This window comes from Salinispora goodfellowii, assembly GCF_059570675.1.
In genome coordinates, this window is sequence record NZ_JCANTD010000004.1 from 7,079 (window position 1) to 237,764 (window position 230,686).

At 70.9% G+C, this 230,686-nt stretch carries 197 protein-coding genes, 1 tRNA gene and 5 pseudogenes (1 of these 203 only partly in view); 74 read left to right on the top strand and 129 right to left on the bottom strand.

Going from position 1 to position 230,686, the window contains the following annotated elements; genetic code table 11:
- Window positions 1-153 precede the first annotated feature (153 nt).
- On the bottom strand, window positions 154-1,809 hold the full coding sequence (locus tag T398_RS06515) for a CocE/NonD family hydrolase (protein ID WP_496445463.1): 1,656 nt from the start codon (window positions 1,807-1,809) through the stop codon (window positions 154-156).
- 5 nt (window positions 1,810-1,814) lie between these two features.
- Window positions 1,815-2,342, bottom strand: a complete 528-nt coding sequence (locus tag T398_RS06520; RefSeq protein WP_496445464.1) for a MarR family winged helix-turn-helix transcriptional regulator — start codon at window positions 2,340-2,342, stop codon at window positions 1,815-1,817.
- 144 nt (window positions 2,343-2,486) lie between these two features.
- Between T398_RS06520 and T398_RS06525 the strand changes: the two genes are divergently transcribed.
- Window positions 2,487-4,613 carry an MMPL family transporter gene (locus T398_RS06525; protein WP_496445465.1) on the top strand — a complete coding sequence of 709 codons (2,127 nt, stop codon included), beginning with the start codon at window positions 2,487-2,489 and terminating at the stop codon, window positions 4,611-4,613.
- Between the two features lie 45 nt (window positions 4,614-4,658).
- Here T398_RS06525 and T398_RS06530 read toward each other — a convergent pair whose 3' ends face one another.
- Together T398_RS06530 and T398_RS06535 are read right to left on the bottom strand one after the other, a co-directional pair.
- The gene (locus T398_RS06530) at window positions 4,659-5,498 is read right to left on the bottom strand and encodes a lytic transglycosylase domain-containing protein (RefSeq protein ID WP_496445466.1); all 840 of its coding nucleotides are present in this window, start codon (window positions 5,496-5,498) and stop codon (window positions 4,659-4,661) included.
- Window positions 5,499-5,550: 52 nt separating this feature from the next.
- Entirely contained in the window at window positions 5,551-6,966 is a 1,416-nt protein-coding gene (locus T398_RS06535; protein WP_496445467.1) for a DedA family protein, read from the bottom strand.
- Between the two features lie 143 nt (window positions 6,967-7,109).
- Between T398_RS06535 and typA the strand changes: the two genes are divergently transcribed.
- On the top strand, window positions 7,110-8,978 hold the full coding sequence (typA, locus tag T398_RS06540) for a translational GTPase TypA (protein WP_496445468.1): 1,869 nt from the start codon (window positions 7,110-7,112) through the stop codon (window positions 8,976-8,978).
- Window positions 8,979-9,046: 68 nt separating this feature from the next.
- Window positions 9,047-9,895 (top strand): serine hydrolase, encoded by an 849-nt coding sequence (locus tag T398_RS06545; RefSeq protein ID WP_496445469.1) that lies wholly within the window; start codon window positions 9,047-9,049, stop codon window positions 9,893-9,895.
- A gap of 51 nt (window positions 9,896-9,946) precedes the next feature.
- Here the strand turns inward: T398_RS06545 and T398_RS06550 are convergent, their stop codons facing one another.
- Both T398_RS06550 and T398_RS06555 read right to left on the bottom strand, forming a co-directional pair.
- Window positions 9,947-10,744: a tyrosine-protein phosphatase gene (locus T398_RS06550; RefSeq protein ID WP_496445645.1), complete on the bottom strand. Its 798-nt coding sequence runs from the start codon at window positions 10,742-10,744 to the stop codon at window positions 9,947-9,949.
- Window positions 10,745-10,946: 202 nt separating this feature from the next.
- The gene (locus tag T398_RS06555) at window positions 10,947-11,945 is read right to left on the bottom strand and encodes a TerC family protein (RefSeq protein ID WP_496445470.1); all 999 of its coding nucleotides are present in this window, start codon (window positions 11,943-11,945) and stop codon (window positions 10,947-10,949) included.
- A 484-nt stretch (window positions 11,946-12,429) separates the two neighbouring features.
- Here T398_RS06555 and T398_RS06560 point away from each other — a divergent pair, with 484 nt between their 5' ends.
- Complete coding sequence (locus T398_RS06560; protein WP_496445471.1) at window positions 12,430-12,729, top strand: antibiotic biosynthesis monooxygenase family protein; 300 nt, start codon at window positions 12,430-12,432, stop codon at window positions 12,727-12,729.
- A 289-nt stretch (window positions 12,730-13,018) separates the two neighbouring features.
- Here the strand turns inward: T398_RS06560 and uvrB are convergent, their stop codons facing one another.
- A complete protein-coding gene (uvrB, locus tag T398_RS06565) occupies window positions 13,019-15,121 on the bottom strand; it encodes an excinuclease ABC subunit UvrB (RefSeq protein ID WP_496445472.1) in 2,103 nt (700 codons plus the stop codon).
- 295 nt (window positions 15,122-15,416) lie between these two features.
- Between uvrB and T398_RS06570 the strand changes: the two genes are divergently transcribed.
- Entirely contained in the window at window positions 15,417-16,862 is a 1,446-nt protein-coding gene (locus T398_RS06570) for a hypothetical protein (protein ID WP_496445646.1), read from the top strand.
- Between the two features lie 54 nt (window positions 16,863-16,916).
- On the opposite strand, the gene coaE is transcribed toward T398_RS06570, so the two are convergent.
- From coaE to T398_RS06585, 3 genes are all read right to left on the bottom strand, one after another.
- Window positions 16,917-17,927 carry a dephospho-CoA kinase gene (gene coaE / locus T398_RS06575; RefSeq protein ID WP_496445473.1) on the bottom strand — a complete coding sequence of 337 codons (1,011 nt, stop codon included), beginning with the start codon at window positions 17,925-17,927 and terminating at the stop codon, window positions 16,917-16,919.
- Between the two features lie 166 nt (window positions 17,928-18,093).
- On the bottom strand, window positions 18,094-19,674 hold the full coding sequence (gene rpsA / locus T398_RS06580) for a 30S ribosomal protein S1 (protein ID WP_496445474.1): 1,581 nt from the start codon (window positions 19,672-19,674) through the stop codon (window positions 18,094-18,096).
- A gap of 308 nt (window positions 19,675-19,982) precedes the next feature.
- Window positions 19,983-20,792, bottom strand: a complete 810-nt coding sequence (locus T398_RS06585) for a class I SAM-dependent methyltransferase (protein ID WP_496445475.1) — start codon at window positions 20,790-20,792, stop codon at window positions 19,983-19,985.
- Window positions 20,793-20,916: 124 nt separating this feature from the next.
- Between T398_RS06585 and T398_RS06590 the strand changes: the two are divergent.
- Window positions 20,917-21,321, top strand: a pseudogene (locus T398_RS06590) (dihydrofolate reductase family protein); the annotation flags it as partial.
- 250 nt (window positions 21,322-21,571) lie between these two features.
- On the top strand, window positions 21,572-22,003 hold the full coding sequence (locus T398_RS06595) for a DUF3140 domain-containing protein (RefSeq protein WP_496445476.1): 432 nt from the start codon (window positions 21,572-21,574) through the stop codon (window positions 22,001-22,003).
- 8 nt (window positions 22,004-22,011) lie between these two features.
- On the opposite strand, the gene polA is transcribed toward T398_RS06595, so the two are convergent.
- The 7 genes from polA to T398_RS06630 form a co-directional block, all read right to left on the bottom strand.
- Window positions 22,012-24,711 (bottom strand): DNA polymerase I, encoded by a 2,700-nt coding sequence (gene polA, locus T398_RS06600; RefSeq protein ID WP_496445477.1) that lies wholly within the window; start codon window positions 24,709-24,711, stop codon window positions 22,012-22,014.
- A 175-nt stretch (window positions 24,712-24,886) separates the two neighbouring features.
- Window positions 24,887-25,597, bottom strand: a complete 711-nt coding sequence (locus T398_RS06605) for an ABC transporter ATP-binding protein (RefSeq protein ID WP_496445478.1) — start codon at window positions 25,595-25,597, stop codon at window positions 24,887-24,889.
- Entirely contained in the window at window positions 25,587-26,510 is a 924-nt protein-coding gene (locus tag T398_RS06610) for an ABC transporter ATP-binding protein (RefSeq protein WP_496445479.1), read from the bottom strand. The genes T398_RS06605 and T398_RS06610 overlap by 11 nt, the downstream gene beginning before the upstream one ends.
- Window positions 26,500-27,669 carry a branched-chain amino acid ABC transporter permease gene (locus T398_RS06615; RefSeq protein WP_496445480.1) on the bottom strand — a complete coding sequence of 390 codons (1,170 nt, stop codon included), beginning with the start codon at window positions 27,667-27,669 and terminating at the stop codon, window positions 26,500-26,502. Before T398_RS06615 ends, T398_RS06610 begins: the two co-directional genes overlap by 11 nt.
- Window positions 27,666-28,640, bottom strand: coding sequence for a branched-chain amino acid ABC transporter permease (locus tag T398_RS06620; protein WP_018251615.1), 975 nt, complete (start codon window positions 28,638-28,640; stop codon window positions 27,666-27,668). Before T398_RS06620 ends, T398_RS06615 begins: the two co-directional genes overlap by 4 nt.
- A 67-nt stretch (window positions 28,641-28,707) precedes the next feature.
- Window positions 28,708-29,856: a branched-chain amino acid ABC transporter substrate-binding protein gene (locus T398_RS06625; RefSeq protein ID WP_496445481.1), complete on the bottom strand. Its 1,149-nt coding sequence runs from the start codon at window positions 29,854-29,856 to the stop codon at window positions 28,708-28,710.
- A gap of 433 nt (window positions 29,857-30,289) precedes the next feature.
- Window positions 30,290-30,910 (bottom strand): ANTAR domain-containing response regulator, encoded by a 621-nt coding sequence (locus T398_RS06630; protein ID WP_018727275.1) that lies wholly within the window; start codon window positions 30,908-30,910, stop codon window positions 30,290-30,292.
- 99 nt (window positions 30,911-31,009) lie between these two features.
- Here T398_RS06630 and T398_RS06635 point away from each other — a divergent pair.
- Both T398_RS06635 and T398_RS06640 read left to right on the top strand, forming a co-directional pair.
- Window positions 31,010-31,086 (top strand) — tRNA-Leu (locus T398_RS06635).
- Window positions 31,087-31,567: 481 nt separating this feature from the next.
- The gene (locus T398_RS06640) at window positions 31,568-32,047 is read left to right on the top strand and encodes an Lrp/AsnC family transcriptional regulator (RefSeq protein ID WP_496445482.1); all 480 of its coding nucleotides are present in this window, start codon (window positions 31,568-31,570) and stop codon (window positions 32,045-32,047) included.
- A 212-nt stretch (window positions 32,048-32,259) separates the two neighbouring features.
- Here T398_RS06640 and T398_RS06645 read toward each other — a convergent pair whose 3' ends face one another.
- Window positions 32,260-33,252 carry a sulfite exporter TauE/SafE family protein gene (locus T398_RS06645; protein ID WP_496445483.1) on the bottom strand — a complete coding sequence of 331 codons (993 nt, stop codon included), beginning with the start codon at window positions 33,250-33,252 and terminating at the stop codon, window positions 32,260-32,262.
- A gap of 160 nt (window positions 33,253-33,412) precedes the next feature.
- Entirely contained in the window at window positions 33,413-33,883 is a 471-nt protein-coding gene (locus T398_RS06650) for an RrF2 family transcriptional regulator (protein WP_496445484.1), read from the bottom strand.
- Between T398_RS06650 and T398_RS06655 the strand changes: the two genes are divergently transcribed.
- Complete coding sequence (locus T398_RS06655) at window positions 33,882-34,010, top strand: hypothetical protein (protein ID WP_496445485.1); 129 nt, start codon at window positions 33,882-33,884, stop codon at window positions 34,008-34,010. The genes T398_RS06650 and T398_RS06655 overlap by 2 nt on opposite strands.
- 41 nt (window positions 34,011-34,051) lie before the next feature.
- Here T398_RS06655 and T398_RS06660 read toward each other — a convergent pair whose 3' ends face one another.
- From T398_RS06660 to T398_RS06670, 3 genes are all read right to left on the bottom strand, one after another.
- Window positions 34,052-34,936, bottom strand: a complete 885-nt coding sequence (locus T398_RS06660; RefSeq protein ID WP_496445486.1) for an acyl-CoA thioesterase — start codon at window positions 34,934-34,936, stop codon at window positions 34,052-34,054.
- Between the two features lie 52 nt (window positions 34,937-34,988).
- Window positions 34,989-36,437, bottom strand: a complete 1,449-nt coding sequence (gene pyk, locus T398_RS06665; protein ID WP_496445487.1) for a pyruvate kinase — start codon at window positions 36,435-36,437, stop codon at window positions 34,989-34,991.
- 385 nt (window positions 36,438-36,822) lie between these two features.
- Window positions 36,823-37,683 carry an esterase/lipase family protein gene (locus tag T398_RS06670; RefSeq protein ID WP_496445488.1) on the bottom strand — a complete coding sequence of 287 codons (861 nt, stop codon included), beginning with the start codon at window positions 37,681-37,683 and terminating at the stop codon, window positions 36,823-36,825.
- 264 nt (window positions 37,684-37,947) lie between these two features.
- On the opposite strand from T398_RS06670, the gene T398_RS06675 reads away from it, so the two are divergent.
- The 3 genes from T398_RS06675 to T398_RS06685 are packed head-to-tail and all read left to right on the top strand — an operon-like array spanning window position 37,948 to window position 40,035.
- Entirely contained in the window at window positions 37,948-38,925 is a 978-nt protein-coding gene (locus T398_RS06675; protein ID WP_496445489.1) for an ABC transporter ATP-binding protein, read from the top strand.
- Entirely contained in the window at window positions 38,922-39,773 is an 852-nt protein-coding gene (locus T398_RS06680) for an ABC transporter permease (protein ID WP_496445490.1), read from the top strand. The genes T398_RS06675 and T398_RS06680 overlap by 4 nt, the downstream gene beginning before the upstream one ends.
- Before the next feature lie 10 nt (window positions 39,774-39,783).
- A complete protein-coding gene (locus T398_RS06685) occupies window positions 39,784-40,035 on the top strand; it encodes a helix-turn-helix transcriptional regulator (RefSeq protein ID WP_180198578.1) in 252 nt (83 codons plus the stop codon).
- 112 nt (window positions 40,036-40,147) lie between these two features.
- Here T398_RS06685 and T398_RS06690 read toward each other — a convergent pair whose 3' ends face one another.
- The 8 genes from T398_RS06690 to trpC all read right to left on the bottom strand — a co-directional run bounded on the left by T398_RS06690 (window position 40,148) and on the right by trpC (window position 52,716).
- Window positions 40,148-40,945 (bottom strand): SGNH/GDSL hydrolase family protein, encoded by a 798-nt coding sequence (locus T398_RS06690; protein ID WP_496445491.1) that lies wholly within the window; start codon window positions 40,943-40,945, stop codon window positions 40,148-40,150.
- Window positions 40,946-40,993: 48 nt separating this feature from the next.
- A complete protein-coding gene (locus tag T398_RS06695) occupies window positions 40,994-42,499 on the bottom strand; it encodes a glutamate synthase subunit beta (protein ID WP_496445492.1) in 1,506 nt (501 codons plus the stop codon).
- Window positions 42,492-47,213: a glutamate synthase large subunit gene (gene gltB / locus T398_RS06700; protein ID WP_496445493.1), complete on the bottom strand. Its 4,722-nt coding sequence runs from the start codon at window positions 47,211-47,213 to the stop codon at window positions 42,492-42,494. Before gltB ends, T398_RS06695 begins: the two co-directional genes overlap by 8 nt.
- A gap of 187 nt (window positions 47,214-47,400) precedes the next feature.
- Complete coding sequence (locus tag T398_RS06705) at window positions 47,401-48,588, bottom strand: FAD-dependent oxidoreductase (protein ID WP_496445494.1); 1,188 nt, start codon at window positions 48,586-48,588, stop codon at window positions 47,401-47,403.
- A 14-nt stretch (window positions 48,589-48,602) separates the two neighbouring features.
- Complete coding sequence (lgt, locus tag T398_RS06710; RefSeq protein WP_496445495.1) at window positions 48,603-49,700, bottom strand: prolipoprotein diacylglyceryl transferase; 1,098 nt, start codon at window positions 49,698-49,700, stop codon at window positions 48,603-48,605.
- A gap of 140 nt (window positions 49,701-49,840) precedes the next feature.
- Window positions 49,841-50,644 (bottom strand): tryptophan synthase subunit alpha, encoded by an 804-nt coding sequence (trpA, locus tag T398_RS06715; RefSeq protein WP_496445496.1) that lies wholly within the window; start codon window positions 50,642-50,644, stop codon window positions 49,841-49,843.
- A 4-nt stretch (window positions 50,645-50,648) separates the two neighbouring features.
- Window positions 50,649-51,881: a tryptophan synthase subunit beta gene (trpB, locus tag T398_RS06720; protein WP_496445497.1), complete on the bottom strand. Its 1,233-nt coding sequence runs from the start codon at window positions 51,879-51,881 to the stop codon at window positions 50,649-50,651.
- Window positions 51,882-51,912: 31 nt separating this feature from the next.
- Entirely contained in the window at window positions 51,913-52,716 is an 804-nt protein-coding gene (gene trpC, locus T398_RS06725; RefSeq protein WP_496445647.1) for an indole-3-glycerol phosphate synthase TrpC, read from the bottom strand.
- 469 nt (window positions 52,717-53,185) lie between these two features.
- On the opposite strand from trpC, the gene T398_RS06730 reads away from it, so the two are divergent.
- Window positions 53,186-53,419 (top strand): hypothetical protein, encoded by a 234-nt coding sequence (locus T398_RS06730; RefSeq protein WP_018821151.1) that lies wholly within the window; start codon window positions 53,186-53,188, stop codon window positions 53,417-53,419.
- 35 nt (window positions 53,420-53,454) lie between these two features.
- Here the strand turns inward: T398_RS06730 and T398_RS06735 are convergent, their stop codons facing one another.
- The 3 genes from T398_RS06735 to hisI all read right to left on the bottom strand — a co-directional run bounded on the left by T398_RS06735 (window position 53,455) and on the right by hisI (window position 56,089).
- Window positions 53,455-54,021: a Trp biosynthesis-associated membrane protein gene (locus T398_RS06735; protein WP_496445648.1), complete on the bottom strand. Its 567-nt coding sequence runs from the start codon at window positions 54,019-54,021 to the stop codon at window positions 53,455-53,457.
- A gap of 77 nt (window positions 54,022-54,098) precedes the next feature.
- Window positions 54,099-55,652, bottom strand: coding sequence for an anthranilate synthase component I (locus T398_RS06740; protein ID WP_496445498.1), 1,554 nt, complete (start codon window positions 55,650-55,652; stop codon window positions 54,099-54,101).
- Window positions 55,649-56,089 carry a phosphoribosyl-AMP cyclohydrolase gene (gene hisI / locus T398_RS06745; protein ID WP_496445499.1) on the bottom strand — a complete coding sequence of 147 codons (441 nt, stop codon included), beginning with the start codon at window positions 56,087-56,089 and terminating at the stop codon, window positions 55,649-55,651. Before hisI ends, T398_RS06740 begins: the two co-directional genes overlap by 4 nt.
- Window positions 56,090-56,166: 77 nt before the next feature.
- Here hisI and T398_RS06750 point away from each other — a divergent pair.
- Both T398_RS06750 and T398_RS06755 read left to right on the top strand, forming a co-directional pair.
- Window positions 56,167-56,316, top strand: a pseudogene (locus T398_RS06750) (ABC transporter ATP-binding protein); the annotation flags it as partial.
- Window positions 56,313-56,411, top strand: a pseudogene (locus T398_RS06755) (ABC transporter permease); the annotation flags it as partial. The pseudogenes T398_RS06750 and T398_RS06755, both read left to right, overlap by 4 nt.
- A 105-nt stretch (window positions 56,412-56,516) precedes the next feature.
- Here T398_RS06755 and T398_RS06760 read toward each other — a convergent pair.
- Window positions 56,517-58,273 (bottom strand): annotated as a pseudogene (locus tag T398_RS06760) (ABC transporter ATP-binding protein).
- A 121-nt stretch (window positions 58,274-58,394) separates the two neighbouring features.
- A complete protein-coding gene (locus tag T398_RS06765; RefSeq protein ID WP_496445649.1) occupies window positions 58,395-60,248 on the bottom strand; it encodes an ABC transporter ATP-binding protein in 1,854 nt (617 codons plus the stop codon).
- A 154-nt stretch (window positions 60,249-60,402) separates the two neighbouring features.
- Between T398_RS06765 and T398_RS06770 the strand changes: the two genes are divergently transcribed.
- Complete coding sequence (locus T398_RS06770; protein WP_496445500.1) at window positions 60,403-61,032, top strand: TIGR03085 family metal-binding protein; 630 nt, start codon at window positions 60,403-60,405, stop codon at window positions 61,030-61,032.
- Between the two features lie 85 nt (window positions 61,033-61,117).
- On the opposite strand, the gene yczR is transcribed toward T398_RS06770, so the two are convergent.
- Window positions 61,118-62,575, bottom strand: coding sequence for a MocR-like transcription factor YczR (gene yczR, locus T398_RS06775; protein ID WP_496445501.1), 1,458 nt, complete (start codon window positions 62,573-62,575; stop codon window positions 61,118-61,120).
- A 61-nt stretch (window positions 62,576-62,636) separates the two neighbouring features.
- Between yczR and yczE the strand changes: the two genes are divergently transcribed.
- Window positions 62,637-63,278, top strand: a complete 642-nt coding sequence (gene yczE, locus T398_RS06780) for a membrane protein YczE (protein WP_496445502.1) — start codon at window positions 62,637-62,639, stop codon at window positions 63,276-63,278.
- A 141-nt stretch (window positions 63,279-63,419) separates the two neighbouring features.
- Entirely contained in the window at window positions 63,420-63,881 is a 462-nt protein-coding gene (locus T398_RS06785; RefSeq protein ID WP_496445503.1) for a hypothetical protein, read from the top strand.
- A 107-nt stretch (window positions 63,882-63,988) separates the two neighbouring features.
- Here the strand turns inward: T398_RS06785 and hisF are convergent, their stop codons facing one another.
- The 10 genes from hisF to hisD all read right to left on the bottom strand — a co-directional run bounded on the left by hisF (window position 63,989) and on the right by hisD (window position 71,548).
- Window positions 63,989-64,756, bottom strand: coding sequence for an imidazole glycerol phosphate synthase subunit HisF (gene hisF, locus T398_RS06790; RefSeq protein ID WP_496445504.1), 768 nt, complete (start codon window positions 64,754-64,756; stop codon window positions 63,989-63,991).
- A gap of 100 nt (window positions 64,757-64,856) precedes the next feature.
- Window positions 64,857-65,861: an NADP-dependent oxidoreductase gene (locus tag T398_RS06795; protein ID WP_496445505.1), complete on the bottom strand. Its 1,005-nt coding sequence runs from the start codon at window positions 65,859-65,861 to the stop codon at window positions 64,857-64,859.
- Between the two features lie 5 nt (window positions 65,862-65,866).
- Window positions 65,867-66,316 carry a MarR family winged helix-turn-helix transcriptional regulator gene (locus T398_RS06800; RefSeq protein ID WP_496445506.1) on the bottom strand — a complete coding sequence of 150 codons (450 nt, stop codon included), beginning with the start codon at window positions 66,314-66,316 and terminating at the stop codon, window positions 65,867-65,869.
- A gap of 299 nt (window positions 66,317-66,615) precedes the next feature.
- Entirely contained in the window at window positions 66,616-67,341 is a 726-nt protein-coding gene (priA, locus tag T398_RS06805; RefSeq protein ID WP_496445507.1) for a bifunctional 1-(5-phosphoribosyl)-5-((5-phosphoribosylamino)methylideneamino)imidazole-4-carboxamide isomerase/phosphoribosylanthranilate isomerase PriA, read from the bottom strand.
- A 16-nt stretch (window positions 67,342-67,357) separates the two neighbouring features.
- A complete protein-coding gene (locus T398_RS06810; RefSeq protein ID WP_496445508.1) occupies window positions 67,358-67,681 on the bottom strand; it encodes a hypothetical protein in 324 nt (107 codons plus the stop codon).
- Window positions 67,678-68,343 carry an imidazole glycerol phosphate synthase subunit HisH gene (gene hisH, locus T398_RS06815; RefSeq protein ID WP_496445509.1) on the bottom strand — a complete coding sequence of 222 codons (666 nt, stop codon included), beginning with the start codon at window positions 68,341-68,343 and terminating at the stop codon, window positions 67,678-67,680. Before hisH ends, T398_RS06810 begins: the two co-directional genes overlap by 4 nt.
- Window positions 68,340-68,513, bottom strand: a complete 174-nt coding sequence (locus T398_RS06820) for a CG2302 family histidine operon protein (RefSeq protein ID WP_180198603.1) — start codon at window positions 68,511-68,513, stop codon at window positions 68,340-68,342. Before T398_RS06820 ends, hisH begins: the two co-directional genes overlap by 4 nt.
- A gap of 31 nt (window positions 68,514-68,544) precedes the next feature.
- Window positions 68,545-69,156: an imidazoleglycerol-phosphate dehydratase HisB gene (gene hisB / locus T398_RS06825; RefSeq protein ID WP_496445510.1), complete on the bottom strand. Its 612-nt coding sequence runs from the start codon at window positions 69,154-69,156 to the stop codon at window positions 68,545-68,547.
- Entirely contained in the window at window positions 69,153-70,229 is a 1,077-nt protein-coding gene (locus T398_RS06830; RefSeq protein ID WP_496445511.1) for a histidinol-phosphate transaminase, read from the bottom strand. Before T398_RS06830 ends, hisB begins: the two co-directional genes overlap by 4 nt.
- On the bottom strand, window positions 70,226-71,548 hold the full coding sequence (gene hisD / locus T398_RS06835) for a histidinol dehydrogenase (RefSeq protein ID WP_496445512.1): 1,323 nt from the start codon (window positions 71,546-71,548) through the stop codon (window positions 70,226-70,228). The genes T398_RS06830 and hisD overlap by 4 nt, the downstream gene beginning before the upstream one ends.
- 107 nt (window positions 71,549-71,655) lie before the next feature.
- Here hisD and T398_RS06840 point away from each other — a divergent pair, with 107 nt between their 5' ends.
- Window positions 71,656-72,354, top strand: a complete 699-nt coding sequence (locus T398_RS06840; RefSeq protein ID WP_496445513.1) for an LON peptidase substrate-binding domain-containing protein — start codon at window positions 71,656-71,658, stop codon at window positions 72,352-72,354.
- Here the strand turns inward: T398_RS06840 and T398_RS06845 are convergent.
- From T398_RS06845 to mraZ, 24 genes are all read right to left on the bottom strand, one after another.
- Window positions 72,269-73,096: a DUF2567 domain-containing protein gene (locus T398_RS06845; RefSeq protein WP_496445514.1), complete on the bottom strand. Its 828-nt coding sequence runs from the start codon at window positions 73,094-73,096 to the stop codon at window positions 72,269-72,271. The genes T398_RS06840 and T398_RS06845 overlap by 86 nt on opposite strands.
- 56 nt (window positions 73,097-73,152) lie before the next feature.
- Entirely contained in the window at window positions 73,153-74,760 is a 1,608-nt protein-coding gene (locus T398_RS06850; protein WP_496445515.1) for a MinD/ParA family ATP-binding protein, read from the bottom strand.
- Window positions 74,761-74,804: 44 nt separating this feature from the next.
- A complete protein-coding gene (locus tag T398_RS06855; protein WP_496445516.1) occupies window positions 74,805-76,016 on the bottom strand; it encodes a hypothetical protein in 1,212 nt (403 codons plus the stop codon).
- Between the two features lie 48 nt (window positions 76,017-76,064).
- Window positions 76,065-77,009 carry an RluA family pseudouridine synthase gene (locus T398_RS06860; RefSeq protein WP_496445517.1) on the bottom strand — a complete coding sequence of 315 codons (945 nt, stop codon included), beginning with the start codon at window positions 77,007-77,009 and terminating at the stop codon, window positions 76,065-76,067.
- Window positions 77,006-77,707, bottom strand: a complete 702-nt coding sequence (gene lspA / locus T398_RS06865; RefSeq protein ID WP_496445518.1) for a signal peptidase II — start codon at window positions 77,705-77,707, stop codon at window positions 77,006-77,008. The genes T398_RS06860 and lspA overlap by 4 nt, the downstream gene beginning before the upstream one ends.
- A 63-nt stretch (window positions 77,708-77,770) precedes the next feature.
- Window positions 77,771-78,190 carry a TraR/DksA family transcriptional regulator gene (locus tag T398_RS06870; protein ID WP_496445519.1) on the bottom strand — a complete coding sequence of 140 codons (420 nt, stop codon included), beginning with the start codon at window positions 78,188-78,190 and terminating at the stop codon, window positions 77,771-77,773.
- Window positions 78,191-78,728: 538 nt separating this feature from the next.
- The gene (locus T398_RS06875) at window positions 78,729-79,061 is read right to left on the bottom strand and encodes a DUF167 domain-containing protein (RefSeq protein ID WP_496445520.1); all 333 of its coding nucleotides are present in this window, start codon (window positions 79,059-79,061) and stop codon (window positions 78,729-78,731) included.
- Window positions 79,036-79,590 (bottom strand): hypothetical protein, encoded by a 555-nt coding sequence (locus T398_RS06880; RefSeq protein WP_496445650.1) that lies wholly within the window; start codon window positions 79,588-79,590, stop codon window positions 79,036-79,038. Before T398_RS06880 ends, T398_RS06875 begins: the two co-directional genes overlap by 26 nt.
- A 112-nt stretch (window positions 79,591-79,702) precedes the next feature.
- Window positions 79,703-80,515, bottom strand: a complete 813-nt coding sequence (locus T398_RS06885; protein ID WP_496445521.1) for a DivIVA domain-containing protein — start codon at window positions 80,513-80,515, stop codon at window positions 79,703-79,705.
- A 41-nt stretch (window positions 80,516-80,556) separates the two neighbouring features.
- On the bottom strand, window positions 80,557-80,865 hold the full coding sequence (locus T398_RS06890; protein WP_496445522.1) for a YggT family protein: 309 nt from the start codon (window positions 80,863-80,865) through the stop codon (window positions 80,557-80,559).
- Window positions 80,866-80,895: 30 nt separating this feature from the next.
- Window positions 80,896-81,576 carry a cell division protein SepF gene (locus T398_RS06895; protein ID WP_496445523.1) on the bottom strand — a complete coding sequence of 227 codons (681 nt, stop codon included), beginning with the start codon at window positions 81,574-81,576 and terminating at the stop codon, window positions 80,896-80,898.
- Window positions 81,577-81,762: 186 nt separating this feature from the next.
- Window positions 81,763-82,509, bottom strand: coding sequence for a YggS family pyridoxal phosphate-dependent enzyme (locus T398_RS06900; protein ID WP_496445524.1), 747 nt, complete (start codon window positions 82,507-82,509; stop codon window positions 81,763-81,765).
- Window positions 82,510-82,518: 9 nt separating this feature from the next.
- Entirely contained in the window at window positions 82,519-83,634 is a 1,116-nt protein-coding gene (ftsZ, locus tag T398_RS06905; protein WP_018216362.1) for a cell division protein FtsZ, read from the bottom strand.
- A 227-nt stretch (window positions 83,635-83,861) separates the two neighbouring features.
- A complete protein-coding gene (locus tag T398_RS06910) occupies window positions 83,862-84,644 on the bottom strand; it encodes a cell division protein FtsQ/DivIB (protein ID WP_496445651.1) in 783 nt (260 codons plus the stop codon).
- Between the two features lie 32 nt (window positions 84,645-84,676).
- The gene (gene murC / locus T398_RS06915) at window positions 84,677-86,221 is read right to left on the bottom strand and encodes a UDP-N-acetylmuramate--L-alanine ligase (RefSeq protein WP_496445525.1); all 1,545 of its coding nucleotides are present in this window, start codon (window positions 86,219-86,221) and stop codon (window positions 84,677-84,679) included.
- Window positions 86,218-87,324, bottom strand: coding sequence for an undecaprenyldiphospho-muramoylpentapeptide beta-N-acetylglucosaminyltransferase (gene murG, locus T398_RS06920; RefSeq protein ID WP_496445526.1), 1,107 nt, complete (start codon window positions 87,322-87,324; stop codon window positions 86,218-86,220). Before murG ends, murC begins: the two co-directional genes overlap by 4 nt.
- Entirely contained in the window at window positions 87,324-88,730 is a 1,407-nt protein-coding gene (locus T398_RS06925) for an FtsW/RodA/SpoVE family cell cycle protein (RefSeq protein WP_496445652.1), read from the bottom strand. The genes murG and T398_RS06925 overlap by 1 nt, the downstream gene beginning before the upstream one ends.
- A gap of 227 nt (window positions 88,731-88,957) precedes the next feature.
- Entirely contained in the window at window positions 88,958-90,082 is a 1,125-nt protein-coding gene (gene mraY, locus T398_RS06930) for a phospho-N-acetylmuramoyl-pentapeptide-transferase (protein ID WP_496445527.1), read from the bottom strand.
- A complete protein-coding gene (locus tag T398_RS06935; protein WP_496445528.1) occupies window positions 90,079-91,494 on the bottom strand; it encodes a UDP-N-acetylmuramoyl-tripeptide--D-alanyl-D-alanine ligase in 1,416 nt (471 codons plus the stop codon). Before T398_RS06935 ends, mraY begins: the two co-directional genes overlap by 4 nt.
- The gene (locus T398_RS06940; RefSeq protein WP_496445529.1) at window positions 91,491-93,074 is read right to left on the bottom strand and encodes a UDP-N-acetylmuramoyl-L-alanyl-D-glutamate--2,6-diaminopimelate ligase; all 1,584 of its coding nucleotides are present in this window, start codon (window positions 93,072-93,074) and stop codon (window positions 91,491-91,493) included. The genes T398_RS06935 and T398_RS06940 overlap by 4 nt, the downstream gene beginning before the upstream one ends.
- Before the next feature lie 52 nt (window positions 93,075-93,126).
- Window positions 93,127-95,292: a peptidoglycan D,D-transpeptidase FtsI family protein gene (locus tag T398_RS06945; RefSeq protein ID WP_496445530.1), complete on the bottom strand. Its 2,166-nt coding sequence runs from the start codon at window positions 95,290-95,292 to the stop codon at window positions 93,127-93,129.
- Between the two features lie 2 nt (window positions 95,293-95,294).
- Window positions 95,295-95,873, bottom strand: a complete 579-nt coding sequence (ftsL, locus tag T398_RS06950) for a cell division protein FtsL (RefSeq protein WP_496445531.1) — start codon at window positions 95,871-95,873, stop codon at window positions 95,295-95,297.
- Complete coding sequence (gene rsmH, locus T398_RS06955; RefSeq protein ID WP_496445532.1) at window positions 95,863-96,969, bottom strand: 16S rRNA (cytosine(1402)-N(4))-methyltransferase RsmH; 1,107 nt, start codon at window positions 96,967-96,969, stop codon at window positions 95,863-95,865. Before rsmH ends, ftsL begins: the two co-directional genes overlap by 11 nt.
- A 204-nt stretch (window positions 96,970-97,173) precedes the next feature.
- Window positions 97,174-97,602: a division/cell wall cluster transcriptional repressor MraZ gene (gene mraZ, locus T398_RS06960; RefSeq protein ID WP_012014432.1), complete on the bottom strand. Its 429-nt coding sequence runs from the start codon at window positions 97,600-97,602 to the stop codon at window positions 97,174-97,176.
- Between the two features lie 352 nt (window positions 97,603-97,954).
- On the opposite strand from mraZ, the gene T398_RS06965 reads away from it, so the two are divergent.
- From T398_RS06965 to T398_RS06975, 3 genes are read left to right on the top strand one after another with little or no spacing between them, the layout of a single operon-like run.
- Entirely contained in the window at window positions 97,955-99,202 is a 1,248-nt protein-coding gene (locus T398_RS06965) for a MurT ligase domain-containing protein (RefSeq protein WP_496445653.1), read from the top strand.
- Window positions 99,192-99,914: a type 1 glutamine amidotransferase gene (locus T398_RS06970; RefSeq protein WP_496445533.1), complete on the top strand. Its 723-nt coding sequence runs from the start codon at window positions 99,192-99,194 to the stop codon at window positions 99,912-99,914. The genes T398_RS06965 and T398_RS06970 overlap by 11 nt, the downstream gene beginning before the upstream one ends.
- Window positions 99,911-100,687 carry a TVP38/TMEM64 family protein gene (locus T398_RS06975; protein ID WP_496445534.1) on the top strand — a complete coding sequence of 259 codons (777 nt, stop codon included), beginning with the start codon at window positions 99,911-99,913 and terminating at the stop codon, window positions 100,685-100,687. Before T398_RS06970 ends, T398_RS06975 begins: the two co-directional genes overlap by 4 nt.
- A 118-nt stretch (window positions 100,688-100,805) precedes the next feature.
- Here the strand turns inward: T398_RS06975 and leuS are convergent, their stop codons facing one another.
- The 7 genes and pseudogenes from leuS to mbhE all read right to left on the bottom strand — a co-directional run bounded on the left by leuS (window position 100,806) and on the right by mbhE (window position 109,686).
- Window positions 100,806-103,670, bottom strand: coding sequence for a leucine--tRNA ligase (leuS, locus tag T398_RS06980; RefSeq protein WP_496445535.1), 2,865 nt, complete (start codon window positions 103,668-103,670; stop codon window positions 100,806-100,808).
- A 334-nt stretch (window positions 103,671-104,004) separates the two neighbouring features.
- Window positions 104,005-104,360: pseudogene (mnhG, locus tag T398_RS06985) on the bottom strand (monovalent cation/H(+) antiporter subunit G).
- Window positions 104,357-104,614 carry an MrpF/PhaF family protein gene (locus T398_RS06990; RefSeq protein WP_496445536.1) on the bottom strand — a complete coding sequence of 86 codons (258 nt, stop codon included), beginning with the start codon at window positions 104,612-104,614 and terminating at the stop codon, window positions 104,357-104,359. Before T398_RS06990 ends, mnhG begins: the two are co-directional and overlap by 4 nt.
- A 3-nt stretch (window positions 104,615-104,617) precedes the next feature.
- Window positions 104,618-105,028 (bottom strand): Na+/H+ antiporter subunit E, encoded by a 411-nt coding sequence (locus T398_RS06995; RefSeq protein WP_496445537.1) that lies wholly within the window; start codon window positions 105,026-105,028, stop codon window positions 104,618-104,620.
- A 103-nt stretch (window positions 105,029-105,131) separates the two neighbouring features.
- Window positions 105,132-106,616: a monovalent cation/H+ antiporter subunit D family protein gene (locus T398_RS07000; protein WP_496445538.1), complete on the bottom strand. Its 1,485-nt coding sequence runs from the start codon at window positions 106,614-106,616 to the stop codon at window positions 105,132-105,134.
- Window positions 106,595-106,918 (bottom strand): sodium:proton antiporter, encoded by a 324-nt coding sequence (locus T398_RS07005; RefSeq protein WP_496445539.1) that lies wholly within the window; start codon window positions 106,916-106,918, stop codon window positions 106,595-106,597. Before T398_RS07005 ends, T398_RS07000 begins: the two co-directional genes overlap by 22 nt.
- Window positions 106,915-109,686, bottom strand: a complete 2,772-nt coding sequence (mbhE, locus tag T398_RS07010; RefSeq protein WP_496445540.1) for a hydrogen gas-evolving membrane-bound hydrogenase subunit E — start codon at window positions 109,684-109,686, stop codon at window positions 106,915-106,917. Before mbhE ends, T398_RS07005 begins: the two co-directional genes overlap by 4 nt.
- Before the next feature lie 327 nt (window positions 109,687-110,013).
- Between mbhE and T398_RS07015 the strand changes: the two genes are divergently transcribed.
- From T398_RS07015 to T398_RS07025, 3 genes are read left to right on the top strand one after another with little or no spacing between them, the layout of a single operon-like run.
- Entirely contained in the window at window positions 110,014-111,066 is a 1,053-nt protein-coding gene (locus T398_RS07015; protein WP_496445541.1) for an AAA family ATPase, read from the top strand.
- A 2-nt stretch (window positions 111,067-111,068) separates the two neighbouring features.
- Window positions 111,069-112,364 carry a DUF58 domain-containing protein gene (locus T398_RS07020; protein WP_496445542.1) on the top strand — a complete coding sequence of 432 codons (1,296 nt, stop codon included), beginning with the start codon at window positions 111,069-111,071 and terminating at the stop codon, window positions 112,362-112,364.
- Window positions 112,365-112,380: 16 nt separating this feature from the next.
- Window positions 112,381-114,828, top strand: a complete 2,448-nt coding sequence (locus T398_RS07025) for a transglutaminase TgpA family protein (protein WP_496445543.1) — start codon at window positions 112,381-112,383, stop codon at window positions 114,826-114,828.
- A gap of 49 nt (window positions 114,829-114,877) precedes the next feature.
- Here the strand turns inward: T398_RS07025 and T398_RS07030 are convergent, their stop codons facing one another.
- From T398_RS07030 to T398_RS07070, 9 genes are all read right to left on the bottom strand, one after another.
- Window positions 114,878-115,276, bottom strand: a complete 399-nt coding sequence (locus T398_RS07030; RefSeq protein WP_496445544.1) for an SCO2097 family morphological protein — start codon at window positions 115,274-115,276, stop codon at window positions 114,878-114,880.
- Window positions 115,277-115,390: 114 nt separating this feature from the next.
- A complete protein-coding gene (locus T398_RS07035; RefSeq protein WP_496445545.1) occupies window positions 115,391-116,650 on the bottom strand; it encodes a DNA polymerase IV in 1,260 nt (419 codons plus the stop codon).
- Between the two features lie 61 nt (window positions 116,651-116,711).
- Complete coding sequence (locus T398_RS07040) at window positions 116,712-117,950, bottom strand: alkaline phosphatase family protein (protein ID WP_496445546.1); 1,239 nt, start codon at window positions 117,948-117,950, stop codon at window positions 116,712-116,714.
- Complete coding sequence (locus T398_RS07045; RefSeq protein WP_496445547.1) at window positions 117,947-118,717, bottom strand: class I SAM-dependent methyltransferase; 771 nt, start codon at window positions 118,715-118,717, stop codon at window positions 117,947-117,949. Before T398_RS07045 ends, T398_RS07040 begins: the two co-directional genes overlap by 4 nt.
- Before the next feature lie 46 nt (window positions 118,718-118,763).
- Complete coding sequence (locus T398_RS07050) at window positions 118,764-118,943, bottom strand: hypothetical protein (RefSeq protein WP_496445548.1); 180 nt, start codon at window positions 118,941-118,943, stop codon at window positions 118,764-118,766.
- A gap of 99 nt (window positions 118,944-119,042) precedes the next feature.
- Window positions 119,043-122,417 (bottom strand): error-prone DNA polymerase, encoded by a 3,375-nt coding sequence (locus tag T398_RS07055; protein WP_496445549.1) that lies wholly within the window; start codon window positions 122,415-122,417, stop codon window positions 119,043-119,045.
- A 54-nt stretch (window positions 122,418-122,471) separates the two neighbouring features.
- Window positions 122,472-124,058, bottom strand: coding sequence for a DNA polymerase Y family protein (locus T398_RS07060; RefSeq protein WP_496445550.1), 1,587 nt, complete (start codon window positions 124,056-124,058; stop codon window positions 122,472-122,474).
- Window positions 124,055-124,837, bottom strand: coding sequence for a DnaE2-dependent mutagenesis accessory factor ImuA' (gene imuA' / locus T398_RS07065; protein ID WP_496445551.1), 783 nt, complete (start codon window positions 124,835-124,837; stop codon window positions 124,055-124,057). The genes T398_RS07060 and imuA' overlap by 4 nt, the downstream gene beginning before the upstream one ends.
- A gap of 127 nt (window positions 124,838-124,964) precedes the next feature.
- Window positions 124,965-125,414: an SAV_6107 family HEPN domain-containing protein gene (locus T398_RS07070; protein ID WP_496445552.1), complete on the bottom strand. Its 450-nt coding sequence runs from the start codon at window positions 125,412-125,414 to the stop codon at window positions 124,965-124,967.
- Between the two features lie 554 nt (window positions 125,415-125,968).
- Between T398_RS07070 and T398_RS07075 the strand changes: the two genes are divergently transcribed.
- Genes T398_RS07075 through T398_RS07100 form a run of 6 tightly spaced genes read left to right on the top strand, consistent with a single transcriptional unit; the run spans window position 125,969 to window position 131,341 of the window.
- A complete protein-coding gene (locus T398_RS07075; RefSeq protein ID WP_496445553.1) occupies window positions 125,969-126,457 on the top strand; it encodes a YbaK/EbsC family protein in 489 nt (162 codons plus the stop codon).
- A 6-nt stretch (window positions 126,458-126,463) separates the two neighbouring features.
- Window positions 126,464-127,222 carry a monooxygenase gene (locus T398_RS07080; RefSeq protein WP_496445554.1) on the top strand — a complete coding sequence of 253 codons (759 nt, stop codon included), beginning with the start codon at window positions 126,464-126,466 and terminating at the stop codon, window positions 127,220-127,222.
- On the top strand, window positions 127,219-127,788 hold the full coding sequence (locus T398_RS07085; protein WP_496445555.1) for a GNAT family N-acetyltransferase: 570 nt from the start codon (window positions 127,219-127,221) through the stop codon (window positions 127,786-127,788). The genes T398_RS07080 and T398_RS07085 overlap by 4 nt, the downstream gene beginning before the upstream one ends.
- Entirely contained in the window at window positions 127,785-128,663 is an 879-nt protein-coding gene (locus tag T398_RS07090) for a carotenoid biosynthesis protein (RefSeq protein WP_496445556.1), read from the top strand. The genes T398_RS07085 and T398_RS07090 overlap by 4 nt, the downstream gene beginning before the upstream one ends.
- A 52-nt stretch (window positions 128,664-128,715) precedes the next feature.
- Window positions 128,716-129,843: a glycosyltransferase family 2 protein gene (locus tag T398_RS07095; RefSeq protein WP_496445557.1), complete on the top strand. Its 1,128-nt coding sequence runs from the start codon at window positions 128,716-128,718 to the stop codon at window positions 129,841-129,843.
- A gap of 10 nt (window positions 129,844-129,853) precedes the next feature.
- Window positions 129,854-131,341 carry a phytoene desaturase family protein gene (locus T398_RS07100; protein WP_496445558.1) on the top strand — a complete coding sequence of 496 codons (1,488 nt, stop codon included), beginning with the start codon at window positions 129,854-129,856 and terminating at the stop codon, window positions 131,339-131,341.
- Between the two features lie 125 nt (window positions 131,342-131,466).
- Here T398_RS07100 and T398_RS07105 read toward each other — a convergent pair whose 3' ends face one another.
- Together T398_RS07105 and metF are read right to left on the bottom strand one after the other, a co-directional pair.
- A complete protein-coding gene (locus T398_RS07105) occupies window positions 131,467-132,156 on the bottom strand; it encodes a CDP-alcohol phosphatidyltransferase family protein (RefSeq protein ID WP_496445559.1) in 690 nt (229 codons plus the stop codon).
- 44 nt (window positions 132,157-132,200) lie between these two features.
- The gene (gene metF, locus T398_RS07110; RefSeq protein WP_496445560.1) at window positions 132,201-133,118 is read right to left on the bottom strand and encodes a methylenetetrahydrofolate reductase [NAD(P)H]; all 918 of its coding nucleotides are present in this window, start codon (window positions 133,116-133,118) and stop codon (window positions 132,201-132,203) included.
- 181 nt (window positions 133,119-133,299) lie between these two features.
- On the opposite strand from metF, the gene T398_RS07115 reads away from it, so the two are divergent.
- Window positions 133,300-134,382, top strand: a complete 1,083-nt coding sequence (locus T398_RS07115; protein ID WP_496445561.1) for a polyprenyl synthetase family protein — start codon at window positions 133,300-133,302, stop codon at window positions 134,380-134,382.
- Window positions 134,383-134,435: 53 nt separating this feature from the next.
- Here the strand turns inward: T398_RS07115 and T398_RS07120 are convergent, their stop codons facing one another.
- The gene (locus tag T398_RS07120; RefSeq protein ID WP_018726793.1) at window positions 134,436-134,816 is read right to left on the bottom strand and encodes an Rv2175c family DNA-binding protein; all 381 of its coding nucleotides are present in this window, start codon (window positions 134,814-134,816) and stop codon (window positions 134,436-134,438) included.
- A gap of 184 nt (window positions 134,817-135,000) precedes the next feature.
- On the opposite strand from T398_RS07120, the gene pknB reads away from it, so the two are divergent.
- Together pknB and T398_RS07130 are read left to right on the top strand one after the other, a co-directional pair.
- A complete protein-coding gene (gene pknB / locus T398_RS07125) occupies window positions 135,001-136,983 on the top strand; it encodes a Stk1 family PASTA domain-containing Ser/Thr kinase (RefSeq protein WP_496445562.1) in 1,983 nt (660 codons plus the stop codon).
- A complete protein-coding gene (locus T398_RS07130) occupies window positions 136,980-137,843 on the top strand; it encodes a deoxyribonuclease IV (protein ID WP_496445563.1) in 864 nt (287 codons plus the stop codon). Before pknB ends, T398_RS07130 begins: the two co-directional genes overlap by 4 nt.
- Before the next feature lie 17 nt (window positions 137,844-137,860).
- On the opposite strand, the gene T398_RS07135 is transcribed toward T398_RS07130, so the two are convergent.
- The 4 genes from T398_RS07135 to T398_RS07150 all read right to left on the bottom strand — a co-directional run bounded on the left by T398_RS07135 (window position 137,861) and on the right by T398_RS07150 (window position 142,856).
- Window positions 137,861-138,880 carry a threonine aldolase family protein gene (locus T398_RS07135; protein ID WP_496445564.1) on the bottom strand — a complete coding sequence of 340 codons (1,020 nt, stop codon included), beginning with the start codon at window positions 138,878-138,880 and terminating at the stop codon, window positions 137,861-137,863.
- Between the two features lie 198 nt (window positions 138,881-139,078).
- Window positions 139,079-140,485 (bottom strand): class II 3-deoxy-7-phosphoheptulonate synthase, encoded by a 1,407-nt coding sequence (locus T398_RS07140; RefSeq protein ID WP_496445565.1) that lies wholly within the window; start codon window positions 140,483-140,485, stop codon window positions 139,079-139,081.
- Window positions 140,486-140,604: 119 nt separating this feature from the next.
- Entirely contained in the window at window positions 140,605-141,093 is a 489-nt protein-coding gene (locus T398_RS07145; protein WP_496445566.1) for a nuclear transport factor 2 family protein, read from the bottom strand.
- 140 nt (window positions 141,094-141,233) lie between these two features.
- Window positions 141,234-142,856: a glycosyl hydrolase family 18 protein gene (locus T398_RS07150; RefSeq protein ID WP_496445567.1), complete on the bottom strand. Its 1,623-nt coding sequence runs from the start codon at window positions 142,854-142,856 to the stop codon at window positions 141,234-141,236.
- Window positions 142,857-143,257: 401 nt separating this feature from the next.
- Between T398_RS07150 and T398_RS07155 the strand changes: the two genes are divergently transcribed.
- On the top strand, window positions 143,258-144,274 hold the full coding sequence (locus tag T398_RS07155) for a LacI family DNA-binding transcriptional regulator (protein ID WP_496445568.1): 1,017 nt from the start codon (window positions 143,258-143,260) through the stop codon (window positions 144,272-144,274).
- A gap of 64 nt (window positions 144,275-144,338) precedes the next feature.
- Here T398_RS07155 and T398_RS07160 read toward each other — a convergent pair whose 3' ends face one another.
- The 5 genes from T398_RS07160 to T398_RS07180 form a co-directional block, all read right to left on the bottom strand.
- Window positions 144,339-145,301: a carbohydrate kinase family protein gene (locus T398_RS07160; protein WP_496445569.1), complete on the bottom strand. Its 963-nt coding sequence runs from the start codon at window positions 145,299-145,301 to the stop codon at window positions 144,339-144,341.
- Window positions 145,298-146,575, bottom strand: coding sequence for an AGE family epimerase/isomerase (locus T398_RS07165; protein WP_496445570.1), 1,278 nt, complete (start codon window positions 146,573-146,575; stop codon window positions 145,298-145,300). The genes T398_RS07160 and T398_RS07165 overlap by 4 nt, the downstream gene beginning before the upstream one ends.
- 1 nt (window position 146,576) lies before the next feature.
- Window positions 146,577-147,470 (bottom strand): carbohydrate ABC transporter permease, encoded by an 894-nt coding sequence (locus tag T398_RS07170; RefSeq protein ID WP_496445571.1) that lies wholly within the window; start codon window positions 147,468-147,470, stop codon window positions 146,577-146,579.
- Window positions 147,467-148,363, bottom strand: coding sequence for a carbohydrate ABC transporter permease (locus T398_RS07175; protein WP_496445572.1), 897 nt, complete (start codon window positions 148,361-148,363; stop codon window positions 147,467-147,469). Before T398_RS07175 ends, T398_RS07170 begins: the two co-directional genes overlap by 4 nt.
- A 105-nt stretch (window positions 148,364-148,468) precedes the next feature.
- Complete coding sequence (locus tag T398_RS07180) at window positions 148,469-149,710, bottom strand: ABC transporter substrate-binding protein (RefSeq protein WP_496445573.1); 1,242 nt, start codon at window positions 149,708-149,710, stop codon at window positions 148,469-148,471.
- A gap of 308 nt (window positions 149,711-150,018) precedes the next feature.
- Here T398_RS07180 and T398_RS07185 point away from each other — a divergent pair, with 308 nt between their 5' ends.
- A complete protein-coding gene (locus tag T398_RS07185) occupies window positions 150,019-154,302 on the top strand; it encodes a GH92 family glycosyl hydrolase (RefSeq protein ID WP_496445574.1) in 4,284 nt (1,427 codons plus the stop codon).
- A 138-nt stretch (window positions 154,303-154,440) separates the two neighbouring features.
- On the opposite strand, the gene proC is transcribed toward T398_RS07185, so the two are convergent.
- From proC to T398_RS07200, 3 genes are all read right to left on the bottom strand, one after another.
- Window positions 154,441-155,259 (bottom strand): pyrroline-5-carboxylate reductase, encoded by an 819-nt coding sequence (gene proC / locus T398_RS07190; RefSeq protein WP_496445575.1) that lies wholly within the window; start codon window positions 155,257-155,259, stop codon window positions 154,441-154,443.
- A 68-nt stretch (window positions 155,260-155,327) separates the two neighbouring features.
- Window positions 155,328-156,356: a 6-phosphofructokinase gene (locus T398_RS07195; RefSeq protein ID WP_012014478.1), complete on the bottom strand. Its 1,029-nt coding sequence runs from the start codon at window positions 156,354-156,356 to the stop codon at window positions 155,328-155,330.
- 189 nt (window positions 156,357-156,545) lie between these two features.
- Window positions 156,546-157,067 (bottom strand): polyadenylate-specific 3'-exoribonuclease AS, encoded by a 522-nt coding sequence (locus T398_RS07200; protein WP_496445576.1) that lies wholly within the window; start codon window positions 157,065-157,067, stop codon window positions 156,546-156,548.
- A 259-nt stretch (window positions 157,068-157,326) separates the two neighbouring features.
- Here T398_RS07200 and T398_RS07205 point away from each other — a divergent pair, with 259 nt between their 5' ends.
- The 3 genes from T398_RS07205 to T398_RS07215 all read left to right on the top strand — a co-directional run bounded on the left by T398_RS07205 (window position 157,327) and on the right by T398_RS07215 (window position 160,681).
- Complete coding sequence (locus T398_RS07205; RefSeq protein WP_018216422.1) at window positions 157,327-158,019, top strand: Crp/Fnr family transcriptional regulator; 693 nt, start codon at window positions 157,327-157,329, stop codon at window positions 158,017-158,019.
- A 193-nt stretch (window positions 158,020-158,212) separates the two neighbouring features.
- Window positions 158,213-159,016 (top strand): DUF308 domain-containing protein, encoded by an 804-nt coding sequence (locus T398_RS07210; protein WP_496445577.1) that lies wholly within the window; start codon window positions 158,213-158,215, stop codon window positions 159,014-159,016.
- A 246-nt stretch (window positions 159,017-159,262) separates the two neighbouring features.
- Complete coding sequence (locus tag T398_RS07215; RefSeq protein ID WP_496445578.1) at window positions 159,263-160,681, top strand: alpha,alpha-trehalose-phosphate synthase (UDP-forming); 1,419 nt, start codon at window positions 159,263-159,265, stop codon at window positions 160,679-160,681.
- Window positions 160,682-160,692: 11 nt separating this feature from the next.
- Here the strand turns inward: T398_RS07215 and T398_RS07220 are convergent, their stop codons facing one another.
- The 5 genes from T398_RS07220 to T398_RS07240 all read right to left on the bottom strand — a co-directional run bounded on the left by T398_RS07220 (window position 160,693) and on the right by T398_RS07240 (window position 165,466).
- Window positions 160,693-161,508, bottom strand: coding sequence for an alpha/beta hydrolase (locus tag T398_RS07220; protein WP_496445579.1), 816 nt, complete (start codon window positions 161,506-161,508; stop codon window positions 160,693-160,695).
- Between the two features lie 220 nt (window positions 161,509-161,728).
- Window positions 161,729-163,135 carry a flavin-containing monooxygenase gene (locus T398_RS07225; protein WP_496445580.1) on the bottom strand — a complete coding sequence of 469 codons (1,407 nt, stop codon included), beginning with the start codon at window positions 163,133-163,135 and terminating at the stop codon, window positions 161,729-161,731.
- A 205-nt stretch (window positions 163,136-163,340) separates the two neighbouring features.
- A complete protein-coding gene (locus tag T398_RS07230) occupies window positions 163,341-164,297 on the bottom strand; it encodes an ROK family glucokinase (protein ID WP_496445581.1) in 957 nt (318 codons plus the stop codon).
- 59 nt (window positions 164,298-164,356) lie between these two features.
- Window positions 164,357-164,980 carry a hypothetical protein gene (locus T398_RS07235; protein ID WP_496445582.1) on the bottom strand — a complete coding sequence of 208 codons (624 nt, stop codon included), beginning with the start codon at window positions 164,978-164,980 and terminating at the stop codon, window positions 164,357-164,359.
- Window positions 164,981-165,022: 42 nt separating this feature from the next.
- Window positions 165,023-165,466 (bottom strand): SRPBCC family protein, encoded by a 444-nt coding sequence (locus T398_RS07240; protein ID WP_496445583.1) that lies wholly within the window; start codon window positions 165,464-165,466, stop codon window positions 165,023-165,025.
- Window positions 165,467-165,592: 126 nt separating this feature from the next.
- Between T398_RS07240 and T398_RS07245 the strand changes: the two genes are divergently transcribed.
- From T398_RS07245 to T398_RS07265, 5 genes are all read left to right on the top strand, one after another.
- Entirely contained in the window at window positions 165,593-167,392 is a 1,800-nt protein-coding gene (locus tag T398_RS07245) for an AMP-dependent synthetase/ligase (protein ID WP_496445584.1), read from the top strand.
- A 14-nt stretch (window positions 167,393-167,406) separates the two neighbouring features.
- Window positions 167,407-169,098, top strand: coding sequence for a sensor histidine kinase (locus T398_RS07250; RefSeq protein ID WP_496445585.1), 1,692 nt, complete (start codon window positions 167,407-167,409; stop codon window positions 169,096-169,098).
- Between the two features lie 7 nt (window positions 169,099-169,105).
- Window positions 169,106-169,771 (top strand): response regulator transcription factor, encoded by a 666-nt coding sequence (locus tag T398_RS07255; protein WP_018251742.1) that lies wholly within the window; start codon window positions 169,106-169,108, stop codon window positions 169,769-169,771.
- 131 nt (window positions 169,772-169,902) lie between these two features.
- The gene (locus T398_RS07260) at window positions 169,903-170,712 is read left to right on the top strand and encodes an SAM-dependent methyltransferase (protein ID WP_496445586.1); all 810 of its coding nucleotides are present in this window, start codon (window positions 169,903-169,905) and stop codon (window positions 170,710-170,712) included.
- 40 nt (window positions 170,713-170,752) lie between these two features.
- Entirely contained in the window at window positions 170,753-172,462 is a 1,710-nt protein-coding gene (locus T398_RS07265) for a putative bifunctional diguanylate cyclase/phosphodiesterase (RefSeq protein ID WP_496445654.1), read from the top strand.
- A gap of 100 nt (window positions 172,463-172,562) precedes the next feature.
- Here T398_RS07265 and T398_RS07270 read toward each other — a convergent pair whose 3' ends face one another.
- From T398_RS07270 to T398_RS07285, 4 genes are all read right to left on the bottom strand, one after another.
- A complete protein-coding gene (locus T398_RS07270; RefSeq protein WP_496445587.1) occupies window positions 172,563-173,693 on the bottom strand; it encodes a glycosyltransferase family 4 protein in 1,131 nt (376 codons plus the stop codon).
- A complete protein-coding gene (locus tag T398_RS07275) occupies window positions 173,690-174,949 on the bottom strand; it encodes a M48 family metallopeptidase (protein WP_496445588.1) in 1,260 nt (419 codons plus the stop codon). Before T398_RS07275 ends, T398_RS07270 begins: the two co-directional genes overlap by 4 nt.
- A gap of 256 nt (window positions 174,950-175,205) precedes the next feature.
- Window positions 175,206-175,415, bottom strand: coding sequence for a hypothetical protein (locus tag T398_RS07280; protein WP_018726825.1), 210 nt, complete (start codon window positions 175,413-175,415; stop codon window positions 175,206-175,208).
- Between the two features lie 215 nt (window positions 175,416-175,630).
- The gene (locus T398_RS07285) at window positions 175,631-177,196 is read right to left on the bottom strand and encodes an NYN domain-containing protein (RefSeq protein WP_496445589.1); all 1,566 of its coding nucleotides are present in this window, start codon (window positions 177,194-177,196) and stop codon (window positions 175,631-175,633) included.
- Between the two features lie 170 nt (window positions 177,197-177,366).
- On the opposite strand from T398_RS07285, the gene T398_RS07290 reads away from it, so the two are divergent.
- From T398_RS07290 to T398_RS07310, 5 genes are all read left to right on the top strand, one after another.
- Entirely contained in the window at window positions 177,367-179,124 is a 1,758-nt protein-coding gene (locus T398_RS07290) for a DEDD exonuclease domain-containing protein (protein ID WP_496445590.1), read from the top strand.
- Between the two features lie 124 nt (window positions 179,125-179,248).
- The gene (locus T398_RS07295; protein ID WP_496445655.1) at window positions 179,249-181,036 is read left to right on the top strand and encodes a RelA/SpoT family protein; all 1,788 of its coding nucleotides are present in this window, start codon (window positions 179,249-179,251) and stop codon (window positions 181,034-181,036) included.
- A gap of 53 nt (window positions 181,037-181,089) precedes the next feature.
- Window positions 181,090-181,632 carry an NUDIX hydrolase gene (locus tag T398_RS07300; protein ID WP_496445591.1) on the top strand — a complete coding sequence of 181 codons (543 nt, stop codon included), beginning with the start codon at window positions 181,090-181,092 and terminating at the stop codon, window positions 181,630-181,632.
- On the top strand, window positions 181,629-182,501 hold the full coding sequence (locus T398_RS07305) for a nucleotidyltransferase family protein (protein WP_496445592.1): 873 nt from the start codon (window positions 181,629-181,631) through the stop codon (window positions 182,499-182,501). The genes T398_RS07300 and T398_RS07305 overlap by 4 nt, the downstream gene beginning before the upstream one ends.
- A 31-nt stretch (window positions 182,502-182,532) precedes the next feature.
- The gene (locus T398_RS07310) at window positions 182,533-182,820 is read left to right on the top strand and encodes an Lrp/AsnC family transcriptional regulator (protein ID WP_496445593.1); all 288 of its coding nucleotides are present in this window, start codon (window positions 182,533-182,535) and stop codon (window positions 182,818-182,820) included.
- Window positions 182,821-182,989: 169 nt separating this feature from the next.
- Here the strand turns inward: T398_RS07310 and T398_RS07315 are convergent, their stop codons facing one another.
- The 5 genes from T398_RS07315 to ctaE form a co-directional block, all read right to left on the bottom strand.
- Window positions 182,990-183,643 (bottom strand): DUF4142 domain-containing protein, encoded by a 654-nt coding sequence (locus tag T398_RS07315; RefSeq protein ID WP_496445594.1) that lies wholly within the window; start codon window positions 183,641-183,643, stop codon window positions 182,990-182,992.
- 142 nt (window positions 183,644-183,785) lie between these two features.
- Window positions 183,786-185,393, bottom strand: coding sequence for a cytochrome bc1 complex cytochrome b subunit (gene qcrB, locus T398_RS07320; protein WP_496445595.1), 1,608 nt, complete (start codon window positions 185,391-185,393; stop codon window positions 183,786-183,788).
- Entirely contained in the window at window positions 185,390-186,472 is a 1,083-nt protein-coding gene (gene qcrA / locus T398_RS07325) for a cytochrome bc1 complex Rieske iron-sulfur subunit (RefSeq protein ID WP_496445596.1), read from the bottom strand. The genes qcrB and qcrA overlap by 4 nt, the downstream gene beginning before the upstream one ends.
- 67 nt (window positions 186,473-186,539) lie before the next feature.
- Window positions 186,540-187,373 carry a cytochrome bc1 complex diheme cytochrome c subunit gene (gene qcrC, locus T398_RS07330; RefSeq protein WP_496445597.1) on the bottom strand — a complete coding sequence of 278 codons (834 nt, stop codon included), beginning with the start codon at window positions 187,371-187,373 and terminating at the stop codon, window positions 186,540-186,542.
- A gap of 69 nt (window positions 187,374-187,442) precedes the next feature.
- Complete coding sequence (gene ctaE, locus T398_RS07335; RefSeq protein WP_496445598.1) at window positions 187,443-188,042, bottom strand: aa3-type cytochrome oxidase subunit III; 600 nt, start codon at window positions 188,040-188,042, stop codon at window positions 187,443-187,445.
- Window positions 188,043-188,149: 107 nt separating this feature from the next.
- Between ctaE and T398_RS07340 the strand changes: the two genes are divergently transcribed.
- From T398_RS07340 to trpD, 3 genes are all read left to right on the top strand, one after another.
- Window positions 188,150-189,118 carry a cytochrome c oxidase assembly protein gene (locus T398_RS07340; protein ID WP_496445599.1) on the top strand — a complete coding sequence of 323 codons (969 nt, stop codon included), beginning with the start codon at window positions 188,150-188,152 and terminating at the stop codon, window positions 189,116-189,118.
- 91 nt (window positions 189,119-189,209) lie between these two features.
- Complete coding sequence (locus tag T398_RS07345; protein ID WP_018223185.1) at window positions 189,210-189,605, top strand: response regulator; 396 nt, start codon at window positions 189,210-189,212, stop codon at window positions 189,603-189,605.
- A 78-nt stretch (window positions 189,606-189,683) separates the two neighbouring features.
- A complete protein-coding gene (gene trpD, locus T398_RS07350; protein WP_496445600.1) occupies window positions 189,684-190,745 on the top strand; it encodes an anthranilate phosphoribosyltransferase in 1,062 nt (353 codons plus the stop codon).
- Between the two features lie 210 nt (window positions 190,746-190,955).
- Here trpD and T398_RS07355 read toward each other — a convergent pair whose 3' ends face one another.
- Both T398_RS07355 and ctaC read right to left on the bottom strand, forming a co-directional pair.
- Window positions 190,956-191,381: a cytochrome c oxidase subunit 4 gene (locus T398_RS07355; protein ID WP_496445601.1), complete on the bottom strand. Its 426-nt coding sequence runs from the start codon at window positions 191,379-191,381 to the stop codon at window positions 190,956-190,958.
- 10 nt (window positions 191,382-191,391) lie between these two features.
- Window positions 191,392-192,363 carry an aa3-type cytochrome oxidase subunit II gene (gene ctaC, locus T398_RS07360; RefSeq protein ID WP_496445602.1) on the bottom strand — a complete coding sequence of 324 codons (972 nt, stop codon included), beginning with the start codon at window positions 192,361-192,363 and terminating at the stop codon, window positions 191,392-191,394.
- Between the two features lie 195 nt (window positions 192,364-192,558).
- On the opposite strand from ctaC, the gene T398_RS07365 reads away from it, so the two are divergent.
- Together T398_RS07365 and T398_RS07370 are read left to right on the top strand one after the other, a co-directional pair.
- A complete protein-coding gene (locus T398_RS07365) occupies window positions 192,559-193,710 on the top strand; it encodes a cysteine desulfurase family protein (protein WP_496445603.1) in 1,152 nt (383 codons plus the stop codon).
- Window positions 193,707-193,937 (top strand): sulfurtransferase TusA family protein, encoded by a 231-nt coding sequence (locus tag T398_RS07370; RefSeq protein WP_496445604.1) that lies wholly within the window; start codon window positions 193,707-193,709, stop codon window positions 193,935-193,937. The genes T398_RS07365 and T398_RS07370 overlap by 4 nt, the downstream gene beginning before the upstream one ends.
- Before the next feature lie 33 nt (window positions 193,938-193,970).
- On the opposite strand, the gene T398_RS07375 is transcribed toward T398_RS07370, so the two are convergent.
- From T398_RS07375 to T398_RS07385, 3 genes are all read right to left on the bottom strand, one after another.
- Window positions 193,971-194,948 (bottom strand): carbohydrate kinase family protein, encoded by a 978-nt coding sequence (locus T398_RS07375; protein ID WP_496445605.1) that lies wholly within the window; start codon window positions 194,946-194,948, stop codon window positions 193,971-193,973.
- Between the two features lie 156 nt (window positions 194,949-195,104).
- Window positions 195,105-195,467 (bottom strand): iron-sulfur cluster insertion protein ErpA, encoded by a 363-nt coding sequence (gene erpA / locus T398_RS07380; RefSeq protein WP_029019756.1) that lies wholly within the window; start codon window positions 195,465-195,467, stop codon window positions 195,105-195,107.
- A 137-nt stretch (window positions 195,468-195,604) separates the two neighbouring features.
- A complete protein-coding gene (locus T398_RS07385; protein WP_496445606.1) occupies window positions 195,605-196,741 on the bottom strand; it encodes a glycerate kinase family protein in 1,137 nt (378 codons plus the stop codon).
- A 68-nt stretch (window positions 196,742-196,809) separates the two neighbouring features.
- Here T398_RS07385 and nadA point away from each other — a divergent pair, with 68 nt between their 5' ends.
- The 5 genes from nadA to T398_RS07410 all read left to right on the top strand — a co-directional run bounded on the left by nadA (window position 196,810) and on the right by T398_RS07410 (window position 205,362).
- Window positions 196,810-198,009, top strand: a complete 1,200-nt coding sequence (gene nadA / locus T398_RS07390) for a quinolinate synthase NadA (protein ID WP_496445607.1) — start codon at window positions 196,810-196,812, stop codon at window positions 198,007-198,009.
- A gap of 118 nt (window positions 198,010-198,127) precedes the next feature.
- A complete protein-coding gene (gene murA, locus T398_RS07395) occupies window positions 198,128-199,576 on the top strand; it encodes a UDP-N-acetylglucosamine 1-carboxyvinyltransferase (protein WP_496445608.1) in 1,449 nt (482 codons plus the stop codon).
- 95 nt (window positions 199,577-199,671) lie between these two features.
- The gene (locus T398_RS07400) at window positions 199,672-200,256 is read left to right on the top strand and encodes a DUF3043 domain-containing protein (protein WP_496445609.1); all 585 of its coding nucleotides are present in this window, start codon (window positions 199,672-199,674) and stop codon (window positions 200,254-200,256) included.
- Window positions 200,257-200,703: 447 nt separating this feature from the next.
- Window positions 200,704-204,210 (top strand): WG repeat-containing protein, encoded by a 3,507-nt coding sequence (locus T398_RS07405; RefSeq protein WP_496445610.1) that lies wholly within the window; start codon window positions 200,704-200,706, stop codon window positions 204,208-204,210.
- Between the two features lie 153 nt (window positions 204,211-204,363).
- Entirely contained in the window at window positions 204,364-205,362 is a 999-nt protein-coding gene (locus tag T398_RS07410; RefSeq protein WP_496445611.1) for an aldo/keto reductase family protein, read from the top strand.
- A 142-nt stretch (window positions 205,363-205,504) separates the two neighbouring features.
- Here T398_RS07410 and T398_RS07415 read toward each other — a convergent pair whose 3' ends face one another.
- Both T398_RS07415 and T398_RS07420 read right to left on the bottom strand, forming a co-directional pair.
- The gene (locus T398_RS07415) at window positions 205,505-206,302 is read right to left on the bottom strand and encodes a site-2 protease family protein (protein WP_496445612.1); all 798 of its coding nucleotides are present in this window, start codon (window positions 206,300-206,302) and stop codon (window positions 205,505-205,507) included.
- Window positions 206,302-206,502, bottom strand: a complete 201-nt coding sequence (locus tag T398_RS07420; protein ID WP_018216464.1) for a hypothetical protein — start codon at window positions 206,500-206,502, stop codon at window positions 206,302-206,304. Before T398_RS07420 ends, T398_RS07415 begins: the two co-directional genes overlap by 1 nt.
- Before the next feature lie 162 nt (window positions 206,503-206,664).
- Here T398_RS07420 and T398_RS07425 point away from each other — a divergent pair, with 162 nt between their 5' ends.
- From T398_RS07425 to T398_RS07435, 3 genes are all read left to right on the top strand, one after another.
- Window positions 206,665-208,674 (top strand): bifunctional adenosylcobinamide kinase/adenosylcobinamide-phosphate guanylyltransferase, encoded by a 2,010-nt coding sequence (locus T398_RS07425; protein ID WP_496445613.1) that lies wholly within the window; start codon window positions 206,665-206,667, stop codon window positions 208,672-208,674.
- Window positions 208,664-209,437, top strand: coding sequence for an adenosylcobinamide-GDP ribazoletransferase (locus T398_RS07430; RefSeq protein WP_496445614.1), 774 nt, complete (start codon window positions 208,664-208,666; stop codon window positions 209,435-209,437). Before T398_RS07425 ends, T398_RS07430 begins: the two co-directional genes overlap by 11 nt.
- Before the next feature lie 64 nt (window positions 209,438-209,501).
- Complete coding sequence (locus T398_RS07435; protein WP_496445615.1) at window positions 209,502-210,797, top strand: DUF2314 domain-containing protein; 1,296 nt, start codon at window positions 209,502-209,504, stop codon at window positions 210,795-210,797.
- Window positions 210,798-210,853: 56 nt separating this feature from the next.
- On the opposite strand, the gene gcvT is transcribed toward T398_RS07435, so the two are convergent.
- The gene (gene gcvT, locus T398_RS07440) at window positions 210,854-211,978 is read right to left on the bottom strand and encodes a glycine cleavage system aminomethyltransferase GcvT (protein ID WP_496445616.1); all 1,125 of its coding nucleotides are present in this window, start codon (window positions 211,976-211,978) and stop codon (window positions 210,854-210,856) included.
- Between the two features lie 161 nt (window positions 211,979-212,139).
- Between gcvT and T398_RS07445 the strand changes: the two genes are divergently transcribed.
- Window positions 212,140-213,705 carry a leucyl aminopeptidase gene (locus tag T398_RS07445; protein WP_496445617.1) on the top strand — a complete coding sequence of 522 codons (1,566 nt, stop codon included), beginning with the start codon at window positions 212,140-212,142 and terminating at the stop codon, window positions 213,703-213,705.
- A gap of 78 nt (window positions 213,706-213,783) precedes the next feature.
- Here T398_RS07445 and T398_RS07450 read toward each other — a convergent pair whose 3' ends face one another.
- A complete protein-coding gene (locus T398_RS07450; protein ID WP_018726859.1) occupies window positions 213,784-214,110 on the bottom strand; it encodes a hypothetical protein in 327 nt (108 codons plus the stop codon).
- 140 nt (window positions 214,111-214,250) lie between these two features.
- On the opposite strand from T398_RS07450, the gene lpdA reads away from it, so the two are divergent.
- Window positions 214,251-215,678, top strand: a complete 1,428-nt coding sequence (gene lpdA, locus T398_RS07455; RefSeq protein WP_496445618.1) for a dihydrolipoyl dehydrogenase — start codon at window positions 214,251-214,253, stop codon at window positions 215,676-215,678.
- 66 nt (window positions 215,679-215,744) lie between these two features.
- Window positions 215,745-217,538 (top strand): 2-oxoglutarate dehydrogenase, E2 component, dihydrolipoamide succinyltransferase, encoded by a 1,794-nt coding sequence (gene sucB, locus T398_RS07460; protein WP_496445619.1) that lies wholly within the window; start codon window positions 215,745-215,747, stop codon window positions 217,536-217,538.
- A gap of 121 nt (window positions 217,539-217,659) precedes the next feature.
- On the opposite strand, the gene T398_RS07465 is transcribed toward sucB, so the two are convergent.
- The gene (locus T398_RS07465; protein ID WP_018223161.1) at window positions 217,660-217,926 is read right to left on the bottom strand and encodes a winged helix-turn-helix domain-containing protein; all 267 of its coding nucleotides are present in this window, start codon (window positions 217,924-217,926) and stop codon (window positions 217,660-217,662) included.
- 632 nt (window positions 217,927-218,558) lie between these two features.
- On the opposite strand from T398_RS07465, the gene T398_RS07470 reads away from it, so the two are divergent.
- The 5 genes from T398_RS07470 (at window position 218,559) to lipB (ending at window position 224,784) form a co-directional block, all read left to right on the top strand.
- Window positions 218,559-218,891: a hypothetical protein gene (locus T398_RS07470; protein ID WP_496445620.1), complete on the top strand. Its 333-nt coding sequence runs from the start codon at window positions 218,559-218,561 to the stop codon at window positions 218,889-218,891.
- 21 nt (window positions 218,892-218,912) lie between these two features.
- On the top strand, window positions 218,913-221,090 hold the full coding sequence (locus T398_RS07475; RefSeq protein ID WP_496445621.1) for an FUSC family protein: 2,178 nt from the start codon (window positions 218,913-218,915) through the stop codon (window positions 221,088-221,090).
- A gap of 149 nt (window positions 221,091-221,239) precedes the next feature.
- Complete coding sequence (locus tag T398_RS07480; RefSeq protein WP_496445622.1) at window positions 221,240-222,151, top strand: TIGR01777 family oxidoreductase; 912 nt, start codon at window positions 221,240-221,242, stop codon at window positions 222,149-222,151.
- Window positions 222,152-222,247: 96 nt separating this feature from the next.
- Window positions 222,248-224,068, top strand: coding sequence for a DUF6311 domain-containing protein (locus tag T398_RS07485; RefSeq protein WP_496445623.1), 1,821 nt, complete (start codon window positions 222,248-222,250; stop codon window positions 224,066-224,068).
- Between the two features lie 74 nt (window positions 224,069-224,142).
- Window positions 224,143-224,784, top strand: a complete 642-nt coding sequence (gene lipB, locus T398_RS07490; RefSeq protein ID WP_496445624.1) for a lipoyl(octanoyl) transferase LipB — start codon at window positions 224,143-224,145, stop codon at window positions 224,782-224,784.
- Window positions 224,785-224,803: 19 nt separating this feature from the next.
- Here lipB and T398_RS07495 read toward each other — a convergent pair whose 3' ends face one another.
- From T398_RS07495 to T398_RS07505, 3 genes are read right to left on the bottom strand one after another with little or no spacing between them, the layout of a single operon-like run.
- A complete protein-coding gene (locus T398_RS07495) occupies window positions 224,804-225,811 on the bottom strand; it encodes an ABC-2 membrane transporter-related protein (RefSeq protein WP_496445625.1) in 1,008 nt (335 codons plus the stop codon).
- Window positions 225,808-226,692 carry an ABC transporter ATP-binding protein gene (locus T398_RS07500; protein ID WP_496445626.1) on the bottom strand — a complete coding sequence of 295 codons (885 nt, stop codon included), beginning with the start codon at window positions 226,690-226,692 and terminating at the stop codon, window positions 225,808-225,810. The genes T398_RS07495 and T398_RS07500 overlap by 4 nt, the downstream gene beginning before the upstream one ends.
- On the bottom strand, window positions 226,689-227,078 hold the full coding sequence (locus tag T398_RS07505) for a GntR family transcriptional regulator (protein ID WP_496445627.1): 390 nt from the start codon (window positions 227,076-227,078) through the stop codon (window positions 226,689-226,691). Before T398_RS07505 ends, T398_RS07500 begins: the two co-directional genes overlap by 4 nt.
- A gap of 224 nt (window positions 227,079-227,302) precedes the next feature.
- On the opposite strand from T398_RS07505, the gene lipA reads away from it, so the two are divergent.
- Entirely contained in the window at window positions 227,303-228,352 is a 1,050-nt protein-coding gene (gene lipA, locus T398_RS07510; RefSeq protein WP_496445656.1) for a lipoyl synthase, read from the top strand.
- Window positions 228,353-228,507: 155 nt separating this feature from the next.
- Window positions 228,508-229,197, top strand: coding sequence for a DUF4191 domain-containing protein (locus tag T398_RS07515; RefSeq protein WP_496445628.1), 690 nt, complete (start codon window positions 228,508-228,510; stop codon window positions 229,195-229,197).
- Window positions 229,198-229,269: 72 nt separating this feature from the next.
- On the opposite strand, the gene T398_RS07520 is transcribed toward T398_RS07515, so the two are convergent.
- Entirely contained in the window at window positions 229,270-229,665 is a 396-nt protein-coding gene (locus T398_RS07520) for an RDD family protein (RefSeq protein WP_496445629.1), read from the bottom strand.
- Window positions 229,666-229,927: 262 nt separating this feature from the next.
- On the opposite strand from T398_RS07520, the gene glnA reads away from it, so the two are divergent.
- A protein-coding gene (gene glnA / locus T398_RS07525) for a type I glutamate--ammonia ligase (protein ID WP_496445630.1) crosses the window boundary here: on the top strand, window positions 229,928-230,686 show its 5' portion. It continues 666 nt past the right edge of the window; the window shows 759 of its 1,425 coding nt (coding positions 1-759); its start codon is at window positions 229,928-229,930; its stop codon lies beyond the right edge, outside the window.

The following is a 230,686-nucleotide window of genomic DNA, read 5'->3' on the forward strand; positions in this document are numbered from 1 at the left end:
CGTCGGCAGCGGCTCGACCACCACAGCATTCCCACGGCTCTTCTAACTTGACCTTTAACCTGCCGGGCGGCGGCTTTCGCCGCATTGGTTAGAGATCACGTTTAGGGCAGCGGTGGGCGCCAGGCCAGAAACTGGTCGGCCGCCCACCGCGGCCTACCACTCGCTCGGCACGTCCCGCGCAATGGGCAGGACCACCGCCGACGGGTGCTGCGGGTCGTGCAGGATCTCCCGCCATCCGGCCTGCAGCGTAACCGCGGTACCGAGCGGCTCCCCGGTGCCGGGGTTGCGGGCGTACCGGGGATGGGCCCCGCCACAGATCTGCACCCGCAGTCGGTGACCGGCGGCGAACCGGTGGGCCACCGGCCACAACGGCACCGCGACGCGGAACGCGCCCGTCTGGTCGGCCGCGAAGGCGGTGGGGCTGACCCGGACCAGCCCATCGCAGATGTTCCAGGAGCGACCCCGACGGTCCACGTCGCAGAGTCGCACGAAGACGTCGAGGTGAGGAAGCTCACTTCGGACGAAGACCTCCGCCTCGACCGGTCCGATGATCTCCATCGCCCCCGGCAGTGCCGCGCTGGTCCAGGTCAGCACATCGGGGCGAGCCTCGACGCGCCGGTTGTCGACCGGGCCGGCCTGCTGGGCCACCAGCAGCGGGCCCCCCACCGAGGGGGTGGGGTCGGCCGGGTCGTACCAGAAACCGTCCGGGGCTGACGCCGGCGACGGCGCGGCGCGCAACGCGCCCTCCGGGTGCAGGTACCAGGGAGTCGGCGTGGCTGGGGGCGGCCAGTCCGGCAACTCCCGCCAACCGCCGCCGGACCCGCCGACGTGTAGGCGAACCGGGGCACGAGCGCGCCCCGGGTAGCCACCCAGGTGTTCGTCGAGCCAGTCCAATCCGTCGCGGAGCGCGGCGACGAAGAGCCCCGGACTGCCGTGCGTCCACGGCCCGACGATGAGCCGGGGCGCGGCACCGGCGTCTCGCAGGGCCGCGAAGTCGCGCAGCTGGGCGGGGAGAAAGATGTCGTGCCAGCCACCGATCATGGATACCGGGGCGCGCACCTCGGCGAGCCGGTCGCCGAAGAACCGGGCCCGCCAGTAGGCCGCGTCGGGGGTGTGGTGGCGCAGCCACTCCTGGAAGAAGGGCACCGTCGCCCCGGTGGCCACCCGGTCCGCCTCGGCCAACGGCAGGTGGGACAGGCCGGCGGCGAGCCGGGGCTGGCCGCGCCGGAGTTCCCACTGCCGGGCGAGCCACCCGACGGTCTGTGCCTCGAGCAGCTCGACCCAGGTGAGCACGGTGTCCAGGGCGAAGGACTCCCCCGGGTACGTCGAGTCGCGGGTACCGGACGCGGCCACCACCGCGACCATCGCCCGGAGCTCCGTCCCGGCGTCGGCGGCGACAGCCCACTGGACGAAGCCCTGGTAGCTGACTCCGAACATGCCGAACTCGCCGTTCCACCAGGGTTGCCGCCGTAGCCAGTCAAGGGTGTCGAGGCCGTCCTCGCGCTCGTGCACCAGCGGGTCGAATCGGCTGTCGGAGCCACCGGTGCCCCGGCAGGATTGGATCACCACGTGGTAGCCCCGCCCGCCGATGAGCCGGCCGAGCAGCCGGATCGGCCCACCCCGCCCGTACGGGGTGCGGATCAGCACCGTGGGCGCGGCCGGGCGGTCCGGGGCGTAGTGGTCGGTGCGCAGCGACACGCCGTCGCGAACCCGGACCGGGATATCCCGGGTCAGCCTGACCCGGCGGGTCCGCGACGGCGGCAGGCGCAACACGGCCGTGGCGGCCCGGGTTGCCAGCGCCGTGAACACGGGCCTCAGCCGTTCGCCCGGCGGGGCTCCGGGCGGGCGGCCCGGACCGCGTCGCGGTGTTCGCGGAGCGTGACCCGGACGGCCGTCACGAAACGGTGGACGGTCTCCAACTCGTCGTCGGTGAAGCCGAGCATCACCGCATCGGTCCGACGGCCGAGCGGTCGGAAGAACTCCCTCGCCACCTCGGCACCGCGGTCGGCGTAGTGCACCAGGACCTTGCGCCGGTCGGTGGAGGTGCGGTCGCGGCGGACGTGGCCGGCGCGTTCCAACCGGTCGAGGAGGGCGGTGACCGACCCGGAGGAGAGGTCGAGTTGTTCGCCGAGGCGACCCGGGGTGATCGGGTCACCGTGTAGTTCGGCATCCATGACGGCGATCAGAGCCTGCAGGTCGGTGGCGCCCAGGCCGTGCAGGTGGGCGAAGGCGTGGCCGACGTGTTGGGCGTCCACCGCGTACCGCCGGAGCTCGTTGGTGATCTCCGCGGTGAGTTGCTCGCGTCGGGTGTCGCGTCGCCGGTAGCTGCTCTGACCTGCCACGTCCCGATTTTCTCCTCGCCCAGGTGGTGTGGTTGCAGCATAACGGAGAGACCGATAATCTCGTCTGTCAAGATACTTGGCAATCGCGTATTCCCCCGATGTGAGTACCCGCGCCGTCATTCCCGTCGAGTCCACGAGGAAACAATGTCCGTCTTCACCCACGTCGCGCGGGGCAGGTGGGCCGCGTGGCTCACCGTGCTCGCCGCGATCGTCCTCGGCGCCGCCGTCTTCGGGCTGCCGACGCCCGACAACCCCGCCCCCGTCTCCGCCACCGGCCTCTCCCACCAGTGGCAGTCCACCCAGGTCGAACGGCTCCAGGAACAGCTGCCCGCCAGCGAGGTCCAGCCGGCTCTCATCGTCGTCAGCCGCACCGACGGCGGCGCACTCACCGCCGCCGACCAGGAGACCCTCACCGGGCAGAGCAACGAACTTCGCCGGTTCGCGGTCAATGGGCAGGTGCCACCGCCGCGGGTAGCCCCGGACGGCTCGGTCGCCCTGATCGCCGTGCCGCTGTCCACCACCGAGGGGCAGGAGCGAACCGTCGAGACCATCGACGAGTTGCGGGCCGTGCTGGCCGACACCCCGGGCGACCTCACCATCGACGTCACCGGGACGCCGGCCTTCACCACCGACCTGACCCGGGTCTTCGACGGCGCGGACACCACCCTGCTGGCGGTGACCGCCGCCGTGGTGGCGCTGCTGCTGCTGGTCACCTACCGCAGCCCGGTCCTCTGGATGGTGCCGCTGGCGGTCGTCGCCGCCACCGAGCAGCTCACCCTGCGCGCAATCGAGACGATCGTGCCGGCGGTCGGGATCAACCTGCAGTCGGGGGCCGTCACCGGCATCGCCAGCGTTCTCGTCTTCGGCGCCGCCACAAACTACGCGCTGCTGCTGATCGCCCGCTACCGGGAGGAGCTGCGCCGCGAGGCGGACCGCTTCACGGCGATGCGAACGGCCCTGCGTCGCACCGCGGAACCCATCCTGGCCAGCGGCTCCACCGTCGTCCTCGGCGTTCTCACCCTGCTGCTGTCCGAGCAGGAGAACAACCGGGCGCTCGCCGTGGCCTGCGCCCTCGGCGTCGTGTTCGCCATGTTCTCCGCGCTCTTCGTACTCCCGGCCGCCCTGGTGCTCTTCGGCCGTGGCCTGTTCTGGCCGTTCGTCCCGCGCCTCGGCAGCGCGGTCACCGAGGGACGACTGTGGGGCCGACTCGGCGGCGTGGTCCTGCGCCGCCCGGCCTCCGTCGCGGTCCTGGCGACGCTGCTGCTGGCCGGTCTCGCCCTCGGCGGCCTGGGCATCCGCACCGGGCTGTCGGAGACCGAGCAGTTCCGGGTCGAACCGGAGGCGGTCGCCGGAGCGCAGACCCTGGCCACCGCGTTCCCCGCCGGGACCACCCAGCCGGTCGCGGTGCTCACCAACCCGACCGCCGTCGCTGCGGTCACCGCGGCCGCCGCCAGAGTGCCCGGCGTCGCCTCAGCCCAACCGGGTAGCACCGGCGCCACCGTCGCCCAGGTTGACGTGGTGCTGATCGCCGAGCCCGGCACCGCCGCCTCCGACCAGACGGTACGGGAGCTGCGCACGGCGGTCGCCGCGGTACCCGACTCCGCCCCACCCGCGGTCGCCGACACCGGCCCCTTCGACGGAGCCCTGGTCGGCGGCGCCGTCGCCGCCGGCTACGACACCGCCGAGGCCAACACGCTGGACCTGCGGCTGATCCTGCCGATCATCCTGCTGCTGGTCGCCGCCGTCCTGGTGCTGCTGCTGCGCGGCCTGCTGGCCCCGGTGCTACTGGTACTCACCGTGATCGCGTCGTTCTTCGCCAGCCTCGGGGCGGCGTGGCTGCTCTTCGACCACGTCCTGGGCTTCCCCGCACTCGACAGCGGCGTGCCCCTGCTCGCGTTCGTGTTCCTCGTCGCCCTCGGGGTGGACTACAACATCTTCCTGGTCACCCGGGCCCGGGAAGACGCCCGCCACGCCGGCACCCGGGACGGGATGCTCTCGGCGCTCCGGGTCACCGGCGGCGTCATCACCAGCGCCGGGGTGCTGCTCGCCGCGGTCTTCGCCGTCCTCGGCGTGCTCCCGCTGATCCTGCTCACCCAGATCGGAGTCATCGTCTGCATCGGTGTCCTGCTCGACACCCTGCTCGTCCGGACGGTGTTGGTCCCCGCCCTGGTATTCCTGCTCGGCGACCGGTTCTGGTGGCCCGGCCGCCCACCGGCCGTGGCCCACGGGCAAACCCCGGCCACCCCGGCGCCGGTCCCCGCCCACGACTGACGGCCCTCGTTCGGGCGCCCCGGCGTGGGCGTGGTGCCCGAACCATCAGTAGGCGAGGCAGACGCACTCGGTCATCAGCGCGCGGACGTTGCCCACATACCGCGGATTCGGGATGGTGATCGGACCCTCCCCGCTCGCCACCGCGGCGTGGCCGTAGTTGTAACTGGCGATCACCGCGTTCAGCAGGCACGAGTTCAGCTCGGCCGAGCAGAGCGCGGCGTCCAGCCGGTAGTCGCCGTCGAAGTACAGGTCGCCGATGTACTTGGTCAGCCAGGCCAGATAGTTCACGCCGAGATAGGCGTTGTCGCGATGGTCCCAGACGTCGTAGCTCTGCCCGAACCGTTGGTTCATCCAGTCGGCGGTCGCGGGCATCACCTGCATCAACCCGATGCCGCCGTCACAGGCGACGATCGTGGACTGCCAGCCGCTCTCCTGCCACGCGGTCGCCTTCACCAGGGCCGCCGGAATCCGAATGTCCGGTGCGGAGGTCGGCCAGTACGTCTTCGCCGCGGCGTTGGTAAGCGCCGACCTCACCTGCGTGCGGGAAGCCGGCGTGCCCTCGTGGCTGGGTGGGCACCCGGTCGGCTCCAACTCCGGCGGCGGAGGTGGGGCCGGCGGCTCCGGAGCGGATTTCGCCGCCGCCCGAGACGACGCGGTGGCGGTGGGCTTCGCTGCGGGCCCACCGCTGGCGGAACTGCTGGGTGTGGCGCTGTGGCTCGGCGCGGCACCCAACTCCGTCCGCGCGAACGGGGTGGCGCTCGGCGAGGGCTCCGCGGTGCTGGCCGCCACGCTCCGGTCGGCCGTTGCCTCGCCCCGCTCCCCCGCGCACCCCACCGTGAACAGTACAACAGCGAGCGCACCCACGCCGATCCGAAACATCTTCATGCCCCCTCCGACCGACGCAAGGTAGCAGTTGTCGATGCCTACCGCCGTCCCGTCACCCGCCGGAGACCCCCTGCGGTGGACGCGACTCGGCCGCCACCGGGCCCGGCGAGTCGCCGACGTCCGAGGCCACCCCGACCGCCCGGTCCCGGGTCATCCACGCCACCATGAACACGGCCGTCCACGCCACCCCCAGCAGCACCCCGGAAAGCGCGCTGCTGGCGGTGCTCAGGCCCAGGTAGAGCCGGGCACCACCGACCCCCACCACCCCAACGGCAGCGCCGGTCCAGGCGGCGACCGCGACCGGCCAACGGGCGCCCCGGGACAGCAGCCACGCGAGGGTGCACAGGCTCGCGGCGACCACGGCGGTCTGGGTCGGAAACAACACCGGTGGGCCGGACCGGTCGGGTTGGACCACGTCGGCGGCGACCGCCAGCACCACCAACGGCACGCACGCGCCGACGGTGCCCACCACGCTGAGCAGGTCCGCCCGCCAGGGTCGCTGCCGCCAGGCGACCCCCGCCGCCACCACCGACACGAACAGGATCACCACCGGGCCACGCAGCGCCGAAACCGCGGCCAGCGCCACCTCCACCGCCTCCGGCGTACGACGGGCGGCGAACCAGTCGGCGACGGCGCCGTCCACCACCGACAGCCCGCTCCGCCGGACCACCGCGCCGAGCACCCAGGCGACGGCGAGCCCGGCCAGGAACAGCAGCAGTAGGCCGGCAACCAGGTTCAGCAGCAACGTCCACCCCGGACCGAGGGAGCGGGCGAGCAGGCCGAAGAGCGCCCCGTAGCGACGGGTCAGCCCGCGCACCGGGGGCAGGCCACCGGCGCGGGACAGCAGCGCCCGTACCGGGTCCGGGTTTCGACCCAGCCAGCGCCCGGCCAGCAGCACCGCCAGCACCGCCCCGAGCAGCACCAGGACCGCGCCCGTGGCGCGGCCCAGCAGGTGCGAGACCGTCTCGTACGACTCGCCGGCCAGGTTTCCGGCGAGCACCGAGCCCCCCACCCAGGTCACCACCCCACCCAGATTCCAGGGCGCGAACCGTCGGTACGGCATCTGCCCCGCCCCGGCCAGCCGGGGCACCAGGGTCCGGGCGAAGGCCACCCAGCGGCCGGTGAAGACCCCCCGGCCCCCCAGTCTTCCGAGCATCGCGTCCGCGCGGCGCCACCGATCTGGCCCGATGCGGGCTCCGAACCGGCTGGCACGGAGCCGGGGCCCGTACCGGCGACCGGCGCGGAACGCCACCGCGTCTCCCAGCACACCCGCGGCAATCATCACCAGCAGCGCCGGCCCCAGCGGCAGGGTTCCGGTGTAGGTGAGGAACCCGACCAGCAGCAGAGTCGCCTCCCCGGGCATCAACAACCCGAAGATGAGCCCCGTCTCAGCGGCTACGATCAACGCCGCGACCAGCAGGATCAGCCCAGGTGGCAGCTCCTGCAGCCGGCTCAGCAACTCATTCACCCCGGACCCCCGGTCACGAGGGTCAGCTTGCCAGCGGTCGAACGCGAGTTACAGGCGTTTCGGTAGAGATCCGGGATACCCCGGGGAAGACCCCGGATGACCCCGACGCCGTGCCGGATCTGCGCAGGCGGAAGGATGGAGGCATGCAGCTTCGCACCGACCTCCGCAACGTCGCCATCATCGCCCACGTCGACCACGGCAAGACCACCCTGGTTGACGCCATGTTGCGGCAGGCTGGCGCCTACGGCGCCCGGGGTGAGGTGACCGAACGGGTGATGGACTCGATGGATCTCGAACGCGAGAAGGGCATCACCATTCTCGCGAAGAACACCGGCGTGCGTTACCTGCCGGCCGACGGCTCCGACCCGGTGACCATCAACATCATCGACACCCCGGGGCACGCCGACTTCGGCGGCGAGGTGGAGCGCGGTCTCACCATGGTCGACGGCGTCGTGCTGCTGGTGGACGCCAGTGAGGGCCCGCTACCGCAGACCCGGTTCGTGCTCCGCAAGGCCCTCCGGGCGCGGATGCCGATCATCCTGGTCATCAACAAGGTGGACCGGCCCGACGCTCGGATCAAGGAGGTCGTGGACGACACCTACGAGCTCTTCCTCGATCTGGACGCCGACGACGCACAGATCGACTTCCCGATCGTCTACGCCTGCGCCCGGGACGGAATCGCCTCCCTCACCCAGCCCGCCGACGGCGCGGTCCCGCAGGACAGCCACAACCTCGAACCGTTGTTCCGCACCCTGCTCGACACCATCCCGCCGCCGACGTACGACGAGCAGGCCCCGCTCCAGGCGCACGTCACCAACCTGGACGCCTCGCCGTTCCTCGGCCGGCTCGCCCTCTGCCGGGTCCGACAGGGCACGATCACCAAAGGCCAGACCGTCACCTGGTGCCGCACCGACGGCAGCAGCCAGCGGGTGCGCATCTCCGAAATGCTGATGACCGAGGGCCTGGAAAGCAAGCCGGCGGACTCCGCCGGGCCGGGTGACATCATCGCCGTCGCCGGCATCCCGGAAATCATGATCGGGGAGACGCTCGCCGACGCGGAGGACCCGCGGCCACTGCCGCTGATCACCGTTGACGAGCCGGCCATCTCCATGACCATCGGCACCAACACCTCCCCGCTGGTGGGTCGGGCCAAGGGCGCTAAGGTCACCGCGCGGATGGTCAAGGACCGGCTGGACCGGGAGCTGATCGGCAACGTCTCGCTGCGGGTCCTGCCGACCGAACGGCCCGACGCCTGGGAGGTGCAGGGCCGCGGCGAGTTGGCCCTGGCCATCCTGGTCGAGCAGATGCGCCGCGAGTCCTACGAGTTGACCGTCGGCAAACCGCAGGTCGTCACCAAGGAGATCGACGGGAAGACCTGTGAGCCGGTGGAGCGGCTGACCATCGACGCGCCCGAGGAGTACCTGGGCGCGATCACCCAGCTGCTGGCCACCCGCAAGGGTCGGATGGAGCAGTTGGTCAACCACGGCACCGGCTGGATCCGGATGGAGTGGCTGGTCCCGGCGCGGGGTCTGATCGGATTCCGCACCCAGTTCCTCACCGAGACCCGAGGCACCGGCATCCTGCACCACGTCTTCGAGTCGTACGAGCCCTGGTTCGGTGAGCTCCGGACCCGCAACAACGGCTCGCTGGTCGCCGACCGGACCGGCACCGCCACCTCGTTCGCGATGATGAACCTGCAGGAACGCGGCACCCTCTTCGTCGAGCCGAGCACCGAGGTGTACGAGGGCATGATCGTCGGGGAGAACTCCCGCTCCGACGACATGGATGTCAACATCACCAAGGAGAAGAAGCTCACCAACATGCGCTCGTCGACCGCCGACGAGACGGAGAAGCTGATCCCGCCCCGCAAGCTCTCCCTGGAGCAGGCCCTGGAGTTCTGCCGCGAGGACGAGTGCGTTGAGGTGACCCCGGCCGCGGTGCGGATCCGCAAGGTGCTGCTCGACCAGACGCAGCGGGCCCGGGCGACGGCGCGCCGCAAGCACGCCAGCTGAGGCTACGCCGGGGCGCCGACACCGCGCGACGCGCGGAGGGCGCCCCGGCTACCAGCTACCCTCGATAGGTGATCTTCACCGGCCTCGACGCGCACCTCGACCGGATGCCCGGCACCGTCTCGGCCTACCTGGCTCGCCTCGACGCCGCCCCCACCTGGACCCGGCACCCGGACACCACCCACTACGCGGCCAGCACGATGAAGGTGGCCGTGCTGGTGGCGCTCTACCGCGCCCTGGCGGCCGGACGCCTCGCCCCGGACACCGCCGTGCCGGTCCGCAACGAGTTCGACTCGGCCCAGCCCGGCGCCGCTCGGTTCGCCTGCACCCGCCCCGCCCGAAACGACGACGACGTCTGGGACCGGCTCGGCGGTACCGCATCGCTAGGTTGGCTGGCCGAACGCATGATTGTCCGATCCAGCAACCTCGCCACCAACCTGCTCCTGGACCAGGTCGGCCTGCCGGCCGTCGCCGATGTCTGGGCCCGGGCCGGAGCCCGGCACAGCGTCACCGGCCGCGGCATCGAGGACTTCGCCGCCCGTGCCGTCGGCCTCACCAACCTGGTCACCGCCGCCGACCTCGCCGCACTCCTGCGCGGCCTGGCGCTCGGCGCCACCCGGCCTGGCCCACTGGCGACACCCGAGAGCTGCACCGCCATGCTCGACCTTCTCGTCGCGCAGGAGCACCGGAAGGACCTCGCCGCCGGCCTGCCCGCCGGCACCCGGATCGCCCACAAGAACGGCTGGGTACGCGGGGTGCGGCACAGCGTTGGGGTCGTCTACCCCGACGACGCGCCCCCGTACGTCCTCGCCGTCTGCAGCACCAGCGACCGCACCGACCGCAGCCCGGACGAGGATGCCTGCCAGCTCCTCGCCGACATCTCCGCCCGCGCCTTCGCCCACCGCCACCAGCTCGGCTGAGCCGGGCCGCCACCTCATCGGCGGGCCAAGCTCACCCCGCCACGGTGGAGGTCACTCCAGCAACCGCGCCCGCAACGTCGCCACCAGTTCGTCGTCCACCCCAAGCCCGTCGCGCAGGTACGACCCGAACGACCCGTACACCCGCCGCGCCTCGTCGTACCCGGCGTCCAGGTACTCGTCGCGTACCTCCAGCACCGGCCGCACCACGGTGACGTCCAACTCCGGGCTCCGCCGACGCATCCCGGCGAGGAGCACCTCCCGCAGGCTCTCGGTGAGCGCGTTGTTGGCGAGGTAGTCCGCCCGGATCGTCGCCTCGTCCACCCCGAGGGCGTGCAGCAGTACCGCCGTCAACCAGCCGGTCCGGTCCTTACCCGCCGAGCAGTGGTAGAGCAGGGGCAGGTTCGCCGCCTCCGCCGCCAACCGCACCGCCGCACCGTAGCCGGCCCGCGCCGACTCCCCCGTCACGAACCAGCGGTAGATGGACCGCATCGCCCCCGGAGTGCCCTCCTGGGCCAGCTCCGCATACGCGCTGAGGTCGTGACCGAGCAGCACAGCCGACACATAGGTGAAGACCGGATGCGCCGCGTCGTACACCGGCAGGTGTATCAGTCGGGGTTCTCCCGGCAGCCGGTCCGGCGGGGCCACCGCCACTTCCGTGACATCCCGCAGGTCCACCACACAGGCCGGCATCAACTTCGCCAACACCGGTAGGTCCTCGTCGGTCAGCCGACCCAGCGCCGGGGTACGCAGCAGCGCCCCGGCCCGCACCCGACGGCCCCCCGCACCGACCAGCCCACCGAGGTCACGTGCGTTCGGCGCGCCCACCAGCGCCAGGGCCCGGCCGGTCATGCCGGTGTTCCACCCCGCCGGCGGGCTCGTCCGCATCGCACCCGCCGCATCAGTCCACTCGTCCACGCAGCCCCCAATCGCCGGCCGGTCCCCTCCAGGGTGCCCGACGACGATCACAGCGGTATACCCCGTCACGGCGGGCCCGCACCCGCTACCGCGGGCCGTTCAGTCACGGACCTGGACCGGGTTCTGACATCGGTCCTCAGTCGCGAACCTGGACCAGGATCCGACGTCGGTCCCGGGATGACTTCACCAGGCTTGCGACCGTCGCCAGGGTCAAGGTGCCCAGGATGACCGTCAACGAGAGCCAGATCGGGATGTGCGGGGCCCACCCGACGTGCTCGCCTCCGTTGACGAACGGCAGGCTGTTGTCGGCCAGAGCCTCCAGCACCAACTTGACTCCGATGAAGCCGAGCACCGCCGCGAGGCCGTAGCTCAGGTAGATCAGCCGGTCCAGCAGGCCACCGAGTAGGAAGTAGAGCTGTCGCAGACCCATCAGAGCGAAGACGTTCGCGGTGAACACCAGGTACGCCTCCTGGGTAATTCCGAAGATCGCCGGGATCGAGTCGAGCGCGAAGATCAAGTCTGTCGTACCGATCGCGATCATCACGACCAGCATCGGAGTGAACAGTCTTCGCCCGTGCTCGGACGTGGTGAGCTTCGCGCCGTCGTAGTCCCGCGAGATCGGCAGCGCCCGACGGCTCCACCGGATCAGGACGTTCTCACTGAAGTCATCCTCATCCGAATCGCCCTGCCGAACGAGATTGATCGCCGTGTAGATAAGGAACGCGCCGAAGATGTAGAAGACCCACGAGAACTGGGAGATCAACGCGGCGCCGGCGGCGATAAAGCCACCGCGCATCAACAACGCGAGCACGATCCCGACAAGCAGGACCTTCTGCTGGTAGGCCCGGGGCACGCCGAAGCGCGCCATGATGATCACGAAGACGAAGAGGTTGTCCACCGAGAGGCTGTACTCGGTGAGCCAACCGGTGTAGAACTGCCCCGCCGCGCTCGGCCCGGAGACGAGCCAGAGTCCCGCACCGAAGATCAGTGCGAGGGCGACGTAGAAGCCGACCCAGAGACTCGACTCACGCACGCTGGGCTCGTGTGGGCGACGACCAATGATCAACAGGTCGATGATGAGAATCGCGGTCAGTGCGACGAGCGTCCCCGCCCACACCAGTCCGGACACGTCCAAGGTCTCAACCTCCGGCAGACACGCAACAATCGGCACACCGCACGCCCCGGAAGGGCAGGTGTGCCGATGACGCCGACTATGGTGACTGTCGGAGGTCTCTTCCGCCACCGCCCCTTCCGGGGCGACGACCGATGGAGCCGGGTCAAGTCACCGGGGCCGGCGATCAACCGTGCTGACGACTCCATCGCGGGGGAATACTCCCCTCCGCCATTCATTGTCGCCCACCTGACGTAGCCACCGCACGGTGGGCTACCGGTGTCCCCCCTCACGCCCGCCAACTGCCTGGTCGCGGGGGTGCGGCGGGGCGAGCGGCATCCGGCATCCGGCACCCGGCATCCGGCATCCATACCGCTTCGGAGGCTGTCGAGCTGCCCCGCCAAGAAGACCGAGGAGCCCGGATTGGTGGTGGGCGGCCCGATTGCTCGGGTGCCGATCTTGGCTACCCGGACGGTGGGCCGCTCAGCCACCGTGCGAAGCTGCGCGCATGGTGCTTGAAGTCGCATTGATCGATGTACTGCCCGGACACGAAGACGCCTTTGCGGCCGCGTACGCCGCGGGACACCCGGTGCTCGCCGAAACGCCCGGCTGCCGCTCGGTCCGAATGACCCGCGGAGTCGAGTCCCCGTCCCGGTTCGTACTACTGGTCGAGTGGGACTCGGTCGAGGCACACGACCAGAACTTTCGCGCCTCCGACCGGTTTGTCCGATGGCGGGAGCTGATCGGCCCGCACTTCGCCAAGCCGCCGCGGGTCGAACACTTCACCGACGTGCCGGGGGGCCGATAGCTGCCCCAATGATCGGCCCATCAACGGCTGGGCCGATCGGCGGTGCCCGGCTGCGACGAAGAGTGTCGCACCCGGCGCTTACGGTGTCCCCGCACGTGCCGGCCGCTGGCCCCGATGCGCTCGGGGGCACCGGGTCCGGTTGGTCGCGCCGTGCCCGCCCAAGTGCATGCCGCCGGCCTTCACGACCGGCAGCAGGCACTCGCCACAGACCGATTGGGTCGCGCCGCACCCACCCGAGTGCCCGCCTCCGACCGCTATGACCACGGCAGGCACTCGCCTCAGACGTGGGTCACGACACCCCCGCGGCGTCCATCCCGCGCAGCTCCTTCTTCAATTCCGAGATCTCGTCGCGAATTCGGGCAGCCAACTCGAACTGCAACTCCCGTGCAGCGGCGAGCATCTGGCCATTCAGCTCCTGAATCAGCTCCGCCAGCTCCGCACGGGCCATTCCCTCCCGGGCCGGTCCGGCGGCGGCTCGGCTGCGACTACGGGTCTCCTTCACCGGCGCCTTGCCGCGGGAGAGCTGCCGGGCCGCTCCACCGACCCGGTTGTCGGTCTCCTCTGCCTCCCGGTAGATGTCGTCGAGAATGTCGTGAATCTTCTTGCGCAGCGGCTCCGGACTGATGCCGTGCGCCTCGTTGTGCGCGATCTGCTTGGCCCGGCGCCGGTTGGTCTCCCCAACCGCCTCCGCCATCGATGGCGTGATCTTGTCGGCGTACATGTGCACCTGGCCGGAGACGTTACGCGCCGCCCGCCCGATCGTCTGGATCAATGATCGACCGCTGCGCAGGAAGCCCTCCTTGTCCGCGTCGAGGATGGCGACCAGCGACACCTCCGGCAGATCGAGCCCTTCCCGCAGCAGGTTGATACCGACCAGCACGTCGTAGTCGCCCTTACGGAGTTCCCGCAGCAACTCGACGCGGCGCAGCGTGTCCACCTCGGAGTGCAGATAACGCACCCGAATACCATTCTCCAGGAGGTAGTCGGACAGGTCCTCGGCCATCTTCTTCGTCAACGTGGTGACCAGCACCCGCTCGTCGCGCTCGGTACGCAACTTGATCTCGTGCATGAGGTCGTCGATCTGGCCCTTGGTCGGCTTGACCACCACCTCCGGGTCAACCAAGCCGGTAGGTCGGATGACCTGCTCCACATACTCGCCCTGCGCGTGCTCCAACTCCCAGGAGCCGGGGGTGGCCGAGAGGAAGACCAGCTGGCCGACCCGCTCCAGGAACTCGTCAAACCGCAGCGGCCGGTTGTCGGCGGCGCTGGGCAGTCGGAAGCCGTGGTCGATCAGCATCCGCTTGCGGGACGCGTCGCCCTCGTACATCCCGCCGATCTGCGGGATGGTCACGTGCGACTCGTCAACCACGGTGAGGAAATCGTCCGGGAAGTAGTCGAGCAGGCAGTGCGGCGGGCTGCCGGGCAGTCGACCGTCGATGTGCATCGAGTAGTTCTCGATGCCGGAGCAGAAGCCGACCTGCCGCATCATCTCGATGTCGTACGTCGTCCGCATCCGCAGCCGCTGCGCCTCCAGCAGGCTGCCCCGCTGCTCCAGCTCGGCCAGCCGCTCGCCCAGCTCGGCCTCGATGTCGCGGATCGCCCGCTCCATTCGCGCCGGACCGGCCGCATAGTGCGTGGCGGGGAAGATCAGTAGGTGGTCGACCTCTCGGACCACATCACCGGTGAGCGGATTGAGGTAGTAGAGCCGCTCCACCTCGTCCCCGAACAGCTCGATCCGGATCGCCAGCTCCTCGTAGGCGGGAATGATCTCCAGGGTGTCGCCCCGCACCCGGAAGGTGCCCCGTTGGAAGGCCATGTCGTTGCGGGTGTAGTGAATGTCGACCAGCCGGCGCAGGAGTTGGTCGCGGTCCAGCTCCTGACCGGTCACCACCCGGACCGCCCGGTCCAGGTACTCCTCCGGGGTGCCTAGGCCGTAGATCGCCGAGACGGTGGCGACCACCACCACATCCCGGCGGGTGAGCAGCGACATCGTGGCCGAGTGGCGGAGCCGCTCCACCTCCTCGTTGATCGAGGAATCCTTCTCGATGTACGTATCAGTCTGCGGAATATACGCCTCGGGCTGGTAGTAGTCGTAGTAGGAGACGAAATACTCCACCGCGTTGTTGGGCAGCAGCTCGCTGAACTCCTTGGCCAGCTGGGCGCAGAGGGTCTTGTTCGGCGCCAACACGAGCGTCGGGCGCTGCAACCGCTCAATCAACCACGCTGTGGTGGCGCTCTTGCCGGTGCCGGTCGCGCCGAGCAGCACCGTGTGCCGGTCGCCACGCCGGACCCGCTGCTCCAGGTCGTCGATCGCGGCCGGCTGATCACCGGCCGGCTGGAAATCACTGACGACCTGGAAGCGGCCGTCCAGCCGGGGAATGTCGAGCGCCATGGCCCCACCGTACGCTCGGTGGCTGACGCTCCGGGACGACTACCACCCCCCGGCGATCACCTTCGATGTTCCCGTTGTCGGCCCCCACCTGGCGAGCTACGCTTCTCGGGTAGGCCGCTCGCGGCGGCCGACCGGGCCGGCAACGGGCCTAGGACGGCCCCCAACCCCCGGCACGGGGTCGCAGCACCCGCTTTCCGGCGTGCGCACCCGACGTGGTCGCGCTGACCGCGCTGACCGGCCGCCGCGAGCGCACATCCGCGTCACCAGTGACCGGTCGACGCCGTTCAACATCCCGATGGAGTCCTCCGCCCGCACCCGCCGTACCCCCCGTCCCCGCCGTACCCCCCGGCATCGGCCCACGCCCGATACCCAGCCCACCTCGACCGCCTCCGACGACACCCAGACCGGCCAGCTTCCCCGGATCACCGGCCGCCGTCGGACCATCCTCCGTACGCTCGCCGCGGTGGCCCTGCTCGCCGCCACCGCACTGGTTCTCGGTCTGAGCTGGATACCCGACCCAGCCGAGCCATCCCGCCGGCCAACCGCCGACGAGCGAACCCGACTCGCCGCGGTACGGGTCACCAACTTCCGCGATCTGCGGGCCGGTGTACACCTGACCGCCGGGACCGGAGCCGCCCGGATCGACCTGGTCGGCTGGGTCGACTGGTCCCGACCGCTGCTCTACCTCGATCTCGGTGGTCCCGGCCTCGGCGCCCAACGGGGTCTGCTCCAGGCGACGCCCGCAGTGCTGCTACTCCACCCGGAGTCCACCACCCCGACGTCCCCGTCACCGGCGCCCCCGCCCCTGGTACCCCCGGCAGATGGGTGGCGGCTAGCCGCCCCGCCGACCGCCGACCGCCTCCGGCCGCTGCTCGACCTGCTCTTCGCCCTCGCGACCGACCGGGCCGACCCACCAGTCGGGGAGACGGCACGGTGGATCGCCAGCGCCGACGGCACCGACGTCCTCACCGCCCGGCTGCCGCCGGCCCAACCCGGCGGACCAACACCCCCGCCCGCCACCGAGGTCCACTGGTGGGTGGATCGGGAGGCACGGCTACACCGGCTGGAGGCCCAGCTCCCCGACCTCGGTCCGGTCACCGTACAACTGAACCGCGCCGACCGACCGTCGCTACGTCCGGTGGCGGTCCTCGGTGGACAGGCCGGTACCCCCCGGCCGCTCAACGCTGCCGAACGCCGCCGCCTGGCCTCCCTCCCTACCCAACTCCGCGCTGCGGGCGAGGCGCGCGCCACGCTCACGGCACTGCTCGGCTCGGCAGCCAACCTTTGCGGGACGGGATGGATCAACTGGAGCCGACGCAGCGCATACCTCGCGGTGGATGACCTTGACGCCCCACGTCGGCGTACCCTGCTCCGGCACGAACATGGCCGCACCACCCAGACCGAGCTGCCAGTAACCGTCAACGGCGGGGTGGACCCGGTGCCGCCACCGCTGCCCGTCCCCACCGGCGGCTGGGAACCCGCTCCCGACGCTGGGCTCGCGGCCCTGCTCGACGCCGCGCTACGCGCGGCGACCCCCGCCGAGGCGGGCACGGCGCGCCGGATCCGGGGCGACCGCCTGACCGGCGCCGAGCTCGATGTGGTCGAGGTGGTGGCGGCCGCCGGCGAACCGGTCCGCTACTGGCTCGACCGGTCCGGCCTCCCCCACCGGCTCCAGTTCCCGACGGCGGCCGGTACCTGGGCACAGGTGGACCTCACGTTCGAGGACGGTGCCACGGGCTGACCCTCTCGACGCACACCGACCGGGCGGGGCGCTACGCCGGTCGCTGCCGCCCCGTCATGGCTGCCCGCCGGGCCAGCCCGCCTCCCGAACGTACAGGCGCACCGGGCGCGCCGGGTCAGCACTGCCGTGCACCCGTTCCGGCCAGCGTGCCGCATTCCGTCCCGACTCGGGCAGCCGGGGAAACCCGGCGTCCGCGAGTTGCTCGGCCAGCGCTCCGTCCGCGTCGTCCAGGCACGGCACGGTGAGCTGGATGACGATCATATCCGCCGAGTCCAATTCTGGAATCGACATCGAGCCGATGTAGTCGATCGGCGGGTCCGCGGGGGTGACAGCGCGGTGGATCCGGGCGGCCAGACGAGCGTACTGCTCGGGCCGGGGCAGGTCGGACTCCACCCGCTCGGGCCGGGGCAGGTCGGACTCCACCCGCTCGGGCCGGGGCAGGTCGGCCGCCCGCCGGTCGCGAAGATTGACCGCGTAGGGCAGGAGCCGGTCGGCCCAGAGCGCGTCAACCGCGCGGTGCAACTCGTCGCGGGTCCCGTCGTTGGTCAGCACCACGTCCGCTGCTGCTCGGCGGCGATCGTCGTCGGCCTGCGCGGCGATCCGCCGCCGCGCCTCGGCCGGTGCCATCCCCCGGTCCCGGGCCAGCCGCTCCAGGCGGATCGACAGGGCCGTCTGCACCACGACCACCAGGTGGTACGTGGGGCCGAGCCCCGACTCGACCAATAGCGGTACGTCGTTGACGACGACCGCGCCGGGTGGCGCCGCGGCCACCAGTTCGGCGGTGCGAGTCCGGACCCGCGGGTGAATGATCGCCTCCAGGGCGCGGCGACCCGGTTCGTCGGTGAAGACCAGGGCGCCGAGCGCCGGCCGGTCGAGCGCCCCGTCCGGGCCGAGCACCCGATCACCAAAGGTGGCGACGATCTCCGCCAGCCCTTCGGTGCCCGGCGCCACCACCTCGCGGGAGAGCTGGTCGGCGTCCACAATCACCGCGCCCAGCCCCGCCAGTCGGGCCGCGACGGCGCTCTTGCCCGAGCCGATCCCACCGGTCAGTCCCACCATCAACACCGGACCAGTCAACCGGATCAGCCGGCAGCACGCCACACCGGCGCCCCGGCTCACCCCGGTCGGCAGAAACGGCGGAACCCCGCCCCGGCGATCTGTCGATCACCGGGACGGGGCCCGTCGCCAGTACCGGCTCCGGTGCGCCGCGGGGCGGCCCAGAGCCCTCGGATCACTTGCCGCCGGCGAGCTTCTCCCGCAGGGCGGCGAGCGCCTCGTCGGTGGCGAGGGTGCCGGCCGGCTCCTCCGCCGGCCGGCTCGGAGCCGCGGTCGTCGTGGTGGTCGGGCTGGCGGCCGGCGGGTTGGCCGCAGCCTCGGCGTCGGCGGCGCGGGACGCCTGCACCTGCTTCTGGTGGGCCTCCCAACGCTGACGCGCCTCGGCGTACTGCTGCTCCCAGGTCTCGCGCTGCTTCTCGTAGCCCTCGAGCCACTCGCCCGTCTCGGGGTCGAAGCCCTCGGGGTAGATGTAGTTGCCCTCGGCGTCGTAGGTCGCCGCCATGCCGTAGAGGGTCGGGTCGAAGTGCTCCTCGCCCTCGACGAAGCCCTCGTTGGCCTGCTTGAGCGACAGCGAGATCCGGCGACGCTCCAGGTCGATGTCGATGACCTTGACCATGACCTCGGAGCCGACCTGGACGACCTGCTCCGGGATCTCCACGTGGCGCTCGGCCAGCTCGGAGATGTGGACCAGACCCTCGATGCCGTCGTCCACCCGGACGAACGCGCCGAACGGCACCAGCTTGGTGACCTTACCGGGCACGATCTGCTGGATCGCGTGGGTGCGGGCGAACTGACGCCACGGGTCCTCCTGGGTCGCCTTCAGCGAGAGCGAGACCCGCTCGCGATCCAGGTCGACGTCGAGAACCTCAACCTCGACCTCCTGGCCAACCTCGACCACCTCGGACGGGTGGTCGATGTGCTTCCAGGAGAGCTCGGAGACGTGCACCAGGCCGTCCACGCCGCCCAGGTCGACGAAGGCGCCGAAGTTGACGATCGAGGAGACAACGCCCTTCCGGACCTGCCCCTTCTGCAGCTTGTTGAGGAACTCGGTGCGCACCTCGGACTGCGTCTGCTCGAGCCAGGCCCGGCGGGACAGGACCACGTTGTTGCGGTTCTTGTCCAGCTCGATGATCTTGGCCTCGAGCTCCCGGCCGACGTACGGCTGGAGGTCCCGCACCCGACGCATCTCGACCAGGGAGGCCGGCAGGAAGCCGCGCAGCCCGATGTCGAGGATCAGGCCGCCCTTGACCACCTCGATGACCGAGCCACGGACCACGCCGTCCTCGTCCTTGATCTTCTCGATCGTGCCCCAGGCGCGCTCGTACTGCGCCCGCTTCTTCGAGAGGATCAGCCGCCCCTCCTTGTCCTCCTTCTGGAGAACAAGGGCCTCGATGTGGTCACCGACCGAGACGACCTCGGCGGGGTCCACGTCGTGCTTGATCGACAGCTCCCGAGAGGGGATGACGCCCTCGGTCTTGTAGCCGATGTCGAGCAGGACCTCGTCCCGATCGACCTTGACGACGGTGCCTTCGACAATGTCGCCGTCATTGAAGTACTTGATGGTCTCGTCGATCGCGGCGAGGAAAGCCTCTTCGCTTCCGAGATCGTCGACGGTGACCTTGGTGGCGCTCGAGGGGGCCTCGATGCTGCTCGTCATGTGGGCGGTTGCTCCGGTCGGATGGTTGTCATCACGGATGTGAGCCGCGGTGACCTGTTCGCGCAAACGGATCCGCCGCCGGACACACCGAACGATCACTGCGCGGGATCATGATGTGGCTCCGTCGACCGCGCACCTGCTCCCTACCGAGGCACACAATCCGCGAGCGCGTCATCTAGCCTACCCTCTGCATTACCACAGCGTGCAAGGCCTCCCACCCGATCACCATCGCGCCACCTGCGAAAGCGGATTATCGTCGAATAACACGCCCGGCCTGTCACCCGAATCACACCGCCCCCACCGGCACCAGACCAGCCGCACCCGCCCAGCGGGCGCACACCGCCAGCACCCGATGCCGCACTCTCGCCCGCCCCCGCACCAGGGCCACGCTTCCGCCGCAGCGGCCATCAGATGGCGGGCCGCTCGGCGACGAAGATGGCGGTGCCCGGGATCAGCCGGCCCCGCAGCGGGCTCCACTGACCCCAGGTTTCGTCGTGCCCCGGCGGCCATTCCGGTTCCACCAGGTCGCGAAGAACGAAGCCGGCGGCAGTCAGGTCCCGGATCCGATCACCGACGGTACGGTGTGCCTCGATGTAGGTCGGCGCTCCCGACGAGTCCTCCTCCACGTAGGGGCGGCGGTCGAAGTAGGAGTGCACCGCGACCAGGCCGCCCTCGCCAGCGTCATCCAGAAAAACCCAACGCAGTGGATGGGTAACCGCGAAGACCCAGGCTCCGCCGGGTCGCAGCACCCGAAACACCGCACGCATCAGCGCCGCCGAGTCTGCGACAAACGGAACCGCACCAAACGCGGAATGTACGGTGTCGAAGACGCCCGCCCCGAACGGCAACGCCAGGGCGTCGGCCTGCACGAGCGGCACCCGCACGCCCGAACGCTCGGCGGCCAGCCGGGCCTGCCGCAACATGCCGGCGGACAGGTCGAGGGCCGTCACCTCTGCCCCCTGACCGTCCAGCCAGCGGGAGCCCGCGGCCGCGCCACACCCCAACTCCAGGACCCGAGCCCCGGCAACGGCACCGAGCAGCTGCGCCTCCGCCTCCCGCAGTCCCTCGGGACCCCAAACAAGATCAACATCCCCGAGGAACGCGCCGTGCTCCGCCTGATAGCTGTCGGCGTCCCGGTCCCACCACCGTCGGCTTGCCGCCCGCCCCTCAGCCGCTGACACCACCCGACGGATGACCGCCGGTTCGGACTGCTGCATCCAGCCAACGGTACGGATCGCGGCAACCCGGGTGCGCAGCGGCTGTCGTTTTCGTCCAAGACTCCACCGGTAGCGGTTGCCTAACATCGGCGACGCGCTCCACCACGGTGCGCCGGCCGGGCGATACGGCCGTTCGAGCTACGCGGCATTCGCACCGATCTGGCGCGACTCGGACGACCACGCCGACTACCGGGAACTACCCAAGTACGTCGTCTCGACCACGCTGCCCGACGATGACCTCGTCCCGGGGTGGGGACCGACGACGGTCCTCCGATCAACCGAGGACATCATCGCGCTCAAACAGAGCGCGGGCGGCGCGTAATTCATACACGGCAGCGCGGAGCTCGCCCGACGGCTCTCCGACGCCGGGTTGATCGACCGGTACCACCTGCTCTGCTTCCCACTCCTACTCGGTGCCGGGAAGAGTCTGTTCAACACGGCGGACCGGGCCAAGCAGGTACTGCGTCTCCGGGACCCCACCGCCTACCCGAACGGTGTCGTCAAGCTGCTCTACGACGTCGTCCGTTAGTCGAGGGCGATCTACCAAGGTCATCTCCGCGACCCCCGTACTCGTGCCAGCCCAGACGGCGTCGATCCAGGGCGAGTCGGATGCGCGCGTCTGGAGTCGTAGGTCCACCGGAGGAGGATAAGGGCGGTCACCGTACCCGCGCTGGCTCGCCGGGCCGGAACTAGGCGCACCGGGGGCACCGCCGTCGGGGGCCGTTTCCGCGGTTCCGACCCGGGTACGCCAAGTCGGACCGGATGGGAGGTGCTCCGCCGTGAGCCGTCGCAACGACCCGCAGCAGACGTACCGGGAGTTCACCGCGGCGGTGAACATGCGTCCCGGTGAACTGTCGAAGTGGCTGGAGACCGAGAAGTCCAAGCAGGTCGGCTGGCGAAGACGGGGCGACCAGGGCGGCGAGACGGTCGGTCACCGCTCCGGCCGACGAATCCTCGACCTGCTCGGGCGTCGACGGGGCGATCTCTCCGAGGACGACTACCGGCACATGCGAAAAGTTGTCGGCTATGTCCGCCGACATATGGCGCAACGGCCCAGTGGCGACGTTCGGGACACCCGATGGCGGTACTCCCTGATGAACTGGGGACACGACCCGGCCAAGGGCCCGCTGCCGCCACCGGGGGGCCCGTCCCGCAAGGCGCTCCGACGGCACGGTGCCCCGCCCAAGGAACGCCGGGGGCCCGGCCGGTAGCGGGGCGGTCAGTGGTCGGCGCTGTTCCAGTCCCGCCCGTCGCCGACCGACACCTCCAGCGGCACGGACAGCGGATACGCACCGCCCATCTCCCGCCGGACCAGCGTCTCCAGTACCTCCCGCTCCCCGGGGGCCACCTCGAAGACCAGTTCGTCGTGCACCTGGAGCAGCATCCGGGAACGCAGCCCGGCGTCCCGGACCGCCGCGTCCACGTTCATCATCGCCACCTTGATGATGTCCGCGGCAGAGCCCTGGATCGGAGCGTTCAGCGCCATCCGCTCGGCCATCTCCCGCCGCTGCCGGTTGTCGCTGACCAGGTCGGGCAGGTAGCGGCGACGCCCGAGGACGCTCTCGGTGTAGCCGTCGCGCCGGGCCCGGGCCACCACCTCCTGCAGGTAGTCGCGCACCCCACCGAAACCGGTGAAGTAGGTCTCCATCAGCGCGCGTGCCTCCTCGGCGGAGACCCCGAGCTGCTGGGAGAGACCGAACGCGCTCAGCCCGTAGGCCAAGCCGTAGTTCATCGCCTTGATCTTGCGCCGCTGGTCGGGGGTGACCGTCTCCACCGGCACCTGGAAGACCGACGAGGCGGTGGCGGCATGGAAGTCGCGGCCCGAGTTGAAGGCGTCGATCAGGGCCTCGTCCGCCGAGAGGTGGGCCATGATCCGCATCTCGATCTGGCTGTAGTCGGCGGTGAGCAGGCTTTCATACCCGGCGCCGACCACGAAGGCCCGACGGATCCGCCGCCCCTCCTCGGTACGGATCGGAATGTTCTGCAGGTTCGGCTCGGTGGAGGAGAGCCGACCGGTGGCCGCCACGGTCTGGTTGAAGGTGGTATGGATCCGACCATCGTCGGAGACCGACTTGAGCAGCCCGTCAACCGTGGTCTTCAGCTTCGCCACGTCCCGGTGGCGCAGTAGGTGACCGAGCACCGGGTGCGGGTTCTGCCCGTGTAGCCACTGCAGGGCATCCGCGTCGGTGGTGTAACCGGTCTTGATCCGCTTGGTCTTGGGTAGCCCCAGCTCGCCGAAGAGGATCTCCTGCAACTGCTTCGGGGAGCCCAGGTTGAACTCCCGCCCGACCGCCTCGTACGCACCCTGCGCGGCGGCCTTCACCTCTGCGGCGAAGTGCGCCTCCAGCTCGGACAGGTATTGCGTGTCGGCGGCGATGCCGGTGCGCTCCATGCCGGCGAGCACCCGCATCAGCGGCAGCTCCACCTCAGCCATCAGCCGCGCCGACTGCTCACCGTCCCGCGACAACTCCGCGTCGATCGCGTCGGCGAGGTCGAGAGTGGCCCGAGCTCGCAGCATCAGGTTCTGCTCGGCCGCGCCGTCGTCACCCAGGCCGTCGAGGGTGAGCTGGCCGCTCTCCGGCAGGTCAACCCGCAGCTCCCGGTGCAGATACCGCAGGGCCAGGTCAGTCAGGTCGTAGGAGCGCTGGTCGGGCCGGGCCAGGTAGGCGGCGATCTGCGTGTCTCTGGTGATGCCCCGGATCGGCCACCCGCGGGCGGCGAACGCGAGCACCGCCGGCTTGCTGTCGTGCAGCACCTTCGGTCGGCTCACATCGGCCAGCCACCCGGCCAGGGCGGCGTCGTCGGCGGCGTCGAGTCGGCTGGGGTCGAACCAGGCCCCGGCACCGGCGGCGGTCGCCAACGCCATGCCCGTCACGTCGGCGAGGTGCCGCCGGTTGGGCCCGGTGTCGAGCGTGACGGCGAGGCCGACCGGCGTGTTCGGTGCCGCGTGCGCCCCCAGCCAGGCCGCGAGCGCCCCCGACTCGACGAGGAGCTCACCCGCCAGGTCAAAGCCCGCCTCGGCTTCCGGCTCAACCGCGTCCAGGTACTGGTAGAGCCGATCCCGAAGGATGCGGAACTCCAGAGTGTCGAAAACCTGGTGCACCGCCTCCCGGTCCCAGCCAGCCCAGCGGGTCTCCGCCAGCGGCAGGGGCAGATCCAGGTCGGTGACCAGGCAGTTGAGCTCGTGATTACGGATCACGTCGGCGAGTCGCTCGCGCAGATTCGCCCCGGCCTTGCCCTTGATCTCGTCGGCCCGGGCGACGACACCCTCGACCCCACCGTAGGCGGTGATCCACTTGGCGGCGGTCTTCGGGCCGACGCCCGGGACGCCGGGCAGGTTGTCGCTGGTCTCGCCGACCAACGCGGCGAGGTCCCGATAGTGCTGCGGGGGTACCCCGTACTTCGCCGTCACCGCAGCCGGGTCCATCCGGGCCAGGTCGGAGACGCCCTTGCGGGGGTAGAGCACCGTGACGTCGTCGTCAACGAGTTGGAAGGCATCCCGGTCTCCGGTCGTGATCAGCACCGACATTCCCTGCTCGCGGGCCTGCCGGGTGAGCGTGGCGATCACGTCGTCCGCCTCGTAGCCCGCCATCTCCACCGCCGGGACGCGCAACGCCGCCAGGATCTCCTTGACCAGGCTGACCTGGCCCTTGAAGTCGGTCGGGGTCTCACTGCGGCCCGCTTTGTACGCCGCGTACCTCTCGGTGCGGAAGGAGTGCCGGGAGACGTCGAAGGCCACGGCGATGTGCGTCGGCTGCTCATCCCGAAGAACATTGATCAACATGGAGGTGAAGCCGTAGACCGCGTTGGTTGGTTGCCCCGTCGTGGTGGAGAAGTTCTCGACCGGCAGGGCGAAGAACGCCCGGTAGGCCAGGGAGTGTCCGTCAACGAGGAGCAGGCGCGGCTTCGTGGCTGTCACGGTGGCGACTCTAGTCCGTGCCGCCGACAGGGCTGGGCGGCGGCACCGCGGCGCCGGCGCGGAAAGTCACGCCGGGCCGACCATCCGCTACGTGGAAATGATCCGGACCCGGCGCGGCGAGCGGCGGCCGGCCGTCCCGGTGTGGGACGACCGGCCGCGTGGGCAGCGCCGCCGATCAGGCGACGCCCAGATACGCCTCCTTGACCGATGGGTCGTGCAGCAGGTCCTGGCCGGACCCCTCCTTGACGATCCGGCCGGTCTCCAACACGTACCCCCGGTGCGCCCGGGAAAGCGCCTGCTGGGCGTTCTGCTCCACCAGGAGGACCGTGGTGCCCTGCTGGTTGATCTCCACGATGATGTCGAAGATCTGCTGAATGATCATCGGGGCGAGCCCCATCGACGGCTCATCCAACAGCAGCAGCTTCGGCCGAGCCATCAACGCCCGCCCGACCGCGAGCATCTGCTGTTCGCCACCGGAGAGCGTTCCCCCCAGCTGACGACGCCGCTCCGCCAGCCGCGGAAACAGCTCGAACACCCGCCCCAGGTCGGCGGCGATCCCCGCACTGTCCCGACGGGTGTACGCCCCCATGTCGAGGTTGTCCAGGACCGTCATACCCGGGAAGATGCCCCGCCCCTCGGGCGCCTGGCAGATGCCCCGCCGTACCCGCAGGTCGGCTCGGAGGTTGGTTACGTCCTCCCCGTTGAACCGGATCGCTCCCCGGCTCACCGGCCGGAGTCCGGAGATCGCCCGCATGGTGGTGGTCTTACCCGCGCCGTTCGCGCCGATGAGGGCTACCACCTCACCCTCGTTCACGTGCAGGCTGATCCCGTGCAGCGCCTCGATCCGGCCGTACCGGAGGGTCAGATCGTCAATCTCAAGCAGCATCTGCGGGCTCCCCCAGGTACGCCGCGATCACCTTCGGGTCGTCCCGCACCTCGGCGGGCACCCCCTCGGCGATCTTCTTACCGAACTCCAGCACCACGATCCGGTCGGTGACCCCCATGACGAGGCGCATGTCGTGCTCGATGAGCAACACCGTGAAACCGCGATCCCGGATCTTGCGGATCAGTTCGAGGAGTTCCTCCTTCTCCGCCGGGTTGAAGCCGGCCGCCGGCTCGTCCAGGCAGAGCAACTTCGGCTCGGTGGCCAGCGCCCGCGCGATCTCCAACCGGCGTTGGTAGCCGTACGGGAGGTTGCGGGCCAGGTCATTGGCGCGGTCGTCAATGCCGACGAAGTGCAGCAGTTCGTACGCCTTACGCTCGCCGGCACGCTCCTCGAGCGTGTGCCGCGAGATGCCGAACACCTGGGCCGAGGAGCGGCGAACCTGCTGCCAGAGCCGCACCAGACCGTTGGCCGAATCGACCGTCGGCAACTCCTCCGGCTTCGGCTTGACCCGGTACAGCCGGAACAGCGCACCGACCACACTGGTGCGATGCTGGGAGTCCGCACCAACCAGCACGTTCTCCAACGCGGTCATCTCCGGGAAGAGCCGAATGTTCTGGAACGTCCGGGCGATTCCCATCTGGTTGATCCGGTGCGGCTTCCGTCCGCTGACCTGCTGTCCGTCGAACCGGACCGCACCAGAGGTCGGCCGGTAGACCCCGGTCATCGCGTTGAAGCAGGTGGTCTTGCCGGCCCCGTTCGGACCGATGAGCCCGAGGATCTCACCCTTGTACAGGTTGAAACTCAGATCGTCCAGCGCCACCACACCGCCAAAGCGGAGCGTGACCCCGTCTACCTCAAGCAGCACCTCGGGCTTGGCGGCGTCCTCGGGCGATGTCTTCTGCTTAGGCAACATTTGCCGGCTCCTTCGCCCTTTCCTGCAACTCGCGCGTTCGTCGCCGACTCGGCAACAGACCCTGCGGGCGCAGCAGCATGATGAGTACCAATGCTAGGCCGAAGGCGAGGACCCGGTACTCCGAGAAGTCGCGGAACCGCTCCGGCAGGTACGCGAGCAGGAAGGCGCCGACCGCGACACCCGCCATGTTGCCGGAGCCACCGACCACCACCATCGCGACGAACAGGATGGAGAGCTGGACGTTGAAGGTCTCGGGCTGGATGAAGGCCGACCGGCTGGCGAAGAGCAGACCGGAGAAGCCACCCAGGGCGGCACCGATGGCGAACGCCCACAGCTTGAACTTGAACGGGTAGACGCCCATCACCGCGGCGGCGTCCTCGTCCTCCCGGATGGCCAGCCACGACCGCCCCACCCGGCTGTGCTCCAGCCGCCGGACCAGCAGGACCATCACCAGGACCACGCTCAACGCCAGCCAGTACCAGGGCTTGATGTCGAGCAGTCCGAAGACCTTGTTGTCGGGCGACGGTGGGCCCTCCGGGCCGGGAATGCCGGGCACGCCCTGCGCCTCGCCGGCCCACCCCGAGTTCTTCGCGACGATCCGAATGATCTCGCCGAAGCCCAACGTCACGATGGCCAGGTAGTCACCCCGAAGCCGCAGCGTCGGCCAGCCGAGCAGAACTCCCGCGACCAACGAGAAGGCCAACGCGATCGGGATACAGATCGCCCACGCGATCGCCCAGTCCGAGGAGAGGCCGAACTGCTCCTGCAACGCCCCCACAACCGGCGACTCGGCCGACCCGAACAGCGCCACGCTGTAGGCGCCCACCGCGTAGAAGCCAACGTAGCCGAGGTCGAGCAGACCAGCCAGCCCGATCACGACGTTGAGCCCGATAGCCACCAGGACGTACAGGGCGCAGACGAAGAGCACCCCAGCCCAGTTGGCGCCGCCGGCGATGGAGTCGGTCCGGAACCAGTCCAGCCCCGGGATGATCAGGTTCGTCCCCGGGATGTCGCCGAGGAACGGCAGGTAGTAGAGGAAGGCAACGCCCGCGAACAGGGTCAGCCAACGCTGCCAACGAGGCAACGCCCGCCACCGGTCCCCGATACCACCCAGAACGTGTCGGCGCCGCTCGTTGAATTTTCGTAGTGCCTCTGTCATGCCCTCGCCTTTCCGAGAGACTCACCGAGCAGGCCGGTCGGGCGGAAGATCAGCACCACCACGAGCACCACAAAGGCGGCCACATCCTCCCAGGTGGATCGGGTCAACGTCGCCGCGTACACCTCGATGACCCCGAGTAGTAGGCCACCGAGCAGCGCGCCGCGGAGGTTACCGATACCACCGAGCACCGCCGCGGTGAACGCCTTCAGCCCGACCACGAAGCCGATGTCGAACTTGGTGATCCCGTACCGCATGTTCCACAACAGGGCCGCAGCGCCCGCCATCAAACCACCCAGGACGAAGACCAGCATGATCACTCGGTCCTGGTGCACCCCCATCAGCGCGGCGGTGTCTGGGCTCTGTGCCACGGCCCGCACGCCACGGCCGTACCGCGTCCGGTTGATGAACTGGTCCAACCCGTAGAGCATCGCGAGGGCGGAGACCACCATGATGATCTGCACGTTGGTGATGTCGGCGCCCGCCACCGAGAGCACTGTCTCCTGCTTCAGCAGCGGCGGAATCCCGATCACGAGTCGGTTCTCGGTGAATCCGCGCCCCGAGAAGAACCCTGCCATCCACAGCGCGAAGATCTCCACCAGGACGAGCGAGAGCCCGATGGCGGTGATCAGGAAGATCAACGGCGGCGCGTTCATCCGGCGTAGTCGCCGGTAGGCGACCCGTTCGACGGTGAGCGCGGTGGCACCCGAGGCCAGCGCACCGACCACCAGACCGATGAGCAGGTAGACGATCGCCATCCCGATCGGCGGGTTGTCGGCCACCCCGAGCAACGACCAGGTACCGAGGATCGCGAAGGTGCCCACCATGAAGATCTCAGAGTGCGCGAAGTTGATCAGACGGAGCACACCATATACGAGCGTGTACCCCAGGGCGACGAGGGCATAGATCGCCCCCTTGGACAAGCCATCAACAGTGTGCTGGGCTAGGTCGCCGAATAAGGCATCGAAATTCACGGGTTTCTCCCCTTTGGCACCGTTGCGCGGCCGGGGAAAGCCCCGGCCGCGCAACGGTCATCCTGGCTCAGCTGAGCTTGATCTCCTGCTGGGCCGTGATCTCACCGCCCTTGATCTCGTAGGCCCAGATCACCACCCGGGACTCGTCCACGTCACCGTTGTCGGCGAACTTGAGGGACTTCGAGACCCCCTCCTTGTCGTACGAGTCGACCCATGCCAGCAGATCCGCACGCGTGGTGTTGCCCTCGGCCAGGCCCTCGATCAACACGTTCGCGGCGTCGAAACCCTCGGCACCGAAGGAACCCGGAGGACCGCCGTACTCCGCTTCGAAGTCGGCCGCGAAGGTGCCACCGGCCTTCTCCGACGGCAGGCACAGGCAGGTCACGATCAAACCCTCGGCGCTGGCCCCGGCACCCTTCGGGAAGGACGGGTCGTAGAGACCATCGAAGCCGAGGAAGGGCGTCGTGATGCCGGCCTCCCGCAGCTGCTTCACCAACGGAGCCGCCTCGTTCGTGTAGCCGCCGTAGGCGATCGCGTCCGGCTTGGCAGCCTTGATCTTCGAGATGGTGGCGGCGAAGTTGACCTGCTTCTCCTGCACCTGGTCGGTGCCGCCCGCCAACTCACCGAGCGCCCCGGTCAGCTCGTCGGCGATGCCGGCGCCGTAGGTGGTGCCGTCATTGATCACAAAGACCTTCTCGGTCTGCACGACATCCCGAAGGTAGACGGCAGCGGCGGCACCCTGGACGGCGTCGTTACCGACCACCCGGTGGAACACCTTGTTGCCGCCCGCGGTCAGCTCGATCGCCGTCGCCGACGGGCTGACCATCACCATCCCGGCCGCCTCGTAGACCGCCATCGTCGCCTTGCTCTCACCGGAGAACGCGCCACCGATGACGCCCAGGAAGGACTCGTCGCCGGTGACCTGGTTCGCGACCGGCGTGGCCTGGGTCGGGTCGCCCTGGGTGTCGAACTCCTGCAGCTCCACCTCGCAGTCCGGGTTCGCCTCGTTGTGCTGCTTCACCGCAAGCAGTGCGCCGTCACGCGACGGGATCACCAGACCCGAGTTCGGGCCGCTGAAGGCACCGAAGATGGCGATCTTGCCACCGCAGTCACTGCTACCGGCGGTGTCGTCCTCCTCCGCCTGACAGCCCGCGGCGGCAATGAGGGCTGCCGACAACCCAATGGCGCCGAGCGCCCGTACGTACTTACGCCTCACGGCTATAGACCTCCTCCAGTTGCAGGAGCCCGAGCACGCCCGAGGCAGGCAGCCGCACCGGTACGGCAGCCTCCCCACCTCGATGTGAGCCCGCACACCTGCTACGGCTCGTGATGGCGGAGCGTACTGGGTCGAGAAACGGTCCCGGAAGCCCTCGAAGCCACGCTTGTCAAACCGTTACGAATACAAACGCCGATACGACCCCAACCCGAAACATCCTTCACAGCTGGCCCGAGGCTGCGCGCATACCGGCGATGACCAGCGCAACTGGCCACGACCAGCAACACCGACATCAATCGACCCGGCGGGAGGGAAAGCTCAACCACAACGCCGGTACACGTCGGGGTGCACACCCCGAACGGACGAACGCCACGGCGGCGCCAGCCCTGGCCGCTGGGACCGTCGGGGGGAGAGAGAAGGGGAAATGCCGGACCTACTGGGCCGGACGGGGCACCTCGCCGCCGGCGGTCTCCTGGAGAATCCGCTCGGCGACCTCTTTCATGGTCATCCGGTGGTCCATCGCGGTGCGCTGGATCCACTTGAATGCCTGCGGCTCGGTCATCCCGTACGTGGTCATCAACGCACCCTTGGCGCGCTCGATGACCTTACGTACCTCCAGCCGGTCGGTGAGGCCAGCAACCTCCGCCTCCAGGGCGGCGACCTCCGAGTAGCGCGACAACGCGATCTCCACCGCTGGGACCAGGTCGCTCTTTTGGAAGGGCTTGACCAGGTACGCCATCGCACCGGCCGCCCGCGCCCTTTCCACCAGGTCCCGCTGACTGAAGGCGGTCAGGATGATGACCGGAGCAATCCGCTCGCCGGCGATCCGCTCGGCTGCGGCCAGCCCATCCATGATGGGCATCTTGATGTCGAGAATGACCAGGTCCGGCTTGAGCTCCTTGGCGAGCCGGACGGCCGTCTCGCCGTCACCGGCCTCACCGACGACCTCGTAGCCTTCCTCGACGAGCATCTCGGCGAGATCCAGCCGGATGAGCGCCTCGTCCTCGGCGATCAGTACCCGCCTGCGCTCGGCGTCCGTCTGCGTCTCGGCCACGAGCAACTCCCACCAGTCCGTACCGACACCCGACCGGGTGCCGCGCCCCTTAGCGTAGTGGGTACTCTATGACCCGACACCGAGGCTGTCGGCGCCGCTGTCCCCGTATTCCAACCGGTAGAGAAACGGAGCTCAAACCTCCGACAGTGTGGGTTCGAATCCCACCGGGGACACCACCAACCGTCGCGTGGGTGACGGTTGGCGCATCGCGAGCGGCGTCCGGCCGCGGGCCCAGCAGGTGGTCCGGCGGGCCCCAGCCGCAGCAGGATGGTGCAGCCAGGCGGCACGCCCGTCCGACTCAGGGCGAAGACCACCCGCGGCCGGAGCCGTTGTCGGCGCGGCCACCGCTTCCCGGGCAACCGACAGCCGGACCAGTCCACCGCCGGGTGTGCTCGCTCGCCCGGCACCACGACCCTCGCCCCCGGCAGCGCCGACGCCGCCCTACCGGCAGAAGGCCGGGACAGACCAGCGAGACCGGGAGGCTACTTCGGGACCTCCTCCACCCAGCGGGTGGCTGGATGCCGAGGAGCCGTAGCGCCGACTCGGGGTCAGCCACGACGGGAAGGTTGAATATTTGGCCATGCAGAAGTATCCCCCTCGAACAAAATTCGGCAGCAGTGCGTTGAAACTCGCATAGATTCCCGGGAAGATGACGCTATGTCCCCTTCCCCGAATCCGGCACCGCCCTACGCGAGCCTTGATGACACCGACCGCGCGATCCTGGCGGAGCTGGCGGCGGACGGCCGCCTCCCCAACAACGCCCTCGCCGAGCGGGTAGGGGTGGCGCCGTCGACCTGCCTCGCGCGGACCAGGGCGCTACATGGATGCGGGGCGATCCGCGGCTTCCACGCCGAGGTCGATCCGGCGGCGATTGGCCTGCCGTTACAGGCGCTGATCTCGGTACGACTCTCCGCCCACGACCGGGTCGTGGTAGACGCCTTCCGAGCCCGATCAGTACGCCTACCGGGGATGGTGGCGGTGTTCCACGTGGCCGGTGCGGACGACTACGTTCTGCACGTCCGGGCGGCATCGGCGGACGCGCTGCGGGACTTCGTGCTTGACCACCTGGCAGTCGATCCGGCGGTGCAGCACACCCAGACCAGCCTGATCTTCGAGCAGGCCCGGGGCCTGGGGTAAGACGAATCACAGCCCTGGCTGTGCGCCGAAACAGGATCTTCACCTCGCTGTCACGCCGGGGACGCGGACCCCGTCTAGTTTTAGTTCCGGTGGTGGTTGGCGCTCCCGGTCGGGACGGGTCGGGAGCTGCCAAGTTGTGGTGCACCGGGCCGGAGTCGACGGATTCCGCGAAGCCGGTCCGGTGCCTCACTCACTCCCTCGCCCCACGAGCGCTACCGGACCGGCCCAGAACCGGCCACCGTCCCCGCACGGGACGCTTCGGTGGCGACGTCACCGCCGGGCGGCTCAGCGGTGCTCGCGCCCCGAGCTGGCGTGGCGCTGCGGGCAGCAGCGACGACAGTCCGGGCCCGACGGGCGCGCAGCAAGGCCCGGAGCGCGAACGCGAACGCGACCCCCCAGGCGAGCGCCAGCAGGGCATACCCCACAGGTCGCACCCCCGCACCGAGATCGAGAGCGCGCATCAGCGTATGAGCGTTGGTTAGCACGATCACACCGCCGACCGCTGCACCGAGCAGTTGGGCCGGGACGAGGCGCACCAGCCAGGCGGCCACCGGTGCTGCGATCAGACCACCGGCCAGTAACGCGAGCACCATCGGCAGCAGAAAGCCCTCGGAACCGAGCCCAATCAGGAAGCCGACGCTGGCCGCACCGGCGACGAGAAACTCGGCGGTGTCCACCGATCCGATCACCCTGCGAGGTTCTAGTCGCCCGCTGACCAGCAACGCGGGGGTTGCCACCGGACCCCATCCCCCGCCGCCGGTGGCATCAACGAACCCGGCGACCAGCCCCAGGGGACTAAGGAAGCGACTGCGCAGCCGGCCGGCCCGCCGCTCGGTGCGCAGCGGTCGGGCGAAACGCACCAGCAGGTACGCACCGAGGGTGAACAAGATTGCCGCCATCCAGGGCGCGGCGGCAGCGGTGGAGAGAGCAGACAGAAAGGTCGCTCCGGCAAACGCGCCGAAGGCACCGGGCACGGCGATTCGCCCAACGACGCGCCAGTCGACGTTGCCGAACCGCCAGTGCGCCACGCCCGCCGCGAGCGTGGTGCCCACCTCGGCGAGGTGCACCGACGCGGAGGCAGCCGCCGGTGCGATCCCCGCGAGTAGCAGCAGCGTCGAGGAGGTCAGCCCATACGCCATGCCAAGGGCACCGTCCACGAGTTGCGCGGCCAACCCCACGAACGCGAGGACCAGCAGCTTACGCACCGCGCCTCCCTAGTTTTCTGATATCTCCTATCGACTTGGTCGACAATGCGGGATGAGTGGGGTCTGGGTCAACAATGTTCAAGGGCGAGTTACGGCTCAGGTCAAGGCGCGACTCAGGTCCAGGCGCGACTCCAGGCGCGACTCAGGTCCAGGGCGCGACTCAGGTCCAGGCGCGCGGGTCGGCGACCAGGTCGGTAACCTGCGCTGGAAGGGCACCGTCGGCCACATCGGCTACGGTGACCAGCTCAAGGATCTGGCGTTCGCTTGCCCGCAGGGCGATCCAGACATCCTGCAGGGCCCGCGCGGCACCGTGGTAACCGAGCTGCTCCGGGCGCTGCCCACGGACGTGGGCCAGCGGACCATCGATCACCCGAATCACCTCGGCGAGGGAGATCTCGCCGGCCGGCCGCGCCAGCCAGTAGCCTCCCTCCGGGCCCCGCTGGGCCTGCACCACACCGCCCCGACGCAGCTGCAACAGGATGCTCTCCAGGAACTTCGGCGGGATCTCCTGGGCTCGGGCGATCTGTTCGGCGGTCACGGCCCGCCCTCGGCCGGTCGAGGCGCCGCCGGCCGCGGAGGCGAGCTCGGCGGCCGCGCGAAGGGCATAGTCGACCCGGGCGGAGAGACGCATGGCTGACAGGCTAGCCGGCCCGGCCGCGACCGGCCGGCCATCCCTCACCGAGCCGGAACGCCTGCACTGGACAGGCCCGGACATGACTGTTGGCCGGCACGTTCGGGCCGACCCCTTCCAACGGTAAATCGGTGGAAAGGGTCGGTCCTCCCCCGGGAACCAAGCGCGTCAGGCCCCGACCTTACGCAGCAAGCCCTCCTGCACCGCACTGGCGATCTGCCGGCCCTCCCGGGTGAACATCCGACCGGTCGCCAACCCGCGCGCTCCGGACGCCGACGGGCTCCAGCAGTCGTAGAGGAACCACTCGTCGGCGCGGAACGACCGATGGAACCAGAGGGCGTGATCGAGACTTGCGCCCACCACCCCGCCGGGCCCCCACACCTCTCCGTGCACCGACAGCACCGAGTCCAGCAGGGTGAGGTCGGAGGCGTACGTCAGCGCACAGGCGTGCAGCAGCGGATCATCCGGGAGCTTGCCGTCGATCCGCATCCACACCCGCTGGTTCGGCTCGGCCGGCCGGTCACCAGGGCGCACCCAGCCGGGCTCGCCGATGTAGCGGACATCGATCGGCCGGGGAATCAGCGCCCAGATGCCCAGCCGTTCCGGGTAGCGGGCGAGCCGATCTCTCATCGTCGGTACCTCGTCCGGGCTGGGCACGTCCGGCGGGGAAGGCGCGTGGTGGTCCAGCCCTTCCTCCTGACGTTGGAAAGACGCCGACATGAAGAAGATCGGTTTGTCGTGTTGAAGCGCCACTGACCGGCGGACGGAGAAGGAACGACCGTCACGGACGCACTCGACCTGATAGTCGATGGGCTCACTCGGATCACCCGGTCGCACGAAGTAGCCGTGCAGGGAGTGCACTGAACGCTCCGGATCGACCGTCCGCCCGGCGGCGACCAACGCCTGACCGGCGACCTGCCCCCCGTACACCCGCTGCGGACCGACCTGCGGACTCATCCCCCGGAAGGTTCGCTCGCCGGTCGGGCTGAGGTCCAGCACCTCCAGCAGCTGATCGACCGCGGCCTGACCGCCCACCGCACCGGACTCGCTCACCGGACCCCCCGTCGCGACCACGGGAATCGCCGGCCCGGCTCGCTCCGCACGCTCACTGGAGCGCCCGGGCCGCGGCGAGGTCGACCAGCGACCCGAGCTGGTGCACCCGCAGGGTGTTGGTCGAACCGGGGGTTCCGGGTGGGCTACCGGCGACGATCACGACGTACTCGCCGGGGTTGGCCAGACCGAGGCCGAGCAGCGCCTCGTCAACCTGCCGGAACATGGCGTCGGTGTGCTCAACGAAGGGCATCAGGAACGTCTGTACGCCCCAGGAGAGGGCGAGCTGGTCGCGCACCTCTGGCACCGGGGTGAACGCGAGCAACGGCAGGTCGCAGTGCAGCCGGGAGAGTCGCCGGACGGTGTCGCCGGTCTGCGAGAACGCCACCAGAGCCTTGGCGTCGATCGCCCGGGCGATCGACGACGCGGCGATGGTGAGCGCACCCCCATGGGTACGCGGATCGTGCTGGAGCCGAGGCACCGAGATCGAGCCCGCCTCCGTCGTCGCCACGATCTTGGCCATGGTGCTCACGGTGAGCACCGGGTACTTTCCGACGCTGGTCTCACCGGAGAGCATCACCGCGTCCGCACCATCCAGCACGGCGTTGGCCACGTCGGAGGCCTCGGCACGGGTGGGCCGGGAGTTCTCAATCATGGAGTCAAGCATCTGGGTGGCGACGATCACCGGCTTGGCGTTCTCCCGGCAGAGCTGCACCGCGCGTTTCTGGACCAGGGGCACCTGGTCCAGCGGCATCTCCACGCCGAGGTCGCCCCGGGCCACCATGATCCCGTCGAAGGCCAGGACGATCGCCCCGAGCTGCTCCACTGCCTCCGGCTTCTCCACCTTGGCCAGCACCGGCCGGTGCACACCCTCCTCGGCCATGATGGCGTGGACCAGCTTGATGTCGTCGGCGGAGCGGACGAAGGAGAGCGCCACCAGGTCGACGCCGAGGCCGAGGGCGAACCGCAGGTCCGCGGTGTCCTTCTCCGAGAGCGCGGGGACGCTTACCGCCACGTTCGGCAGCGACACGCCCTTGTTGTTGGAGACCGGCCCGCCCTCGGTGACCAGGCAACGGATGTCGTTGCCGGTGACGTCGGTGACCTCGACCGCGACCCGGCCGTCGTCGATCAGCAGCCGGTCGCCGGGCTTCACCTCCTCGGGAAGTTTCCGGTAGGTGCAGGCGACCCGGTCCCGGGTGCCGGGAATGTCGTCACTGGTGATGACCACCGAGTCACCTGTGCGCCACTCGTGCGGCCCGTCGGCGAACCGGCCCAGCCGGATCTTGGGGCCCTGGAGATCGGCGAGAACCGCGACCGGCCTCCCCGCCGCCTCGGCCGCCTCCCGAACCAACCGGCAAACCGCCTCGTGATCGGCGTGGCTGCCGTGGCTGAAGTTGAGCCTCGCCACATCCATTCCGGCCTCAACAAGGCCACGAATACGCTCCGGCGAGGAGACGGCGGGGCCAAGTGTGCAGACAATCTTTGCGCGGCGTGTCACGCCCATCAGGCAATCTCTCCTCCGGGCCGGTCCGCGGGCCGACCCCTTTCGCAATGCGAACACGTTCTCCGACGTTGCGCGGCTGCACGGCCGGCAGTGGATAACCGCCGGGAACGTCGTGGGGGGGCGGGCGTCGGCGACCGCGCGCCCCGAGATCGTACCGCCCACGGTAAGCCCGACCGAAAGGCATGGGTGAACAGCGCAGAGACATTCGACCCCAGTCGCTGATTCTTCTGCTCCCCGCCCACTGCGAACGGGGAAAACGCACACCTCGGGAGAGCCGAAGCGGCTTGGCACGCGCGCGGGAGACAACGCGCGCCCGGGAAGCCGGACCAGCCGGCACAGCCCGGTGGGGCGGTCGGCGTGCCGACCGCCCCACCGGGAAACGTTCCTAGACGGCCCAGCAGTTGGGGCGAGTCGACTGGTCGCGCAGCGCCTGCCGAATCACCGTGTAGGTGGTCCCGTCCAGCGCCAGGCCGAGGTGCCCGACCAGCCGCAGCGGACACCAGGACTGGATCAGTACGTTGTTCGCCCCGTCAGCCAGCGCGGCGTTGCCCACCGGCCGCACCAACTCGTCCTGCCACGTACGGATCGTGGTGTAGCTGACTGAACCGGGGGTGTCGTCGCCCGCGTTGAGGTCGGCGAGGAAGTCCGAACCGATCGTCATCTGCTGACAGGCCACCACTCCGGCGCAGTTGCCGAGCCCGAGGAAGGCGACGATGTTGGCCACGTACGTCCCGTAGTGCGGGCTGCCGAGGCTGACGTATCGGCCGACGGCTCCGGTGCCGCCGAGCCGCTTCAGGTAGTAGCGGGCCACGATGCCACCCTCGGAGTGCCCCACCAGATCCACCCGGCTGGCACCGGTGGTGGCGCGAACCTGATCGACGTAGTCGGCGAAGTCACGGGCCGAGGTCGGGATGTCGCCGAAGCCCAGCCCCGGCAATTCATAGATGAAGGGGCGGAACCCGTCGGCGCCCAGACGCGCGGCGAGCGGTTCATATGCGAAGGCGAAACCGCTCAACCCGCCAACGATGATCACCGGGTTGTCAGTCGCCGCGGCCGGGCCGGCTGCGGCGGCACCGGAACTGCTCGCCGGTGCGTCGGTGGATGTTTGCTCCGCCGCAACACCGGCGGGTGCCGCACTGGCGGCGCCCTGGGGGACGGCGGGTGCTGCGCTGGCGGCGATGCCCGGGACGGTGAGCGTGGCACCGAGCGCGAACGCGAGCACGATGGCGGTCTTTCGAAGCAGCATGGCTGCACCTCCATGAGGGTGGCGGGTGCGGTGCGAGTCCGATCGACCGGTGCGAACGATGATGCGGCCAGGAATTCTTATTCGTCAATGCCTAGCTACCTCCCAGTAACCTGTTGTTCCACCCACGGCACACTCCGGCTATCCGAACAAAAGCCGCATCTGGGAATATGGGTCGCGAAATCCCTACGCCACGACGCAGTCCCAACCCCATCAGGAAAGAGTTGCTATACCTAGACCTGTAGTCGAAGTGCTATTTTCCAGAGCATGACTACAGTCGAACGGTCGGAGGCTGTCGAGGCGCCCCGAAATCCCGACGATCATCTGGTCCTCGACGTTCGAGACCTACGCATGCGCTACGGCACCGTCGACGTACTGAACGGCATCGACCTCACCGCCCAGCGAGGGGAGGTGATCGCGCTGCTCGGGCCGAACGGCGCCGGCAAGACCACCACCATCGAGATCCTTGAGGGGTTCCGGCTACCCTCAGCCGGCTCGATCCGGGTGCTCGGCGTTGACCCCGCCCACGGGGACGAGCGGTGGCGCGCCCAGATCGGCGTGGTGCTCCAGTCCTGGCGTGACCACGGCCGGTGGCGGGTCCGGGACCTCCTCTCCCACCTCGGCTACTACTACGCGCCATACGCGACCGACCTGATCCAACGCCCATGGCCGGTGGACGACCTGCTGGCGGCCGTCGGGCTGACCGCACACGCCAACGCTCGGGTGTCCCGGCTCTCCGGCGGGCAACGGCGGCGGCTCGACGTGGCGGTCGGCATCGTGGGCCGGCCAGAGCTGCTCTTCCTGGACGAGCCGACGGTCGGCCTCGACCCGGCGGCCCGACGCGAATTCCACGAGCTCGTGCACCGCCTCGCCGACCTGGACCACACCACCGTCCTGCTGACCACCCACGATCTGGCCGAGGCGGAGAAGCTCGCCGACCTGATCATCATCCTGGCCAACGGCCGGATCATCGCCCGGGGCTCGCCGGACCAGCTCTCCCGCCGACTGACGACCAATGCGGAGATCCGCTGGACCTGCGACGGCCAACGTCACGTACACGCCACCATGGACGCCACCGGCTTCCTGCGCGAACTGCTCCGGGAACACGGCGACCAGGTGCAGGAACTGGAGGTACGCCGGGCCAACCTGGAGGACGCGTACCTGGCCCTGGTGCACGAGGAGGAGACCGGAATCCGTACCGGCTGGGCCGAACGGGTGTGGCAGCAGCAGGAGGGGACCCGATGAACCCGAATACCATCGCACTCCGGGCCGGCCTGCGGCGCGGCGTGATCGAGTTGCGCAGCACCTTCACCAACGGCCAGGACCTGTGGAACTACTTCTTCCCCACGGTGGTGCTGCTGGTCGCCGTCTTCTTCATGCGGGGGGCGACCGTACCCGGCACCGACTTCTCCCTCGGTGCGCGGACCCTGCCCAGCGCGCTCGGCATGGGCCTACTCTTCGGCGGGCTGCTCGGGTTGGCCCAGCACCTCGTCGTGGACCGGGAGGACGGCACCCTGCTGCGGGCCAAGGCCATCCCGAACGGGATGCTCGGCTACCTGGTCGGCAAGCTGGTGCTGGTCTCCTCGGTCGCGATGATCGGCCTGGTCGTCCAACTGACCCCCGGGATGTTCTTCCTGGACGGGCTCCGGCTGGGCGAGCCCAGTGCCTGGCTCACCCTGGCCTGGGTGGTGCCGCTCGGGCTGGTGGCGACGCTCCCGCTGGGCGCGATGATCGGTTCTCTGATCGAGAACCCCCGCAACATGGGGCTGGTGGTGCTGCCGGTTATGGGTCTCATCGCCGTCTCCGGCATCTTCTACCCGATCAGCGGCCTGCCCGGCTGGCTCCAGGGCGCCGCCCAGGTGTTCCCGCTCTACTGGCTAGGCTTGGGCATGCGCTCCGCGCTGCTTCCGGCTGACCTGGCGGCGGTCGAGATCGGCGGATCCTGGCGCCATCTGGAGATGGTTGCGGTCCTCGGGGCGTGGGCGGCGCTCGGACTGTTGCTGGCGCCGGTGCTGCTGCGGCGGATGGCCCGCCGGGAGTCCGGCTCGCGAGTCGCGGCCCGACGGGAGCAGGCCATGCAGCGGGTCGGATGAGAGGGCATCGATGAGCGAGACCGTGCACAACCGGATCGCGGTGCTGCGCGCCGAACGGGGCATCTCCCGGCGGCAGCTCGCCGACGCGCTCGGAGTGCACTACCAGACCATCGGCTACCTGGAGCGGGGGGAGTTTCGGCCCAGCCTGCACCTGGCGCTACGGATCGCCGCCTACTTCGAGGTGCCGGTCGAGGTGGTCTTCTCGATCGAACCGTTTCCCCGCATCGGCGATGCCGCCGTCGGGAACCGTCGCCCAGCATGAACCAGAGGCGGCGGCCAGCACCGCCGCCGTCCGCACCTGCCCCCACGGCCGGCCGGCAGTCCACCAGGGACCGCCGGCCGCCGGGCTGCGTCAGCCGAACGCCAGGCCCGGGTCAGCCGGTGACGGCGTTCAGCGCCGGCAGGTAGCCGTCGCGATAGCCCTTGTTGTTGGGGTGATACGCCTCGATCCTGGTGACATCGTTGATCCAGGGCTCGTCGCCGCAGACGCCGTGGCCGGCGAAGTAGGAACGAGGGTCGGCGAAGGTGGCACCGGCCGCGGCGGCGCGGCCGGCGGTGATGCTGGTGAGGAGGTCAGCGGCCTCGTTGAGCTGCTGCCGCTTGGTGACGCTCATCCCGAACAGGCCACACCAGCCGGTCTCGAAGAGGCGCGGGTAGCCGAGCACGATCAGCCGGGCGTTCGGCGCCCGGTCCCGGATCGCCGCGTAGGTGGCGTCCAGCCGGCCAGGCAAGGTGGTCTGGGCGAAGTCCCGGGCCTCATCAATGGCCTCCGTGCAGGCCGAGGTGCTGCTGAACCGACAGGTGAGCAGCACGCTCGCGAAGCCGGCGTCATTACCACCGATGGTGACGGTGACCATCGTGGTGCTCGCGCTGAGCGAGTCGACCTGGCTGTTGATGACATCGGCGGTGACCGCGCCACCACAGGCCGGGAACTGGAAGCTGGTCACCGCATTCGCCGCAGCCCAACGCGGGGCGTAGGACTTCTGACTGCGCAGGCAGCTGGACCCGTCATACGGGCCGGCACCGACGCCGCTGGAGTACGAGTCGCCGAGCGCGACGTAGTTGATGGTCGCGGCCTGCGCGGCGCTGGGAGCCAGCACTGCGCCGACGACGGCGACGCAGAGGGCGACCAGCGCCGCCAGGGCGCGAGCGGGTGTACCGAAGCAATCCACCAAAGTGAATACGTTGCACCACCGGCCGCCCCCAGCCCCGGCCGCCCCTCAGCCGGCCAGCGGGCGAGCGTCCGATCCCACCGGCGCCGACAGCGAACCCCGCCCGTCCAGGTACGAATGGATGGCGGCAGCGGCGGCCCGACCCTCGGCGATCGCCCACACGATCAGCGACGCGCCCCGGTGCATGTCCCCGGCGACGAAGACGCCGTCCACATCGGTCTGCCAGTCCGCACGGGCCGCTACCGCGCCCCGTTCGTTGCGGGACACCCCGAGCTGCTCAAGCAGCGGCTGCGGCTCGGTGCCGTCGAAACCGATCGCCAGCAGTACCAGGTCGGCCGGTAGCTCCCGTTCAGTGCCCGGCACCGGGGTGACGCTCCGCCGGCCAGCGCTCTTCTCCACCGTCACCTCGGCAATCCGGACCGCCCGCACCGCCCCCCTGCCGTCGTCCACGAACTCCTGCACGGCGACGGCGAAGACCCGCTCCCCGCCCTCCTCGTGCGCCGGGTACTCGCGCAGAATCCACGGCCAGGTCGGCCACGGATCCCGCGCCTCGTCCCGCTGCCGGGACGGCTGCGGGTAGAGGTCGAGCTGGTACACCGCGGCGGCGCCCTGCCGGTGGGCGACGCCGAGGCAGTCCGCGCCGGTGTCTCCGCCACCGATGATGACCAGGTTCCGGCCAGCCGCGTCGATCGGCGTGCCATCCGGCAGCACCGCGGTGGCCGGCGGGTTAGCCCCCGCGGCGGCGACCACCCGGTTGGCCGCGACGAGGTGCCCCATCGCCTGGTGCACCCCGCGCAGCGAACGCCCAGGGGTCGCCGGGGTGTCCCGGCTGGCCAGGGCGCCACAGGCCAGCAGCACCGCGTCGTGCTCGGCCCGCAGCTGCTCGGCGGTCACGTCGACACCGACCTCCACCCCGGTCCGGAAGCGCACCCCCTCGGCGGCGAGCTGCGCCAGCCGCCGGTCGATGTGATGCTTCTCCAGCTTGAAGTCCGGGATGCCGTACCGCAGCAGGCCGCCGAGGGCGTCGTCCCGCTCGTACACGGTGACCGCATGCCCGGCCCGGGCCAGCTGCTGCGCGGCGGCGAGCCCGGCGGGCCCGGAGCCGACCACCGCCACCGAACGGCCACTGGCCGGCGGCACCGGCCAGGGCCGCAGCCCGCCACGGGCCACGGCGGCGTCGGCGATCTCCACCTCGACCTGTTTGATCGTGACCGGCTGCTGGCCGCCGAGGCCAAGTACGCAGGCCGCCTCGCAGGGTGCCGGGCAGAGCCGACCGGTGAACTCCGGAAAGTTGTTGGTGGCGTGCAGCGTCTCCACCGCGGCGTCCCAACTACCGGTGCGGACCAGGTCATTCCAGTCCGGGATGCGATTGCCCAGCGGGCAGCCGTCGTGGCAGAACGGAATGCCACAGTCCATGCAGCGGGTGGCCTGCTCCCGGATCAGCTCTTCACCCGCCGGTGGGTAGACCTCCCGCCAGTCCATGATCCGCACCGGCACGGGCCGGCGGGCGGGAAGCTGCCGGTCGTAGCGCAGGAAACCAAACGAATCAGGCACGAGCTACCTCCTGGACGGCCACCCGCGCGACGGGCGACACCGGCGTGGACGGTGCGGCCGACGCGGGCTGCGCTGCCGGCGCCGCCAAGGCACTCATCACCGCGTCGTCCACGTCGTAGCCGGCGGCTTCGGCGGCCCGCATGATCTCCAGCACCCGGCGGTAGTCCCGGGGCACCACGGCGGTGAACTCCGCCACCGCCTCCGACCAGCGCTTGAGCAAATCCTCGGCGACCGCGGAGTCGGTCTCGATGTAGTGCCGCTGGACCAGGTCATAGAGGGTTGCCTGCTCCTGCTCGCTGAGCGGCGTCAGGTCCACCAGCTCCGTGTTGACCCGCCGACTATCCAGCCGCCACACGAACGCGGTCCCACCGGACATCCCGGCCGCGAAGTTCCGCCCCGTCGGCCCCAACACCACGACGGTACCGCCGGTCATGTACTCGCAGCCGTGGTCACCGACACCCTCGACGACAGCAGCCGCCCCGGAGTTGCGTACCGCGAACCGCTCCCCCGCCCGACCGCGGAGGAAGACCTCGCCTGCCGTGGCGCCGTAGAGGATGGTGTTGCCGGCGATGATCTGGTCCTCCGCCCGCCGGCCCGGCATGGCCTCCGCGTTGACAAAGGGCGCGGCCCGGTCCGGGCGGAGCACCAGCCGCCCACCGGAGAGGCCCTTGCCGACGTAGTCGTTGGCGTCGCCGTGCAGGCGCAGGGTGACCCCGGACGGTAGGAACGCACCGAACGACTGCCCGACGGTGCCGTGCAGGTCGAACTCGATCGTGTCGGTGGGCAAGCCGGCCCCGCCGTGATGCCGGACCACCTCGCCACCGAGCATCGCGCCGACGCTGCGGTGCTCGTTCCGCACCGGCACCCGCGTCCGCACCCGGGTGCCGGAGCGCAGCGCCGGCTCGGCGAGCGCGATCAGCTCGTTGTCCAACGCCAGCCCGAGACCGTGGTCCTGGGCGCGGACACCCCGTCGAGCGGTCTCCTCGGGTAGCTCCGGCAGGCGCAGGACGGGGCTCAGGTCGATACCGGTCGCCTTCCAATGATCAACTGCGGGGGCGACATCGAGCAGTTCGGTCCGGCCGATCGCCTCGTCGATCGAGCGCAGGCCCAGCTCGGCGAGGTACCCACGGACCTCCTCGGCGAGGAAGAGGAAGAAGTTCTCCACGAACTCCGGCTGACCGGTGAACCGCTCACGCAACACCGGGTTCTGGGTGGCGATGCCGACCGGGCAGGTGTCCAGATGACAGACGCGCATCATCACGCAGCCCTCGACGATCAGCGGGGCAGTGGCGAAGCCGAACTCCTCCGCCCCGAGCAGGGCCGCGACCAGCACGTCCCGACCGGTCTTGAGCTGGCCGTCGACCTGCACGGTAACCCGGTCGCGGAGCTTGTTGAGCAGCAGCGTCTGCTGCGCCTCGGCCAGGCCCAGCTCCCACGGGGTACCCGCGTGCTTGAGCGAGTTCAGCGGGGACGCACCGGTGCCGCCGTCGTGCCCGGAGATGAGGATGACGTCGGCCTTCAGTTTCGCCACACCCGCCGCGACCGTACCCACCCCGACCTCACTGACCAGCTTGACGTGCACCCGCGCCGCCGGGTTGACGCACTTGAGGTCGTGCACGAGCTGGGCCAGGTCCTCGATGGAGTAGATGTCGTGGTGTGGTGGCGGAGAGATCAGGCCGACTCCCGGGGTCGCGTGGCGGGTCCGGGCGATCCACGGCCAGACCTTGTTGCCGGGAAGTTGGCCACCCTCGCCGGGCTTGGCGCCCTGCGCCATCTTGATCTGCAGGTCATCGGCGTTCACCAGGTACTCGGTGGTGACCCCGAACCGACCGCTGGCGATCTGCTTGACGGCGGAGCGGCGGGCCGGATCGTATAGTCGCTCGACATCTTCACCGCCCTCGCCGGTGTTGGACTTGCCGCCGAGCCGATTCATCGCGATCGCGAGGGTTTCGTGCGCCTCCACCGAGATCGATCCGTAGGACATGGCGCCGGTGGCGAAGCGCCGAACGATCTCGCTGGCCGGCTCGACCTCCTCGATCGGCACCGGCGGGCGCACTCCGGTACGGAGCGTGAACCGGCCCCGCAGCGCACCCCCCTGGGCTGCCAGCGCGTCAACCTTCGAGGTGTATTCCCGGAACACGTCGTACTGCCGGCTGCGGGTGGCGTGCTGGAGCAGGAAGACGGTCTCCGGGTTGAACAGGTGCAGTTCACCCTCACGCCGCCACTGGTACTCGCCGCCGACATCCAGCCGGTCGGTCGTCGCCGTCCCCGGCTCCGGCCAGGCATGGGCGTGTCGAGCGGCAACCTCAACGTGGATCCCGTCCAGGTCAACCCCGCCGATCTTGCCGGGAGTGCCCCGGAAGTACCGCTCGATCAGCTGGCTGTCCAGCCCAACCGCCTCGAAGACCTGGGCGCCGCAGTACGACGACACGGTCGAGATGCCCATCTTGGACATGATCTTCAGAACGCCCTTGCCGAGCGCCTTGACGTAGTTGCGAACCGCGGTGCCCGGCTCGACGCCGACCAGCGCCCCAGTCGAGATCATGTCCTCCACCGACTCGAACGCCAGGTACGGGTTGACCGCCGCCGCGCCGTACCCGACCAGCACGGCCGCGTGGTGCACCTCCCGGCAGTCGCCGGACTCCACGATCAGCTCCACCTGGGTCCGGGTCTGCTCCCGAACCAGATGCTGGTGCACCGCCGCGGTGAGCAGCAACGACGGGATCGGGGCGAGGTTCGCGTTGGAGTCCCGGTCGGAGAGGACGAGGATGCGCACGCCGTCCTCGATGGCCTCGGAGACGTGCCGACAGATCTCGGTCAGCCGCGCCCGGATGCCCGCGCCGCCCTCCCGGATCCGGTACAGGCCGGAGACCCGGACCGCCTTGAATCCGGGGAGGTTCCCGTCCTCGTCGACGGAGAGGATCTTCGCGAGCTCGTCGTTGTCGATCACCGGATAGGGAAGCACGAGCTGCCGGCAGCTCGCCGGCCCCGGCTCGAGCAGGTTGCCCTCCGGCCCGATCGTGGACTGGAGACTGGTCACCAGCTCCTCCCGGATGGCGTCCAGCGGCGGGTTCGTGACCTGGGCGAAGAGCTGGTGGAAGTAGTCGTAGAGCAGCCGGGGTCGGGTGGACAGCGGGGAGATCGGGGTGTCCGTTCCCATCGAGCCGATCGGCTCGGCACCGACCCGCGCCATCGGCGCGAGGAGAATCTTCAGCTCCTCGTCGGTGTAGCCGAACGCCTGTTGCCGGCGACGAACCGAGTCGTGGGTGTAGACGATGTGCTCCCGGGCCGGCAGGTCGGTCAGCTCGATCAGGCCGGCGTGGAGCCACTCCTCGTACGGCTGGGCCGCCGCCAGCTCGGCCTTGATCTCGTCGTCGTGCACGATCCGACCGCCCACGGTGTCCACCAGGAACATCCGACCGGGCTGCAGGCGTCCCTTGGCGACCACGGTGGCCGGATCCAGGTCCAGCACGCCCGCCTCGCTGCCGAGCACGACCAGCCCGTCTGAGGTCTGCCACCAGCGGCCGGGACGGAGGCCGTTGCGGTCCAGCACCGCCCCGACGATCTCGCCGTCGGTGAACGCCACCGACGCCGGCCCGTCCCAGGGCTCCATCAGGCTGGCGTGGAACCGGTAGAAGGCCCGCTGGTCGGCGGGCATGTCCGGGTCGTTCTCCCAGGCCTCCGGAATCATCATCAACACCGCGTGCGGCAGGCTTCGTCCCGCCAGGTGCAGCAGCTCCAGGACCTCGTCAAAGTTGGCCGAGTCGGACGCACCCGGCGTGCAGACCGGGAAGATCCGACGAATGTTGCCGGGTAGCGCCGCACCGGCTCCACCGGCGAGCATCGACTCTCTCGCCTGCATCCAATTCCGGTTGCCCCGAATGGTGTTGATCTCGCCGTTGTGGGCGATGAACCGGAACGGGTGCGCCAGGGGCCAGGACGGGAAGGTGTTCGTGGAGAAGCGGGAGTGCACCAGCGCGATGGCGCTGCACATCCGCTCGTCGGTCAGCTCCGGGTAGAACTCCGGCAGCTGGTCCGGGGTGAGCATGCCCTTCCAGACCATCGTGCGGCCGGAGAGCGACGGAAAGTATGCCGGCACGCCGCGCTCCGCCGACTCCCGCTCGGCCTGCCTGCGGACGCAGTACGCCACCCGCTCCAGCTCGATCCCGGTCAACCGGGAACCAGCTGGGCCCATCGCCGAGTCGGTGAGCCGGTGTGCGGTGACGAAGAGCTGCCGGACCCGGGGCAGCGCCGCGAGCGCCGTCGCGCCCAGGCCCGCCGGATCCACCGGCACGTCCCGCCACCCCAGCAGGTCGGCGCCCTCAACCAACGCGTACTTCTCCACCACCCGGCGGGCCCGCAGCTCGGCCTCGTCGTCGTCGGGCAGGAAGACCAGGCCGGTCGCGTACTCGCCGACCGGGGGCAGCGGGAAGTCCACCACCGCGCGCAGCAGCGCGTCCGGCACCTGGATCAGGATGCCCGCGCCGTCGCCGGTGTTCGGCTCCGCACCCCGGGCGCCCCGATGGTCCAGCCGGCGCAGCGCGGCGAGCCCATTCGCCACCACCTCGTGCGACCGCCGGCCGCGCAGGTCCGCCACGAACGCCACCCCGCACGCGTCGCGTTCGTACGCGGGGTCGTACAGCCCGGCGGTGGACTCGTTCGGGCCGGCGTGCGGGACCTGCTGCGGGATGCGGTGCGGGTACGAAGCGGCCACCCGGGCCTCCTGTCGTCACTCAGGCTGAATCTTGGTCGGGACGACGTCGGCCCTCAAGGGTCATTTGAGTCTACGTTAGGGGGGGCCGCACAAGGCCAGTGCAGATTGATCACACCTTCCAGAATGTGAGAAAGGTACTCCATCGCCGCATCACCCCTCGGCCGTCTTCCCGCCGATCCGGAGCTGGTCAGGACGGAGGATGCCACTGGTCGGCGGACGTGCCGGCGCTGCCCAGCAGCCGGGGGGTGAGGGCGCCGAGGACCGCGTCGCGGGCCCGAAGCGCAAGCCGGCCCCGGGCCTGGAGCACCGCCGACATCCGTCGGGTCTGCCGGACCGCCGCCGCCACCCGGGGCCGTCGGGTCCGGTCGTAGGCGACGACCGCGTCCGGCAGCCGGGACTCCCGGAGCAACGCGGCCAGGGTGGCGGCGTCCTCGAAGGCGAGGCAGGCCCCCTGCCCCAGGTGCGGGGGCATGCCGTGCGCGGCGTCACCGAGCAGCACCGCCCCGCCCGGACCGGTGGGGAAGCCGTACATGCGGGGCAGCGGGCGCAGTTCGCGGATCTCCCGCTGGACCAGGTCGGCCGGGTCGGTGGCGTCGAGCAGCTCGGCGATGGGTGCGGGCCAGCCGGCGTACCAGCGACGCAGCAGGGCGAGCTGGGTCTCCGGCGACTCCGGCCGGGGCGCACCGGCGGCGGTGGCCACCCAGTAGATCCCGCCGCGGCTGGAGGCCCCGGACGCGCCCCGTTCGCCCAGCGACACGTAGATGAAGCGGTACCCGGCGCCGAGGATCTCCCCGGTCGGCGGCAGGTCGGCGGGGAGTTGGGGCGCCCGGTACCACGGGATCACCGCCCGCCACGCGGCCGAGCCACAACTGACCACCGCCGCCTCCGGTGCGAGCTGCGCCCGGGCCACGCTGTCGAGGCCATCGGCGGCGACCACCAGGTCCGCCTCGTAGGTGTGCCGGCCGTCACCGACGGACGGGCGGGCGCCCGGCTCCGCCCGAACCGAACGGAGGGTCACACCGGTCCGCAACTCCACACCGTCACCCAGCCCGGCGATGAGCGCATCGTGCAGGTCCTCCTGGTGCACCACGACCGGGCTTCGGTCCGCCGGGACCGGACGGGGCCGCACCAACTGGTGGCCGTCGGGTCGGCGCACCCCACTGCTCGGCAGCGGAGTGGCGATCGCGTCGAGCCCGGCGCCGAGACCGAGGGCGCGCAGTGCGCGTACCCCGTTGGGCCAGAGCAGCACCGCGGTGGGTTCCGGACGGATCCGGTCGGCTCGCTCGACCAGCGTGACCTGCCAGCCGGAGCGCGCCAACGCGCCCGCGACCGCAAGGCCACCGACGCCGGCGCCGACCACGACCGCGCTACGCATGCGGCCCTCCTCGCTCAGCTGTCGCGCTGGTCGGCGGGCCGGGCGGCATCCGCCGGCGGGCCGCTGGGCGGATCGTCACCGGAGCCCCCGGTCTCCGGCCCCGGCGGCACCTCCCCCGTCTCCTGCCAGTGCCGGAACTGCTTCTCGTCAACCACCTGATAGCCCTCCGGCGTCGCCGGCTGGGCACTCGCCTCGCGAGCGGAGAGGTCGACCTGCGACACGTCCGACTCGGGGACGGACGCCGGCACCTCGCGGATCGGAATCAGGTACTCGCGCGGTCCGCGCACCCGCAGGAAGTAGATCAACGCACCGAGGAAGACCACCGCCGCGGTCCAGACGTTCAGCCGTACGCCGAGGATCGTGTTCGCCTCGTCGGTGCGGATCATCTCGATCCAGAACCGGCCGGCCGTGTAGCCCAGCACGTAGAGCGCGAAGGCCCGGCCGCGGCCCAGCTTCAGTCGGCGGTCGAGGAGGAGGACGAGGGCGACCACACCCAGGTTCCACAGCGCCTCATAGGCGAAGGTCGGATGGTAGAGCCCCGCCTCGAGGATGGGTGTCCCGGCGTCGTCACGCAGGGCCTGGCCCGTCTCCTGGTCCATCCGGTGGATCTCCAGGCCCCAGGGCAGCGTGGTACGCCCACCGTAGAGCTCGTTGTTGAACCAGTTGCCGAGCCGCCCAATCGCCTGGGCCAGCGGCAACCCCGGGGCGAGGGCATCCGCCACCACCACGAGCGGAATGCCGAGCTGACGGGCGGCATACCAGGCACCCAGCGCGCCACCGGCCACCGCGCCCCAGATACCGAGACCTCCCTCCCAGATGGCGAAGACCTTGAGTGGATCGCCACCGGTGCCGAAGTATTTCTCTGGTGAGGAGATCACGTGATAGATCCGGGCGCCGATGATGCCGGCCGGCACCGCCCACACGGCGATGTCGAGCACCGCCCCCGGCGCCACTCCGCGCTGGCGCAGCCGTCGCTCGGTGACCCAACAGGCCACCACGATGCCGAGGAGGATGCAAAGCGCGTATGCACGGATCGGCACCGGGCCCAGCTGCCACACCGCGGTGGTTGGACTGGGCAGGGCCGCCAAAGGGGTCTGCGAGGCGAGGGTCACGAGTGCACAGGCTACCGCCGTTCGGCCCCGCTGTGGCACCCCGGCCCACACGACCCGTGGCGCTCATCTCCGGAGGGCAGGGCCGGTGACCCCGGGGCGGGCGTCTCCGGAGTGCCGGGCCGGTGACCCCGGGGCGCTCGTCAGGAGGCCGGGGTCCGGACGCCCGCGGCGAGTTCGGTGCTCAGCTCACGCAAAGCGGTCAGCCCCGCCGGCAAACTCGCGGCATCGAGCAGGCAGCGAATCAGGGCACTGCCGACGATGACCCCATCGGCGAACCCGGCCGCCATACCGGCCTGTTCCCCGGTGCCGATCCCGAGGCCGACGCCGACCGGCAGGTCGGTAACCGCCCGGACCCGGGACACCAGCACTGGGGCCGCCGCCGAGGCCCGCTCACGGGCCCCGGTGACCCCCATGAGCGCGGTCGCGTACACGAATCCCCGGCAGTGCTCGACGGTCATCTGCAACCGGGCGTCAGTCGAGGAGGGCGAGACCAGGAAGGTCCGGTCCAGCCCGTACGCGTCGGAGGCGGCCAGCCACTCCTGCGCCTCGTCGGGAATCAGGTCGGGCGTGATCAGCCCGGTGCCGCCCGCCGCGGCGAGGTCCCGGGCGAAGGCGTCAACGCCGTACTGCTCGATCGGGTTCCAGTAGGTCATCGTCACCACGGGCGCGCCGGTGGCGGCGACCGCGTCGATGATGCGCAGCGTGTCGGCGACCCGGACGCCGCCGGCCAGGGCCATGTCACTGGCCCGTTGGATCACCGGACCGTCCATCACCGGGTCGGAGTATGGAATCTCCACCTCGATGACGTCCACGCCCGCTTCGACCATGGCGGTCATCGCGGCGATGCTGCCCTCGACGGTCGGGAACCCGGCGGGCATGCAGCCGACGAGGACGGCCCGGCCCTCGGCCCGAGCCCGGTCGTACGCAACCCCGATGCGACTCACGCTGTCACTCCTTGTCAAGGACGCCGAAGTACGCCCCGGCGGTGTGCACGTCCTTGTCACCACGGCCGGAGAGGTTGACCACCACGACCGGCTCCCGGCCCAGCTCGGCGGCGAGTTCCGGGGCGATCGCGACCGTACCGGCCAGCGCGTGGGAGCTCTCGATCGCGGGGATGATGCCCTCGGTACGGCAGAGCAACTCGAAGGCGGCCATCGCGTCGGCGTCGTTCACCGGCCGGTACGTTGCCCGGCCGGTGTCGTGTAGCCAGGCGTGCTCCGGCCCGACGCCCGGGTAGTCCAACCCGGCCGAGATCGAGTGCGACTCGACGGTCTGACCATCGGCGTCCTGCAGCACGTAGGTCCGGGTCCCGTGCAGCACGCCCGAGGAGCCACCGGTAATGCTGGCCGCGTGCCGGCCGGTCGCCGGCCCGTCCCCGCCGGCTTCGAAGCCGTACAGGCGCACACTCGGGTCGTCAACGAAGGCGTGGAAGACACCGAGTGCGTTGGAGCCGCCGCCGACGCAGGCGGTGACCGCGTCGGGCAGCGTACCGACCAGGTCAAGGCACTGCTGGCGGGCCTCGTCGCCGATACCTCGGACGAAATCGCGGACCAGGGCGGGGAAGGGGTGCGGGCCGGCCGCCGTACCGATGAGGTAGTGGGTGCTGTCGACGTTGGCAACCCAGTCCCGCATCGCCTCGTTCATCGCGTCCTTGAGGGTGCGGGACCCGGTGGTGACCGGCACCACGGTGGCGCCCAGCATCCGCATGCGCGCCACGTTCAGCGCCTGCCGTTGGGTGTCCACCGCACCCATGTAGACCACACACTCGAGATCGAACAGGGCGGCCGCGGTGGCGGTGGCCACCCCGTGCTGACCGGCCCCGGTCTCGGCGATGACGCGCCGCTTGCCCATCCGCTTCGTCAGCAGCGCCTGGCCGAGCACGTTGCGCACCTTGTGCGCCCCGGTGTGGTTGAGGTCCTCCCGCTTCAACAGCACCTGTGCGCCGATCTTGGCGGAGAGACGCCGGGCGGGGTAGAGCAACGAGGGGGTGCCGGCGTAGTCGCGGAGCAGGGCGGCGAACTCGGTCTGGAATGACTCGTCCCCGATCGCGGTACGCCAGGCGTCGTCGAGCTCGTCCAAGGCGGCCACCAGGGCCTCGGGGACGAACCGGCCGCCGAACCGGCCGAAGTGGCCGGCGGCGTCCGGGTATCGGACGGTCGCGGCGGGCGTGTCGACGCTCATCGCGGCTCCCTTCGTTCTGACCAGAGCGCGCTCAGCGCACCGGACGGGGTGTTGCCGGGTGGTTACCGGCGTTGACCAGTTCGGCCACCGCCTCCCGGGGGCTCTTCTGGGTAACCAGGCCCTCACCGACCAAGACCGCGTCGGCACCGGCCGACGCGTATCGGATGAGATCGTGCGGCCCGCGCACCCCCGACTCAGCGATCTTGACAACGCTACTGGGCAGGCCCGGCGCGATCCGCTCGAAAACCGACCGGTCGACCTCCAGCGTACGCAGGTCGCGCGCGTTCACTCCGATCACCTGGGCGCCGGCCTCCAACGCCCGGTCCGCCTCCTCCTCGTCGTGCACCTCGACCAGGGCGGTCATGCCCAGCGACTCGATCCGCTCCAGCAGGCCGACCAGCACCTTCTGCTCCAACGCCGCCACGATCAGCAGCACCAGGTCGGCGCCGTGCGCCCGCGCCTCATGCACCTGGTAGCTGGAGACCACGAAGTCCTTCCGCAGCACCGGAACATCAACCGCGGCCCGGACGGCGGCAAGGTCATCCAGCGAACCACCGAACCAGCGCCCCTCGGTGAGCACACTGATCGCCCGGGCACCACCGCCGGCGTACTCGCTGGCCAGGTCGGACGGGTCAGCGATCTCCGCCAGCCGTCCCCTGGACGGCGAGGAACGCTTCACCTCGGCGACCACCGCCACGCCGGGCCGACGCAGGGCCGCGTACGCATCCAGCGGCGGCGGGGCGCCGGCGGCCAGTTCTCGAATGCGCTCCAGCGGGACCTGGTCCTGCCGCCGAGCCACGTCCTCGCGTACTCCGGCCAGAATCTCATCGAGCACGCTGGGCTTCGCCGAACCGGCGTCGCTCCCTCCCGCGTGCGCATGCTCCGCAGTCACCAACGCTCCCCTCTCCGGGCGTCATGGACCGATGCTAGGCGGCGTAACCGATGCCGACCGCCGGGGGTATGGCGCTCCTCACGAATCGGCTTGCGGCATAATGCCCAACCTCCAGTGAGGGCGAGCTCACCCACAGCCATCACCTCCCGGGTCGTCGGTCGGGGCCGACGACCGTCGACCACCGCCATCCTGGGTATTGATGTGATGCTATCCGGCGGGCGAACCGCCGGCCGGAGGCCCGGGGGCAGGGCTGTGAGCAAGCTCAAGGCCAGCGAACTCTTCCCAGGCCAGCACCGCGGAGTCAGAGTTGACACGGCGGACACCCCGACGAAACGTGAATCGATGAACACTCCCCTCGGGCAAACTCGGTTCGGTATCCGCCCGCGCCACCCAACGATCTCCGGGATTGATCATGAGCACTGAGAGCATCGGCCTCACCACCATCTCCCGTACGGTCGCCTCGCTCGCCGTCGGCGTGGTGCACACGCTCGAACGCGCCGTGGTCGGCGAGGCGCAGACACGCACCGCACGGGGCAACGCGTGGGAAGCCGTCTGCGCCGACCAGGCCCGCGCCGACCAGCGGGCCGAATTGGACCGGATCGTCGCCGAGTTCACCACGAACCGCGACCCACGGCCGATGGGCTGAGTCGGCAGGGCAGCCGGACCCGGCGGCGGGCGGCGTCAGTCGTCCGTCGGATCCGCACCCCGATCCAACGCGTCCCACGTGTCCCTGGTGCTCCGGCCCGGCACCGGGCCGGTCGCCGCCCCCGCCGACCGCTCGTATCGAGCACCCATCACCGACCACCGGTCCCCCCGGACCGCGGTCAGCACGCCGGCGGCCGCGGCGCACCCGCCACCGAGCAGACAGAGCAGCGGCCACTGCCGACTGATCTCGCCGCTGAACCCCGCGACCAGGCCATACCCACCACCGGCGGCCACCGCCACCCCGAGCCCGGTCAACGCACCGCCGAGGAGCCGCCGTACCCGCCCCCGGGTGGCCAGCACCGCACCCCACCCGGCGAGGGTGACCAGAGCCAGTGCGGGCAGCCAGGGCAGCAACTGCACGCCGGTGCGGACGACCCGAACCGGCGGCAACGGGGCCGGACGCGGCGCCGGCTCGACCACCCAGGCCCGGCTCACCGCCCAGATCGAGAGGCCGGCTCCGGCCACCCCGAGGAGCACCGCGTAGAGCAGTTCCCGCCGGCCGGCCCGGGACCGCACCGGACCGGCCTCGTCCTCGGCGCGCACCGGACCGGCCTCGTCCTCGCCGCGCCCCGGACCGGCCTCGTCCTCGGCGCTCACCGGACCGGCCTCGTCCTCGGCGCTCACCGAGCCGCACGCAGGGTCTCGGCCGCGGCGATGGCGGCCAGCACGGCGGCCGCCTTGTTCCGCGTCTCCTGCTCCTCGGCGGCCGGGTCCGAGTCCGCCACCACGCCCGCGCCGGCCTGCACATGGGCACGCCCACGGTGGATCAGCGCGGTACGGATCGCGATCGCCATGTCGAGGTCACCGCCGAAGCCGAAGTAGCCGACGGTGCCGCCGTAGAGCCCACGCCGTACCGGCTCCAACTCCTCGATCAACTCCATCGCCCGCACCTTGGGGGCACCGGAGAGAGTGCCCGCCGGGAAGGTAGCGACGAGCGCGTCGAAGGCGGTGCGGTCCTCGGCGAGTACACCGACCACAGTGGAGACAATGTGCATCACATGGCTGTACCGCTCGATCGTGGCGAACTCGGGTACCTCGACCGTGCCGGGTCGGCAGACCCGGCCCAGGTCGTTGCGGCCCAGATCCACCAGCATCACATGCTCCGAGCGCTCCTTGGGGTCGGCGAGGAGCTCGGCGGCGAGCTGGGCGTCGGCCTCCGGCGAGCTGCCGCGCGGCCGGGTGCCGGCGATCGGATGCAACAGGGCGCGCCGCTCTCCGTCCACCTCGGTGGCCACCTTCAGGTGGGCCTCGGGAGACGAGCCGACGATGTCGAAGCCGTCAAAGCGCAGCAGGTACATGTACGGGCTGGGGTTGGTGGTCCGCAGCACCCGGTACACGTCGAGCGGGTCGGCGTCGGTCGCCCGTTCAAAGCGCTGCGACAACACGATCTGGAAGCACTCGCCGGCGCTGATCGCCTCCTTTGCCGCCAGCACCGCCTTCTGGTAACCGCCGTTGGGCGTACGGCAGCGCACGTCCCCCACGGGCGCTGCGCCAACGGTGGCGGCCATCGGCGGAATCGGCCGGGACAGCGCGGCGGTCATCGCGTCCAGCCGCCCGACGGCGTGGTGGTACGCGGCGGCTACCGCCGCCGCCCGATCCGGTGCCTGAGGCGGCGGCAGGACGGCGTTGGCCACCAGAAGCGCCGAGCCGTCGTAGTGGTCGAGCACCACCAGATCAGTGGCGAGCATCATTCCCAGCGCGGGCAGGCCGAGGTCGTCCTCGGTGCGCTCGGGCAGCCGCTCGAAGTGCCGGACCAGGTCGTACCCGAGGTAGCCGACCATGCCGCCGGTCAGCGGCGGCAGCCCGACGGTGTCATCGGGAGGTGGCCCGGCGAGGGCGGCGACGGTGTCCCGAAGCACCGCGACCGGGTCGCCGGCGGTGGGTAGCCCCGCTGGCGGCTGCCCCGTCCACACCGCGACGCCGTCGCGTTCGGTCAGGGTCGCCGCGCTGCGGACCCCGACGAAGGAATACCGGGACCAGGTCATGCCGGTTGAACCGACGCCCTGCTCGGCGGATTCGAGGAGGAAGGTGCCCGGACCGCCGGCCAGCTTGCGGTAGACGCCGACCGGCGTCTCCGCGTCGGCGAGCAGCCGCCGGGTGACCGGCACAACCCGCCTCCCGGCGGCCTGCTCGACGAAGCTCGTCTCGTCCGGACGGACGGTGCCGTCGGTCATGACCGGGCCCGCCGTTCGCCGGACCCGCCGGTGACCGGCAGGTCGTTGTGGAAGCAGCTCCGCCGGCCGGTGTGACACGCCGGGCCGACCTGATCGACGTCGACCAGCAAGGCGTCTCCGTCACAGTCGAGGGCGACGGCGCGGACGTACTGGTGATGTCCGGAGGTCGCGCCCTTGACCCAGTACTCGCCGCGGCTACGGGACCAGTAGGTGGCCCGGCCGGTGGTCAGCGTCCGATGGAGCGCCTCGTCGTCCATCCAGGCGAGCATCAGCACCTCGGCGGAGCCGTACTGGCGGACCACCGCGGCGAGGAGCCCGTCCGACGTACGGCGTAGGCGCGCGGCGATGGCCGGGTCCAGGCGGGACGGCTGGGCCGGACCGCCGCTCGGGTCCGAGCCGGGCAGGGCGCCGGTCGACGGCGCGTCAGGTACGGGCATAGTCACCCATTCTCCGATACCCGACCGGCGGGTGGTACGGCACCCGTGCGCCTTGCTCACCCGCGTAATTCAACTAGCGACTCCGGCTGATTCGCGAAGGACGGCTGATCGCGAACGACACACCAGCGGCGGTACGCGCGGCGACCGGCGTGGACGACCTGGAAGCGGCGTTCCTACGAATGATCCAGGCAGGCGAGGCCGGCACGGCCGGACAGGAGGCGTCGTGAATCCCCGGATCCTCGCCGCCACCACCGGCCGCATCCTGCGCCAACTGCGCCACGACCGGCGCACGGTCGCGCTGCTCGTCGTCGTGCCCGCGGCCCCACCATGCAGCGCTATCTCACCGCCCCGCCGGCGGGCTGGCCACCCCGCTGGCGGAGCTGGGTCACCCCGCCGGAGGGCTGCCGGTCGGCTCGCCCCGCCGCAGTCACCGGGTCTGCTCCAGCCACGAGGCGTAGAGCTGCCCGTACACCGACCCGGCGTCGCGGACCAGTTCCTCGTGCGCACCCCGCTGCACGATCCGCCCGCGATCCACCACGATCACCTCGTCGGCCGCCTGTGCCGTGGAGAGCCGGTGCGCGATGGCGAGCGTGGTCCGGCCCCGGGTCACCGCCGCTGCAGACGCACCTCGGTCGCCGGATCGACCGCGCTGGTGGCCTCGTCGAGCACCAGCAGATCCGGGTCGGCGACGTACGCGCGGGCGAGCGCGACCAACTGCCGCTCGCCAACACTCAACGCCTCACCGCGCTCCCCCACCGGGGTGTCCGGGCCCGCCGGGAGACCGTCCAGCCAGTCCGCCAGCCCCAGCTCCACGAAGGTGGCGGTGAGCTGCGCGTCGGTGAGGTCCGGCCGGGCGAAACGGACGTTCTCTGCGACCGTGGCGTCGAAGAGGAACCCGTCCTGCGGGACCATCACCACCCGCGACCGCAGCGAGCCGAACCGCACCTCCCGCAACGGCACCCCGGAGAGCAGCACGTCCCCCTCGGTCGGATCCATCAGCCGGGTGAGCAGCTTCGCGAACGTCGTCTTCCCGCTGCCGGTCTCGCCGACCACCGCCACCCGGCTCTTCGCCGGAATCTCCACCGAGATGTCGTGCAGAACCGGTGCGCCGCCCGGATAGGCGAAACCCACCCCGACGAAGCGGATATCCAGCGGACCCGGCGGAAGCTCCCGCCCCGACTCGCCGGGGTCCGCGACATCCGGCTCGACATCCAACACGTCGAGCACCCGTCGCCAGCCGGCGATCGCGTTCTGCGCCTCGTTAAGCACCTCGGTGGCGATCTGCACCGGCTGCACGAAGAGGGTCACCAGGAACAGGAACGCGGTCACCTCACCGACGCTCAACGTACGGTCAGCGCCGAGCAGCACCCCCAGCACCACCACGCCGGCCAACGCCAACCCGGCCGCGATCTCCCCGACCGAGCTACCCAGGATGCTGATCCGGATAGCCCGCTGCTGGGCCCGCCGCTGGCTGTCGATCGCCTCGTCCAGCCGGCGCGCCGTGCGCCCGGAAATGCCGTACGCCCGGATCACCGACGCACCCACCACGCTCTCGGCGATCGCGCCGAGCAGCGCGCCGGTGCGCTGCCGCACCACCCCGTACGCGCCCGCGAGCCGCCGCTGGACCAGCCGGATCACGAACACCGCCGGGCCGAACGCCGCGTACACCACCAGGGTCAGCTGCCAGGAGTACGCGAGCATGACCGCGGTGGTGACCACCAGCTGCCCGAGGTTGATCAGCAGGATCACACCGCCCCACTGGAGGAACTGGGTGATCTGGTCGACGTCGCTGGTCACCCGGGACACCAACGACCCACGCCGCTCGGACTGCTGGTGCAGCATCGACAGGTCGTGGACGTGTCGGAAGGCCCGAACCCGAACGTTGGAGAGGGCGGTCTCGCTGACCGTGAACAACCGCCGCATCATGAAATAGCCACAGGCCGTGGTCACCACCAGCACCGCCGTGGTGACGGTCACCACCGTCCAGACCACATCCAGGCGGAGGCCGCCGGCGATACCGTTATCGATGCCCTGCTGCACCGCCACCGGCACGGCCGCCCGACCAACCATGTAGACCAGCGCCAGGCCGAGCGTGCCCGCCAACCCGACCCGCAACTCCGGGGAGAGCGCCAAGCCCCGCCGCAGCGTCCGCCAGGTCGACTCAGCCGCCGCCTCCGGCGCCATGGTGCCACTACTCACTGGTCCGCCCTTCGTTCGCGACTGCGGGGCTCGCAAGCTCACTCCTCGCACTCACCGGTCCGCCCTTCGTTCGCGACTGCGGGGCTCGCAAGCTCACTCCTCGCACTCACCGGTCCACCTCCAGTTCGAGGCCGGTTGTCAGCGGCGGCGGGACCTCGTCGTACCCCTGCTGCTTGGTCTGCTCCTCGTCGGCCTGCTCGTAGGCGGTGACCAGGTCGAAGTAGCCGGGCACGGTGGCGAGCAGGTCGGTGTGCGTGCCCCGGGCCACCACCCGCCCGTGCTCCAGGTAGACCACCTCGTCGGCGAGGGCGATGGTCGCCCGCCGGTAGGCGACCACGAGGATCGACGTCGCCGCGCTCCCCGGCTCCGGGGCGCGCAGCCCGGCCAGGATCGCCGCCTCCACCCGCGGATCGACCGCGCTGGTCGCGTCATCCAGCACCAGCAGACGCGGCCGACCGACGAGGGCTCGGGCCAGGGTGAGCCGCTGCCGCTGGCCCCCGGACAGCGACGTGCCCCGCTCGCCGACCCGGGTATCCAGGCCCTCCGGGAGAGCGGCGACGAAGCCATCCGCTCCCGCCAACCGCAACGCCGCCCAGACGTGGTCATCGCCGAGGCCGGGCCGGTCCAGGGTGATGTTCGCCCGCACCGAGTCGTCAAAGACGAACGGCACCTGCGCGACGAGCGCGACGGTACGGGACAGCGAGTCCGCGGTGAGGTTTCGTACGTCCATCCCGTCGATCTCGACGGCGCCCGCCCGCGGGTCGACCAACCGGGCAGCGAGCGAGGTGATGGTGGACTTCCCCGCGCCGGTCGGCCCGACCAGGGCGACCGTCCGCCCCGCCGGCACGGTGAATCCGACCTCACCCAGCACCTCGGCGCCGGGCAGGTGCGCCTCGGCCGGCTCGTACGCGAAGTGGACGTCGCGGAAGGTGAGCGTTGCCGGGCCGGCGTCGGCGGAGTCGAACGTCGTCGGGCCGTACGGCATCTTGCCGGTGGCGTCGAGTACCCGCCGGACCCGTTCCCAGCCGGCGACGCTGCGCGGCAGCTCGGCCAGGACCCAGCCGATCGCCCGGACCGGGAACGCCAGCACGGTGAAGAGGAACGCGACGCTGACCAACTCGGCCACGCTGATCGCGCCCTGCCGCAACCGGAGGGTGCCGACCACCAGCACGGCGAGCGTCCCGAGGCCGGGCAGGGTCTCCAGCATGGGATCAAAGACGCCGCGCAGCCGCCCCACGGACACCAGCGCGTCCCGCAGGTCGCGGGCCCGCGCGGCGAACCGCTCGGTCTCCTGCGCCTCCCGGCCCATCGTCTTGACCACCAGAGCGCCGTCGAAGCTCTCGTGGGCGATGCCGCTGACCTCGGCCCGCAGCCGCTGGGCCCGGGCCTGTCGGGGTGCCATCCGGCGGGAGTAAACGACATTGAGCGCGAAGAGCGCCGGGAAGACACCCAACCCGACCAGGGCGAGCGCCCAGTCGGTGACGAAGAGCGAGATCACCGCACCGACCAGCATCACCAGTGTGCCCACGGCGAAGGGCAGCGGGGCCACCGGGTGCCAGGCGGCCTCGACATCGGAATTCGCGTTGGACAGCAGCGTGCCGGTGGCGTTGCGCTGGTGCCAGGAGAGCGGTAGGTCGAGATAGCGGCGGGTGACCCGACGGCGGTAGGCGGCCTGGAGCCGAAACTGCATGTAGCCGGCCCCGAGGCGGCGGCCGAGGATGGCGACCACCCGCAGCACGCTGAGCCCGAACAGCGCGGCGGCGGCCAGGCCGAGCGCAGCGGTGGGCACCGAGCCCTCGGCGATCGCCGGTACGACCACGTCGCCGACCACCGCGCCCACCACGAATGCGCTGGTGACGACCAGCAGCCCGAAGAGCACACTGGAACTCGCCGCGACCGCGAAGATCCTGGGTTGTTCCCGAATCGCCCGGCCGAGGACGACCAGCCCTCGCCAGAGCACGTCCCGACTCGTCCCGCTCGCCACGTTCTCCCCCGCCGTAAGTCGCCGCTGTCTCCCCCCATCCTTACCTGCCGGAAGCAGGTCCGACGACTCGGCGGCCATTCTCATACGGTGCGACCGAGGCATCCGGAGGTGCTGGGCCTACCATCAAGGGATGCCGCAGTACGCCCGATCGGAGCGGAAGACGCTCGCCGACCTTATGCAGACGCTGGGACCGGACGCACCGACGCTCAACGCGGGTTGGACCACCCGGGACCTCGCCGCCCACCTGGTGCTGCGGGAACGCCGCCCGGACGCGGCCGGCGGCATCCTGTTGCCGCCGCTGCGCGCGTACGCCGAGCGGGTCCGCCGACAGCTCGCCGCCCGCCCCTGGGAAAGCCTGGTTGACCAGGTACGCCGGCCGCCGGTGTGGAGCCCGATCAGCAATCCGCTGCTCGACGGGGCGGCCAACACGATGGAATTCTTCATCCACCACGAGGACGTTCGCCGGGCACAAGCTGACTGGCAGCCCCGCGACCTGGCGGCGGGGCTGCAACAGGCGCTGTGGCAGCGGGCAGCGGGGCTGGCCCGGCTGACGCTGCGCCGTTTCCCAGCCGAGGTGCTGGTCCAGGCCCCGGGGTACGGGCAACGAGCCGCCGGCCGGGGTGGCGAGCAGCTCCGGTTGGTAGGTGCCCCCAGTGAGCTGGTGCTCTTCCTGAGCGGACGGCAACGGGCGGCGCGGGTGCAGCTCGACGGCCCGGCGGGCCCGGCCGACCGGCTGCGCGACGCCCGGTTGGGGCTCTGACCGCCTCCGCGCGGCCGAGAATTCCACCCACCCGCCGTACCTGGCCGCACCGAGGCCGGGACGCGTTGGCCCTGGTCCGCGCGGCTCAGGCGATGACCGCCGGCTCCGGCCACTGCGGCCGGCCGGCGCGGTCCAGGTCGTAGCGGACGGCGGCGATCCGGTTAACCGCCTCCACCAACTCGGCACCGGGCAGGGTGAACGGCAACCGCAGGAAGCGCTCCAGCGTCCCGTCCAGACCGAACCGGGGGCCGGGGGCGAGGCGTACGCCCGCCTGCTCGGCGGCACGGGCGAGTGCGCTGGAGACCGGACCGTCGAGCTCCGCCCAGAGGGTGACGCCGCCGTGCGGCACGGTCACCCGCCACTCGGGCAGGCGCTCGGCGAGGGCACCGAGCAGGATGTCCCGCTGGGCGGTGAGTTGGGCTCGCCGGGCCGCCACGATCGCCGGCCGCTGCGCCAGTAGGTGGACGGCGACCAGTTGGTCCAGTACCGGACTCGCCATGTCCACCCCGACTCGGACAGCGGCGAGCCGCTGCACCTGCGGCGCGGAGGCACGGATCCAGCCGATCCGCAGCCCGCCCCAGTACGCCTTGCTCATCCCCCCGACGGTGAGCACCCGGGAGTGTCGGTCGAAGCTGGCCGTGGGCGGAGGCATCACTCCACCGACCAGCGAAAGATCCACAAAGGACTCATCGACTACCAGTTCGGAACCGACGGCGTGAGCGGTGGCGACCACGCGCTCCCGCAGCTGGGCCGACATCAGGTGGCCGGTCGGGTTCTGAAAGTCGGGGATCAGGTAGGCCAGCTTGGGTCGCCCCTGACGGAGGGCACCGAGCAGGAGCTCAGCGTCCCAACCCGGGGAATCCGGGGCGAGTCCGTGGGTGTTGATGCGGGCCCGCCGGGCGTGCAGCGCGGCCAGGGCGTTCGGGTAGCTGGGCGCCTCCACCAGGACGCTGCTGCCCGGACTGTGGGTGAGACGAAGCACCAGGTCCAGGGCGTGCTGCGTGCCATTGGTGACCATGACCTGCTCGGGTGAGGTGGGTAGGCCCCGGGCGTCGTACGTGCGGGCGATGGCCTCCCGCAGTTCGCTGATACCGGTCGGGTGGTAGCCCGCCCCACCCAGGTAGCGGGGCAGGTCCGCGGCGGCGGCTTGGGCGGCCGGCAGCAGCTCAGGCGGGGCGGCCAGGGCCGCAACGCCAAGATCGAGCATCTCGCGATCGTCCAGCGGAGTCCAGAGGCCGCTACCCGCCATCCGATGATTGCCGGGGAGCATGGTCCAGCTGCCGGCACCGCGCCGGCTGGCGAGGTGGCCGCTGTCCCGGAGTTCCCGATACGCCGCGGTGACCGTGGTGCGGCTGATCCGCAGCGCCTCGGCCAGCTCGCGCTCGGCCGGCAGGCGGGCGCCCAGCGGAAGCCGCCCATCGGCGAGCAGCCCCCGGACGGCGGCGGCCAGTGCCGCGTAGTCGGGGCTGCGCCGGCGACCGGGGAGCGCGTGCCACTGGCCGAGCAGCCGGGTCAATTGGTTTCCGCGTATCTGACTTGCCATGGGGGCCACTCCACCAAAATTGGCTCTACTGGTTCCCTAATTGGCTACTAGATTGGCATGGGTGCAACAAATTGGCAACCTCAGCTACCGGCCCGCGCGACGGCTGACCCAGCTCTACGCTGGACTCGGCCTCTACGGCGTGAGCATGGCCCTGTTGATCCGCTCCGGCCTCGGCCTGGACCCCTGGGACGTCTTCCACCAAGGGATCGCCGGGCACAGCGGGCTCTCTTTCGGCACGGTGACCATCGCGGTCGGGGCGCTGGTGCTGCTGCTGTGGATCCCGCTACGGCAGCGGCCGGGCCTCGGCACGGTCAGCAATGTGGTGGTGGTCGGGCTCGTGGTGGACGCCACCCTCGCCCTACTACCGGCGGACCTGCCGCTCGCCACCCGAACCGCCCTACTCGTCGGCGGGATCGTCGCCAACGGCACGGCGAGCGGACTCTATCTCGGCTCCCGGCTCGGCCCCGGCCCCCGCGACGGCCTGATGACCGGCTTCGTCGCCCGCCAGCCACGATTCTCGATCCGGCTCGTCCGCACCACCATCGAGGTCGCCGTACTGGGGCTGGGCTGGCTGCTCGGCGGCGCGGTCGGCCCCGGCACGGTGGCGTATGCCCTGACCATCGGCCCGCTGACCCAGTTCGTGCTGCCCCGCGTGACGGTCCCTCCTCCGCCCAGCCCCACCCCAGTCCCGGCTCCCGGTTGAGCCGTGTGCTCCCGCGCACCGTCCCCGTCCCGCCACCCCCGGCGGCTGTCCGGCTCACCGCTAGCGACGCAAAGGACGACCCGTTGTAGTCCAAAGGGAGGAGGTGTTTCCTTTCCAGCGCGGGATCGGCACAATCTGGCCATGGGGGAGAAGCAATGGCAGTGGACGGACGCTTGGATCTTCGTTTCGTTGGTGATCGCACACGGTGCCGGCCGGCACCGTCGCGCAGCATCCAGCCGGCGGCCGTTAGGGGTCCGGCTCACCGATGTTCTCTCCACCGCCGACCACCTCAACCGCGCGATCCCCGACCGGCAGGAGGTCGAGGTGGCGGTCCGCCGGTTGGTCGGCACCGGCCTGGTCAGTGTCACCGACGGCTGGTTCCGGATCACACCGGAGGGGGAACAGCTCTGGCGCACCCGTCCCCACGCCGGCCTGGCCACCACGGTCGACACCGTGCAGGGCGTATTGAGCCGCCGACACACCCCGGGTGACGCGGACTGGCAGCTAGACGAAGCCGAGCACGCGGCGGCGGTCCAGGAGTACGCGGTACGTTCCATCCCGACGCGACGACAATCTCCCAAGAACCGCGCCCGCCGGGACTGACCGACCGCAGCCCGCCCACGGACCGACCGCGGCCCGCCCGCTGACCTGCGTCTTCACCCAGCCCGCTTCGGGGGCTGCGCAGCCCGCGCACCTGCCGGCGAGGCGGGTCAGCAGACCGGGTGACCGCCCTCGCGCAACGCCTCCTTGACTTCACCAACGGTGAGTTGGCCGAAGTGGAAGACGCTCGCGGCGAGCACCGCGTCCGCCCCGGCGTCGATCGCCGCCGGGAAGTGACCCGCCTCCCCCGCGCCCCCGCTGGCGACCACCGGCACGTTGACCACCGCCCGCACCGCGCGAATCAGCTCCAGGTCAAACCCGGTCTTGGTGCCGTCGGCATCCATCGAGTTGAGCAGGATCTCACCCGCGCCCAGCTCGGCGCCGCGCCGCGCCCAGTCGATGGCATCGATGCCGGTGCCACGCCGGCCGCCGTGCGTGGTCACCTCGAACCCGCTGGTGGTGGCGTCAGCGGAGGCGCGCCGCACGTCAAGGGAGAGCACCAGCACCTGCCGGCCAAACCGCTCCGCGACCTCAGCGATCAGCTCGGGGCGGGTGATCGCGGCGGTGTTCACGCCGACCTTGTCCGCGCCCGCGCGCAGCAACGCGTCAACGTCACTGACCTGACGCACCCCACCACCGACGGTAAGCGGAATAAAGACTGACTCCGCGGTACGGCGGACCACATCCAGCATCGTGCCGCGGTCACTCACCGAGGCGGTGACATCCAGGAACGTCAGCTCGTCGGCGCCGGCCCGATGGTACGCCGCGGCCCGCTCCACCGGGTCACCCGCGTCCCGCAGGTTGCGGAAGTTGACGCCCTTGACCACCCGCCCGGCGTCCACGTCGAGGCAGGGAATCACGCGTACGGCCAGGGACATGTCGCCAGCCTAGCCAACGCGATCCGCCGGTGGTCGTCGTGTGCGGCCGGCACCGGCGGATCGCGTCTGCCCTACCGCCGAGACGCGGCGGGATCCCGGCTCACACCCGGACCAGCATCTTGCCGAGGTTCTCGCCGCGGAGCATGCCCAGGAAGGCCGCCGGGGCGTTCTCGATGCCGTCAATGATCGTCTCGTCGTAGCTGAGCTTCCCGTCGCGCAGCCAGCCGCCGACCTCCTCGGCGAACTGCTTGCCCAACTGCCCGTGGTCGGAGACGATGAAACCGCGCAGGGTGAGCCGCTTGCTGATGATCATCGCCAGGTTACGCGGTGCGGCCGGCGGCTCGGCCGCGTTGTACTGCGCGATCATCCCGCAGATCGCGGCCCGGCCGTTTTGCCGCATCGCGCCGATCGCCGCCTCCAGGTGCTCCCCACCCACGTTGTCGAAGTAGACGTCGATCCCGTCCGGCGCGGCGGCGCGCAGCGACTCCAGCACCGGGCCGTCGTGGTAGTCGAAGGCGGCGTCGAAGCCGAGCGCCCGCAGCCGCTCAACCTTGGCCGGCGAGCCGGCGCTGCCGACCACCCGGCCGGCGCCGCGAAGTTTGGCGATCTGGCCAACCATGCTCCCCACCGCACCGGCCGCACCGGAGACGAAGACGGTCTCCCCCGGCTGCATCGCGGCGACCTCGAGCAGCCCGGTGTACGCGGTGAGCCCGGTCATTCCCAGCACCCCGAGGTACGTGCTGACCGGGGCGAGGGCCGGGTCGACCTTCCGGACGGTCGCTGCGTCCAGCAGCGCGTACTCCCGCCAGCCGAGCGCGTGGAACACCGTGTCGCCGGGGGCGAAGCCGTCGGCCTCGCTCGCCACCACCGCACCGACCGCCCCGCCGTCGAGCGGCGCGTCCAGCGCGAACGGCGGTACGTAGGAGGCGACATCATTCATCCGCCCCCGCATGTACGGGTCGACGGAAATGAAGGTGTTCCGAACCACGATCTGCCCCGGACCCGGGGTGGGGATCTCGGTGGAGACCAACCGGAAGTTCTCCTCGGTCGGCCACCCCAGCGGCCGCGAGGCTAGCTGGATCTCACGGTTGGCGATCTTGCTCATGATTGCTACTGCTCCTTGTGTTGGTGGATCGTGCTGGTGATCCGAGTGAGGGTGTCGCGCAGGACGACGAGATCGTCCGCGCTGAGCCCGGTCGCCTGGGCCAGCTGGCGGGGAACGTCTGCCATGCGCCCGCGCAGGGCCCACCCCGCCGGGGTCAGCTCCACCGCCACCCGGCGCTCGTCGGCAGTCGACCGCCGCCGGACCACCAGGCCCGCTGCCTCCAGCCGCTTGAGCAGTGGGGAGAGCGTTCCGGAGTCCAGCTGCAGCCGGGCGCCGAGGCCGGAGACCGTCGGCGGCTGCTCCTGTTCGCCCTCCCAGAGCACCAGCAGCACGAGATACTGCGGATAGGTCAGCCCGAACTCGGCGAGGATGGGCCGGTAGACATCGACCATGGCGCGCGATGCGGTGTAGAGCGCGAAGCACACCTGCCGCCGAAGCACCAGATCATCGGTCACCGGAAAAGCATAGCCCGCAGTTTAGTTGTGCACAACTAAACTGCGGGCTACCCACCCTCCTGGCTCCGCAACCACCGGCACGAGGGTCAACACACCAGGCCGCCGGGCCAACGAAGCCGACGGCCGGCGGCCGGCGACGCGACGGGGCGGGGCGGGGCGGGGCGGGGCGCGGCGGGGCGGGGCGGGGCGGGGCGCGGCGGGGCGGGGCGGGGCGCGGCAGGGCGGGGCGGGGCGCGGCAGGGCGAGGCGGGGCGGGGCGCGGCGGGGCGGGGCGGGGCGGGGCGGGGCGCCGGATGAGATCAGGCGTCGGCCAGTGTCCGCAACGCCTCGGCCACCGTGAAGGCACCCGCATAGAGCGCCTTACCGGCGATGACCCCCTCCACCCCGACCGACTCCAGGGCGGCCAACGCCCGCAGATCGGCCAGGGTCGAGACACCACCGGACGCGATCACCGGAGCGCTGGTGCGGGCGCAGACCTCCCGAAGCAGCTCCAGGTTCGGCCCACGCATCGTGCCGTCCTTGGTGATGTCGGTGACCACGTACCGGGACGCGCCGACCCGGTCCAGCCGCGCCAGCACCTCCCACAAGTCACCGCCGTCCCGGGTCCAGCCCCGGGCGGAGAGGGTCCGCCCACGCACGTCGAGGCCGATCGCCACCCGGTCGCCGTACTCGCCGCAGATCCGATCGCACCACTCGGGATCCTCCAGCGCGGCGGTGCCGATATTGACCCGAGCGGCCCCGGTCGCCAGCGCGGCCCGCAACGACGCGTCGTCCCGGACTCCGCCGGAGAGCTCCACCCGCACATCCAGGCGACGCACCACCTCGGCGAGCAGCTCCGCGTTGGAGCCCCGCCCGAAGGCCGCGTCCAGGTCAACCAGGTGAATCCACTCCGCCCCGTCCCGCTGCCAGGCCAACGCGGCGTCGAAGGGATCACCGTAGCTGGTCTCGCTACCGGTGGCGCCCTGCACCAACCGGACCGCTTGCCCGTCGGCGACATCGACGGCGGGCAACAGGGTGAGGCTCACAGCACATCTCCTCGAATCAGGAACGACGGTCCAGGGCGATCACCACGATCGCCGGCAGTACGAGCAGCAGGAGCGCGACCAGTCCGAACCGCAACGCAAGATCATCTACTAGGGTCCAGATCATCAGGATCACGGCCACCGTTGACAGCACGATCGCGGCGCGCTCACCCCTAGTTCGCCGGGGCAGCCGGCCGATCCGCCCCCGGCGTACCGTCGGGGTCAGCCGACGAAGCAGCGCCCGCCGCCGGGTTTGCCGGGCGAACTGCCGCTGCCGCACCGCCCGCCGCTGCGCTGCCTCCGCCTCCCGAACAGCCCGCCGCCGCGCCCGCTCCTTGCTCACCGACGCCCCCCAGCAGCATGTCCGTTCGACGGCTGGAGGCTCGACGAAAGCGTGCTCAACCAGTTGCGCAGCAGCGCGGCACCAGCATCCGCGGACTTCTCCGGATGGAACTGGACGGCGCTGAGTGGACCCCGCTCCACGGCCGCCACGAACTCCGCCCCGTGGTGGGCGGTGGTCACGGCGACACCAGCAGCGGCCAGCCCGGCTGCCCCGTCCGCCGCGTATGAGTGCACGAAGTAGAACCGACTCTCGGCCAGGCCGGCGAAGAGCACCGAATCGGCCGGCGGCGCGACCGTGTTCCAGCCCATGTGCGGCAGCCGCGCAGCGGGGAGTTGACCCACCTCCCCGGGCAGTAGCCCAAGACCGTTGGTCACCACACCGTGCTCGGCACCGCGCTCGAAGAGCACCTGCATGCCAACGCAGATACCGAGTACCGGGCGGCCGGCGGCGACCCGCTCGACAATCACCGGACCGGCGCCCAGCTCCGCTATTCCCGCCATGCAGGCGGCGAAAGCCCCGACACCGGGGACCACCAGGCCGTCCGCATCAGCAGCGGCGGCCAGGTCCGCGGTCACCGTCACCTCCGCGCCGGCCGCCGCGAGGGCACGCTCCGCGGAACGGAGATTGCCCGACCCGTAGTCCAGCACCACGACCCTGCTCACGAACCCTCCCCCGGCAGCAACCACAGGCCCCCGGCGACCGCCGCCAACATGGCCAGCGCCGCGGTGGTGAGCACCACACCACGCGGCGCCCCCTGCCGGTGCAACGAGACCACCCCGCCGACCAGCACCCCGGCCAGAATCAGCAACAGGGTTGGTAGCACCCCACCCATCAGCGCCACCCTCCACTCACGACCACGGTCCTCACAGTTTCCCCTTCGTGCTGGGCACCACGCCGGCAGTCCGCGGGTCCACGGCCGTCGCCTCACGCAACGCCCGGGACACCGCCTTGAACTGGGCCTCCACCACGTGGTGGGCGTCCGGGTGTCCGCCCGGCCGGGCCGCCCGCAGCACGTCGACGTGCAGCGTGACCCGGGCCGACTGACCGAAGGACTCCCAGATGTGCCGGGTCATGCTGGTCGGGTAGACCGGGCCGATGTACGGGGCGAGCGACGGCTCGTCATGCACGACGTACGGCCGACCCGAGAGGTCAACAGCGGCCCGGACCAACACCTCGTCCATCGGGACGGTAGCCGAGCCGTACCGCCGGATGCCGGCCCGGTCCCCCAGCGCGCGATCAACCGCGACGCCCAGCGCCAACGCGGTGTCCTCCATCGTGTGGTGCGCGTCGATGTGAAGGTCGCCGACGGTGTGCACGGTGAGATCAAACCCGCCGTGCCGGGCGACCTGGTGCAGCATGTGGTCATAGAAGCCGATACCGGTCTCGATGTCGGCCTTGCCACTACCGTCGAGGTCGATCTCGACGAGGACCTTGGTTTCCTGGGTGACCCGCTCGACCCGGGCGGTGCGACTCATGACGAAAGCTTCTCCACAGCGATCAGGAAGGCATCGGTCTCGGCGGGGGTGCCGGCGGTGACCCGCAACCAGCCCGGCAGGCCGACATCGCGAACCAGCACCCCGGCGTCGAGCAGGACCTGCCATGCGGCCCGCTGGTCCCCGCCGACCTCGAACAGCACAAAGTTGGCGTCGCTGTCGGCGACCCGGTGACCGCGGGCCCGGAGCTCGGTCACGATCCGGTCCCGCTGCACCCTGATCGCCGAGACGGTGCTCAGCAACTCGTCGCGATGCGCCAGGGCGGCCCGCGCCGCCGCCTGGGTCAGCGCCGACAGGTGGTAGGGCAGCCGGACGAGTTGCACGGCCGCCACCACCGCCGGGTCGGCGGCCAGGTAGCCCAGCCGGCCGCCGGCGAACCCGAACGCCTTGCTCATGGTGCGGGTCACCACCAGCCGGGGATGGTCGCCCAACAGCGACAGGGCGCTGACCGAGCCGGCCCGGGCGAACTCCGCGTACGCCTCGTCGACCACCACCATTCCCGGCGCCTCGGCCAGCACCGCCGTGACCACGGCCAGGTCCAGGACGGTGCCGGTGGGATTGTTCGGCGAGCAGAGAAAGACCACGTCCGGGCGGTGCTCACGGACCTGCGCCACCGCCTCGGCGACGGTCAACCCAAAGTCAACGCCGCGCCGGGCCGGCGCCCACCGGGTGCCGGTGCCGAGCGCCAGCAGCGGATGCATCGAATATGCCGGCAGGAAACCGAGCGCGGTCCGTCCCGGCCCGCCGAAGACCTGGAGCAGCTGCTGGTGGACCTCGTTGGAACCGTTGGCCGCCCAGATATGATCCAGGTTGAACCCGGCGCCCAGGTACGCCGCCAAGTCGCCACGGAGCGCCACCGCGTCCCGGTCCGGGTACCGGTTGAGGTCCCGCAGCTCGGCGGCGATCGCCCGGCCGATCGTCTCGGCCACCGCATCCGGCACCGGGTACGAATTCTCGTTCGTGTTCAGCCGAACCGACGCATCCAGTTGCGGCGCCCCGTACGGGACCAGCCCCCGTAGGTCCGCCCGGATCGGCAGATCGTCCAGGCTGGTCACGACGCTCCCTCCGGCAGCCGGGCGGTGACCGCCTGGCCGTGTGCCGGCAGGTTTTCGGCCGTCGCCAGGGCGACCACGTGCGGCGCCACGTCCCGCAGCGCGTCCTGCGTGTACTCCACCAGGTGGACACCGCGCAGAAAGGACTGCACCGACAGGCCCGACGAGTGCCGGGCACAGCCCCCGGTCGGCAACACATGGTTGGAGCCGGCGCAGTAGTCGCCGAGCGACACCGGCGACCAGGCCCCGACGAAGATCGCTCCGGCGTTGCGCACCCGCAGCGCCCACTCGCGGGCATTCTCGGTCTGGACCTCCAGGTGCTCGGCCGCGTAGGCGTCCACCACCCGCAGCCCGGCCACCAGGTCCGCAACGAGGACGACACCGCTCTGTTCTCCGGTGAGCGCGGTGCTCACCCGCTCGGTGTGCCGGGTCACCGGTACCTGTCGGGCCAACTCCCGGTCCACCGCGTCGGCCAGCTCCACCGACGGGGTGACCAGCACACTCGCCGCAAGCGGGTCGTGCTCGGCCTGGCTGATCAGGTCGGCGGCCACATGCACCGGATCAGCGGTGTGGTCGGCCAGGATCGCGATCTCGGTGGGACCGGCCTCGGCGTCGATCCCGACCACGCCCCGCAGCAACCGCTTAGCGGCGGTGACCCAGATGTTGCCCGGGCCGGTGATCAGATCAACCGGCGGACAGCAGGCGGTGCCGTCCGGGTCAACCGCACTGCCGTACGCGAGCATCGCCACCGCCTGCGCGCCGCCAACGGCGTACACCTCGGTCACCCCCAGCAGGGCGCAGGCGGCGAGTACCCGCAGGTCGGGCAACCCGCCGTTGTCCTTCTGCGGTGGACTGGCAACAACCAGCGAACGCACCCCGGCCTCCTGCGCGGGCACCACGTTCATGACCACTGTTGACGGGTACATCGCCAGGCCACCGGGCACGTAGAGCCCGACCCGGTCAACCGGCACCCAGCGCTCGGTGACCGCGCCACCCGGTACGACCTGCGTGGTGTGGTCGCTGCGACGCTGGGCGGCGTGCACCCGGCGGGCCCGGTTGATCGACTCCAACAACGCGGCGCGAACCTGCGGGTCGAGCGTGCCCTCAGCCTCGGCTATCGCCTCCGCCGGGACCCGCAGCACCTCCGGCGATACCCCGTCGAACCGCTCGCTCGCCGCCCGGATCGCCGAGTAGCCATGCTCCCGCACCGCCGCCACGAGCGGACGGATCTGCTCGACCGCCGCGGAGACATCGAGCCGGGCACGGGGCAGCAGGCGGCGCGGGTCACGAACCCCGCCACGTAGGTCGATCCGGTGCAACACCCCTGCGAGTCTAGGCGGCTCCGGTCCGGGCCGACCGGCGCCGCCCACACGACGAGACAATGAGCCGAGACACACCCTCCGGAGCCGGATCGGGCTACCCTCGACCCGTGACTGCGCGGCTGCCGGTGTTCCCGCTCGGGACCGTTCTCTTCCCCGGTCTGGTGCTGTCGCTACACATCTTCGAAGATCGATACCGCGCACTGGTGCGCCACCTACTCACCCTGCCGGAGCAACCCCCACGCGAGTTCGGCGTGGTGGCGATCCGGACCGGTTGGGAGGTCGCTCCCACCGCGCCGGACGGTCGTCCGCCGCCCGAGGACGACGTCACGCTGCACGAGGTGGGCTGCACCGCCGAGCTGCGCCAGGTGACCGAGCTGCCGGACGGTGGCTACGACATCGTCACCGTGGGTCGGCAGCGGTTCCGGATAGACAGCGTCAACCGGGCCAGCGCGCCCTACCTGACTGCCGAAGTCGAGTGGTTGCCCGAGCCGGACCCCCCGGACCAGGCCGGGGAGCTGTCCGCCCGGGTGACCGCGGTCTTCCGGCAGTACCTGGGCCTGATCCGTGCCGATCCGGAGGATGCCTCGGAGCAGCTCCCGGAGGATCCGACCGTCCTGTCGCACCTGGTCGCCGCGACGGCCGCACTGACCCTCGCCGACCGACAGCGGCTACTCGCCATCGACGACACCGCCGACCGCCTCCGCGCCGAGCTGCGACTACTCACCCGCGAGGCGGCTCTGCTGCGCCAGGTCCGGGCGGTTCCGGTGCCGCTGAAGGAGTTGGCGTCTCCGCCGACGCCCAACTGACGCCCGGCCCGGTCGACCAGTCGGGTGCCGGCTCCGGGTGCAACGACGGCCAACGGGACCAGCCCGCCAGCAGGGTGTAACCGACCGCCGCGCCAAACGCGGGCAGCAGCACATTGCCGTACGGCACCGGCAGTGGACCCCACCACCCCACGCCCCCGGCCCGCAGTTGCGCGGGTTGGCCGAAGGTCTGCCCCTCCGCGGCGGTCGCCAACAGGTGCTCGAAGGTGGCCAGCCCCACCTGTTGGCCGACCTGCCAGGCGACCAGCGCCGCGCCCAGCGACCCAAGCACGGCGGCAGCCAGTGCGATCGGGCCCCGGTAACGACGCAGCAGGAACCAGAGGCCGACCGCGACCAAAACACCGAAGCCGAGACCGAGCAGGCTGAACCAGCCGTCGGCAGCGATCGGCTGCTCCGGCTGCGACTCGCCGTAGACAGCGCCCGACTCGGTCTGCAGCACCGGGGTGTCGGGGGCCAGCGTGGCCCAGAGTAACCCCAGCGGGACCCCGAGGATCATCACCCCGAATGCTCCCGCCGCCGCCCACCCGAGCTGCGGCCGGAGCCGTTGCCGCGGCGCCGCGGCAACGGACGGCGCCTCGTACCAGGTCAATGAGGCGGGCGTTACCGGCCCGATGGCCGAAGCACGATCTGGGTACGGCGACGTGCGGCCACCGCCCAGCGACTCGGCGTACGGCGGTACAGCCCCGGAACTGGGCCGGTCGGGGTCGGGGGTGTCCGCGCTCACCCGGTGATCCTCTCAGGAGTGGCGGCGCCATGGGGCGCCGGTGGACGACACGCCACTCAGCGGGCGAATGGCTCCAGCATCACCGCGGCGGCGCTCAACCACGCCTCCCGGGTCGCCGGCTGGAGCTGGTGGTACTCGATTGACGAGCCGGACTCCAGGATCGGGTCATATGGCACCACCGTCACCGCCCGGGTCCGGGTGGCGAAGTGTCGTTCCAGGTCGGCCCGGAGCTCACTGTGCCCTGGGGTCGGGCACGAGATCAGCGTCACCGCGTTGTCAGCCAACTCCCCCATGCCCACCTCGTGTAGCAGGTCGAGCATCCAGTCCGCGCTGAACGCGGCATCTTCCCGCGGCACCGTGGTGACCACAAGTTGGTCGGCGGCCTGCATGACGGTACGCCAGTTGGGGCTCTCCACGTTATTGCCGGTGTCCACGCAGATCACGTCGTGGGTGCGGCGAAGCAGCCCCAGCACCCGTCGGACGGTGAACTGGTCCAGCCGTTGGGCGAACCGAGGACTCTCCTCGCCCGCCAGCACATCGTACGAGCCGTCTGAGGCGTGCCGGAGATAGTCGTCGAGCTGCTCCAGCAGCTCCGGGCCATCCTTGATCTCGATGTGCGCAAGGTCGCTGATCAGGTGCCGGATGGTACGGGCGTGCCGGGCACTGCCCGCACGCAGCCCGAGCGTTCCCCGTAGCTCGTTGTCGTCCCAGGCCAGCACGCCCCGGCCGCGCACGCTGCCGACGGTGGCTGCGGCCAGCACGGTCGCAGTGGTTTTGTGCACGCCACCCTTGGGATTCGCGAACGCCAGCACTCGGGGGCCGCCGAGTTCCCCCCGGAGTACGTTTGCCGCGCGCTCCGATCCACTCGGCGCTGACGGCGGCCGCCACTCCAGCCGAGCGTAGCCCCGGCCTTCCGCGGGCTGGTGCGCCGGCGCGGACCGATACGCCGGCTCAGGTCGATACGCCGGCTCAGGTCGATACGCCGGCTCAGACCGATATGCGGGCTCAGACCGATATGTGGGCTCAGACCGATATGTGGGCTCAGGTCGATACGCCGGCTCAGGTCGATATGCGGGCTCAGGTCGATACGCCGGCTCAGGTCGATACGCCGGCTCAGACCGGTAATCGTTGCCCGACCGATTCCCGGGATCAGCCTGGGGTGCCGGCTCAGTCCGATAGCCGTTCTCTGTCGGCGGCGCATGCCGGTAGCCATTGTCCAGCAGGGCATAACGGGACGGCGCCGGCGGTGCCTCCGGTTCGGAGTAGCGGGGCTGCGGAGCCGGCGCCGATGGGACCCGGTAACCCGGATCAGCCCCATACGCCGGCTCGGCCCGGTACGCCGGCTCGGCCCGGTGCCCCGCGTCCCGCGGATCAGCCCCGTCGTAGGTTCGCGACTCCGCATACGACACCTCGGCGGGCGGCAAACCGGCGCCTGGCACGTGCGACCCGACTGCCGGCACGTGGGCCGCGTAGCCGCTGCCGTCGGCCCGTCGGGGCAATGGCTCCGCCTGGGCCGCCGCCCCAGGCCGGTCCGGCCCGGCCGGCTCAGCCGCGCGGCTACCGAGCCGCGCCCGGTCGAGCAACGCCCGCCACCGCGGTGCCGGTTCGGCCGACTGACCCCAGCCGGTCTCGCTGCCCTCCACGGCTCGCCCTCCCAGCTCCATGCTGCTGCCCCGACTGACAGGCTACGAACGAAAGCCTATTAGGGCTATACCGATCCGCCTGTCACCGGGCCGACCTCAGCTTCCGAAACCGGCTCGGAGGCACCGCTGCCGACCTCGTTCGCCAAGGTGGCCGGCGTGGGTGGCGCCCCGGACGCAAGGTCGGGGGTCGGTGAAACTGGTGGTGACTTCTTCGCCTCTGGGGCTGAGCCGGGAACTGGTTCCTCGGTCGGCGTCGGTGAGCTAGGGGTGACCGGGTCGGGGCTCGGGGTGGGGACCGGATCCGGGACCACCGGGGTGGGGACCGGATCCGGGACCACCGGGGTGGGGGACACCGGCGTGGGAGGGGCGACCGGATCCGGGACGGCTGGGTCGGGAGCAACCGGATCGGAAACCGCTGGATCCGGGACCACCGGGTCAGGACTAGCCGGGTCGGGGGCGGTCAGATCGGAGTCCGCAAGGGGGTGCGCCACCGCGTCCTGCTCTGGCAAGGGCGGGGTGAAAACAGTGCGGTCCAGCCGACGCACCTCCGGCGCGGGATCAACGACCCGCACATCCGGCTGGGACGCCACGTGGCGCAACTCGACCGGCTCCGCACGAACCACCGCCGCGTAGACACACGCGCACCCGCCACGGTATGCCGTCGCCTCGGCCTCCGCCATCTGCGCTGCACTGAGGTACAACTCGCGCCGTTCGCGCTGCTCCGGTTTCCCCGCAGTGACCGCAGCGGCCCGGGACCGATAGTCGCCCGCCTCCCGTTCCTTGCGGGCCGCCAGGTCAGCTATGGCGGTGATCACCTCTTCCGGCAGGCCCGGCACGTCGATCCGGACAACCTCCGTCTGCCGCTCAGGTAGCGGCACCCGGCCGATGACTGCGGCGACCCGCACGTCACTGAAGACGTTGGCGGCCTGATCCGGCGTCAGATACGCCGACAGCGAGACCAGCGCGAAGGTGCTGTTCTCCGGGGACAGGGCTGCCGCCGGCAGCGCTGCCAGGTCGTCCGTGGCATCCTGCAGATAGCCAGGAATTGACTCCCCGGCGGCCACCCCGACCCGGGTCACCTTGTCCGCAGTAGGGGAACCAGCCGGCGGAGCGCCGGTGCCCCACACCGCGGTGACCGTCACCGCAAGACAGGAAAGCAGCACAGCCCCGAGGAGGAGCCTGGGTTGGGCAGAACCCTGGGCCAGCCGGTTAGCCGCGCCCACGAGGTGGGGTAACAGCCGCTGGTCCAGCTGGCGCAGCAGGTCACCGGAGCGCACGGACGGAGACCCCCTCGTCGCGTTGGATCGGCCAGGTCATGGCCGCGCTCAGTCCCGCAGGATTCCCAGAGCGCGGTCCAGATCGTCAGGGTAGTCGCTGACGAAGCAGACCTCCGCCCCTGTTCGAGGATGGCGGAAGCGCAACTCCCGGGCGTGTAGCCACTGCCGATCCAGGCCGAGCCGCTTGGCGAGGGTCGGATCAGCTCCGTAAGTGAGGTCGCCCACACAGGGGTGGCGCAGCGTCGAGAAATGCACTCGGATCTGGTGGGTACGGCCCGTCTCCAGCCGTACGTCCACCAGACTGGCCGCCGGAAACGCCTCAAGGGTGTCGTAGTGGGTGATGCTGGGCTTACCGCCCGAGACCACCGCCCAGCGGTAGTCGTGGTGTGGGTGCCGATCAATCGGAGCGTCGATGGTGCCCCGCAACGGATCGAGGTGCCCCTGCGCCACGGCGTGGTAACGCTTCTCCACCTCGCGGTATTTGAACGCGCGTTTCAGGAAGGTGTAGGCCTGCTCGCTCTTGGCCACCACCATGATCCCGGTCGTGCCGACGTCGAGCCGGTGCACCACTCCCTGCCGCTCGGCCGCACCGCTGGTGGCGATCCGGTGACCGATCGCGGCAAGCCCACCGATCACCGTCGGTCCGGTCCAACCGGGACTGGGGTGAGCAGCCACGCCGACCGGCTTGTCCACCACCACGATGTCGTCGTCGGCATACACGACGCCCAGGCCGGACACCGCCTGCGGCACCACGGCCGGCGGAGCTGCCGGCGCCGGCAGCGTCACCTCCAGCCAGGAGCCGGCCCGAATCTTGTAGGAATTAGCCCGCACCGTGCCATCGACCAGTGCGGCGCCCGCGTCAACCAGGGCCGCCGCGGTCGTCCGGGAGAGCCCGAAGAGCCGCGCCACGGCCTGGTCGAGGCGGAGTCCGTCGAGCCCATCCGGGACTGGCAGCGATCGTTGGTCGCCGCTGGCCGCGTACGCCGCCGTCATGCTCCCTCCCGCGGCACGGTGGGGGTCACCTGTCGTCCGTCCCGGCCGAGCCGGCTGCCGTCACGCTGGCGGCCGGTCAATTCCAGGAACACCGCGAGGAAGACGCCGCAAACCAGGGCGCTATCGGCCACGTTGAACACCGGAAACGCCCGGCCGTACGGCTCCAGGACACTGATCATGTCGACCACGTGACCGACGAACCAGCCCGGAGCACGGAAGATTCGGTCCATCAGGTTTCCGAGTGCCCCGCCAAGCACCAGCCCCAACGACACCGCCCAGGGCAGGGAGCGCAGGCGCAGCGCCGCCCAGAGGATCCAGCCGATCACGAGGATGGTGATCAGTGAGAAGATCCAGGTGTGGTCGGCGCCGATGCTCCACGCCGCGCCGCTGTTGCGGGTGAGGCTGAGATATACCAGGCCGCCCAGGAGCTTGACCGGCTCCTGGCCCTCCAGTGCCTGAAGTGCCAGATGCTTGGTCCCGAAGTCGAGCGCCAACACGGTGAGGCCGATGCCGAACAGGACCGACGCGGCGCGGCGCCGGTTCGGTGCACCATCGACGGTGCCGTGCGGCTCGACGGTGCCGTGCGGCCCATCCGCCTCGACGGCGCCGTCCGGCCCGGGGGCCCGCGGGCCCTCGGCGGGCCCGGTTGACCCGGTCGCCTCGGCACGGCCGGATCCCGGGGTCGGTCCTGCGGTCATCTACTCCCCATCGAAGCTCGAGGTGGCGGGCGCCACCTCACCGGGCTACTGGAGAGCGAGGTCTCAGCGCCGCTCCGCCAGCTGCTTACAGGCCACGCAGAGGGTCGCCGACGGAAAGGCCGCCAGCCGCTCCACCGGGATCGGGGCGCCGCACCGTTCGCACCAGCCGTAGCCACCCTCATCGAGCCGCTCCAGTGCCCGCTCGACCTGCGTGATCCGTTCCAGGATGCTGTTCGCGAGGGAAATCTCCTGCTCCCGCTCGAACGTCTTGGTGCCGGTGTCGGCCTGGTCATCCCCGGCCGAGTCGGTCAGCCGGTCGCGCTGCAGCTCGGTGATCTCACTCAACGTCTGATCATACTCGGCACGTAGCTCGTCCCGCCGTGCCGCCAGGGCTGCTCGGATCTTCTCGGTCTCCGCGGCGCTGCGGGTGGACTTGGTCGCCGGCTTACGGCCGGCGGTCCTCGTGTCGGCTGGCTTCGCCATCGTCGCTCCCTTAGCCGCGGAGCCGCGGAGGGCCGCGGCACCTGGACAGAGGCCGCCGCCTTCGGCGCCCCCAGGTACAAAACGGGCGCGCGGCGACGTGGCCACGCACTCCGGAGGTTCGCAAGGATACGGAACGTACAGGCATCGGACAATGTGGCGCACCGACACCCTGACGCTCACCCCGAATTTACACATCTCGGGTAAAAAGAACGCTAGCAGACTGATCGCTCCGGCCCTCGCCGTAATCGCCAAACCCGCACGCCCACCCGCCGCTGCCAGATAACGGGCCGCAACCACTGCTGCACCTCGGTCCGCCGCCGCGGAAGTGTCCCGCCGCGTCGGACGCCGGAAGAGCAGGCTGCTGCCGGCCCGGGCGGACGCACCCAACCAGCAGCACCCGCGGCCCAGCCCAGCAGGCATGGGCCGGGCAGGGTGATGGCGCAGAAAACGAAGCCGCGGCAAGTAGCCGGGGGCCGGGAGCCGGGAGCCGGGGAAGTCCCAGCGGGCCGGGACATGGGCGCGTGGTGGCCGGCCCAGCCTATCCGTCGCGGAGCTGGCGCAGCACCTGGGTGATCTCGGCGCTGACCCCACCGACATAAAAGATCTTGTTTCGGCTGGCCGCCCCAGCGCCCAGCAAGACCGCTCCCCGCCGGACACCGAGCGCCTCGGCGAGGGCACGGCGCGCCGCCTCGGTGGCCCGCCCGTCCACCGGGGGCGCCGTCACCGCGATGATCAGAGCAGGGCCATATGGGCCCAGGTAGCGACCCCCTACTCGGGACCGAGACGATCCCGGCTTGATCCGGACCGCGACAGTCAACGAGTCACCGCCTTGGGTGGCTGGCGCCTCAGGCACCGGTACCGGCACCGCCACTGGCGATCCGCCCTTCCGCCGTCAACAGGGCGGCTACCGGGGCGCAGTGGGCACAAGGGGTAAAGCCGAGGTCCATCGCCTCGGCGACGGGAAGCGGCTCGGGCTCGCCGAGTAGCTCCGCACAGTCGGCCAGGTGGTAGCGGGGGTGGGCGTCAACCACCCACACCTGCCGGTCGATTCGGGCCAGCCGCGCTGCCTCCGCCGGGGAAACCGCTGCCGGAGTTGGCTCGCCGTCCGCAACCGGTGCGGGGACTACGACCGGCGGCCCGGGTGGTTGCCGCCACCCGGTGCCGCCATGGTCGATCGGCGGGGGAACATGCTGGCCGGGAAGCATGCGGCCGCCCGACTCCCGGTCAGTACTCCCGCTGCCCTGATCCGCCTCGGACGGGGTCTGCTCCGCCGCTGCCCGGGCGGCGGCTGCCTGGCGGGCGCCCATGACGAGCGCGACGGCAGCCAGCAGGCTGGCCACGATGGAGACGACCAGCAGGCTGCTGGATCCGTCAGCGAGGCCCGCCACCAGCAGCACCACCGCAGCGAGAATGAGCAGGATACTGGCGACTATCAAAGCCCACCCCCGCATCTCGTTCCGATTCTGCGCGAGACCGGGCAACCGTCAGTGCGACGACCGCCGGCCGGAATGGTCAGCGACCGGCTTCCAATGCGCCAGAGCGACCGCCGCCGTAGGAGCCAGCGAGACCGGCTGCGGCGAGTCCGTTGCCGCCACCGGCGCGGCCCCCACCATCGGTCCGGTCAATCTCGACATCCGGGCCCTGCCCACGGCTGTCAAGGTCACGCAGCTGACTCTCGAGGTACGCCTTGAGACGGGTGCGATACTCGCGCTCAAACTGCTTGAGCCCCTCGATGTGCTCCTGCAACGCGGTGCGCTTGGTGTCCAGGCCACCCATGGCCTCCTGGTGCCGCTGACGGGCGTCCCGCTCTAGGGCGTCGGCCTTGGCCCGCGCCTCGAGGGTGACCTCCTCGGCCTTGGACCGAGCCTCGGAGAGCACCTGGTCGGCTTCGCGGCGGGCGTCGGTGACGTGCTCGTCGGCGGTCCGCTGGGCCATCATCAGCACCCGGAGCGCCTGCTGCTCGCCGTCGCCGCCGGCTGGCACGGCACCGGCGCCACGGACCTGCTCCAGCTCCGCCTGCATCGCGCGGGCGGCCTGCTCGGCTCCGGCCTTGTCCCGCTGGACCCGGTCGAGCTGCGCCTTCACGTCGTTGAGCTCGGCGGCGAGCCGGGCGTCACCACCGGGGCCGACCGGACCGGCGGGGCCACCGCCGCGGCCACCGCGCTCCACCTGAGCGCGCAGCTCGTTGTTCTCCTCGATCAGACGGGCCAGCTCACGCTCGACCTCGTCCAGGAAGGCATCGACCTCCTCCTCGTCGTACCCCCGCTTGCCGATCGGCGGCTTTTTGAAGGCGACGTTGTGGACGTCGGCCGGGGTCAGCGGCATCGAAACTCCTCGGGTCAGTTGCGGCCGCGAAAGCGCATCGGTCATCCAGCAGTGCTGTAGATCGACGGCCCTAACACGAACTCCATCAGCACGAACAGGATAACCAGGAGCACAAGGGAGGCCAGGTCGATGCTCACGGTACCAATTCGCAGCGGAGGGATCACACGCCTCAACGTGTGGAGCGGGGGATCAGTGACGCTCCACACGGTTTCCAGCCCTGCCGAAGCCCCACGCCCTGGTTGCCACCGCCGGCCGTACTGAAGCACCGCACTCAACACAAACCGGGACAACAGGATGAGAAGAAAGACAAACAAGACCAGATATAGAACCTGGAGCAGGATTGACAACACGGCTGGCGACGTCCCTTGCACTCGGGCTGATCAACTGAGGCTGAAGAAACCGCCCTCAGCGATCTTGGCTTTGTCCTCCGCGGTGACCTGGACATTGGCCGGCGAAAGCAGGAACACCCGATTGGTCACGCGCTCGAACCCACCGCGCAGCCCGAACGCGAGCCCAGCGGCGAAGTCAACCAGTCGCCGCGCATCCGCCTCGTCCATCTCCGTCAGGTTGATGATAACCGGGACCCCGTCTCGGAAGTGCTCGCCGATGGTCCGCGCCTCCCGGTAGGTGGTCGGGTGCAGCGTGGTGATCTGGTAGCGCTGCTCCTCCTCCACCGAAACCCGCTCCCGAACCGACGCCTGCGGAGCCAGGGCCAGGTTGTCGCGGGTGTGGTAGGTCAGGGCACCAGACGACTCGGGGACGGGCCGAGTGATCGACCGGACACTGGAGCGCTCGACCCGCTCCGGCTGCTCGCCCTCCTCGTCCTGGTCCGCATCGCCAGCCCGCGCCGCAGCCCGTTCCAAACGCCCCCGGTCGCCAAGCCGCGAACGGGGCGGAGCGGCCTCCTCATCGTCGTCGTCTCCGAAGTCCTCGGAGTATCGACTCGGCCGATACCGCGACTCGCGGTAGTCACCCTTGTCGTAGCCACCGTCGTCGTAAGCCCGCTCGTCGTCCTCCTCGACCAGACCGAGCCAGACCCCCGCCTTGCGCAGCGCACCCATCCCGCGCCCTTCCCGTCCGCCCCGCGGCACGCACCCCGTGCCGTGTCACCTGCCGCAGGTGGGTCAAATCTGCTCGCCGGATCGGCATCCCCCTGGGCGCGCGTTTCGCGCCGCGCACCACAACCCGACGAGTGGAATGCCACTCCTACCAAACAACACCGATGTAATTTGCTCCTGTCGGCCAGGCTACCGCAGCGTGGGGCGCATTCCGAGTAACGCGCTGCCCACCCGGACATGTGTCGCGCCGTGCCGGATCGCCGACTCCAGATCCCCACTCATGCCGGCCGACACCAACGTCGCCTGCGGATGCTGGTCCCGGAACCCGGCCGCCACCTCCGCCAACCGGGCAAACGCCCGGTCCGGTTCCCAGCCCAGCGGCGCCACCGCCATCAACCCGCCAAGCCGCAGCCCGTCCGCACCCGCCACCACCTCGGCCACCGGATCGAGCCCCGCGTCCGGGTCGGCGGAGCCAGGCAACGCACCACCGCGACCCAGCGCCCCGTCAATGCTTACCTGAAGGAGGACCTCCAACGGTCGTTCCCGCTCGGCCACCGAAGCCCGATCCAGCGCCCGTGCCAACCGGACGCTGTCGACCGACTGCACCACGTCGGCGTACCGGACCACCGATTTCGCCTTGTTCCGCTGCAGCTGACCGACGAAGTGCCACCGGGGCGCCACCCCCGCCGCGGCCACCTCGGCCGCCTTCGCTGCGGCTTCCTGGTCCCGGTTCTCCCCGACCTCGGTGACCCCGAGCCCCACCAGGGCGACGACGTCACTCGCCGGGTACGTCTTGGTCACTGCGATCATGGTCACCGCCCCGGGGTCCCGACCGGCCGCCGCACAGGCGTCGGCGATCCGGGTACGGACTCGGGCAAGGCCAGCTGCGAGATCGACGCTCCGGTTGGTGGGCGCCGCGGCGGGGGTGTTGGTCATCGGCAGGACTCAGGAACCGTTCTTGAGGAAGTCGGGAACATCGACGTCGTCGAAGAGAACCCGACGCGGCGACTGCTGCGGGGCGGGGGTGGTTGGCGGCGCCGGCGCCGCGGGCGTCGCCGGTGCCGGCTGATTCTGGTTCGTCTTGCGGGCCGGCTCGGCCGCCTTGTATGCGGGCGCGCCTCCGTCGAAGCCCGCGGCGATGACGGTGACCCGCACCTCGTCGCCGAGAGCGTCGTCGATCACCGCACCGAAGATGATGTTGGCTTCCGGGTGGGCCGCGTCGGTTACCAGTTGCGCCGCATCGTTGATCTCGAACAGCCCCAGATCAGAACCGCCAGCGATCGAGAGCAGCACGCCCCGAGCACCGTCCATGCTCTGCTCCAGCAACGGACTGGAGATGGCCGCCTCGGCCGCCTCCACCGCCCGGTTCTCGCCCCGGGCGCTACCGATTCCCATCAGCGCGCTGCCGGCACCGCTCATCACGCTCTTGACGTCGGCGAAGTCCAGATTGATCAGACCGGGAGTGGTGATCAGGTCGGTGATCCCCTGGACACCGGAGAGGAGCACCTGGTCCGCGGTGCGGAAGGCGTCCATCATGGAGATGTTCCGATCACCGAGCGCAAGGAGCCGGTCGTTCGGGATCACGATCAGCGTGTCGCACTGGTTCCGCAACTCGTCAATGCCGGCCTCTGCCTGCACCTGGCGGCGCTTACCCTCGAACGAGAACGGCCGGGTGACCACGCCGATTGTCAGCGCGCCGAGCTTGCGGGCGATATTCGCCACCACCGGAGCGCCGCCGGTGCCGGTGCCACCGCCCTCACCGCAGGTCACGAAGACCATGTCGGCGCCCTTCAGGACTTCCTCAATCTCGTCGCGATGGTCCTCGGCCGCGTTCTTACCGACATCTGGGTTGGCACCAGCACCCAGACCACGGGTCAGTTCCCGCCCCACGTCGAGCTTGACGTCGGCGTCACTCATCAGCAGTGCCTGCGCATCGGTGTTGATCGCGATGAACTCGACGCCCTTGAGCCCAACCTCGATCATTCGGTTGACGGCGTTCACGCCGCCGCCACCGATACCGACGACCTTGATGACCGCCAGGTAGTTGTGCGGAGGTGTCATCTGAAGGTCCTTTCCCCCTCGAGATTGGCATGGGCCGCGCCACTCGGCTTGCCCAGGATCAACGGTTGACGACGCGGCCATCACCAGGGGCTCGGGTGTAAACCCTCACCCTCTACTAGAGGGTTACATTTATGTCAACCACTGATCCTCTTCGGGGCAACGTAAGCGCCTCCGCCCAATGTGCCAAGCAACCCGGCGGCGTGTCGCCCCAGCGGGCAGATCACACATCATCGGACGGTCACCACGTCCGGTGCGCTGACATCGATCGTGGCCGCCGCCCCGTTCAGCAACGCGGTGGCAACTCGCGCCTTGTCTGCCCCCCGGGTCGCGTCCCCCCACACCACCCGCCGCTCATCGCGCAAGTGGAGCGTGAGTCGGGCCAGCCCCTCCACCGTGACGTCCACGAGCTCACCCCGCAGCTGCGGGGTGAGCTCGGCGAGCACCGCCAGGGCGGCCTGGGTCTCCGGATCGGCCGGGCCCGGCGTCGCCAGCCGAATCACCGGTAAGCCGTCGGGAGGAGCCGACAGCCGACGGAAGACGACCCCAGCAGCATCCACCACGAGAAACTGGCCCTGCTGCGGCACCACCGCCGCACCGGTCCGCTCGGTTAGCCGGACCACAAGGACATCCGGCCAGTTCCGCGTCACGTCAACCCGCTCCACTGCCGGCAGGCCACCGATGCGCTCCGCGGTGGCCGCAAGGTCCACCCGGGCCAGCGGCGTGCCGTCGGGCACACCGGCGACAGCACGCACCTCGACCGCGGTCACCAACTCGGCCCCCTCCACCCGCACCTCACGCACCCCGAACAGGCCGGTGCCGACCAGCACCCAGCCGATCAGCCCCGCCAGCGCCAGCCCGCCAGCCATGAACGCCCAGGGCAGGACCGCTCGCATTCGGCGCCGCCGGGCCCGGGCCATGAACCGTCGGGTCGAGGCGGGCACCGCGTCCCGACCGGCCCGAACCAGCTGCCAGCGGCGGGCCGGCCCCCGGCGGCCGACGCCCCCCTCCACCCCGGAGCTACGCCGACGCCTGGGCCGCGAGGTCATCCGGCGGTAGAAGCATCGGGAGTGGAGCCAGCCGGGAGGTCGGGGACGGTGCCCCCAATCGTCGTCGCACCCCCGACGTCACCACCGGGCACAGCGCCGGCGGTACCCGCCACACCCCGCTTCGACAGCGCGTCGAGTAGCTGGTCGCCCAGGAGCGAGCTGGGTGGCGCGCCCATCGTCACCACGACATCGCCCGCCCTGGCCCGGCGGGCCACCTCGACCGGCGCCGCCTCCCAGGAGTCCACGAAGATCTTCCGGTCGGCCGGCAGCGGCACCGCCTCGATCAGCTCCGCCGAGCCCTCCCCCGGCCCCCGGAGCTCCCCCGGGCCGAAGACCTCCAACAGCACCAACTCGTCGGCGACGGCGAGGGCCTCGGCGATCTCCGCCTGCAGGTCGCGGGTGCGGTAGAGCCGATAGGGCTGGAACACCACGAGTAGCCGTCCGTCGCCGGCCACCTCCCGCAACGTCCGCAGCGCCAGCGCAATAGGTGTCGGGTGATAGGCGTACTCGTCATAGACCAGCACGTCGTCCGCGACGCCCTTCCGCTCGAAGCGCCGCCGAACGCCCGGAAAGGCCGCCAGCGCGGCCTGCGCCGCCTCCAGTGGCAGGTCCAACAGGTACTCGGCGAGCACCGCCGAGGCGCTGTTGAGCCCCATGTGCCGCCCCGGCACCGGCAGCTGGAACTCGCCCAGCGACCGGCCGTCGATCTCGGCGAGGTACCGGATACCGCGGGTGGAGGAGGCCATCTCGGTCAGCTGTAGGTCCGCGTCGGCCGAGGTGCCGTACGTGTACACCGGTCGCCCCTCGGCCCGCAGCGTCTCGGCCAGTCGCCGGCTACCCGCGTCGTCAGCGCAGGTGATGATGAAGCCGTCCGGGTCGGTGAGGCGGGCGAAGTCAGCGAAGGCCGCTTCCAGATTGGCCAGGTCACCGTAGGTGTTCAGGTGGTCGGCCTCAATATTGGTGATGATCGAGACGAACGGTCGATAGATCAGAAAGGAACGGTCGCTCTCGTCCGCCTCCACCACGAAGTACTCACCCGTGCCGTGGTGCGCACCGGAACCGACCTCGGAGATCTCCCCGCCGATCACGAAGGACGGATCCACCCCGGCCTGCTGAAGCACCATGGTCACCATTGAGGTGGTGGTGGTCTTGCCGTGGGTGCCCGCCACCGCGACCGTCCGGCGGCCGGTCATCGCCGCGGCAAGCGCCTCGGAACGGTGCAGCACCCGCAGGCCACGCCGGCGCGCCTCCACCAGCTCCAGGTGGTCGGGCGGGATCGCCGAAGAGTAGACGACAGTGTCCACACCGTCGAGGTTGGTCGCCTCGTGAGTCATGTGGATGGTGCCACCCAGCGCCCGCAGGCCCGCCAGGGACGGCCACTCGCGCAATTCGCTGCCGGAGACCGAGATCCCGCGGGTGAGGAAGAGCCGGGCCAGGCCGCTCATCCCGACCCCGCCCGCCCCGATCAGATGGATGGCGCCGAGATCCTCCGCCGTCAGCTGACCAGCCGGGGAGAACTTCGCCGTGCTATTCCCGCTCACCGGGCCACCGCCTCGTAGACAAAATTGAGTAACGACTCATCGCCGTCACGATGCCCGTACGCCGCTGCGGCAGTCCCCATCGTGGCCAGCCGCTGCGGGTCGTGGATCAGCGGGATCACCGTGCTCTCCACCCAGGCCGGGGTCAGCTCGGCGTCGTCAACGAGTAGCCCGCCCCCGGCCTCCACCACCGGCACCGCATTTCGTCGCTGCTCCTGATTGCTGTGTGGGTACGGCACGTAGACCGTCGGCAGCCCGACCGCCGCCACCTCGGCACAGGTCATCGCCCCGCCCCGGCCGAGCATCAGATCGGCCGCGGCGTACCCCAGCTCCATCTGCGACAGGTACGGCACCGTCACGTACGGTGCGGGCAGGTCGGTCGGCACCGACACCGCCTCGTTCCGGGCACCGACGACGTGCAGCACCTGCACTCCGTTCCGAGCCAGTTCCTTGGCCGCCCCGACGACCGCCAGGTTGATCGAGCGGGCGCCCTGCGATCCGCCGGCGACGAAGAGCACCGGCAGGTCCGGCCGGAGCCCGAAGTGGGCGCGGGCGGCGGTACGCATGGCCGCCCGGTCCAGACCGGCGATGCCCCGGCGTAGCGGCACTCCCACCACCCGAGCCCCGCGCAGCGACTCGGCCTGCGCCGGCTGGTGCGGGAAGCCCACCGCGACGTGCTTGGTGAACTTCATGCCCAGCCGGTTGGCCACCCCCGGCGGCACATTGACCTCGTGGATGACGATCGGCAGCTCACGTCGCCAGGCGGCGAGGTACGCCGGGACCGAGACGTACCCGCCGAACCCCACCACCGCATCGGCCTGCACCTCGTCGATGACCTTGCCGGCTGCCCGGGCCGCGGTCCACATCCGGCCCGGGGTCTTCACCAGGTCCAGGTTGACCGAGCGGGGCAGCTGGTGCGCGGGGATCTGACGCAGGTCGTATCCGGCGGGTGGGATCAGCTCGTTCTCCAGCCCCCTGGGGGTGCCCAGGCAGGTGATCCGGATACCGGAGTCGTGCCGGCGCAGGCAGTCGGCGAAGGCGAGTAGCGGGTAGATGTGCCCCCCGGTGCCACCTCCCGCAAGCACCACCGAACGCAGCGGACCCATCACCGTCTCCTCTCCTCCGCCGACCCACGCCGGGCCCGGTTCGCCCGGACGGCACGCGGTGCGGCCTGGTCTTCTTCATGCCGCCCCCGGGACGCCCGGGCCCGGGGAACTGGTGGGGAACCCGGGCGGCGCCGGCCGGGGAGCGGCGGCAACGGGGCCCAGACTAGTCGGACCCATCGGGCCGGCGGACGGGCATGCAGGGCTCTCGCCGCATCAGGTTCGGCCCGGGCGAACGAGGCGAGCATGCCGACCGCGGCGAGCGTGACGACCAGGGCGGTCCCGCCCTCGGAGATGAATGGCAGCGGCACGCCGGTCAGCGGCAGCAACCCGATCACGCCACCAATGTTGATCACCGCCTGGCCGATCAGCCAGGCGGTCGCCCCGGCGGCGGCGAGCTGCCGGAACCGCCCGGCCACCCGGCGCGCGATCCGCAGCCCGGTGTACGCGAGCACCGCGAAGAGCGCCACGACCACACCGGACCCGACAGCACCCAGCTCCTCAGCGATGATCACGAAAATGAAGTCATTCTCCGCCGCCGGGAGCGCGCCCCACTTCAGGGAACCCTTGCCCAACCCGGTGCCGAACCAGCCCCCGTGCTCGATCGCGTACCGAGCCTGGAGCATCTGGTAGCACTCGTGCGCCTTGCAGGTGTCGAGCGGCGGCGGGTCAAAGAAAGTCGTCAGTCGCTCCAGCCGGAAGTTACCCTCGTCCTTCTCGCCCGACCCTTTCGACCCGGCGCCGTACGAGGCGACCGCCACCAGCAGACCGACCCCGAACAGCCCGATCGCGCTCAACACCGCGAAGACTCGCAACCGCACCCCGGCTGCCCAGAGTAGCCCGACGACCAGGGCCAGCAGACAGAGCAGCGTGCCGAGGTCGTTGTAGCCGACGAGTACGAACAGCAGCCCCAGCACCGGGAAGAGCGGCGTGGCCAACTCCCGCCACCAGCCGAGCCGGGCGCCCTTTCGGGCGAGCACATCGGCCCCCCACAGGACGAGGGCGAACTTCGCCAGCTCCGAGGGTTGGAGCTGGAACGGCCCGAGGTACAACCAGTTCCGGTCTGCGGAAAACGGGCCGATCTGGCCGACGCCCGCCAGCGAGCCGAGCACCAGCACCAGATTCAGCAGCAGCAACAACCCCACCGCGGCCCCGAGGGCGGGCCAGGCGACCGCCTGGAAGGTACGGACCGGCAGCCGCTGGCACGCCCAGAAAGCCACGATCCCGAACACCGCGAAGATGGCCTGCTCGGTCAGCGACGCGGTGGCATCGCCCCGTACGGCGAAGTCCTCCACGCTGGTCACCGAGAAGACCATGGTGAGACCGATCAGCAGCAGCAGGCCGACGCTGAACAGCAGAAGGTAGTAGGAGGCCAGCGGCCGGTCCAACAGGCCACGCAGCGCGGCCAAACCGCCGGCGGCACTCAGACCGCGCAGGGGCGGAGCGTCCGGAGGCACCTCCGGTACCCGCGCCACCGGCGGAACCTCGGCGGTACGCGTACTACCCGGCGGCCGGCGCCGCCCCGCCCCCGGGCTGTCCTCTTGATCTGGTCCCTCCCCCACCCACCCATCATCGCGGGTGGGGGAGGCGTGGCCCTCGCAACCGTCTCGTCGGCGTGTCGAGACGCTGGGTCCGGTCAACCGACGCGGGCGAGGAACTCGCTGTAGAACAGGCCCAGGGCGATCGCCACCCCGATGCCGGCGATGATCCAGAACCGCACCACGATGTTGACCTCGCTCCAGCCGGCGAGCTCGAAGTGGTGCTGCAACGGTGACATCCGGAAGACCCGCTTACCTGTGGTCCGGAACGAGATGATCTGGATCACCACGGACATCGTGATGATGACGAAGAGTCCGCCGATGATCGGCAGCAGCAGGATCGTCCGGGTCGACATCGCCATTCCGGCGATCAGACCACCCAGGCCCAGCGCCCCGGTGTCTCCCATGAAGATCCGGGCCGGCGAGGTGTTCCACCAGAGGAACCCGACGCAGGCGCCGGCCGCCGCGCCAGCGATCAACGCGATCTCCAACGGGTCCCGGACCGCGTAGCAGTACTCCTGGGTGTAGTTCGGGTCCGCGCACCAGTGCCGGTACTGCCAGAAGGCGATCAGCGCGTACGCCGCGAGCACCATCACCGAGGCGCCGGTGGCCAGACCGTCCAGACCGTCGGTAAGGTTGACGCCGTTGGTGGCGGCCATCACCACGAAGATGAAGAGGATGACCGCACCGACCTTGGTAAGCTCCAGCGCCGGGATGTCCCGGATGAAACTCAACGTCGTGCTGCCGACCGTCTCGGTGTTGGTCAACGTGCCCTGAGAGTCGGTCATGGTGCTCGGGAAGTAGAGCGCGATCACCCCGAACACCGCACCGACCAGGATCTGGCCGAGCAGCTTGCCGCGCTTGTTGAGGCCACCGCTGTGCCGCTTGCGGACCTTCAGGAAGTCGTCAATGAAACCCACCGCACCGGAGAACACCATCAGCCCCAGCAGTACCAGCGCCGTGATGGTCGGTTCGACCTGAGCGATCTGCGCGTCCGGCAGCGTGGTCAGAGCCAGGTGACCGGCGACGTACGCGATGACGGTGGCCAGGATGAAGACCACCCCACCCATCGTCGGCGTACCCTTCTTGCCCTGGTGCATCACCGGCCCCTCGGCCCGAATGGGCTGGCCGGCCTTCAACCGGGTGAAGACCTTGATCGCGATCGGGGTGCCGAACAGCGAGACCAGGAAGGCCACCCCGACCGCGACGATGACTGACCTCATGCCAGGTCACCGGCCAATCCCGCGCCCCGACCGGTCCCGGCGTCGGCGCGCAGCGCGTCCGCCACCTCCCAGGTGCGGTACCGCGAGCCCTTCACCAGGACGACGTCACCGGGCCGCAGGTCTCCCCGCAGCACCTCGACGGCGTCCGCCTGATCGGTGAGCTGCACCGATTCTCCTTCCCAGTCACGTACCGATGTTGCGCCCTGATGGATTGGGGCCGCCGCCGCGCCCACCACGAGCAGGCGGTCCACCCCGAGGCCGGCGGCGAGTCGCCCGACCTCGACATGTCCCTCCTGCTCGTACGGGCCCAGTTCGGCCATGTAGCCGAGCACCGCGATGGTGCGCCGCCGCTCGAACCCGGCCAGCGCCCGCAGGGCGGCTGCCATGGAGGCGGGGTTGGCGTTGTACGAGTCGTCGATGACGGTGACCCCGTCCACCCGCTCGAAGACATCCATCCGGCGACTCGAGACCAGCCCGAGCTCACCCAGGGCGGCCGCCAGCTCGGTCACCGGCATTCCCAGTTCCCGGGCGACCGCGGCGGCGGCGAGTGAGTTGGACACCTGGTGCCGGCCGGTCAGCCCGAGCCGCACCGGCGCGCGCCCCTCCGGAGTCACCAGCGTGAACGAGGGCCGGCCCCGCTCGTCCAGCACCACGTCAACGGCCCGCACATCGGCACCGGCCGCCTCACCGAAGTGGACCACCCGGGCCCGGGTTCGCGTCGCCATCGCGGCGACGAGGTCGTCGTCGGCGTTGAGCACGGCCAGCCCCTCCGCCGGCAGCGCCGCCACCAGCTCCCCCTTCGCCAGGGCGATGGTCTCTCGGGAACCGAACTCACCGATGTGGGCCACTCCCACGTTGAGTACCACGGAGATCTGCGGCGGCACCACCTCGCAGAGGTAGCTGACGTGCCCCACCCCGCGGGCCCCCTTCTCCAACACGAGGTAACGCGTGCCCGGGTCGGCCTGGAGTGCCGTGTAGGGGTGCCCCAGCTCGTTGTTGAACGAGCCGGGCGGGGCGACCGTCGGCCCCAGTCGGGCGGTGAGGGCAGCGATCAGGTCCTTGGTGCTGGTCTTACCGGAGGAGCCGGTGAGGCCGACGACGGTCAGCTCGGGCAGCCGATCCGTCACTGCGCGGGCCAGTCGCCCCAGCGCCAGCTGGGCGTCGGCTACCAGCACCATCGGCACGCCGGGCAGCACCCGGGTGCCGAGCACCGCCACCGCGCCCGCCCGGATCGCCCCGTCGGCGTAGTCGTGCCCATCCACCCGTTCCCCGGGGAAGGCGACGAAGAGCCCGCCCGGCGCGACCTTGCGGGAGTCGAACTCGACCGAGCCGGTGACCACCACGCTCGGGTCGGCGGCGACCAACCGGCCGTCAACCGCTGCCGCCACCTCGGCCAGGCTCAGCCGGATCACGACTGCCCCGGCCGGTCGCCGAAGCGGGCCCGCAGCGCGGCGGCCAGCTCCGTACGGTCATCGAAGGGATGCATCTGCCCGCCAACCTCCTGCCCCTGCTCGTGCCCCTTGCCCAACAGCGCCACCACGTCCCCGGGCTCGGCGAGCTCGACCGCCTCCGTGATCGCCGTACGCCGGCCAGGCACCTCCAGGACCTGCACCTCGGTGTCGGCTCGCCGCACTCCGGCGAGCACCTCGGCCCGGATCTCGGCGGGATCCTCGGTCCGCGGGTTGTCGTCGGTCACCAGCACCACATCCGCTCCCTGGGCGGCGGCGACGCCCATCAGGGACCGCTTGCCCCGATCCCGGTCGCCGCCGGCGCCGAGTAGGCAGATCAGCCGCCCGGTGCTGAACTCCCGCAGGGCGGCCAGCGCGGCGACGATCGCATCGGTCTTGTGCGCGTAGTCGACGACGCCACGCACCGGGCCGGGGGACGGCACCAGCTCCAGCCGACCGGGAACGCCGCCGCAGTCGGCCACCCCCGCGACGGCGGGCCGCGGCGCCACCCCGGCCGCCACCAGCACGGCGACGGCGAGCAGCGCGTTGGCGACGTTGTGTCGACCGGGCAGGGCGACCCCGGCGGGCAGGGCCAGCCCGTCCGGGCCGTGCAGGGTGAAGCGCTGCGCGTACCCCTCGCCACCGACCTCCTCGGCCCACCAGTTGGCGCGGCGGTCACCGGCCGCGGAGTAGGTCACGGTGGCGGGTCGACGCAGCGGGATCAACGCCGGGTCGTCGTAGTTGAGCACCTCCACCGCGCAGCGGCCGTCGAAGAGCTTCGCCTTTTCGGCGAAGTAGTCCGCGGAGTCGGCGTGGAAGTCGAGGTGGTCGGAGCCGAAGTTGGTGTAGCCGCCGACGGTGAACCGGACGCCGCCGACCCGCCCCATCGCCAGGGCGTGGCTGGACACCTCCATGACCACGGCGGTGACGCCGCGCTCTCGAGCAGCGGCGAGCATGGCGTGCAGATCGGTTGCCTCGGGCGTGGTCCGGACACTCTCGATCACCAGATCACCGAGGCGGGTCTCCACGGTGCCGATCAGGCCGGTGGTGTGCCCGGCCGCCCGCAGCCCGGACTCGACCAGGTACGCCGTGGAGGTCTTGCCCGCGGTTCCGGTCACCCCGATCACCGTCAACCCGGCGGTCGGATCGCCGTACACCACACTGGCCAGATCTCCCAGCACGGCCCGCGGGTCCGGCACCACCAGCATGGGCAGACCGGCTTCCGCGGTCGCCGCCGCGCCATCCGGGTCGGTCAACACGGCCACCGCGCCAGCCTCGGCCGCGGCCGAGACGAACTCGGCGCCGTGCCGCCGGGCACCGGGCAGGGCCGCGTACAGGTCGCCGGGGCGGACCTCCTGGCTGGCGTGTGTCACTCCGGTGACCGTCGGTTCCGTTGGACCGGACCGGAGATCAACGGCGTCCGCGCCGGACTCGGCGGCGAGCCGAGCGGCGAGGTTACCGAGCCGGATTCCGGTCACGCTACGAGGGCGAGGTTTGCCGGACACGGCGTCAGACCCTACCCGGTCGTCCGGTTCCGGCCGCACAGCCGCCCCGGTGGTTCGTCGGCACGCACCGATGATGTCCCGTCTACGCTGGTCAGCGGGGAAAGACGTCAAAGTTGGGCGGTGGGACCTGCGACAGCGGCACCCGATAGTGCTGGAGGGTGAACCGCATCATGTCGGCGAATACCGGCGCGGCGATGTCGCCACCCCCACCATTGGGAGTGTGGGCGAAGACAGCGATCACGTAACGGGGCTTCTCGGCCGGCGCCATCCCGATGAACGCCGCCACCTCACCGGGCTGTTTCTGCCCGTCTACCAGCCGCGTGCCCGTGCCGGTCTTGCCGGCCACCCGGTAGCCGGGGACCGCCGCGGCCCGACCGGTCGCGCCGTCTACGGTGGTCACCGCCTCCAGGATGGTACGCAGCTCGGCGGCGGTCTCCGGGGTCAGCACCTCCCGGGTCGTCGGCGCCTCCGGCGTTGTCCGCTCTCCCCGCGGCCCGACGATCTCCTTCACCAGCCGTGGCGCGACGTACGTGCCGTCGTTGGCGATGGTCGCGTAGACGGCAGCCATCTGGATCGCGGTGGCGTCCACACTGTGCCCGATCGGCACCGACCCGTGCGACGAGTCGCTCCACTCGTCGGCGGGCAGCAGCGCGCCGCTCGCCTCGCCGAGTAACCCGACACCGGTCGGCTCACCGAGCCCGAAGCGCTGCTGGTAATCGATGAGCCGGTCCGGACCGAGTTGGTCGGCGACCTCGATGGTGCCGACGTTGGAGGAGAAGGCGAGCATCCCGGGGATGCTCATGGTGCGCCCGTTCACCGGGTGCGTGTCGGGGATACGCGTGTCGCCCTTGACTACGCTGTTCGCCACCGGGAACGCCGTCTGCGGGGTGATCACGCCCTCCTGGAGGGCAGCGCCGAACGTGATCGCCTTGTGCACCGACCCCGGCTCGACCACGAACCCGGTCGCCACGTCGACCCGGTCCGCCGGGTCGCTCTCCTGCCAGTTCGCGACGTCGTAGGTGGGGTAGGATGCCTGGGCCAGAACCTCGCTGGTGCCCACCTCCAGGACGACCGCGGTGGCGGTCGAGCCGTTGACCGCCGCCATCGCCTCGGCCAGCTTGGCCTGGACCACGTACTGCAGGTCCCGGTCGAGGGTGAGGCGCAGCGAGCTGCCCGGTTTCGCCTCGGTCGTCTCGCTGAAGCCCCCGGGGATCTGCACGCCCCACCCCGCCACGCCCCACCCCGCCTCGTAGCGTTCCAGGCCGTCCTTGCCAGCGAGCACCCTGTCATAGCCGGCCTCGAGCCCTTCCAGGCCATTCATCTCCTGGCCGGTGACGCCGATCAGGTTGGCGGCCAGGCTCCCACCGGGGACCTCCCGTCGCTCATCCCGGCGGTCTCCGATGCCATCCAGCTCAAGGTCCTCAATCTGCTCGGCCAGGTCAACGTCCACCCCCCGTTTGAGGTATACGAACTGCAGTGCGTTGCCGTTGGGCCCGTCGCGTTTCCGCATCTTGTCGGCGAGCTTCGACGCCGGGATACCGAGCGGCTCGGAGAGCGCCTGCGCGGTGGCCACCGGATCGTCGATCTGGGTCGGGTCGGCGAAGATATACCGAGCCTCGACACTGTGCGCCAGCACCTCCCCTTCCCGGTCCTGGATCGAACCGCGAGGCGCCGGCAGAACCACGACTTTCAGCCGGTCGTCGACTCCGGCACCGGCGTAGTCCGGATTCTCCACAACCTGCAGCACCACGAGCCGGATACCGATGACGGTGAACAGGGTCAGCACCAGCGCGGTGCCGAGCCGCAGCCGACGGCCGGCGTCGGCCAGGCGGGGTGGCCGCAGTCGGCGGCGTCGCTTCGGCCGAGCTGAGGTCGGGCGCGGCGGGCGTCGCCGCGGCGGTGGCTCCTCCGCCGGTGGACGCCGGGGCACGGTGCGCACCACCGAGGTACGACGCGGCGGGTTCGCCCGCCGGGCAGCACCGGCCCGCCCACCGCTGAGCACCTGGAGTGCCGGACGAAACGGGTCACCGGAGCGATCGCGACCTCCCTGCGGTGCCCGACGGGGCTCGGCGCGACCGGCGCGGGCCTCCCCCAGCCGCTGCTCGCCGATGCTGCGGCCGCGGGGGGTGTAGGCCCGGGCACCAGAGATGCCCCCGCCCGACTCGGTCGGGCGGGGGTCGGCTGAACTGTCGGCGCGGGACGGGCCGCGCCGGGACCCCTTGGCGTCCCGGCGCGGCTCCTCCGATCTGGGTGGCACGGCTATCCCCCGGTACCCGGCTGGCCGACCCCCGACAAGGGCCCGCTGCCCGGCTGTGGTATGTCGATGGCCGCGCCGCCGTCGGGAAGCTGGATGTAACCCGGCTCGAGCTCGACGAGACCAAGCTTGCGCGCGGCTTCGAGCAGGTTTCCCGGTGCCTCCGCCTCGGTGATCTGTTGGTTCAGCTGCTGCTGCTGCAGGTTGAGGGTGGTCTGCTGCTCCCGGAGCTCATCCAGCCGAATCGCGTTCTCGTTAATCTTGGTGTTTACCAACAGGATGCCGAGCACCCCACCGACCACCAGTGCCACGACCAACGTGGCAAACGGTGCGCGCGGCACCGACACCGGAGCCGGTGGCGCCACCCGTAGTCGGGTCGTTCGAGTGCTGACCGTCCGCGCGCTCGGACGCAGCGCCGCGGTGCCCTGGGTCGGGAACGCACGCGTGCCCCGCGCGCGGGTCGCCCCCGACCGCGGCTGGGTGCCGGTGCGCGTGGCCCGCTCCGCCGCGATCCGGCCCCCCGACCGCGGTGTGCGCTGCCCGTCACCGGCCCCGTTCCGGCGGTCGCGCTTGTCAATCATCATGTCCCTCCCCCTCGTCATCCGCTCCTGTCCCGTCATCCCCCGAGGCCGACCGCCGCACGGCCGACCCCGTCCCCGGTTGGTGCATCGCTCGGACCCGCCGCCGGTACCGTTCGCGGTCGGTACGCTGGCGCTGCTGCATGGTCGGATCGAGCCGTTCGGCGGCCCGCAGCCGCACCGAGGCGGCCCGTGGGTTCACTGTGACCTCCGCCTCGCCGGGCAGCTCCGCCCCTCGGCTGAGGAGCCGGAAGGTCGGGCCGGTCCCCGGCAGCTCGACCGGAAGGTCGATCGGACCCTTGCTACGAACCCGGTCCGCGAGCGCCACTTTGGTGAGCCGGTCCTCCAACGAGTGGTAGGACAGGACCACCATCCGACCCTCGATCGTGAGCCGGTCGAGCGCCGCCGGCAGCGCCGTCTCCAGCGCCGCCAACTCTCTGTTCACTTCAATCCGTAGCGCCTGAAAAGTTCGCTTTGCCGGATGACCACCGGTGCGCCGGGCCGGCGCGGGGATGGTCTGTCGGACCAACTCGGCCAGCCGCGCCGACGAGGTGATCGGGGCCCGGTCCCGCTCCCGAATGATCGCCGAGGCGATCCGCAGCGCGAACTTCTCCTCGCCATAGACCCGCAGCACCCGGGCCAGCTCCGGATGCGAATAGGTGTTGACCACCGCTTCGGCGGTCACTCCCCGGTTCTGGTCCATCCGCATGTCCAACGGGGCGTCCTGCGCATAGGCGAACCCGCGGTCGGGCGCGTCAAGCTGCAACGAGGAGACCCCGAGATCGAAGAGGATCCCGTCCACCGCCGGATGGCCGAGCTCATCGAGCACCTCGGGCAACTCGTCGTAGACGGCGTGCGCCAGGTGGACCCGGTCAGCGAAGCGGGCCAGTCGTACGCGGGCGTGCGCCAGCGCCTCGGTGTCCCGGTCCAGCCCCACCAGCACGGTCCGCGGATGCGCCGCCAGGATCGCCTCGGCGTGCCCACCCAGCCCCAGCGTGGCGTCAACATAGACCGTCTGCCCCGGCCGGTCCAGCGCGGGAGACAGCAGCTCTAGACAGCGCTCAAGCAGCACCGGCACGTGCGCGCCGCGCAACTCCCCCATGTCGCCCCCCACTGGTTCCGTCCCGTCTGTCGTGCCGTGCCTGTCGTCGGACGGCGCCCCATCGCCGTACCGCCAGATCCCCATCCGCTCCCGCCCGCCTTCCGGCAACGGCCCCCGATCGGATCGTGCGCCTGGCACCGGGGAAGGGATGCCAGGAACTCGAAAGCGGCTGGAGATCTCGCAGTACGCCAGGCGCCGTCGCGCCTACAGACCGGGCAGCACCCCCTCCTCGATGTCAGCGAATTCGTCTTCACTCTCGGCAAGGTAGCTCTCCCATGCGACCCGGTCCCAGATCTCCACCCGGGTGTGCGCACCGATCACCACCAGATCCCGGTCGAGCGCGGCATACTCCCGCAGGTGGCCCGGGATGGTCACCCGCCCCTGTTTGTCGGGGACCTCGTCGTGCGCGCTGGCGAAGAAAACCCGGCTGTAGGCCCGGGCCGCCTTGTGCGTCATCGGCTGCGCGCGCAACTGATCCGCGATGTGCTGGAACTCCGGCGTCGGGAATACGTAGAGGCAACGCTCCTGCCCTTTGGTGATCACGACACCCCCCGCTAGCTCATCCCGAAACTTCGCCGGAAGAATCAGCCGACCCTTGTCGTCCAGGCGCGGAGTGTGGGTGCCGAGGAACACGGCCCTAACCCCCTCGCCCCTTCAAGCGGCGTTCGCGGCGCCGCTGACCCCCGGGCCGGTGGGCCCTCCCGGCCGCACCATCGGGCCCCACTCTACTCCACTTCCCTCCACCTGCAACCAGAATCGCCCGCGCGGCGCGGCGACCGTTCCACCAAAACCGCACGTCAAAGCGGGTGGAGCGGAGTGGAGGGCAGCACCACGCCGGGAGCCGTCCACCGTCCGGCATAGATCGACTCCACTTCCATCCCCGATCGGCTCGGCCGCGTCGGGCAACGAGTCGAAGCGTTCCGCGCCAGCAGCGATCTGGGGAGCCCGGGCGTGGAGTAACCTCGCTCGCGTGACGGACGCGAGAATGCCCCTACGGGCGAAGGTGGCCAGCTCTGTGTCGCGGACCGCCGCGGCCCTGTCGCGGGCCGCGGGCCGCGGGGACGGCTCGGTTATCGGTGGTTGGATCGGTCTGAAGATTGACCCAGAGCTACTCGCGCACCTCGCCGCGGGCCGCGCCATCGCCCTGGTGTCCGGCACCAATGGCAAGACCACGACCACCCGCCTCGCCACCGCCGCGGTCGGCGTACTCGGCAAGGTCGCCACCAACTCGTTCGGCGCGAACATGCCCACCGGGCACACCTCGGCGCTCGCCAAGGCCGGCAGCACCCCGTACGCGGTGCTCGAGGTGGACGAGCACTACCTCGCGCAGGTGCTGGACGCCACCGACGCCCACGTGGTGGCGCTCCTCAACCTCTCCCGCGACCAGCTGGACCGGGCCCGGGAGGTCGCCATGATGGCGCAGCTCTGGCGGGCGGCGCTGATCCGCCACCCCGAACTGCGGGTCATCGCCAACGCGGACGACCCGATGGTGGTCTGGGCCGCCACCCCGCCGGCCAATCACGATCAGCGCCTCACCCCGCCCCAGGTCACCTGGTTCAGCGCTGGCCAACGCTGGCACGACGACTCCTGGGTCTGCCCCGAGTGCGGCTCGACCATCGCCCGGCGGGACAGCCAGTGGTGGTGCACCGGCTGCCCACTGCGCCGGCCACAGCCGCAGTGGTCCGTCGAGGACGACGGCGTGATCGATCCGACCGGTGCCTGGCACAAGGTCCAGCTCCAACTCCCGGGCACGGTCAATCTCGGCAACGCCGCCACCGCCCTCGCCCTCGCGGCCGAGTTCGGCGTACGACCGGTTGACGCCGTACTCAAGCTCGGCTCAGTCACCTCGATCGCCGGCCGGTACGCGCAGGTCGAACGAGACGGCCGGCTGATCCGCCTGCTGCTGGCGAAGAACCCGGCCAGCTGGCTGGAGGCGTTCGACATGGCCGACGAGGCGCCGACCCTGCTGTCCATCAACGCCCGCGACCCGGACGGGCTGGACACCTCCTGGCTCTTTGACGTCGACTTCAGCCCGCTGCGGGGCCGGCAGGTGCTCATCACCGGCGACCGAGCGTTCGACCTGGCCGTCCGACTCGACGTGAACAACGTGCCGTTCCAGCACGTACGCACCTTTACCGAGGCGATCCAGTCGGTCCCACCAGGCCGACTGGAGGTCATCGCGAACTACACCGCGTTCCAGGACATCCGAGCGGAGTTGGACCGTGTTCTCTGACAGCCTGCGCATCGTCTGGGTCTACCCGGATCTACTCTCCACCTACGGTGACCGGGGCAACGCACTCATTCTGGCCAGCCGCGCCCAGCGGCGCGGCTACCCGGTCGAGGTGCTGGAGGTCCGCTCCGACCAACCGTTGCCTGCCACCGCCGACATCTACCTGGTCGGTGGCGGCGAAGACGGCCCGCAGGCGCTCGGGGCGCAACGGCTCATCGCCGACGGCGGCCTACACCGTGCCGCCGCACAGGGCGCGGTGGTGTTCGGTGTCTGCGCCGGCTACCAGCTCCTCGGCTCCTCCTTCTTCGCCAAGGGCACCAAGTACCCCGGCCTCGAACTGCTGGACCTCTCCTCCGACCGGGGCCCCGCCCGCGCCATCGGCGAACTAGCCGGCAACATCGACTCACGGCTGGGCCTGCCACCGCTGTCCGGCTTCGAGAACCACGGTGGGCGTACCCGCCTCGGCCCGGAGGTGTCACCGCTGGCCCAGGTGACCGCCGGGATCGGCAACGACACCAAGACCGAAGGGGCCTGGCGGGGCAAACTGCTCGGCACCTACTCACACGGACCGGCCCTGGCTCGTAACCCGGCCCTGGCCGACCTGCTGCTGTGCTGGGCAGTCGGTGTCAACCAGCTCCCCCCACTGGACGACACCTGGTCAGACCGGCTCCGCGCCGAACGTCACGCCGCAGTGGCTGCCGCCGCCCGACCATGACCCACGACGGCCGCCGCGACATCACCCCCCGCGGCGGCCACCACGATCCGGGCACCCCCCACCGCCGGCAACCCCCCGCTGTCCAGCCCCGCTGGTGGCGGGGGAAAGACCCGGCGGCCGGCCGGTTCGGCCTGCTACTGCTCCTGCTCGCCGGGTTCGGAGTGGCGCTGCTGGTGGTTCCCCGCCCGAACCCGGCCCACCTGCCCCACCTGGCCGACCAGTTGGGTGGGTACGCCCCGATCACCGCGATCGGCGGCGGCGCGCTCCTGCTCGTTGCGCTGGTCCCCCGTACCTTCATCACCCTGGCCGCCGGTGCGCTCTTCGGCGCCGTGGAGGGGGCCGCGTACGCGCTCGGCGCGGCACTGCTGGCAGCCGCCATCGGCTTCACCATCGGCCGGTTCCTCGGTCGGGAGTTCGTCGCCGACCGGATTCGCGGTCGCCTCGCCCGGCTGGACGGCTGGTTCACCCGGCAGAACGTACTCGGTGTCGTGACCGTACGGCTGCTGCCAATCGCCGGCTTCGGCCTGGTCAGCTACGGCTACGGCACCACCGGGGCGCGGGTGTTGCCGTTCCTGGTCGGCAGCGTCGTCGCCTCCGCGCCGACCGCCTTCGGATACGCCGCCGTCGGCGCCGCGGTCACCTCACCCGACGAGGTCAACTGGTTCGCCGCCGCCCCGGCCGGGCTCGGCCTGATCGCCAGCGCAGTGCTCCTCCACCGCTGGTGGCGCGCCGAGCGGACCAGCGGGGCACGCCGGCCCAGGACGGACTCGTAGCCGGCGCCGAGCAGGCGCACCTATCGGTCATGGGGTTGTGGTGGGGCGGTGCTTCCCGGACCGGCACCCACCCGGCACCACAACTCCGTGCTCGGCGGTGTGGGCTGAGGAGTGGACCTCAGGCCACGACGGAGACCATTCGGCCCCGGACCACGATGACCTTGCGGGGTTCCTTGCCGGCCAGCGTGGCGGCGACCGCCTCCAGCGCCGCCGCCCGGACGCTCTCCTCCGCCGCGTCGGCCGGCACCTCGATCCGACCCCGCACCTTGCCGTTAACCTGCACCGGGTACGTCACCGACTCGGCCACCAGCAGGGCCGGATCGGCGACCGGGAAGTCGGCGTAGGTCAACGAGGTCTCGTGACCCAGCCGGCGCCACAGCTCCTCGGCGATGTGCGGAGCAAACGGCGCCAGCATCAGCACCAACGGTTCGGCCACCTCGCGCGGCGTCGCCGGTAGCCGGGTCACCGCGTTGGTCAGCTCGATCAGCTTCGCGATCGTGGTGTTGAACCGCATCGCGTCCAGATCGCCCCGGACCCCGTCCACGACCCGGTGCAGCAGTCGACGGGTCGCCTCGTCGGCCGGGGCGTCCACCACCCGGGACGCGCCGCTGCGCTCATCCACGATCGCCCGCCAGACCCGCTGCAGGAACCGGAACGACCCCACCACAGCCCGCGTCTCCCAGGGGCGGGAGACCTCCAGCGGGCCCATCGACATCTCGTACACCCGGAACGTGTCCGCCCCGTACGCGGCGCACATCTCGTCCGGTGTCACCACGTTCCGCAGGGACTTGCCCATCTTGCCGTACTCGCGGTTGACCTGGTCGTCGCCCAGGTAGTAGGCGCCGGAGCGCTCGACCACCTCCTCCGCCGGCACGTACGCGCCGCGGGCGTCGGTGTACGCGTACGCCTGGATGTAGCCCTGGTTGAACAGCTTGCGGAACGGCTCGAAGCTCGACACGTGCCCCAGGTCGTACAGCACCTTGTGCCAGAACCGGGCGTAGAGCAGGTGCAGTACGGCATGCTCGGCGCCGCCGACGTACAGGTCGGTGCCCCCGCAGTCGCCCTCGCCGCGCGGGCCCATCCAGTACCGCTCGGTCTCCGGGTCGACGAAGCGGTCGGTGTTGGTGGGATCCAGGTAGCGCAGCTCGTACCAGCAGGAGCCGGCCCACTGCGGCATCACGTTGGTCTCCCGGGTGTAGCGCTTCGGACCGTCGCCCAGGTCCAGCTCCACCTCGACCCAGTCCCGACGTCGCGACAGCGGCGTCTCCGGGTTCGACTCCGCGTCCGCCGGATCGAAGGTGCGGGGCGAGAAGTCATCCACCTCGGGCAGCTCGACCGGCAGCAGCTCCTCCGGCAGGGCGATGGCGGCGCCGGTCTCGTCGTACACGATCGGGAACGGCTCACCCCAGTACCGCTGCCGGCTGAACAGCCAGTCCCGCAGCCGGTAGGTCACCGCGCCCGAGCCGTGGCCCTCCGCCTCCAGCCAGGCGATGGTCCGGGCCTTGGCCTCGACGACAGCCAGGCCGTTCAGGTCCAGGCCGCGTTCGGGCACGGCGCTGTTGATGGCCGGGCCCTCACCGGTGTACGCCTTGCCGGCAAAACCCTCGGCCGGCTGGACGGTACGGACGATGGGCAGGTCGAACACCTCGGCGAAGGCCCAGTCCCGCTCGTCCTGACCGGGCACCGCCATGATCGCGCCGGTTCCGTAGCCGGCCAGCACGTAGTCGGCGATGAAGATCGGGACCTGGGCACCGGTGACCGGGTTGGTGGCGTACGCCCCGGTGAAGACGCCGGTCTTCTCCTTCGTCTCGGCCTGCCGCTCCAGGTCGGTCTTTGCCGCGGCCACCTTGCGATAGCCCGCCACCGCCGCCCGTGGGCTGGCCTGCCCGCCGGTCCATGCCTCCGGCACCCCCGCCGGCCAGGCCGTCGGTACCAGTTCGTCCACCAGGTCGTGCTCGGGCGCCAGCACCAGGTAGGTGGCGCCGAAGATCGTGTCCGGCCGGGTGGTGAAGACGCTGATCCGCTGCGCGCCCCCCGGGTGAGAGTCCGCGGCCGAGGTGGGGAACTCGATGTGCGCACCGATGGAGCGGCCGATCCAGTTCCGCTGCATCAGCTTGATCGGCTCGGGCCAGTCCAGCTGCTCCAGGTCGTCCAGGAGCCGGTCACCGTACGCGGTGATCCGCATCATCCACTGCTTCAGGTTCCGCTTGAAGACCGGGAAGTTGCCCCGCTCGGAGCGGCCGTCGGCGGTGACCTCCTCGTTGGCCAACACGGTGCCCAGCCCCGGGCACCAGTTGACCGGTGCCTGCGAGACGTACGCCAGCCGGTGTTGGTCAACGACGGCCCGCCGCTCGGCGTCGGTCAGCTCACCCCACGGTCGCCCGTCTGGGGTACGCCGGACACCGCCGGAGAACTCGGCGATCAGCTCGGCGATCGGGCGGGCCCGCTTCGCCTCGCTGTCATACCAGGCGTTGTAGATCTGCAGGAAGACCCACTGGGTCCAGCGGTAGAAGTCGGCCTCAATGGTGGCCACCGAGCGGCGCTCGTCGTGCGCCAGCCCCAGCCGGCGCAGCTGCGCCTTGTACCGGGCGATGTTCGCCTCGGTGGTGGTACGCGGGTGGGTGCCGGTCTGCACCGCGTACTGTTCAGCGGGGAGCCCGAAGGCGTCGAAGCCCATCGCGTGCAGCACGTTGCGCCCAGCCATCCGCTGGTAGCGGGCGAAGCAGTCGGTGCCGATGTAGCCCAGCGGGTGGCCGACGTGCAGCCCGGCACCCGACGGGTACGGGAACATGTCCAGTACGTACAGCTTCTCCGCTCCCGCCCGCGGATGCTCGGGGTCGGCCAGCGGGCCGGTCGGGTTGGGGGCGTGGAAGGTGCCCTCGCGTTCCCAGGTGTCCTGCCAACGGCGCTCGATCTCGTCGGCCAGGGCCGCCGTGTAGCGGAAGGGGGGAATCTCGCTGGCCGGTGCGGCTGCCTCAGTCATGGCTCTCCTCGCTTCAGTCGGCGCGGATGGTCTCGTGCGGGTCGGTTGGTGCTCGCCACCCGCCGGCGGGACCGGGCCGGCGACGGGCACAAAAAAGCCCCTCACACAGGAGGGGCCGCCGTGCTGTCGCGCGTTCAGCGCATCAGCACGGCCCGGTAAGAAGCACGAAGACTCCGGCCATGCCCCGGAGTGTACCCCGCCGACCCCCGGGAGCGCGCCCGCGGCCACCCGAGCCGGTCCGCCCCGGACCCGTCCGGCCCGGAGCGGTCATCTCCGGCCCGGCCGCCGGCGTGCCCGGGACCGGTCATTCCCGGGACCGTCCGGCCCGGAGCGGTCATCTCCGGCCCGGCCGCCGGCGTGCCGCTGGACCCGCCCGCCGAGTTCGTCGTAGCGCGTGCTGTCGGCCAGCGGGCTACCCGCCCGATAGGCGGCTCGGGCCAGGGCGTACCCGCCGACCGGCGCCGAGACGAGCTGCAGCCCGATGGCGACCAGTCCCACCAGCACCGTCCGGGGGTCGGGCAGCAACACCACCACCGCCAGCAGGACGCAGATCAGGCCCAGGCTGCCGGACTTCGCGACGGCGTTCATCCGGTTGTAGACATCGGGCAGTCGGATCAGCCCGACGGAGCTGATCACGATCAGGCCGGCGCCGATGACCAGCAGCGCGGAGGCGACCAGCATGCGAATCATGGCCGCCGCCGATGCACCAGACGGGCCAACGCGACCGTGGCCAAGAAGCTGACCAGGGTGCCGGTGAGGACCAGGTCCAGCAGCCCGGGCGCGTCCAACCGCACCGCCAACACCGCCACCGCTGCCAGGAACACGAAGAAGCCGTGGTCGAGCGCGGCCGCACGGTCGGCGTCAGTGGGGCCGACGATCAATCGGCCGAGCACCACGGTCATCGACAGGGCGAGCACCACCAGCACCACGTCGAGCAGGAACATCCGTCACCCACCTCCCTCACCACCGGTCCGGCCGCCGCCGACCGGCCGGACGGCAGCCAACAGCCGCCCCTCCAGCTCCGCCACGGCGCGGCGAAACGCCGGCGCGTCGTCGGCGTACATGCCGTGCACCCACATCACCCGCGGGTCCCGCCGTACCGCCAGCGCGAGGGTGCCCGGGGTCAGGGTGACGAAGAGCGTGAGCAGAGCCACCTCGGAGTCGGTCCGGGCGCGCAGCGGAACCCGAACCACCGCGGGCTGCAGCCCCAGGCCCGGAGTGACGATCTCCCGGGCCACCACCAGGTTCGCCTGCACCAGCCGACCCGTGAACCAGGCCAGGAACCCCACGATCCGCGCCATCCGGGCCGCGGCCCGCCGCACCACGTCACCCACTGCCCGGCCCACCCCACCGCTCACTGCCCGCTCACCGCCCGCCGCACCACGCCGCTCACCGGCCGCCGCAGCACGCCGCTCATCGGCCGCCGCACCACGCCGCTCATCGGCCGCCGCAGCACGCCGCTCATCGGCCGCTCACCGCCCGCACATACCCGGCCGGCTCCAGCAGCCCCGCCGCGGCGTCGTCGGCCACCTGCAGCAGCGGCCCGCCCAACGGCCCGAGCAGCAGCGCGCACCCGCCGAGCGCCAACGGCGGTCCCAGCAGCGCCAGACCGGGGCGGGCGGTTCGCTCCCGGGCCGCTCGCGGCACCTCACCCCAGAACGCGACACCCCAGATCTTCAGCATCGACAGCAGCGTCACCAGGCTGACCAACACCGCCACCGTCAGCACGAGCCAGTCACCGACCTCGTTTGCGGCCCGCAGCACCAGAAACTTGGCGAGAAACCCGCCGAACGGGGGTAGACCGGCCAGTGACAGGGCGGCGACGCCGAAGGCCAACGCGAGCAGCGGGCTGGACGAGGCCAGCCCACCCAGCCGACTCAACCGGTCGGTACCGCGGGTGGCCGCCACCACCGCCGCGCACAGAAACAGTGCCGCCTTCACCAGCACGTACTGGGCCAGGTAGAAGATGGCGGCGGCGAGACTCGCGGCGGTGAACAGGGCCAACCCGAGCAGCACGTACCCGATCTGGCTCACCATGTGAAAGGCCAGCACCTTCCGCATCGAACCGACGCCGATCGCGCCGAGCACCCCGATCACCATGGACGCCAGCGCCACCGCCACCAGCAACGGGTGGTACGCCGGGTCGCCGCCGTACAACACGGCGTAGATCCGGATGATCGCGTACAGCCCCACCTTGGTGAGCAGACCGGAGAAGAGCGCGACGACCACCGGTGACGCGACCGGGTAGGCGCGGGGCAGCCAGTCGTGCAGCGGCACGAGTGCGCCCTTGAGCGCGAACGCCAGCAGCACGACACCGCCGGCGGCCGCGGCGGCGGGGACCTCCCGGGCGATACCGGCGAGGTCCGCGAGCCCGACCGTACCGGTGACCCCGTAGAGCAGTCCGACACCGGCCAGCAGGATCGTGGAGCCGAGCAGGCTGGTGGCGATGTACACCCGGCCCGCGCCGGCACGCCCCGGCCCGCCGGAGAGCGCCAGCAGCACGTAGGACGGAACGAGCATGACCTCGACCAGCACGAACAGGTTGAACAGATCGGTGGTGAGGTAGGCGCCGTACGCCCCCGCCGACAGCACCATCGTCAGCGGCAGGAAGGCCCGCTGGCGGTCATCCCCGGTCCCGGCGGCGGCCACCAGGCAGGCCAGCACCACCATCGCCGAGACCGTGACCAGCAACGCGCTCAGGGGGTCGGCCGCCAAGGTGATCGTGACAACCGGCGGCCAGTCCCCGACCCGGAGCACCGGAACCTCGCCGCCGGAGGTCGCCACCAGCAGGACGACGCCCACCGCGATGACGGCCGCCGTAGCAAGCAGCGCCACCACCCGGCGCAGCAGCAGCCGGTCCGGAAGAGCGAGCAGCGCGGCGGCGGCGAGGAGCGGACCCGCCACCGGAACAATCAACAGGATGCTCACCGCGCCTCCCCGTCCCACGTCTCCGGTGGGCGGCTCCCCCGCCGGGCGGCGCGGCGCAGCAGCCGCAGCAGGTAGACGGTGATACCGAAGGTGATCACGATGGCGGTCAGGATGAATGCCTGGGGCAGCGGGTCGGCGCTCTCCGGGCCACCGCCGTCAACCGGCGGCTCCCGCCGGTGCAGCCCACCAGCGGCCAGCAGGAGCACGTTCACCGCGTGCCCGAGCAGCACGAAGCCGAGCACCAGCCGCAGCTGCCCGGGGCGGAGCAGGAGGAAGACACCGGCCGCCACCAGCACCCCGACGATCAGCGGCCCGCTCATCGGACCCACTCCCGAACCGGCCCGGGCGCCGGGCCGGCGGGCGCGCTGTCCAGTCGACGGACCGCCGCCACGACTAGGGCCAGCACCATCAGGTAAACCCCCAGGTCGAACAGGAGAGCCGACGACACCGAACCGACGCCGGGCAACGGGAGCTTGACCGGGGTCAGGAAGGCCCGCCCCACAGCCACCGGCGCCAAACCCACGACCAGCGCCAGTAGCAGGCCGGCAGTGAGCAGTGGCGCGCCCCGGAGGCGGCCCAGCAGCGGCGCTCCCGCGGGGTGCGCCAGGTGGCCGAGTCCGACCGCGGTACCGGCGAGCAGCGCGGCGATGAACCCGCCCCCGAGCTCCTGGTGGCCGCGGAGGAACAACACCGCGGAGGCGACGAGCATGACCGGGGCCAGCACGCGGTACGCCAGCTCGAGCACCGGATCGACCGCGTGCCGTACGGCGTCGGGGTGCTGCCGTACGGCGTCGGGGCGCTGCCGTACGGCTCTGGCCGGCCGGGCGAGCCCGATCAGCCCAACCGCGACCACCGCGAGTACGACCGCCTCGCCGAGGGTGTCCAGGGCCCGGAAGTCGACGAGGATGGTGTTGACCAGGTTCTGCCCACCGGTGGCCGCGGACGCCTCCCGCAGGTACCAGTCACCGGCGGGCGACAGGTCCCGGCGGCCGGTCAACGCCGCGGTCGCCACCGCCGCCGCCACCCCGGCGAGCACCGCCAACCCGGCGCCGGCGACTATCCCCACTCGTCGGCCCGGCGCGACCAACCGGCCGGGCCGGCCCCGCAGGGCGAGCATGACCACCACCGTGGTGAGCACCTCGACCAGCATCAGGGTGAGCGCCACGTCCGGGGCGCCCGTGCTGAGGAACCAGGCTGCCAGGATCAGGCCGACCGCGCCGGTCAGCGCGACCGCCGCGAGCGCCGACCGGGTGGTCAGCAGGCCGGCGAGGGCGACCAGCAGCAGCCCGAGCACGAGCCAGTCCCCCGGTCGGGTGGCGTCCGGATGCCGGGTGGGCAGCGGACCGAGGAGCAGCCCGGCGACGGCCGCCAGCGCCACCACGGCCAGCAGCGGCCGGGCCAGGTAGGGAGCCGGAGCCGTGACCTGGGCGGGTCGGGCGACGACCGCCCCGAAGCGCACCAGGGCACGCCGCCACCGCTCGAGGTAGCCGGTGAACGGTGGGGTGGTCGGTATCTCCGCGAGCACCGGATCGATCCGGCGCCGGTACCAGAACAGCAGCGTCCCGAGCAGGACGGTGAGCGCGGAGAGCCCGAGCGCCGGGGTAAAGCCATGCCAGAAGGCCAGGTAGGGCGCCGGCCCCTGGGGCCGGGCATCGCTGGCGGCCCGCTCGACCATCGGGCTGAGGAGGGCGACGGCCGGGCCGAGAGCGGTGGCGAGGAGCGCCGCGACAGCTGCCGGCGCCAGGAACGACCAGGCCGGTTCGTGCAGCTCACGCTGCCGGGTAGGGCCGGAGAGGACACCATGGACCAGCCGCGCGGCGTACGCGAAGGTGAGCGTCGCGGCGAGCACCGCCAGGCCGGCGGCGATCCACCCGAGCCAGGGCACCTCGTCCACCGTGATGAGGGCCTCGAAGATCGCCTCTTTGCCGACAAAGCCGATCGTCGGCGGCAGACCAGCCAGCGACATGGCCGCCAACACGGTAAGCGTCACGGTGATCGGCATCGCCCGCCGCAACCCGGACAGGGCCCGGATGTCCCGGCTGCCCGCCTGCCGGTCGATGATTCCCACCAGCATGAACAGCGTCGCCTTGAACAGGGCGTGCGCGATCGTGTACAGGATCGCCGCCGCGTCCGAGGCGGGCGTGCCGACGCCGATGACGCTGACCAGCAGGCCGAGCTGGCTCACCGTGGAGTACGCGAGCAGGGCCTTGAGATCGTGTTGGCGGAGCGCCAACACCGCGCCGACGATCGCGGTGAGCAGCCCGAGGCCGATCAACGTCAGGTCCCACGGCCACTGTCCGCCAAACAGCGCCGAGAAGCGCATCAGCAGGTAGATGCCCGCCTTCACCAGCGTGGCGGCGTGCAGATAGGCGCTGACCGGGGTGAGGGCGACCATGGCACCGGGCAACCAGAAATGGAACGGCACCTGCGCCGACTTCGTGATCGCTGCGAAGATCACCAGGGCACCCGCGGCCCAGGCGGGTCCGGTCGCCAGCCGGCCCGGATCAGCCAGGATCAGATGGAGGTCGCTGGTGCCGAGGCTCGCGGTCAGCACGACCACCGCCACCAGCAGCGCCACCCCACCGGTGGTGGTGACGACGAGGGCCTGGATCGCCGGCCCACGGGCCTGCCGGCGACCGTCCTGCCCGATGAGAACGAACGACAGGATGCTGGCCAGTTCCCAGAAGGCGAACAGCAGCAGCAAGTCGTCGGCGAGCACCAGACCCAGCATCGCCCCGGCGAACAGGGTCATCGTCACGTACACCCGGGTGTGCCGGCTGTCCGGGCTCAGGTAGCGCGGACAGTACGCCATGACGAACGCGCCCACTCCCAACACCAGCAGGGCGAAGATGAGGCTGAGTGCATCCATCCGCAGCTCCGCGTAGACCCCGAGCGACGGTAGCCACGGCCAGGAGAGGATGACGGCCTGGTCGGCGAGCAGGAGTGGACGCTGGGAGAGGAGCAGACCCGCCCCGGCCAGGTAGCCGACGGCGAGCAGGTAGCCGGCGTTGCGCCCCAACCACCAGGTCAGCACCGGCGCCACGGCGGCGAGGAGGAACTGCCCACCGAGGACGACAGCGAGGATCATGCCGGCCCGCAGCAGCCGTACCGGTGTCGCCCACGAACCCCCGGCACCGCCACGGCTGCCATCGCCTTCTCCCTACTCCACCGACCGGGTCGGGGCTGCGGACTACTACCCGTCCGGCGCCCTATCGACACCTCCCCCCGACGGACGAATAATCCGGACGTATGCGATGGAACGCCGGTGACGGTCGGCTGCGGTGTCAAACCTCGCTAGCCTGAGAGGCCAGTGAGATTTCTGCGGCAGACGAGGCGTGTGCGGGACCGCGCGAACCCAACGGCGGGTCCAGCCGCTCCGGACGGAGCTGCCGCCGAGGCGACGAGGAGGACGTTCGTGACCCAACAGACCTGGGACGAGGTGGGCGGTCTGCTGCCACACGATGAGTTCTGCGCCGTCGGTGACGCGATCGTGGCGAACATCGAACAGGTCATTGAGGGTAAGACCGCCACCGTGCAACTCGCCCTCGCCGTTCTGCTCGCCGAGGGCCACCTGCTGATCGAGGACGTCCCCGGGGTCGGCAAGACCAAGCTGGCCAAGGCACTGGCGCGCTCGATCGACTGCTCGGTACGCCGTATCCAGTTCACCCCCGACCTGCTACCCAGCGACGTCACCGGGGTCAGCGTCTACAACCAGGAGACGCGCGACTTCGAGTTCCGTCCCGGCGCTGTCTTCGCCAACCTGGTGGTCGGCGACGAGATCAACCGGGCCTCGCCGAAGACCCAGTCCGCGCTGTTGGAGTGCATGGAGGAGCGGCAAGTCACCGTAGACGGCATAACCTACCCGCTGCAGACACCGTTCATGGTGGTCGCGACCCAGAACCCGATCGAGATGGAGGGCACCTACCCGCTGCCGGAAGCCCAGCGCGACCGCTTCACCGCCCGGATCGCGATGGGGTACCCGGACGTCGAGGCCGAGCTGGCGATGCTCGACGGGCATGGCGCCACCGACCCGCTGGAGTCGCTGCGGCCGGTCTCCGACGCCAGCACCGTGAACCGACTCATCACCCACGTCCGGCAGGTGCACGTCGCCGACGCCCTCAAGCGCTACGCGGTGGAGCTGGTCACCGCCACCCGCGAGGCTCCCGACCTCCGCCTCGGCGCGTCGCCCCGAGCGACTCTCCAGTTGCTGCGCACCGCCCGCGCGGTCGCCGCGCTCGAGGGGCGCGACTATGTCCTCCCCGACGATCTGCAGGTGCTGGCCGTACCGGTGCTGGCGCACCGAATCATTCCGACCGCCGACGCCCAGCTGGCCCGACGCACCACCGACACGATCGTCTCCGATCTGGTGCACCGGCTACCGCTGCCGCAGGAGCGCCGGCGTTCGTCGTACGACACCCGGCCCGCCACCGACAGCGGCCGGGTGTCGTACGAGCCGCGGAGGGTGTGAGGGTGCGCGACGGGCTGCACGGGCTGACCACGCGGGGCCGGTCGTTCCTCGCCGCGGCGGTCGCGGCGGGGATCTCGGCCGCCATCCTCGGCGAACGGGATCTGCTCCGGGTGGCGGCGCTGCTCGCGGTCCTGCCAGTGTTGGCCGCATTCTACGTCGGCCGTAGCCGGTACAAGTTGGCCTGCAATCGGTCGCTGGAACCAGAGCGGGTACCGGTCAGCACCAGCTCCCGGGTGGTGCTGCGCCTCCAGAACCTGTCCCGCCTGCCCACCGGTACGCTCCTGCTGGAGGACCGACTGCCGTACGCGCTGGGCAGCCGGCCCCGGGTCGTGTTGGACCGGCTCGGCGCGCAGCAGGCCAGCTCGGTGGCGTACACGGTGCGGGCCGACGTACGCGGCCGATACCAGATCGGCCCACTGGTGGTCCGGATGACCGACCCATTCGGTCTGTGCGAGGTGACCCGCGCCTTCCCCAGCACTGACCAGCTGACGGTCGTCCCGCAGGCCACGCCCCTGCCCACAGTCCGACTTCCCAGCGAGTACGCGGGTAGCGGCGACAGCCGGGCCCGGTCGGTCGCGGTGCACGGCGAGGACGATGCGGCGACCCGGGAGTACCGGTTGGGCGACGACCTACGGCGGGTGCACTGGAAGTCCACCGCACGCACCGGTGAGCTGATGGTCCGCCGCGAGGAGCAACCCTGGGAAAGCCGCGCCACCGTGCTGCTGGACACCCGGGCGTACGGGCACTGTGGTGACGGGCCGACGGCCAGCTTCGAGTGGGCGGTCTCCGCCGCCGCGAGCATCGCCATGCACCTGCGGCAAAGCGGCTACCGGCTACGGCTGCTCACCGGCTCCGGTACGGGCATCGACGCGACGGAGGCGAGCGGGCACGGGCTCCTCCTGGACAACCTCGCCGACGCCCGCCTCGACCAGCGGACCGAGATCGCCACGCTGATCCGGGAGGTTCGGCAACACGTCGGCGATGGTCTGATCATCGGCCTGTTCGGGACGCTCAGCACCGTCGAGGCCGAGCTACTGGCCGCGCTACGCGGCAACGGCGCTACCTGCGTGGCGTTTCTGCAGAACAGCTCCACCTGGCTGACCCTGCCGGCCAATGCCCGGGCCGAGGCCGACGACGCGCACGCCACCGCCGCGCTTGCGCTGGTCCGAAGTGGCTGGCGAGTGATCGGCGTGGACCATGGCTCCCAGCTACCGGCCCTGTGGCCGCAGGCCGGCCGGGGCGCACAGGGCTTCGCTGTCCGGGCCGCATCGGCCGAGACCGTGGCGAGCAGACGATGAACCGGAGGCCGCGCACATGATCTCCCACCGGAACCTGGGCTTGGTCGCCGCGGCCGCGACACTACTCGCCGCGGCGCCGTTGTCGGCGATCTTCGACCGCTGGACCTGGCTGGTCCAGTCGACCATCACCGTCGCCGCGGTGGCCGCGGTGGCCGCGGTGGCCCGATTGGGTCGGGCCCCGCTGTGGGGGCAGGTGCTGGCCATGCTCGGTGGCCTGCTACTCGCCCTGACCTGGCTGTTCCCCGCGGGCACCGAGTTGCTGGGCGTGGTGCCGACCCCGGCCACCATCGGGCACTTCGGGGCGCTGGCGGAGGCGTCGCTGGTAGACATGCGCAGCTATCGGGTAAAGGTGCCCGACACCGACCCGATGCTGTTCGTCACCGTACTCGGTATCGGCGGGGTCGCCGTGCTGGTTGACCTGTTGGCGGTCGGGCTGCGCCGGCCCGCACTCGCCGGCCTGCCGATGCTGGCCATCTACTCGGTTCCGGTGGCCGTCTACGTGAACAGCGTCCCTCCGGTGCCGTTCGCCGTCGGCGCGGCCGGTTACCTGTGGCTGTTGGCCGCCGACAACGTCGACCGGGTCCGCCGGTTCGGCCGGCGATTCAGCGGCGACGGCCGGGGGGTGGACGTGTGGGAGGCATCCCCGCTTGCCGCCGCCGGTCGCCGGCTCGCGGCGGTGGGGGTCGCGGTCGCGGTCCTGCTGCCGCTGGCGGTGCCGGGGATGACCAGCGGCCTACTCAGCACGCTCGGCGCCGGCGCCGGGGACGGCACGGGCGGATCGGGCCGGGGCACAACCGGCCAGGTCGACCTCTTCTCGGCCCTCCAAGGCCAGCTCAACCAGGGCGAAATCACCGACATGGTGAAGGTGACCACCAATGAGCCATCCCCGCCCTATCTACGGTTCGGCACTGCCGACCAGTTGCGAAGCGGTGGCTTCCAGGCCCGGTCTCTCAGTGGTATACCGGTCAACCGGGATTTCCGCCCGACCGTGCCGGACCGGGCGGAAATCACCCGCACCCGCTACCAGGCGACGGTCGAGGTGACGGAGAGTTTCGACATGCCGCTGCTGCCGGTGTACCCCGAGCCGGTGCAGTTCAAGCTGGACGGCAGCTGGTCCTTCGACCCGAACCAACAGGTCCTCTTCTCCAACCGGGAGCGTTCGTCGGGCAAACGCTTCGAGTTCGAGTACGTGCGGTCGACCTACTCGCCGACCGCCCTGCGGCAGGCCGGCCCGCTCCCGGCCGAGCACAGCCTCCGCCTCCAGACGGTCACGCCGGCGGTGCCCGAGGTGGAGGCGTTGGTGGACGAGCTGACCCAGGGCCAACGCACCGAGTACGACAAGGTGCGGGCCATCTATGACCACTTCGCCACGGAGAACGGGTTCAGCTACGCCCTCAGCACCGAGGGAGGCACCAGCGGTGCGGAGATCGTCGACTTCCTCACCAACAAGGTCGGGTTCTGTCAGCAGTACGCCGCCGCGATGGCGTGGTTGGTCCGGGCCGCCGACATTCCGGCACGGGTCGCCTTCGGGTTCACCACCGGCGGCAACTCCGACGGGGACACCTACGTGTTGACCAACCGCAACCTGCATGCCTGGACCGAGGTCTACTTCGACGGGTTCGGCTGGGTTCCGTTCGACGCTACTCCCGCATATGGCGTACCGGGGGCCGTCCGCTCCGACTGGGCCCCCGATCTGGAGGTGGAGGAGGAGGTCGCCCCGGGGCCGAGCGCGTCAGCGGGGCCGGCGGGCTCCGATTCCGGGACGAGTCAGAACCAGCTGCAAGAAGGGCTGGAGGGGGAGTTGTCAGGGCTGCCGAACGGCACCAGCACCCCCACCCGGCCCGGATCCTCCTGGCTCTGGTGGGCTGTCGGGGCAGCGGCCCTGCTCGTGCTGCTCACCGCGCCGGCACTACAGCGGTCCGCCCTACGCCGACGGCGCGGTGGCAGACGGACGCCGTCGGCCGGGGTGGCCGCGGGCGGGATACCTTCGGGCGACCACCGCATGGTGGTGCTGGCCGACGCGGACCGGGCACGGGCCGACGCGCACGCGGCCTGGGACGAGTTGCTGGACACGTTGGTGGACTTCCGGCAACGGATCAACGGGGCGGAGACGCCGCGCGCCACCGCCAGCCGGCTCGCCCGCGACACCTTCCGTACGGACAGCGAGGCCAAGTCGGCGGTACGGCTGCTGGGCCGGGCCGAGGAGCTCGCCCGCTACGCCCGCGATCCGCATCCCGGGGAGCCGCTACTGCCAGCTCTGCGCCGGGTCCGGGCCGCGCTCGTGGCAGGATCCGACCGCCGCACGCGCCTGCTGGCGGCAGCCCTGCCCTCGTCGGTGCTGCTGCGTTGGCGGGCGGCCGCCGCTGCCGCCCTCACCCGCCTGACGTCTTCCTACGGTCGGTTCCGGGCCGTGACCCTACGCTGGAGCCCGCGCCGGCTGCTCGTCAACCGCCGCCCCCGTTGACACACCCGCCCCAACCGGGAGCACCGGTTGGGGCGGGACGGTCAAGGGCTCAACGGCGCCCCTCCGGGCGCTGCCGCCACCGGTCCTCCATCCGGTCCAGGATTGACGGTCTACGCCCCGACCGCCCACGGGGCCGGCGGCGCGTTGTCGTCGTCCCACCCACGACATGCAGGTCGGGGGACTGCGACCGCCGGTGCGACTGCGCCCCGAAGCCCAACGCGGCCAACATGACGACGAAACCCGCCACCGCCAGCGGCGGGGTCTTGATCACCGCGCCGTAGACCAGCAGGGACAGGCCGACGACAACCACGCCGGCAGCGATGAACAGACGACGCCGCGCGTGGAAACGCGGGTCGCTGGCGCGCACGGCCGAGGCGAACTTGGGGTCCTCGGCAAGCGACCGCTCGATCTGATCGAACAGCCGCTGCTCGTGCTCCGAGAGCGGCACGGCACTCCTCCCCGGTCATGTTGGTCGGCCCGGGCGGCCGACAGACCGTGGCAGCCAACCAGCTGCTTACCCACAAGTCTACGAGGGCCCTCGCGCGTCGGAAAGCGGGACGACCTATGGCCGGCGCTGATTTTCCTTCAGCTGCTGGTCACGGGGGCGCAACAGACTGGCTGGGCCGATGACGGAACGCCCGAAACGGGCAGCGGCGGCGTCAACGGCGCGTTCGGCCTCCCGCCACCCCCGCGCCGGCTCACCAAGGGCGAGTTGCCGGGGTGCGTCCCGGGCGGGCACGATCTGCTCGGCCCGGACGCCGACCAGCCGGATCGGTTCCCCGGGGTCGAGGAGGGTGTAAAGCGCCCAGGCAGTGTCGAACATCTCCCGGCCGACATCGGTCGGGACATCGAGGCTGCGGGAACGGCTGACGGTACGAAAATCGGCCAGCCGCACCTTCAACGTCACCGTCCGCCCCACCTGGCCACCGCGGCGCAGCCGGGCACCGACCTTCTCGGCGAGGCCGAGCAGCGCCCGACGGATCTCCCGCCGATCGGTCACGTCAACGTCGAACGTCACCTCCGCACCGACCGACTTCTCCCCCCGCTCCGGGGTGACCCGCCGCGGGTCCCGCCCCCACGCCAGCTCGTGCAGGTGCCGGGCCGCGGCGGCGCCGAGCGCCCGGCGGAGCATCCCGTCCGGCGCCTGCGCCAGCTCACCGACGGTGACCAGGCCGAGCCGACGCAGTGTCTCGGCCGACCGCTCCCCAACCCCCCAGAGTGCCTCTACCGGCAGCGGGTGCAGAAACTCAAGCACCCGCGCGGTCGGAACCACCAGCAGTCCGTCCGGCTTGGCCCGCGTCGAGCCAAGCTTCGCGACGAACTTGCTCGGCGCCACCCCGACCGAGCAGGTGATCCCCACCTCGGTCGCCACCCGCTCGCGAATCAGCCGGGCGATCGCCGACGGCGGGCCGAACAGCCGCTGGGCGCCGGCCACGTCGAGGAATGCCTCGTCCAGGGAGAGGGGCTCGACCAGCGGGGTGACCTCCCGGAAGATCTGCATGACCCGGCGCGAGGCGGTCGTGTAGGCGGTGAAGTCGGGTGGCAGGAAGACCGCGTGCGGGCAGAGCGCCCGGGCCCGCGCGGTCGGCATCGCGCTGCGGACGCCGTACCGTCGGGCCGGGTAGCTCGCCGAGCTGACCACCCCCCGCGGCCCAAGCCCGCCGACCACGACCGGCTGGCGGCGCAGCTCCGGCCGGCGGCACACCTCGACAGCGGCGAAGAACGCGTCCATGTCGACGTGCAGGACACGGCATCCGGAGTCGTCGGCGTCCGGCCCGAAACGTGAGTCGCCGCCGCGCGGCAACGACTGGCTGCGGCCCATACCCGGAAGGCTAGTGCGGATATCCCTGCCCCGGCCAGCGGCGCGGCAGCGCAACCGCAGCTCAGCCCCGGACCACCAGCAGTGGGATCGTCATCTCCGCCGCGGTGTCCGAACCGTGGTAGGCCACCAGCCGACTCGCCATCGGCGGCTCGGACCGGGTGGCCAGCACGGCGTAGTCGCCGTTGCAGAGCACCACCACGTCCCCGATTCGGCCCAGGTGCTCCTCGGGTACCGGGCCGAACCAGCCAGCCGCCACCAGCTCCGCCCGGGTGGTTACCCGGGCGGCGGCACCGAGCACGGCCGACCAGGTGGCCACCACGTCGTCCCGGGCGCCGGGCCGCACGTGCAGGTAGCGAACTCGGGGCTCGCCGGCCACCACCGTCACGCCGGCGCGCAGGCGCGGGTCGGCGTCCAGGTCGAACCGGTGCTCGAGGGGAATGTTGAGCTGACCGTGGTCGGCGGTAACCAGCAACGCCGCGTCCGGCGGCAGCCCTTCCACGAGACGAGCCAGCAGCCGGTCGACATCGGCCGCGGCGGCGCGCCACGGCGCCGAGTCGACCCCGCTGAGATGGCCGTGCCGATCGAGGTCGGGGTGGTAGCCAGAGACCAGGGTGGGCCCGGAGCCAGCCGCCAGTGCGGCCAACATCTCCCGACCCAGTTCGTCAACGTCCGCCGCACCCCGGTAGTCGCCACCCCGATTGGCCGCCAGGGTGAGGCCGCTCCCGCCGAACTCGGGCCGGCTCACCACCGTCACCCGGACCCGGGCGGCCCGGGCCCGTTCCAGCTGGGTGGGGACGGGTTGCCAGCGCAGCGGCTCCGGGTCGCCGGCCCAGTCGATGTGGTTGAGCACTCGGTCGGTGCCGGGGACCCGCAGGGTGAACCCGAGCACGCCGTGCGCGCCGGGGGCGGTGCCCGTACCGAGGGTCACCAGGCTGGTCGGGGTGGTGGACGGAAAGCCGGAGGTGAGCGGCCGGCCAGCGGTTGCGGTCAGCCCAGCCAGAACCGGTGCGTACGGCGTGGCGGTGGGGATCTGCTGCCAGCCGAGCCCATCCACCAACAGCACGGCGATCCGGCGTACCCCGTCGAGCACGGTGGTCAGGCCCAGCACGTCGGTCGCGCCGGGCACTCCCAGCACCGCGAGCGCGGCGGGCAGGATGTCCGCGAGGCTCGCCACGCCGTACCGGGGGGCGAGGATCCCGTACGGATCGCTCGCCCCGGAGTCAGTCCCGGCGGGCGAACCGGCACCGGCCCACGGCGGCGGGATGCCCGGCAGGCGGGTGTGCTCCGGCGGGCCGGTCATGCCTGCCGACGGGCGAACAGGTGCAACTGGGCGGCGAGGTCCCGCCAGGGCGGTTGGGCGGCGAGCGCCAACTCCAGCTCCAGCAGGGCGGCGGGCTGGCCATCGGCGACCGCGGCGGGCAGCAGGTCGGTGAGGACGCGTACGCCGTGGATCTCCTCGACCGCCAGACCGGCGGCCGTGAGCAGCGCGGCCGCCTCATCGGCGGCGAAGCGCCGCCGCAGCGTGTCCCGGGGACCGGCGGCTCCGGAGGAGTCGGCGGCGAGGAGCGCGGCGACATCGAGTTGGCCGGTCATGGCCCGACCGAGCACGGCGGCGGCCCGCCCGGCGACCAACGCGCTCGCGGCCCCGCCAGGGCGCAGCGCACCGGTCAGTGCCGCGACCACCGCCGCCGGGTCGTCAACCACTTCCAGAACGGCATGACAGAGCACCAAATCGACGCTGGCCGGCTCCACGAGCCCGGCGAGCGCATCACCGTCGCCCTGCACCGCATGCACCCGGTCGGCAACCCCGGCCTCAGCAGCGCGGCGGGTCAGCGCGGCGAGCGCGTCGGGGTTGGCGTCCACGACGGTCACCCGGTGCCCAGCCAGGGCCAGCGGGACCGCGAAGCCGCCGGTGCCCCCACCCACGTCGAGTACGGTCAGGTCAGTGCCGGCACGGCGGTCAAGCTCGGCGCGCAGCACCGACCAGATGACAGCGGTACGCGGGGTCAGCGGCGGGCCAGCGAGCCGCCCTCGGGTCTGCTCCACCTCGACCAGCCTAGTCACCACGTCCAGTCCCGTCCGGAACGGCTGGCCGGTCAGGACTCGGGACCGGTCAGGACTCGCCGCCGGTGACGGCCTCCTCCTCGTGCCGCGAACGCACCGAGTTCGCCACCGGCCCCTCGACGATCTCGTACTCCCGGGCCTCGGCGTGATGGATGGGCACCCACCCGGTACCGAGCCGGGTCCGGCTCGTGTTGGCCACCCCACCGTGGTGGGCGCGATTCCCCGTCATCGGTTCGTCCCCTCGATACCGCGCGGGCCACGTCGCCAGCGCGGGCATGGAGTCTCCCGCCGCCCAGAGCGAAAAACCGTAACCTGAATCACTCGACGATCATCTAAAGTCACGGGCGGTCGACCGAACCTGGAGGTCAATCGGGTCCAGTCGATCAGCGGTGAGATTGATCACCCCCTCGTGCCGGCGGAGGAGACCCCGGACCACCAGCCCCCCGCTGTTCTTCGCCACCTGCCGATAGCGCTGCCACAGCCCGGGGGAACAGGTGACGTTGAGCATCCCCGTCTCGTCCTCCAGGTTGAGGAAGGTGACCCCACCCGCGGTCGCCGGACGCTGCCGGTGGGTGACGATCCCACCAACCCGAATCCGCCGACCCGGCTCCACCAGCGCAAGCCGGGCGATCGGCACCGCCCCCAGAGCGTCGAGCTGGTCCCGGACGAACCGGGCCGGATGACTCTCCGGCGACAGCCCGGTCGCCCAGACGTCCGCGACGAGACGGTCGACCGCCGCCATCCCGGGCAACATCGGCGCGACCGTGCCGGGCACCGTACCGGGCAGGCGGTCGGGATGCTCCTGGGCTGCCGCCCCGGCGCTCCAGAGTGCCTGCCGTCTGGTCACGCCGAAACACGCGAAGGCATCCGCGGTGGCGAGCGCCTCCAACTGCGTGGCGGTCAGACCCGTCCGCCGGGCCAGGTCCGACATGTCCTCATACGGCCCGCGCGCTGCCCGCTCGGTCTCGATCCGCTCGGCCACCTCCACACCGAGCGTGCGCACGCCGCCCAACCCGAGCCGGACCGCCGGACCACCCAGCCCCCACTCGTGCGGCGGCTCCCCCGGCTGGCTTCCCCACCGGGTGTTCGGGGTGGACTCCAGGACCGCCCCGGCACCGCTGGCATTGACATCCGGCCGACGGACCTCCACCCCGTGCCGACGAGCGTCATCCACCAGGGTCTGCGGCGAGTAGAACCCCATCGGCTGGGCGTTCAGCAGCGCGGCCAGGAACGGTGCCGGGTGGTACCGCTTGAGCCAGGAACTGGCGTAGACCAGGTAGGCGAAGCTCATCGCGTGGCTCTCCGGGAAGCCGTAGCTGGCGAACGCGGTGAGCTTGCGGAAGACATCGTCGGCCAGCTCACCGGTGATGCCCCGCTCGGCCATCCCGGCGTAGAGCCGATCGGCGATCCGGGCCATCCGCTCCGCCGACCGTTTGGCCCCCATCGCCCGGCGCAGCTGGTCCGCCTCGGCCGCGTCGAAGCCGGCCAGGTCGATGGCGAGCTGCATGAGCTGCTCCTGGAACAGCGGCACGCCCAAGGTCTTCTCCAGCGCGTTACGCATCAGCGGATGCGGGAAGGTGACCGGCTCCTGGCCGTTCTTACGCCGGATGTACGGATGCACCGAGCCGCCCTGGATCGGGCCCGGCCGGATCAGCGCCACCTCCACCACCAGGTCGTAGAAGCAACGGGGCTTGAGCCGGGGCAGGGTGGCCATCTGGGCGCGGCTCTCCACCTGGAACACCCCGACCGCGTCGGCCCGGCAGAGCATGTCGTAGACCTCGGCGTCGTCCAGGGACATGTCACCCAGCTCGAGCCGTGCCCCGATCAGGTCGTAACCGTGGTGCAACGCGGCGAGCATGCCGAGACCGAGCAGGTCGAACTTGACCAAACCGACGGCGGCGCAGTCGTCCTTGTCCCACTGGAGCACGCTCCGGCCGGGCATCCGCCCCCACTCCACCGGGCACACCTCGATCACCGGCCGGTCGCAGATCACCATGCCACCGGAGTGGATGCCCAGATGCCGGGGAAAGGTCTGCACCGCGTCGGCGTACGCCACCACCGGTTCGGGGATGCCCTCGACGTCGGCCGCGGCGACCGAACCCCACCGATCTATCCGTTTACTCCAGGCATCCTGCTGGCCGGGGGAGAATCCGAACGCCTTCGCCACGTCCCGCACCGCCGACCGGGGGCGGTACGAGATGACATTGGCCACCTGAGCGGTGTGCTCCCGCCCGTACCGGGCGTAGACGTGTTGGATCACCTCCTCTCGACGGGAGGACTCGATGTCCACGTCAATGTCTGGTGGCCCATCCCGCTCCGGAGCGAGAAAGCGCTCGAAGAGCAGCCGGTGGCGGACCGCGTCAACGTTGGTGATCCGTAACGCGTAACAGACCGCCGAGTTCGCCGCCGACCCGCGGCCCTGACAGTAGATGTCCTGCTCACGGCAGAACGTGACGATGTCGTAGACCACCAGGAAGTAGCCGGGAAAGCCCAGCTCCTCGATCATGTTCAGCTCATGTTCAAGCTGCGCGTACGCCTCGGGGTGCGCCTCCGGCGGGCCGTAGCGCTCACGTGCCCCCCGCGCCGTGAGGTGACGCAGCCAGCTCATCTCGGTGTGCCCGGACGCCACCGGATACGCCGGTAGCGCCGGGGCCACGAGCTGTAGGTCGAAGGCGAGTTCCGCGCCGAACTCGGCGGCTCGGGCCACCGCCCCCGGATAGGCGGCGAACCGGGCCGCCATCTCGGCGCCGCTGCGCAGGTGAGCGGTGCCGGCAGCGGGTAGCCAGCCGTCGATCTCGTCCAGGCTACGGCGGGCTCGGACCGCGGCGAGGGTGGTGGCCAGCCGACGCCGCCCCGGAGTGGCGTAGTGCACGTTGTTGGTGGCCACCGTCGGTAGCCCGGCGGCCTCCGCCAGCTCGGCGAGGGCGTCGTTGCGGTCGGTGTCGACCGGGTGGCCGTGGTCGGTCAGCTCCACCGCGACCATCTCCGCGCCGAACAGCGCGGTCAGCCGGTCCAGTTCCCGGGCCGCCGCGTCGACTCCCTCGGTGAGCAGCGCGGCCGGCACGTGGCCCTTACGGCAGCCGGTGAGCACCAGCACGTGGTCCCGCAGCTCGGCCGCGACCTCCGCCAACTCCCCGTAGACCGGACGGCCCTTCTCGCCACCGCGTAGCTGAGCCCGGGAGATGGTGGCGGCCAACCGGGCGTACCCCTCGTGGCCGTGGGCGAGCAGCAACAGGTGCCGCCCGGGCGGGTCCGGCTCGCCGTTGGGCACGCCCGGCAGGTCGAGGGAGAGCTCCGCGCCGAAGACCGTCGGCAGGTGCAGGGCACGGGCCGCCTCGGCGAAGCGCACCACGCCGTAGAAACCGTCGTGGTCGGTCACCGCGAGCGCGGTGAGCCCCAGTCGGGCAGCCTCCTCGGCCAACTCCTCCGGGTGGCTGGCACCGTCGAGGAAGCTGAAGTTGGTGTGCGTGTGCAGCTCGGCGTACGGCACCGCATCGTCCGGGCGGGCTGTCGCGGGCGGCGGATGGTACGGACGCCTACCGGCCCGCGCGGGAGCATCGCCGCCGTCGGCCTCCACCGCCAGCGGGTCCACCACGTGCAGATGCCGCTCGCGGTCGCGGGTACGACGTTGCCCCCGAGTGGATTCGCCGCTGAGCGCCCGCTCCAGTTCCGACCACGGCAGATCCGGGTTGTGGAAGCTCATCGGTACCCGCCGACGCCACCGAGACTCATCGGTGGGCCGCCGGCGCCACCGGGATCAGTCATAGCTCGCCTCCACCAGCCACCGGCCCCCCTCGACCGCGAGCAGCAGGGCGGCGCCATCGGCGAGGCAGACCTGGAACCGGGCCCGCCGCCGGGCCGCCGCCGGTTCCCACCACCGCTCGTCAACCGGCCATGGACCAGCCCATCCGGTGATCGCCACCGGCCGGCCGGCCCCGATGGTGAGCCACACCGGTGCCGCACTCACCGCCAGGCGTGCGCTGATCACGACGGGCTCCTCGACGGCGTCCTGCACGGTAGCGGCCAGCGGCTCGGGGAGCACCACCGCTGGCGCCGGCGGTGGCAGCCGGCCCGGCCACGGCGGCTCCCCCGGCCGGCCCGGCAACCACCCCGACGTGGGGGACCCAGGGCGGGCCGACCGGCGTTCATCGCCCCACGGCACCAGGCGCACCTGGTCGGCCGGGGAGCGCCCACCGCCGAGTACCGCGGTGACCACCGCCTCGGGGCCAAGGAGACCCTGGATCCGGCTCAACGCCCGGTGCGCCCGGTCCCGCTCCTCCCCGGCCTCCCCCCACAGGCCGGGCTGGAGGGCCCCCGGCGCGACCACCCCGTCGGGCACCAGCCGTAGCCGGACGATGCCGGCGGTGGGCCGCACCGGTTCGGCACCCGACCGACCACCGGAGAGCCACCCGTCGAGCTGCCACCGCGTCCGGTCGGCGATGGCGGCGGCGGTGAGCAGACCGTCGTGCCGCCAGGTTCGGTGCAGTTCCTGACCGTGCGCGGTCACCGCCTCAATTCCGAGGCGGGTGCAGGCCAGCCCGTACGCGGCGAGGCGGTCGTGCAGCCGCTCGGCCAGCGCGCGGGCGACGAAGGCCGCCGCGTCAATCCGGTCGAGCGGTTCGTCCTGGTCCGCGGTGACCGTCAGGTCCACCGGGGGCTGCCGAACCGTGAGCGGGCGGTGATCCCGGCCCATGGTCAGCCGGTGGGCCAGCGCACCGTCGGCGCCGAATCGGGCCAGCACGTCGCCGGGGGGCAGCGCGGCGAAGTCGCCGAGGGCGCAGATACCGAGCCGACGCAGCAGGTCGGCCAGGGCCGGTCGACCGAGCGCCTCGACCGGCTGGTCGGCGAGGAACCGGGGCGTCCCGCCCGGGGGAACCACCCGGCCGCTGCGGGCGGCCAGCCCGGCGGCGAACTCCCCGTCGGCGATGCCGACCTGGCTCTCCACCGCACAGGTCTGGGCGACGTGCTCGATGATTCGCTCCGCCGCCACCTCCTCACCGCCGAGGTGGCGGGCCGGGCCCCGGGCCGGTACCGCGCACATCCCGGGGCGGACCACCGCCACCCCGGCCACCAACTCCTCGACTGCGGCCACCACCGGCTCGAACGCCCGGGCGTCCCGGGCCGGATCGTGGGCGAGGACAGTGAGTCGGGGGCAGCGACTCTGCGCCTCCCGCCGCCGTAGTCCTCGACGCACTCCCTCGGCCCGGGCCGGCTCGGAGCAGACGACCACCCGGTTGGCGTGCAGTACCGCGACCGGGTCGGTGCTGGGCACCCCCTCCACCAGCTCAGCGGCGACCACCGGCCAGTCCGGGCACCAGAGCACCATCGTGCGGAGCCCGGTCATGCCGAACCAGCCAGGGTGAGCGGCCCGGACGCGTCGGTGGCCGGTGGCACCGCCCGGAGCCGCCCGGCACCGGAACGCCCAGTGGGCGAAGCCGCCCGGGTGCCACCGGTCGATTCCGGAACCACCTGGGTCGAACCAGTACCGGGCAGCCAGATCGTCACCTCCCGGGGACGGGTGGCGGCGCCCCGCCCCCGCGCCGCCACGGTGACCTCCCGCCGCCGCAGCCGGCCCCGGCCGACACCGACTCCCTGCCAGACTCCCCGGGTCACCCGAAGGGTCAGGTCGGCGCCGTCCCACCGTCCGTACGGGACGAGGACGCTGCCCCGCTGCCGGGCCCGCGCCGCCAGTCGACTGGCGACCGATGCGGACACTGCGGCCGGGACGGCGGCGACCACGACGTCCACCCCATCGATCAGCGTGGCGACGACGGTGGCCCACTCGGGTCCTGGATGCGGCACGAGGGCGAGCCGGTCCAGGGCGATCCCGAGCTCGGCGGCGGCGACCGCCCCGAGGGTCGGCACCCCGACCACGGCGCACCACGAGCCGGCCCGGGACGCCTCGGCGAGCAGCGCCAAGGCCAGGGAGGTGGCGCCGCTGTGCCGGGGCTGGCCAGCGGCGACCGAAATCGTGCTGCCGCGGCGTAGCCCCCGGTTGGGCAGCAGGCCGGTCAGCTCGGGGGCGACCGGCAGCACCCGCTGCCCCCCGATCGGGTCCGGCGCACTCGCCGGACGCACCAGACCCGCCAACGCGGCGGAACCGACCACCATTCGGCCCGCCATCGGACCTACCCCCTGTCGTGCTGTTGTACTGCTGGACCAGCGCATTACAAATAGCTCAAGAACTCACAAAACGGACTTGGCGGAAGAATCCCTCTGCTGTTACCAGCACCCTCGGCGTCGCCGCGACTCAGGCCGCCCGACCCTCAGGGGACGGCGCTTGCACCACACCCAATGCGACCGCCACCACCAGCACGAACTCCTCGGCGGCACGCAGCAGGTCGTCGGCCTCCCGGGCGGTGACGACCCGTGGGATGCCGGCCTCGGCAGCGGCGCGCTTACCGGCCGCCAGGGCAAAGAACCGGGCCCACTCGCCGAGCTCGGGGGCGACACCGGAGAGCAGGACCCAGACGCTGGTAGCCCGGCTACGCCGAGTCGGCACGGGGCGAGCGTGGACGGCGAGCAGCGCCGCGGCGGCCCGCAGAGCCGCCAGGTGGGCCGCCGCGTAGCGGAGACCGTCGGGGCCGGTACGGGCAGCTTCGACGAGCCCGCAACGGGCCACCGCGAGGAGCTGGACAGGGGTGCGCTGCGGCAGTACGTGAGCCGGCACCGACGGCACGGGAGCTGGGTTGATCGGCATGCGCTGTCTCCTCCAGGGGCCGAGGCGCCACCCCGACGGACCTGAGCCGCCGGCGGACCGCCGGGTCGAGTGGTGCGGAGAAAGACGCACCGGCGGGGCCAGCCGGGCATGGACGCTTCCCCACACCACACCCGGCCGGCATGACCAGCAGGTTCGTCGCCCGCCGCCGGGGGTCGAGGGCGGCGGGCGACGCTCCCGCCTGACGGGCCGGGGCTCGCGACCGCCCACGGCCCTGGGCGCGACCCGCGGCGCCGCACCCGCCCGGAGCGGCGCCGCGAAACACCACTCCGACTTGTCGGAACGAGCATGCGAAGCAAACCCTCGCTATCGAACACCCGTTCTAACTACTGCTGACAGTACACCCTCCCGCCGACAAAAACACAACGTGTGCCACACGTCGCCGCACGTCGGACAGGTCGCCGGCCGCCGCACCCACCGCAGTCAACCTGGCGGCCGGACCGCCCGTGATCGCCACCTCGGGCTCGCCGCCCACCGGCCACCACCGCTGGCGTGGTCAACGAAGGCGCCCGGTGCGCACCGGGAAGAATGGCCGAATGCACCCACACCCGAAAGTACGAGCGACGCAGGAGGCGCTGGACGGCGCTGGCGCACGCGACGGCGCTGGCACACCCAGCCTGGTTCGCCTGTTGCCCGACGCCGTCCACACCGCCGCGGCAGCCGCCGCCGCCCTCGATGTCGAGATCGGGCAGATCGCCAACTCCCTGGTCTTCGAGACAGCCGACGGGCCGCTGCTGGTGCTGACCTCCGGAGCGCACCGGGTGGACACCGTCGCCCTCGCCGCGGCGATCGGCGTCACCCGACTCCGGCGGGCCACGCCGGAGTTCGTCCGTGAACACACCGGACAGGTCATCGGTGGAGTCGCCCCGGTCGGCCACCCCCGGCCACTGCGCACCCTGGTGGACACCACCCTCGACAAGTACGACGAGATCTGGGCCGCGGGCGGCGTACCCCGCGCGGTCTTCCCCACCACCTATCCGGAGCTGCTGCGGGTAACCGGCGGCACACCGGCCGAGGTGGCGTGAGCGGGCTTGTCGAACGAGCCACGCCCGGTCAACCGCCGGGCGCCGGTCCCCGAGTTGGTCACCCTGCACGTGTGGCGGACCAGCCGAGCTGGGCTGCCCCGGGTGCTGGCCCGGATGGCAGCCGACCCGCGCCGGCTCCGCGCGCTGCCCGGCGTCCGCTTCGCCAAACTGCTCGGCACCGGGACCGGCACCGGCTTCGGTCCCCGCGACGCGGACCTGACCCGGTGGGCGGCGTTGACCGTGTGGGACTCCCCCGCCGCGGCCACCGGCTTCGCCGGCTCCCCGGTGGGACGGGCCTGGGCACGCATCGCCCATGCCGCCGTCCGAATCGACCTACGCCCGCTCACCAGCCGGGGCGCGTGGTCCGGCCGGCAGCCGTTCGGCGACCCGCCAGGCGGGCGATCCAACGGCCCGGTGCTGGCACTGACCCGGGCCCGGCTCCGCCCCACCCGGGCGGTCACCTTCTGGCAGGCGGTACCCCCGGTGGCCCGCGCGCTGCACACCGCACCCGGCCTGCTCGCCCGCTTCGGCGTCGGCGAGGCACCGCTGGGCTGGCAGGGCACGGTCAGCGTGTGGCGCACCCCGGCGGAGCTGGTCGCATTCGCGTACCGTCACCCCGAGCATCGTGCCGCGATCAGGCGAACCCCCACCGAGGGGTGGTACGCGGAGGAGCTCTTCGCCCGGTTCGAGGTGCGCGATGTGGTCGGTGACCGGACGGTGCTGGACTGGACCACGGACGGCGGAACGAAGGTGGGGACGGCATGAGGCTGGTGCGGTGGACACCGGACGACCTCGTTCGGCGGCTGGACGACGTGGTGACCGTCTACGGCGAGGCGATGGGGTACCGCGCCGATCTACTCAGGGCGCGGCGCGGCTACATCGCCTCCCACGTCCGCCGCCCCGGTTTCCGCGCTGTCGTCAGCCTCACCTCCGAAGGCCACCTGGCCGGATTCGGCTACGGGTACCACGGGAAGCCCGGCCAGTGGTGGCACGACCAGGTGGGGCGGATGCTGGACCCGGCCACCCGCCGCCGCTGGCTGGCCAGCTGCTTCGAGGTGGTCGAGCTACACGTCCGACCACCCGCGCAGGGGCACGGGCTGGGCGCCAGCCAGCTGCGCGCCCTGCTCGGGATAGCGGAGGGGAGCACCACCCTGTTGTCCACCCCGGAGGCAGACGAGCAGCACTCCCGGGCCTGGCGACTGTACCGACGCTTCGGCTTCGTCGACGTCCTGCGCGACTTCCGCTTCCCCGGTGACGAACGCCTGTTCGGGGTACTCGGTCGGGACCTGCCGCTCCCTTCCCCCACCCCCGCCGGGAGAGCACCCACATGACCCGGCCCACCGCCCTGCCGGGGCCGGCCCTCCGGACCGTCTGGGCGCTGTTTGCCGTGCTGGTGCTGGTGCAGATCTGCTACCCCCTGACCACGGGGCAGACCCGGGCCCGGCTGACCGTCGCCACAGTCCTGCTCGGCTACCTGCTCTCGGTCGGCCACGCGCTGCTCAGCCGGGGTCCTCGGACGGCGACGGCGTTGCTCGCCGTGGTCACCGGCGGTGGCTTCGCGATCGAGGCGCTCGGGGTGGCCACCGGGTTCCCGTTCGGCAGCTACGACTACGCGGAACAGCTCGGGCCGAAGCTGGCCGGGGTACCGCTGATCATCCCCCTCGCCTGGACCTGGATGGCCTGGCCCGCCTGGCTGACCGCGGTCCACCTCACCGGGGGTGGGCCGGCCGGGGGCACCGGGCCGGCTGTCCGCCGAATCGCACTGGCAGCGGTCGGGCTGGCCGCCTGGGACCTCTTCCTCGACCCGCAGATGGTCGCCGAGGGGCACTGGGTCTGGCGGAACGCCACCCCCGCGCTGCCCGGCCTGCCCGGCATCCCCGTCAGCAACTACCTGGGCTGGCTGCTCTTCGCGGTGCTGGTGATGGCCGCCCTGCGGCCACTGGCCGGCACCGCCGTGGCCACCACCGACAGCCGCGACGCTCCGATGCTCGCGCTCTATCTGTGGACGTACGGCTCCAGCGTGCTGGCCCACGCCGTCTTCCTCGGCCTGCCCGCCTCGGCCGGGTGGGGCGCCGCGGTTATGGCGCTGACCGCGGTGCCGCTGGCGGTGACGCTGCTGCCCCGGCGACTCCGGCCGACGCTGCTGCCCCGACGCGGCCAGAGGACGCCAGCGGACCGGCGGCGGCGCGCCGACACGTCGGTATGAGCGATCCGGCCCGGTGTCGCACCGCCGGCCCCCACCGAGCTGGGGCGCCGACATGATCCTGTTGCTGGCGATCCTGGTCAGCGTGGCCGCGCTGACCACACACACCCTGGTCAACGCGGGCCGTTGGCTGCGCCGCCCGGTCGGGACGTCGGCGACGGTGACCGAACCGGTGGCGGTGCTGCTGCCGCTGCGCAACGAGGCCGCCCGAGTCGCCCCATGCCTGCGCGCGCTGCTGGCCCAGCGCGGTGTGCCGCAGCTACAGATCGTGGTGCTCGACGACGGGTCGACCGACGGCACCCGCGAGGTCGTCCGCACGGTCGCCGGCGACGACCCCCGGGTCACCCTGCTCGACGGCGACGCTCCACCGCCGGGTTGGCTGGGCAAGCCGCACGCCTGCTGGCAACTCGCCGCCCGGGCCGACCCGGCCGCCACCGTGCTGGTCTTCGTCGACGCCGACGTGGCGCTCGCCCCCCACGCCGTGGCCGCGGCGGTCGGCGAGCTACGGGCCGCGCGGGTGGCGTTGCTGTCGCCGTACCCCCGGATCCTGGTCACGACGGTGGCCGACCGGCTGGTTCAGCCGTTGTTGCAGTGGTTGTGGCTGACGTTCCTGCCGCTGCCCGCGATGGAACGGTCGGCCCGGCCGTCCCTGGCCGCGGCCGGTGGGCAGTTCCTGGTCGTGGACCGGGCCGGATACACCGCCGCCGGTGGACACGCGGCGGTGTCCGACCAGGTTCTGGAGGATGTCGGGTTGGCCCGGGCGGTCAAGCGGTCCGGCGGCCAGATCGCCCTCGCCGACGGCTCACAGCTGGCCACCTGCCGGATGTACGACGACTGGCCACAGCTGCGCGACGGCTACTCGAAGTCGCTGTGGGCCTCGTTCGGTCGTCCCTCGGCGGCGGCCACGGTGGTCGCGCTGCTGCTGCTGCTCTACACCGTCCCGGTGCTGGTCGCCGTGGCCGCGCTGATCGGCGGTGCGCCGGGGACAGCCGCCGTCGCCGCCGGGGCCTACCTACTCGGGGTCGCCGGGCGGGTGGTCAGCGCCCGGGCAACCGGCGGTCGGTGGTGGCCGGACGCGTTGGGGCACCCCGCGTCGGTAGCGGTTCTCGGTTGGCTGACCCTGCGGTCGTACCATCTGCGGAAGCGACGGCGCCTGAGCTGGCGGGGCCGTCCGGTCGGCTAGGAGGCGCGCCATGGCGCGGATCGTGATCGTCGGCGCCGGGGTGGGTGGCCTGGCCACCGCCGCCCGGCTGGCCACCACCGGGCACCAGGTCACCCTCCTGGAGCAGGGTGACACGGTGGGCGGCAAGCTCGGCCGGTACGTACGCGACACGCCCGCCGGCCCCTTCCACTTCGACACCGGTCCCAGCCTGCTGACCCTGCCCCAGGTATTCCACGACCTGTTCGAGGCCACCGGGGCAAAACTGGACGAATACCTGGACCCGGTCCCGCTCGACCCGATCGTGCGACACGTCTTCCCCCACGGTGGACCAACGCTTGATTCGTGCGCCGACTCCGACGAGTTCGCCGCCCGCATCCGCGCGGCCTTCGGCGAGCGGGCCGCCGACCAGTGGCGGCGCCTCTGGCGGCGTGCCGAGCGGGTCTGGACGGCCTCGGAACGGGATATCCTGCGCCGCCGGGTCGACTCGCCCCGAGACCTGGCGATGCTGGCCTGGCGGCTGGGCGACCTGGCCGCTGTCGGGCCGGGCCGCACGCTACGGGGACTGGGCCGCGCCCACCTGTCCGACCCCCGGCTCCAGATGCTGCTCGACCGGTACGCGACGTACGCCGGAACTGACCCGCGCCGGGCACCGGCGGCCCTCGTCGCCGTCCCCTACGCCGAGCTGGCCTTCGGCGGCTGGTACCTCCGCGGCGGACTGGGCACCCTCGCCGACGCCCTGCTGACCCGCTGCCTGGATCTCGGGGTGGTGGTAAGGACCGGCGTCCGGGTCACCCGGATCGACGCGGCGGGCGGACGGGTGCACGGCGTACGCCTCGCCGGCGTGCACGCCCCCGTGCCGGCCGATGTGGTGGTGTCCAACGTTGACGCGCTCACCCTCTACCGGGACCTGCTGCCCACCCCACGACGGCTGGCCGCGCTGACCGACCGCAGCCTCGCCGGCTTCGTGCTGCTGCTCGGCGTACGCGGGGACACCGGGCTGGCCCACCACAACGTCTTCTTCCCCGACGCCTACGACAGCGAGTTCGACGCGGTCTTCGGGGCGCCCGGGCGGGGGGTTCGGGCGCGCCCGGCCCCGGACCCGGCGGTCTTCGTCACCGTGGCCGCCGACGAGACGGTCCGCCCGGCTGGGCACGAGGCGTGGTTCGTGCTGGTCAACGCCGCTCGGCAGGGCACCGCCGCCGATGCTGTCGACTGGCGACGCCCCGGCCTCGCCGAGGCGTACGCGGACCGGATCCTGGACGTGTTGGCCGCGCGGGGGGTGGACGTACGGAACCGGCTGCTGTTCCGGGAGATCCGTACGCCGGCCGATCTGGGCAGTGCGACGGGCGCACCGGGCGGAGCCATCTACGGCACCACGGGCGGCCTGCTCCGCCCGCCCAATCGGGGGCCGGTCCGCGGGCTGTGGCTGGTCGGTGGCTCCTGCCACCCGGGCGGCGGGCTGCCGATGGTCGCCCTCTCCGCCCAAATCGTCGCCGACTCCATCGGCCCTGCCTGGTAGCGGGCCGGCCCGATCCGCCACCGCCTACCCGCGGGGTCCGGCCTCGCCACCGCGGGGTCCGGCCTCGCCACCGCCTACCCGCGGGGTCCCGGCTTCGCTGGCGCGCCTCCGGTGGGGCGCGAGCGTCAACTGGCGTTGATCAGTGCGCCCCGGACGGCGGCCAGTAGCTGTCCGAGGCCGAAGCCGGCCAGCAACGCCCAGACCGCGCTCGCCATGGTGCTGGTGCCCGCGGTCAGGTCCGGCGCGATCAGCCCCGCCAGCCCGGCCAACAGCAGGCCGACGAGGGCCACCACGACCCGGGTCGGCCGCTCCCCCACGGTCACCGCACCGACCTCTCGCATTCCGGCGGAGGTCGCCCGGGCCCGCACGTACTCGTGCAGCCAGGAGAGCGCACCACCGGCGACCACCAGTGCGCCCGGCGCGCCGAGCAGCCAGAACGCGACCAGCCAGGCCGCCTCACCGAGCCGGTCGGCCACCGAGTCGTAGACGTACCCGAGCCGGGTGGTGCGGTTGCTCGCCACCGCGACCGCGCCGTCGAGACTGTCCGCCACCGAGGCGAACAGCACCAGCAACGCGCCGAGAAAGGGCCCGTCCTGCGGGCGTACCACGACCAGCGGCACGCCGAGGCAGAGCAGCACCCCGGCGACGGTCACCGCGGTCGGGGCGACCCGTAGCCGACCCAGCACGTAGCCCCCGTGGTACGCGAGGCGCAGCCAGGCCCGGACCGGCGGGGCTGCGGCGCGTGGATCGAACCCACCGTGCAGGCGCGCCCAGGCCGTGGCGTACTGGTCCCAGTTCAGCTGTCTGCCCACCACGGATCAACCGTCGCACCGATCGCGCGGTGTCGTGGCGCGTCTGCTCACCCGGGGGTACTGACTCGCAGATTCCGCCAGATCTCCCGGGTCGCGGTGGACCGGTTGAAGGTGATGAAGTGGATGCCGGGAACACCCTCGTCCAGCAGCCGCTGGCACATCTCGCTGGCCTGCTCGACGCCGAGCTGGCGGACTGCCTCCGGGTCGTCCGCGACCCGCTCGAAGCGTGCGGCCAGGGCCGGCGGGAAAGGCGCGCCGGAGAGCTGCTCCGACCGCTCGATGGTGCTGACCTTCGTTACCGGCATCACGCCCGGGATAATCGGCGTGGCACAGCCCGCCGCTACCACCCGGTCCCGCAGTCGAAGGTACTCGTCCGCGTCGAAGAACATCTGAGTGATCGCAAACTCGGCTCCGGCCCGGCACTTGCGGACGAAGTACGCCGTGTCGGAGTCGATGTCGGGCGAGCGGGGGTGCTTGTACGGGAAGGCGGCAACGCCAACGCTGAAGTCACCGGCGTCGCGGACCAGGCGGACCAGGTCCTCCGCGTAGTCCACGCCATCCGGGTGGGGGATCCACTCGCCGGTGGGGTCGCCGGGCGGGTCGCCGCGCACGGCGAGCACGTTCCGCACGCCCGCAGCGGCCAACCGCCCGATCACGTGCCGCAGCTCGGCCACCGAGTGGTTGACTGCGGTCAGGTGCGCCATCGGCAGCAGCGTGGTCTCGGTAGCTACCCGTTCGGTAACCGCCACGGTCGTGTCCCGAGTTGAGCCACCGGCGCCGTAGGTGATCGAGACGAACGACGGGCGCAGCGACTCCAGCTCCCGGATGGCCTGCCAGAGCAGCCGCTCGCCCTGCGCTGTCTTCGGGGGCATGAACTCGAAGGAGAAGGTCGGCCGGCGGTCGCGGATCAGCTCCCCGATCGCCGACTGCGGATTGGGGAGAACCGATGGAAGACCAAGCGCCACGCCATGACTCTAGCGGCGCCGGGCCGCGATCCCTAGACCTTCCCCCGTCGCAAACGATGACAAGGGGTACGGTACGGCCGACACCCCGCAACACGGCACAGTCGACACCGCCCGACCGGGCCCGGCGCGTCGCCAGGCCGCCGGTGGGTAACCGGCCGTCGCGACCGGCTAGCGTCAGGGCGTGACCTACGCTGCTCCTGTCTCCCCGGTGGACCGTGCCGGGCTTCGGCAACGCGTCAACAAGGCGCTGGCCGACTTCCTGGTGACCCGACGTGCCTGGATGACCGATGTCGACGCCTCCCTCGCCCCGTTGGCCGACGCGGTCGAGGCATTCGTCCTCGGCGGCGGCAAGCGGCTACGGCCCGCCTTCGCCTACTGGGGCTACCGGGGCGCCGGTGGAATCGACACCGAACAGGTGACGACCGCCCTGGCCGCGTTGGAGTTCGTGCAGGCCAGCGCCTTGATTCACGACGATCTGATCGATCGTTCGGACACCCGGCGGGGTGAGCCGGCGGTGCACCTGCGGTTCGCCGCCCGGCACCGGTCGGCGGACTGGGACGGAGACGCGGACGGCTTCGGTGAGGCGGCGGCCATTCTCCTGGGTGACCTGTGCCTGGTCTGGTCGGATGAGCTGCTGCACTCCGCCGGACTGGACCCGCGCACCACCGCCCGGGCACGGCCGGTATTCGACCAGATGCGGACCGAGGTCACCGTGGGCCAGTACCTCGACGTACTGACCCAGGCCACCGGGGACACGTCGGTCGAGCGGGCCGGGAAGGTCGCTCGCTACAAGTCGGCGAAGTACACCGTCGAACGCCCGTTGCTACTCGGCGCCGCACTGGCCGACGCCAGCCCCGAGGTCCACGCGGCGTACTCGGCGTACGGGCTGCCGCTGGGTGAGGCCTTCCAGCTGCGCGACGATGTGCTGGGGATCTTTGGTGACCCGGCGCAGACCGGTAAACCAGCCGGCGACGACCTCCGCGAGGGAAAGCGGACCTACCTGGTGGCGGCCGCGTTGGAGATGGCCGGCACCGCGGACCGGGAGGTGCTGCTCGACGGCCTCGGCGACGCCAACCTCGACGACGCCGGGGTGGCCCGGCTGCGGGAGCTGATCGGAGCCAGCGGCGCGCTCGGCCGCGCCGAGCAGCGGATCCAGGAGCTCACCGACACCGCGCTCGCCGCACTGTCCACCGTTGACCTCGACACCGAGGCGCACCAGGCCTTGGCCGACCTCGCCATCGCCGCCACCCGCCGCCCTGCCTGACCCCCCCGCCCCATCCGGCCGGACCTCGACCGGACCGGGCGGGGAACCCCGAGTCAGAAACCGAGGGCTTGGGCGCGACGTTTGACCTCGCGGGCCTGATCGCCGGCCAGCGCCACGGCGGCGGTGCCGCCGGGCAGGGTGTCATCGGGCTGGTAGAGCCAACGCAGGATCTCTTCATCGTCGTAGCCGGCGTCGGCGAGGAGGTTCAGCACCCCGGGTAGATGCTTGAGCGCCCCTCGGGTCGCCACCAGGTCCGCCGGCACCCGACGGGCACCGTCTCGGCGGACCGCGATCAGCTCCCGGTCCCGGATCATCTGGTGGACCTTGCTGATCGTCAGGTCGAGGCGCTCGGCGACGGCCGGCAGGGTCAGCCACGCGGTCGGTTCGGCGGCAGGGCTCACGGCGGGCTCGCCAGCGGGTACGGAGTCGGTCACCCGACCACCCTGCCACGCCGCTCCGGCATCGGGCGAGCGCCCCCACGGCCCGGATCCGGGCCGTGGCGCACCGACCGGAGCTGCAAAAACGGCCGTCTGGTGGGTCACCGGATTCAAAACGTCACTGCCGGCCTGTAGCATCGGTGTCCAACCACCTACCCCTGGACACATAGACTTCCTGCCGATGGACACACAGGTCGCCGACACGTTGCTGGGCTCACTGATCGACGGGCGCTACCGCATCCGCGGTCGGGTCGCCCGGGGTGGCATGGCGACTGTATACACCGCAACCGACGAGCGCCTCGATCGCACCATCGCAGTCAAGATCATCCATCCCGCACCGGGTCCGGAGGCCCAGGGGCGGACAGCGGGCTTCGTGGACCGTTTCGCCGACGAGGCGAAGACCATCGCCCGGCTGACCCACCCCAACGTCGTCGCGGTCTACGACCAGGGCATCCACGCCGACCGGCCATACCTGGTCATGGAGTACGTGCGCGGGCGCACGCTGCGCGACGTGCTCACCGAACGGCACCGGCTCAACCCCGACGAGGTGCTCGCGATCACCGAACAGATGCTCGCCGCGATCGCCGCCGCGCACCGGGCCGGGCTCGTCCACCGGGATGTCAAACCGGAAAACGTGCTGGTCGCCGAGGCACCGACCGGAGGTGCGGCCAACCTGGTCGACAGCGTGGTGAAGGTCGCTGATTTCGGATTGGCTCAGGCGGTGGAGGCGAGCGCCGACGACGCGCAGGCCAACCAGTTGATGGCCACGATCGCCTATGTGGCACCGGAGCTGGTGACCGATGGGCACGCCGACCCGCGCACCGACGTCTATTCCGCGGGCATCGTGCTGTTCGAGATGCTCACCGGCCGGGTGCCGTATGACGGCCATCGCCCGGTCGAGGTGGCCTGGCAGCATGTCCGACAGGATGTGCCGGCACCGTCGACCCTGGTACCGGGGCTACCGAAGGCCCTCGACGACCTGGTCATCCGCGCCACCCGGCGCGATCCCGCCGCCCGCCCGGCCGACGCCGGTGCGCTGCTCACCCAGGTACAGGCAGCTCGGGAGGGGTTGGGCAACCCGAATACCCACACCACGGTGCTACGCCGGGTGACCGAGAGGCCCCCGGTGAGTGACCCGACCATGGTGGTCGCGGCCGTACAGCCGGCGCAGCGCCCTGCCTGGGCCCGGTTACCCGAGGAGGCCCCGCGGGGTGGCCGACGCCGGGCGGTCGACAACGAGAGTGTCTGGTCCCGGTTGGCCCCGCTGCCCGGTCGGCTGATGGGTGAGCAGCGCGGCCGACTTGCGGTGGCCGCTGTCGTCGTGATGCTGGGGCTGATTGCCGCGGTGGGTGGCTGGTGGGTCGGCGTCGGCCGATTCACCCAGGCCCCAGAGCTGGTGAGCCTGGACCAGGCCGCCGCGGAGGCGCAGGCGAAACGGGCCGGTTTGGTCCTCCGATACGCCGACCCGCGCCACGACGATCAGGTGCCGAAAGACGCCGTCCTGTCCCAGGATCCGGCCTCCACCTCCCGCATCGTGAAGGGTGGCACGATCACCCTCACCCTCTCGCTGGGCCCCGAGCAGTTCGCGGTGCCGGATGTCGTCGGCAAAGAGTTCGAGTTGGCCTCGACCGACCTGACCGCGGCCGGCCTGGAAGTGATCAAGGGTTCCACCAGCTACCACAACAGCCTACCGGAGGGCATGGTGGTCGCCACCGACCCGGAGGCGGGCACCGAGGTCAAGCCCGGACACGAGGTCACGGTAACTCTGAGCAAAGGCAGGGCGCCCATCTCGGTGCCGAACCTGGTCGGCAAGCCCTTGAACGAGGCCCGTTCGATCCTGAACCAGCTCGGGCTGGTACTCGTGGAACCGCCGACGGTGAAGGAGTCCGACAAACCCAAGAACGAGGTCATCGGGCAGAGTCCAGCCGACGGCGCCGGCGTGGAGAAGGGGGCGAAGGTCAGCCTGGAGGTCAGCCAGGGCCCACCGCAGGTTGTCGTCCCCCGCGTGATCGGCATGCCGTGCCAGCAGGCCAAGCAGGTGCTGGAGGGGCAGTCCTTCCCGGTCGCGGTGCAGTTCAACCAGAACGGCACCGTCCGGTTCCAGACTCCCGGCGAGAACTCCCAGGTACCACCCGGTACCCAGATCACCCTCGGCTGCCTGTGACGGCGGCCGTGCGACCGGTCGGCGCGCACACACCGACCGGGGGCGGGCTGGCGAAAGCCGCCCTGCCCTACCTGGACGCGACGGGCGCCGAGGTCGCCCAGGTCTACGTTTCCAACTCGCGGGGCTGGGCATTGCCACCCGGCAACCCGACGCAGGACGCACTGTTTCGCGCCGGCTGCGCCGAGCGTGGTGTCCCGGTGTTCATCCACGCGTCCCTGCTGGTCAACCTCGGCTCGCCCACCGCGGCGACCGTGGAGCGGTCAACGCAGACGCTGGCACACGCGCTACGCCGAGGGACAGCGATCGGCGCCCAGGGGGTGGTGTTCCACGCCGGCAGCGCGGTGGACGCCGGGTACGCCGACACGGCAATGCGCCAGGTCCGGGAAGTGCTGCTGCCACTGCTGGACACCGCCGGTGACACAGACGGGCCGATGCTGCTGGTCGAGCCGAGCGCCGGTGGCGGGCGCTCGCTCGCCGCCCGGGTAGAACAACTCGGCCCCTACCTGGATGCGGTGGACCGGCACCCTTGGCTCGGTGTCTGCTTCGACACCTGCCATGCCTGGGCCGCCGGGCACGACCTGTCCGTCGAAGGTGGCATGACCGCCACGCTCGACACGCTGGTAGCCACCGTAGGGGCGGACCGGCTACGGCTGGTACACGCCAACGACTCGAAGGACCTCTGCGGCTCCACCCGGGACCGACACGAGAACATCGGCAAGGGCACCATCGGGGAGCCAGCCTTCGCCGAACTGATGCACCACCCGGCGACCTCCGGGGTGCCGACGGTGGTGGAGACCCCCACCGAGAAGCACGTGGGCCACGCCGGCGACGTGGCCGTTCTCAAGCGACTGCGTAGCTGACCGACCGGCGGTACGGATCAGGCACGCAGGGCGCGGGTGAGGACGTCGATCGCGCGGTTGATCGCCGCATCGTCCACACCCAGATGGGTGACCAGGCGGGCGGTATCCGGGCCGAGCACACTGACCAGCACCCCTTCCGCACGGGCCGCTGCGGCGAAGGTGTGCGCGTTCATCGGTGCCTTGGTGAGATCCAACGGGACCAGGTTGGTATGCACCTCGGCCGCCAAGACCCCGAACGGGGCAACCGCGTCGGCGAGCCGGGTCGCCTTCGCGTGATCCTCGGCGAGCCGCTGCACCTGGTTCGCCAGGGCGTACCGGCCGGCAGCCGCGAGGATCCCGGCCTGCCGCATACCACCGCCCATCCGCTTCCGGATGAACCGAGCTCGTTCGATCTTGTCGGCACTGCCGACCACCAGCGAGCCGACCGGCGCGCCAAGCCCCTTGGAGAGGCAGACCGACAGGGTGTCGAAGAGCACGCCGTAGGTGGCCAGCGGTACCCCGTCGGCGATGTGCGCGTGCCAGATTCGAGCACCGTCGCAGTGCACCGCGACCTGAGCCGCGTCGGCGACCCGACGCAGCTCACGCAGAGCCGCCAGCGGGATCACCCCACCGCCGCCCCGATTGTGGGTCTGCTCCACGGCGACCGCCCGGGTAGGCACCGCAAAGTAGCCATCGGGCCGAATCATGCCAGCGACCACGTCCGGGTCAACCGCCGCGCCGACCGCCGGCCAGGTCCGCGACGAAATGCCGCCGTACACGGCAGCCGCACCGATCTCGTACGTCACCACGTGCGCGTCCGCGTCGCAGAGCAGTTCGCCGCCGGGTGGCACCAACAACTGCAGCGAAATCTGGTTGGCCATCGTCCCGGTCGGGCAGAACAGCGCCGCCTCGTGGCCGAAAAGCGCCGCGACCTCGGCTTCCAGGGCGTTGACCGTAGGGTCCTCGCCGTACACGTCGTCGCCCACCTCGGCGACGGCCATCGCCTCCCGCATTCCCTCGGTCGGGCGGGTGACAGTGTCCGAACGCAGATCGATCATGACGTCCTCCTCCTCGCGTCAGCCACGGAGCTTCCCCTCCGGCCGCCGACTGCGGGGCTCGCAAGCTCACTCCTCGCGTCAGCCACGGAGCTTCCCCTCCGGCCGCCGACTGCGGGGCTCGCAAGCTCACTCCTCGCGTCAGCCACGGAGCTTCCCCTCCGGCCGCCGACTGCGGGGCTCGCAAGCTCACTCCTCGCGTCAGCCACGGAGCATCTCGGCTACCAGGAACGCCAGCTCCAGCGACTGTTGGGTGTTCAGCCGCGGGTCGCAGGCGGTCTCGTACCGGTCGGGCAGATCGACATCGCCGATCCCCTGGGCACCGCCGAGGCACTCGGTGACATCTTCACCGGTCAGCTCGACGTGCAGCCCGCCGGGGTGGGTTTCCAGGCCGCGGTGCACCTCGAAGTAGCCCAGCACCTCGTCCACGATCCGGTCGAAGTGCCGGGTCTTGTAGCCGTTAGACGACTCATGGGTATTGCCGTGCATCGGGTCGCACTGCCACACCACCTTGGCGCCGGCGGCGGTGACCTTGGCGACGAGCGACGGCAGGACGTCACGGACCCGGTGGTTGCCCATCCGACTGATCAGGGTCAGCCGGCCCGGCACATTGTCCGGGTTGAGCTTCTCGCACAGCTCGATGACGTCGTCCGGTCTCGTCGTCGGGCCGAGCTTCACCCCGATCGGGTTCGCGATCCGGGAGATGAAGTCAATATGCGCCCCATCGAGCTGCCGGGTACGCTCGCCCACCCAGAGCAGGTGCCCGGAGAGCCCGTACGCCCGGCTGTCGGAGACACGGGTCAACGCCCGGTCGTACTCCAAGGCAAGCGCCTCGTGGGAGCAGTAGAGGGTGACGGTCCGCAACGCCTCGTCCTCGGTCATCCCACAGGCCTGGATGAAGGCCAGCGCCCGGTCGATCTCCCGGGCGATCGCCTCGTACCGCTCGCCGGCCGGCGAGTTCCGCACGAAGCCCTTGTTCCAGTCGTGCACCGCGTGCAGGTCCGCCAGGCCGCCAGCAAGATAGGCACGGAGCATGTTCATCGCGGCGGCGGAGTTCGCGTACGCCCGGATCATGCGTTGCGGGTCGGCGACCCGCGCCTCCGGCGTCGCGTCCAAGGAATTGATCATGTCGCCCCGGTAGGCCGGTAGGCCACGGGCGTCGGTCGGCAGGGACCGGGGCTTGGTGTACTGACCCGCCGCCCGGGCGACCTTGACCACCGGCAAGGAGGCGCCGTAGGTCAGCACGATCGCCATCTGCAGCAAGGTACGGGCGTTGGCGAGCAGGTGGCTCTCGGTGTTGTCGGCGAAGGTCTCCGCACAGTCCCCACCCTGGAGCAGGAACGCCTTCCCCTCGCAGACCAGTGCGAGTTGGCGCCGCAGTTGATCAACCTCGTACGGGGCCACGACCGACGGGACGTTCTCCAACACCTTGCAGACCTCGGCGACCTGGGCACCGTCCGGCCAGGGCGGGGTCTGGGCACGCGGCAGGTCCCGCCAACGGTCCAGACCGAGGGCAGCGTCCTCGGCGGAATCGATGGTTGGCCGGCTGGTCTGCAGCACCGGACTACCGACAGCGGGATGGCTCAGCTGATGCCATTCTTGGCGCATACCAGAAAGCCTACGGCGACGGGTCCGGCACCAAACCCGCGAGGGGGGCTGTTCCGCCAGGTGAGAGATCCGTCACCAATCTCGAGCCGAGTCGGGCGCCGGCCGTGGGACAGCCAAGATCAGGGGGTTTCGGTCGGCTCAGGAGTCCCGGTCGAGGCGGACGCCGTACTGCCGGGCGTCTCACTCGCGATACACCAATCAGCCCCGTCCCGGGTCACCGTGAACAGCAGCGGGCGGACCAGCTCCTCCGCACCGGAGGTCACCGACACCGTCGCGCTGACCTCCTCACCCCGCGGACCGGGCCCGACCTCGGTAATCTGCGCCTGCGACACCTCAAAGTGGTCAGCGAAGTCGCCGCTCGGTCCGGTGGCGACAGCATCGAACGCCGGATGCATCACCGCGCAGAACTGGCTACGCCCGGCAGCCACGTCCTTGACCGCTACCGCATCAAGGTATGCCTGCACCCGCTCCCGCGCCTTGGTCGCGCCCTCGACCGCAGGCGCCTGCTCGGCGGACTCCGTCGGCTCATCCGCGCTGCAGCCGAGGAGCGTCGCCAGCAAACTCCCACCGAGCACGCCGAGCCCCAGCCTCCGGTACGCCGTACGCATGCCACCTCCGAACGCCATGGATTCCGACCGTCGACCGGCGAGTCTGTCACACCGGGCGGAGCGACGGTCCCACCGACACGGGCGGGGAAGGAGCGATCCGTGGCCCCTCCCCCGCCCGGGTCGATCGGGCGTCGGCCGGGCTAGCCGAGACCACCCTCAATGGCGCTGATCAGCTCACCGTTGGTGGTGTCACCGGAGAGTTCCCAGAAGAACGCTCCGCCGAGACCCTCATTCTTCGCGTAGGTCATCTTGCCGCCGATGGTGTACGGGGTGTCGTAGCTCCACCAGTTGTTGCCGCACTTGGCGTACGCCGTACCGCCGACGGTTCCGGTTACCGGACAGGTGTTCTTCAGAACCTTGTAGTCATCAAAGCCCGCCTCGTAGGTGCCGGAGGCGGGTCCGGTGGCGGTGCCACCTGGCGCTGTCTGGGTGACACCGGTCCAACCTCGACCGTAGAAGCCGATGCCGAGCAGCAGTTTGTCGGCCGAGACCCCCTTACTCTTCAGCTTCTGGATCGCCGCGTCGGACCAGAAGCCCTGCTGTGGGATACCGGAGTACGAGTAGAGCGGCGAGTGTGGGGCGGTCGGACCCTGCGGGCTGAAGGCGCCGAAGTAGTCGTAGGTCATGGCCATGATCCAGTCGAGCGTGGACGCCGCGCCGGCATAGTCGGCAGCGTCGATCCGGCCGCCGTTGCTGGCATCGCCGGTGATCGCGGCGGTGATCAACGCCGACGGGCCGAACCGGGCGCGCAGCGCCTCCACCACGTTCTTGAACGCGGCTGGTCCGCTGGAGTCACAGGTGAGACCGCAGGCGTTCGGGTATTCCCAGTCGATGTCGATGCCGTCGAAGACATCCGCCCAACGCGGGTCCTCGACCAGGTTGTAGCAGCTCTCGGCGAAGGCGGCCGGGTTCTGCGCTGCCTGGGTGAACCCGCCGGACCAGGTCCAGCCGCCGAAGGACCAGATCACCTTGAGGTGCGGGTACATCGCTTTGAGCTTGCGCAGCTGGTTGAAGTTCCCCCGCAACGGCTGATCCCAGGTGTCGGCGACGCCGTCCACGCTGCCCGCCGCGGTGTACGCCTTCTCGTAGTCGGCGTAGCTGTCGCCGATCCCGCAGCGCCCACCTGCCGTTTTGCCGAACGCGTACATGATGTGGGTCAGCTTCGATGCCGAGCCACTGGTGTGGATGTTCTTGACGTGGTAGTCGCGGTCGTAGACACCCCACTGCGTGAAGTAGCCGACGATCTTGTGGTCACCACTGGGGGGTGCGGTGGTCGGGGGCGGCGTGGTTGGCGGCGGCGTGGTCGGGGGCGCGGTCGTCGGAGGTGACGTGGTCGGGGGCGACGTGGTCGGTGGGGCGGACCCGCCGGAACAGGCAGCACCGTTGATTGTGCAGTTCAGGGGTGCTCGATAGGGGCCGGTCCCGTTGTACCCCCAACTGAAGCTGGCACCTGGGGCGAGCGGCCCGGCCCAACTCTTCTTGACCGCGACGTAGTGGTTCCCGGTGCGGGTGACGTCGGCGTCCCAGAACACGCCGATGCTGGTCCCGGCGGGAAGGTCGAACTCGATCCGCCAGGTGCTCACCGACTCATTCGAGCCGTTGGTGACCGTCACCTTCGCCGAGTGGCCACTCCCCCAGTCCTGCACCTGGTCGAAGGTGGCGGTGACGCTGCCGGCCCCGTACGCAGAGGCCATCGGAACCGCCGCGACTGCCAGCATGACTACGACACCGGCCCAGAGGGCCCGGCGAAGTGATCTCTTCATGTAACACCCCTCAAATAGTTAGGAAACTTTTTAATGATTATGAGACGTTACTCACAGCCCGCAAATTCGTCAAGAAGCTCGCACACATCGCAATCGAACGCCCTGGATAGCGCCGGCTTAACCGTCCGTACATCTGTTGGGCGCAGCCCTGACCCAACGGAGTAACCCATAAAGCCTGAAATACCAGGCATGACAGAAAATTCACTTTTGCGCTAACAGCCTGCCCCGAAGCAGCGTCTCCGGAGAGCGCACACCCGGGAGGGAGCCCATCCCGCACCCGCGGGGAGGCTATTTCGCACATACGCTGAAGCCGTTTGGTTCGCAGTAGAGCGATTGGTAAAGTCCAGCTATCTTTCGGTCCATCCCATCGAGCCTGCGACCCGGGCCGACAAGGACGACGCATGCTGCATCACCCGGCCAAACTGCCCCAGCCTCGACGGCCCACGATGGTGGATGTCGCGCGACGTGCCCGTGTGAGTCTGAAGACCGTCTCCCGCGTGGTCAACAACGAGCCAACCGTCGGCCCCGAACTTGCCGAACGAGTGATGACTGCCGTCTCCGAGTTGGGCTTCCGGCGCAACGGCATCGCCCGCAATCTCCGATCCCGAGAGCTCAGCGCGACGATCGGCCTACTCATCGAAGAAATCGCCAACCCGTTCTACGCGACGATCGCAGGTGTCGCAGCGGAGATCGCGGCGGCACACCAGACACTGCTGATCACCGCCTCCTCCGAGGAGGATCCGGACCGCGAGCGCACGCTGTTGCTGGAGCTGGTCCAGCGCCGGGTGGACGGCCTGCTCGTCGTTCCCGCCGGAACAGACCACTCATTTCTTCGACAGGAGGTGGAGATGGGCCTTCCGGCGGTGTTTATCGACCGACCGCCCGGACAGCTCCTCGCCGATGTGGTCCTCCTGGACAACCAGGGCGGAAGTCGCGCCGGAATCCGCTCACTCCTCGACGCCGGGCACCGACGGATCGGCCTATTGCTGGGTTCCTTGAATGTCTACACAATGCGGGAGCGACTGGCCGGCGTACAGGCCGAGTTGTCGGGCTCCGGTATCCCGTACGACGAGGCGTTGGTGCGGAGTGGCATAGCGGGTCCAGAGCAGGCCAGCCGGGCGGTGGCCGACATGCTCGGCCTCGCCGACCAGCCCACCGCCTTCTTCTGCGCCAACAACCGCCTCACCCTCGGCGCACTCCAGGAGCTTCATGGCCGAGGCAGCGACGCGGCGTTGGTTGGTTTCGACGATTTTGAGCTGTCCCATCTGATGCCGCGACCGTTGACCATCATCGCCCACGACCAACGTGAACTGGCACGGATCGCGACGGAGCAACTGTTCGAACGCATCGGTGGAGACCGGTCGTGGCCATCGACCTCCGTCCTGCCGACGCAGCTGGTTCACCGCGGCCGGCGCTGACGTCAGCCCGCCGCCGAGCACCAACGAGGCCCGGCCGACGCTCCCGCCGGCCGGGCCCAGATCGCTACGCTGGCCCCGGGGAGAGCGCCGCGACGGCATCGGCGAGCGTGGGTGGGTCAGCCCCCCGCCGGCCGCAGGTGAGCGCGGCGACGGTGCTGGCCTGGTGTAGCCCCTGGCGCCACTGGTTCGGGGTGACGGCCGCGAGACGGGCACCGGGCTGGTCGCCCAGCGCACCGAAGTCCGCGAGGGCGGCGAGCAGGCCGCCGGTGAACGAATCGCCCGCACCGACGGTATCGACCACCTTGCCCCGCCGGGCTGGCTGTCGGTACATCGCCCCGTCCGGCGCCAGCAGACAACTGCCGGCAGCGCCGCGCGTCACCACCGCGCAGGCCACCCCGGCGGCCCGCCACTCGGCCATGACCTGCTCGATCGTGCGCTCTGGGTAGAGCCAGTCAAGGTCCTCCTCGCTCGCCTTGACCAGGTGCGCGGAGCGCACCTGTCGCTGCACCCGGCGCTGCTCCCCGGCGCGGTCGGGGACGATGGTGGGACGCAGGTTGAGGTCGATCGACAGGGTGAGCGCCCCGCGGTCTCGTTCCCGGGCGAAGAGATCTTCCACCACCGCCGCGCCCGGCGCCAGGGCCAGCGCCAGGGAGCCGGAGTGCAGGGCGGTTAGCCCGGTGTCTTCGAAGCTCGGTAGCTCGGCCGCGGTCCACTGCCAGTCGGCGGTCCCGGTCAGGTAGCACTGGTAGGTGGCCTGGCCGGAGTCGTCGAGCGTGGCGACCACCAGTGAGGTTGACTCGACCGCGGAAATCGCCCAGGCCAGGTCGACTCCGTTGGCGTGCAGGTGGCCCCGGATCCGCTGGCCGAAGCCGTCGCTACCGAGCCGGGCGAGCAGCCGGACCGGCTGCTCGAGCCGGGCCAGGGTGAGTGCGACGTTGGCCGGTGAGCCGCCGGGTACGGCCCGATAGCTCCCGGCCGTGTCCTCGGCGACCAGGTCGACCAGCGCCTCGCCAACAACCGCGATCACCGGTCTACCTCCACCTGATCGGTCCCCATCGGGTCGTACAGACCCGCGAGGCTGGGCTTTGTCGGCGCCGAGGACAGCAGGACGGCCTGGTACGCGTGGTAGACGTCGGGGCGGCCGTGCCAGACCCGGTTCGCCGGCTGGTTCAGCTCGTCCAACTCGTGGTGCCACTCTCCGGTCTTCGGATCAATGAGATGGCGGACGGCGTAGTCCCAGAAGGTCTGGTACCAGTGCTCGTAGTAGTGGTCGCCGGTGCGCCGCCAGAGGGTCGCCGCCGCCCCGATCGCCTCGGCCAGCACCCAGTGCATCCGGGATCGAACCACTGGCCGGTCCGACCAGTCGAGGGTGTAGACAAATCCATCCGCCCCGTCAACCGACCAGCCCCGGGTGACCGCCGCGGTGAAGAGCGCACGCGCGTCTTCGAGCAGCCAGTGCGGTGGTGCAACGAGCGCGGTCTCGAGGTGTAGCAGCAGTCGCGCCCACTCCAGCCAGTGGCCCACCGTGGACCCGTACGGCCGGAAGGGGTCCGCGGGCTGGTCCAGGTTGTAGTCCAGCTGCGGTTCCCAGTCGGCGGTGAAGTGCTCGGGCAGCCGCCAGTCGTGTCGGGCGGCCACCCCGTGCACCAGGTGCTCGCAGATCGCCAACGCGCGTTGCGCCCAGCGCCGGTCCCCGGTGACCTCCCCGACGGCCAGGAACGCCTCGACCATGTGCATGCTGCTGTTCGCACCACGGTAGGGCTCCAGCTCGGAGAAGTCCCGGTTCCACGACTCCCGGGTTCGACCGGCGGTCTCGTCCCAGAACCGCTCGCCCACCACCGTGATCGCCTCGGCCAGGAGCTGGCCGGCGCCGGGCCGGCCGGCGCGGGTCGCGCTGCTCGCGGCGAGCAGGACAAAGGCGTGCTCGTACGCGGACTTCCGGTCCGTAACCGGTTCCCCACCCAACTCCACGGCGCTGAACCAGCCGCCGTGCTGCGCGTCCCGCAGGGAACTGCGCAGCGTGGCGACGCCGTGGTCGACCGTGTCGGCGGTGTCCGGGGTCTGTTGTAGGTGCGCCAGGGCGAAGACGTGGGTCATCCGACAGGTGATCCAGGTATGCAGCGGCTGGCGCGGGTCGGGTTCGCCGTGCTCGCCCAACCACCAGAACCCTCCCTCGGGCCGAACCGAGGCGCGGGCAGCGCGCAGCAGCGCGTCGCGCTGGTTGGCGAGGAGCTGCTGATGGGCGGTGTCCGGGGTCGGGCCGGTTCGCGTCGGCCGCCGGCCGGAGAGATGTTCGGTCATGTCAGCTCTTCACCGATCCTGCCATGAGGCCACCGATGAACCAGCGACCCAGGAATACGTAGACAACCAGAGTGGGCAGCGAGGTGATCAGCGCCCCGGCCATTGAGGCCGCGTAGTCGGGGGACTGAGCTCCCGCGAGCGCATTGAGCGCGATCGTGATCGGCCCATTACGGGTGTTGGAAAGGAAGATCGCAAACAGGTAGTCGTTCCACGCCGAGGTGAACTGCCAGATCACGGCGACCACGAAGCCCGGAATGGAAACCGGCAGAATGATCGACCGGAAGGTACGGATGAGGCCCGCCCCGTCGACCCACGCGGCTTCGACCATCTCCACCGGAACCGTGGTGGCGTAGTAGTTACGGAAGATGAGCGTGCAGATCGGGATGCCGTAGACGCAGTGCACGAAGATCAGCGTTGGAATACCCGGCGCGATACCGAGGGTGCCGACCACTTCCCGCAGCGGAATCATCACCGCCTGGTAGGGGATGAACATCCCGAACAGGATCAGGGTGAACACGATGTCCGCACCGGGAAACCGCCACCGGGACAGGACGAAGCCATTCGCCGCACCGAGCAGCGAAGAGATCAACGCGACCGGAATGGCGAGCTGGAAGGTCCGGACGAACGACGGCCCCAGGGCCGCCCACGCCTTGGCCCACGATTCGGTGCTCCACTGCTCGGGCAGATTCCACTGCCCGTTCACGCCGATGTCAGAGCCCGACTTGAAGCTGGTCACGACGAGGACGTACGCCGGCATCAGCACGATGAGCAGGAAGAGCAGCAGCACGCCGTGCCGGAGGGTGCGCCCGACCACGTCGGCGGTGGAACGGCGAGGCGGTGGGGGCGGCGCCGCGACGGCCGGTGGGGACGTCCGCTGGGTGGTCGTGGTGGTCACGAACGTCGCTCCGTTCTCATCGTCTGCACCAGGTAGGGCACGATGACCAGCGCGACCAGCAGCAACAGAATCACCGAGATCGCCGAGGCCTTGGCGTAGTCACTGGTCAACAGGGTCTGCCAGACGTAGACGGCCGGTACCTCGGTCAGCCACTGGGCGCCGGAGACCGACATGATCAGGTCGAACATCTTCATGGACATGTGCCCGACGATGATCAACGCGGAGAGCGCCACCGGGGTCAGCTGTGGAAAGAGTACCCGCCGGTAGAGCTGGAAGGTGCTGGCCCCGTCGACCGCGGCCGCCTCGCGAAGCTCCGCCGGGATGCCGCGGAACCCAGCGAGGAACAGCGCCATGACATAGCCGGAGAGCTGCCAGATCGCCGGGACCGCCATGGCGACCATGCCCCATTCCGGGTCGGTCCACCAAGGGTTTTGCAGGAAGTCAAGACTCAGCTTCCCGAAGATCGCGTTCAGGCCGCCAGCGTCGTCGCCCTGCCCGGAGTTCATCAGCCATCGCCAGACCACACCGGAGGCGACGAACGAGACCGCCATGGGGAACAGGTAGACCGTCCGGAACAGCCCCTCTGCCCGAACCCCGCGCTCCAGGAGAAACGCCCAGAGCAGGCCCAACAGCATCGTGCCGAGCAGAAAGACGACGGTAAAAATCAGCAGGTTCCGTAGGGAGTGCAGGAACCGGCCATTGATGTCGTTGGTGAACAGATCAACATAGTTACTCAGTCCGACGAATCCGTCCGACTCGGCGGCGGTGTGCCGATCCGACATCGAGACCTTTATCGTCCAACCGATGAGGCCGTAGACGAACACTCCAAGCAGGAGTAACGAGGGGGAGATCAGCAAAAGGCCGGGTCCCCAACGCCGGACGCGAGCAAGCATGGCAGATTCCTGGTGGGTTCGGGCGGACGGGTGTCAACCGGTACCGGTAACCGCACGACCGAGCGAGAGCCCCAGCCGTGCGGTTACCGAAACTGCGAGCCGTTTCTAGTTCTTGCCGAGCGCGGCGGCGGCGGACATGGCCTGCTGCAGCCCCGCCAGGTCCTGGTCGCTGGAGAACTTGCCGATCGCGGAGTTCGCCGCCTCGACGGCGCCCTGCGAGCAGGCCGCACCGTGCGCGCAGGACGGGACCTGCGTGCCGGTCTTCCACGCCTGGATGGCCGACTGCTGGTAGGCGGGGTAGTCGGCCTCGTTGACGTCGGTACGGGCCGGGATGGAGCCCTTCTTGATGTTGAACGCCTGCTGCCCCTCGGCGCTGCCGACGGTCTTCAGCCAGCACTTGGTGCCCTCGGGGTTGTTCGCCCCCTGCGGCAACACGAAGGAGTCGGCCAGCCACTGGAAGGTGTCCCCGTTGCCCGGGAACGCGAGGTAGCCGAAGTCGGTGAAGCCCTTGGTCTCGAAGTCGCTTGGCGCCCAGTCCCCCATCAGGAAGAAGCCGGCCTTGCCGGCCATGAGGAGCTTGCCGGCGTCGGTCCAGTCGTTGGTGTCCCGGTCCGTGTTGGTGTAGCTGAGCAGCCGCCTGTAGTTCTCCAGGCCCTGGGTGACCTCGGGGCTGTTCCAGTCGGTCGCACCGGTCCAGAGGCCGGTGAAGCTCTCCGGGCCGAGGTCACTGATCAGGACCGTCTCCAGCAGCATCAGCTGGGACCAGTCCTTGCCGATCGCGAGCGGTGCGCCCACGCCCGCTGCCTGCAACGTGTCGAGCGCGGTGAAGAGCTCGGCCAGCGTCGTCGGCTCGGCCGTGATACCGGCGTCGGTCAGGACCGACTTGTTCGTCCAGAGCACGTTCGACCGGTGGATGTTCACCGGCACCGAGTAGACCTTGCCGTCCACGCTGAGGTTGTCCAGCAGGCCCGGCGGCAGCGCCTCGGTGAGGCCCCACTCCTCGTACAGGCCGCTGAGATCCTCGATCTGGCCGGCCGCGATGTAGTCCGACAGCTCGGCACCGGCGTGGGCCTGGAAGGTGTCCGGCGCGTCGCCCTGCTGGAGCCGGGAGGCGAGCACCTGCTTGGCGTTCGAACCGGCGCCGCCGGCTACCGCCCCGTTCACGAACGAGTAGTCGCACTGCTCGTCGAAGGCAGCGACCAGACCGTCGAGGCCGGCCTTCTCGCCCCCGTCGGCCCACCAGGTGAAGACCTCCACCTCCTGGTCGGCACCGCTGTCGGCACCACCGCAAGCGGCGGGCGACAGCAACGCGAGCGCCCCGACCGCGGCGACGGCCGCCCTACGCATCCTGCCCATGCTTCCTCCCGCTGGGGATGACATCGTTGTCTGAGAGCCACCACACTTTCGCTGCGGCTAGTCCTCGTCAACGTCGGCCCAGCTACGAAAAAGTAACGATGGCATCACGACGCGACCGGCCAAAAAGCCACTTAACTTCCCCTATTGCCGCCACCCCGGCCCGGCGATCATGAATCGCGCCACCGGAGGCCCACCCAAGACATTCATCAACCTATTGACAACGTTGTCTACTGCCGACACGCTTTCTCCGACCCTCAAGCGTGACCCCCCGCACGCTTGACGAACCCCTGGAGGATCACGTGGGTAGACACCGGAGGGCGATCGCCACCGTGCTCGCGGTTGGCCTGGCGATACCGGGCACCCAACTGCCAGCAGCGGCGGCACCGTCGCTCGACACCGACTTCTTCTCCTCGTTCGATTCCGACGATTCGCAGCCGACGTGGACCAACACCGTGGAAACCGACGCGGCCGGAAAACCCAAGATGTCCGGCGTAACCGGGAATCCAGATTCCGGCGGAATCCCCGGCAACATCAATGACACGATTGCCGAGGTAACCGCCAACGGTGACAACCCGCCCAACGAAACCGTCCGGCGGGTAATCGACAATGACGCGTCCACCAAGTGGCTGGTCTTCGAGCCCACCGGCTGGGTACGGGCCCAGTTCGAGACGCCGGCGACCGTGGTGCACTACGCGCTCACCTCCGCCAACGACGTACCGGAGCGGGACCCGCAGGACTGGGAGCTACAGGGGTCGACCGACGGCGACACCTGGGTCACCCTCGACGCCCAGACCGGGCAGGACTTCCCCGAACGGTTCCAGACCAAGGAGTACCGGTTCAGCAACGACACCGAGTACTCGCACTACCGCCTGGACATCACGGCCAACCACGGTGCAGACATCGTCCAGCTGGCGGACCTCCAGCTCTCCAACGGCGACACCACCCCAAAGCCGCCGACCCCGATGTACAGCGTCGTTGACAACGGGCCCGCGGGAAGCCCCACCGCCAAGGCCAACGCTGGCTGGAGCGGCGAACACGCGTTGCGCTACTCGGGGGGACAGACCGTTGACGGGCGCGGCTACGCCTACAACAAGATCTTCGATGTTGCCATCGACGTCACCGCGACCAGCGAACTGTCGTACCTGATCTTCCCCGAGCTGACCCAGGGCGATCTCGACTATCCGAGCACCTACGCCGCGGTCGACCTGGCCTTCGACGACGGCACCTACCTCAGCGACCTGAACCCGTTTGACCAGTACGGCTTCGGTCTACACCCGTCGAAGCAGGGGACCACCAAGTCGCTCTACGCCGACCAGTGGAACAGCAAACGATCGTCCCTCGGTGCGGTGGCCGCGGGGAAGCGGATCGACCGGATTCTGATCGGGTACGACAGCAGCATCGGCTCCGGCACCTTCCGGGGCTGGGTGGACGACATCCGCGTGACCGGAGACCCCGAGCGCCCCGCCTACGACCGGCTCTCCGACTACGCGTTGACCACCCGCGGGACCAACTCCACCGGAGACTTCTCCCGGGGGAACACCTTCCCGGCTACCGCGGTGCCGCACGGCTTCAACTTTTGGACGCCGATGACCGACGCCGGCTCGAACAGCTGGGTCTACCAATACCAACGGGACAACAACGCCGACAACCGGCCGACGATCCAGGCGTTCACCGCCAGCCACGAGCCCAGCCCGTGGATCGGTGACCGGCAGACCTTCCAGGTCATGCCCGCGGCGACCAGCGACAAACCGAACGCCAACAGAATGGCGCGGGCACTGGCCTTCCACCATGTCAACGAGACCGCCAAGCCCCACTACTACGGCGTGACCTTCGACAACGGGCTAAAGACGGAGATCACTCCCACCGACCACGCGGCGATGTTCCGATTCACCTTCACCGGGGACCACGGCAACCTGATCTTCGACAACCTCAACAACCAGGGCGGTTTGACCCTCAACCCCGACGGAACCGTGACCGGCTACTCCGACACCCGGCTGGGCAGCGGCGCCACCCGGATGTTCGTCTACGGCACGGTGGACCGCCCCGTCGTCGCCCACGGTGGGTTGACCGGTGGCGGTGGCGACGACGTGACCGGCTACCTTGCCTTCGACACCTCAACGTCGAAGGTCGTAACACTACGGATCGCCACCTCGCTGATCTCCCTCGACCAGGCTCGGAAGAACCTGGCACTGGAGATCGCCGAAAACGACACCTTCGACACCGTCCGCGCCCGTGCCCAGGACCTCTGGGATGACAAACTCAAGGTCATCGAGGTCGAGGGTGCTACCGACGAGCAACTCGTGACCCTGTACTCCAACCTCTACCGGCTCTTCCTCTACCCAAACTCCGCACATGAGAACATCGGAACGGCAACCGCTCCGGTGTGGAAGCACGCGGTGCAGTCGTCCACCTCCAGCACGCTGCCGCCGGGGACCACACCAACCGAGACCGGCGCGGACGTGGTGGCGGGAAAGGTGTACGTCAACAACGGCTTCTGGGACACCTACCGCACCACCTGGCCGGCGTACGCGCTGTTCAGCCCCACCACCGCCGGTGAACTCGTTGACGGCTTCGTCCAGCAGTACCGGGACGGTGGTTGGGTGTCGCGGTGGTCGGCCCCCGGCTACCGGAACCTGATGACCGGCACCAGCTCGGACGTCTCGTTCGCCGACGCGTACGTCAAGGGGGTGCGCAACTTCGACGTACGGGCCGCGTACGACGCGGCGGTGCGCAACGCCACCGTCGTGCCACCCGGGAACGCCAACAACAGCAGCGTCGGCCGGAAGGGCCTACCGGAATCGATCTTCCACGGGTACACCTCGACCGCGGTCTCCGAAGGCGTCTCCTGGGCGCTGGAGGGCTACCTCAACGACTTCGGCATCGCGAACATGGCCGCCGAGCTGGCCGAGGACCCGGAGACCCCGGAGGCCGACCGGTCCCGCTACCGGGAGGAGGCGGAGTACTTCCGCAGCCGGGCGCTCAACTACACGCACACCTTCGACCCGGCGATCGAGTTCTTCCAGGGGCGCGACGCGTCCGGGCAGTGGAAGTCGACGCCCGAGACGTACGAGCCGCACGTGTGGGGGCACGAGCACGACTACACCGAGACCAACGGGTGGAACTTCGCCTTCCACGTCCCGCACGACGGCGCCGGCCTCGCCAGCCTGTACGGAGGGCGGGAGGCGCTGGCCGAGAAGCTGGACGAGTTCTTCGCCACGCCGGAGACGGGGACCTTCCCCGGCTCGTACGGCGGGATCATCCACGAGATGCGGGAGGCCCGGGACGTCCGGTTGGGCATGTGGGGCTTCAGCAACCAGGTGTCGCACCACATTCCCTGGATGTACAACTACGCCGGCCAGCCGGCCAAGACGCAGAAGATCGTCCGAGAGGTGCTGTCCCGGCTGTACATCGGCAGTGAGATCGGCCAGGGGTACGCTGGCGACGAGGACAACGGCGAGACCTCGGCGTGGTATCTGTTCAGCGCGCTGGGCCTCTACCCGCTCCAGGTGGGTAGCGAGAACTATGTGATCGGCTCACCACTGTTCACGAAGGCCACCGTGCACCTGGACAACGGTAAGAAGATCGTCGTCAACGCGCCGAACAACAGCGCCGACAACGTCTACGTGCAGGGCCTCAAGGTCAACGGGAAGCCGCACCAGCAGACCTCGATCTCACACGAGGTGCTGGCCGGTGGCGCGGTGCTGGACTTCACCATGGGCTCGCAGCCGTCTTCCTGGGGCAGCGGCGAAGCGGACCTCCCCCCGTCCCTCACCCCCTCCGGTGCGGCCCCCCGACCGATGTCCGACATCGCGGTGACCGGTGGTCCCGCGGCGTTGGCCGACAACACCTCCACCACCTCGGCTCCGGTGGCGGCGCCGGTGCGGTGGGCGGTAGCGGGCGCCCCGGAGCGGGTCACGCACTACACCCTCACGTCGGGGCCGGACACCGGGACCGACCCGGTGGGCTGGCAGCTGCAGGGCTCCTACGACGGAGACACCTGGACCACCATCGACAGTCGTGCCGGTGCGGAGTTCACCTGGCGACTGCAGACCCGGTCCTTCGCCGTAGACCGGCCTGGGCGGTACCTGCACTACCGGCTCACGCCCGAGAGCGGCGACTCCGTCCCCGTCCTCGCCGAGGTCGAGTTGCTCGCCACAACCTCACCGGAGTGCACGAAGACGGTGAGCGGCACCGTCAAGGGCCCTCTGAAGATCGACTCCGGGGTGACGTGCCTGTCCGAGGCGACCGTCAACGGGCCGGTGACGGTGCGCTCCGGCGCCGCGCTCCACGCGGTTGACTCGACCATCTCCGGTCCGGTCGCCGCCAACCGGGCCGAGGCGGTGGTACTTCGGGAGGTCCAGCTCGGAGGGCCGCTGGCGGTGTCCCAGGTGACCGGCGAGGTGAGCATCGAACGCACCACCGTCGCCGGACCGGTGGTCCTGACGCAGAACCAGGCGCCGGTGATCGCGGCGGCGTCGGTCGACGGGCCCCTGTCGTGCTCCCGCAACACCGTCGCACCCACGGACAACGGGGTGCCGAACTCGGTGCGGGGACCTACCTCCGGGCAGTGTAAGGACCGGTAACGATTCCGGGGCCGGCCGCTGGCACGGTGGTCGGCCCCGCCGCCGGCCCCGAGGGTGCCCCTCGGGGCCGCTCCCGTCCCGGCGGCGGTCAGCCCCGGCCTGCTCCCGGTGCGGCATCCCACCGGTGTCCGTTGCCGCTCAGTCGGCTTGCGCGGCCAGTTCCCCGGCCCGGTCCCGGGCCGCCTCCAGGGCGGCCAGCAGCGCCGCCCGCACCCCGTGCTTCTCCAACTCGCGGACGGCGGAGATGGTGGTGCCGGCGGGCGAGGTCACCGCCTCCCGCAGCTTGACCGGGTGCTCGCCGGAGTCGCGCAGCATGACCGCCGACCCGATCGCGGTCTGCACGATCAACTCGTGGGCGACCTGCCGGGGCAGGCCAAGCAGGATGCCCGCGTCAACCATCGCCTCAACCAGCAGGTAGAAGTACGCCGGCCCGGAACCCGACAACGCGGTTACTGCGTCCTGCTGCGACTCGGGTACCCGCAAGGTCCCGCCGAGCGGGGTGAACATCTCCTCGGCCAGGGCCAGGTGCGCGGCGGTGGCGTGCTCCCCGGCGGAGATCGCCGACATCGCCTCGTCAACCAGGGCCGGAGTGTTGGTCATCACCCGCACCACCGGGGTACCGGCGGCCAACCGCCGACTGAAGAAGCTGGTGGGCAGGCCGGCACAGAGCGAGACAACCAGCTTCTCGGCCGGAATCTTCGGTCCGATCTCGTCCAGCAACGCCGCCGCGTCCTGCGGTTTGACCGCGATCGCGAGCACCTCGGCCTCGGCGACCGCGGTGTGGTTGTCGACCACCCGTACGCCGTAGCGGAGAGCCAGCTCCTCGGCCCGCGCCTGCCGCCGGGTGGTGGCCAACAGCCGCTCCGCCGGCCAGCCGGAGCGCAGCAGGCCGGAGAGCACCAGCTCGCCGATCTTGCCAGCCCCGATGACCGCGACCGGGTGCACGGTGTCCGCCATCGGCCGTACCTCCTCCAGCGTAGGCCGGTGCGCGATGGGCCGTGGGCCCACCGCGCACCGGTTGACGATCAGCTACCGAAGAAGACCTCGGCCTCGGCGTACCGCTCCAGCGGCACGGTCTTCAGCTCGCGGGTGGCCTCGGCCAGCGGCACGCGAACGATGTCCGTGCTCTGCATCGCCACCATCTTGCCCCAGTCGCCCTCGTGCACGGCGTCGATCGCCTGGAGACCGAGCCGGGTGGCGAGCACCCGGTCGAAGGCGGTCGGGGTGCCACCGCGCTGGATGTGGCCGAGCACGACGGTACGGGCTTCCTTGCCGGTCTTGGCTTCGAGCTGCTCGGCGAGCCACTGGCCGACGCCACCGAGACGGACGTGACCGAAGGCGTCCAGCTCCTGGTTGTGCAGGACCATCTGCCCCTCGAGCGGGTGGGCGCCCTCGGCGACCACCACGATCGGGGCGTACTGGTGCTGGAAACGCTTCTCGACGTAGCCGGCGACCTGGTTCACGTCGAACTGCCGCTCCGGCAGCAGGATCACGTTGGCGCCACCGGCGAGACCGGCGTGCAGGGCGATCCAGCCAGCGTGCCGGCCCATCACCTCAACCACCAGGGTGCGGTGGTGGCTCTCGGCGGTGGTGTGCAGCCGGTCGATGGCCTCCATCGCGATGTTGACCGCGGTGTCGAAGCCGAAGGTGTAGTCGGTGGCGCCGAGGTCGTTGTCGATCGTCTTCGGCACCCCGATGACGTTGACGCCGAGTTCGTGCAGCTTGGTGGCGACACCGAGGGTGTCCTCGCCGCCGATCGCGATCAGCGCGTCAACGCCCTGCGTGGCGAGGTTCTCCTTGATCCGCTCAACGCCGTTCTCAATCTTGAACGGGTTGGTCCGGGAGGAGCCCAGGATCGTACCGCCACGCGGCAGGATACCCCGCACCTCCGCGATCCCCAGCGGGCGGGAAAGCCCTTCGAGCGGGCCCTTCCAGCCATCCCGGAAGCCCACGAACTCGTGACCGTAGTTGGCCACGCCCTTCCGAACCACCGCCCGGATGACCGCGTTGAGACCGGGGCAGTCGCCGCCGCCGGTGAGCACGCCGATACGCATGATCTGCTCATCCTCCTGGGAACAATTGGGTAAAGCCCGGTTAAGCCCCAGGATATGTGTCGAAACAGACCATCGGCGCCATTGCCGGCCCGGGGCGGGCCGTCATTGCGAACTGTAGTCCCGTCCGGTGCGCGCCGACACCGCGCCCCTGGGAACCAGGCGGTAGCCCAGCCCCGGAGCGCGATCTGATCAACGGCGACCCGATCCCGTCCGACCCGATCCGGTCATGGCCTGCCACCGAGCCAGGTTGTGTCGCGCGTCCACCAGCGCATCATGCCGCGCCGCGTCCGCGTCCGGCAACGGTGGACAGCCCCGGTCGTCCCAGAGCTGGCGCAGGTCCTTGGTGAAGCGCGGGATCTGCCGCGGCAGTGCTGGCATCGCCCCCCACAGCTGCGCCAGCGACACGTGGTCGTACGCCGCGTACCACGCCCACAGCTCCAGCTGCTCGCCCGGACGACCCCGGACCGGCGCCAACAGGAACTCCTCCAGCTCGTCCCGGATTCGGGCGCGGGACCGCCAGGCCCGATCCGCCGGCGACGGCAACTGACTCAGCACGTTACGACGTACCCAGGGCACCGCCCGGGAGTCGTCGAACTCGGTGGAGACGGCGTAGAAGTCACGGCCGTACTCATCGACGACGCCGATCGACACCAGATCGATGGTGCGGCCATCCTCGATGAACTCGCAGTCATAAAAGTAGCGATAAACCATCAACGCCATCTTGGCGTACGCCGCCACGACCAGGCCGGGGTGGGTGCCGCCGGCCGGAATGCTCCGCGTCCTCGCAGGTCAGAACCGGTATCGGATAGGCCTCGAAGGTCACGCAAACGAATTGAGGGCTGTACAGCAAGCAACCAGGCCGTCATGATCTGATGTGTACCGCTACCGGAGGCGTCGGAGTACCTCGGCAGTCCCTGTCAGGTTCACCCGGGAGCGAGTCAAGGGTCCTTGACCGGGGAGGGGTTGGGCCGTGGAGGTGCGCCTACCGGAGCCAGGTGACGCGCTCACGGGCGTCGAGATGTTCGCCGGCCTCGAGCCAGAAGCCCGGCAACGGGTAATCTCGGCGGCGGTGCCACGCACCTACCGCAAGGGGCAGCTGCTCTTCGTGGAGAACGACCCGGGCGAGTCCCTGATCGTGCTACGCCGCGGCGCGGTGGCCGTATTTCGCACGGCTCCCACCGGCGAGCGGGCGGTGCTGTCGGTGATCCGGCCGCCGGAAGTGCTGGGCGAGGTCTCGTTGCTGGACGCCTCCACCCGATCTGCGTCCGCCGAGGCAATCGAGGACTGCGCGGCCCTCGCCCTGTCCCGGGGGGCCTTCATGGAGTTGGTGCACTCCAATCCGCGCATCCTCGACGCGGTGATGCGCTCCCTCGGCAGCCTGATCCGCCGGCTGACCGAGCAGAACGCCGACCACGTCTTCCTCGACCTGCCCGGACGGGTGGCGAAGACGCTGGTCCGCCTGGCTGGCGAGAGCCAGGCCCCAATGATCACCATTGAGCTCAACCAGAGCCAGCTCGCCGAGATGGCCGGCGGCTCCCGGCAGAGCGTCAACCAGGCGATCGGCTCCTTCGCCAACCGGGGCTGGCTGCGCACCGAGGGCCGCCGGATCGTGGTGACCGACGTGGCGTCGCTGCGCCGCCGCGCCGGCATGAGCGAGCGCTGACGGCACGTACGATCGGGGCCGGGGTGGGCGATCGGCCCCGGCCGGGCCCGCCCGCGATTGCTCCGATCGCAAGAGGCGAGCGAACGCACTCCCGCAACCGGTCCCCGGCATGTCACGATTCAAGGCACGGCGGGCACAGACGCCGAGAGGGCTTCGGGAGCGCGCCCCCGGCGCGCGAAGAGGAGGTTGTCCGGTGTCAGCGGGTGGGGCCCGCCGGGGACGGCGGGACAACGGGATCGACGCAAGTGACTACGTGGTCGCTGGCGATGTGGATCCCCGGGTCGGTGAGCATCTTCTGGACGTGCTCGCCGCCGGGGGCATCGCCGCCTACCTACAACCCTCGGCCGACCTCAACCCGGTCACCCGCACCACCACCGTCCCACCCCGGCCGATCGACCGGCTGTACGTGGACCGCTCCCACCTGCGAACCGCCCGGGACTACCTCAGCCAACTCGCCGACGAAGGTGGCACCGACCGGACCCGGGACAACGAGCCCGACATCGAGGCCGAGTGGGCACGGATAGTCGCCGGGTTCCACACCACCTCCGCCAGCGGCGGTGACAACCGGTGGCCGGCTGCCGAGGACGTGGACGACGACCGGGCCGGCCGGACCTCCACCGACACGCGGCGACTGCCCTACGCGGCGGATGTCTCCGGCGTCACTGTCAGCCAAGGGCGGGAGGAGGAGCCATCGCTCCTCGACGGGTTGGACACCTTCGGCGCGGGCCTGCCCGACGACGAGCAGGAGGAGGCGGAGCGGTACACGCCACCCCCACCCCCACCGCTGCCCCGCATCTCCAAGTACGCCGTGCTCGGAATCCTGGCCATCGTGGTCGGCTTCCTGCTCTTCCTGTACCCGGAGCTACTCCCGGTAGACCCGGGGATTGTCACGCTGCTCGGCTTCACCGGCATCCTCGCCGGCTTCGTCACCCTGATCTGCCGGCTCCGCCCCGGCGACCGGGACGAACACGACCCGGACGACGGCGCCGTGGTCTGAGCTGGGCCTCCTGCCCGAGTCACGCAGTCACACCACCCCGTAGGCCCACCCACCGCGGCGCCCCGCACCGAAAATTGCAATCCGCCCCACCGATTGCGGGCCGACCAGGCACCCACTCGGGAGCTGAGACGTAACAGTGGTGTAACTTACGGTTAGTAGGAATACTGCTGTCCGTCATCCCCCCTCCGCCGGCTGCCGACCCTATCCCCTGTTACGGCGGTCTCCGGCAGATCGGAAACGTCCGAGGTGCGACAGAGTTCCCTGGTGGTGGTCGCCAACCGCCTCCCCATCGACGACAGTACGGCGCCGGACGGTGCCTGCGAGTGGCGCCGCCGCCCCGGTGGCCTGGTGAGCGCCCTGCACTCACCACTACGGCAGACACCCGCCACCTGGGTGGGGTGGGCGGGTGGCACCGGACCGGCACCGGCGCTGCCCGACGTCGACGGTGTCCGGATGCACCCGGTGCCGCTCACCGCCGACGATCTGCGTGACCACTACGAGGGCTTCGTCAACGCCACGCTCTGGCCGCTCTACCACGACGCCGTTGAACAGCCGGAGCACCACCGCCGCTGGTGGGAGGCGTACCAGCGAGTCAACCAACGGTTCGCGGCAGCCGTCGCCGAGGTGGCCGAGCCCGGCGCCGTGGTCTGGGTGCAGGACTACCACCTACAGCTCGTGCCCAGCCTGCTCCGGGCGCTCCGCCCGGACCTGCGAATCGGCTTCTTCCTCCACGTGGCGTTCCCACCGCCGGAGCTGTTCATGCAGCTGCCCCGGCGAGCCGAGTTACTCCGCGGAATGCTCGGCGCCGACCTCGTCGGCTTCCAGCGCGCCCAAGCGGCACACAACTTCGCCCAGCTCGCCGACCGGGTACTCGGGCTGCCGGCCACCGACCATCGAATCGCCGTTGACGGCCGGATCGTCCGCGTCGGTTCGTTCCCGGTCTCCATCGACACCGCTGAGCTGGCCGCCCTGGCCGACCGGCCCGACGTCGCCGCCCGCGCCAGCCGGCTCCGCCGTGACCTGGGCAGCCCGGAGCGCGTCATCCTCAGCGTGGACCGGATGGACTACACCAAGGGCATCGAGCAGCGACTGAAGGCGTACAGCGAGCTGATCGCCGACGGGCACGTCAAGGTACAGGACACTGTCCTGGTCCAGGTGGCGGTGCCCAGCCGCGAGCGAGTGGGGCAGTACCAGATCCTCCGCAAACGGGTGGAGCGCGAGGTCGGCCGGATCAACGGCGAATTCGGCCGCGTCGGCGAGCCGGCCATCCACTACCTGACCCAGCCCTTCGGCCGCGCCGAGCTGGCCGCGCTCTACCGGATCGCAGATGTGATGGCGGTGACCCCGCTCCGGGACGGCATGAACCTGGTCGCCAAAGAGTACGTAGCCGCCCGGGTAGACGACACCGGCGCGCTGCTGCTCAGTGAGTTCGCCGGCGCCGCCGCCGAGCTGGCCCAGGCGTACCTGGTGAACCCACACGACCTGGAAGGCCTCAAGCAGGGACTGCTCGCGGCGCTGCGGGCCCAGCCGGAGCAGATCCGCGAGCGGATGCGAGCGATGCGGACGCACCTGCGCCAACACGACATCCACGCCTGGGCTCGCTCCTACCTGACCGCTCTGGACCAGGACAGCGCCCTGCTCAACCGACTCGGTACCACCCGCTGACCGACCCGGGCTCAGCCGCCGGACGGCTCCTTCTCCAGCCAGTCGAGGATCCCGTCGATCGGTTCCCGCCACCGGGCGTCCAGCATCAGGTCGTGGCTCATGCCGGGGAAGAGCAGCGGGGCCGAGCCGTACCGTCTCGCAGCCCGGGTGAGCACCGGGTGCGGCACGACCCGGTCCTCCGGGCTGCCGAGCACCAACACCGGTGGGTCGCCCACAGCTGGCTCGGGCTCTCGCCCGAGCAGTAGCTGCCACTGGGCACGCCGGGCGGGGCGGCCCAGCCGGGACAGGTGCCGCCGCGCCTCGTCCCGGGGCAGTTCCCGACCGAACAACTGGGCGCGGCTGCACCGCAGCCGGCCGCCAACGAGCGCGGGCAGCGTACCCAGGGGGTTACGGCGCAGCGCCGTGAACGCCGTCGCCCAACCGCCGAAGACCGGGGCCACCATCACGGCGGCCCGAGCCGGGTAGCGGGCCATGGCGTGCGCAACCACCAGCGCCCCGGCCCCATGCCCCACCAGCACCGCCCGGCGGGGCAGATTCGCGGCCACCTGCACCACGTCGTGGGCGTACGCCCGCAGCGTGGCTTCCGGCGCCGGTCCACTGCCAGCCTGCCCACGCAGACTCACCGCGTACCCAGAAAAGCCGCGCTCGGCGGCGTGCCCCAACCAGTGCTCAGCGAACGCCCACGCACCGTGCCCGAAGCCGGGAACGAACAACAACGGCGGTCGGCCCTCATCCAGCCCGGGGGTGGCCTCGAGCACCTCGCGCCGCACCGGACGGACCGGGCGAGCCCACTCCCGCCCCCGCATGATCCGCACCTGCTGGCTCACCGGGTAAACCCTCCGCTCGCGACTGCGGGGCTCGCAAGCTCACTCCTCGCCCTCACCAACCCCACCCTCCGCTCGCGACTGCGGGGCTCGCAAGCTCACTCCTCGCCCTCACCAACCCCACCCTCCGCTCGCGACTGCGGGGCTCGCAAGCTCACTCCTCGCCCTCACCAACCCCACCCTCCGCTCGCGACTGCGGGGCTCGCAAGCTCACTCCTCGCCCTCACTTGGCCTCCAGGTCGTGCAGGGCGCGCTGCAGGGCGCGCAGGTAGTCGGCGTGACCGACCTCGAACCAGTGCCGGCTACTCTCCTTGACCGGTCCCGAGTAGCGCTCCCCCGCCCGCGCGGTCACCGTGGCGGCGAAGGCTGTCGCCTTGCTGGGCCGGGTCTCCCGCAGCCGCAGCAACCGGGCGAAGAGCACGCTCTGCCAGTGGGACAGCGGAAAGATGCCGGAATCCGGCTGCACCAGGCCAGCCACGGCGAGGGTCGGATGATTCGGCACAAAGGCGTTGAGCCACAGCACCGGACGCCCGGTCGTGCCATCGGCGCCAAGGATCCTCGGGTCGAGAAACTCGAACCGCGGCAGGTAGCCGGTGGCGAAGACGACCAGCTCCGGATCGACCCGCCGGCCATCCGCCAACTCGACGGAGTCCGGGTGGAAACGGACGGCCTCCGGCACCGGAGTGACTCGGCCATGGCCCAGATAGTAGACAAGCTGGCTGTTCACGATCGGATGCGTCTCCAGCATCCGGTGGTCGGGCCGCGGCAGACCGAAACGGGTCAGATCCCCCACACTCGCCCGGAGGAGGCGGTGAAAGAGCCACTGCCGGAGCCGCCGGGGCACCCGCAGCGCCAGCATCAGGTCGTTGAGCTGGTCAGCCGGGCGGCCGAGGAGATACTTCGGTGCGTACCAGTAGGCACGGCGGGCGGAGTGCCAGCAGTGGGCGGCCTGCTGGGCTGCCTCGGTAGCGATGTCGCAGCCAGTGTTGCCCGCTCCGACCACCAGCACCCGTCTGCCCCGTAACTGCGCCGGATCCTGGTAGGCCGAGGCGTGCATCACCTCGCCACGGAACTCGGCAAGGCCCTCGTAGGTGGGTAGCTTCGGCGACCAGTTGTGGCCGTTGGCGACCACCACCGCGGCGTACCGGGAGGTCCGTTCCGGGCCGTAGCCGCCGGTGCTGCGGGTCGTGACGTCCCACCGGTCGCCGTCAACCGGCTCGACCCGCACCACCTCCGTACCGAACCAGACGTGCCGGCGCAGGTCGAAATGGTCCGCGTAGCGCTCGAGGTAGGACAGCAACTGACTGTGGTGCGGGTAGTCCGGCCAGTCGTCCGGCATCGGGAAGTCGGGGAACTGGGTTAACGGACGCGACGAGATCAGGTGCGTGCTGGCGTAGACCGGGCTGCGGTCGTGCCGCCAGTTCCACACCCCGCCGACTCCGGTCTCCCGCTCGTAGCAGTCGACGCCGAACCCATGCTCGGTCAAATTCTTGATCGCGGTCAGCCCGGTCGGGCCCGCCCCGATCACGCAGACAGTCTCACCGCGGTCGGAGACGGAGCGGCCCTCCCGGGCCAGGTCGAGGGTGCTCGACTCCGGGTCGGGCCGGCCGTGATCGGTGGAGGTGGTCACCGAGGCATCTCCTTAGGTGCGGCACGGATGCCAGGTCGCGCAGCATCCTGCCCACATCGGATGCCCAATGTCCAGCCCGACCGGCCGGCCGTCCGTCGGGCACCACCGCCAGCAGCGCTTCCCCGCGTCGTCCTGCTGGCGGTGGGTGCCACGCCCCGGACCCACTGCGACACTGAGCCGCCCGGCGTCGCTACCGGCCCCCGTCCTAGCCTCGACGGGCGAGGTCCGCAGCGCCGATGAGACCGGCGTCGTTGCCGAGCTTGGCGGGGCAGACCTGCGCCACCGGCAGCCGGCCCCGCTGCGCGAGCGCCTCGGTGTAGGCGGAGCGGGCCGGTCCCAGCAGCAGCTCACCGGCTTCGACGACGCCACCGCCGACCACCAACACCTGCGGGTCCAGGATCTGCGCCAGGTCGGCGAGACCGCTGCCGAGCCAGTGGCCGACCTGGGCGAAAGCCTCGATGGAGACCGGGTCGCCGTCCTGCGCCGCGACGGTGATCATCCGGCCGGTGATCGCGTCAACGTCACCACCGGCACAGGCCAGCAGGGCGGCAGCACGGTGCGGTTCCTGGCGGGCTGCGGCCCGGGCGAAGCGCACCAGGGCGCTGCCGCTGGCGTACTGCTCGATGCAGCCCAGCCGACCGCAGCCGCACTGGTGCCCGTCCGGCACGCTGAGCATGTGTCCCAGCTCGGCGGCGATGCCGTGCGCGCCACGCACCAGCTCGCCACCGAGCACGATGCCGCCGCCGACCCCGGTGCCGATGGTGAACATGACCATCGAGTCCTCGGCGTCGCGGGCCGCACCGTAGCGGAACTCTGCCCAGGCGGCCACGTTGGCGTCGTTCTCCACGATCACCGGCAGGTCGGTGGCGTCGTTGACGAACGCGCGCAGCGGCTCGTCCCGCCAGGCGAGGTTCGGGGCGAAGAGCACAGTTGATCGACTGGCGTCGATCCAGCCAGCCGCACCGATGCCGACCCCCTCGATCGCCCGCCCCTCGGCCAGCTCTCGGACCACCTCGACGATGAGGTCACAGGTCTTGCCGACATCATCCGCGGGAGTGTCCCGTCGGGTCTGCACGAGCACCGTGCCCGTGTCGTCCACGACGCCGGCTGCGACCTTCGTGCCACCGACGTCCACTCCGATGGTCAGCGTCACCGCTGCCACCCCCCTCTGCTGTACTGCCCGGCCCCGGGGCGTTCCGCCGGTTGGGTCGGGGTGCCGGGTCAGGCCCCGCGGGCGTCCTCGCCCATGTCGCCGGGCACCCGAGCGGCGGGCACCACGGGACGGTCAGCCGTCGCCGGTTTCTTCTCTGTCGCGGTCGGCCCGGCGCCGTTGACGGGCGGTGCGGCGGCCGGGGCGGGGTCCTCGTCCGCCCGAGTCGCGGCGGACCAGACGTCCCCCTCGGGCGCCGACGGAGAATCATGCCTGCTCCGGGTGGCTGCCTGCCACACCGGGGTTGGCCTCCCCGGCGCCCCGGTCTCCGCGGTGGGGTCCGCCGCCGCGGTGGGGGCCGGCTGCGCCGAGGCGAGTGCCCGGAGCAGGCTCGCCACTCCGGCAGCCAGGTCACCGGCTCCGGTGGCGAGCCGCTCGGCGAATTCCGGACTTGGGTCTCGTAAGGCGACAATCGCCCGGCAGAGCGGGCAGATACAGCACTCCGCCGTACCGGTCGACAGACCGGCACCGGTCGAACTCCCAGCGTGACCGAGAACACTCGAGACAATCCCGCCGAGCGGACCCCACGAGGTGTCGCCCTCCGCGCCGGCCCCGGCGAGCCGCGCCGCGGCCAACAGGGTCGCGACCAGCCGTTCCGCCTCTTCCCGGGCCGAACCCGGCTCCGTTGCCCCCATGGTCGGCTCCCTCTACCGAAACGGCCGCGTCAACACGGCGCGTCAGCTGCTTTCTACCCGGCCTTTGAGCTGCTTCAACGCAGCTTCCATGATCATTCTCTCAGCCTTACGACGAAACATCCCAAGCATCCCAACCGACAGCTCGACCTCCAGGGTGTAGGTCACCGTGGTCGTGCCATCCGCGTTGCCCACCAGGTCGTACGAACCGTGCTGGGAGCGCTGCATCCGGGAGGGCGCCGCCAGGTGCCACTCGATCCGACTGAGGTCCGCCGCATACTCGTAGACCAGCACGTACTCGTCCACCAGAACGCCGGCGTCGAGGGTGAACCGCACCTGACGGGCGTAGCCGTCGGCGTCCTCCTCAAGCACCTCCACCTGCCGCAACGCGTCGGTCCATTCGGGGTAGCGGGGCAGGTCGCAGATGACCGCCGCCACCTGTTCCGGTGCCGCACCGATCGTGATCGACTGGGTGGAGGAGTCCGCCATGGGGGGAGGCTACCCGGCCGTGTGACGAACCTGTCTGCACCACCCGCCGCGCTGGGCGGGTAGGTTGCGACAGAGCCGACCGCGAGGGCGGCCTGCCCAGCCAGCGTGAACACGAGGAGAGTGCAGGTGCGCGAATTCTCCGTCCCACCGATCGTCACCGTCGGCGACTCGGCCAACCTAACCGATCCGGTCTGGGAAAACGCTGAGGTAGCCCCAGACGTGGTGCAGTTCATCCGGGCGGGTGCCGGCGACGCCTGGGTCGACGTGACCTGCCGCCAGTTCCGCGACGAGGTGGTCGCTACGGCATCCGGCCTGGTCGCGGCCGGGGTACAGCCCGGCGACCGGGTCGGGCTGATGAGCCGTACCCGGTACGAGTGGACGCTCTTCGACTACGCGGTCTGGGCTGCCGGCGCGGTCACCGTGCCGATTTACGAGACCTCCAGCGCCGAGCAGACCGCCTGGATCCTGTCCGACTCGGGGGCGGTCGGCGTTCTGGTGGAGACGGACGCGCACGCTGCGCTGGTCGCCGGGGTCCGCGACCGGGTGCCCGAGCTGACGCACGTGTGGCAGATCGACCGCGGCGGAATGGACGAGTTGGTTACCGCCGGTGAGTCGGTTGACCCGGCCGAGATCGAGCAGCGCCGCGCGGCGGTGCGGGCCGACGACATCGCCACCCTCGTCTACACCAGCGGCACCACCGGCCGCCCCAAGGGGTGCATGCTGACCCACCGCAGCATTTTCGCCGACATCGCCAACGCCGTGCCCGTGCTGCCCAACCTGTTCGGCCCGGGCGCCTCCACCCTGCTGTTCCTGCCACTCGCCCACGTCTTCGCCCGGCTGATCCAGGTCGGTGTGGTGCAGGCGCGCGCCACCATGGCCCACTGCCCGGACACCAGCGACCTGCTCCCCCGGTTGCAGGCGGTTCGCCCCACGTTCGTGCTCTCCGTCCCCCGGGTCTTCGAGAAGGTCTACAACAGCGCCAAGCAGAAGGCCGACGCCTCCGGCAAGGGGCGGATCTTCGCCCGCGCCGAGGCCGTCGCGATCGCGTACAGCGAGGCGCTGGACACCTCGACCGGGCCCGGTTTGGCGCTGCGGGTGCAGCACGCGCTCTTCGACCGACTGGTCTACCGCAAGCTGCGGGCCGCGCTCGGTGGGCGGTGCAACGATGCAATCTCCGGCGGGGCGCCGCTCGGCGCGCGACTCGGGCACTTCTTCCGCGGCGTGGGGGTGACCATCTACGAGGGGTACGGGCTGACCGAAACCTCCCCCGCCGCCTCCACCAACCTGCCGGACGCCATCCGGATCGGCAGTGTCGGCCGCCCGCTGCCCGGGGTGACCATCCGGATTGACGACGACGGCGAGGTCCTCGTCGCCGGAGACCTGGTCTTCCGGGGCTACTGGCGCAATGCGGCCGCCAGCGCGGATGTGCTCACCGCCGACGGTTGGTTCCGCACCGGCGATCTGGGCCAGCTCGACAGCGACGGCTACCTGCGGATCACCGGCCGGAAGAAGGAGATCATCGTGACCGCGGGCGGCAAGAACGTCGCTCCGGCGGTCCTTGAGGATCAGGTCCGGTCGCACCCGCTGGTCAGCCAGTGCGTGGTGGTCGGCGACCGGCAGCCCTTTGTCGCGGCGCTGGTCACCGTGGACGAGGAGGCGCTGCCGGCGTGGTTGGAGGAGGCCGGCCTGCCGGCGACCACCCCGGTCGAGCAGCTCCGCGATCATGAGGGGCTGCGGTCCGAGATCCAGTCCGCGATCGACACGGCCAACCAGGCCGTGTCCCGGGCCGAGGCCATCCGGGTCTTCCGGATCCTGCCCCGGGACTTCACCGAGACGACCGGGGAGCTGACCCCCTCCCTCAAAGTAAAACGACAAATCGTGCACAAGTCGTACGCTGCAGAAATCGCTGAAATCTACCGAAGCTGACTACCATCCGTCAGGTGCACGCCTCCACTCCGAGACTGCCCCGACCGCACCCCCTAGCCGCCGCCGCACGCGTGGTGATGCTGGCCCTGGTGGCGGTACTGAGCCTGCTCGCCACGCACGACCTCGCCCAACTGTGGTGGATCGCGCTCCTGGCGGCGGCGGGCCTGCCGGCGCTGCTCGCACCGACACACGACCAGCTCGGGCCGCTGAGCCGGGGCGCCGAGGTGGTGGTGCTGGGACTCGCCACCAGCCACGTCGCCTCGGTGGCGACGATCGGCGCGCAGAACGCCGGGCTGGGCGCCTCCGCGGTGCTGCCATACCTGACCGTCCCGATCACCGTCACCGCCCTGCGCCGACGCTTCCGCGAGGGCGCAGGGCTGCTGGCGGTCATCGGTCTCACCCTGTTGCTGGCCGGAGCGCTGACCGAGATCGACGGCCAGCGGCAACTCTTCCAGGTCGGCTACCTGGCGGTCAGCGCCCAGTGGCTGACCCTCTCCGGCCTCGGGCTCTACGCGGCGCGAACCCTGCACCGGGTGATCCGGGCGCGCAGCGACAGCAAGCCCCAGCCATACGCGGAGGCGACCCGCCTCCTAACCCAGCTACGCACAGTAGCTCGAAAACTACCTGGCGCCACACTGGACCCGGGCGGCATCTCCGAGCACCTGCTGGAGGAACTGCGGACGCTGGCCCGGGCGGACCGGGGGGCCGTCCTGTCGGCCAGCGGTGGTGGCCGGCTGGTGGTCCTGGCCCAGTGCGGCGCCGACCGGGTGGACTGGGAAACCACACTGGACGCGGACTCGGCGATCGCCGACGCCTGGGCCAGCCAGCAACCACAGACCGCCGCGCACTCGCAAGCCCGCTCACCCGCCGGTGGGGAGGTCTCTGCGCTGATCGTGCCGCTGGTCGCCGGGGTGCGCACGGTCGGATTGGTGGTGCTGGAGGCGGATGTCGCGCATGCGTACCCGCCCGCGGTGGTGGCCCGGGCGACCGGGCTGACCTCCCCCGCCGCGCTACGCCTGGAGGCAGCCCTGCTCTTCGACGAGGTGCGCTCCCTGGCCACCAACGAGGAGCGGCAACGACTCGCCCGGGAGATCCACGACGGGGTGGCCCAGGAACTGGTGATGGTTGGCTACGGCATCGATAACGCCCTGGCCACGGTGCACGAGGACACCGAGGAGACCGCTGAGTCGCTGCGTGGGCTACGTCAGGAGGTCACCCGGGTCATCACCGAGCTGCGGCTCAGCCTCTTCGAGCTGCGCAGCGAGGTGGACCGGCACGGTGGCCTCGCCGCCGCCATCGCCGAGTACGCGCGCACGGTCGGGGTCTCCGGCGGCCTGCGGGTGCACCTGTCGCTGGACGAGTCGACCGCCCGGCTGCCCGCCGCCACCGAGGCCGAGCTGCTGCGGATCGCCCAGGAGGCGGTGGCCAACGCCCGCAAGCACGCTGGTGCCTCGAACCTCTGGGTCACCTGTGCGGTGGATCCGCCGTACGCCCAAATTGAAGTGTCGGATGACGGTCACGGGATCTCCGACCACCGTACAGACGGGCACTACGGTCTTGCGATCATGGCTGAGAGGGCGGAACGTATCCGAGGTCGACTGGAGATCCGGCCGCGGCAGCCGAGCGGCACAACGGTGGCCGTGGTGGTGGGTTCGTCGTCCCCACGCGATAGCGTGCGTGGCAGTACCGCAGTAGAAGGGGAGTAACCCGAGGATGACCACACCGACACCCGCCACTCGCACCAAGGTCCTCCTTGTGGACGATCACGACCTGATCCGGAAAGGGCTGCGGCATGCCTTCGAGCGCGACCGGCAGTTCGAGGTCGTCGGCGAGGCGGCCACCGCTGCCGAGGGGGTCCGCCAAGCCGGCGCGCTCCAACCAGACGTGGTCATCATGGACCTGCGACTGCCCGACGGCAGCGGCCTCGAGGCCACCCGCGCACTACGCAAGTCCAGCACCACGATGGGCATCGTCGTGCTGACCATGTACGCCGGCGACGACCAACTCTTCGGCGCGCTCGAGGCGGGCGCGAGTGCCTTCGTCCCGAAAACCGCCCCGGCGGACGAGGTGGTCGCTGCCGCCCGGCACGCCGCCTCCTCGCCCAGCGCCTTCACCGCTGCCGACCTGGCTGAGGCGATGAAGCGCCGGCTGGCCCCGTCCGGGCCGCAGCTCTCCCCACGCGAGGGGCAGGTGCTGCGCCTGCTCGCCGACGGAATGAGTGTGGCGGGCATCGCCAAGCAGCTCTTCGTCAGTGAGTCCACTGCCAAGACCCACATTTCCAAACTGTACGAGAAGCTCGGTGCCGCGAATCGTGCCCAGGCATTGATGACTGCGCTCCGACTCGGTCTGCTCGAGGCTCCCGACGCACCCAAATTCTGACCTACCGCTCAGCTAACGAGCCGACAACTTCTCATCTCCGCCGGTGTCGGTCGGCGCGATGTCGCGCTAAGGTCTCCCCCGGCGGAGGGCAGTCTGCAGGGACAGGCCCCGTGCGCACGAAGAGGTGAGGCATGCAACGGCCGGACTGGGCACCCGACGACATTGACATCGAGCGTCCCAGCGTCGCCCGCATGTACGACTACTACCTTGGCGGCTCCCACAACTTTGCGGTGGACCGAGCGGCAGCGCAGGCCATGGTCGCAGCCGTTCCAGAAGCCCCGCTGATGGCCCAGGCAAACCGCGCTTTCCTGCGCCGGGCGGTGCACTTCCTGGTTGATGCCGGGGTCCGGCAGTTCCTCGATATCGGTTCCGGAATCCCCACGGTCGGCAACGTGCACGAGATCGTCCAGCAGGTGGCGCCCACCTCCCGGGTCGTCTACGTCGACACCGACCCGGTGGCAGTGGCGCACAGCCAGGAGATTCTCGCTGACAACGACCAGGCAACCGTGATGCAGGAGGACCTGCGGCACCCCGACCGTATCCTCGGCCATCCCGAGCTCCGTCGGCTGCTCGACCTCAATGAGCCGACGGCGGTGCTCCTCGTCGCCGTCCTGCACTTCGTCTCCGACGACGACCGCCCCGCCGAGCTGCTGCGGGTCCTGCGCGAGGCCCTCGCCCCCGGAAGCTGGCTGGTGCTGTCGCAGGCCAGCCACGAAGGGCGGCCGGACACCGAGCGGAGCGACGCCGAGGCGGTGTACCAACGCACCAGTAGTCCACTATGGTTCCGCAACCGATCCGAACTGACCACGCTCTTCGACGGTTTCGAGCTGGTCGAGCCCGGGGTGGTGTGGGTCCCGCAGTGGCGCCCGGAGACCCCGGAGAGCAGCGTGAACGCCGAGGCATCGGCGTTCCTCGGTGGCGTGGGGCGGATCGGTGACTAGCCCAGCCACCGCGGCTCAGCCAGGCGGCGTCAGCCCCGGCATGGCGGCCTTTACTCAGGAATGGGCGAACGCGATCGCCGGGACGAGCTACCTGCCGATGACCCAGGCACAGCTCAAACGACTACTCGACGGCCTCGCCCGGCAGCTGGCGGCAGCTCTACTCGCCGAGCCGCTCGACCTGCGAGCCGGTCAGCGCGTCGGTGCCGAGCTGGTGGCCGCACACATCGCCTCCGCCGAGGCGCTGGGCCGTACCGTTGAGGTCGTTCAGCTCCGCCTGGTGCGCGATCTGGGCTTGGTCGCCGAAGACGTGGCGGACCGCCTGGCCCGGCTGCTCGCCGCGGTGACCACCGGATATGCCCGGGCGCTGCGCGACCGCACGCTGGACGAGCAGGAGTCGATCCGGCGGGCCGCGATGGCACAGCGAACGAAGGCCGAACTGGCGCTCCGGGCCAGTGAGGCCCGCTTTCGGCACCAGGCCACCCACGACTCACTCACCGACCTGCCGAACCGGAATCTCTTCACCGAGCGGCTCACCGCGGCCCTGGGGACGCCGCAGCGGGAAACGGACCGGGTCGGCCTCTGCTTTCTCGATCTGGACGGGTTCAAGCGGGTCAACGACCAGCACGGGCACCAGGCCGGAGACCGGGTGCTCACGGAAATGGCCAACCGGCTGCGCCAGGCCCTCACCGGGCATCTGGTCGCCCGGCTCGGCGGCGACGCGTTCGTCATCCTGATCGAACGCACCGGCGGCACCCGGGACGTGATCGCGGTGGCGGAGGCGGCCCTGGCCGCCGTGCACAAACCGGCCATGGTGGCGGGCCACGAGGTGACGGTCCGGACCAGCATCGGCATCGTGGAGCGACAGGTTGCCGGCGCCTCCGCGAACGAGCTGATGCGGGCCGCCGACTGCACCCTGCACTGGGCCAAGGCAGCCGGCGGCGGTCGCTGGATGCTCTATGACGCCGAGCGCCACCGCCGGGAACTAACCAGCCAGGCACTGACCGCGGCGATCCCGGCCGGGTTGGACCGGGGCGAGTTCTACCTCGACTACCAACCACTCGCCTCCCTGCACGACGGCCGCATGCTGGGTGTGGAGGCGTTGGTGCGCTGGCGGCATCCGGAGCTGGGTGTCCTGCGCCCGGGCCAGTTCATCGGCCTCGCCGAGGAGACCGGATTGATCATCCCGCTCGGTGGGTGGGTGCTCGCCGAAGCATGCCGGGCAGCGGGCAGCTGGTCGGCGACCGCCGGGACGCCGTTCGTGAGCGTGAACCTGGCCGTCCGGCAGGTGCACCGCCCGGGCCTGGTGCAGGAGGTCCGCAACATACTGCGGCACACCGGACTACCGCCGGAACGTCTCCAGCTGGAGATCACCGAAAGCGCCATGATGAGCCCCGCCGAGGAACCGGTGCAGGCGCTGCGCCGCCTCGCCGACCTCGGTGTCCGCATCGCCATCGACGACTTCGGCACCGGCTACAGCAACCTGGCGTACCTGCGCGACCTACCGGTAACCGAGCTGAAGGTGGCCGGGGAGTTCGTTGCCGGACTACGAGCCCAGGAGCCCCAGGCAGACGAGAGGATCGTCGCGTCGTTGGTCTCGCTGGCCCACGCGCTCAACCTGACCGTCACCGCGGAGGGGGTGGAGACAGCCGGGCAGGCCGAACGGCTACGGGCCATCGGCTGCGACGCCGGCCAGGGCTGGCACTTCGGCCGTCCAGAACCTGCTGACCGGATTTTGGCCCGACTGGGCTAACCGCCGGGCTGAATACCGTTCCTCCGGGCGCACCGCGTCGGCTCCGGGCCCACCGCGTCACTCCGAGCCCACCGCGTCGGCTCCGGGCCCACCGCGTCACTCAGGGCCGCAGAAGAGTGGTCATCCGGGCGGCCTGGGTCTCCCACCGCCACTCGCGTTCGACCCAGGCCCGACCGGCGGCGCCAAACTGGCGGGCCAGATCCCGGTCGGCGAGCAGGGTCGCCACCCGGTCGGCGAGCTGCGCCACGTCCCGCCCCCGCACCACGAAACCCGTCTCGCCGTCGCGCACCGCATCCGGTGCGCCGCCGGAGTCACCGGCCACCACGGGCAGCCCGGTCGCGGATGCCTCCAGGTAGACAATGCCCAGCCCCTCTACGTCCAGGCCCCGGTTCCGGGTACGGCACGGCATCGCGTACACGTCGCCGGCCGCGTAGTGCGCGGGCAACTCCGCCGCCGGCACCGTGCCGGTGAAGACCACGTCCCGCTCGACACCGACCTGCCGGGCCAGTTTCCCCAGCCCGTTCCGGTACGGCCCACCCCCGACGATCAGCAGTGCGGTGTCCGGGACCCGGCGGCGGATCTCGGGCAACGCCCGGATCAGCGTGTCCTGCCCCTTTCGCGGCACCAGCCGGGACACGCAGACCACGACCGGTCGGTCAACCAGCCCGAGCCGGGCCCGCACCGAGTCGCCCCGAACGGCCGGGTGGTAGGTGTCGAGGTCGACACCGGGCGCGAGCCGACGCAGCTCGGTCGCCCCCCGTAACGCCCGGTCCAGCCGGAGCCGGGTGTACTCCCCCAGGTAGGTGGTCACGTCAACGTCCCGGCCGATCCGGCGTAGCGCGGAACGGGCACCGGGCAATGCTGCCCAGCCAATCTCATGCCCGTGGGTCTGTGCCACCACCCGCCGGACGCCGGCCCGACGGCGCAGACCCGCGGCGAGCAGCCCGAGTGGTGCCGCTGCACCGAACCAGACCGTGTCGCAGTCGTTTTCCCGGGCAAGCTGGGTGACCCGCCGCGCCACCAGCGGGGTGGGCAACAGCACCTTGGTGTCTTCCCGCACCACCGCGAAGGGCTGTTCGGCGTCGAACTTCTCGGCGCCCCGCCAACTCGAGGCGTAGACCACCACCGAGCCCGCGGGCTGGCGCACCGCGAGGCCATGCACGAAAGACTGGATCCCCCCGGGCCGCGGTGGGAAGTCGTTCGTGACAAGCAACGTTCGGCTCTCGCTCATCGACTGGTCTTCCTGGCGTAGGCGCGGGCGGCGGCGATTCGCTCCACCGTGGACGGATGGCTGGCGGAGTAAAGGTATCCCAGCCGGGGCGGGTCGGGGTCGGCGAGGTTGATGCCGGCGAGTCGGCGCTGCATCGCCACAAAGGCGCGCGGGTCCCTGGTCAGCGCCAGCGCGTGTGCGTCAGCCCGCGCCTCGACCCGACGGGAGATCAACGCCTGCGCCGGCGTGGCGACCAGGCCGGCCACCGTCACCAGTGCCAACAGCAACGGGAAGGCCCGCGGCTGGTCGATCGAGTCAACACCGGCCATCCGGAGCAGCGGAGCGACAAACCCGAGCAGGTAGAGCGCCACCACCAGCACCGCCGCGCCCAGCGCGCCGGTCAGCGTGCCGACCACCACGTCGCGGTCCTTGGCGTGCCCCAACTCGTGGGCCACCACCGCCGTCACCTCCTCCGGGGTGGCTTCGCGCAGCAGGGTGTCGTAGACGACGATCCGCCGGGTCGGCCCCAGCCCGGAGACGTAGGCGTTGACGGCGCGGGTGCGACGGGAGGCGTCCGCCACCAGCACGTCCCGAACCGGTACGCCGTCGCGGTCCGCCAGCTCCATCAACTCTGTCCGCAGTGGGCTCGGCTCCAACGGGGTGAACCGATTGAACACCGGCTCCACCAGCACCGGGAACACGAACGACAGGAGCATCACCAGGCCGGCCGCCCCGGCCGCGCCGAACGCCCACCACCAGCGCGGCGCCAGCCGGATCACGGTGTAGAAGCCACCCAGGGCCACTGCCCCGATGACGGCGCTGACCGCGTACGACCGGAGCAGGTCAACGGTCCAGCCACCCCAGCTGTTGGTGGCCAGCCCGTAGCGGGTGAGCACGGTGTGTCGCCAGGCGGCGAACGGCAGGGTCATCAGGTCGGCGACGAGCACCACGGTGAGCCCGCCGAGCACCGCCTGCGCGGCCCAGTGCCCGCCGAACGGGCGGCCAACCAGCTCGACCAAGCGGCTACCCAGCGGGGTGAGCCCCAGCGCGAGCGCCACCAACAGGCCGACGCCGAGCGCCGCCCAGCCGCCGGGACGCAGTGCCGCCCGGAACTCCCGCCCTCTACGCACCTGCTCTCCTGGCAGCTCGTCCAGGGCGGCGAGCTGGTCCGCCCGCGGGGCGGGTGGGCGCTGCCACGGGATCAGCACCGCGGCGGTCACGGCCAGCGCAGCGACCAGCCCGACCAGCGTGAGCAGGGCCCAGCCGCGCGGACTCACTGGATCGCCTCCCGGCCCACGATGCCGACGGTCGCGACGGACTCACCCGCAGCGCGCCATTCCCGCGTCATGCCACTCCTCCCGCTGTGCGCGCCCATCGTAGTGGCCACCCGGTCCCGACGGACGGGGTGCACACACCATCGACGACAACCGGACGATCGCGGCTGGCCGCGGCGGGTGCGTCGAGACTCCGCGGGCACCACGCGGCTCCCCGCCCCACGGACAGCACGCGGCCCGCCCCGCTCCCACGGGCAGGTCAGGCCACCCGACGGTGGCGGCGGCCGGGCCGGCGCACCGGAGGCCGCGGCTCCGGCAGCACCTGCACGTCGAACCCGGCCCGAGCGAACACTTCGATCGCCCGTACCTCGGCCGCACCGAACTCCACGGTCTCGTTGCGCAGAACGGTCATCAGGCAACCCGAACAGCCGTCGGCCCGGCCCACGCACCCGTCACAGTCGATCAACATCACGCCTCCCGCCGCGCCGACGGTGGACGGGCCAGCAGGTCGCGCATCCTGATCGCGCCCGCACCCCGCCTTTACGAGATCTGCCCAACACCGTCGGTCACATCGACGCTAGACACCGCGTATGACAGATCCCGGACAACTCAATCAACTCGCCACCGGGATCCCGGGAGTCAATCCGACTGCCGCGTCCCGCCCGGGTCCGATCAGCCGGCCGGTCAGGAACGGGCCAGCCGCCGCAGCAGCGCGTCGGCGCCCAACGGGTAGGCGCCGTGCCGGCGTACGCCATCGGCCACCTCCCGGTCCGCGGAGACCACCACCACCGGCCGCCCCGACGGCTCGGCCCGGACCAGCCGCCGGATGAGCTCATCGGCTGTCTCGCCCTTACGGGAAAAGAGCACCCGGACGCCGCGGGGACTCGGCGGCAGGCCATGCATCCGCTCGGCGCCGTCGAAGACCACGGTCACCTCGTCGCCGGTCTGCGCGGCGATCCCCCCCAGCCCGGTAATCAACCGCTTGCGCTGCTGCTCCAGTGACATCTCGCCGAAGCCCCGTTTGGTGACGTTGTAGCCATCCACCACCAGATGCGCCCGGGGCAACGCGAGTAGCTGGTCCAAGCGGGCCGGATCGTCGGAGTCCCGGGCGCGGGTGGCGACACCGGTCACGGGTGCATCGGACTGGTCGGCGAAGGCGTCGGCGACGAAGTCGGCCGGCAACCTGTCGGCCGGATCCAACGCCAGCTCCCGCCGCAGGCCCACCGCGGCCTGACCGATCGTCTCCAGCAGCAGCCACAGCCGGGCGTCGTCAACGGACCTGGATTCCTTGGCACTGGCCCGGACCACCCCGGCCGCCGCTTCCGCCTCGGCCAGCCGGGCCCGGGCCCGGCGCAGCTCCGCCTCGGCGTCCGCCGTCGCGCGCGTCGCCCGGCCCCGCTCGGTGGCGAGCAGCTCGCTTGCCCGGCGCTCTCGAGCCTGCGTCTCCCGCAACGACCGGCCAAGCTGCCGCGTCTCTTCCCGGAGTTGGCCGATTTCCTCGCGGACCCGGGCCAGCTCGTCCCGGAGTTTGTCTGCCTCGACCCGAGCCACCGCACGGTCGTGCTCTGCCCGGGTGGCCCGCTGCTCGGCCTCTCGGACCAGCTCGGCGACGACCGCGCTGTCCGCCTCGGCCCGGACCGCCGCACCGCTGGACTCGATGAGGTCCCGCCACCCCCGCGGGCGCGCCAGGTACGCCAGTGCCGCAACCTCCACCGGCTCGGCGGCGGCCGGCGCGGCGCCCCCGAGCACCGCCGTGCCGAGGTCACCGGCCTCGGCAAGCACCCGCGCGGCTACCCGTTGACGAAACAGTGGGTCACCGGTCAACTGGGTAGCGATCATCGGCGCGCCGAGCCGCGCCCGCCGGTTGGGAGCGAACTTGGCCACCCGGCGCAGCGGGACCGGCACCTCGTCGGCGGGCAGGCCGGGCAACACCGCGGCGGCCAGCACCACGATCCGCTGCCGGACCGGCTCCGGCAGCACCGGTTCCGGACCGCCCTCCGCTGCGGTGTCCTCGTCGCCCGGCGGCGCGGCACCGTCAGCGGACGGTACGGAATCGGCCCCGCTGCGGGGTTCGGAACCGGACGCACCGGCGATGCCGGTGCTGGCCGGGTCGGTGGTGGACGCGGTGGCGCCGGCGGCAACCGGATCATCGAGAGTGCCCCCCGTACCCTCGATGCCCGGCTCCGGCGCAGCGGCGACCGGCTCCTCCGCGGGGCGGTGGTCGTCGTCGTACGGCTCGGCGAGGGGCATATCGCAAGTCTCCCACTGCCGCCCGACCCGCCGCCGAGCGAGTGAGCCGATATCTCATCGCAGGACTGCTGTCAACTCTCTGCCGCCCACCGAAGTCGGCGACGCCACGGGCAGCACGATGGCGAAGGCCGCGGGGCGCGGTGTCGGACCAGGCCGTTAGCGTGCCGCCGATGGCACCGCAGAAATATGTCCAGGAGTTGTTGGCCGGTCTCGACCCCGCTGTCGGCGGCGTTGACCCGGCACTGCCGCTCCACGCGACCACCTTCGTCGTGGTCGACCTCGAGACCACCGGCGGCGCGCCGGACGGCGGCGGCATCACCGAGATCGGCGCGGTAAGGGTCCGCGGCGGCGAACAGCTCGGCGAGCTCGCCACCCTGGTCAATCCCGGCACACCGGTCCCACCCTTCGTCACCGTGCTCACCGGCATCACCCAGGCGATGCTGCGGCCCGCCCCACCGATCACCGAGGTCCTGCCGAGCTTCCTCGAGTTCCTGCCCTCCGACGCGGTCCTGGTCGCCCACAACGCCCCGTACGACGTGGGGTTCCTCAAGGCGGCCTGCACGGCGCACGGCTATCGCTGGCCGAACCCGCGGGTGCTGGACACGGCGGCGCTGGCCCGACGGGTGCTGACCCGCGACGAGGTGCCCAACCGCCGACTCGGCACCCTCGCGGAGTACTTCCGCACCGCCACCCGGCCCACCCACCGGGCGTTGGACGATGCGCGGGCCACCGTTGACGTACTCCACGGCCTGATCGCGCGGCTCGGTGGTCACCGGGTGCACACCATCGGCGAGGCGATCGAGTTCGCCCGGGCGGTCACCCCGACGCAGCGCCGCAAGCGGCACCTCGCCGAGGGCCTGCCCCACTCGCCCGGGGTCTACGTATTCCGGGGCACCGACGACCGCCCGCTCTATGTCGGCACCTCGGTCGACATCGCCACCCGGGTCCGCAGCTACTTCACGGCCGGGGAGAAGCGGGCCCGCATCTCGGAGATGCTCGCCGCCGCCGAGCGGGTGGAGGCGGTGGAGTGCGCCCACTCGCTCGAGGCGGAGGTGCGGGAACTGCGCCTGATCGGGACGCATGCCCCGCCGTACAACCGACGGTCGAAGTTCCCCGAGCGGGTGGTCTGGCTGAAGCTGACAGACGAGGCGTACCCACGGTTGTCGGTGGTGCGAAACCTGGCCCCGGGGGACGATGCCTACCTCGGGCCCTTCGCCTCCCGCCGCGCCGCGGAGCTCGCGGCGGCCGGCTTCCACGACGCGATGCCGCTGCGGCAGTGCACGCACCGGCTGTCGCTACGGAAGGTCACGCCGGCCTGCGCCGTGGCCGAGCTGGGTCGCTGCCTGGCGCCCTGCGAGCACCGGATCAGCCCGGCGGAGTACGCGGACCGCGCGACGATCCCCTTCCGTACGGCGTGTGGCGGCGACCCGCAGGGCGTGGTGGACGCCTTGCTTGACCGAATCGAGACACTCTCGGCGGGACAACGCTACGAGGAGGCCGCGGTGGTGCGGTCCCGGCTCACCGCCGTGCTCCGCGCTACTACCCGGATGCAGCGACTCGCCGCGCTCACCGGCATCGCCGAGGTGGTGGCTGCCCGGCCGGCGCCGGATGGGGGTTGGGAGTTGGCGCTGGTGCGGCACGGGCGGCTGGCCGGCGCCGGGGTGTCCCCGCCCGGGATCCACCCACGACCGACGATCGCCATGATCCGGGCGACCGCGGAGACCGTCACCCCGGGGCACGGACCTACGCCGGCTACCAGCGCCGAGGAGACCGAGCGCATTCTGTCCTGGTTGGAGCGTTCGGAGACCCGGTTGGTGGAGATGTCGTCCGCGTGGGCCTCCCCGATTGCCGGTGCGGCCCGGTTCCGAGCCCTGCTTACGAAGGTGACACACGCGGCTTCCCACCAATTCTCGACCGAAAGCCCATGACCAACCAGCTGATCGGATGACGCTGACTCGCATAAGCTGTTAACAAGTGCAGTCCCGCCCGTTTCTGGGCCGGCTCCCGGTACCGGGCACGGTGATCTGGGGCCGGGGTGAGGAGGTATCCCTCGTGGATGTCGACGCCGGACACGGCGCCGCCCTGGAGGGCGCGCTTCCGCCCCAACCGGCGGAGCTGCCACTGACCCGCCGACTGCGGACACTGTGGGCCTGGTCCACCGCCGAGGCCGAACCGGTTGGTGAGCTGGTCCGCACCCACCGCAACATCCACTCCGGAACGGACCCGTCGGTGCTGCGTCGGGCGTACACGATCGCCGAGACGATGCACCGCGGACAGCGCCGTAAGAGCGGCGAGCCCTACATCACCCACCCGCTTGCGGTCGCCCAGATCTGCGCCGGCCTCGGCATGGACGCGACCACCCTGGTCGCAGCGCTGCTGCACGACACCGTCGAGGACACCCGCTACACCCTCCAAGCGCTCGCCGACGATTTCGGGCCGGAGGTCGCCCACCTAGTGGACGGGGTGACCAAGTTCGACAAGGCGTTCTACGGAACAGCCGCCGAGGCCGAGACAACCCGAAAGATGATCATCGCGGCCGGCAAGGACGTCCGCGTGTTGATCATCAAACTGGCGGACCGGCTGCACAACATGCGCACGCTCGGGGTTCGCTCCGCCGCGTCCCGGGAGCGCATCGCCCGCAAGACCCAGGAGGTGCTCGTTCCGCTCTGCGATCGGCTGGGCATCCAGAAGCTCAAACGAGAACTGGATGACATCGTCCTGATGCACCTGGAGCCAGCGGAGCACGACCGCATCTCCCGGCACCTGCACGACCGACCCGGCTGGGACGCATACCTGACGGAAATCGTCTCCCGGGCGAAAACGGCGCTCCGCCGCAGCCGGGTCAACGCCGAGGTGACCCCCCGGCCGCGCCACCTCTACTCGATCTGGAAAGACACCGTGGCCGGCGACCACGCCACCCCGTACGACCTGCCCCGGGTCGTCGTCGTCGTGAACGGCCCGGACACCGACTGCTACGCGGCTCTGGGCGCCATCCACGGCACCTGGCCACCGGTACCCGGCCGGTTCAAGGACTACATCGCCTCCCCGAAGAACAACCTCTACCGCTCCCTCCACACCAGCGTTCGTGGGCTGCGAGACCGCACGGTGGAGGTGCTGATCCGCACCGAAGAGATGCACCGCTGTGCGGAATACGGCATCGCTGCCAGCTATCGCTTCCCCCGCGCCCGCGTTGACCAGGCCGTTCGGGACGAACGACTGGACTGGCTGCGACGCGTGCTGGACTGGGAACAGGAGACCGCCGACCCGGCGCAGTTCCTGGAGTCACTGCGCAGCGACCTCGCCGAGGCGCAGATCCAGGTCTTCGCCGACGGGCGACAGGTGGTGCTGCCCGCCGGAGCCACCCCGGTCGACCTCGCGTACGAACTCGGCACCGAGCGCGGCGACCACTGCCTGGCGACCCTGATCAACGGTCGACTCGCCCCGCTCTCCTCCTGCCTCGAGGACGGCGACGTCGTGGAGATCTTCACCGAGACCGAGCAGCCGCCCAGCGACTTCGACGGGGCCCCGCGGGGTCCCCGCCGGGAGTGGCTCGGCTTCGTCAAGTCCCCACAAACCCAGATGCAGATCAACCGCTGGTTCGCCGACCACACCGAACCCGGAATCTCCATCGCCGACAAGGTCCGCCTCGGCCGGGCCGCCGTCGGGCTGGCCCTACGCAAGCACGATCGCGGTCTCGCCAGCGACCTGCCCCTACTCCGGCTCTCCGAGGAGCTCGGCTACCCCGACCTGGAGACGATGCTCGTCGCGGTCTTCGACCGGGCGATCGCACCGGACGCGGTGGTGCAGCAGCTCATCGACCTGGTCGACCACCGGCGGTGACCCGACCGGCCCCGGGCCCGCAGAGATTCACCCGACGGCACTAGCCTGGACGCATGATCTGCCGCTCGCGGGTAACCGGACGTGCCATCGCATACCAGGTCTTCTACCGGCTCCCGCTGCCCGTCCGGCGTCGCCTGGTCCGGCTGACCGTGCCCAAGTACATCGTCGGTGCGGTCACCCTCGTTCGCGACACCGAGGCCACGGGAGCCGGCCGGTTGCTCCTGCTGCGCCAACCGCCCGGCCGGGGGTGGACGCTGCCAGCGGGGCTGCTGCAGAAGCGGGAGGCGCCGGTACTCGGGGCGTGCCGCGAACTTTACGAAGAGACCGGCATCCGGCTCTCCCCCCACGAGCTGGCCCCGGCGGTACCGAACGCAGTCGTCCACGACAAGGGTTGGGTGGACGTGGTGTTCACCGCCGAGGTTCCGGCGTCGACCACGGCCCTGCGGGTTGATGGTGCGGAGGTCTTCGAGGCCGCCTGGCACCCGCTGGACGCCCTGCCGAAGTTGACCTGGCCCACGGCCCGCCTGCTCGGCTACTTCGACATCGGGCCGCTGGCCGGGCAGTTCCCGCCCGCACTCCCCGACCACCAGCCGTGACCGACGTCGAGATCTGCGCGGTGGCCCTCGCCGCCGGCGAGGGCAGCCGGCTGCGTCCGCTGACCGAGCGGGTACCCAAAGCGCTCTGTCCGGTCGGGAACGTCCCGCTACTGGACCGGGTACTCGCGCGACTCGCCGGGATCGGTCTGACGGGGACGAGCCGGGTGGCGGTCAACGCCAGCTACCTCGCCGAGCAGGTAGTCGCGCACGTCGGCGACCGGGCCCACCGGTCGGTGGAGCCCGACGGCCCGCTCGGCACCGCCGGCGGCCTGGCGAAGCTACGCGACTGGATCAACGGGCGGGGCGTGCTGGTCGGAAACGCCGACGCCTACCTCGCCGACCCGGACCGTCCGCCTGGGCCGGATCTCGCCGCACTGCTGCAGGGCTGGGATGGAGAGACCGTACGGCTGCTGGGCCAGCCCGCCGTGAACCCGACGGCACCCGGCACCTTCGACGGCCACGTCTTCACCGGCTTCTCCCTGCTGCCCTGGCGGCGAGTTCGGGACCTACCACTGGAGTTCGGCGATCTGGTCCGGACGGTCTGGCGTCCGGCGGAGGCAGCCGGCGAGCTGACCGTGGTCCCCTATCCCGGCACGTTCTTGGACACCGGCACACCCGCCGACTATCTCACCGCCAACCTGCACGCCACAGGCGGCGACACCCTGGTTCACCCCACGGCGCTGGTCACCGGCCGGTGCCGGTCGGCAGTGGTCGGGGCGGGTGCCCGGGTACACGGGGCTGTCACCAGGGCTGTGGTCTGGCCGGGCGCCACCGTAGCAGCGGAGGAGCACGTGCAGAACGCGATCCGGGTGGGGACCGATCTCACCGTCGTCGTCAGCGAACCACCACTGCCGGAGCGTCTAGCATGAGTGGGGAAGCCGACGAACGGAGCGAACTCCCGTGATCACCGCGATTGTGCTGATCGACTGCGCCACCGACTCGATCCCCGAGGTGGCGGAGGCACTCGCCGCCCTGCCCGGGGTCAGCGAGGTCTACTCAGTGGCCGGACAGGTCGACCTGGTCGCGATAGTCCGGGTCCACGAGTTCGAGCAGATCGCTGAGGTGATCGCGGGGCGCATCTCGAAGGTGTCGGGGGTACTGAACACCGACTCCCACATCGCGTTCCGCGCGTACTCGCAGCACGACCTCGAGCAGACGTTCGCGATCGGCCTCGCCACCGCCGACTGACGGGGCAGCAGGGGCGCAGCCACTGCCAGCAGACGGCTGGTCCACCCCATCCGGGTGGACCAGCCGTCGACCTACCTCATCGTGGTCCAGACCTACCTCATCGTGGTCCGGGCGTACCTCATCGCGGTCCGGGCGTACCTCATCGTGGTCCGGGCGTACCTCATCGTGGTCAACTCGTACCCGGAGCCGGGGTCTCGGTGCCGGTGCCGCCGCCGGGAGCCGGGCTCTCGGTGGTGCTACCCGGGCCCGGAGTGGTCATACCCGGGCTCGGGGTGCCGGTGCCGGTGCTCTGCGGGACCGGGACACCCAACTGGTTGGCCAGCTCGACCAACTCGTCGTAGTGGGTCTGCAGGGTCGGCAGCGCGGTCTGCGCAAGCTCGATCACCGACGAGTCGGAGCCCTGCGAGATCTCCGTCTGGGTGGCCTGGATGGCCTGGACGTGTGCGGTCAGGTTACTGGTCACCCAGAGCTGGTCGAATTCCTCGCCACTGGCGTTGTTCATCTGGTCGGTGAGATCCTGCTGGTCGGCCGTCAGCTCACTCGACAGCTCGACACCGAGCTGGTTGGCGACCTGTTGGACCGTCTCATCCAGTTGGGTGTGGTCAGTCCCGATCTGTTGGCCCAAGTTCTTGACCCCCTGGTCCTGGGCCTTCTGTCCGGCCAGCTCCCCCTTGCCGATCTCAAACTGATTCACCTGGTGAAGTGCCTGCAGGTACTGGGTGTCCTGCTGTGACGGCTGCGCCGCGGCATGGGCAGCCGCGGCGGGTGCGATACCCACCAGCACCAGCGCGGCCAGCAGGCCCAGGCGTTTAAAACCCCACATTCGTCCTCCCCTAGAGACGTTGGACCGCACGGATACCCGGCTGGCCGGGGTTATTCCTCGTACCAGCCCAGGTATGCCAACAGACGTGGCGCCCGCCGGAGTCTTCCGGCGGGCGCCACATGCGGTTACGTCGCGGGTGAGGTCAGCGGCGCTCGCCGCTGGTGATCTCCGAACGCTCGGTGTCCGAATCGACCGGGGGTGCCGGCGACACCGGCGCCTCGGCGGGCTTCTCGATCGGGTAGAAGAAGCCCCGGATCGCCGGGCCGAGCGCGCCGAGCCGGTTCATCTTCTTCGGCACCACCCAGCCGACGTACTCCAGCTCGCCGTCCTCGCGGTGGAGCGGCTGGTGCACCTCGACGAACCGACCGTCCGGCAGCCGCCGGATGATGCCGGTCTCGACCCCGTGCGCCAGAACCTCCCGGTCATGCTGCTGGAGCCCCAGACAGATCCGGTAGGTGACGAAGTACGCCAGCGGCGGGAGGAGCAGCAGACCGATCCGGCCACCCCAGGTCATCGCGTTCAGGCTGATATTGAACTTGTCGGCGATGACATCGTTCGCTCCGGAGAGCGCCAGCACCAGGTAGAAGGTGACGGCCATGGCGCCCAGCCCGCTCCGCGCCGGAACGTCCCGCGGCCGCTGGAGCAGGTTGTGGCTACGGAAGTCCTTGAGGCGCCGGGCCTCGATGAACGGATAGAGCACCGACATGCCCACCAACACCCCGGGCAACACGACCGTTGGCCAGAACAGCGGCGGGATGACGTACCCGTCGCCGATCGGAATGTAGATCTCCCAGGCGGGCATCAGCCGGGTAGAGCCGTCGAGGAACATGACGTACCAGTCGGGCTGGCTGGCGGCCGACACCACCCACGCCTCGTACGGCCCGAACAGCCAGATCGGGTTGATCTGGAACAGGCCAGCCATCAGCGCGATCACGCCGAAGACCACCATGAAGAAGCCGCCCTGCTTCAACGCGTAGCGCGGGAACATCCGCTCGCCGACCACGTTGTCGTTGGTCCGGCCGGGGCCGGGCCACTGGGTGTGCTTCTGCTTGAAGACCAGCCCCAGGTGGGCACCGATCAGGGCGAGCAGCAAGCCGGGGATGAGCAGTACGTGGGCGATGTAGAACCGGCTGACGATGATCGTTCCGGGGAACTCGCCGTCGAAGATCGAGGACGTGAGCCAGGAGCCGATCACCGGAATCGACAACATGATGCCGGAGGCGATCCGGAGCCCGGTGCCGGAGAGGCCGTCGTCCGGCAGGGAGTAGCCGGTGAAGCCGGCCAGGAAGCCGACCCAGAACAGCAGCGAGCCGATGATCCAGTTGGCCTCCCGCGGCTTGCGGAACGCGCCCGTGAAGAAGACCCGCAGCATGTGCACCACGATCGCGGCCATGAACAGCAGGGCCGCCCAGTGGTGCATCTGCCGCATGATCAGGCCGCCCCGGACGTCGAACGAAATGTCCAGACTGGAGGCGTACGCGGCGGACATCGGCGTGCCCCGCAGCGGGGCGTAGCTACCGTTGTAGATCACCTCGGTCATCGCCGGCTCGAAGAAGAAGGTCAGGAAGACCCCGGTGAGCAGCAGCACGATGAACGAGAAGAGCGCGATCTCACCGAGCAGGAAGGACCAGTGGTCCGGGAAGACCTTGTTCAGCAGCCGACGGAGCGGGGTGGCCACCTGGAAACGGTCGTCCACGCCCCGGGCCACGTTCCCCGGGACGGCTGCCATCTCAAACTTGCGCCGCTTCACGGCCGCTCCCAGAAGTCGGGCCCGACGGTCTCGGTGTAGTCGGACGTGGCCACGAAGTAACCCTCGTCGTCAACGACGATCGGCAACTGCGGCAGCCGACGGCTGGCGGGACCGAAGATGGGCTTCGCGTTGTCGGTGATCAGGAACTGCGACTGGTGACACGGGCAGAGCAGCCGGTTGGTCTGCTGTTCGTAGAGGCTGGCGGGGCAGCCAGCGTGCGTGCAGATCTTGGAGTAGGCGGCGAAGTTTCCCCACATGAAGTCGTCGTGGCCGATCCGCACGTTGGCCTCGTGCGCCTCCTGCGCATCCGCGTCCCGAAGGTGGATCAACAACGCCGGCGAGTCCGCGTACTTGTTACTCACCCCGTGTTCGATGCCGGGGAAGACGGTGATCTGGCCACCAGCGCTGATGTCCGCCGGGCGGATCGGGCGGCCGTCCTCCCGGACCAGCCGGACCTTCTGTCCGCCCCCGGTGGGCGCGAAACCCGTGGTGAACATCTGGTTGTTCTTGTGTGGCTGCGAGATCAGGCCACCCACCAGCGGCGCCGCGGCCACCGCGCCGACCGGTGCGAGACCGGCCAGCAGCGAGACTCCCAGCAACGGCCGGCGCTTCACGCCCAGTTCGTCCGCCATGTAGAGCATCGTCTGTCCGGTGATCTTGCGGTCCCGCTCGTTGACGCCCTCATGCCGGTCCTGCACCGACACCTCCTTGGGCAGCAGCTTCTTGCCCCAGGTGAGGATGCCGAAGCCGATGCCGAGCAGGGAGATACCCAGGGTGACACCGAGTAGCGGCGTATACCACTTGTCGCCGCCGTAGCCCAGCTCGTACTCCCAGGGCCACCAGATGTAGATCGCCAGGAAGGCGGTCGCGGAGACGCCGGTCAGCAGAAAGAACAGGGCGACCGTACGGCTCAGTCGCCGCTCGGCCTTGCTGCCCGGCACGACCTGCGGCTCGTAGTGCACGATCTGAATGTCGTCCGCACGGGCCCCCGCACGGACGATGTCGAAGCGACTGAGATCCGGATCATCCAGGTCGACCGGCTGGTCGCCGCCCGCGTGTCCAGGGTGGGTGGTGGTCATGCCGTCACCTCGCTGTGGGCGGTGCCGACCGGCGACACCGGCGCAATGTTGGTCAGGAACCGCCCGGTCACGACTTACCCGCAATCCACAGGGTGGTAAAGACCAGCGCGACGATGCCGACCAGGAAGATCGCCAGGCCCTCGGTCGAGGGGCCGTAGCGGCCGAGGTTGAAGCCACCCGGGTCCTGGTTGTGGTTCAGGTTCGCCTGGATGTAGGCGATGATGTCCGCCTTCTGCTCGGGCGTGATCTGGTTGTCCCCGAACACCGGCATGTTCTGCGGGCCGCTGAGCATCGCGGCGTAGATCTGACGGTCGCTGGCCGGCTTCAGGCTCGGCGCGTACTTGCCCGAGGAGAGGGCTCCGCCGCCACCGCCGAACGCGTGGCACTGCGCGCAGTTGATCCGGAACAACTCGCCACCGGCGGCGAGGTTGCCGTCCTGGTGGAGGTTCTCGCCGGCCGGCAACTCCGGGCCGCCGCCAAACTCCTGGACGTACTGCCCGAGCTGACGGATCTCATCGGGAGTGAAGACCGGAGGCTTGCGGGGTGCCTGGGCCTCCTGCCGGACCATCGGCATGCGACCCGTGCCCACCTGGAACTCGACCGAGGCGGAGCCAACACCGACCAGACTCGGGCCGCGCCCCTCGACGCCCTGCGCGTTGCGACCGTGGCAGCTCACACAGCTTTCGTTGAACAGCGCCTTGCCATCCGCGGCGGCGCCGGACATCGGCGTGTCCTGCGCCTGCACGCTGGGGGCAAAGGCCGTGTAGGCGCCGCCGGCCAGCATCAGCGCTGCCAGCAGCCGGACCGCGGCACCCAGCCGGCGGCGGCCCCGGCTGCGCGCCGCGGGCCGCCCGCGCAGCCGCGCGAACAGACCGCGTCGGCGGTCGTTGTCAGAAGTCATGACCTGTCCTTAACCGGTTGGACCTTGCCTGAGGGACGAAGCAGCGGCGCGGTTCGGGGCGCGCCAAGATCACTGAAGCCAGTAGATCATGCCGTAGAGCGCGATCCACACCACATCGACGAAGTGCCAGTAGTACGACACCACGATCGCCGACGTCGCCTGCGCCGGCGTGAATCGACCCATGGTGGTGCGAATCATGAAGATGACGAAGGCGACCAGACCACCCGCCACGTGGAGGCCGTGGAAGCCGGTGGTGAGGTAGAACATCGAGCCATAGCCATCTTTGTTGATCTTGACGCCCTCGTGGATCAGCTCCCGGTACTCGTTCAGCTGGCCGAGTACGAAGATCAGTCCCATCACGAAGGTGATCGTGAACCAGCGCCGCAGGGCGTGCACGTCCCCCTTCTCCGCGGCGAACACGCCGATCTGGCAGGTCACCGACGAGAGCACCAAAATCACCGTGAACGTCGTCGCGTACGGAACATTCAGGTGCGGGGTGTGCTCCGCCCACTGCTCCGGCGCCGCGGCACGGATCGAGAAATACATCGCGAACAGCGCCGCGAAGAACATGAGTTCGCTGGAGAGCCACACGATCGTCCCGACGCTGACCATGTTGGGTCGCGTCAGGGAGTGGATCCGGCTCTTGTCAATCGCTGGGGCCGCAGTCACGCGGTCATTATTGCCGTTAAGCAAGGCCGGCGATCAGCGGGGGCCCAAACCGGTGCTCCGGGCAGCCCGATCGGGGGGGTCCGATTAGCCTCACCTAGGGTAAAAACGTGCAGCGTGTCGATCCAGTCTCCATTGCTACCGAAGTCGCCGCACCAGCCGCGACCTCGGTCGCCGCAGCTGCGGCACCCGCGGCCGTCCCACCGCCATTCAGCCTGACGTCGATCGTCACCGAGGTGCAGCCGGCCAGCTGGATCACCGTCGGCTTGGCGCTCGCAGCTGGACTCTACCTCTACGGCGTACGGCGGCTCCAAGCGCGCGGCCACCGATGGCCGGTGGCCCGAACGCTGCTCTTCCTCGGCCCCGGCCTCGGCGGTATCGCCACGGTGACCCTCAGCGGCCTGGCGGCCTACGACACGACGCTGCTGTCGGTGTACCTGACACAGCATCTGGTGCTCTCCATGGTGGCACCGATCTTCCTGGCCCTGGGCGCCCCGGTCACGCTGGCGCTACAGGCGTTGCCACCGCACCCGCGCGAGCGGCTGCGAGCGCTCGTGCACAGCCGGGTAGCCCGGCTCTGCAGCTACCCCCTGGTCGCCTTCGCGATCTTCATGGTCACCCCGTTCGCCCTCTACTTCACCGACCTGTACCGCTACACGCTCGAACACGCGTGGGCGCACGAGTTGATCCACGCCCACGTACTCCTGATCGGATGCGTCCTCTTCTGGCCGCTGCTCGGGCTCGACCCGCTGCCCAACCGCTGGCCCTACCCGGGCCGGGCCCTGCTGATGCTGCTCTCCGTGCCGTTCTACACGGTGCTCGGACTCACCGTCATGCAGTCAACCACCCTCTTCGGCGGCGACTGGCATTCCTCGCTCGGCCTGACCTGGGCCGACCCGTGGGAGGACCAGGTGATCGCCGGCGGCATCCTCTGGGCCGGCGGCGAACTCGTCAGCGTCACCGTGCTGGCGGTGCTGGTCGTGCGCTGGATGCGCCAGGCCGAACGGGAGGCCCGCCGGATCGACCGCGAGCTGGACCGCCAGGAGGCCGAACAGCGGGCCAGCCCGGCGGTCGGCTGATTCGGGGGTCGCGGAGCACCGCCCGCGGAAGCCCTGCTGGATACGCCCGGTACGATCGGCAGATAGCTACGAGGTGGGAGCCAGTTAAGCAATGAGCGATCGTCGGTGCACTGTCCTGCTCTACAGTGACGACCCACAGGTCCGGGATCGGATGCGACTCGCCGTCGGCACCCGGCCCGCACCCGGCCTCCTGGTTGAGTTCGTCGACGCGTCCGACTACGCCGAGTGCATCCGGCTGGTCGACGACTACGAAATTGATCTCCTACTCCTGGACGGCGAGGCCCACCCCGGCGGCGGCCTCGGCATCGCCCGGCAGATCAAGGACGACCGGGCCGACGCCCCGCCCACCTGCGTGGTACTCGCTCGCGCCGCCGACCGATGGCTCGCCGCCTACGCCGAGGTTGACGCCACCCTGGTGCATCCACTCGATCCGGTGACCACCGGCACGACCGTTGCCGAAGTGCTGCGGACCCACGCACCGACCTGACGTTCCCACTCCGGCACCGCCTCGACGCCGGATCCGCCGGCGCCGGATCCCAACCCCTGGACCGCTCGGGAGGACCCGATGGGCGAACGGACCTGGCCGCACCTACTCGCCGCGCTGCTGCGCGGCGACGAGCTATCCACCGCTGACACCGCATGGGCGATGGGTGAGATCATGTCCGGATCGGCGGGCCCGGCGCAGATCGCCGGCTTCGCCGTCGCGCTGCGGGCCAAAGGCGAGACCCCCGCCGAGCTCTCCGGCCTGGTCGAGGCGATGCTCACGCACGCCGTTCGAGTCGATCTGCCCGCGGAGCTACGCGCCACCGCCGTGGATGTGGTGGGCACCGGTGGCGATCTCGCGCACACCGTGAACATCTCCACCATGGCCTCCCTGGTGGTCGCCGGGGCCGGCGTACGGGTCGTCAAGCACGGCAACCGGGCCGCCTCCTCGTCCTGCGGCACCGCAGACGTGCTGGAGTTCCTCGGCCTGCCGCTGGACCTGGGCCCCGAGGCGGTGGCGACCTGCGTCGCCGAGGCGGGGATCGGCTTTTGCTTCGCCGCCCGGTTCCACCCCGGGATGCGCCACGCCGGCCCGGTCCGTCGGGAGCTGGGCGTACCAACCGCCTTCAACTTCCTCGGCCCACTCACCAACCCGGCTCGTCCCCGAGCCGGCGCGGTCGGCTGCTTCGACGCTCGGATGGCGCCGGTCATGGCCGCGGTCTTCGCCGCCCGCGGTGACTCGACGCTCGTCCTGCGCGGCGAGGACGGGCTCGACGAGTTCACCACCGCCGCCCCCACCCGCGTCTGGGCGGCACAGAACGGCACGGTCTCCGAGGCAGTGCTCGACGCGACCGACCTTGGGATCCCCCGGGCCACCCTCGCCGACCTCCGCGGCGGTGACGTCGCCTACAACGCCGACGTGGTCCGCCGCCTGCTGGCTGGAGAGACCGGGCCGGTGCGAGACGCGGTGCTGGTCAACGCCGCCGCCGCACTTGCCACCCAGGGGCCCCTGAACACAGACCTCACCGAGGCGCTCCGGGCCGGCCTCCTCCGCGCCGCCGAATCGATCGACTCCGGCGCCGCGGCCCGGACTCTGGACCGTTGGATCGAGGTCGCCCAAGCCGTCCGGCCGGCGACCGTCTGAGCCAACGCCAGACCGGCTCAGACGGTCGCCGGACCGGCTCAGCCAACGCCAGACCGCCGGAACGGGCCGGAGGCCAGGGGTTGGGAGGCCGGGTTGGGCCGGTCGGGACGATCAACCGGCCCGGCTGATCTGCCCTGTCCAACTGCGAGCGCCACCCACACGGCGAACGGCCCGCTCCCTGCCGGGAACGGGCCGTTCGACCAGTCGTGATCAGTGCTCGGCGGTGCGCCGGGTACCGCTGTAGTACTCGAAGAGCAGGCCACAGGCGGCGAAGACGACGGCCAGCAGGCCGACAGCCAGCAGCCAGAGCTGCCAGAACACGAGGCCGAGACCGGCGATCGTGGCCGCCAGCGCGATCCCGAACGGCCAGTAGCTGCCCGGGCTGAAGAAGCCCACCTCACCCGCGCCATCAGCGATCTCCGCATCAGCCCGGTCCTCGGGGCGCAGATCGATCCGCCGGGCGACAAACCAGAAGAAGCCACCGCACATCAGGCAGAGCGCGAAGCTCAACAGCAGGGCGATGGTGCCCACCCATTCGATCTGGCCGCCGTCGCCATAGGTCCAGCCCCCGTAGAGCGCCGTGGCGAAGAGCAGGAACCCGGCGATGATGAGGAAGATGCGCCACTCGGTCTTCATGCCTGCTCCCTCAGTTACCCGCGCCGCTAGCCGACTTGTCGGGGTTGAAGTTCGACTCGGTGCGTCGCGTGTCGAACGGCTCCGTGGTCATCGCGTACGGATCCTCACCGATCGCGGTCAGCGCCTCCTGCGTGGACTGTCCATCCTGCTTGGCGGCGAGGAACTGGTCGTACTTCTCCGGCGTGACAACCCGCAGTTCGAAGTTCATGAAGGCGTGATAGGTGCCGCACAGCTCGGCGCAGCGGCCCACGTACGCACCCTCGCCCTCGAGCTTGGAGACCTCGAAGACGTTGCGAATGCTGCCGGGGAAGACATCGCGCTTGAACAGCATCTCCGGCACCCAGAACGAGTGGATGACGTCGCGGCTGGTCTCCTCGAAGCGGATCGACCGGTCCGAGGGCAACACCAGGATCGGGATGACCTCGCTGGTGCCGAGGACCGAAGCGACCGTGTTGGCCTCCACGCCCTGGCCGTCGCGGTAGTTGAACTGCCAGTTCCACTTGAAGGCGACCACCTCGACGGTGACGTCCGGGTCCCGGGAGGTCTTTCCCACATCGGTCTGCACGATCGCCGTGTAGTAGAAGAGCACGGCGACGATCAGGATCGGGGCGATGGTGTAGAGGAACTCCATCGGCAGGTTGTAGCGAGTCTGCACCGGCAGCTCGTTGCCCCGCTTCCGGTAGCGCACCACGCACCAGAAGATGAGGCCCCACACGAACACGCCGACCGCGAGCGCCGCGATACACGAGGCGATCCACAGGTCGTACATCCGGTTCGCCTCGGGGGTGATGCCGCCCTGCGGCCAGCCGAAGCCGCCGAACGCGGCGCCGACATCGCAGCCCGTGAGCAGGACCAGCAGTGCCGCTCCGCCGAGACCGAGCCCAGCCACCCGGCCGACACCCCGCACCCGGCGCCCACCGGCTCCCGGGTAGGCGCTGTGCCGTACGGCCGACGGCCGTACCTCCGAACTCCTTGCGACCACCTGGTCCTGCCTCCCTAGCGCGCCGCCGTGTCATTCTGGTCTGCCGGCCTCCGCCGGTGGTGCTACAACACCGGCGGCAAAGGGGTCACCGACGGTCGCAGATTACTCGACCAGGACCGGCTGGACCCGATTGGGGTGGTTGTCCGCCCCCATCGGGGTGATCACGGAACAGCGGAGGCGATATCGTGGAGTTCCGTGAACGCCTCCCCGGTCTACCTGGACGCCGCCTCCGCCGCGCCACTGCACCCCGTCGCCCGACAGGCGCTGCTGGCCGCCCTGGACGACGGCTGGGCCGACCCACAACGGCTCTACGCCCCGGCACGGCGGGCACGTCAACTCCTGGACGCGGCGCGGGAAGCCGCCGCAGCCACGCTCGGCGTCCGACCGGACGAGCTCTCCTTCACCCCAAGTGGTACGGCGGCTGCGCACTCGGCCGTCCTCGGCGGGCTCGCCGGCCGACGCCGGGCCGGATCCCGCCTGGTGCACTCCGCGATCGAACACTCGGCGGTGCTGCACGCCGCCGAGCGGCACGTGGCTGACGGCGGCACGGCGGCATCGGTCCCGGTCGACCGGGTCGGCCGCATCGATCTGGACGCCTGGTCGGCGGCGGTCGGGGCGCCCGGCACCGCGCTCGCGGCCCTGATCGCCGCGAGTCACGAGGTGGGCACCGTGCAGCCGGTCGCCGCAGCCGGTGCCGTCTGCGGCGCCGCCGGAGTGCCGCTCTACGTCGACGCGGCGCAGGTGGTCGGGCACGCGCCGGTGCCGGCGGGCTGGTCGGTGCTGACCGCCAGCGCCCACAAGTGGGGCGGGCCGCCGGGGGTCGGGCTGCTGGTGGTCCGCAAGGGCACCCGCTGGGAGTCGCCGTGGCCGATGGACGAACGCGAGGCAGGGCGGACCCCGGGGGTGGTGAACCTACCGGCGGTCGTCGCGGCGGCGGCGAGTCTGCGCGCGGCGGCGGCCGACGCGGCGGCGCGGTCGGTCCGACTCGCCCACCTGGTGGACCGGATCCGGGCCCGGGTGGCGACCGAGGTGCCGGATGTGGAGGTGGTCGGCGATCCAGAAGATCGGCTTCCGCACCTGGTGACCTTCTCCTGCCTGTACGTCGATGGTGAGGCGCTGCTGCACGCGTTGGACCGGCGCGGCTTCGCCGTCTCCTCCGGATCGTCGTGCACCTCGTCAACGCTGCGCCCGTCGCACGTGCTGGCGGCGATGGGGGTGTTGTCGCACGGCAATGTTCGGGTCTCGCTGCACCGGGACACGACCGAGGCCGAGGTGGAGCGGTTCCTGACCGAGCTGCCGGGGATCGTGGGCGCGTTGCGGGCCGAAGCCGGGGTGGTGGGGCTGTGACGGCGCCCGAGGTAGTCGACTGCCGGGGGCAGCGCTGCCCGCTACCGGTGATCGCGCTGGCCCGCCGCCTGCCCGAGCTGCCGGTGGGCGCCCTCGTCCGGGTGCTGGCCGACGATCCGGCGGCCGCGGTGGACCTGCCTGCCTGGTGCCGGCTTCGAGGTCAGGAGTTCGTGGGCCGGGTGGACGGCCCCGAGGGCCCGGGATTCGACGTTCGCCGCCGGCACTGACCCCCGGGGCCCGGGGATCAGTGCCGGCGTGGGTTACGGCACCAGGTGCGGGCGGACCTCTTCGGCAGCCGCGTCGCCGTACGAGTCGGCGAGCCGCTTGATGAAGAGGTCTCGGTGGAGCTGGTACTCCTGGGTGCCGACGGCCTCCAGCACGAGGGTGGCCAGCAACGAGCCGACCTGAGCGGCCCGCTCCAGCCCAAGACCCCAGGAGAGCGCGGCAAAGAAGCCGGCCCGGAACCCGTCGCCGACCCCGGTCGGGTCAACGGCGCGCATCTCCCGGGCAATCGGCACATGGATCGGGTCGATGTCCCGTCCGGCGATCTCCACACCCTGCTTGCCCAGGGTGGTCACCCGTACCTTGACCAGATCGAGCAGCTGCTCGTCGCTGAGCCCGGCCTTGCTCTGCAGCAGCGACTTCTCGTACTCGTTGGTCATCAGGTACTCGGCGCCCTCCACCAGCGCGATGACCTCCTCGCCCGGCATCCGGGCAAGCTGCTGGGAGGGGTCGGCCGCGAACGCGTAGCCCCGCTCCCGGCACTCGGCGGAGTGGCGCAGCATCGCCTCCGGGTCGTTGGCGCCGACCAACACCAGGTCGAGGCCGCCGGTCCGGTGGACGATCGGCTCCAGCTCGATGTTGCGCGCCTCGCTCATCGCCCCCGCGTAGAAGGAGGCGATCTGGCACATCTCGGTGTCGGTGGTGCAGACGAAGCGGGCGGTGTGGGCGATCTCGCTCACATGCACCGAGTCGCAGTCGACGCCGTGCCGCTCCAGCCAGGACCGGTAGTCGGCGAAATCGGCGCCCACCGCGCCCACCAGCACCGGGCGCAGGCCGAGCTGGCCCATCCCGAAAGCGATGTTGGCGGCCACCCCGCCCCGTCGGAGCACAAGGTCGTCCACCAGGAAGGAGAGCGACACCTTGTCGAGCTGGTCGGCGATGAACTGCTCGGCGAATCGGCCGGGGAAACTCATCAGGTGGTCAGTCGCGATCGAGCCGGTCACGGCGATCTTCATGTCATCCCTTGGGGTGTCGGGAGCGGGGCGTCGGTCAGCCTACCGCTCCGGCTACCCCGAGGTAACCGTTCAGCTGAGCCATCAGCAACTCCCGCGCCAACACCCCCCGCGGGCCGGTCCCGCGCTGAAAACGGGGGCCGGCCCGCCGGAAACCGGTCAGCTGAACGAGTCGCCGCAGGCGCAGGAGTTCCCCGCGTTCGGGTTGTCGATCGTGAAGCCCTGCGCGTCGATGCGGTCGGCGAAGTCGATGGTGGCGCCGCCCAGGTAGGGGGCGCTCATCCGGTCAACGACGACCTCCACGCCGTCGAAGTCGGTGACGACATCGCCGTCGAGCGACCGCTCGTCGAAGAAGAGCTGGTACCGCAGGCCGGAGCAGCCGCCCGGCTGCACAGCGACCCGGAGCCGCAGGTCGTCGCGGCCCTCCTGCTCGATCAGAGCCTTGACCTTCTGGGCCGCGACGTCGGTGAGGACGACGGTCGTGGGGGCCTCGGTCGACTCGGTCTGCGCTGGCGTGGTCACGTGGAATCTCCCTGCACACGTAAGGTGTGGTCGTCGTGGCCAACACGTCGGTCAACGATTCCCACTGCGGTCCGGCTTTCGATTGTAGGCCGCTTGCTACCGGGCCACCCAGGTGACGGGGGCCGCACCCGGGCCGGTCAACGACTCCACTGCCGGGCCAACCGGGCCGCCAGGGCCCGCAGCCCGTCCGCCGGCTGGCCGATCGCCGCCGCCACCCCGCCGTGTTCCTCCCCGCCGTAGTGCTCAACGAGACTGTGTGCCTCGGTGACGCCCGCGGCGGCCGCCTCGCGCCGGCCCGCACCCACCCGCCCCGCCAGCACCACGCACGGCACGCCCCGGTCCCGGGCCGCGCCGGCCACTCCAGCGACCACCTTGCCGCGCAGGGACTGCTGATCAAACGAGCCCTCGCCGGTGATCACCAGGTCGGCGGTATCCAGCGCGGTGTCCAGCCCAACGGCGCGGGCGACCAGGCCGATCCCCGAGGAGCGCCGACCGCCGAGGGCGAGCACCGCCGCGCCCAGCCCGCCGGCCGCCCCGCCGCCCGGCAGGGCGCCCAGATCACCCGGGCAGCCGGGCAGGTCCCGTTCGAGGACCGCGACGAACCGCTCCAGCGCCGCGTCGAGCAACAGCACGTCCGCCCGGTCCGCGCCCTTCTGCGGTCCGAAGACGTTGCTCGCCCCGTGCACCCCGAGTAGCGGGTTGTCCACGTCCGTGGCCGCGACCAGCCGGGCGTCCCGCAACCGCGGCGCCCCGTCCAGCGCCGCGGCGGCAGCCAGCGCCGCTCCCCCGTACGGCAGGGCCGCGCCGACGCCATCCAGCGCGGTCACGCCGAGGGCGGCGAGCAGGCCCGCACCAGCGTCATTGGTGGCCGAGCCGCCGAGCCCGATCACCACCTCGGAAGCGCCGCACTCGACGGCAGCGGCCACCAACAGCCCCACCCCGTACGAGGTGGTGTGCCTCGGGTCACGCTCGGCCGGGGCGAGTAGGTGCAGACCGCAGGCCTGGGCGCTCTCCACGTACCCGGTACCGGCCGGGGTGAGCAGGATCTCACCGGCCGCTGGACGGCCAAGGGGGTCAACGGTTGGTACCGGCACCCGGCGTGCATCCACCGCCCCGGCCAACGCGTCCAGGAACCCCGGGCCACCGTCGGCGAGGGGGTGCACCAGCAGGTCGTCGTCCGGTGCCACCGAGCGCCAGCCGGCGGCCACGGCGGCGGCCACCGCCGACGCCGACAGGGTGCCGGCGAACTTGTCCGGACAGAGCAGCACACGCATGCCGAGCAGTGTGGCAGTACCCACCGGCGGCAGTCGCGACGCCGTCGTGCTGTGGAACCATAGGGGGCGTGACGTCGACCTGGGTTGAACCTTCCGCCACCGCCACCGCGCTCCTCCTGCTCGGTCGGGGCAGCGATCCGGCCTCCGAGCGGGGAGTCGAGTGTCCTGGCGACCTGCCGGCACCGAGCGACCCCGAGTTGGTGGCCCGGGCGGCGGCGGCGAAGGCACAGCTGGGTGACCGGGTCTTCGTGCTGGGTCACCACTACCAGCGCGACGAGGTGATCCAGTTCGCCGACGTGACCGGCGACTCGTTCAAGCTGGCCCGGGAGGCCGCCGCCCGGCCGAACGCGGAGTACGTCGTCTTCTGCGGCGTGCACTTCATGGCCGAGAGCGCCGACATCCTCACCACGGACCAGCAGCGGGTTGTCCTGCCCGACCTGGCCGCCGGTTGTTCGATGGCGGACATGGCGGCGCTTGGGCAGGTCGAGGCCGCCTGGGAGACCATGGCCGACCTCGACCTCACCGCAGGCACCGTCCCGGTCACCTATATGAACTCCTCAGCGGACATCAAGGGTTTCGTCGGGCGTAACGGCGGTGTCGTCTGCACCTCGTCGAACGCCAAGCGGGCGCTGGAGTGGGCGTACCAGCAGGGCCAGCGGGTACTCTTCCTCCCCGACCAGCACCTGGGCCGGAACACCGCCGTGCTGGAGCTGGGCTTCTCGCTGGACGACTGCGTGCTGTACGACCCACACAAGCCAAACGGCGGGCTCACCGCTGGGCAGCTACGTGACGCTCGGATGATTCTCTGGCGGGGGCACTGCTCGGTCCACGGCCGGTTCACCCTCGACAGCGTCAACGACGTACGCGAGCGGGTGCCGGGCGTCAACGTGCTGGTGCACCCGGAGTGCCGGCACGAGGTGGTCCGCGCCGCTGACTTCGTCGGATCCACGGAGTACATCATCAAGAGGATCGAGGCGGCGCCGGCCGGCTCGGCGTGGGCGGTCGGCACGGAGCTGAACCTGGTCCGCCGGCTGGCGCTGGCCAATCCGGACAAACAGATCATGTTCCTGGACCGGGCGGTCTGCTACTGCTCGACGATGAACCGCATCGACCTACCCCATCTGGTGTGGGCGCTGGAGGAGTTGGTCGCCGGCCGGGTAGTGAACCAGATCACGGTGGACGCGGAGACCGCACACCAGGCGCGGGTGGCGCTGGACCAGATGCTCGCCCTGCCAGGAACGGAGAACCGGCCACCAAGCGGAGTGTGATAACTGTCCGTATCGACTCTGGCGCAAAAAGTGCTAGAACGCCGATAGCTACCGCCAAGGGCGATCTGACCGAGTCCGCCTTCGTCACGGAGGGCTATGCTGCCCTGGGCGACGACTCGTGGGTGTCCCGGTCCCCGACCCCTGTCATCGCAGACCGCAGGACATCCAACCCCACCGATACCCGGCACCACTCGACGCGCTGGAGGTTGCGTTGACCGACGACGTCCTGGTCGTACACGGAGGCACTCCGCTGGAAGGGCGAATTCGCGTACGCGGCGCGAAGAACCTCGTCTCCAAGGCGATGGTCGCCGCGCTGCTTGGGGACAGCCCAAGCCGGCTCTACGACCTACCGAAGATCCGTGACGTCGAGGTCGTCCGTGGCCTGCTCGGCGTACACGGCGTCAAGGTCACTGATGGCGACGAGGACGGCGCACTGGTCCTCGACCCCGCCAACGTGGAGAGCGCCAGCACCGACCAGATCAACGTGCACGCCGGTTCCAGCCGGATCCCGATCCTGTTCTGCGGGCCGCTGCTGCACCGGCTTGGCCACGCCTTCATCCCTGACCTCGGCGGTTGCCACATCGGCCCGCGCCCGATCGACTTCCACCTCCAGGCGCTGCGCGAGTTCGGGGCGACCGTCGAAAAGCAGCCGGAGGGCTTACACCTGTCGGCGCCGGACGGCCTGCACGGCACGAAATTCGCGCTCCCCTACCCGAGCGTCGGCGCCACCGAGCAGGTGCTGCTGACCGCGGTGATGGCCGAGGGCGTCACCGAGCTGCGTAACGCCGCGGTCGAGCCGGAGATCGTCGACCTGATCTGCGTCCTCCAGAAGATGGGTGCGATCATCAAGGTGCACACCGACCGGGTGATCGAGATCCAGGGTGTGCCGAAGCTCCACGGCTACTCGCACCGCCCGATCCCGGACCGGATCGAGGCGGCCAGCTGGGCCGCCGCCGCGCTGGCCACCCGCGGCCACGTCGAGGTGCTGGGCGCGGAGCAGGCCGACATGATGACGTTCCTGAACATCTTCCGCTCGGTTGGCGGCGAGTACGAGGTCACCGACGCCCGCCCACCCCGGCTGAACGACCCGGGCCAGGAGGGCGGTATCCGATTCTGGCACCCGGGCGGGGAGCTGAAGTCGGTCGCACTGGAGACCGACGTACACCCGGGTTTCATGACCGACTGGCAGCAGCCGCTGGTCGTGGCGCTGACCCAGGCCCGTGGCCTCTCGATCGTGCACGAAACGGTCTACGAGCAGCGACTCGGCTACACCTCGGCGCTGAACTCGATGGGTGCGAACATCCAGGTCTACCGGGACTGCCTGGGCGGCACGCCGTGTCGCTTCGGCCGGCGCAACTTCAAGCACTCGGCAGTCATCGCCGGGCCGAGTAAGTTGCACGCCGCCGATCTGGTCATCCCCGACCTGCGGGCCGGGTTCAGCCACCTGATCGCGGCGCTCGCCGCCGAGGGCACCTCCCGGGTGTACGGCGTCGACCTCATCAACCGTGGTTACGAGGACTTCGAGGCGAAGCTCTCCGACCTGGGCGCACACATCGAGCGCCCGTGACCCGTACCACCCCGGGCGGCACCGCCCGCTCCTGACGCCCGTGCCCGGCGCACCGCGATGTGCACCGGGCGCGGGCGTTTGGCTACGCTTGTTACGTGCCCCTGTTTCGTCGCAAAGCCACTGACCTGCTCGACGACTCCACCACGCCGGTGACGCCCGAGGAGGAGCCCGCCGCCGCCCAGCCTCGGGGCTACACGCCGGCGAAGGGGCGCGAGACGCCCAAGCGGCCCAGCGTCGGGCGGCGCCCCACCACGGTGGTCAAGTCGTTGAGTAAGGAAGAGCGACGCCGGCTGCGCGCCGAGTCGGCCTCGGAGTTCCGCCGCGAGGGCGGCCCCCGCGACCGGGGGCCGGAGCGGCTACTGGCCCGCAACGTGGTCGACTCCCGACGCACGGTGGGCACCTGGTTCTTCGGTGGCGCACTGATCGTGCTACTCGGCGCGAACCAGGCGATGCCGCCGGAGGTCCGGCTCGGCTCCAACATCCTCTGGGTGGTGCTGGCGTTCGCCCTGATCGTCGACTCGGTCCTGATCTCACGGAAGATCAAGAAGCTGGTCCGGGAGCGTTTCCCGAACACCGGGCAACGGCTGGGCTCGCTCTACCTCTACGCGATCATGCGGTCGATCACCTTCCGCCGGATGCGGGCCCCCGTACCCCGTGTCGCCATCGGCGACCAGGTCTGACGATCCCCGCCGGCGAGCACCCGCGCGCCCCTTTCCGACACCTCGCCCCCTCCCGACATCTCGGCCCTTCCGACACGCCGAGGCCCGATGCTCGTACGGCATCCGGCGGGACACTGACGCCACCGGAATCGAAACTTTAGTCCGGATATAGCCCAAATTTCCGGAACATGGGATAACGTTTGGGTCCCGCGCGGGCGTCGCAGTGGCGGCGACCCAGCCCGCGCCGCTACCCTCCTTCCGCAGCTATGCCTTGCGGGACGGAAGATGCTACCGCCGGCGGGTGCCCAGCGCGACAAGGTGCAACGAGGTGACAATCGCCGTGAGCGAGCGGACGCGAGCCGGTCATCGGGGCGCGCCCGGAAGCAAACCGACGCCCCCGACAAATCCTGCCCAATCCCCACCCGCAGGCCAGGGCAGCCCCCTTGTCCACACCGACGGGGCGCACGGATGAGTCGCGGCGGTTACGACGACCCGTGGCACCGCACCACCGAGCCGTCCTGGATGGTCGAGCCGACGAACGAGTGGCATCCACAGTTCCCCGGTCAGCGCTTCCCCGGTGACATCGGCGTTGAGCACACCCAACCGCCCGCCCCGCGCGGGCGAGCTGCCGTCGTCGGCCGGGCCGCGGTGCCCCCGCTGGCGCCGACCCGCCCCGACGGGACCTACACCGGCCGTTCCTGGGATGAACCGGACGACCACCGCGCCCACCAGGACGAGGAGCCGCGCCGCCGATGGCCGGGGGAGACACCCCGGGTAGCAGACCGAGGCCGAGGAACAGCGCCGGGCGGTTTCCGAGACGGCGACCCCGGCCGGGAACGGGACAGCCAGCGCACCGACTCCGGGCGCAGTCACCACGCCCACCCGGACCGGCACGACGGCCGGGTTCCGTGGCACGAGCCCGCGGGATGGAGCCAGCCGGTCTCCCCCGCCCAGCGCCCGGAACCGGGCTGGATACCCGAACCGGACGAGGAGCGACCCCAGGGACACGACCACTACCCCCTTGGTCGGGAGGCCGGGGGGCCACCACCCCGGACCCGCTACCCGTGGGGGCGGTCAACCGACACCGATCATGGCCGGCTCGGCGCACCACCGGAGAACGACGGTGGGCGCCCGCGGCCGGACGGGCCCCAGCCGCGCCGGGATGGACGGGTTGACCCATACCCACGATGGCATTCCGCCGGCCCTGGTAACCCGGCCCGCCCCGGTCCCTTGGTCGGCCCTGGTAGCCCGGCCGGCCCCGGTCCCTCGGCCGAGCACGGCACCGTCCACCCGCACCGGGACGGGGCACCCGGACCGGTCCGCCATCCCGACCGGGACCGCGGCCAGCAGCAGCCGCACCCCAACCGCCGGCCCGGGACCGGACGCCCTTGGCAGCCAGCCCAGCCGGGCCCGCACCAGGAGAACCCCCAACGCGGCACACCACCCGGACCACACCTCCCGCCACCCCACCGACCGCCTCAGGACGGTCCCCCGACAAGCACGTCGGCACCCCCGCACGGCCGACCGGTATCCGGCGCGCCCAGCCAACCGGTATCCGGCGCCGCCGGGACGGCCCCGCCGCCCCATTCGGACCCGGACCGCCCGGTCACCGGCAAAGCGCCCGGACCGACGCCGCCGCCTCCCAAGGCGGCCGGACCGACACCAGCCATCAAGACACCGCGGCCGCAGCGGTACGTTCCGCCACCGCCCACCACCGACCCCGTCCGGCCCGCACCAGGCCCAAATGGGCCAAGCGGCTGGTTCGGACCGGCCGCCCCCGCCGAGCCGCGCACCCCCGCCACCGGCCCCTCCAGCCCCGACGCACCGCCGTCGACGGCCGCATCCCACCAGCCCGACGACGCACCAGCCGCCACGTCACCGCTCTCGGCGACAGCGGCCAGCGCCACGACCGAGTACGCGGAACCCGCCAGCGTCGTCGAGGAGAAGACGGAATCCGCCAACCCCGCACCGGAGGAGACCGAGCCAGCCGATGCCGTACCGGCCGGCGCCGCTGATGTTCTCGGCAGCAGCGACGAAGCCCCGAACGAGGATCCAGCCCCGTCCGCAAGCGCTGCCCTGACGGAAGGCCCAGACCCGGCGCAAGCCGACGCCGACCTGGAGCGGGCACCAGCGGAAGGGCTCGTTCCCACCGCCGAGCCCGCCTCGTCGGATTCGGAGACCGCGTTGCCACCGGTCGCGACGGACCGGGGGCCGGCACCAGAGCCGGAACCGGAGGCGGAGGCGGAGGCGGAGGCGGAACCGGAGGCGGAGGCGGAACCGGAGGCGGAACCAGAACCGGAACCAGAACCAGAACCAGAACCAGAACCGGAGGCGGAGGCGGAACCGGAGGCGGAGGCGGAGGCGGAGGCGGAACCGGTAGCGACCTCAGCGCCGGTAGACCTGACCGCGGCGACCGCGGCGACGGTCGCGCCGGAACCGGCCCAGGTGTTCCCCGCGCCCCCCACGCCGCGGCCGGAGGCCGACTCAACGGAGGCCGACTCAACGGAGGCCGACTCAACGGAGGCCGACTCAACGGAGGCAGCGGAACCGACGGAAGTTCCCGCGCCGGAGGCAGCGACCGCTCCCCCGCCGGAGACGGCAGCCGCTCCCGCGACGGTTCCGCCCACCCCGGACCGGAGTGACCCGCCGGAGGTCGCGGACGTCAACGACACCGCCCCACCGGGCGACCCCGAACGGGTGCTGGCCAACCTTCCCTGGCGACTGGACCCGGCCACGCTCCGCGAGGTCATCCCCGACCCCCAGCAGTTCCGGAATATCCGACACCGGTTGACCGAGAAGCTCGGCACGGCCCTGGACAACCGATCCCGGGCCCGGCTACTCAGTCTGCGGGCCGTGGCGTCCCGGGCGGCTGGTGACCTGGACGAGGCGCTGGCGGACGGCCGGCTGGCCGTGACCTACGCGGAGGCCACCGGCGAGTTGCGACGGTCCGCTCTCGCGCAGGCCCGGCTGGCCCAGGTACTGCGATGGCGGGGCGAGTACGACGAAGCCGACCGCCTCTTCGCCCAGGCGAACTCGCCGGAGCTGCCTGACCGGCTGCGGGTGGCGCTGCACGAACATGCGGGACGGTGTTGCGTTGACCAAGGTCGACTGATCGAGGCATGCCTGCATTTCGAGCGGGCTCTGGACCTACGCGGCACCGCCGATCCGGAACTGCTGGACCGGGTACGGGTGAGTCTGGACGCGGTCGCCGATCTGGCCGCCAAGACCGGCTTCGGGCCGTACCCCCGCAGCAGGGCGGAGTTGCTGGAGCCGGACCAGCCGCCGGTGCCGGCGCGTGACGGCGATCTCTGGGGGTACGCCGACCCGGATGGTGACCTGGCCATCGCGGCGGAGTACGCGGAGGCGCAGCCGTTCCGGGAGGGCCTGGCCTGGGTTCGCCACCCGGATGACCAACGGTGGTCGCTGCTCGATCGAGCTGGCAGCACCGTGTTGCCAGCGTCCTGGCTGGTGGTCCGCCCGTTCGCCGACGGACTGGCCTGGGTGTCCCAGGGCGAACCCGGTGACTGGCGTGCGATTGACCCGCAGGGCGAGGTCGTGGTGCCACCGGGGTTCACCGACGTGCGCCCGTTCCGACACGGTATCGCCGTGGTCCGGCGCGAGGGGTGGGGCGCGGTGGACCGTGCCGGCCGGCTGGTGGTACCGACCCGGTACCACGGGTTCGCCACCGTGCTCACTGCCGGCGGGCAGGTGGATGGCTTCACCGAGGAGGGGTTGGCCGTCGTTGACCTGGCCGGGCGGTACGGCGTGGTGGACCGGACGGGCCGGGTGGTCGTGCCGCCGGCGCACCCGGCGTTGGTGGTGCACCCCGTGGCCTACCTGGTAGCCACTCCCGCCGGCCGATGGGGAGCGTTGGATCGGCAGGGCAGACCGCTGATCGAGCCGACGCAGCTCGACCAGGCCGGGGTGCTGGCCGAGATCGAACAGCTGCTCACCGATGCGGTGCCACTACTCTGACCTGGTCGTACCGGAAGGTCGGCCGGCAACAGCTCCGCCGCCGAGACCGAGGCGGACCCGGGTACGGCGGCGGCCGGCCCAGCTGGTGCACCGGGTCCGGCGTGCAGAGCCGGGTCCTTCGTTGGCGGCGCGCCACCGGGTTAGGGTCAGGGAATGGAATTCCGACACCTGGGCCGTTCCGGCCTGATAGTCAGCGAAATTTCGTACGGAAACTGGATCACCCACGGCTCCCAGGTTGAGGAGGAGTCGGCCTTCGCCTGTGTCCGGGCCGCCCTGGACGCCGGTATCACCACCTTCGACACCGCGGACGCGTACGCGGGCACCCGGGCGGAGGAGGTTCTCGGCCGGGCACTGCAGAACGAACGGCGTGCCGGACTCGAGTTGTTCACGAAGGTGTTCTGGCCGACCGGTCCGGGTCGCAACGACCGGGGCCTGTCCCGCAAGCACATCATGGAGTCGATCGACGGTTCGCTGCGCCGGCTGGGCACCGACTACGTCGACCTCTACCAGGCGCACCGGTACGACCACAGCACCCCGATCGAAGAGACGATGGAGGCGTTCGCCGATGTTGTCCGCGCCGGGAAGGCGCTCTACATCGGGGTCTCGGAGTGGACGGCGACGGAGCTGCGCCAGGCCCACAAGCTCGCCCGTGAGCTGCGGATTCCGCTGATCTCCAACCAGCCGCAGTACTCGATGCTCTGGCGGGTCATCGAGGCCGAGGTGGTGCCGGCCAGCGAGGAGTTGGGCGTCGGTCAGATCGTCTGGTCCCCGATGGCGCAGGGCGTGCTGACCGGGAAGTACCAGCCGGGTCACCCCCCACCCGCGGGCTCCCGGGCCACCGACGAGAAGTCTGGCGCGGGCTTCATCGCCAAGTGGCTCAGCGACGACGTGCTGACCCGGGTGCAGCAGCTCAAGCCGCTCGCCGAGCAGGCGGGGCTGAGCATGGCCCAGCTCGCCATCGCCTGGGTGCTACAGAACCCGAACGTCTCCTCGGCGATCATCGGCGCCTCCCGCCCCGAGCAGGTGCACGACAACGTCAAGGCGGCCGGGGTACGGCTCGACGCCGACCTGCTCAAGGCCATCGATAACATCGTCGAGCCGGTCGTCGAGCGGGACCCGGCCCGGACCGAGTCCCCCGCGCAGCGGCCCTGACCCACCCACGGTGGTGGACTGGCCGAAATTGACCGGCCCACCGCCGTGCGGGCTGACCGCCCCGCCGTGCGGAGTGACCGCCCCGCCGTGCGGAGTGACCGCCCCAGCGCCGGCCGGAATGACCGGCGGCACCCGCGGGGCCTCAGCTCTGCCAGAAACGGACCAGATCCAGGCCGAGCCCGTACAGGCCCGGCGGTAGGCCCAACGCGTCGCCGACGGCGAAGACCGTCCCGAAGAACCAGCCGTTGATCCGGGGGTTCCACAGCAGCGCGAAGAGCAGGAGAAAGCCGTACGGCGCGAAGAGGTCGTACACCCGCCGGTACGGCGGGGAGAGCCAGGGCTGGATCATGTTGCCACCGTCCAGACCCGGCACCGGAAGCAGGTTGAGCAGGCTCGCGGTGAGTTGGAGGAAGGCGAGCAGTGCCACCGCCGCCCAGAACTGCACCGGCCCGCCGCCGCCCGCTGCCAGCCGGACGGCGATGACCAGCACCAGCGTGAACACCACGTTGGTGGCCGGGCCGGCGAGGCTGACCAGGGTGTGCCGGAGCCGCCCCGGAATGGCGTGCCGGTCCACCCAGACCGCCCCGCCGGGCAGGCCGATACCACCGAGCAGCACCACCACCACCGGCAGTGCGATCGACAGCAGTGGATGGCTGTACTTCAGCGGGTTGAGGGTGAGGTAGCCCTGGTGCGCGACGCTACGGTCCCCGGCCCGGAACGCCACCAGCGCGTGCGCGTACTCGTGCAGGCAGAGTGAGACCAGCCACCCGGAGACGACGAAAAGGAACACGTTGCCCCGGACGTTGCCGATTCCCTGCCAGGTCAGGACCCCACTGAGCACGAAGAGGGCCACCAGCCCGAGGAAGACCGGGCTGGGGCGGAACGCTGCCCGGGGCACGCCCAGCACCAGCGGCCCACCTCCAGCACGATCTCCGGCCATCACTCCGCCGGGGGCTGCAGACTCATCCGGTACTCCACGCGATCGTCCTCGACAAGCAGGACCGCGATTACGCCGGCCGCCGCGAGTTCCCGCCAGGTCTGGCCGATCCAGGACTCGGCGTCCGCCTGGCTACTGAACGACTCGGCCGGCCCGGATGCCGGTTCGCCGTTCTCACCCTCGTACTGCCAGCTCCACGCCATCTGCGTGTCTCCCCTCGCCGCGGATCTCCCGTCAGCCTAGTCCGCCGCGCCGCCGACGGCTGCACGTCCGGCCCGCCATGATCGTTACGAGGTGAATGTGAGCAGCTCCGGGAGGAGCGGGGCGGGAGGCGGGCGGGAGGCGGGCGGCCTTAAGGTACGGACATGTCCATTGACGGGTGGAACACGGTCCTGGTGCTCGGCGGAATCCGGTCGGGAAAGTCCGAGTTCGCCGAGGCCCTGGTAGCCGATGCGCCGGCGGTCCGGTATGTGGCCACCGCCGGCGACACCAGCGCCGACGACGAGGAGTGGGCGACCCGCCTCGACGCTCACCGCGCTCGCCGGCCGACGACGTGGACCACGGAGGAGACCGCGGGGCAGCCCCGCCGATTGGCGGAGCTGCTGGCCGCCGCGCAGCCCGCCGAGACGCTACTCATCGACGATGTCGGTGGCTGGGTGACGGCTCTCCTCGACCCCGCCCACCAACCCGTCGACGCCACGGCCACCATCGCCGTGCTGGTCGCGGCGATCCGCTCCTGCCCCGCGCGGCTGGTGCTGGTCAGCGCCGAGGTTGGCCTCTCGCTGGTGCCGACGACCCCGCTCGGCCGGGCCTTCACCGACGCGCTCGGCACCGCCAACCGGGCGATCGCCGACGCGGTTGACACGGTCGTGCTGGTGGTCGCCGGCCAGCCCAGCTGGCTCAAGCCGCCCCCACCGACCCGCCCAGCCGCCGTCCCGGCGCAGATCACGCCGGCCGCCGCCGGCAGCAGAGCCGCTACCGGCCCGGTCCTCGCACCGCCGCCGCTACCGGAGGTGCTGACCCCGAGCGCCCCGCCCACACCGGCCGCACTCGCCGCCGGTGCCGGCGCCCCCTGGTTGGCGCCGCCGGCGGCCGCGACCGGCCTGGCCATCGAGCCGGGCCTGGCCATCGAGCCGGGCCTGGAGCTACCCATGCCCGACGAGGACGCCGGCTCGCAGGCCGGGCAGCGGGTGGCCACCCGGGACCTACCCGGCGCCGGCTTCGGCGAGCTCACCCAGCTGGTCGAGTTCGCCGCCGCCACCCAGGGCACTCCGCAGCCCGTCCCCTGGGCCAGCACCCGGGTACTGCTGGTGCATGGTGACCACGCGGGCGGTGCCGCCGCCGGCACCGCCCCTGGCGACTCCGCCCGCCGGGCCCAGGAGGCCCGGGACGGCCAGGGTGCGTGGGCCCGCCTCGCCGCTGAGGCCGGGGCGGAGCTGCAGGTGGTTGACGCCCCCGCCGCGGACCCGATCGAGACCGGCCCGGCGCTCCCCCTCAACCAGGTCGAGGCGGCGTTGCAGCTCGGCTGGCGGCTCGCCGACCAGGCCGCCGACGCGGGCGTACGGCTGCTGGTGCTGGGCGCCTGCGGCGCCGGCACCGACGCCGCCGCGGCAGCGGTGCTCGCCGCCACGGCCGGCGCCGAACCACCCGCCGTACTGGCCCGGGTGCGTACCGGCGCCGGCGAATACGACGACGCCGCGTGGATGGTCCGCTGCGCGGCCATCCGGGATGGGCTGCATCGCAGCCGCCACTCGTCCCGCGAGCCCAGGGAGATCCTCGCCGAGGTGGGCGGCGGCGACATCGCGGTCGCCACCGGCGTGCTGCTCGGCGCTGCCGCGCGGCGGCTGCCGGTGCTTCTGGACGGGCCGGTCGGAGTTGCGGCCGGTCTGGTCAGCCGCGACCTGGCCGGGCCGGCCCGGCACTGGTGCCTGCTCGCCGACCACGGCGGGCACCCCGGTGTCCAGCTCGCCGCCGACGTGCTCGGCCTCACTCCCCTGCTCGACCTGCGGCTGGACCTGGGCGAGGGCGGGAACGCGCTGGTGGCGCTGCCGATGCTGCGGTCGGCGCTGGCCTTGGCCGCGGCGCTGCCGGCGCACCCGTCGCTACGGGTCGAGTCGGACGAAGCCACGCCGGACGAAGCCACGTCAACCGTGGCCGAGTTGACGACGGAGCCGGCGGCCGCCGGGCCAACGACGAGCGAGCCAGACGAGGCCAAGCCGACGGAGGAGTCGGAACCGGCGACGAAGCAACCGGAGCCGGCGACGCCGACGGAGGACGAACCGGACTTCCGCGAGCCAGAACCGGCCGGACCGGGGCCCACCAGCACCGATCCGGAGTCCACCCCGCTGGATTCGTCCGGCCGGCGTGCCGGCTGAACCGCGGCTCGCCGCCGGTGCCCGGCTAGCGCTGACCACGTTCACCACGTTGCCGGTGCAGGCCGGCCGGATCGACCGGGCCGTGGCCGGCACCGCGATGGCCCTGGCCCCGGCCGTCGGCGCGCTACTCGGTGCCCTCCTCACCGGAGTGCTGCTACTCACCGGCGGCTTCGCGCCGCCACTGGTAGCGGCCGGCGTCACGGTCGGTGCCGGCGCGCTGCTCACCCGAGGGCTGCACCTCGACGGGCTCGCCGACACCGTGGACGCGCTCGGCTCGTACCGGCGTGGGCCGGCCGCGCTGGAGATCATGAAGAAGCCGGATGTCGGCCCGTTCGGGGTCACCGCCCTGGTGGTCGTCCTCCTGGTACAGGCGGCGGTGCTGGCGGAGCTGGCCGAACGGTCAACGTCGACCGCGCTGGCGGCGGTGGTGACCGCCACCGCCGCCGGTCGGCTCGGAGTCGCGCTGGCCTGCCGGCGCGGGGTGCCGGCAGCCCGACCGGACGGGCTGGGAGCACTGGTCGCCGGGACCGTCGGGCCCGGCGCCCTCGCCACCGGGACCACCGTGGTGGCGCTGCTGGCGCTCGCCGCCGTGCCGGACCGCCCGTGGCAGGGACCGCTGGTCGTCATCGCCGCCCTCGCCACCGCGGTTTGGCTGCTCCGGCACGGCGTACGCCGTCTCGGTGGGATCACCGGCGACGTGCTCGGTGCCACCGTCGAGGTGGTCACCACCCTGGTCTACCTGGGACTGGTCTTGTCCGGCTGAACTCCGCCCACCCCGGCGGGTAGCGTTACGCACGACAACACCGGCACGGCCATCCGGGAGACCCATGCTCATCACGGACGACTTCCTGCCCGTACCGGTCCCGGAATCGCTGAACGCCACCTACCTGGTACCGATGGCGGGGCTCCCGAAGGTGGGCACGAAGACCGCGGTACGGCAGCTCACCGGGCGGCTCGCCGAACCGGTGCACGCCCTCGCCCAGCAGATGCTGGACAGCCCGCTGATGAGCGTGGACACCCGGCCGATCCACGAGTTCCCCGAGCTGCCGCCGGACCTGCTCACCGCCTTCGGCGCGACCGAGGCCCAGCTGTCCCGGCTGGCGGCGGCGACCCACCTGGTCGTGGTGCAGGCCGAGTACCAGCCCGGCTGGCCGCCCGCGCACGAGTGGGCGGCGCGGGCGGTGGCGGCGGCGGTCGCCGACACCGCGGGCGGCGACGTGGTGGATGTCTTTGGGCTCCAGTTCCTCGACCCGACGACCGCCTTGCGGTCCCTGCCGGACGAGCAGGGCCGGATCCGGCTGGTCGACTGGGTACTGGTGCCGTACTCGTCCGACGCCGACGGGCTCTGGTTCACCACCAAGGGGCTGCGCCGGTTCGGGCTGCTGGAACTCCAGGCACAGGGCGTGCCGGACCACCTGACCCGGGCCTGGGGCGCGGTGATGACCGGCACGGCGCGGCGACTGCTGCGGGTGTGGACCGACGGCCTGGCCGGCGAGGAGCTGCCGGCGTTCGTGCAGCTACCCGTACTGGCCACGGTCACCGGTGGAGACATCGCGGTGGCGTACGGCAACCCGGAACAGCATGGGGCCACCGCCCCGGTGCTCCTCCGGCTAGAACTCGACCCGGCGACGGACCCGGAGGCGGATTCGTTCCTCACCCTGCGGCCGCCGGCCGGCTACTCCGGGCCGGACGGCCGCTACTACGCCTCGGCCTGTGGAACCCTCTTCACCGGCATCGCCCCGGACGTGCGCTACACCCGCTCCGGCGACGCGATGAGCCGGGCGGTCGCCACCGCCCGCGCCGCGCTGGGCGAGATCCGCGCCCGCTTCCTCGCCGGGGCGCTACCGCCGGAGACACAGCTGGTGGTGAAGTACGGGCTGCCCGGAGCGGACGGCCCGGAGTACGTGTGGGCCGGGGTGACCTCCTGGCCGACGCCGGAGCAGATCGAGGGTGCCAGCGCCAGCGACGCCAACACGGATCCGGCCGTACGGATCGGCTCCGCGGTGGTGGTGGAGGCGACCGACGTGGTCGACTGGGCGGTCCTGGACGGCACCGGGGTCCGTGAGGGCGGCTGGACCCAGGCCGTCCTGGATGCCGGTGAACGCCCCGCCCCGCCGGTCTGACCCGGCCCCACCCCACCCGATCGGCAGGGGTGGCGCGGGCGCTGACCGGGAGCGAGCTACCGAACCGAGGGGTTGACGAACGGCGGGCGGACCAGGTTCACCGCTGCCCGGCGTCCCCGGATGTCGACCTCGAGCTCGACCCCGTCGGCCAGGGCCGGCTCGGTGTCGATCAGGGCCAGGGCGATGCCCTGCTTCCGGGTCGGGCTGAAGGTGCCGCTGGTGACCGTGCCGACCGGCGTCGCACCGTGGTAGACGACCATGCCGGGGCGCGGGATGCCCCGATCGACCGCCACCAGGCCGCGCAGCCGGCGCCGGGGGCCGGCGGCCTTCTCCGCGAGCAGGGCCGCCCGTCCCCAGAAGGCGGGCTTGTCCCAGCCGACCGCCCAGCCCGAACGGCCCTGCACCGGGGTGATCTCCAGCGACAGGTCCTGCCCGTGCAACGGGTAGCCCATCTCGGTCCGCAGGGTGTCCCGGGCGGCCAGGCCACACGCCTGCAGCTGCTCGTCGGCGGCGAAGAGCGCGTCCCAGACTCCGCCAGCCTCCGCGGCGGGCAGGATCAACTCGTAGCCCAGTTCGCCGGTGTAGCCGGTGCGGCACACGGTCAGGTTGGCCCCGGCCAGCGTGCCCTCCGCGAAGCTCATGTAGCCGTGCTCCGTGGGCAGGCCCAGCGCGCCGAGCAGGTCGGCCGAGCGCGGGCCCTGCACCGCGAGGATCGCGTACGCCTCGTGCTCGTCAGTGATCGTGACCGTCGGTGGCGCGGCGGCCCGCAGCCGGCGCACCACCTCCGCGGTGTTCGCGGCGTTGGGGATCAGGAAGACGTGGTCGTCGGCGTACCGGTAGGCGATGATGTCGTCCACCACACCGCCGGTGGCATCGTCGCAGCAGAGGGTGTACTGCGCCTGGCCCGGCCCGATCCGGGCCAGGTCGTTGCTGAGGCAGGCGTTGACGAACTCCGCCGCCCCCGCGCCGGTGACCCGCACCTTGCCCAGGTGGGACACGTCGAAGACGCCCACCGCGTCGCGGACCGCCGAGTGCTCCCGGCGCACCCCGCCCCCCGCGTACTCGAGCGGCATCTCCCACCCGCCGAAGAGGGCAAACTTGGCGCCGGCAGCGACATGCCGGTCGTGCAGCGGGGAGCGGCGCAGCCGGGTTTCGGCGGAGCCGGAGGTCACGTCGGTCATGGGTGGCAACTTACCGGCACCTCCCCGGCTGGTTAGCATCGGCGGGACCCGCCAGCACCACTGGCGGGACAGCCCTGGTCAACGGCGGGTACGGTCCGCCGGAGACCTTCATCGCTGGTACGCGACGACGCGACCAGCCCGGCCCGCCCGGAGTAGCTTCAGTGACATCGCCCACCATTTCCCTCAGCCTCGTCGACACCGACCCCGCCGAGCTCGCCGTTGACGCGATCGTCGTCGGCGTGCACAGCCAGCCCGGAGAGCGGGCCGGCGACCTCGTCGGCACCCTGCTGCTGGCCAGCGGCGCGGAGAGCATCGCCGCGGCCTTCGATGGAAAACTGACCGAGACGCTGGCGTTGCTCGGCGCAACCGGAGGCCCGGGCGAGGTGATCAAGCTCGCCACGCTCGGCACGGTTACCGCTCCGGTGATCGCCGCGGTGGGTCTCGGGCCGGAGCCGACCGGCGCCGCCCCCACCCCGGAGACCCTGCGCCGGGCGGCCGGTGCCGCGGTGCGGGCGCTGGCCGGCTCGGCCCGAGTCGCGCTGGCCCTGCCGCTGCCGGACGACGCCGACGCGCCGGCAGCGCTGCGTGCGGTCGCCGAGGGCGGCCTGCTGGGCGGCTACCGGTTCGCCGGTTACAAGACCCGCCCACAGCCGGCCCGGCGGGAGCCGGTCGCGGAGGTGCTGGTCGCGGTCCCGGACGCGGGTGACGCCACCGCCACGGCCGAGGTGGCCCGGGCGCAGGCGGTGGCCAACGCGGTCCGGTCCTCCCGGGACTGGGTCAACGCCGCCCCCAACGAGCTGCGCCCGCCGGCCTTCGCCGACTCGGTGGCGACCGCCGCCCGCGCGGCTGGCATGGAGGTGGAGGTGCTCGACGAGGTCGCCCTGCGCGAGGGCGGCTACGGGGGCATCACCGCCGTCGGGCAGGGGTCGCAGGCCCCGCCGCGACTGGTGCGGATCAGCTACACCCCGGCCGGTGGCGGCAACGGCAAGCGGGTCGCCCTGGTCGGCAAGGGCATCACCTTCGACAGCGGCGGCGTCTCGATCAAGCCGTCGCAGGGTATGTGGGAGATGAAGGCCGACATGGCCGGCGCCGGGGCCGTCGCCGCCGCGATGCTGGCGGTCGCGGAGCTCGCGCCCGCCGTGTCGGTGACCGCGTACGTGCCGATGGCGGAGAACATGCCCTCCGGTACGGCGTACCGGCCGGGCGACGTCATCACGATGTTCGACGGCAAGCGCGTCGAGGTGCTGAACACCGACGCCGAGGGGCGGATGATCCTCGCCGACGCGATCGCCCGGGCCTGCGCGGACGGCTGCGACTACCTGCTGGAGACCTCCACGCTCACCGGCGGCCAGGTGGTCGCGCTGGGCAAGAAGGTCGCCGGGGTGATGGGCACGCCGGAGCTGTGCGAGCGGGTGCGTACCGCCGGCGAGGCGGTCGGCGAGCCGACCTGGCCGATGCCGCTGCCGGAGGACGTGCGCAAGGGTATGGACTCCGAGGTCGCCGACATCTCCCAGGTCAACGCGGGGATGGACCGGGCGGGTCACATGCTCCAGGGCGGTGTGTTCCTGCGTGAGTTCGTCACCGACGAGGTCGCCTGGGCGCACATCGACATCGCCGGCCCCGGCTACCACTCGGGGGAGCCGACGGGCTACTGGACCAAGGGCGGCACCGGGGTGCCCGTCCGCACCCTGCTGCACCTGATCGAGGACATCGCCAGCCAGGGCTGACCGGTCAGCAGGGGCCCTCGTACCCGCCGGGCGGGTACGAGGGCCCCTGCCGCACCACCCGCCGGGCCGGTGCGGGTTTCAGAACAACTCGGGGCGGCGCTTGCGGCGTTCGTTGTAGTCCCGCATCCGCTGCGGGTAGCCCATCAGGCTCACGTCGTAGACCGGGATGCCCAGCCGGTGGGCGAAGCGCCGCGCGCCGTCCGGGCCGTCGATCCGGCGGCGGGTCCACTCGCCGTCGTCGGCGATCAGCATGACCGTGGTCTCGGTCATGGTCGTCCGGGGCTCGATGTACGCCTCGACGCCCCGCCGGGTCCGCACGAAGTTCTCCAGGTGGCCCAGATCGCCCCGGTCAACCCCGCGATCCTGACTGACCGGACGTGCCTTCTTCCGTCGGAACAGTCCCACCGGCTGTCTCCCCACACCCGCACCATCGAAGCTGATGCCAAGGGTACGTGTCTCGGACGTGTCGTTGGGCACCTCGTTACCCGTGCCGGGCGTGGTGGTGACAAGATGACCGAGGTGGGGTGTGTCCGCATTACCCCACCGTGACCCCCCGATGCAGCCAGGCGACCTGGGAGTTGGACGTGAGCGAGCCGAACGAGACCTTCGACATCGTCATCCTCGGAGGTGGCAGCGGTGGCTACGCGGCGGCGCTGCGCGCCGCCGAGCTGGGCCTCTCCGTTGCGTTGGTCGAGAAGGGCAAGCTCGGCGGCACCTGCCTGCACAACGGCTGCATCCCGACCAAGGCGTTGCTGCACGCCGCCGAGATCGCCGACCAGACCCGCGAGTCGGAGCAGTTCGGCGTCAAGGCCGAGTTGGTCGGCATCGACATGGCGGCGGTCAACTCGTACAAGGACGGGGTGGTCGCGCGGCTGTACAAGGGCCTGCAGGGCATGCTGCGCGGCGCGAAGAACATCACCATCGTGGCCGGCGCTGGCCGGCTGGTCGCGCCGAACACCGTCGAGGTCGACGGGAAGCGGTACACCGGCCGTAACATCATTCTGGCCTCCGGCTCGTACGCGAAGAGCCTGCCCGGCCTGGAGGTCGACGGCGAGCGGATCATCACGAGCGACCACGCGCTGGTGATGGACCGGGTCCCCGCGTCGGTGATCGTGCTCGGTGGCGGCGTCATCGGGGTGGAGTTCGCCAGCGTGTGGAAGTCCTTCGGAGTGGACGTCACGATCATTGAGGCGCTGCCCCGGCTGGTCGCCGCCGAGGACGCGGAGTCGTCGAAGGCGCTGGAGCGGGCCTTCCGGAAGCGGAAGATCAACTTCAAGGTCGGCAAGCCGTTCGAGAAGGTCGAGAAGACCGACACCGGCGTTCGCGTGACCATCGCGGGCGGCGAGACCGTTGAGGCCGAGCTGCTGCTGGTCGCCGTCGGTCGGGGACCGAACACCGCCGGCCTCGGCTACGAGGAGCAGGGCGTCCGGATGGACCGGGGCTACGTGCTCACCGACGAGCGGCAGCGCACGAGCGTGCCGAACGTCTACGCGGTCGGCGACATCGTGCCCGGCCTCCAGCTGGCACACCGCGGCTTCCAGCAGGGCATCTTCGTCGCCGAGGAGATCGCCGGCGAGAATCCGGCCGTCATCGACGAGGCCGGCATTCCTCGGGTCACCTACTCTGACCCCGAGCTGGCGTCGGTCGGCCTGACCGAGGCGAAGGCCAGGGAGCAGTACGGCACCGACAAGATCAAGACCTACAACTACAACCTGGGCGGCAACGGCAAGAGCCAGATCCTCAAGACGTCCGGCTTCGTCAAGCTGGTCCGGGTCGAGGACGGCCCGGTCGTTGGCTTGCACATGGTGGGTGCCCGGGTCGGTGAGCTGATCGGTGAGGCCCAGCTCATCTATAACTGGGAGGCGTACCCCGCCGAGGTGGCGCAGCTCGTGCACGCCCACCCGACCCAGAACGAGGCGCTGGGTGAGGCACACCTGGCCCTCGCCGGCAAGCCGCTGCACGCGCACGCCTGACACGACAACCACGGCGTCCGGCGACGGGCGACGATCCCATCAGGGGAATGAAGGAGTCTGGAGAAAATGCCGGTATCGGTCACCATGCCCCGGCTCGGTGAGAGCGTCACCGAGGGCACCGTCACGCGCTGGCTCAAGCAGGAGGGCGACACCGTCGAGGTTGACGAGCCGCTGCTCGAGGTGTCGACCGACAAGGTGGACACCGAGATCCCGTCCCCCGCGGCCGGTGTACTGACCCGCATCGTGGTCGGTGAGGACGAGACCGCCGAGGTCGGCAGCGAGCTGGCGACGATCGGCGACGAGGCGGCGGGCGGCAGCGGGGCGGCGGGCGGTGGCGAGGCCGAGCCACGGCAGTCGGCTCCCGAGCCGACCGCCGCCGCCGAGGGCACCGGCCCGGAGCCGGAGCAGGAGCAGCCGGCTCCCGCGCCCTCCGGCGGGGGCAGTTCGTCGGGGGGCGGCAGCCCGGTGACGATGCCGGCCCTCGGCGAGAGTGTCACCGAGGGCACGGTCACCCGCTGGCTCAAGCAGGTCGGCGACACCGTCGAGGTTGACGAGCCGCTGCTCGAGGTGTCGACCGACAAGGTGGACACCGAGATCCCCGCGCCGGTCGCCGGGACCGTCCTGGAGATCACCGTGGCGGAGGACGAGACCGCCGATGTCGGCGCGACGCTGGCGATCGTCGGCACGGCCGGTGCGGCAACGAAGCCCGAGCCCAAGCCGGAGCCGGCGCCCAAGCCCGAGGCGAAGCCGGAACCCAAGCCCGAGCCGAAGCCCGACCCGAAGGTCACCGAGCCGACCCCGGGCGCCTCCTACAACGAGCCGGCGGCCGAAGCCGAGAGCGCCCCCGATCCGGCGAAGGCGGAGCGGGCCTCCGCCCCGTCCGCGCCCGCCCCCCGGCCGGCGACGACCGGTGGCACGGAGAGCGCCGGCTACGTCACCCCGCTGGTCCGCAAGCTCGCCGGCGAGCACGGGGTTGACCTCGCCACGGTCAACGGCACCGGCGTGGGTGGCCGGATCCGCAAGCAGGACGTGCTCGACGCGGCCGAGCAGGCCCGCGCCGCCAAGGCGGCTCCGGCCCCGGCGGCGCAGCCGGCCGCCCCCGCGGCGAAGCCGGCGGCCCGGCCCGCGCCCAGCAGCAAGCGGGGCAGCACCGAGAAGCTGCCGCGGATCCGTACGACCATCGCGAAGCGGATGCACGAGTCGCTGCACGAGATGGCGCAGCTCACCACCGTGGTCGAGGTCGACGTCACCCGGATCGCCAAACTGCGGGCACGGGCGAAGGACGCCTTCCAGCAGCGGCACGGCGTGAAGCTCTCCTTCCTGCCGTTCTTCGCCCTGGCGGCCGTCGAGGCGTTGCAGGCGTTCCCGATCGTCAATGCCCAGATGGACCTGGGGGCCGGGACGATCACCTACCCGGAGGCGGAGCACCTCGGCGTCGCCGTGGACACCGAGCGGGGCCTGATGGTGCCGGTCATCCACAACGCCGGCGACCTCAACCTGGGCGGTATCGCCAAGCGGGTCGCCGACCTGGCCGAGCGCACCCGGACCAACAAGATCAGCCCGGATGAGCTCGCTGGCGCGACGTTCACGCTGACCAACACCGGCAGCCGGGGTGCCCTCTTCGACACCCCGATCGTGCCGTCGCCGCAGTCGGCGATGCTCGGCACGGGTGCCGTGGTCAAGCGCCCGGTCGTGGTCAACGACCCGGACCTGGGCGAGGTCGTGGCCGTCCGGTCGATGATCTACCTGGCCCTGTCGTACGACCACCGACTGATCGACGGCGCCGACGCGGCCCGTTTCCTTGGCGCGATCAAGGAGCGGCTGGAGGCCGGCAACTTCGAGGCCGAACTGGGCCGGTAACACCCGACCCGACGACGGTGGGCTGCCCGGATCACCGGGCAGCCCACCGTCGTCTCACGGGTCCGGCTGCTCGGCGACGCACGGAAATGGTCGGCGAAGCGTGGACAGGTCACGAGCGGCGCTAGCCGCTGCTGTCACCCTCCGGCGGTTCTGCGACGAACACGCCGACTCCCTGCACGCCTTCTACCAAGCCTTCGGTACGCAACGCGAAGATGGCCTGACGCACGACGATGGCGGAGACGCCATGCTCCTCGCAGAGCTGCCGTGTTGATGGGAGTTTGTCTCCCGGAGCGAGCTCACCGGACGCAACCTGCTCACGGATGTGGTCAACGAGCTTCGCCCACTTGGGTTTGGCGGGCATCTTAATCTCCCTGGTCTGCACCGCCATTTGATCACGCATCTACTTGTGATTGCAACCAATGCCCACCGATGCCTTGCTTTATATAAGCGCTTATGTGATGCTGGGTCTCGGCCGGCTCCCTGGTCTGCAACCGGGCTGGTCACTCCGTGAAACGCGCCCGACCGGCCGCCCATCCCCCCGGAGGTCGGTCGGGTGCCACGCCCTGCCCGAGCCTCCGACGCAGAGCAGGACCTCAGACCCCCGGGGGACAGTTCCGGGCGTCAACCGTCCCGGTCCGGACCCTCCGCGCGCCGGTCCTCCGGTGCCGCGACCCGAGAGGAGACGCCCATGCCACGAGCCATACCCCGACCGACCGGCGCGGAGCGCGACTCGCCAAGGCGAAACACGCCGCGCGTACTCCCCCGGCGGCGGCGACCCGACCCGCCGGTGCCACTCGCGCCCCGACACCGGCGGACCTGACGGGGGCTACGGCGCTGGTGCTCGTGCGGCCTACGCTGGACCGCCTGCCCGGACCGGCACGCACCCATCCCGACCGAGCCACCGACCCCGAGGCCGCGAAACACCCGTTGGCACGACGAGCCGACCCAGGCCAACCCACAGGTGGGGCGGGCCGGGCGGTTGACCCTCGCGCAGGCCTGGCGGGCGAACGGTGGGCACTGGTGACGAAACGTCCGCACACGCCACTGCGGCCGCTCTGGCTGTGCCGACGCTGCGGCGCACCGTGGCCGTGCGGCTCCGCACGTTTGACGCTGCTGCGGGAGTACGCCCACGATCAGGTTGCGTTGATCATCTACCTCGGCGGGCTACTGTACGAGGCGACCGAACAACTGCACGCGCTCAACCCGCGGGAGATGCCGGACGCGGGTCAGCTCTTCGACCGGTTCCTCGGCTGGCACCGAAGCCGGATGTCCGGCCCCTACCCACCGGCGAACCTGACGAACGGCGATGGGTGCCGCGCCGAACACGTCGCCAACGAGGTCCGGAGCGAGTAGTCGCTTCGATACGCTACGCCTGTGTGGTCGCGACACGTCCGTGCCCTGGAGTGGCTTCGGCAACGGGATCCGGACTACTGCGTCATCCGCCATGCGACCCGGGTGGCCCTCGTCGCCTGTCTCCTCTTCTACGGCTTCCGGTACGGCCTGAACAGCACGATCATGGCCACGTACGCGCTGTTCGGCACCATCGCCGCCGGCGTCTTCGCCCAGTTGCCGGGTGGGCCGGCGCAACGGGCCCGGACGCTGCTCGCCGCCCTGCCGGTCATCTGGGTCCTGATCGCCGTCGGGACCGTACTGGCGGCGAGCACCTGGGCCGCCACGATCGGCATGCTCGTGATCGGGTTCGCGGTGGCGTTCGCCGGTGTCGGCGGACCTCGCCTGATCGGCCTCGTCGGCGCGTTTCAGATCTCCTACATCCTGGCCAGCTTTCCCCCGTACCAGCCCGACACCCTGCCGGAACGGCTGGCCGGGGTGACGCTCGCCGTCGTTCTGTTTGCGGCAGCCGAGGTGTGGCTCTGGCCCGGGCCGGCGCCGGCAACCAGCGCGCAGCGCCTGGGCGGGGCCGCGCGGAGTATCGCCTCGTTCGTCGCCGCACTCGCGGACCTGCTGGCCGGGCAGCCGGACGCGGGTGAAGTGGCCCGACGACGCCGGACCACGGCGGCCGACGCGGTCACACAGACCCAGATGTGGCGGCAGCCACTGTCCGAGCGGGCAGCGTCGGCGAGCCGGCGAGACCACGCGCTGCGGGACGCGGCTACCGACCTACACCAGACGTTCCGGCACGCCGACTGGCTCCTGCAGGCCCGCTCGACGACCACCGACGTGGGCGCGGCAAGGTCCCTACGGGACTGCGCGGCGTCCCTGCGCCACTCCGGCGACGCGCTGTTGGGAACGGAGCGGGCGTCCCCCGACCGGGCCGTTTCCAGCGAGCACCAGCAGCCGGACGGCGGGCGGTCGGCCACTACCGATCAGCTCCGCGTGGCCATGATCGTCCGGTCGCTGGCCCGGCACACGGATCTCGTCGCGACTGCCGTCCGGATCGCGGGAGGCCACCCTGACCCCACCGGCCAACCGGGAGGACCGCACAGCTTCTGGTATCTCCGGCGGAGCACCCCGTCGCTGTACTGGCAACGGCTGTGGGTACACCTAACCCCACGTTCCGTGTTCTTCCAGCGGGCCCTGCGACTCGCCGTCGCTCTGGCCGCCGCCCGGTTCGTCGCCGGTGCGCTGGATCTGGAACACGGCTTCTGGGTGCTCCTGGCCACCCTCAGCCTCCTCCGGACCTCCGCGGCGGAGACGTGGGCCACGTTCCGCCGGGCCCTGGCCGGCACCCTCGTCGGCGCCGCCGCCGGGGCCCTGTTGCTGCTGGCCGCTCCCGGGCAGGAGACGTATGCGGTGATCCTGCCCCTGGCGCTCGGGCTGGCCCTGTGGGTGGGTCCGCTACTCGGGCTCGCCTGGGCGCAGGCGCTTCTCACGCTGGTGCTGATCGCCGCCTTCGCTCAACTCACCCCGGCGGACTGGCATCTGGCCGGTGTCCGCCTGCTGGACGTCCTGACCGGCGCGGCGATCGGCGTCGTAACCGGCATACTCATGTGGCCGAAGGGCGGCGGTGGTGAGCTCCGCCGGTACACGTCGGCCTACCTCGACGCGGGTGCCGAGGCGATCGAGGAGACGGTCCTCAGGGTGGTGGGACGAGCCCAGGGCCAGCAGGCGCTTGCGGGGGCGCACCGAGCGCAGATCCTCACCGACGCGTCGTTCTGCCAGTACCACCTGGAGCACACCGATCCGCGCCCCACCGACGTGGACTGGGAGGCGGCCCTGGCCGCGGGGCATCGCATCGTACGCGGTGCGGAGCGACTCGGCACCGGCGACCCGGGCGGGATGCTGGCGCACCGGTGGCCCGGGCCCACCGACCAGCTCGTACGCCGGGCTCAGCGGCTGCGGTCCGACTACGCCGACCTGGCCAGCCGCGTGGCGCGGGGTCGCCTGCACGGTACGGCTTCCGCGGCGCAACCAACGACGGGTGTCGCCGAACAGTTCCACGAAAACACTCAGGGTAACAACCGCCGGGCCGACGTCCTGCACCTGATCGAGGTCGACCACTGGCTGGCCGACCTCGGTCGAAACCTCAACCGAATTCCCGCACCGGCCCAGCCGGACCGGGGGAACGGTCTACCCGAACCACCGGGCAGCTAGCCCGGACGCCCGTAGTGACCGTAGGCACGAATCTTCGCCCGCAGGTGGTCGCGGCCGCGCGACCGTCCCGGTGCCGGCAAACCTCGGCCGAATCGGTCAGGTGACCAACTCCACGCATCTATTGGTCACCCGTATCCGAGAATATGGGCATGCGGATTCTGATGGCCGGCGCGTCCGGCTTCCTCGGCACCCGGCTGGCCGACCGGCTCAGCACGGCCGGGCACCACGTGACCCGGCTGGTCCGCCGGCCGCCGCAGGGCGCCGACGAACGGCAGTGGAACCCGACCGCGGCCCAGCTCGACCCGGCGGTGGTGGCGGAGGCTGACGCCGTGGTCAACCTGGCCGGTGCGGGGGTCGGTGACCGCCGGTGGAACGACGAGTACCGGCGGGTCATCCGCTCCAGCCGGGTGGACACCACCACCACACTGGCGATCACGATCGCCGGGCTGCTGGCCGCCGACCGTCCGAAGGTACTGATCAACTCGTCGGCAGTGGGGTGGTACGGCAATACCGGCGACCGGGCCGTTGACGAGGAGGCGGGGCCCGGCGCGGGCTTCCTGGCCGATGTCTGCCGGGGGTGGGAGGCCGCGACCCGGCCGGCCGAGGACGCCGGGGTACGCGTGGTCCGGCTGCGGACCGGGCTGCCGCTGCACCGCGAGGGCGGGCTACTCAAGCCGCAGTTGCTGCCGTTCCGGCTCGGCATCGCGGGCCGGTTGGGCAGCGGCCGGCAGTGGCTGCCGTGGATCGCGATGGTGGACTGGCTGGACGCTGCCGCCCTCGCCATTGATCGCGCCGACCTCGCCGGCCCGGTCAACGCCGTCGGGCCAGCACCGGTGACCAACGCCGAGTTCACCCGGGAACTGGCCCGGCAACTGCACCGTCCGGCGATCATCCCGATCCCGGCGCTGGCGCTCAAGGTGGCGCTCGGGGGCTTCGCACAGGAGGCGCTGACCAGCGCTCGGGTCCTGCCCGGGGCACTGACCCGAGCGGGGTTCACCTACCGCCATCCGGATCTGGCCAGCGCCCTGCACGCCGCGCTCGCGGCGGAGCCGGACCGATGAACGGCGAGCGGGTGCGGGGCGCGGCGACCGGCTTTCCCGAACTCTTCCGCGCAGGTCTGACCGGCGCGTCCGGCTCCGGTTGGTAACGTCCGCTCCGTGCCGACCTCGCCGTCCGTGTCCACGCCGGCCCCGCCCGGCCGCGTGCGCCGTAGCCGCCGGGCAGATCTGCTCGTGGCGCTCATCGCGCTCGCCCTCGCAGTCTGGGTAACCAGCGGGCTCTGGCGAGACCCAAACGGTCGCACGATCATGGTCAACTCCAGCGACCAGGCGTTGTTCGAATGGTTACTGGCCTTCGGCGGGCACTCCCTCACCCACGGGCAGAACCCGCTCTTCACCTACCTGATCAACGTGCCGGACGGGGTCAACCTCGCGGTCAACACGTCGATCACCGTGTACGCGGCGCTCTTCGCGCCCCTGACGTATCTGATCGGGCCGCCGGCCACCTTCCTGGTGATCCTCACGCTCAACCTCGCCGCCACCGCGTTCGCCTGGTACTGGCTCCTCAACCGCCACTTCGCCCGCGGCCCGCTCGCCGCCGGGCTGGGTGGCCTCTTCATCGGCTTCTCCCCCGGCATGATCTCGCACGCCAACGCCCACCTGAACTGGACCGCCGGTTGGTTGGTGCCGCTGCTGATCTGGCGCGCCTTCGCGCTACGCCGCAGCGGGCACCGGATCCGGGACGGCGTCATCCTCGGTGTGCTGGTCGCGGTGGCGTTCTCCATCGCCGCCGAGGGGCTCTTCTTCACCGCGATCGCCCTCGGCCTCTTCGTCGCCGTCTGGGCGCTGCACCCGACCAGCCGCGCCGAGGCGCGCGCGGTGCTGCCGGGCTTCCTCGGCGGGCTCGCGGTGACCGCGCTGGTGGCGGGGGTGCTGCTGGCGTACCCGCTGTGGCTGCACTTCGCCGGCCCACAACGCTTCGACGGTACCGGCTTCGACGCGGTGATCCACTCCGAGAACATCGCCGCGTACGGCGCGTACCCTCGGCGCTCGATCGCCGGCGAGGTCGGGCTCCGGACCGGTCTCGCCCCGAACCCCACCGAGGAGAACTCGTTCTTCGGGCTACCGCTGCTGCTGCTCACCATCGCCGCCTTCGTGCTGCTGTGGCGGCGCGTCCAGCAGGCACCCCAGCGGGCCACACTCTGGGCGCTCGGGGCGGTGGCGGTGGTCTTCACCGTACTGTCGTTCGGGCCGCAGGCCACGTTCGGCGGCCGCCGCTTCGACCTGCCGATGCCCTTCGACCTGCTGGCTCACCTACCGGTGGTGAACGCCGCGCTGCCCGCCCGGTTGGCGCTGGTCGTGGCGCCGGTGATCGGGGTGCTGCTCGCGTACACGGTGGATGCGCTCCGGGCCGAACCACCGCGCTCCCGGCCGGCCCGGCTCGCCTGGCTGGCGGCGTTCGCCGTGGCGCTGGTTCCGCTGCTGCCGACCCCGCTGATCACCATCGAGCGGGAGCCGATCCCGCGCTTCTTCACCTCCGGCACCTGGCGGGACTACGTCTCACCGGGCGGGGTCCTCACGCCGATCCCGCTGGCCGTGGACGTGTACCCGGACGGGCAGCGGTGGCAGGCGCACGTTCTCGCCGACCGGCAGGGCGAGTTCCGGATCCCGGCCGGGTTCTTCCTCGGCCCGGGTGGTCCGGACGGGCGCGGCCGGATCGGTCCGGTGCCCCGGCCACTGAGCGCCATCCTCGACGAGGCCGCCCGCCTGGGTGTGGTACCGATCGTCACCGAGGGCATGCGGGCCGATGTCGAAGCCGACCTACGGCATTGGCAGATCGAGGCGGTGGTACTCCCGGACCAGGTACACGGGGCGAAGTGGGCCGTCGACGAGGAGGCGCTCCTGCAGACCGCCACCGAGCTGTTCGGTGAGCCGGAGCGCGTCGAGGACGTCTGGGTCTGGCGGATCTCGACCCGCTGAACTGTGGGGCAGGCGTACCGGTGAGTCGGATCACGAGCCGGGGCGACTGGCGGGTACGGGACTAGGCTGGTCCCGTGAGCACGACTACCCCGGACCTGACCATTGTCCGCGCCGGCACGCTCGGCTACGGGGCCGCGTGGGAGGAGCAGCGCCGGCTGCACGAGGCGGTGGTTGCCGACGAACGTGGCGACGCCGTGCTGCTGTTGGAGCACCCCAGCGTCTACACCGCGGGCAAACGCACCGAGCCGTGGGACCGGCCGATGGACGGTACGCCGGTCGTCGACGTTGACCGAGGCGGCAAGATCACCTGGCACGGCCCCGGGCAGCTCGTCGGGTATCCGATCCTGCGCCTACCCAACCCGGTCGACGTGGTCGCGTACGTGCGCCGGGTGGAGCAGATGCTGATCGACGTCTGTGCCGAGTTCGGGCTGGCAGCCGGCCGGATCGAGGGGCGCAGCGGAGTATGGGTGCCGGCGGACGACCGCGGACCCGCGCGTAAGGTCGCCGCCATCGGCATCCGCGTCGCCCGCGGCGTCACCCTGCACGGCTTCTCGCTGAACTGTGACTGCGACCTGACGTACTACGACCGGATCGTGCCGTGCGGCATCAGCGACGCCGGGGTGACCTCGCTCGCCGCCGAGCTGGGCCGACCGGTGACCGTCGCGGACGCCCTTCCGGTGGTCGAGCGACACCTACCCACCCTCATCGAACCCTGAGCCCGCCGCGCCGGGTGGCTCAGGCTGGCCGACGCCGGATCCACCAGAGCGAGATGAGCGACAGGGCGGCGGCCAGTGTGATCAATATGCCGAGTTCCCGCCACTGCGCCAGCCAGAAATTCCCTGCCGGTACGTAACGCTCCTCCTGCAGCAGCCCCTGTGCGCCCAGCCACTCCGCGCAATCCGGTGTGCACTTTTCCTGGTCGGTCGGCCCGCGATACTCCGGTCCGCCGGGCGTGGTCACGATGGTGTTCGACAGCTGCCACGAATCAGCCTCGCTCGGCCAGCCTTCGGCCTTGTCCAGGACGTCGTTGTATCTCGAGACCATGAAAACACGGTCGGCGGTCAACGTGGTGATGCGATGTACGGGTTCGGCGATCAACGGGCGTAGTTCGACGGCACCAATCTGTGTCGCCACGACGAGCGCCAGGGTCACCGCCACAGCGGCCAGGGTCCTGCGCAGCATCAGTCCGACGGTCACCCCGAGGGCGAAGGCGAAGATGGCGTAGCCGATCGGCGCCACGCCGCGGGTGGGGAAGACCAGCGGGGTCACCAGGCTGCCCTGGGCCAGGACGGCGCGGGCATCGTCGATGGGCTGCGCCCAACTGGTCAGGGCGAGGCTGAGCACACCCGCGACGAGTGCGGCTGCCAGGCCGCCGATCGACAGCTTGACGAGCAGCCAGCGGCGTCGGGAGACGGTTTGGGTCCAGGCGATCCGGTACGTTCCGGATTCGAGTTCGCGTGCCACCGTCGGGGCGCCCCAGAACGCGCCGACCAGGGCCGGTAGCCCGAAGGTTGCACCGGCGCCGGCGAGGTGGACCCGGCTGGCCAGGCTCTCCTCTATCTCTTCCAAGAAGGAGCCCGCCGCTGAACGGCAGGCGTCGCCGGTGCAGCCGGTGAATCCGGTACTCACCGCCAGCTCGCGGACCTGCCACCAGGTGAACAACAGCGCACCGAGGATCACGGCCAGGCAGGCTGTGCCGACGATGACCTGAATCCGGAACTGCCGCCAGGCCAACCAGGTCATCGCCGTACCTCCACTCGATCTGGCGTGGCCGCCGGGGCCGACTCACTCAGGTAGGCGAGCAGGATGTCCTCCAGATCGAGGGGGCCGGCCTGCCACGACGGGTCGTCGATCGGGGCGGTGCTGCGTACCACCAGGGTCGACTGCGCGGCGGTGTGCTGGTGATCGATCAGGGTCCAGCCGTAGGTTCCGACGTCAACGGACTCACGCCGGGAGCCGATCAGGCGATGGTGACTGGCGAGCAGTTCGTCAACGTCGCCGGCCACCCGTACCTGGGAGCTGAGCAGCACGATCAGGTGGTCACAGATTCGTTGTAGGTCGGAGACCAGATGCGAGGACATGATGACAGTCATCTCCTGCTCCGCAACCAGTTCCATCAGCGCCTGCAGGAACATACGGCGGGCGAGCGGATCGAGCGCCGCCACCGGCTCGTCGAGCAGCAGCAGCTCGGGCCGCTTGGCGGCGGCGACGGTCAGCGCCAGACTGGCCCGCTGGCCGCCGGAGAGCTTGCCGGCCTTCTGACTCGGATCGAGCCCGGCCTGGGCGACTCGCTGCTCGGCGAGCGCGCTGTCCCAGGACGGATTCAGGCGGGCCCCCAGCCGTAGGTGCTCGGCGACAGTCAGTCCGGCGTAGACCGGGGCGTCCTGGGCCACGAAACCGACCCGAGCCGAGCCACTGACCGGGCGCTCGCCGAGCACCTCGACCACCCCGGCGGTCGGTTCGAGCAGTCCGCAGGCCAGTTGCAGCAGCGTCGACTTACCCGCGCCGTTCGGGCCGACCAGGCCGACGACATGGCCCACCGGAACGTCCAGCGTGCAGCCGGAGAGCGCGGTGCGGCGACCGTACCGTTTGGTCAGGTTCTCCGCGCGAAGCGCGCTGGTCATGCCCTCGCCTCCGAGAACGCGCGGAACGTGCTCAGGAACAGCGCCTCGACGTCTTCGTCGTCGAGGCCCGCCTCACGGGCCTCGACCAGCCAGTGTTCCAGCTTCTGCCGCAGCGGCTCCTGTGCCGCGACCACCCGGCCGCCCGGTGCCTTCGCGATGAAGGTACCCAGCCCCTGCCGGGCCGTGACCAGACCTTCGTACTCCAGCTCGCGGTACGCCTTCGACACCGTGTTCGGGTTGATCGCGAGCCGGGCGACCACCTCCCGAACAGTGGGCAGCCGGTCACCCTCGTTGAGCACGCCGAGCCGAAGCGCATGCCGTACCTGATGGATGAGCTGCATGTACGGCGCGACCCCCGACTTCGCGTTCAAGTAGAAATCGATCATCCGTCCACCCCCGTTTAACTAGTTACCTAGGAGAGTAGTTTATTCGATCTACGCGGTCAAAGCTCGCCGGGCCGGGCGCTGCGTTAGGCACGGATGGGTGGTGCGCTCGGTAAGGGTGCGCCGCTCTGCAGGGAGCAGCTCTTCGTCACCGCCGCTCCGCAGGGAGCAGCTCTTCGTCACCGCCGCGGCGCCACGGTGTCCGGGGTCACGGCGGCAACGGCGTGATGCCCGTCGCCCAACGTGCATCGACGGTGGACGACGGGCGTAGGCTCGACTTCGTGACGATCGAGCACTCCGCGCCGACGACCGGTCAGGTAGCGCGTACCGCGACGCCCGCTCCCGAGGGGCGGCGCCTCCTGCGGGTCGAGGCGCGCAACGCTGAGACGCCGATCGAGCGGAAGCCACCGTGGATCAAGGTCAAGGCCAAGATGGGCCCGGAGTACACCCAGCTGCGCGGGCTCGTCACGCGGGAGGGGTTGCACACCGTCTGCCAGGAGGCCGGCTGCCCGAACATCTACGAGTGCTGGGAGGACCGGGAAGCCACCTTCCTCATCGGCGGCGACCAGTGCACCCGCCGCTGCGACTTCTGCCAGATCGACACCGGCAAGCCGGCCGAGTTCGACGCCGACGAGCCCCGTCGCGTCGGCGAGTCGGTGGTGTCGATGGGGCTGCGCTACGCGACCATCACCGGAGTCGCCCGCGATGACCTGCCTGACGGCGGCGCCTGGCTCTACGCGGAGACCGTCCGGCAGATTCACGCCCTCCAGCCGGGCTGCGGTGTCGAGCTGTTGATCCCCGACTTCAACGCCGTCCCCGAGCAGCTCGCCGAGGTCTTCGGAGCGCGGCCGGAGGTGCTCGGGCACAACGTCGAGACCGTGCCACGGATCTTCAAGCGAATCCGGCCGGCGTTCCGCTATGAGCGGTCCCTGGACGTGATCCGGCAGGCCCGCGCCGCCGGCCTGGTCACCAAGAGCAACCTGATCCTCGGCATGGGCGAAGAGCGCGCCGAGATCTCCCAGGCCCTCCGGGACCTGCACGAGGCGGGTTGCGAGCTGATCACCATCACGCAGTACCTGCGCCCCTCCCCCCGCCACCACCCGGTCGAACGCTGGGTCAAGCCGGAGGAGTTCGTCGAGCTCCGGGAGGAGGCCGAGGAGATCGGCTACGCCGGCGTGATGAGCGGTCCGCTGGTCCGCTCGTCGTACCGCGCCGGCCGCCTCTACCGGCAGGCACTCGCGGCCCGCGGCCACGCCCCGGTCGACCGCGACAGCTGACCGTTTCCGGGTGGGGGCCGCCGCCGTGGTCGCGGCCGCCCCTCCCTGCCTAGCCGGTAGGGAGGGACCTGCTCAGCGCCACAGGGGCGGGCGGCGCCCCGCATGACCAGTACGCCCAGGCAGCGCGAGATTCGCCGCCCACTAGACTCGAGGGCATGGCAAAGCCCCAGGAGAAGGTCTCGTTCGGCCAGCGGCTGAAGCAGATCGGGATGGTGTTTCGGTTCACTGCCAAGCAGGACCGGTGGTTCGCGCCCCTGGCCTTCGCCGCGGTGGTCATTCCACTCGCCCTGACCGTGGTGGCGTTCTTCGTGTGGGGCTGGCTCTGGATCCCACTGGGCATCCTGTTGACGCTGCTATCCCTGCTGATCGTGCTCAACCTGCGCTCCAACCGGGCGATGATGAACGCCGCCGAGGGACAGCCGGGCGCGGCCGCGCAGATCATCGAGAACATGCGCGGCGACTGGCGGGTCACCCCGGCGGTCAGCTCGACCACGCAGATGGACATGGTGCACCTGGTCATCGGCCGTTCGGGAGTGGTCCTGCTGGCTGAGGGGAACCCGCAGCGGGTGCGCAGCCTGCTCGGCCAGGAGAAGCGTCGATTGGCCAAGGTGATCGGCTCGGCGCCGCTCTACGACTACGTGATCGGCCAGGAGGAGGGCGAACTGCCGGTCCGCAAGCTGCGGATGACGCTGATGCGGTTGCCGCGCAAGCTCAGTGGCCGGGATGTCAACGCGCTGGACAAGCGCCTCAAGGCGCTCAGTGCCCGCCCACAGCTCCCCAAGGGCGCCATCCCGAAGAACATGCGTCCGCCGAAGGGCGCCTTCCGCCAGGCCCGCGGTCGCTGACCCTGCCGCAACCGCGGCGGATCGCCCGCCGAGCTGCCGCAACCGTGGATCGTCCGCTGGCCCCGAGCTGGGTCAGCGGACGACGGGTGAGATGACCGAGCCCACTGCTCGGTCATGCAGGCCACGGCGGTCGGCATCCATGATCAGGGCAGGTATCACGAGCGCGAGCAGGACACCGCGGAGTAGCGCGCGGAGCACGCCGATCCGACCACCGCTGGTCCAGGAGACACAGCGGACTCTGGTGAGGTACATCCCGGGGGTCTGGGCGAAGAGACCGATGAAGAAGCCGTACTCGGCGACGAGCACGAGCACGGGGGCCCACCCGTCGTGGAACGGATCGGCGAAGATACTGGCGACCAGTATGCAGAGCACCCAGTCGATCACTAATGCGCCGAAGCGCGGGCCCAGGCCCGGCCGGGCGGAGACGCTGGAGCGGGGCGGTACGGGCTGGTCAGCCGAGGTCGTCACAGCGTTCAAGGGTAGCCAGTGCCGCAGCCGGCTACACGCCGACCTACATCACAAAAACGGACCAAGCCCCGCAAGTTTCACTACACTGGCACACTGGCCCCTCGCGGGAGCATCAGGACTTACCGTTCCACGCAGCGAAGGCTTCACGGAGCCTCCGCGGGGGACGTAACACGGCAGAAACATTGAAGACATGGCCGGGCAACCGCTCGGCCATAGCGTCGCCAGCAGCCTAGCCACTTCAGTGGACGAGCCAGGAGGACGAGTGTTCGCCAATCCCGAGGAACTCCTGCGTTACCTCAAGAACGAGGACGTGAAGTTCGTCGATGTACGTTTCTGTGATCTGCCCGGCGTGATGCAGCACTTCAACCTGCCCGCCGAGTCGATTGACGACGAGCTCCTCACCGACGGCCTCGCATTCGACGGGTCGTCCATCCGCGGCTTCCAGGCGATCCACGAGTCGGACATGCTCCTGCTCCCGGACGTCGCCACCGCGTTCATCGACCCGTTCCGCGCGCAGAAGACCCTCGCGCTCAACTTCTTCATTCACGACCCGTTCACCCGCGAGGCCTACACCCGCGACCCCCGGAACGTGGCGAAGAAGGCCGAGGCGTACCTGGCGGCCAGCGGGATCGCCGACACCGCCTACTTCGGCGCGGAGGCCGAGTTCTACATCTTCGACTCGATCCGCCACGAGACCTCGGCCCACCAGTCGTACTACTACATCGACTCGGTCGAAGGCTGGTGGAACACCGGCCGTGACGAGGAGGGCGGCAACCGCGGCTACAAGACCGCGTACAAGGGCGGCTACTTCCCGGTGCCGCCGGTTGACCACCACGCCGACCTACGCGACAAGATCGTCCGTCGGCTGATCGACGCCGGCTACACCGTGGAGCGCTCGCACCACGAGGTCGGCACCGCCGGTCAGGCTGAGATCAACTACAAGTTCTCGACCCTGCTACACGCCGCGGACCAGCTCCAGCTCTTCAAGTACATCGTGAAGAACGAGACCTGGGTCAACGGC

Coding starts and splice junctions, on each gene's coding strand:
- T398_RS06525 (WP_496445465.1), top strand. CDS start 2,487: ATGTCCGTCTTCACCCACGTCGCGCGGGGCAGGTGGGCCGCGTGGCTC.
- T398_RS06530 (WP_496445466.1), bottom strand. CDS start 5,498: ATGAAGATGTTTCGGATCGGCGTGGGTGCGCTCGCTGTTGTACTGTTC.
- typA (WP_496445468.1), top strand. CDS start 7,110: ATGCAGCTTCGCACCGACCTCCGCAACGTCGCCATCATCGCCCACGTC.
- T398_RS06550 (WP_496445645.1), bottom strand. CDS start 10,744: ATGACCGGCCGGGCCCTGGCGCTGGTGGGCGCGCCGAACGCACGTGAC.
- T398_RS06560 (WP_496445471.1), top strand. CDS start 12,430: ATGGTGCTTGAAGTCGCATTGATCGATGTACTGCCCGGACACGAAGAC.
- uvrB (WP_496445472.1), bottom strand. CDS start 15,121: ATGGCGCTCGACATTCCCCGGCTGGACGGCCGCTTCCAGGTCGTCAGT.
- T398_RS06570 (WP_496445646.1), top strand. CDS start 15,417: ATGGAGTCCTCCGCCCGCACCCGCCGTACCCCCCGTCCCCGCCGTACC.
- T398_RS06585 (WP_496445475.1), bottom strand. CDS start 20,792: ATGCAGCAGTCCGAACCGGCGGTCATCCGTCGGGTGGTGTCAGCGGCT.
- T398_RS06605 (WP_496445478.1), bottom strand. CDS start 25,597: ATGCTGCTTGAGATTGACGATCTGACCCTCCGGTACGGCCGGATCGAG.
- T398_RS06610 (WP_496445479.1), bottom strand. CDS start 26,510: ATGTTGCCTAAGCAGAAGACATCGCCCGAGGACGCCGCCAAGCCCGAG.
- T398_RS06615 (WP_496445480.1), bottom strand. CDS start 27,669: ATGACAGAGGCACTACGAAAATTCAACGAGCGGCGCCGACACGTTCTG.
- T398_RS06640 (WP_496445482.1), top strand. CDS start 31,568: ATGTCCCCTTCCCCGAATCCGGCACCGCCCTACGCGAGCCTTGATGAC.
- T398_RS06655 (WP_496445485.1), top strand. CDS start 33,882: ATGGCTGACAGGCTAGCCGGCCCGGCCGCGACCGGCCGGCCATCCCTC.
- T398_RS06650 (WP_496445484.1), bottom strand. CDS start 33,883: ATGCGTCTCTCCGCCCGGGTCGACTATGCCCTTCGCGCGGCCGCCGAG.
- pyk (WP_496445487.1), bottom strand. CDS start 36,437: ATGGGCGTGACACGCCGCGCAAAGATTGTCTGCACACTTGGCCCCGCC.
- T398_RS06670 (WP_496445488.1), bottom strand. CDS start 37,683: ATGCTGCTTCGAAAGACCGCCATCGTGCTCGCGTTCGCGCTCGGTGCC.
- T398_RS06675 (WP_496445489.1), top strand. CDS start 37,948: ATGACTACAGTCGAACGGTCGGAGGCTGTCGAGGCGCCCCGAAATCCC.
- T398_RS06680 (WP_496445490.1), top strand. CDS start 38,922: ATGAACCCGAATACCATCGCACTCCGGGCCGGCCTGCGGCGCGGCGTG.
- T398_RS06685 (WP_180198578.1), top strand. CDS start 39,784: ATGAGCGAGACCGTGCACAACCGGATCGCGGTGCTGCGCGCCGAACGG.
- T398_RS06705 (WP_496445494.1), bottom strand. CDS start 48,588: ATGCGTAGCGCGGTCGTGGTCGGCGCCGGCGTCGGTGGCCTTGCGGTC.
- trpB (WP_496445497.1), bottom strand. CDS start 51,881: ATGAGCGTCGACACGCCCGCCGCGACCGTCCGATACCCGGACGCCGCC.
- T398_RS06730 (WP_018821151.1), top strand. CDS start 53,186: ATGAGCACTGAGAGCATCGGCCTCACCACCATCTCCCGTACGGTCGCC.
- T398_RS06740 (WP_496445498.1), bottom strand. CDS start 55,652: ATGACCGACGGCACCGTCCGTCCGGACGAGACGAGCTTCGTCGAGCAG.
- hisI (WP_496445499.1), bottom strand. CDS start 56,089: ATGCCCGTACCTGACGCGCCGTCGACCGGCGCCCTGCCCGGCTCGGAC.
- T398_RS06770 (WP_496445500.1), top strand. CDS start 60,403: ATGCCGCAGTACGCCCGATCGGAGCGGAAGACGCTCGCCGACCTTATG.
- yczR (WP_496445501.1), bottom strand. CDS start 62,575: ATGGCAAGTCAGATACGCGGAAACCAATTGACCCGGCTGCTCGGCCAG.
- T398_RS06785 (WP_496445503.1), top strand. CDS start 63,420: ATGGGGGAGAAGCAATGGCAGTGGACGGACGCTTGGATCTTCGTTTCG.
- hisF (WP_496445504.1), bottom strand. CDS start 64,756: ATGTCCCTGGCCGTACGCGTGATTCCCTGCCTCGACGTGGACGCCGGG.
- T398_RS06795 (WP_496445505.1), bottom strand. CDS start 65,861: ATGAGCAAGATCGCCAACCGTGAGATCCAGCTAGCCTCGCGGCCGCTG.
- T398_RS06820 (WP_180198603.1), bottom strand. CDS start 68,513: ATGGGTGGGGTGCTACCAACCCTGTTGCTGATTCTGGCCGGGGTGCTG.
- hisB (WP_496445510.1), bottom strand. CDS start 69,156: ATGAGTCGCACCGCCCGGGTCGAGCGGGTCACCCAGGAAACCAAGGTC.
- T398_RS06850 (WP_496445515.1), bottom strand. CDS start 74,760: ATGGAGCTGGGAGGGCGAGCCGTGGAGGGCAGCGAGACCGGCTGGGGT.
- T398_RS06860 (WP_496445517.1), bottom strand. CDS start 77,009: ATGACGGCGGCGTACGCGGCCAGCGGCGACCAACGATCGCTGCCAGTC.
- lspA (WP_496445518.1), bottom strand. CDS start 77,707: ATGACCGCAGGACCGACCCCGGGATCCGGCCGTGCCGAGGCGACCGGG.
- T398_RS06870 (WP_496445519.1), bottom strand. CDS start 78,190: ATGGCGAAGCCAGCCGACACGAGGACCGCCGGCCGTAAGCCGGCGACC.
- T398_RS06885 (WP_496445521.1), bottom strand. CDS start 80,515: ATGCCGCTGACCCCGGCCGACGTCCACAACGTCGCCTTCAAAAAGCCG.
- T398_RS06895 (WP_496445523.1), bottom strand. CDS start 81,576: ATGGGTGCGCTGCGCAAGGCGGGGGTCTGGCTCGGTCTGGTCGAGGAG.
- T398_RS06900 (WP_496445524.1), bottom strand. CDS start 82,509: ATGACCAACACCCCCGCCGCGGCGCCCACCAACCGGAGCGTCGATCTC.
- ftsZ (WP_018216362.1), bottom strand. CDS start 83,634: ATGACACCTCCGCACAACTACCTGGCGGTCATCAAGGTCGTCGGTATC.
- murG (WP_496445526.1), bottom strand. CDS start 87,324: ATGGGTCCGCTGCGTTCGGTGGTGCTTGCGGGAGGTGGCACCGGGGGG.
- mraY (WP_496445527.1), bottom strand. CDS start 90,082: ATGAGGTCAGTCATCGTCGCGGTCGGGGTGGCCTTCCTGGTCTCGCTG.
- ftsL (WP_496445531.1), bottom strand. CDS start 95,873: ATGATGATTGACAAGCGCGACCGCCGGAACGGGGCCGGTGACGGGCAG.
- rsmH (WP_496445532.1), bottom strand. CDS start 96,969: ATGGGGGAGTTGCGCGGCGCGCACGTGCCGGTGCTGCTTGAGCGCTGT.
- T398_RS06965 (WP_496445653.1), top strand. CDS start 97,955: ATGCCCCTACGGGCGAAGGTGGCCAGCTCTGTGTCGCGGACCGCCGCG.
- T398_RS06975 (WP_496445534.1), top strand. CDS start 99,911: ATGACCCACGACGGCCGCCGCGACATCACCCCCCGCGGCGGCCACCAC.
- leuS (WP_496445535.1), bottom strand. CDS start 103,670: ATGACTGAGGCAGCCGCACCGGCCAGCGAGATTCCCCCCTTCCGCTAC.
- T398_RS06990 (WP_496445536.1), bottom strand. CDS start 104,614: ATGTTCCTGCTCGACGTGGTGCTGGTGGTGCTCGCCCTGTCGATGACC.
- T398_RS07005 (WP_496445539.1), bottom strand. CDS start 106,918: ATGAGCGGGCCGCTGATCGTCGGGGTGCTGGTGGCGGCCGGTGTCTTC.
- mbhE (WP_496445540.1), bottom strand. CDS start 109,686: ATGATCCTCGCTGTCGTCCTCGGTGGGCAGTTCCTCCTCGCCGCCGTG.
- T398_RS07025 (WP_496445543.1), top strand. CDS start 112,381: ATGATCTCCCACCGGAACCTGGGCTTGGTCGCCGCGGCCGCGACACTA.
- T398_RS07035 (WP_496445545.1), bottom strand. CDS start 116,650: ATGGGCCGCAGCCAGTCGTTGCCGCGCGGCGGCGACTCACGTTTCGGG.
- T398_RS07040 (WP_496445546.1), bottom strand. CDS start 117,950: ATGACCGGCCCGCCGGAGCACACCCGCCTGCCGGGCATCCCGCCGCCG.
- T398_RS07050 (WP_496445548.1), bottom strand. CDS start 118,943: ATGACGGGGAATCGCGCCCACCACGGTGGGGTGGCCAACACGAGCCGG.
- T398_RS07055 (WP_496445549.1), bottom strand. CDS start 122,417: ATGAGCTTCCACAACCCGGATCTGCCGTGGTCGGAACTGGAGCGGGCG.
- T398_RS07060 (WP_496445550.1), bottom strand. CDS start 124,058: ATGACCGGGCTCCGCACGATGGTGCTCTGGTGCCCGGACTGGCCGGTG.
- imuA' (WP_496445551.1), bottom strand. CDS start 124,837: ATGGCGGGCCGAATGGTGGTCGGTTCCGCCGCGTTGGCGGGTCTGGTG.
- T398_RS07070 (WP_496445552.1), bottom strand. CDS start 125,414: ATGCCGATCAACCCAGCTCCCGTGCCGTCGGTGCCGGCTCACGTACTG.
- T398_RS07075 (WP_496445553.1), top strand. CDS start 125,969: ATGCACCCACACCCGAAAGTACGAGCGACGCAGGAGGCGCTGGACGGC.
- T398_RS07085 (WP_496445555.1), top strand. CDS start 127,219: ATGAGGCTGGTGCGGTGGACACCGGACGACCTCGTTCGGCGGCTGGAC.
- T398_RS07090 (WP_496445556.1), top strand. CDS start 127,785: ATGACCCGGCCCACCGCCCTGCCGGGGCCGGCCCTCCGGACCGTCTGG.
- T398_RS07095 (WP_496445557.1), top strand. CDS start 128,716: ATGATCCTGTTGCTGGCGATCCTGGTCAGCGTGGCCGCGCTGACCACA.
- T398_RS07100 (WP_496445558.1), top strand. CDS start 129,854: ATGGCGCGGATCGTGATCGTCGGCGCCGGGGTGGGTGGCCTGGCCACC.
- pknB (WP_496445562.1), top strand. CDS start 135,001: ATGGACACACAGGTCGCCGACACGTTGCTGGGCTCACTGATCGACGGG.
- T398_RS07135 (WP_496445564.1), bottom strand. CDS start 138,880: ATGATCGATCTGCGTTCGGACACTGTCACCCGCCCGACCGAGGGAATG.
- T398_RS07140 (WP_496445565.1), bottom strand. CDS start 140,485: ATGCGCCAAGAATGGCATCAGCTGAGCCATCCCGCTGTCGGTAGTCCG.
- T398_RS07145 (WP_496445566.1), bottom strand. CDS start 141,093: ATGCGTACGGCGTACCGGAGGCTGGGGCTCGGCGTGCTCGGTGGGAGT.
- T398_RS07150 (WP_496445567.1), bottom strand. CDS start 142,856: ATGAAGAGATCACTTCGCCGGGCCCTCTGGGCCGGTGTCGTAGTCATG.
- T398_RS07155 (WP_496445568.1), top strand. CDS start 143,258: ATGCTGCATCACCCGGCCAAACTGCCCCAGCCTCGACGGCCCACGATG.
- T398_RS07165 (WP_496445570.1), bottom strand. CDS start 146,575: ATGACCGAACATCTCTCCGGCCGGCGGCCGACGCGAACCGGCCCGACC.
- T398_RS07175 (WP_496445572.1), bottom strand. CDS start 148,363: ATGCTTGCTCGCGTCCGGCGTTGGGGACCCGGCCTTTTGCTGATCTCC.
- T398_RS07180 (WP_496445573.1), bottom strand. CDS start 149,710: ATGCGTAGGGCGGCCGTCGCCGCGGTCGGGGCGCTCGCGTTGCTGTCG.
- proC (WP_496445575.1), bottom strand. CDS start 155,259: ATGGCGGACACCGTGCACCCGGTCGCGGTCATCGGGGCTGGCAAGATC.
- T398_RS07195 (WP_012014478.1), bottom strand. CDS start 156,356: ATGCGTATCGGCGTGCTCACCGGCGGCGGCGACTGCCCCGGTCTCAAC.
- T398_RS07200 (WP_496445576.1), bottom strand. CDS start 157,067: ATGGTTTATCGCTACTTTTATGACTGCGAGTTCATCGAGGATGGCCGC.
- T398_RS07235 (WP_496445582.1), bottom strand. CDS start 164,980: ATGGGGGCAACGGAGCCGGGTTCGGCCCGGGAAGAGGCGGAACGGCTG.
- T398_RS07240 (WP_496445583.1), bottom strand. CDS start 165,466: ATGGCGGACTCCTCCACCCAGTCGATCACGATCGGTGCGGCACCGGAA.
- T398_RS07255 (WP_018251742.1), top strand. CDS start 169,106: ATGACCACACCGACACCCGCCACTCGCACCAAGGTCCTCCTTGTGGAC.
- T398_RS07260 (WP_496445586.1), top strand. CDS start 169,903: ATGCAACGGCCGGACTGGGCACCCGACGACATTGACATCGAGCGTCCC.
- T398_RS07265 (WP_496445654.1), top strand. CDS start 170,753: ATGGCGGCCTTTACTCAGGAATGGGCGAACGCGATCGCCGGGACGAGC.
- T398_RS07270 (WP_496445587.1), bottom strand. CDS start 173,693: ATGAGCGAGAGCCGAACGTTGCTTGTCACGAACGACTTCCCACCGCGG.
- T398_RS07280 (WP_018726825.1), bottom strand. CDS start 175,415: ATGTTGATCGACTGTGACGGGTGCGTGGGCCGGGCCGACGGCTGTTCG.
- T398_RS07285 (WP_496445589.1), bottom strand. CDS start 177,196: ATGCCCCTCGCCGAGCCGTACGACGACGACCACCGCCCCGCGGAGGAG.
- T398_RS07290 (WP_496445590.1), top strand. CDS start 177,367: ATGGCACCGCAGAAATATGTCCAGGAGTTGTTGGCCGGTCTCGACCCC.
- T398_RS07300 (WP_496445591.1), top strand. CDS start 181,090: ATGATCTGCCGCTCGCGGGTAACCGGACGTGCCATCGCATACCAGGTC.
- T398_RS07315 (WP_496445594.1), bottom strand. CDS start 183,643: ATGTGGGGTTTTAAACGCCTGGGCCTGCTGGCCGCGCTGGTGCTGGTG.
- qcrA (WP_496445596.1), bottom strand. CDS start 186,472: ATGACCACCACCCACCCTGGACACGCGGGCGGCGACCAGCCGGTCGAC.
- qcrC (WP_496445597.1), bottom strand. CDS start 187,373: ATGACTTCTGACAACGACCGCCGACGCGGTCTGTTCGCGCGGCTGCGC.
- T398_RS07345 (WP_018223185.1), top strand. CDS start 189,210: ATGAGCGATCGTCGGTGCACTGTCCTGCTCTACAGTGACGACCCACAG.
- trpD (WP_496445600.1), top strand. CDS start 189,684: ATGGGCGAACGGACCTGGCCGCACCTACTCGCCGCGCTGCTGCGCGGC.
- T398_RS07355 (WP_496445601.1), bottom strand. CDS start 191,381: ATGAAGACCGAGTGGCGCATCTTCCTCATCATCGCCGGGTTCCTGCTC.
- T398_RS07375 (WP_496445605.1), bottom strand. CDS start 194,948: ATGAAGATCGCCGTGACCGGCTCGATCGCGACTGACCACCTGATGAGT.
- T398_RS07385 (WP_496445606.1), bottom strand. CDS start 196,741: ATGCGTGTGCTGCTCTGTCCGGACAAGTTCGCCGGCACCCTGTCGGCG.
- T398_RS07405 (WP_496445610.1), top strand. CDS start 200,704: ATGAGTCGCGGCGGTTACGACGACCCGTGGCACCGCACCACCGAGCCG.
- T398_RS07410 (WP_496445611.1), top strand. CDS start 204,364: ATGGAATTCCGACACCTGGGCCGTTCCGGCCTGATAGTCAGCGAAATT.
- T398_RS07415 (WP_496445612.1), bottom strand. CDS start 206,302: ATGGCCGGAGATCGTGCTGGAGGTGGGCCGCTGGTGCTGGGCGTGCCC.
- T398_RS07420 (WP_018216464.1), bottom strand. CDS start 206,502: ATGGCGTGGAGCTGGCAGTACGAGGGTGAGAACGGCGAACCGGCATCC.
- T398_RS07425 (WP_496445613.1), top strand. CDS start 206,665: ATGTCCATTGACGGGTGGAACACGGTCCTGGTGCTCGGCGGAATCCGG.
- T398_RS07435 (WP_496445615.1), top strand. CDS start 209,502: ATGCTCATCACGGACGACTTCCTGCCCGTACCGGTCCCGGAATCGCTG.
- gcvT (WP_496445616.1), bottom strand. CDS start 211,978: ATGACCGACGTGACCTCCGGCTCCGCCGAAACCCGGCTGCGCCGCTCC.
- sucB (WP_496445619.1), top strand. CDS start 215,745: ATGCCGGTATCGGTCACCATGCCCCGGCTCGGTGAGAGCGTCACCGAG.
- T398_RS07465 (WP_018223161.1), bottom strand. CDS start 217,926: ATGGCGGTGCAGACCAGGGAGATTAAGATGCCCGCCAAACCCAAGTGG.
- T398_RS07480 (WP_496445622.1), top strand. CDS start 221,240: ATGCGGATTCTGATGGCCGGCGCGTCCGGCTTCCTCGGCACCCGGCTG.
- T398_RS07495 (WP_496445625.1), bottom strand. CDS start 225,811: ATGACCTGGTTGGCCTGGCGGCAGTTCCGGATTCAGGTCATCGTCGGC.
- T398_RS07500 (WP_496445626.1), bottom strand. CDS start 226,692: ATGACCAGCGCGCTTCGCGCGGAGAACCTGACCAAACGGTACGGTCGC.
- T398_RS07505 (WP_496445627.1), bottom strand. CDS start 227,078: ATGATCGATTTCTACTTGAACGCGAAGTCGGGGGTCGCGCCGTACATG.
- lipA (WP_496445656.1), top strand. CDS start 227,303: ATGCCCGTCGCCCAACGTGCATCGACGGTGGACGACGGGCGTAGGCTC.
- T398_RS07515 (WP_496445628.1), top strand. CDS start 228,508: ATGGCAAAGCCCCAGGAGAAGGTCTCGTTCGGCCAGCGGCTGAAGCAG.